144 protein-coding genes, 1 tRNA gene and 1 pseudogene (1 of these 146 only partly in view) are annotated in these 162,136 nt (G+C 54.5%); 100 read left to right on the top strand and 46 right to left on the bottom strand.

All coding sequences use genetic code 11. The features are described from left to right. The first annotated feature begins 152 nt into the window (after positions 1 to 152). A tRNA-Met gene (locus tag BC440_RS17465) sits at positions 153 to 229 on the top strand. A 108-nt stretch (positions 230 to 337) separates the two neighbouring features. On the opposite strand, the gene BC440_RS17460 is transcribed toward BC440_RS17465, so the two are convergent. Then, positions 338 to 589 carry a hypothetical protein gene (locus tag BC440_RS17460; RefSeq protein ID WP_083379417.1) on the bottom strand — a complete coding sequence of 84 codons (252 nt, stop codon included), beginning with the start codon at positions 587 to 589 and terminating at the stop codon, positions 338 to 340. A 49-nt stretch (positions 590 to 638) separates the two neighbouring features. Between BC440_RS17460 and BC440_RS23570 the strand changes: the two genes are divergently transcribed. Together BC440_RS23570 and BC440_RS23565 are read left to right on the top strand one after the other, a co-directional pair. Further along, the gene (locus BC440_RS23570) at positions 639 to 1,001 is read left to right on the top strand and encodes a helix-turn-helix domain-containing protein (RefSeq protein ID WP_230729402.1); all 363 of its coding nucleotides are present in this window, start codon (positions 639 to 641) and stop codon (positions 999 to 1,001) included. A gap of 23 nt (positions 1,002 to 1,024) precedes the next feature. Beyond that, positions 1,025 to 1,480, top strand: a complete 456-nt coding sequence (locus BC440_RS23565; RefSeq protein WP_230729404.1) for a hypothetical protein — start codon at positions 1,025 to 1,027, stop codon at positions 1,478 to 1,480. 561 nt (positions 1,481 to 2,041) lie between these two features. On the opposite strand, the gene mdlC is transcribed toward BC440_RS23565, so the two are convergent. The 5 genes from mdlC to BC440_RS17430 form a co-directional block, all read right to left on the bottom strand. After that, the gene (mdlC, locus tag BC440_RS17450) at positions 2,042 to 3,661 is read right to left on the bottom strand and encodes a benzoylformate decarboxylase (protein ID WP_071240755.1); all 1,620 of its coding nucleotides are present in this window, start codon (positions 3,659 to 3,661) and stop codon (positions 2,042 to 2,044) included. A gap of 80 nt (positions 3,662 to 3,741) precedes the next feature. Continuing rightward, positions 3,742 to 5,193: an aldehyde dehydrogenase gene (locus BC440_RS17445; protein ID WP_071240754.1), complete on the bottom strand. Its 1,452-nt coding sequence runs from the start codon at positions 5,191 to 5,193 to the stop codon at positions 3,742 to 3,744. Positions 5,194 to 5,289: 96 nt separating this feature from the next. Beyond that, on the bottom strand, positions 5,290 to 6,132 hold the full coding sequence (locus BC440_RS17440) for a dioxygenase (protein WP_071240753.1): 843 nt from the start codon (positions 6,130 to 6,132) through the stop codon (positions 5,290 to 5,292). Beyond that, complete coding sequence (locus BC440_RS17435) at positions 6,129 to 7,214, bottom strand: maleylacetate reductase (RefSeq protein ID WP_071240752.1); 1,086 nt, start codon at positions 7,212 to 7,214, stop codon at positions 6,129 to 6,131. The genes BC440_RS17440 and BC440_RS17435 overlap by 4 nt, the downstream gene beginning before the upstream one ends. 3 nt (positions 7,215 to 7,217) lie before the next feature. Further along, complete coding sequence (locus BC440_RS17430; protein ID WP_071240751.1) at positions 7,218 to 8,429, bottom strand: FAD-dependent monooxygenase; 1,212 nt, start codon at positions 8,427 to 8,429, stop codon at positions 7,218 to 7,220. Positions 8,430 to 8,584: 155 nt separating this feature from the next. Between BC440_RS17430 and BC440_RS17425 the strand changes: the two genes are divergently transcribed. Beyond that, positions 8,585 to 9,496: an AraC family transcriptional regulator gene (locus tag BC440_RS17425; protein WP_071240750.1), complete on the top strand. Its 912-nt coding sequence runs from the start codon at positions 8,585 to 8,587 to the stop codon at positions 9,494 to 9,496. A 234-nt stretch (positions 9,497 to 9,730) separates the two neighbouring features. On the opposite strand, the gene BC440_RS22480 is transcribed toward BC440_RS17425, so the two are convergent. Both BC440_RS22480 and BC440_RS17410 read right to left on the bottom strand, forming a co-directional pair. Next, positions 9,731 to 10,464, bottom strand: a protein-coding gene (locus BC440_RS22480; RefSeq protein ID WP_230729406.1) for an IS5 family transposase whose coding sequence is annotated in 2 segments (ribosomal slippage) — positions 9,731 to 10,186 and positions 10,189 to 10,464 — 732 coding nt in all. Because the reading frame shifts where the segments join, the coding sequence is not laid out codon by codon here. Between the two features lie 273 nt (positions 10,465 to 10,737). Next, positions 10,738 to 11,706 (bottom strand): sugar phosphate isomerase/epimerase family protein, encoded by a 969-nt coding sequence (locus BC440_RS17410; protein ID WP_210766370.1) that lies wholly within the window; start codon positions 11,704 to 11,706, stop codon positions 10,738 to 10,740. Positions 11,707 to 12,000: 294 nt separating this feature from the next. Here BC440_RS17410 and BC440_RS17405 point away from each other — a divergent pair, with 294 nt between their 5' ends. Further along, positions 12,001 to 13,593 (top strand): GMC family oxidoreductase N-terminal domain-containing protein, encoded by a 1,593-nt coding sequence (locus tag BC440_RS17405; protein WP_175484505.1) that lies wholly within the window; start codon positions 12,001 to 12,003, stop codon positions 13,591 to 13,593. A 57-nt stretch (positions 13,594 to 13,650) separates the two neighbouring features. Here BC440_RS17405 and BC440_RS17400 read toward each other — a convergent pair whose 3' ends face one another. The 5 genes from BC440_RS17400 to BC440_RS17380 form a co-directional block, all read right to left on the bottom strand. Further along, on the bottom strand, positions 13,651 to 14,037 hold the full coding sequence (locus BC440_RS17400) for a VOC family protein (RefSeq protein ID WP_210766369.1): 387 nt from the start codon (positions 14,035 to 14,037) through the stop codon (positions 13,651 to 13,653). Beyond that, positions 14,037 to 15,056, bottom strand: coding sequence for a glycoside hydrolase family 3 N-terminal domain-containing protein (locus BC440_RS17395; RefSeq protein ID WP_071240746.1), 1,020 nt, complete (start codon positions 15,054 to 15,056; stop codon positions 14,037 to 14,039). Before BC440_RS17395 ends, BC440_RS17400 begins: the two co-directional genes overlap by 1 nt. A 12-nt stretch (positions 15,057 to 15,068) precedes the next feature. Further along, complete coding sequence (locus tag BC440_RS17390; protein WP_071240745.1) at positions 15,069 to 16,430, bottom strand: aspartate ammonia-lyase; 1,362 nt, start codon at positions 16,428 to 16,430, stop codon at positions 15,069 to 15,071. Between the two features lie 67 nt (positions 16,431 to 16,497). Further along, positions 16,498 to 17,193 carry a hypothetical protein gene (locus tag BC440_RS17385; RefSeq protein WP_071240744.1) on the bottom strand — a complete coding sequence of 232 codons (696 nt, stop codon included), beginning with the start codon at positions 17,191 to 17,193 and terminating at the stop codon, positions 16,498 to 16,500. A 126-nt stretch (positions 17,194 to 17,319) separates the two neighbouring features. Beyond that, on the bottom strand, positions 17,320 to 18,153 hold the full coding sequence (locus BC440_RS17380) for a helix-turn-helix transcriptional regulator (protein WP_071240743.1): 834 nt from the start codon (positions 18,151 to 18,153) through the stop codon (positions 17,320 to 17,322). Between the two features lie 164 nt (positions 18,154 to 18,317). Between BC440_RS17380 and BC440_RS17375 the strand changes: the two genes are divergently transcribed. From BC440_RS17375 to BC440_RS23560, 8 genes and pseudogenes are all read left to right on the top strand, one after another. Beyond that, complete coding sequence (locus BC440_RS17375) at positions 18,318 to 20,120, top strand: thiamine pyrophosphate-binding protein (protein ID WP_071240742.1); 1,803 nt, start codon at positions 18,318 to 18,320, stop codon at positions 20,118 to 20,120. A 134-nt stretch (positions 20,121 to 20,254) separates the two neighbouring features. Continuing rightward, positions 20,255 to 21,562 (top strand): histidinol dehydrogenase, encoded by a 1,308-nt coding sequence (hisD, locus tag BC440_RS17370; protein ID WP_071240741.1) that lies wholly within the window; start codon positions 20,255 to 20,257, stop codon positions 21,560 to 21,562. Positions 21,563 to 21,647: 85 nt separating this feature from the next. Beyond that, positions 21,648 to 22,904, top strand: coding sequence for an ABC transporter substrate-binding protein (locus BC440_RS17365; protein WP_071240740.1), 1,257 nt, complete (start codon positions 21,648 to 21,650; stop codon positions 22,902 to 22,904). An 82-nt stretch (positions 22,905 to 22,986) separates the two neighbouring features. Then, entirely contained in the window at positions 22,987 to 23,883 is an 897-nt protein-coding gene (locus BC440_RS17360; protein ID WP_071240739.1) for a sugar ABC transporter permease, read from the top strand. Beyond that, complete coding sequence (locus BC440_RS17355; protein ID WP_071240738.1) at positions 23,873 to 24,751, top strand: carbohydrate ABC transporter permease; 879 nt, start codon at positions 23,873 to 23,875, stop codon at positions 24,749 to 24,751. Before BC440_RS17360 ends, BC440_RS17355 begins: the two co-directional genes overlap by 11 nt. Before the next feature lie 7 nt (positions 24,752 to 24,758). Beyond that, complete coding sequence (gene ugpC, locus BC440_RS17350) at positions 24,759 to 25,856, top strand: sn-glycerol-3-phosphate ABC transporter ATP-binding protein UgpC (RefSeq protein ID WP_071240737.1); 1,098 nt, start codon at positions 24,759 to 24,761, stop codon at positions 25,854 to 25,856. Positions 25,857 to 25,867: 11 nt separating this feature from the next. Beyond that, entirely contained in the window at positions 25,868 to 27,370 is a 1,503-nt protein-coding gene (locus tag BC440_RS17345) for a GMC family oxidoreductase (protein WP_071240736.1), read from the top strand. A gap of 254 nt (positions 27,371 to 27,624) precedes the next feature. Further along, positions 27,625 to 27,735 (top strand): annotated as a pseudogene (locus BC440_RS23560) (IS5/IS1182 family transposase); the annotation flags it as partial. Between the two features lie 118 nt (positions 27,736 to 27,853). Here the strand turns inward: BC440_RS23560 and BC440_RS17340 are convergent. Continuing rightward, complete coding sequence (locus tag BC440_RS17340; protein ID WP_083379415.1) at positions 27,854 to 28,747, bottom strand: AraC family transcriptional regulator; 894 nt, start codon at positions 28,745 to 28,747, stop codon at positions 27,854 to 27,856. Between the two features lie 664 nt (positions 28,748 to 29,411). After that, a complete protein-coding gene (locus BC440_RS23555) occupies positions 29,412 to 29,819 on the bottom strand; it encodes a hypothetical protein (RefSeq protein WP_071240734.1) in 408 nt (135 codons plus the stop codon). A 146-nt stretch (positions 29,820 to 29,965) separates the two neighbouring features. Here BC440_RS23555 and BC440_RS17330 point away from each other — a divergent pair, with 146 nt between their 5' ends. The 5 genes from BC440_RS17330 (at position 29,966) to BC440_RS17310 (ending at position 35,810) form a co-directional block, all read left to right on the top strand. Continuing rightward, entirely contained in the window at positions 29,966 to 30,922 is a 957-nt protein-coding gene (locus BC440_RS17330) for a zincin-like metallopeptidase domain-containing protein (protein ID WP_071240733.1), read from the top strand. After that, the gene (locus BC440_RS17325) at positions 30,913 to 31,437 is read left to right on the top strand and encodes a thermonuclease family protein (protein ID WP_083379413.1); all 525 of its coding nucleotides are present in this window, start codon (positions 30,913 to 30,915) and stop codon (positions 31,435 to 31,437) included. Before BC440_RS17330 ends, BC440_RS17325 begins: the two co-directional genes overlap by 10 nt. Before the next feature lie 75 nt (positions 31,438 to 31,512). After that, entirely contained in the window at positions 31,513 to 33,531 is a 2,019-nt protein-coding gene (locus BC440_RS17320; RefSeq protein ID WP_071240732.1) for a ParB/RepB/Spo0J family partition protein, read from the top strand. Between the two features lie 63 nt (positions 33,532 to 33,594). After that, positions 33,595 to 34,638 (top strand): toprim domain-containing protein, encoded by a 1,044-nt coding sequence (locus tag BC440_RS17315; RefSeq protein WP_210766368.1) that lies wholly within the window; start codon positions 33,595 to 33,597, stop codon positions 34,636 to 34,638. A 236-nt stretch (positions 34,639 to 34,874) separates the two neighbouring features. After that, a complete protein-coding gene (locus tag BC440_RS17310; protein WP_007092088.1) occupies positions 34,875 to 35,810 on the top strand; it encodes a DUF2493 domain-containing protein in 936 nt (311 codons plus the stop codon). A gap of 202 nt (positions 35,811 to 36,012) precedes the next feature. Here BC440_RS17310 and BC440_RS17305 read toward each other — a convergent pair whose 3' ends face one another. From BC440_RS17305 to BC440_RS17285, 5 genes are all read right to left on the bottom strand, one after another. Then, complete coding sequence (locus BC440_RS17305) at positions 36,013 to 36,474, bottom strand: GNAT family N-acetyltransferase (protein WP_007092087.1); 462 nt, start codon at positions 36,472 to 36,474, stop codon at positions 36,013 to 36,015. 220 nt (positions 36,475 to 36,694) lie between these two features. Continuing rightward, positions 36,695 to 37,612, bottom strand: coding sequence for a methyl-accepting chemotaxis protein (locus tag BC440_RS17300; protein WP_282097247.1), 918 nt, complete (start codon positions 37,610 to 37,612; stop codon positions 36,695 to 36,697). Positions 37,613 to 37,653: 41 nt separating this feature from the next. Beyond that, entirely contained in the window at positions 37,654 to 38,943 is a 1,290-nt protein-coding gene (locus tag BC440_RS17295; protein ID WP_004574636.1) for an ISL3-like element ISPpu12 family transposase, read from the bottom strand. A gap of 21 nt (positions 38,944 to 38,964) precedes the next feature. Then, on the bottom strand, positions 38,965 to 39,477 hold the full coding sequence (gene lspA / locus BC440_RS17290; RefSeq protein WP_064790853.1) for a signal peptidase II: 513 nt from the start codon (positions 39,475 to 39,477) through the stop codon (positions 38,965 to 38,967). A 3-nt stretch (positions 39,478 to 39,480) separates the two neighbouring features. Beyond that, a complete protein-coding gene (locus tag BC440_RS17285) occupies positions 39,481 to 40,377 on the bottom strand; it encodes a cation transporter (protein ID WP_004574643.1) in 897 nt (298 codons plus the stop codon). A 95-nt stretch (positions 40,378 to 40,472) separates the two neighbouring features. Between BC440_RS17285 and cadR the strand changes: the two genes are divergently transcribed. Further along, positions 40,473 to 40,880, top strand: coding sequence for a Cd(II)/Pb(II)-responsive transcriptional regulator (gene cadR / locus BC440_RS17280; RefSeq protein WP_004364961.1), 408 nt, complete (start codon positions 40,473 to 40,475; stop codon positions 40,878 to 40,880). Positions 40,881 to 40,944: 64 nt separating this feature from the next. Here the strand turns inward: cadR and BC440_RS17275 are convergent, their stop codons facing one another. Then, positions 40,945 to 41,565: a PAS domain-containing protein gene (locus tag BC440_RS17275; RefSeq protein ID WP_083379412.1), complete on the bottom strand. Its 621-nt coding sequence runs from the start codon at positions 41,563 to 41,565 to the stop codon at positions 40,945 to 40,947. Positions 41,566 to 42,174: 609 nt separating this feature from the next. Between BC440_RS17275 and BC440_RS17265 the strand changes: the two genes are divergently transcribed. The 6 genes from BC440_RS17265 (at position 42,175) to rlxS (ending at position 46,743) form a co-directional block, all read left to right on the top strand. After that, positions 42,175 to 42,513 carry a DUF736 domain-containing protein gene (locus BC440_RS17265; protein ID WP_007092084.1) on the top strand — a complete coding sequence of 113 codons (339 nt, stop codon included), beginning with the start codon at positions 42,175 to 42,177 and terminating at the stop codon, positions 42,511 to 42,513. Between the two features lie 318 nt (positions 42,514 to 42,831). Beyond that, a complete protein-coding gene (locus BC440_RS23195) occupies positions 42,832 to 43,005 on the top strand; it encodes a hypothetical protein (protein WP_167710579.1) in 174 nt (57 codons plus the stop codon). Between the two features lie 179 nt (positions 43,006 to 43,184). Beyond that, positions 43,185 to 43,424, top strand: coding sequence for a helix-turn-helix domain-containing protein (locus tag BC440_RS17260; RefSeq protein WP_007092083.1), 240 nt, complete (start codon positions 43,185 to 43,187; stop codon positions 43,422 to 43,424). A gap of 26 nt (positions 43,425 to 43,450) precedes the next feature. Next, positions 43,451 to 43,969, top strand: coding sequence for a conjugative transfer signal peptidase TraF (gene traF / locus BC440_RS17255; protein ID WP_139192140.1), 519 nt, complete (start codon positions 43,451 to 43,453; stop codon positions 43,967 to 43,969). Then, on the top strand, positions 43,957 to 44,514 hold the full coding sequence (locus BC440_RS17250; RefSeq protein WP_071240730.1) for a lytic transglycosylase domain-containing protein: 558 nt from the start codon (positions 43,957 to 43,959) through the stop codon (positions 44,512 to 44,514). Before traF ends, BC440_RS17250 begins: the two co-directional genes overlap by 13 nt. A gap of 252 nt (positions 44,515 to 44,766) precedes the next feature. Continuing rightward, positions 44,767 to 46,743 (top strand): relaxase/mobilization nuclease RlxS, encoded by a 1,977-nt coding sequence (rlxS, locus tag BC440_RS17245; RefSeq protein WP_071240729.1) that lies wholly within the window; start codon positions 44,767 to 44,769, stop codon positions 46,741 to 46,743. 411 nt (positions 46,744 to 47,154) lie between these two features. On the opposite strand, the gene BC440_RS17240 is transcribed toward rlxS, so the two are convergent. Further along, the gene (locus tag BC440_RS17240; RefSeq protein WP_071240728.1) at positions 47,155 to 48,591 is read right to left on the bottom strand and encodes a nuclease PIN; all 1,437 of its coding nucleotides are present in this window, start codon (positions 48,589 to 48,591) and stop codon (positions 47,155 to 47,157) included. Then, the gene (locus BC440_RS17235; RefSeq protein ID WP_071240727.1) at positions 48,588 to 50,354 is read right to left on the bottom strand and encodes an SIR2 family protein; all 1,767 of its coding nucleotides are present in this window, start codon (positions 50,352 to 50,354) and stop codon (positions 48,588 to 48,590) included. Before BC440_RS17235 ends, BC440_RS17240 begins: the two co-directional genes overlap by 4 nt. 184 nt (positions 50,355 to 50,538) lie before the next feature. Here BC440_RS17235 and BC440_RS17230 point away from each other — a divergent pair, with 184 nt between their 5' ends. From BC440_RS17230 to BC440_RS17135, 20 genes are all read left to right on the top strand, one after another. Further along, entirely contained in the window at positions 50,539 to 52,572 is a 2,034-nt protein-coding gene (locus BC440_RS17230) for a conjugal transfer protein TraG (protein WP_071240726.1), read from the top strand. A 147-nt stretch (positions 52,573 to 52,719) separates the two neighbouring features. Beyond that, positions 52,720 to 53,121: a CopG family transcriptional regulator gene (locus BC440_RS17225; RefSeq protein WP_071240725.1), complete on the top strand. Its 402-nt coding sequence runs from the start codon at positions 52,720 to 52,722 to the stop codon at positions 53,119 to 53,121. Beyond that, positions 53,118 to 54,098 (top strand): P-type conjugative transfer ATPase TrbB, encoded by a 981-nt coding sequence (gene trbB / locus BC440_RS17220; protein ID WP_071240724.1) that lies wholly within the window; start codon positions 53,118 to 53,120, stop codon positions 54,096 to 54,098. Before BC440_RS17225 ends, trbB begins: the two co-directional genes overlap by 4 nt. A gap of 13 nt (positions 54,099 to 54,111) precedes the next feature. After that, a complete protein-coding gene (locus tag BC440_RS17215; protein ID WP_071240723.1) occupies positions 54,112 to 54,447 on the top strand; it encodes a TrbC/VirB2 family protein in 336 nt (111 codons plus the stop codon). Further along, a complete protein-coding gene (locus BC440_RS17210; RefSeq protein ID WP_071240722.1) occupies positions 54,447 to 54,716 on the top strand; it encodes a VirB3 family type IV secretion system protein in 270 nt (89 codons plus the stop codon). The genes BC440_RS17215 and BC440_RS17210 overlap by 1 nt, the downstream gene beginning before the upstream one ends. After that, positions 54,710 to 57,160, top strand: a complete 2,451-nt coding sequence (gene trbE / locus BC440_RS17205) for a conjugal transfer protein TrbE (RefSeq protein WP_071240721.1) — start codon at positions 54,710 to 54,712, stop codon at positions 57,158 to 57,160. Before BC440_RS17210 ends, trbE begins: the two co-directional genes overlap by 7 nt. Then, positions 57,157 to 57,867 (top strand): P-type conjugative transfer protein TrbJ, encoded by a 711-nt coding sequence (gene trbJ / locus BC440_RS17200; RefSeq protein WP_071240720.1) that lies wholly within the window; start codon positions 57,157 to 57,159, stop codon positions 57,865 to 57,867. The genes trbE and trbJ overlap by 4 nt, the downstream gene beginning before the upstream one ends. A gap of 17 nt (positions 57,868 to 57,884) precedes the next feature. Then, a complete protein-coding gene (gene trbL, locus BC440_RS17195) occupies positions 57,885 to 59,219 on the top strand; it encodes a P-type conjugative transfer protein TrbL (protein ID WP_071240719.1) in 1,335 nt (444 codons plus the stop codon). Further along, positions 59,220 to 59,927 carry a conjugal transfer protein TrbF gene (gene trbF, locus BC440_RS17190; protein WP_071240718.1) on the top strand — a complete coding sequence of 236 codons (708 nt, stop codon included), beginning with the start codon at positions 59,220 to 59,222 and terminating at the stop codon, positions 59,925 to 59,927. A gap of 5 nt (positions 59,928 to 59,932) precedes the next feature. Continuing rightward, the gene (gene trbG, locus BC440_RS17185) at positions 59,933 to 60,922 is read left to right on the top strand and encodes a P-type conjugative transfer protein TrbG (protein WP_071240717.1); all 990 of its coding nucleotides are present in this window, start codon (positions 59,933 to 59,935) and stop codon (positions 60,920 to 60,922) included. Continuing rightward, positions 60,912 to 62,093 (top strand): TrbI/VirB10 family protein, encoded by a 1,182-nt coding sequence (locus tag BC440_RS17180; RefSeq protein WP_071240716.1) that lies wholly within the window; start codon positions 60,912 to 60,914, stop codon positions 62,091 to 62,093. The genes trbG and BC440_RS17180 overlap by 11 nt, the downstream gene beginning before the upstream one ends. A 2-nt stretch (positions 62,094 to 62,095) precedes the next feature. Continuing rightward, positions 62,096 to 62,347: a DUF2274 domain-containing protein gene (locus BC440_RS17175; RefSeq protein WP_071240715.1), complete on the top strand. Its 252-nt coding sequence runs from the start codon at positions 62,096 to 62,098 to the stop codon at positions 62,345 to 62,347. Positions 62,348 to 62,566: 219 nt separating this feature from the next. Further along, positions 62,567 to 63,436 carry a type IV toxin-antitoxin system AbiEi family antitoxin domain-containing protein gene (locus tag BC440_RS17170; protein ID WP_071240771.1) on the top strand — a complete coding sequence of 290 codons (870 nt, stop codon included), beginning with the start codon at positions 62,567 to 62,569 and terminating at the stop codon, positions 63,434 to 63,436. Further along, on the top strand, positions 63,351 to 64,343 hold the full coding sequence (locus tag BC440_RS17165) for a nucleotidyl transferase AbiEii/AbiGii toxin family protein (RefSeq protein ID WP_230729410.1): 993 nt from the start codon (positions 63,351 to 63,353) through the stop codon (positions 64,341 to 64,343). Before BC440_RS17170 ends, BC440_RS17165 begins: the two co-directional genes overlap by 86 nt. Before the next feature lie 366 nt (positions 64,344 to 64,709). Continuing rightward, positions 64,710 to 66,125 carry an N-6 DNA methylase gene (locus BC440_RS17160; RefSeq protein ID WP_071240714.1) on the top strand — a complete coding sequence of 472 codons (1,416 nt, stop codon included), beginning with the start codon at positions 64,710 to 64,712 and terminating at the stop codon, positions 66,123 to 66,125. Positions 66,126 to 66,377: 252 nt separating this feature from the next. Then, the gene (locus BC440_RS17150; protein WP_071240712.1) at positions 66,378 to 67,976 is read left to right on the top strand and encodes a restriction endonuclease subunit S; all 1,599 of its coding nucleotides are present in this window, start codon (positions 66,378 to 66,380) and stop codon (positions 67,974 to 67,976) included. A 2-nt stretch (positions 67,977 to 67,978) separates the two neighbouring features. After that, on the top strand, positions 67,979 to 69,598 hold the full coding sequence (locus BC440_RS17145; protein WP_071240711.1) for an ATP-binding protein: 1,620 nt from the start codon (positions 67,979 to 67,981) through the stop codon (positions 69,596 to 69,598). 4 nt (positions 69,599 to 69,602) lie between these two features. Next, a complete protein-coding gene (locus BC440_RS22460) occupies positions 69,603 to 70,385 on the top strand; it encodes a hypothetical protein (RefSeq protein ID WP_083379409.1) in 783 nt (260 codons plus the stop codon). A gap of 135 nt (positions 70,386 to 70,520) precedes the next feature. Next, positions 70,521 to 70,745 carry a hypothetical protein gene (locus BC440_RS17140; RefSeq protein WP_071240710.1) on the top strand — a complete coding sequence of 75 codons (225 nt, stop codon included), beginning with the start codon at positions 70,521 to 70,523 and terminating at the stop codon, positions 70,743 to 70,745. Positions 70,746 to 70,775: 30 nt separating this feature from the next. Beyond that, entirely contained in the window at positions 70,776 to 72,425 is a 1,650-nt protein-coding gene (locus BC440_RS17135) for a recombinase family protein (RefSeq protein ID WP_071240709.1), read from the top strand. A 159-nt stretch (positions 72,426 to 72,584) separates the two neighbouring features. Here the strand turns inward: BC440_RS17135 and xylB are convergent, their stop codons facing one another. The 8 genes from xylB to BC440_RS17095 all read right to left on the bottom strand — a co-directional run bounded on the left by xylB (position 72,585) and on the right by BC440_RS17095 (position 80,465). Beyond that, a complete protein-coding gene (xylB, locus tag BC440_RS17130; protein WP_071240708.1) occupies positions 72,585 to 74,036 on the bottom strand; it encodes a xylulokinase in 1,452 nt (483 codons plus the stop codon). Positions 74,037 to 74,101: 65 nt separating this feature from the next. Beyond that, the gene (locus BC440_RS17125; RefSeq protein WP_071240707.1) at positions 74,102 to 74,791 is read right to left on the bottom strand and encodes an HAD family phosphatase; all 690 of its coding nucleotides are present in this window, start codon (positions 74,789 to 74,791) and stop codon (positions 74,102 to 74,104) included. 9 nt (positions 74,792 to 74,800) lie between these two features. Beyond that, positions 74,801 to 75,862 (bottom strand): sn-glycerol-3-phosphate ABC transporter ATP-binding protein UgpC, encoded by a 1,062-nt coding sequence (ugpC, locus tag BC440_RS17120; RefSeq protein ID WP_071240706.1) that lies wholly within the window; start codon positions 75,860 to 75,862, stop codon positions 74,801 to 74,803. An 11-nt stretch (positions 75,863 to 75,873) separates the two neighbouring features. Further along, the gene (locus BC440_RS17115) at positions 75,874 to 76,926 is read right to left on the bottom strand and encodes an NAD(P)-dependent alcohol dehydrogenase (protein ID WP_071240705.1); all 1,053 of its coding nucleotides are present in this window, start codon (positions 76,924 to 76,926) and stop codon (positions 75,874 to 75,876) included. Between the two features lie 4 nt (positions 76,927 to 76,930). Then, the gene (locus tag BC440_RS17110; protein WP_071240704.1) at positions 76,931 to 77,188 is read right to left on the bottom strand and encodes a DUF2160 family membrane protein; all 258 of its coding nucleotides are present in this window, start codon (positions 77,186 to 77,188) and stop codon (positions 76,931 to 76,933) included. A gap of 4 nt (positions 77,189 to 77,192) precedes the next feature. Next, positions 77,193 to 78,029, bottom strand: a complete 837-nt coding sequence (locus tag BC440_RS17105; RefSeq protein ID WP_071240703.1) for a carbohydrate ABC transporter permease — start codon at positions 78,027 to 78,029, stop codon at positions 77,193 to 77,195. 4 nt (positions 78,030 to 78,033) lie between these two features. Further along, entirely contained in the window at positions 78,034 to 78,912 is an 879-nt protein-coding gene (locus tag BC440_RS17100; RefSeq protein WP_071240702.1) for a sugar ABC transporter permease, read from the bottom strand. Positions 78,913 to 79,031: 119 nt separating this feature from the next. Then, entirely contained in the window at positions 79,032 to 80,465 is a 1,434-nt protein-coding gene (locus BC440_RS17095) for an extracellular solute-binding protein (protein ID WP_071240701.1), read from the bottom strand. Positions 80,466 to 80,675: 210 nt separating this feature from the next. Here BC440_RS17095 and BC440_RS17090 point away from each other — a divergent pair, with 210 nt between their 5' ends. The 3 genes from BC440_RS17090 to BC440_RS17080 all read left to right on the top strand — a co-directional run bounded on the left by BC440_RS17090 (position 80,676) and on the right by BC440_RS17080 (position 83,219). Beyond that, on the top strand, positions 80,676 to 81,632 hold the full coding sequence (locus BC440_RS17090; protein WP_071240700.1) for a sugar-binding domain-containing protein: 957 nt from the start codon (positions 80,676 to 80,678) through the stop codon (positions 81,630 to 81,632). 98 nt (positions 81,633 to 81,730) lie between these two features. After that, entirely contained in the window at positions 81,731 to 82,462 is a 732-nt protein-coding gene (locus BC440_RS17085; RefSeq protein WP_071240699.1) for an SDR family oxidoreductase, read from the top strand. Between the two features lie 28 nt (positions 82,463 to 82,490). Next, complete coding sequence (locus BC440_RS17080; RefSeq protein WP_071240698.1) at positions 82,491 to 83,219, top strand: SDR family oxidoreductase; 729 nt, start codon at positions 82,491 to 82,493, stop codon at positions 83,217 to 83,219. Positions 83,220 to 83,543: 324 nt separating this feature from the next. Here the strand turns inward: BC440_RS17080 and BC440_RS17075 are convergent, their stop codons facing one another. Further along, complete coding sequence (locus BC440_RS17075) at positions 83,544 to 84,302, bottom strand: GntR family transcriptional regulator (RefSeq protein WP_210766367.1); 759 nt, start codon at positions 84,300 to 84,302, stop codon at positions 83,544 to 83,546. 315 nt (positions 84,303 to 84,617) lie between these two features. Between BC440_RS17075 and BC440_RS17070 the strand changes: the two genes are divergently transcribed. From BC440_RS17070 to BC440_RS17040, 7 genes are all read left to right on the top strand, one after another. Continuing rightward, positions 84,618 to 85,616 carry a TRAP transporter substrate-binding protein gene (locus tag BC440_RS17070; RefSeq protein ID WP_083379408.1) on the top strand — a complete coding sequence of 333 codons (999 nt, stop codon included), beginning with the start codon at positions 84,618 to 84,620 and terminating at the stop codon, positions 85,614 to 85,616. A gap of 71 nt (positions 85,617 to 85,687) precedes the next feature. Continuing rightward, on the top strand, positions 85,688 to 86,242 hold the full coding sequence (locus tag BC440_RS17065; protein WP_071240697.1) for a TRAP transporter small permease subunit: 555 nt from the start codon (positions 85,688 to 85,690) through the stop codon (positions 86,240 to 86,242). Further along, positions 86,239 to 87,525, top strand: coding sequence for a TRAP transporter large permease (locus BC440_RS17060; protein WP_223305179.1), 1,287 nt, complete (start codon positions 86,239 to 86,241; stop codon positions 87,523 to 87,525). Before BC440_RS17065 ends, BC440_RS17060 begins: the two co-directional genes overlap by 4 nt. Then, entirely contained in the window at positions 87,522 to 88,544 is a 1,023-nt protein-coding gene (locus BC440_RS17055) for a 4-hydroxythreonine-4-phosphate dehydrogenase PdxA (RefSeq protein WP_063096088.1), read from the top strand. Before BC440_RS17060 ends, BC440_RS17055 begins: the two co-directional genes overlap by 4 nt. Before the next feature lie 188 nt (positions 88,545 to 88,732). Next, a complete protein-coding gene (locus BC440_RS17050; RefSeq protein WP_071240696.1) occupies positions 88,733 to 89,905 on the top strand; it encodes an L-rhamnonate dehydratase in 1,173 nt (390 codons plus the stop codon). Between the two features lie 11 nt (positions 89,906 to 89,916). Next, positions 89,917 to 90,903, top strand: coding sequence for an AraD1 family protein (araD1, locus tag BC440_RS17045; RefSeq protein WP_037991667.1), 987 nt, complete (start codon positions 89,917 to 89,919; stop codon positions 90,901 to 90,903). A 21-nt stretch (positions 90,904 to 90,924) separates the two neighbouring features. Then, positions 90,925 to 92,439, top strand: coding sequence for an aldehyde dehydrogenase (NADP(+)) (locus BC440_RS17040; RefSeq protein WP_071240695.1), 1,515 nt, complete (start codon positions 90,925 to 90,927; stop codon positions 92,437 to 92,439). Between the two features lie 147 nt (positions 92,440 to 92,586). Here BC440_RS17040 and BC440_RS17035 read toward each other — a convergent pair whose 3' ends face one another. Then, a complete protein-coding gene (locus BC440_RS17035) occupies positions 92,587 to 93,264 on the bottom strand; it encodes a TetR/AcrR family transcriptional regulator (RefSeq protein WP_051682366.1) in 678 nt (225 codons plus the stop codon). A gap of 208 nt (positions 93,265 to 93,472) precedes the next feature. Between BC440_RS17035 and BC440_RS17030 the strand changes: the two genes are divergently transcribed. From BC440_RS17030 to BC440_RS16990, 9 genes are all read left to right on the top strand, one after another. Next, on the top strand, positions 93,473 to 94,609 hold the full coding sequence (locus BC440_RS17030) for a C4-dicarboxylate TRAP transporter substrate-binding protein (RefSeq protein WP_037991774.1): 1,137 nt from the start codon (positions 93,473 to 93,475) through the stop codon (positions 94,607 to 94,609). A gap of 278 nt (positions 94,610 to 94,887) precedes the next feature. Beyond that, entirely contained in the window at positions 94,888 to 95,295 is a 408-nt protein-coding gene (locus BC440_RS17025; protein WP_196871072.1) for a TRAP transporter small permease, read from the top strand. Positions 95,296 to 95,305: 10 nt separating this feature from the next. Next, the gene (locus BC440_RS17020) at positions 95,306 to 96,616 is read left to right on the top strand and encodes a TRAP transporter large permease subunit (RefSeq protein ID WP_071240694.1); all 1,311 of its coding nucleotides are present in this window, start codon (positions 95,306 to 95,308) and stop codon (positions 96,614 to 96,616) included. Positions 96,617 to 96,758: 142 nt separating this feature from the next. Further along, the gene (locus tag BC440_RS17015; RefSeq protein WP_063093974.1) at positions 96,759 to 97,412 is read left to right on the top strand and encodes a TetR/AcrR family transcriptional regulator; all 654 of its coding nucleotides are present in this window, start codon (positions 96,759 to 96,761) and stop codon (positions 97,410 to 97,412) included. After that, positions 97,409 to 98,644: an amidohydrolase family protein gene (locus BC440_RS17010; protein ID WP_037991771.1), complete on the top strand. Its 1,236-nt coding sequence runs from the start codon at positions 97,409 to 97,411 to the stop codon at positions 98,642 to 98,644. The genes BC440_RS17015 and BC440_RS17010 overlap by 4 nt, the downstream gene beginning before the upstream one ends. A gap of 43 nt (positions 98,645 to 98,687) precedes the next feature. Continuing rightward, a complete protein-coding gene (locus tag BC440_RS17005; protein WP_071240693.1) occupies positions 98,688 to 99,677 on the top strand; it encodes a TRAP transporter substrate-binding protein in 990 nt (329 codons plus the stop codon). A gap of 70 nt (positions 99,678 to 99,747) precedes the next feature. Next, positions 99,748 to 100,260, top strand: a complete 513-nt coding sequence (locus BC440_RS17000; RefSeq protein ID WP_071240692.1) for a TRAP transporter small permease — start codon at positions 99,748 to 99,750, stop codon at positions 100,258 to 100,260. A 52-nt stretch (positions 100,261 to 100,312) separates the two neighbouring features. Then, entirely contained in the window at positions 100,313 to 101,623 is a 1,311-nt protein-coding gene (locus tag BC440_RS16995) for a TRAP transporter large permease subunit (RefSeq protein ID WP_037991768.1), read from the top strand. Further along, a complete protein-coding gene (locus BC440_RS16990; RefSeq protein ID WP_063093978.1) occupies positions 101,616 to 102,104 on the top strand; it encodes a GAF domain-containing protein in 489 nt (162 codons plus the stop codon). Before BC440_RS16995 ends, BC440_RS16990 begins: the two co-directional genes overlap by 8 nt. Before the next feature lie 851 nt (positions 102,105 to 102,955). On the opposite strand, the gene BC440_RS16980 is transcribed toward BC440_RS16990, so the two are convergent. Next, positions 102,956 to 103,744: a tail fiber protein gene (locus tag BC440_RS16980; RefSeq protein ID WP_071240690.1), complete on the bottom strand. Its 789-nt coding sequence runs from the start codon at positions 103,742 to 103,744 to the stop codon at positions 102,956 to 102,958. 54 nt (positions 103,745 to 103,798) lie between these two features. Beyond that, positions 103,799 to 104,575 carry a tail fiber protein gene (locus BC440_RS16975; protein ID WP_071240689.1) on the bottom strand — a complete coding sequence of 259 codons (777 nt, stop codon included), beginning with the start codon at positions 104,573 to 104,575 and terminating at the stop codon, positions 103,799 to 103,801. A 491-nt stretch (positions 104,576 to 105,066) separates the two neighbouring features. On the opposite strand from BC440_RS16975, the gene BC440_RS16970 reads away from it, so the two are divergent. The 5 genes from BC440_RS16970 (at position 105,067) to BC440_RS16950 (ending at position 117,046) form a co-directional block, all read left to right on the top strand. Beyond that, positions 105,067 to 110,889: a DUF4347 domain-containing protein gene (locus tag BC440_RS16970; RefSeq protein ID WP_071240688.1), complete on the top strand. Its 5,823-nt coding sequence runs from the start codon at positions 105,067 to 105,069 to the stop codon at positions 110,887 to 110,889. A gap of 228 nt (positions 110,890 to 111,117) precedes the next feature. Continuing rightward, on the top strand, positions 111,118 to 112,701 hold the full coding sequence (locus tag BC440_RS16965) for a TolC family protein (protein WP_175484504.1): 1,584 nt from the start codon (positions 111,118 to 111,120) through the stop codon (positions 112,699 to 112,701). 83 nt (positions 112,702 to 112,784) lie between these two features. After that, positions 112,785 to 113,498, top strand: coding sequence for an efflux RND transporter periplasmic adaptor subunit (locus BC440_RS16960; RefSeq protein ID WP_175484503.1), 714 nt, complete (start codon positions 112,785 to 112,787; stop codon positions 113,496 to 113,498). A 50-nt stretch (positions 113,499 to 113,548) separates the two neighbouring features. Further along, the gene (locus tag BC440_RS16955; RefSeq protein WP_071240686.1) at positions 113,549 to 114,877 is read left to right on the top strand and encodes an HlyD family efflux transporter periplasmic adaptor subunit; all 1,329 of its coding nucleotides are present in this window, start codon (positions 113,549 to 113,551) and stop codon (positions 114,875 to 114,877) included. Positions 114,878 to 114,883: 6 nt separating this feature from the next. Then, positions 114,884 to 117,046, top strand: coding sequence for an HlyD family efflux transporter periplasmic adaptor subunit (locus tag BC440_RS16950; RefSeq protein ID WP_071240685.1), 2,163 nt, complete (start codon positions 114,884 to 114,886; stop codon positions 117,044 to 117,046). A gap of 262 nt (positions 117,047 to 117,308) precedes the next feature. Here the strand turns inward: BC440_RS16950 and BC440_RS16945 are convergent, their stop codons facing one another. Both BC440_RS16945 and BC440_RS16940 read right to left on the bottom strand, forming a co-directional pair. Next, on the bottom strand, positions 117,309 to 118,349 hold the full coding sequence (locus BC440_RS16945; RefSeq protein WP_210766366.1) for a glycoside hydrolase family 88 protein: 1,041 nt from the start codon (positions 118,347 to 118,349) through the stop codon (positions 117,309 to 117,311). A 109-nt stretch (positions 118,350 to 118,458) separates the two neighbouring features. Beyond that, entirely contained in the window at positions 118,459 to 119,433 is a 975-nt protein-coding gene (locus tag BC440_RS16940) for a TRAP transporter substrate-binding protein (RefSeq protein WP_071240683.1), read from the bottom strand. A 444-nt stretch (positions 119,434 to 119,877) separates the two neighbouring features. Between BC440_RS16940 and BC440_RS16935 the strand changes: the two genes are divergently transcribed. The 3 genes from BC440_RS16935 to kduD are packed head-to-tail and all read left to right on the top strand — an operon-like array spanning position 119,878 to position 122,486. Then, the gene (locus tag BC440_RS16935; RefSeq protein WP_083379404.1) at positions 119,878 to 120,381 is read left to right on the top strand and encodes a TRAP transporter small permease; all 504 of its coding nucleotides are present in this window, start codon (positions 119,878 to 119,880) and stop codon (positions 120,379 to 120,381) included. Position 120,382: 1 nt separating this feature from the next. Continuing rightward, positions 120,383 to 121,705, top strand: coding sequence for a TRAP transporter large permease (locus BC440_RS16930; protein WP_223305176.1), 1,323 nt, complete (start codon positions 120,383 to 120,385; stop codon positions 121,703 to 121,705). Between the two features lie 40 nt (positions 121,706 to 121,745). Further along, complete coding sequence (gene kduD / locus BC440_RS16925) at positions 121,746 to 122,486, top strand: 2-dehydro-3-deoxy-D-gluconate 5-dehydrogenase KduD (RefSeq protein ID WP_210766365.1); 741 nt, start codon at positions 121,746 to 121,748, stop codon at positions 122,484 to 122,486. Between the two features lie 43 nt (positions 122,487 to 122,529). On the opposite strand, the gene BC440_RS16920 is transcribed toward kduD, so the two are convergent. Then, on the bottom strand, positions 122,530 to 123,552 hold the full coding sequence (locus BC440_RS16920) for a LacI family DNA-binding transcriptional regulator (protein WP_007090680.1): 1,023 nt from the start codon (positions 123,550 to 123,552) through the stop codon (positions 122,530 to 122,532). Between the two features lie 192 nt (positions 123,553 to 123,744). Between BC440_RS16920 and kduI the strand changes: the two genes are divergently transcribed. Both kduI and BC440_RS16910 read left to right on the top strand, forming a co-directional pair. Next, the gene (gene kduI / locus BC440_RS16915) at positions 123,745 to 124,575 is read left to right on the top strand and encodes a 5-dehydro-4-deoxy-D-glucuronate isomerase (RefSeq protein WP_071240681.1); all 831 of its coding nucleotides are present in this window, start codon (positions 123,745 to 123,747) and stop codon (positions 124,573 to 124,575) included. A 3-nt stretch (positions 124,576 to 124,578) separates the two neighbouring features. Beyond that, positions 124,579 to 127,047 carry a hypothetical protein gene (locus BC440_RS16910; RefSeq protein WP_071240680.1) on the top strand — a complete coding sequence of 823 codons (2,469 nt, stop codon included), beginning with the start codon at positions 124,579 to 124,581 and terminating at the stop codon, positions 127,045 to 127,047. Between the two features lie 314 nt (positions 127,048 to 127,361). Here BC440_RS16910 and BC440_RS16905 read toward each other — a convergent pair whose 3' ends face one another. Next, positions 127,362 to 128,489 (bottom strand): Gfo/Idh/MocA family oxidoreductase, encoded by a 1,128-nt coding sequence (locus BC440_RS16905; protein WP_071240679.1) that lies wholly within the window; start codon positions 128,487 to 128,489, stop codon positions 127,362 to 127,364. A gap of 109 nt (positions 128,490 to 128,598) precedes the next feature. Between BC440_RS16905 and BC440_RS16900 the strand changes: the two genes are divergently transcribed. The 9 genes from BC440_RS16900 to iolG all read left to right on the top strand — a co-directional run bounded on the left by BC440_RS16900 (position 128,599) and on the right by iolG (position 139,006). Then, positions 128,599 to 129,423 carry a MurR/RpiR family transcriptional regulator gene (locus BC440_RS16900; protein WP_063095533.1) on the top strand — a complete coding sequence of 275 codons (825 nt, stop codon included), beginning with the start codon at positions 128,599 to 128,601 and terminating at the stop codon, positions 129,421 to 129,423. Between the two features lie 194 nt (positions 129,424 to 129,617). Then, entirely contained in the window at positions 129,618 to 130,559 is a 942-nt protein-coding gene (locus BC440_RS16895) for a sugar ABC transporter substrate-binding protein (protein ID WP_071240678.1), read from the top strand. Positions 130,560 to 130,634: 75 nt separating this feature from the next. After that, positions 130,635 to 131,732 carry an ABC transporter permease gene (locus tag BC440_RS16890; protein ID WP_007090674.1) on the top strand — a complete coding sequence of 366 codons (1,098 nt, stop codon included), beginning with the start codon at positions 130,635 to 130,637 and terminating at the stop codon, positions 131,730 to 131,732. Then, the gene (locus tag BC440_RS16885; protein WP_071240677.1) at positions 131,732 to 132,511 is read left to right on the top strand and encodes an ATP-binding cassette domain-containing protein; all 780 of its coding nucleotides are present in this window, start codon (positions 131,732 to 131,734) and stop codon (positions 132,509 to 132,511) included. The genes BC440_RS16890 and BC440_RS16885 overlap by 1 nt, the downstream gene beginning before the upstream one ends. Next, positions 132,511 to 134,424, top strand: coding sequence for a 5-dehydro-2-deoxygluconokinase (gene iolC, locus BC440_RS16880; RefSeq protein WP_071240676.1), 1,914 nt, complete (start codon positions 132,511 to 132,513; stop codon positions 134,422 to 134,424). Before BC440_RS16885 ends, iolC begins: the two co-directional genes overlap by 1 nt. After that, positions 134,421 to 136,250 carry a 3D-(3,5/4)-trihydroxycyclohexane-1,2-dione acylhydrolase (decyclizing) gene (gene iolD / locus BC440_RS16875; protein ID WP_071240675.1) on the top strand — a complete coding sequence of 610 codons (1,830 nt, stop codon included), beginning with the start codon at positions 134,421 to 134,423 and terminating at the stop codon, positions 136,248 to 136,250. Before iolC ends, iolD begins: the two co-directional genes overlap by 4 nt. 4 nt (positions 136,251 to 136,254) lie before the next feature. After that, positions 136,255 to 137,160, top strand: coding sequence for a myo-inosose-2 dehydratase (gene iolE / locus BC440_RS16870; protein WP_071240674.1), 906 nt, complete (start codon positions 136,255 to 136,257; stop codon positions 137,158 to 137,160). After that, a complete protein-coding gene (gene iolB, locus BC440_RS16865; RefSeq protein WP_037992764.1) occupies positions 137,160 to 137,963 on the top strand; it encodes a 5-deoxy-glucuronate isomerase in 804 nt (267 codons plus the stop codon). The genes iolE and iolB overlap by 1 nt, the downstream gene beginning before the upstream one ends. A 53-nt stretch (positions 137,964 to 138,016) precedes the next feature. After that, the gene (gene iolG / locus BC440_RS16860) at positions 138,017 to 139,006 is read left to right on the top strand and encodes an inositol 2-dehydrogenase (RefSeq protein ID WP_071240673.1); all 990 of its coding nucleotides are present in this window, start codon (positions 138,017 to 138,019) and stop codon (positions 139,004 to 139,006) included. A gap of 437 nt (positions 139,007 to 139,443) precedes the next feature. On the opposite strand, the gene BC440_RS16855 is transcribed toward iolG, so the two are convergent. The 4 genes from BC440_RS16855 to BC440_RS16840 form a co-directional block, all read right to left on the bottom strand. Then, positions 139,444 to 141,420, bottom strand: a complete 1,977-nt coding sequence (locus tag BC440_RS16855) for a 3-hydroxyacyl-CoA dehydrogenase NAD-binding domain-containing protein (RefSeq protein WP_247643598.1) — start codon at positions 141,418 to 141,420, stop codon at positions 139,444 to 139,446. Then, positions 141,420 to 142,256 (bottom strand): alpha/beta hydrolase, encoded by an 837-nt coding sequence (locus BC440_RS16850; RefSeq protein ID WP_071240672.1) that lies wholly within the window; start codon positions 142,254 to 142,256, stop codon positions 141,420 to 141,422. The genes BC440_RS16855 and BC440_RS16850 overlap by 1 nt, the downstream gene beginning before the upstream one ends. A 38-nt stretch (positions 142,257 to 142,294) precedes the next feature. Then, a complete protein-coding gene (locus BC440_RS16845; RefSeq protein ID WP_071240671.1) occupies positions 142,295 to 142,549 on the bottom strand; it encodes a hypothetical protein in 255 nt (84 codons plus the stop codon). A gap of 160 nt (positions 142,550 to 142,709) precedes the next feature. Next, a complete protein-coding gene (locus BC440_RS16840; protein WP_071240670.1) occupies positions 142,710 to 143,357 on the bottom strand; it encodes a hypothetical protein in 648 nt (215 codons plus the stop codon). A gap of 202 nt (positions 143,358 to 143,559) precedes the next feature. On the opposite strand from BC440_RS16840, the gene BC440_RS16835 reads away from it, so the two are divergent. From BC440_RS16835 to BC440_RS16755, 17 genes are all read left to right on the top strand, one after another. Then, on the top strand, positions 143,560 to 145,854 hold the full coding sequence (locus BC440_RS16835; protein ID WP_071240669.1) for a bifunctional salicylyl-CoA 5-hydroxylase/oxidoreductase: 2,295 nt from the start codon (positions 143,560 to 143,562) through the stop codon (positions 145,852 to 145,854). A 4-nt stretch (positions 145,855 to 145,858) separates the two neighbouring features. Then, a complete protein-coding gene (locus BC440_RS16830) occupies positions 145,859 to 146,617 on the top strand; it encodes an SDR family NAD(P)-dependent oxidoreductase (protein ID WP_071240668.1) in 759 nt (252 codons plus the stop codon). Positions 146,618 to 146,619: 2 nt separating this feature from the next. Then, positions 146,620 to 147,111 carry a MarR family transcriptional regulator gene (locus tag BC440_RS16825; protein WP_247643597.1) on the top strand — a complete coding sequence of 164 codons (492 nt, stop codon included), beginning with the start codon at positions 146,620 to 146,622 and terminating at the stop codon, positions 147,109 to 147,111. After that, complete coding sequence (locus tag BC440_RS16820; protein ID WP_083379403.1) at positions 147,104 to 147,916, top strand: enoyl-CoA hydratase family protein; 813 nt, start codon at positions 147,104 to 147,106, stop codon at positions 147,914 to 147,916. Before BC440_RS16825 ends, BC440_RS16820 begins: the two co-directional genes overlap by 8 nt. After that, the gene (locus BC440_RS16815) at positions 147,916 to 149,073 is read left to right on the top strand and encodes an acyl-CoA dehydrogenase family protein (protein WP_071240665.1); all 1,158 of its coding nucleotides are present in this window, start codon (positions 147,916 to 147,918) and stop codon (positions 149,071 to 149,073) included. Before BC440_RS16820 ends, BC440_RS16815 begins: the two co-directional genes overlap by 1 nt. Before the next feature lie 19 nt (positions 149,074 to 149,092). Next, on the top strand, positions 149,093 to 150,727 hold the full coding sequence (locus BC440_RS16810) for an AMP-binding protein (protein ID WP_071240664.1): 1,635 nt from the start codon (positions 149,093 to 149,095) through the stop codon (positions 150,725 to 150,727). Next, the gene (gene kynU, locus BC440_RS16805; RefSeq protein ID WP_071240663.1) at positions 150,724 to 151,917 is read left to right on the top strand and encodes a kynureninase; all 1,194 of its coding nucleotides are present in this window, start codon (positions 150,724 to 150,726) and stop codon (positions 151,915 to 151,917) included. The genes BC440_RS16810 and kynU overlap by 4 nt, the downstream gene beginning before the upstream one ends. Next, a complete protein-coding gene (gene kynA / locus BC440_RS16800; RefSeq protein WP_139192137.1) occupies positions 151,914 to 152,783 on the top strand; it encodes a tryptophan 2,3-dioxygenase in 870 nt (289 codons plus the stop codon). The genes kynU and kynA overlap by 4 nt, the downstream gene beginning before the upstream one ends. Before the next feature lie 132 nt (positions 152,784 to 152,915). Beyond that, positions 152,916 to 154,055 carry an ABC transporter substrate-binding protein gene (locus tag BC440_RS16795; RefSeq protein ID WP_063095191.1) on the top strand — a complete coding sequence of 380 codons (1,140 nt, stop codon included), beginning with the start codon at positions 152,916 to 152,918 and terminating at the stop codon, positions 154,053 to 154,055. A gap of 95 nt (positions 154,056 to 154,150) precedes the next feature. Then, entirely contained in the window at positions 154,151 to 155,068 is a 918-nt protein-coding gene (locus tag BC440_RS16790) for a branched-chain amino acid ABC transporter permease (protein WP_071240662.1), read from the top strand. A 1-nt stretch (position 155,069) separates the two neighbouring features. After that, on the top strand, positions 155,070 to 156,056 hold the full coding sequence (locus tag BC440_RS16785) for a branched-chain amino acid ABC transporter permease (protein WP_071240661.1): 987 nt from the start codon (positions 155,070 to 155,072) through the stop codon (positions 156,054 to 156,056). Beyond that, positions 156,049 to 156,798 (top strand): ABC transporter ATP-binding protein, encoded by a 750-nt coding sequence (locus BC440_RS16780; protein ID WP_071240660.1) that lies wholly within the window; start codon positions 156,049 to 156,051, stop codon positions 156,796 to 156,798. The genes BC440_RS16785 and BC440_RS16780 overlap by 8 nt, the downstream gene beginning before the upstream one ends. Before the next feature lie 2 nt (positions 156,799 to 156,800). Next, on the top strand, positions 156,801 to 157,490 hold the full coding sequence (locus BC440_RS16775) for an ABC transporter ATP-binding protein (protein WP_063094840.1): 690 nt from the start codon (positions 156,801 to 156,803) through the stop codon (positions 157,488 to 157,490). Between the two features lies 1 nt (position 157,491). Continuing rightward, positions 157,492 to 157,923, top strand: coding sequence for a thioesterase family protein (locus tag BC440_RS16770; RefSeq protein WP_071240659.1), 432 nt, complete (start codon positions 157,492 to 157,494; stop codon positions 157,921 to 157,923). Beyond that, positions 157,916 to 158,326: a RidA family protein gene (locus BC440_RS16765; RefSeq protein WP_062959088.1), complete on the top strand. Its 411-nt coding sequence runs from the start codon at positions 157,916 to 157,918 to the stop codon at positions 158,324 to 158,326. Before BC440_RS16770 ends, BC440_RS16765 begins: the two co-directional genes overlap by 8 nt. Before the next feature lie 95 nt (positions 158,327 to 158,421). Continuing rightward, positions 158,422 to 158,772, top strand: a complete 351-nt coding sequence (locus tag BC440_RS16760; protein ID WP_071240658.1) for a type II toxin-antitoxin system RelE/ParE family toxin — start codon at positions 158,422 to 158,424, stop codon at positions 158,770 to 158,772. 14 nt (positions 158,773 to 158,786) lie between these two features. After that, positions 158,787 to 159,113, top strand: a complete 327-nt coding sequence (locus tag BC440_RS16755; RefSeq protein WP_071240657.1) for a helix-turn-helix transcriptional regulator — start codon at positions 158,787 to 158,789, stop codon at positions 159,111 to 159,113. Positions 159,114 to 159,148: 35 nt separating this feature from the next. Here BC440_RS16755 and BC440_RS16750 read toward each other — a convergent pair whose 3' ends face one another. The 3 genes in view from BC440_RS16750 to BC440_RS16740 are tightly spaced (each overlapping or abutting the next) and all read right to left on the bottom strand, a layout consistent with a single transcriptional unit that may run on beyond the window. Then, the gene (locus BC440_RS16750) at positions 159,149 to 160,396 is read right to left on the bottom strand and encodes a beta-ketoacyl-ACP synthase (protein ID WP_071240656.1); all 1,248 of its coding nucleotides are present in this window, start codon (positions 160,394 to 160,396) and stop codon (positions 159,149 to 159,151) included. Continuing rightward, a complete protein-coding gene (fabG, locus tag BC440_RS16745; RefSeq protein ID WP_071240655.1) occupies positions 160,393 to 161,118 on the bottom strand; it encodes a 3-oxoacyl-ACP reductase FabG in 726 nt (241 codons plus the stop codon). The genes BC440_RS16750 and fabG overlap by 4 nt, the downstream gene beginning before the upstream one ends. Then, positions 161,115 to 162,136, bottom strand: partial view of a beta-ketoacyl-ACP synthase gene (locus BC440_RS16740; protein WP_071240654.1) — the 3' portion only. Its footprint extends 709 nt past the window's final position; 1,022 of the gene's 1,731 nt are visible here — the last part of the coding sequence; its start codon lies off the right edge, out of view — the gene reads right to left on this strand; its stop codon occupies positions 161,115 to 161,117. Before BC440_RS16740 ends, fabG begins: the two co-directional genes overlap by 4 nt.

Here is a 162,136-nt window from a genome sequence, read left to right as displayed (position 1 = left end):
CGATGGTACTTTGTCTTAAGGCACGGGAGAGTAGGTCACCGCCGGGCCTTCAAAACACAGCAAATATTCCCTAATCACACAAAACATCCAGCGCCGCCTCACTCCATGATGCGGCGTTATCTATTTAACCCACCGGTTAATCATCACCCTGACGCGGGGTGGAGCAGCCCGGTAGCTCGTCAGGCTCATAACCTGAAGGCCGCAGGTTCAAATCCTGCCCCCGCAACCACTTCTGTTATAAATCGCTTCTGTGCGAGATATAACAGAGCCCTAAAGCAAAACACCCCGCTCGGCATTCCCGAGCGGGGTGTTTTGCTTCGATACGTGGATTAAACATCTAAATCAATCCACGCCATTTGTGGCGGTACGATTGAAGGCCGGGAACGGAGATGGTGGGAACGGGATCAAGTTGTCTTTGTTGCTCTGCAAATGGCCCGTTGCTGAGCATTGCGGCACCAAAGCTGGTTCCGCTGCTGTCAGGTGTGGTTAACACGGTTTGCTGTGAGCGGATTGTTGCTAGTAACTGACAAAGAACATCATTTGCGGCAAACGGACCTTCGACGATGATCGGGCCTGTGCTTTCGATCATTTCAAGGCAATAGTCCGTCATCAGCGCGCAGTAGAGTGTCGCAATCGTTTTGGCATCACACGTCAATGATCGGACGCAGGCATGCTTCCCCAAGATTGAAACCATTGCACACGAGGCGAGCCTGTCTGATCGCAAGGTGCGTCAGGCGCTTAAGCGGTTGAACGAACTTGGGTTGGTTGCCAAGCTGAGCCGGGCCGTGGGCAGACTTCGTAATCGCAACGCTTATCAGCTGATCGGTCTTAGTTCTAAACCGGCATCTGGTTCCCTCATTCCGGCATTAAACCGGCACGTGGTGCCGGTTCCAATAAGAAGAACACGGATAAAAAAGAAAACACGGATGAAAGAGAACAGGCAAATGCTGTTTCTGGAGTTGGGGCAACCGTCCTTCCTGCCGTCGATGATCAATGTTTGATTTTAGCCAGGGAGTGGCAGCGATTGTGCTCCGAACCTTGGACGTTGGCCAATGCTTGCTTGCGGGTAAATGAAGCGATTAATCGCGTTGGTATGGATGCGGTCAAGCTTGAGCTTGATGGTTTGCGACAGAAGGGGGAAAGACCTTCTAGGATTGCCATCCTTGATGCGCTGGATAGTTTGATGATGGAGCTGTCAGGTGAACTAGATGCTGCTGATATGCTTACTCAGCACGGCTTTTCGGGGCCGCCTGAATGGCAGGAAATATGCGCGATAGTTTCTCGTTCCAATGTGCCGGGATGCAGTAACCCCGGCGCCTGGTTGTCTCAGGTACAGGCAAGTATTACAGGCAAAACGATTCAGTTGGTTGCGAAAAACCGCTGTGTGCGGGATACGACCCAGCATCACCTCATGGATAGACTTAAATCCATTGCCCAGCATCAAGGATTGGGAGTTGGAATAGTTTCGTGTTTGGGGTGATTGATTGTGGGGCCTTCTGAAACTGGTCCTTAGCCATGGCGGATATATTCGGTAAAAAGAAATTAGAGCAAGGTAGTTTACTGCCTCGCTATGGCGAGCTAACCAACCTGTTCTAAGACTGTGTTAGCGTTATATTTAAGGCAGATGGTTTGATATGTTTCCGCAGAAAACCGAGCTAGTTCATTTTAGGGCAATATAGGTTTCCGGGTCGAGAGTGGTTATACGTACGGCGCATTTACAGTTCGAGAGAGACGTGAGTGCCGCCTTTAGGGCGCTAGCCAACGAACAGAGGCGATCTTTGGTGCGATCAGGGTGTGGCATGATGTGAAGTTCAATATTTACTTCGGGCTGATCTGGAATCCCTAGTACCGGAATCAGGGCGAGCTGGCATGCCTTTTCAGACACGTTTAAATGGGTGCACAAGATTTTCCGAATTTTGGGTAATGATGAATAGAATACAGTTTGGCATTCAGTCCATATTGACTGATCAATGTATAACTTTGCATTTGGCATATTTTTGGTTTTCCAATTATTCGCACGGGCGTCTTCGCGAGATAAAATTCAATAAAGAGTCTGAACCCCGGGGTCGATGACGACTTCGAGAAGGCGAGGACCACTTCCTGCCATGAACTTTGAGAACTGATCATCAAGTTCGCTTGAAGCTTCAACCCGTTGCGCAGTGCACCCCATGCCCTTGGCGAGATCAAGAAAATCAAGGTCTTGAAGCTCAATGCCGGGAACGTCCCGGACTTGCAGAATCTTACTGAAAGAGCGCATCGCGCCGTAGCCAGAATTGTTCAAAACAATAATGGCAAGGTCCAGATTGTGTTGTACTGCGGTCCATAAGGCCTGCGGCGAGTACATGAAGGATCCATCTCCGATCAGGCAGACAACCTTTTGTTCTGGCTTGGCAATACCGTAGCCAACGGCGCCCGGAAGGCCATAGCCAAGACCACCACTGGCCATGGTAAAGAATTTCCCCCACGTTTGAACTCGGACAAAGTCCTGCAAAGCAGGTCTTACCGATGGAGTTTCCTCAAACAGTACGGTATCCGGCGTCATCTCTTGTCCCAGACGATACAGGAAATAGTCAGGGAAAATATGTTCGCTAGGCTTTGGAGCTGTCGGCTGAGGACGTGAGATCGGACGCGGTTTAGGCGGGCGCCCAACGGTCAGTTCTTCGAGCAACGGTAGACTGAATTTGAGGCTGCCGACAATGCTGGTCCCAAGTGGTGCCGAGGACGCGGCATGTGTATCTGTCGTTAAGTGGATGATAGATGTGTGACTGTCTGCCAAATCGGATTCACCTGGGACGTGATAGGTGAAAACCGGTGCGCCGATGGCAACGACAAGGTCATACTCGATCAGGGTTGCAGAAACCTTGGCCGGTGCTGCAGAGAGGAAACCCGCAAACAGTTCATGGTTTTCCGGGAATGTAACCCGGGCCGCAAAGGGTGCAGCATATACGGGGGCCTGCAAGCGTTCTGCAAGTTTGACTAAGGCTTCGCCAGCACCTTCTTCGTCAATTTCCGCGCCTACAACAAATGCAACGGACTTTGCTTTCGATATCATCGCGGCAGCATCCGAAATCATGTGTGGGTCAGGCGAGGTTTCAGAAGATACCTGACGCAAAGACAGTGGTTTGCAGCGGACATTCCAGTCATCGGCTGGGACTGAAACAAAAGTCGGACCGAATGGACGTTGCATTGCTATCCGGTAGGCGTGTGCAATCGCAGCAGGGACATCTTCTGCGCGTGCCGGTTCGATACTGTATTTCACATAGGGTTTGGGAAAGTCTGCGGCATCCGTCGCACCGAGAAATGGTTGATTGGGCAAGAGCTCACGGGACTGTTGCCCGGCGATGATTACCATCGGTGCCCGGTTACGGAACGCTGTATAAACATTGCCAAGCGCATGGCCCAATCCTGCTGCAGAATGGACATTGACGAAGGCGGCCTTGCCGGTTGCCCGCGCATACCCATCGGCCATACCGACCACGGATGCTTCGTGTAGTCCAAGGACATAGTGGATATCGTCTGGCCAGCGATCAAGCATGGCAAGCTCGGTTGACCCCGGATTGCCAAAGAAAGTATCTACGCCGACAGAGCGAAAGAAATCAAAGGTCGCTTCTCTGACGGTTGTCCAGTTACCTGATTGATCAGCCTTATGTGAGGATGGCATTTATCCGCTTCCTTGGTCTGCTATGTCGTTTTGGGTGTCAGGCCGGTTGCCGAAACTGCTCCGGCAACCGGCGCTTTTGATCAGAACGGATAGTGCTGATGTGGGTCTTCAATCGTGATCCAGCGAAGTTCGGTAAATTGTTCCATGCCCTGCAGGCTGCCGAACTTGCCATAGCCGGATGCTTTAACTCCACCAAAGGGCATCTGGGCTTCGTCGGCAACCGTTGGGCCATTGATATGGCAGATACCTGATTCAATGGTTTCGGCAACGTGCATCGCCTGTGTAATGTCTGATCCGAAAACGGATGCTGACAGACCATAGGCATTGTCATTTGCAAGTTCGATGGCGTGGTCGGTATCGCGTGCACGAAGCACGGCAACGACCGGGCCGAAGCTTTCATCGCGATAGATGTCCATTGCGGGGGTTACCCGATCAACAATTGTTGCGGGCATAATGGTGCTGTCTTCGGGAACTTCCCCCGACGCGATTGTTGCCCCCTTTGTCACAGCATCATCGACGAGATGACGTACTCGATCAATAATGTCGCGATCAACCACGGAACCCAGAATGACATCCTGTTTGGTGGCATCCCCGCATGTCAGGGATTTGGCTTTGATAGCAAAGCGGCGGACAAATTCATCAGCGATGCTTTCATCGACAATAACGCGTTCGGTCGACATGCAAATTTGTCCCTGATTAAGGAAGGAGCCAAATGCTGCTGCGTTCACTGCAGCATCAATATCTGCATCATCAAGAACAATCAGTGGTGCCTTGCCACCCAGTTCGAGCAACACAGGTTTAAGGTGTTTGCCAGCCTGTTCAGCGATGATGCGACCAACGCGCGTCGATCCAGTGAAGTTAATCCGTTTGACATCTGGATGCGCGATCAGAGCCGAGACGACCTCGGGGGCGTCATCAGCGGAATGAGTGATGACATTCAGTACGCCTTTGGGAAGACCGCCGCGCTGAAATACTTCGGCAATCAGCCGGTGTGTGTGTGGACAGCGTTCCGACGCCTTTAGAACGACCGTATTCCCGCATGCGATGGCCATGACCACAGCACGCACTGCCAGAATGATCGGTGCATTCCACGGCGCCATGCCCACCAGCACGCCGACCGGACGACGCACCGACATGGCAAGCGATCCTGGCTTGTCGGTCGGAATGACTTCGCCTTTGAGCTGAGTTGTCATGGCGGCGGCTTCGCGGATCATGCCCGATGCGACTTTGACATTAAAGCCAAGCCATACCTTGGTGGCACCCGTTTCCTGTGCTGCAGTCTGCATGAAGTCTGAAACAGCGGCCTGAAATTCTTCTGCGACCTTAAGCAGAATGGCGCGACGTTCGGATGGTCCTGTTTTTGACCAGGTCTTGAAAGCGCTAGCAGCAGCTTTTACGGCACGGTCGACATCGGCACTTTTAGCTGCAGGTGCCGTTGTGACAACTTCACCTGAAACGGGGTTTTTGCGCTCGAACTGTTCGTTGTCGATTGATCGGGTCGGGGTTCCCCCGATAAGCATGTCGATATTCATTGCGGTTTCCTTCCCTGAACTGCGTAATTTTAGATGTGCAGTGTTTTATGATGGTGTCTTGTGGGGTTCTATTTTTTGGTAGGGTTTTGGCGGTTATCAGGCTTCTTTCGCCAGAACGAAATCAAACTGGGATACCCACCGTGTGGAGCCATCCGCGTTTCGTTCAAAAGGAGCGATGAGGGTTTCCTTGACACCAAAAACGGTATCGGAGGACAGATACGGGTCATCGCCAACAAAGGTATGTGTGACCAGTTTCTGATATCCCGGGGCGGTGACCATGAAATGCGTGTGGGCAGGGCGATATGGGTGTCGGCCAAGTGCAGCGAGCATCTTGCCAACTGGTCCGTCATCGGGAATGGGATAGCTTACCGGTTTGATCCCAATGAAGCTGTATTTGCCATCAGCATCAGTGATGAAAATGCCACGATTGTTCCATTTGGGTTGGCTGTCAGGTTGCTGGACATCGTAATAGCCATCGGCATTATCCGACCAGACATCGATCTTCGCCCCTTTGATCGGATTGCCATCAAGATCCAACGCCCGACCGGTAAACAGGCACGTTTCGCCTTTGCCATCCAGCGAGATGCTGTCGCCCATTTCACGTACCGGTGCGTCCCTGACGTGGAAGGGACCAAAAACGGTGTTTTCGGTCGCACCTGACGGACGCCGGTTGTTGATGGCGTCGACAAGCATCGAGACGCCAAGAACATCGCTTAGAAGAATATATTCCTGGCGCTCGTTACTGCAGATTTGTCCAGTATTGGTCAGAAACGAGATGGCAGTTTCCCATTCTTCTTCTGTCAGCTCGACTTCCTTGATGAAGGCATGAAGATGTTTGACCAACGCGGACATGACTGTTTTCAATCGTGGATCAATATCATCGCGCATGCGCGCGTTTACGGCTCCGGCTGAGTTTTCTTCGGTGAAAAAGCCAGTCATGAGGTGGTTCCCTTGTTTGGGTGAACACCGTCATAGGCATTTTGCAACAACGCACGAATTGTAAGATGTTCGATGGGGGCTGGGTTCCAATAGGGATTTTGCACAGCCAGATCTGCGACCTTGTCGAGATCGCCTTGGCTGACACCAAGGGAACGTAGATCCGTTGGTGCCCCGAGCCTTTTTGCAAAATTATACATTCCGCCACCAGCGCTGTCGCTTCCAAGAATGTTGGCAAGCGGTTTCAAGGCATTGGGAGCCGCTGCTTCGTTATAGGCCGTCGCATGCGGTAGAATGACGGCATGGGTGGCAGCATGGGGCAAATTCAGTGTGCCACCGAGTGTGTGGCAAAGTTTGTGATGTAAGGCCATTCCAACCTGTGCCAAGACAGCGCCACACGTCCATGCACCAAACAGTGTGTTTTCCCGCGCACCGAGGTCGTCTGGTGTCACGACAACTTTGGGCAAACCTGTGACAAAGGCACGAAGTCCGGAAAGGGCAAGCTCGGTCGAAAGTCTGTTGGCGTCCTTGGCATAAAGGGCTTCAACCGCGTGGGCCATGGCATTAAGGCCACTGGTTACCGTCATGGCAACCGGTAAGGTGCGCACCAACTCGGCATCATACAGGATCGCTTCTGGTTGGACTCGCTCTGATTTCAGGGTTGATTTGACCCCGTTTTCCGTCTGACCCAATACCGGAGTTGCTTCAGAACCGGCATAGGTTGTTGGTAAAACGATTTGGGGGAGGTTGGTCTGATAGGCAATGGCTTTACCAAGTCCGATGGTCGATCCCCCACCGATTGCAATCAGACAATCTGCATTAGATTTCTTGACAACTTCCAAGGCATCCTTGGTGATTTCCACCGGCGTATGCATGGTCGCGCTGGAATACAGCCCAACGGCCCTGTCCCCAAGGCTGGTGATTAATTTCTCACCCTGATCGACTTGTTCCGGGGTGGTCAGAACCAGTGCTCGATTGCCACCAATAGCATCGAGTTCCGGGTTAAGGTTAAGACGACCACCTGTTTGAAACCGTACCTGGACGGGTTTACCTTTTGGGTCGAACCCAACGTTGAACACTGCCATGGATCAGACCGCCTTTTTCTGAAAACCGGCGACATTGCGATATCCTGATGCAATCTGTTCGAGTTCTTCCGGTGTGATCAGGTCTTCGATTTTGTCATCTGGGCCAGTTACGCGGGAAGCGGCAATATCAAGCACCCTTTCAGGGCCGCCTTCACGGTTGCTTAGAACAACATTGGCTGTGGCAGGACGACGGATGTTTTCATAGGCAAGGAGGCCGTCCGGATGGTTGTTTTCGGCAAGGCATTCAGCAAGCATATGGGCGTCAAGAATGGCCTGGCTCGCGCCGTTTGCACCAATCGGGTACATCGGATGGGCTGCATCGCCCATCAGGGTCACGCGTCCATCCGTCCAGAAATCAAGTGGGTCACGGTCCACCATCGGAAACTCGGTGACGGTTTCGGTTGCTTCCATGATGGCAGCACAATTCATGTCACTCATCTGGAATTCGCGGAACGGCGTGATGTAGTCAATTGTCGCGCCACGTGTCCAATCGGCATCGTCAATATGCCGCGGGCTACTGTGGCGCAGTTCTGCAACCCAGTTTGTCAGCGCCTTGCCCTGTTTGCGGAATTTCTCGCTGATCGGATAGGTGACGAATTTTACATCGTGATCCCCGGCAATGACCATGGTTTTGCCATCGCCGATCATGTCCATTTCAACTGCACCACGGAACATCATGGTGCCTTCGTATTTCAGCGGGCCTTCGTTCGGATGCATCTGCTGTCGGGTCGTTGAACGTAACCCTTCGGCGCTAATCAGAAAATCTGCGGTGAATTCCGAACCGTCTTCGAATAGAACCGTGACAGCGTCGTTATCCTGACGATAGCCCGTAACGGGTTTGCCTGTTTCAACAGAGCCCGGACCGACGCGGTTGTGAACTTCGGAAAGCAACAGGAACTGTAACGCACCGCGATGGATGGAATATTGTGGTGCAGGAAATCCTGCTTCGATGCAGCGCGGGTCGGATTGAATGACGTGGCCGTATTTGGTCCGGTATTCGATGCAGCGGGTACGAATGCCCGTAAAGTCGAGCTTCTCGCCCAAGCCAAGGTCATGCAGCAATTTTGACGAATGAGGCATGACATTGATGCCAACACCAAGCGGTCTGATTTCGTGGACAGCCTCAAAAACTTTCACATCGAAGCCTTTGCGATGTAAATAGAGTGCTGCTGTCAGGCCACCGATACCTGCCCCGGCAATTGCGATGCTTGTCATAATTGTCCTCCCGATTTTCCTTGGTTCTCCTTGCTTCGCGCGGCATGCAATGCAAGGTCTCCTATATTTGTTGCCGCAATTGTTCAGTATTCCTATGTTGTGAACAAGCCACGCACAGGACTTAAAATTTCAATTTTTCAACATTTGGATGTTTCATGACGCAAACGCATCTTGATCGGGAACGTTATGTTTTGGGGGACCCGTCAGATCATGTGGGTTTTCTGAACTGTGAGCGTATTGTCGAACGGAGTCATATTCATGGATGGTCGGTCGAGCCGCATTATCACGAAGGCCTTGCACAAATGTTTGTGTTTGGTGCAGGCGCCGTCAAGGGTCAGATTGACTATCTGTCTCACGATATTGTCGGCCCGGCATTGGTGTGGTTGCCCGCACTTTGCAGCCATGCCTTCGATTATCAGGTTGGGATGGAGGGGTGGGTTATAACCGTTCCGACAATTGATGTGATGCGTGTTGCCAGAGATACCGGCTGGGCCCAGAAATGGATTAGCAAACCTCAGTTGCTTGTCGGGGCATTGCACCAGGAACTTCTGGATGATTCTGTGGCGATGGCCTTGCAAGTTGAGAAGGAACATCGAAAATTCGACGAAGAACGTAACTTTGCTTTGGAATCTTTGTTCACGCTTCTTCTGGTTAAGTTAAACCGGGGATTGTCGGTTAAGCCGGACTACAGTGAGCAATCTTCGGGTCGGCAACAGCAGCTTGTGAATCGGTTTCAGTCGCTGCTGGAGCAGAATGAAACAAACAGGTTTTCCGTCAATGAATACGCACACAAGCTTTCCGTAACCACGACCCATCTGAGCAGAACGATAAAAATTGTGACTGGCAAAACAGCTGGTGAGATGATCAGCGACAGGTTGTTGCTCGCGGCGAAGCGCAAGCTTGTCTTCTCGGACCTACCAATCTCGGAAATCGCATATATGCTGGAATTTTCAAGCCCCTCATATTTTACCCGTTTCTTCGTTGCGCAAACAGGTGAAACCCCAAAGCAGTTTCGCAGAAGGATGAGGGAGCAGTATAGCCATAGCGTTGATCAGTTCAGAAAGTGACGTCCAGCTCAATCGGGATAATAGGCGGAATTTTGCCGTTTTACCTATGTCTTCGTTGGGGAGGAAGCTATTGCAGGGAAGTCAAAGTCAGCAGTGCATGTACGCAGGCGATCCGACTTGTTTCCAGCTTTGTTGGTAACGACTGTAAGTTTGAGAATGACCTGACGTAACAGGTTTACCGCGCTAGGATCACGAGACCATACAGCAAGTCTGGCCACTAGGCGGTGTTTACATTCATTGACAACATCTGAGCGCGGCGACGAGGTTTAGGAACCCCATATAGTTTCTGGCAAGTTTGTCATAACGGGTTGCAATACGCCTGAGGTTTTTGATTTTGCTGAAGAAACGTTCAATCATATTGCACTCTTTGTAAAGTTCTCGGTCGAAAGGCCTCCATTGTGCTGTTGTGGTTCGACGGGGTACGACAGGTTTTGCTCCGGTCGTGGCGATAGCGTTCATGGCGCGTTGACCGTCATAACCTTTGTCCGCCAGCACATAATTTGCCTTCAAACCTTCGAGAAGACCTTCGATTTGGGTGATGTCGTTGCGCTCACCACCCGTCAGGATGAAACGTACTGGATTGCCCAAGGCATCGGTGGCTGCATGGACTTTGGTGCTCAGTCCACCTTTGGACCGTCCCAGCGCGTGAGCTTCAAACCGATCTTCGGATTGATCGCTTTTTTTGGGGCACCTGCGCTGTGCTGGTGAGCGCGCACGATAGTGCTGTCGACCAGGATATACTCAAAGTCGGCATCATCGCTCAACGCTTTGAAAAGATCTTCCCAAGCCCCTTTGCGACACCAGCGATTGAAACGCTGGTAAACCGTGTGCCAGCGACCAAACTCCTTGGGCAGAACACGCCAATGTGCCCCTGAGCGCGCCAGCCACAGGACCGCCTCCACGAACAGGCGGTTATCCTGCCCCGTTCGTCCGGGGTCTGTTGCTTTGCCCGGTAACAGTGGAGCCATCCGATCTCAAAGTGCGTCACTCAGTTCCTGTCGATCCATTCATGCTGACCTCCATACAGCCAGAATCTTGAATCATATTCTCGGCTAAATGGAAATCCTGAATGTAAACACCGCCTAGATATCGGAGGGCAATTTCCTGAAAGTATTACTCTTTCTATGCTATTTGATATTCACTCAGTCCTTTTCAAAAAAAACTATCAGTAAAACCCTTTGTTGAACAGGCTAAGCGGTTTGTTGCTCGTTGCGAGCAACGCATCTATACAGCAAAAATTGTTATCGGATGATGCTGTCCATTAAATTATAGAGCTGTTGAGCGACAGTGAAGCTGTTATCTTGGTGTTGACGAAGACAAAATAGTTCCGCACTCCACCAGCCCTTGTAGCCGGTTGCCTTAACCGCATTGGTCCAGTGTTTAAGGTTGATCACACCCTGGCCAATTGGCACATCGCGTAAGACAGGTTCGATCGGGATGCCACCCGGATAGGGATTTGAATCGCAAAAATGCACTCCGTAAATTAGTGATTTATCGATTTTGGCAACCATATCGGGCGTGTCCCCAGAAACATAGCAATGCCAATAATCGATGACGATACGTACATTTTCGCGCGCAGAACGGTCGATAATTTCCAACTGATCAGCAAGGCGATTAACCGGTGACCAGCCCAGTGCCTCCAGGTACAAAACCAGCCCATACGGGGCAGCAAGGTCAGCCAGTTTTTGCAGATTGGCGGCACAAAGCGCGATCTGGTCTTTGTGATCCAGCCTTAAAAACGCATGATCCTGGTGCAGGGCAGGCTGATTTTGGTAATCAAGAACCTGCTGCACATCAAGCGGACCGGTTAAAATCTGTACGCCTTTAGCACCAGCCATCGCGGCCATGTTAAAAAGCTTTTCCGCATCCGCAAACAGGCCGGCTGCTTGGGGGTCACTGTGTTCGATATCGGGCAAATAGCCTAGGCCGGGGCAATCAAGGCCATCCAGGTAAGATCGCAAATCATCCTGCGTCAGGCCGGCAGCCAAAAATGCATCAAGTTTCGTTGCCGAAAGTTCCAGCCCGTCAAACCCGACCTGGCGTGCAATGACAGTATCCATAACAAAGGTCGCATGTCGGGCGACGGTTGGATGAAGGATTAGTTTCTGCACGTTTGCGGACATGATCGATATTCCTTTTGATGCAAATGGCAAGCGTGCGCCAGCCGTTAAATCTGCACCGATTTTTCGGGGAAACAGGCTGACAGGCAATTGCGCAATCCGTTTTTATAAAGCGCAAACTGACGCAATTGCGCAAAATGTCTGTTTCAATGCTCCATCTCGGAGGCAAATTGTAGGGGCAAATACGCGAACTTTATTGACGGATACAAAATTGTCGCAAGCTGTGCGTCACTTCGCGCCAATGCTTATTGCCCTGCGAAATTGAATACATTCAGGTCTCTGATATTTTCGCTCGATACCTGCGGCGAAATGGGGGGCTTTGATGCATCTATTGCACCTTATTGCGCGTTGTAGGCCGGAACAATTAGGGGAACGGCGATGGAAATGGCAGATTATATTATTGTTGGTGGCGGTTCGACAGGCTGTGTAATTGCATCGCGCCTGTCAGAAAACGCTGATTGCGGCGTTGTTCTGCTTGAAGAAGGTCCGCGCGATTTTAACCCCTATATCCATATTCCCGGTGCCTATTACAAAACCGCGCAGGGCCGCCTGTTAAAACGCTATAACTGGCAACCAACCGCCGATCAGGCCCGCGATGATGACCCGACAATGGTGCAGGCGAGTGTGCTGGGTGGGGGCAGTTCGGTAAATGCCATGATCTATATTCGTGGCAACCCCGCCGATTATGATGGTTGGGCACAGGCCGGCGCAGAAGGCTGGGGCTATGATGATGTGTTGCCCTATTTCAAAAAGGCCGAAAACAATAACCGCTTTTGCAATGATGTCCACGGCACGGACGGGCCACTTGGCGTTTCCGATATTGACCATATCCACCCCTTAACCCGCGCCTGGCTTTTGGCGTGCCAGCAAAATGGCATGCCCTTTAACCCCGATTTCAATTCAGGCGACCCGGCGGGCTGCGGGCTTTATCAAATAACCGCGCGCCATGGCCGACGTAGCAGTGCGGCAAGTGCCTATTTAAAACCGGCACGCAACCGCAAAAACCTGACGGTTCAAACAGGCGCACGCGTTTGCAAAATCATTTGTGAAAAAGGCCGTGCCACGGGTATTGAATATGTCATGAACGGCAAAACCCGCATCATGCGCGCCCGCCACGAAGTGATTATTTCCGCCGGTGCAATTGCCAGCCCCAAACTTTTGATGACATCGGGTATTGGTGCGGCCGGTGCCCTTGAGAAACACGGCATCAAGGTTTTGGCCGATGTGCCCGGCGTCGGGCAGAACCTGCAAGACCATATTGAAATGTCGCTGATCTATCAGCTTAACGGGCCGCATAGTTACGACAAGTACAAAAAGCTGCACTGGAAGGCGCTGGCGGGTTTAAACTACCTGTTATTCAAAGGCGGGCCTGCATCCTCGAACCTGATAGAAGGGGGCGGTTTCTGGTGGGCAAACCGGGAGGAATCCATGCCCGACATGCAATATTTTATGGTTGTTGGCGCCGGCATTGAAGAAGGTGTCGATGCCGTACCTGGTGGCAATGGCTGCACCATCAATCTGGGCCAGATCCGCCCGCGATCGCGTGGCGAGGTAACATTGCAATCGGCCGATCCGCAAACACCGCCACGCATTTCGCCCAATTATTTGGCGGATCCCTATGATCTGGAAACCCTGACGGACGGGGGCCTGTATGCCATTGAAATTATGGAACAACCCGCCATTCGCAAATATTTGCAACAGCGGCATGTACCGGATATGAAAATTCGCACCCGTGCTGATTTCAGAACATTCTGCCAAAATACGGCCCATGCTGCCCTGCACCCAGCTGGTACCTGCAAAATGGGGCAGGATGAAATGGCCGTTGTCACACCTGACCTTAAAGTACGCGGGACTGACGGGTTACGGGTTGCCGATGCCTCCATCATGCCGAACCTGATTTCGGGGAACCCAAATGCGGTTTGCATCATGGTTGGCGAGAAGGCGTCTGATCTGATTTTGGGTGAAAAAGCCATCTAATATTAAAGGCACTGCGTTCACCAGATGCTAACGCATGGTGGCGCAGTGCCCCAAAATTCAGACCAGTATTTCAATCAGGATATTCCCCGGTGCGGTAAATACCGCTTCGTAATAACCATCACCCGTATGGCGTGGCCCCTTAACATCAAATCCGGCGCGGGCGAGTTCGCTTGCTTTGTCGTTAACCGCCAATTCACTACCCAGCGATATGGCAATATGCGACCAGCCTTCAAATTCATAGTCCTGAATCTGGTTAACCCACGGCCCGGTCATCAGCTCAATCCGGCCGCCTTTTTCCAGACTGACAAAGATGGATTGATAACCGGGGCGGTTTTGGCTGCTATAGACTGCTGATATTTGCGCCCCGAAATATTGCTGCCAAAATGCTGCCGATGCCGCCAAATCCCGCGTCCATAACGCGACATGTTCGATATAGGCCATCATCAACCCGCCAACTGCGCAGCAGCCTTGCTGGCCAGTTTGCGCACGCGATTTGCGGCATCTGCCAACCGCTGTGCTGGCAGGTCGCCATTTTCGACAGCTTGGCAGATACGGGTATTTAACGCGCGCAAATCATTGGCTGCTGATAACAACAATAAATCAGACCCGGCCTTTAAGGCCGCAATGGCCGCACCGGGCACATCAAAACGATCCCGCAGGGTAGCTGGCGCATCAAGATCGTCGCTAACGACAAGCCCGGAAAAACCCAGTTTTTTCAACGCCGATATCGTCGGTTCCGATAAGGAAGATGGCAGATCAGCATCCATCGCCGGGACAAGGGCAGGGCCAGTCATAATAGCACGCGGGCCCGCCGCAATGACCCCGGCAAAAACCGATATCGCCCGGTCAATATCATCCTTGCTGGCAACGACGGTGGCAATATCTGCTGCCGGGTCGCCATCAATATCGGGGTGGCCGGGGAAATGCTTTGCCACGGTGATAATCCCTGCCGCTTCACCCCCCTTGATAAAGGCACTGGCAATGCGGGTGGTATTTGCCGGGTCATCAGCCAGTGCGCGGCCCTGAAGCCATGGGTTGTTGCCGGTTATCACATCAACGACTGGCGATAAAAACATGGTCACGCCCAATGCTCGGGCGGCCTTTGCCATTGTAAGTGTGGAGGTGTAAATTTCGTCATCGGTCATGGCCAGAAGTGCGTCACGGCCCGGTATTTGCGGCACCATACCATGCAAGCGTAAAATTCCGGCCGGTTCCTGATCAAGGGCAATGATCGCACCGCCCGCCTTTTTATGTATCAGCGATGCAAAGGCAGCAAAATCCGCCGCTGTTTCGGACTGACAGCGCCTTTCCGACATTTTGCGGGCAACATATTCAGCACGGTTTTCCCCCAAAAGCAGGGTTTTGCCGCCTTCGGCAAAATACTGTTCCAGGGCGGGTGTCAGTTCCAGATTATCGATCGCCGGCAATAAAACGGCATTGGCATCCAGGACAAGCTGGCTCATAGGGTCCTCGTTTCAGGATTTGGGTTTGCGGGCCAGATACGGCCCTAACAGGGCGGAAAGGGGCTTATCAGGGCTTATGGACTGCGCCAGTGCATAGGCGTCATCCGCCCCGATAAAGGGAACCAGCCCGTTTGCAATGGTGTCGGGATGTTCCAGCACGCCGCGCGACCGGCCAAGGTTAACAACAAGCCCGTCAATGCATTGCTTTGCCAGTGTTTTCATCGCCTTTGTCAGCATGCCCGTCGCGCCGAGCAACGAATGGGCCAGCATTGGTTCAAACGGGTTTCGCTGCAATTGCCCGGCTTCGGCGGCCAGGCTGATAGCAACGTCGCTACCGATAATCTGAAAGGCAACCTGGTTAACCATTTCGGGGATCACCGGGTTTATTTTACCGGGAATTTGCGGTGAACCTGCCTGCACCGGCGGAAGCGACAATTCACCAATACCCCCATTCGGTCCGCTGGCAAGCAGGCGCAAATCATTGCAAATCTTTGATAATGTAATCGCCTGGCGCTTTAACCCCGCTGAAAGCCCGACAAGGTCGGACATATTCCATGCCGCCGCCACCAGATCATGCGCTGGCATCAGTGACAGGCTGGTAAGAGTTTCAAGTTCTTTGATCACAGCGTGGGTAAATGCCGGTTGATCGCTCAGCGATGACCCGGCAATGGTGCCGCCAAGATTGATCTGCGAAAGCCCGGCGCGCATTGCCAGCGTGTTTTCAAGATCATGTAACAGGACATGCGAAAAGGCGGCAAATTCCTCGCCTATTTTCATGGGCACGGCATCCATCAAATGGGTACGTGCCAGTTTCAAATCATCCTTGAAAGCCAGGCCTTTGGCGGCAAAACTTTCGGTAAGGCCGGAAACGGCATTTTCAAGCTCGGCCAGTTCAAATAACAGGGCAATGCGCAAGGCCGTACTATGCACATCAGTTGTTGATTGCGACAGATTAACATCATCAACCGGGTGTAAATGTTCATAATTGCCACAGGTATAACCCAGCAATTCCAGCCCGCGATTGGCGATGATTTCGTTTAAATTCATATGGCTGGAGGTGCCACCCCCGCCCTGAAAGACATCGACAATCAAATGCCGGGCATGCTGGCCTGCCAAAAGTTCGTCGCACACCCGGCCAATAACATCGGCCTTCTCATCGGCCAACAGGCCCAACCGGTTATTGGCAATGGCAGCGGCCTTTTTAACCAGGGCAAAGGCCTTAACCAGCGGGCGCAAACTTGCCAGCGTTGTGCCCGAAACATTGAAATTTTCCGATGCGCGCAGGCTGTGAATACCATAAAGCGCATCTCGCGGAATTTTGCGGCTGCCCAGCGCATCGGTTTCCAGGCGCACCCAGCTTCGATCTGGCTCCATCACCGTTTTCCTGCATTTGCTATCGGCAGGCCCAAATTGACTCTGCCGGAATGATCACTACGGTAAATCAGCCTCTGGGATGCAGTTCGATTGCCAGCCAGACAGAGTCGGTATCGGCGTAATAACGATGCCAGGGATAGGTCCATTCATTTTCACCCGTAACCCGGCAAAACGGATCATGTGAATAGCCCGCAGGCATTAAAACATCTTCGTAAAGTGTGCTTTCATCGCGGGTGGCAAATTTTTGCATACGGCCAAGGCCATGAATTTGCGTATGAACTTCCAAAAACGGATGTTCATTATGAATGAAGCAATCCGTATCACCCGGCGACCACCACAGATTAAGTTTTAAGTCAAATTCCTGCGGGGCTGTCGAATCGCGCCGTTCATTGGTAAACACAAACGGGTCGGTAACGACGCTGCCGATATGGTCCTGCGGGGAAATATAAAGCGGTGTATCGCGCGGAAAACTGCGAATGCGGTTTCCCAGCCAGTCCCAGTCACGCAGGCCAACACCACCCAGATTGGTGCGTTTGACAACCTTGATCACGGCCGCACGTTCACCAGACTTGATCACGCCCCCCTTAAGCCAGGTCGATTTCCATGCCGGAACAATTGCCGGGTGGTCCGTGCCCGTAATCATCGGGGCAGGTGACAGGTTGATAACAACCCCATCCTCAACATGATAATCACAAGGATTATCAATAAGCTGTGCCGTGATGAATTCGTCGTGAAAGGCGAGGTTGCGGACTTCATTCGTCATGATTCAATGCCTGTCGGTTTCCGTTAAGTTGCCGATAGCAAACCATCTAATTTCGACGCAGGCCAGTTCGCGATAAAAGCAATTATGACGCACTTTGAAGCAGAAATTGGCACTGATTGCGCAAAACTAGCTGGGTTTGATCATGTCGGGCGCTTCGCCCAGATATTCACGTGCTTCGCGCGGAATCGAATTGTCGTTCATATCAAGGGTGGTTGTGCTTTGCAGTTCTTCACGGCTGAGAAGGCCGGGGCGCCGGTAATGCAAAACGGCCCGGGTTGAAAAAGGCTGGCGGAACATGGTTGCGGCCACGCCACTGACAATGCCAAACATGAAACGTTTGGCGCTGCGCTGCACGCTGGAAAAAATACCAAAGGTAAATTCGTTCCGCTGCACCGATTCAAAATCGATGCAGAAAACCCGGTCTTCTACCGGGAAGGTAAAGCCATGATATTTAAATATATATTCGGTTTTCTTCGGGTTGTCGTAACTGGGAAAGCGTTCGACATAATAGTGATTGAGGAAATCGCCATTCTGGAAAATGCAGAAGGCAGAACGCAAAATCTTGCGCGAATAGATTGACGAATACTGGTAGCGGTCATAACAGCCGACATACTCGCCCATATCCACCTTGCTTGAGACCGCGACCGTGTCCAAGAAGCTGAGCACCTGTGGCGCGCGGCGCAAATTATCCAGCACATCGAAGAAATTGCCATCAACCAGCGCCCTGAAATGTTCGGGTTCGGAAAACAGAACTTCCGGGCTCAGACCAAAGAAATTGGCGATGATGCGAATATTCCCCGATGACGGCAGATGTTTGCCCGACAGATATTTGTTGAATTGCTGCCGGTTGATGCCGACCTTGCGGCATATGTGCGAGATGGAGCCTTGACGGTCACATAACAGGCGAAGATTGGCCGAAAATGCCGCCAGGCGAGCCGTTGTTTCATGTTGCAGTAGCAAATCTTTAGCCTCTCACTACTTCGCACATTGTGCGTCAATTTGCGTCATCAATCTATCATATGCGAAATTGCCCGGACCCTGTCAAGTCTGCAAGATTTTGATCAGCAACAACGCAGATACGCCACGTGCTCAAAGGGCGTAACACAAGCAGGGAAGCAAAGATTATGAAACTTACGGGCGGTCAAGTCGTTGCCAAGGCGCTCAAGGAATATGGCGTAGAATATGTAGCCGGCGTTCCGGGGCATGGTATCTGGTCACTTTTTGATGCCTTCATGCAGGAAGGTTCGGAAATTCCGTTCATCCAGGTCATGCATGAACAAAGTGCCGTACACATGGCCGATGGGTATTACCGCGCATGTGGCAAGCCGATGGCATGTTCAACCTCGGTCGGGCCGGGTGCAACCAACACCATCATTGGACTGGCAACGGCCTATTGTGACTCAACGTCGGTTTTTTATGTGTCGGGTTCACCGCAAACCTACATGCATGGCCATGGCACGATGCAGGAACTCGAACGCCAGCAGGACAATGCCTTTCCCCGTATTACCGAACAGGTAACCAAGCGCGCCTGGCAGGCAAAATCGGTCGAAGTATTGCCAACCATCATGCATCGCGCCTTTAACGAAATGATGACAGGTCGCCCCGGCCCGGTCCATGTTGAAGTACCGATGGATGTGCAGGTTGAAGCAGCCGATGTCACAATCCATCCGTTGCAAAGCCGCCTTCCCATCGGTATCGCCCACCCGGACCCGGCCGCGATTGAAGCCGCCGTCAAACTGCTGCAATCGGCCAAACGGCCGGTGATTGTTGCCGGCGGAGGGGCTATTACCGCCAACGCATCCAGGGCCTTGACGGAACTGGCCGAACGCCTTGGCGCTGCCGTTTCCATCACCTGGAACGGCAAGGGTGCCATTTCCGAGGACCACGAACTGTTTATTGGCGCTGTTGGCCAGACCGGTACCACATGTGGCAACAAAATCACGTCTTCCGCCGATGTTGTGTTGTCGGTTGGTTGCCGCTTTACCGACTGGTCGGCATCGTCCTATGCGCAGGGGGTCAGCTTTTCGATCCCGCCGGGAAAACTGGTCCATATTGACCTTGATCCCCGCGAAATTGGCAAAACCTATCCGACCGAAGTTGGCGTTGTCGCCGATGCCAAAATCGCCCTTGAAGCGATGCTGGCCCTGGTCCCTGCGGATAATGCAGCACAGGCCCGCATTGAAAACGAAGCCTTCCTTGCCGATGTCAAACAGGCAAAGGCGGACTGGGAAGCACAGGTTTCCCCGCGTGAAAACAGCCGCGAAACCCCGTTTACATCGCAGCGCCCGCTTCGCGCCCTGCGCAATGTACTGGACCGGAACGGCATTGTTGTTGTTGGCTCGGGCAATACGCAGGGGTCGGTCAAACAAAGCTTCCCGGTTTACGAACCGCGTACCCATATTACATCGGGGTCATTTTCGCCGATGGGCTGGGCAGTGCCCGCCGCCATGGGCGCCAAACTGGCCTGCCCGGACCAGCAGGTAGTGGCCATTGTCGGCGATGGTGATTTCATGATGTCACTGCCCGAAATGGGAACGGCCGTTATGAACGGGATCAATGTTGTATTCCTTGTTCTGAACAACCAGGGCTACATGTCGATCCGGGGTGGACAGCGTAAATTCATGGGCCGTCATATTGCATCGGAATTCAACCATCATGCCGGCAATGGTGCGCCATATTCGGCCGATCTGACCGCAACGGCACGCGCCTTTGGCCTGCAGGCCTGGAAGGTTGAAAAGGATGAAGGCCTTGAAAGCAGCCTGAAAGCCGCACTTGATTGCAATGGCCCGGCGCTGGTGGAAGTCATCGTCTCGCGCGATGCGGCAGGACCGTTCGCAACGGGCTGGTGGGATTTCCCGTCGCCGGCCTATTACGAAAAAGAACAGGCCGCCTATAGCGAGATGCGCAAAAAAGAACAGCATCTGTAATCGCCAGTCAGGTGGGAAGGGCCGCGATAAAGCCCTTCCCACCTGACGCACAGTGACCACCACACATCATCTTTAAACCATAAATTTGCACAGCGGGTGAATGCGATGCGTCACCCGAAAGGGTAGATATTTGCATGATCAGGCATTTTAAAACCGCACGCCTTCAAAGCAGCGACCAAACAGACCCCGCCGTAACCAAGGCCGTTGAAAAGCTTTTGGCCGAGGTGGCCGAGGGCGGCGACCGCGCAGTTCGGGAACTGAGCATCCGTTTTGACGGGCTTGATCGCGACAGTTACCGGCTTAGCGATGAAGAAATTGCGGCCTGTGTTAGCGGGCTGAGCAAGCAGGAACGCCACGACCTGGATTTTGCGCAGGAACAGGTTGCCAATTTTGCCCGTTTGCAACGCGAAACCATGACTAACCTTGAAGTTGAAACGCTTCCCGGTGTGGTTTTGGGACATAAGAATGTTCCGATTGAAAATGTCGGCTGTTATGTCCCAGGCGGGAAATATCCGCTGCTCGCATCCGCCCATATGACGGTGCTGACGGCAAAGGTCGCGGGATGCAAACGCGTTATTACCTGTGCGCCTCCCTTCAAAGGTCAAGTCGCCCAGAAAATCGTCGCAGCCCAGCATCTGGCCGGTGCTGATGAAATTTATTGTTTGGGCGGTGTGCAGGCTATTGCCGCGATGGGTTATGGCACCGAAACCATCAAACCAGTTGATATGCTGGCAGGCCCCGGCAACGCTTATGTCGCCGAGGCCAAACGCCTGCTGTTTGGCAAAGTCGGCATCGATCTATTTGCCGGGCCGACCGAAACACTGGTCATTGCCGATGAAACTGTTGATGGTGAAATTTGTGCTACGGACCTCTTGGGGCAAGCGGAGCATGGCGTGAATTCTCCGGCAGTATTGATTACCAACTCCGAGAAACTGGCACGCGATACATTGGCAGAAATTGACCGTCAGCTTCAAATCTTGCCGACCGCAGGTATAGCTTCAAAGGCTTGGCACGATTACGGTGAAATCATCGTTTGCGATACTTTGGATGAAATGGTTACCGAAGGTGATCGCGTCGCATCCGAGCATGTTCAGGTGATGACGGAAGATCCGGATTATTTTCTGGCTAACATGACCAATTACGGAGCCTTATTTCTGGGGGTGCGTACGAACGTAGCCTTTGGCGACAAGGTTATCGGAACAAACCACACTCTGCCAACACTTACTGCTGCTCGTTATACCGGTGGTTTATGGGTCGGTAAGTTTCTCAAAACCTGCACCTATCAACGCATCCTTACCGACGAGGCCTCCGCCATGATTGGTGCTTATGGGTCACGTCTTTGTCACATGGAAGGGTTTGTCGGTCACGCCGAGCAAGCCAACATCCGTGTCCGTCGTTTTGGCGGTCGCAACGTCGCATATGGCGCGGCTGTCGACGACTAACATCAAGTTGGACCGAGACGAGTCACAAAGCCCCCGGTCCAGCCTTTTTGCTCAACCAATCACATTCTGAATCAGGGAGAATCTGATGAAAAAACTAAAATATGCACTCATGGCCGGATTACTGGCCGCAACCTCATCGCTACCAGCAAGTGCAGAGGAAACAAAAATCGAAGTTCTGCATCATTGGGTTGCTGAAAGCGAAGTGGCGGCCTTGAACGTCATTCGCAATGCTCTCGCCGAAAAAGGCTATGGCTGGCAAGACAGTGCCGTTGGTGGTATGTCAGGTTCAAATGCACAGCAGGCCTTGCGAACCCGACTTGCCGCAGGAAACCCTCCTGCAGCAATGCAGTTTCTGGGCTACGAAGGGCTGGAATGGGCAAGCGAAGGTGTCCTTCGTAATCTTGGCGATATGGCTACCGAAAACGGTTGGCGGGAAGCTATTGCACCGCAGGTCTTGCCTTTCGTTGACTCAAATGACGGTTTCTTTGCTGTTCCTATCAATATGCACCGCCAAAACTGGGTGTGGGCAAACAAAGCTGTGTTCGACAAGGTAGGCGCTGACCAACCGGGCTCTTGGTCTGAACTGATTGAAGACGGTCAGAAACTGAAAGATGCCGGTATTATTCCCCTCGCAATGGGCGATGAGCCTTGGCAGATACAGCTCATTTTTGATTCTCTGGTTGCCGATATCGGTGGTGCTGATTTCTACAAAAAAGCGATGGTTGATCTAGACAAAGAAGCACTTTCCAGTGACACCATGAAACATATCTTTGATACCCTGCGTCAGGTTCGCGGGCTTGTTGATGACGGCTTCAATGGCCGAGACTGGGCTGTTGCTACGGGCATGGTCATCGACGGTCAGGCTGCCATGCAGGTTATGGGCGACTGGGCCAAGGGCGAGTTCTTGGCAAAAGGCCTTAAGCCGGATGCGGATTTTATGTGCTTCGCAACTCCAAGCAACAATCCTTCTTTCCTGTTCATCATTGACAGCTTTGGCATGTTTTACATCAACGATGAAAATGTGACCAAAGGTCAGGACGCTCTCGCACAAGTTATTATGGACCCGAAAGTCCAGAGTGACTTTAACAAAATCAAGGGTTCGATCCCTGCTCGCGTTGATGTACCCGTCGATGATTTTGACCTTTGCGCGCAGAAAGGTTTCGCCGAACGCGCGGACGCCATCAAAAACGGTACGATGCTCGGTGCTGCCACGCATGGCTTTGCTAGCACCCCGCAATTTTCGGCAATTTTCGGTGATGTAGCTGCCCAGTTCTTTGTAACCGACATGTCTTCTGATGAAGCTGTGGAAATGCTTGTCGACGGGATTGACAACGCATTCTGATATCCGGGGTTGTGCAGGCCTGCCCGCTGATGTCGGCAGGTCTGAACACCACTATCTTTCATGATCTCCCGGCGAGGATTACATGTTTCGAAATACTCAATTCACAGACTGGCTGGCAAAATGGCTGCCGCGCCTTGTCCTGACACCAAGCATGGTAATGGTCTTGGTCGGTGTTTATCTTTTCATGATTTGGACAGGATGGATTTCCGTTTCATCTTCAAGAATGCTTCCTAACTACGACTTTGTCGGCCTTGAACAATATATACGACTTTGGTCGACACCTCGGTGGCATACAGCCGTCTTCAATCTGTTCGCTTTCAGCTTTCTGTTTCTTGCCATAACGATTGGAATGGGGCTTTCCCTGGCCATTCTGCTTGATCAAAATATCCGTGCTGAGGGTGCTCTTCGGGCCATTTATCTTTATCCGATGTCGCTGTCTTTCATTGTTACGGGGACGGCGTGGAAATGGATTCTGAGCCCTGATCTTGGGATCGAAAAGGTCGTGCACAGTTTGGGGTGGGAGACCTTTGCCTTTGACTGGATAACCAAACCGGACTTTGCAATTTACACCATCGTAATTGCTGCGGTGTGGCAATCATCGGGCTTTGCGATGGCAATTTTTCTGGCCGGGCTACGTGGAATTGACAACTCCGTCATCAAAGCCGCGCAAATAGAAGGCGCATCCCTGCAAAAAATTTATCGGAGCATCATTATCCCGATGCTGCGGCCGGCATTTCTATCGGTCATTGTTCTGCTTAGTTACATCGCCATCAAAAACTTCGACCTCGTATTGGCAATGACTAATGGCGGACCGGGAAGCTCTACCGAAGTTCCCTCAACATTCATGTTCTCCGCAACATTCCGCCGAAATCAGATGGGCGTTGGTGCCGCCAGTGCGATCATGATGCTTATGACCGTTGCTGCAATCATTATTCCCTATCTCTACTCAGAGCTAAAGGAGAGCCGCCATGTCGACTAAACCAGGCTCTGCACGCAAGTCCGTTTTGGTTGGAAAGTTTGTCATTTATGGAAGCTTGCTGGCGATCGCGGCAGTTTATCTAATGCCACTCTGGGTTATGATCACCACATCGCTCAAAAGCCTTGATGAAATTTATTCCGGTTCTTTCATTGGGCTCCCCGAAGCAATCACATTTGATGCTTGGGCAAAAGCTTGGGGTGAGGCCTGTATCGGGACAGCCTGTACGGGGCTAAAGCCATACTTTCTGAATTCACTGATGATGGTGGTGCCCGCCGTTGCTTTGTCTACCGGGCTCGGAGCTATCAACGGATATGTTCTGACCAAATGGCGTTTCCCGTACCACAATGTTGTCTTTGGGCTGCTGCTCTTTGGCTGCTTCTTGCCCTATCAGGCCGTTCTGCTGCCAATGGCGCAAATTCTGGGCCTGCTAAAACTCTCAGGAAGTATTGCCGGGTTGGTTTTAGTCCACACTGTTTATGGGGTGTGTTTTACAACGCTCTTTTTCCGGAACTATTTCATCACGATCCCCGATGAACTGACCAAAGCAGCACAGATAGATGGCGCCGGATTCTTTCGCATTTTCTTTTCGATCATGCTTCCTGCTGCACTGCCTATTTTGGTGGTGTCATGTATCTGGCAATTTACGCAGATCTGGAATGACTTCCTGTTTGGCGTCTCCTTTACCGCGGGTGAGAACGCCCCGATCACGGTGGCACTAAACAACATCGTCAATGTGACGATGGGACGCAAACAATACAATGTCGATATGGCCGCCGCCATGATCGCAGCTCTTCCCACCCTTTTTGTCTATATCGTTGCTGGCCGCTTTTTCGTTCGCGGACTGACAGCAGGCGCAGTGAAAGGCTAATTGAAAAATGGCAACTCTGGAAATTGATCGTGTCCGAAAGAGTTACGGACAGCTTGAGGTTCTTAAAGAAGTCAGCATTGAGATCGAAGCAGGTGACTTTCTTGTTCTGCTTGGGCCATCAGGCTGTGGTAAATCAACACTCCTGAGCCTGATTGCGGGGTTGGAGGAAATCACCGAAGGTGAAATTCGCATCGGCGGGCAGGCGGTCAATGACCTGATGCCAAAAGATCGCGATATTGCCATGGTGTTTCAGTCTTACGCCCTGTACCCCACCATGACCGTTCGCGAAAACATCGAGTTCGGGATGAAAATCCGTAAAGTCTCAAAAGAGCAACGAGACAAGGCTACTCAGGCCGCCGTTGAATTGCTGCAGATTGACCACTTGCTTGATCGCAAACCCTCACAACTTTCTGGCGGACAACGCCAACGTGTTGCGATGGGCCGTGCACTCGTGCGAGACCCGAAGCTGTTTCTATTTGATGAGCCGCTGTCAAACCTTGATGCAAAACTGCGCGTTGACATGCGTACCGAAATCAAACGACTGCATCAGCGTTTGGGAACAACAATTGTCTATGTTACCCACGATCAGATTGAAGCGATGACACTGGCGACACGGGTCGCAGTAATGAAAGACGGCATTGTTCAGCAACTTGATGATCCGCAGACAGTTTATGAGAGGCCTGCGAATGTCTATGTCGCGAAGTTTGTCGGTTCACCGGCAATGAACATCGTTCCTGGCATTATGGCAAGTGGCGACAATGGGCCTGTCGTTCGGGTAAGGCAGACCGATGGTCAGGATGCCCTGATGACAAATATTCCACTAAGTGAGGTCGCGAAACATCAATATGTGGGGAAACCTGTTTTGGTTGGCATCCGGCCCGAAGGTTTTTCAGTGGATGCAAACACCAATGCAAACACGAATGTCATCATCGAAGTCGTCGAGCCAACCGGACCGGATGCTCTTGCCGTCTTTACCTTGGGAGGCGAAGCTGTGACGGCACGTATTCCACCACAAGCTTTGCAAAGCGGGCAGACTGCTTCATTGGGGATTGATGCAGCAAAAATTGTGCTGTTTGACCCTGAAACTGAACAGCGGATCGACTAAGGCAGCAAGATATGACTTTTTCTAGTGACATCATCATTATTGGATCGGGTATTGGCGGTGCAACACTTGCATCTGCATTGGCACCTACCGGTGCAAAAGTCCTGGTCATCGAGCGTGGTCCTAAACTTCAACCCACGCCTGAGGCGCGTGATGACGTCTCTATTTTCCAGAAAGGATTTTTTCAGTCAGACGAAGAATGGCTGGCAACTGACGGCGAAAGGTTCCTGCCTGGTAATTATTATTACGTTGGCGGGAATTCCAAATTCTATGGCGCAGTGATGTACCGCTACCGTCAGGAAGATTTTTCACCGCGTCCGCACCCGGAAGGGCGTTCACTTGGCTGGCCGATTACTTATGACGATCTTGAGCCATGGTATGATCGCGCGGAAAAACTCTTCCGAGTTCATGGAGCAGCAAATCAGGATCCCTCTGATCCCCCCAGAACGGCTGACTTTCCGTTCCCCCCTGTTCCCGATGAGCCGGCCATGGCGATCATCCGCGCACGGCTTGAAAAGGCCGGAGTTAACCCCGCCAGCCTTCCGCTTGCCATCGACATTGAGACATGGCTTGCCGAGGGTAAAACCGGATGGGATGCTTTTCCAAATACAGGAAAAGGCAAAATAGATGCAGAATCCGGCCCTTTGGAACAGGCCCTACAACATCCCAATGTTCAGCTTTTAACCGAAGCACGCGCAATGCGTATTGAGACGGACGACACCGGTAAAAAGGCTGTCGCCGTCGTTGTTGAACGCAAGGGTATGCAAGAACGTTATAGCGCAAACCACATAGCTGTTGCTGCAGGAGCAGTGCAGTCATCCGCACTTTTATTGCGCTCGGCAAATGAACAGCATCCGCATGGGCTGGCTAATAGCTCAGACCAGGTCGGGCGTAACTTTATGAACCATAATACCAGCGCAATGATCACGATTGACCCATTTCTGAAGAATGACTGCATTTATCAAAAGACATTGTGTTTCAATGACTTCTACAATGATGGTCCTGATGGTGCGGGGCCATTAGGTAATGTTCAGTGCCTCGGAAGGATTACAGGTAATATCCTTAAGGCGCAGATACCGATGCTACCTGGCATTTTGGCAAAACATATCGCTGGCCGCGCCTTTGGCTGGTTTCTGACCAGCGAAGATCTGCCAAACCCCGAAAGTCGGATCATGATTCGTGGGGATGACATTCTTGTTGACTGGCAACGGTCAAACATGAAGGCGCATCAACAATTGATTCACCATACGAAGAAAACCATGAAACGTGCAGGGTTCCCAGTGGTTGGAGTACGCACTTTTGGTCGCAAGACCACATCGCACCAATGCGGAACAGCAAGAATGGGGCAAGATCCAAGCTCATCGGTAGTTGATACGAACTGCCAAGCGCATGACATTTCAAATCTTTGGGTTATGGACGCGTCAGTCCTGCCAACATCTGCGGCGGTCAATCCTGCTCTAACCATTGCAGCATTGGCGTTAAAAGCTGGGAATGAAATCTTTATAAGAATGAAGTGAATTTTCTGTTTTGTTGTCAGTGTTTGTGTGAGTGAGTTTTGTTTTTAGCGGGTTAAATGGTTCTTTCTTGAAATATGCCTCCCAGCCCAATCCCGGGCAAACTCGCCAGCTCATTTTGTTCAGCCGTTGTCAATTGGTGGAACAGAATGAGCTGTTTTTTATGTGACGTTCAGTTAGGTCATGTTGACAAACTGGATTCCCTAAAGATCTGTAATGTGATTCAAGGTAACTTTTACGGAGATTTCCTTGGCGCGATCTTCTGGATTGCGCGGACTGGTTCGCTGTGGCGGGATCTGCCCGAAGAATTCGGCAAATGCTCACGACGCTTGGCACCCCGGTATGATAGAATCCAGAAAGCTATCTCGGCTTCATTCACATCAGTTCGGTTCGCTGGTGGCTCAGAAGCTTGTCACATGATCTAGGAGATACTGCTGAAGAGATATTGTTGCCAGTACTAGCATTGCTACAACCAAAAAATAGAGATTAGGGGGGATAAGAATTCCTGCAGCTATCTCTATATCTTGATGGAGAGTTCCCGGTTATCTGATGAAACGTATCCGTAAAATGCGCATGGCTTGAGAACTGAAGGTTCAGGGCAATTTCCGTGATCGATTGATCGTGCTTGATCAACATTTCTTTCGCTAGACTGATCCGTCTTTCACGGATATAGCGCCAGGGTGACTTGCCAAAACTCTGTTTGAATGCCTTTCTGAAATAATCGGTGCTTAGGTTCACTGTGCTTGCAAGATCATGCAGTCGTATGCTCTCAGTCAGATGCTGTTCAATATAACCTTTAATACTCTTTTCTCGCATAGCACCAAGCCCACCTGTGAGAGAGGGCTTCATATGTCTTTCTGTCTTTCCGAAAAGTTCATACAGCTTGATAATCAGGGATGTACCGATCAATTCGAAACAGGCACTGTTGCAGTGAACCGGTTCCCGAAGTGATTTGCGCATATACAATAGTAATTCCAGAAGCCAGTCATTTCGAACGGCCAAACGTGACTGTAAGTAAGGCACATCACCGGAAAAGGCGGCGGTCACATTATCCTCGATAAATCTGTTATTAATAGCCACCGCCAATATTCGTTGCGGCGAGGACCAACTAAGTGTGGCAAGGGAATCTGCGTTACTGATGTGAATGTGACCAGAACGCACCTTGAGGCGATAACCCTTTCGGGCAGACTGGTAATGTACCAATACAGGATCCCCTTCATGGAGAACAATACAGGGTTGAGCTGTACCAAGAACAAGGCCTTTACAAGCAGAAACATCGCAACGACAGACGAACAGGTCTCCAACGGTTTTGTGATGAAGAAACCTTAGATGTCTGGTGGGTACAGCTGAACTGAAATCCCAAATTTCCGTCTCGACCATTTCAACATCCTCCGAGAGAGTTGATTTCGAGTTACGGGTCGATCTCTCATTTCTAAAACTTTTGGTTGAAAATTTATTCTGCGGTGCAAAATGGCCGAATTGTGACCGTTCTGATGGTTGGACGTCATACGTGTAAATTGAATGCAGATTACAGCCATATTTTGTAATTGATGCCTGAATCCTGAAAGCATCATGCTCCAGCCTTATCGATATTTATCGATAACGCTTGCCGGTATTTTACGTCCATCAAGCATGTTTATTTTGCACAGTGGCTGATTGAAGGAGGCACACCACATGAATGGTTTGCCTGCAAAACCACGACAGATTCTTCCCCGCGATTGGACGGATTCCGTTGCCTATGACGGCTTTCATGCTCTGGATCGGGCCGGATGGTCATGGCAATGGCTTAAGAGGAACAGAGACTTTTCCAATCACCTGCGGGAATGCTCTTTTTTGATAGACCAACCTGTGGCGGATAAGCCAAGGATTGTACAAGCCAGATACAACCAAAAATTGATGCCATGGCATATCATGTTTTGCCAACCGGAAGACCGATATTGTTATCTGGTCTCCGAATATCAATCCCTACGTTCTGGTCGCGCATGCAATTCATATCCCAAGAGAGGGCGAGGTCGACGCCTTCGATATTTCCAGATTTTGTTCCTCAGCTACACTTCTTATTACGCAAGACGATTACCAACATATGCTGCTGGGCGACCAATATCGCCATCTTCAAATAGTGATTGCCGAAGGCACCCTTCTCGAGGGACCAGTCCGTTTGAGATTTATCATTTCCGGTATGAAGCACCTGAAAGAACAGGCGCTCGTCTTGCAAAGGTTTCATGCATTTTATCGGACCGGAAAATTTCCAAACGCCCTGTATCCCATCGAACAACGCGCACCGCGCTGGAGGATGATGCTTCAGGCCCGGGACGGGCGACAGGCTGGTGCTTCCCATCGAGAAATTGCCGAAGTCCTTTATGGTCACCGAACTGTTGCCGAAGACTGGTCGGCGGGTTTTCTGAGGACCCGTGTCCAACGTCTCCTGCGGGGTGCCGACAGGCTGGTCCATGGCGGTTATCTCGACATCCTGCAGGGTGGGAGCGGGCTGTCAGGGAGGAGGTCGGCCGGCCAAGAGCCAGAGTGGGCAAACATCTCTGCGACAGGTTTGTCAGGTCAAGAGAAAGGCTTTTGACCGGCCTGTCGTGGAGAACTATCATGACAGCTTATAATCGCAAAACGGGAAAACATACCCGCTCTAACCTCTATCAGGACATCACCGACAAAATCATTGCCCAGCTTGAACAGGGAACCTTTCCCTGGGTTCAACCCTGGGGCCGTCCATCGGCATGCGCCTCTCTCGGATTGCCGCAAAATGCCGCGACCGAACGTACTTATTCCGGCATCAATGTCCTGATCCTCTGGGGCGCTGTGTTTGAGGCCGGGTATTCATCGCAAAGCTGGCTGACTTTCCGTCAGGCACTGAAACTTGGCGGTACTGTCCGCAAGGGTGAACGTGGTGTCACGGTTGTCTATGCCAGCCGTTTCATTCCGGGGGAGGGCAAGAAGAAAGGGCAGTTCGCCCCGGATACCAGCAAGGATCCGCGCGCCATTCCCTTCCTCAAACGTTTCACGGTCTTTAATCTCGACCAGTGCGACGGTTTGCCGGAGGATATAACCGCACAATCCGTCCCGCCCGATACAAGCCTGATCGAGCCGAAGGCCGAGGACCTGATCCGGGCATCGGGCATCGACTTCCGGATCGGCGGACGCCGGGCGTTTTACAGTCCGGAGGACGATTATGTCCGGGTGCCACCACCCCAGGCTTATTTCGAGCCGATCAACTGGCATCGCACAGCCTTGCACGAATGCAGCCATGCCACCGGGCATGAAACCCGCCTTAACCGCGATCAAAGCGGATCGTTCGGATCAAAAAAATATGCTTTCGAGGAACTGGTCGCTGAAATGTCAGCGGCATTTCTCTGTGCATCGCTCGGTATCGTTCCGACCGTCCGGCATGCCGATTATCTCGCCTCATGGCTTCAGGTCCTGCGCGAGGATAATCGCGCCATCGTGCGTGCGGCCAGCCAGGCGTCAAAATCTGCCGACTATCTCTTGGCGAAGCTCGATACCGTAACCGAGGCCGGATCAAAGGAGGTGGCATCATGCGTATGATCGTCTCTCTCAAATATGCGGTCATGGCCCTTGTCGTGATCGCTGGAGGGCTAGCCATCGCACCTGTGTTTGAGACGGATCTGCATAAAGGGCCCGCAGCAGTGATTGATGCGGACACCCTGCAAATTAACGATACCCGCTATCGTCTCTACGGGGTCGATGCGGTAGAGGCCAACCAAATGTGCCGCAAACCGGACGGAACACCATGGCCCTGCGGTCAGCAGGCGATAGTTGCACTTTCCAGTTTGCTACGGGGCAGGGAGGTCGCCTGCGAAGCCTGGCAGGGTGATCTTCGTGATACCTATGATCGTCTGATCGCAATATGCCATGCCGGGGCAGACAATCTGGCCGAATGGCTGGTTAAAAATGGCTGGGCGGTGGCTGATCCGGATGCCAATCGGCTGTACAATTACACCGCAGTGGAGCGCACCGCGAAGTTCCTTGGCAAGGGGATCTGGTCGGGCGGTTTTGAGCAGCCGCAGGACTGGCGGACCCTTCAAACAGGAAAAGAGTAAAAGAACAGGTCGGGGCTTTGTGACGGGCCCGGTTGGGAAAAGAAGGCTTTTCCCGGTCCGTCATGGAGAACCGATATGACCAATCGCAAGAAAATCTCCCTGTCCCGTTCGCAGGATATCCCGTTTGACAAACTGGTGATGAGCGAACGCAATGTCCGGCATGTCCGCGCCGGGATCTCGATCGAGGAACTGGCCGAAGACATTGCCCGGCGGACCTTGCTGCAATCTCTCAGCGTCCGGCCGGTTACGGATGATGATGGCAAGGAAACCGGTCGACACGAGATCCAGGCTGGTGGGCGGCGCTACCGCGCGCTGGAATATCTCGTGAAAGAAAAACGGCTGGCAAAGAACGCAGCAATCCCATGTGTCATTCGCGAAGACGGGTTGCTTGAGGAAGATTCCCTGGCCGAAAATGTCCAGCGGATCAATCTGCATCCGCTTGATCAGTTCCGGGCATTTCAGACCCTGAGCGAAAAAGGCCTGAGCGTCGAAGATATTGCCGCGCGCTTCTTTGTAACGGCGAAGATTGTCCGCCAACGGCTGAAACTGGCATCCGTATCGCCAAAGCTGCTTGATCTTTATGCCGAAGAGGAGCTGACGCTTGAACAACTGATGGCCTTTAGCGTGACCGATGATCAGGCTCGTCAGGAACAAGTCTGGGATAGTGTCCGGCAGGCCTACAATCAGGAACCGTATTATATCCGCCGCTTGCTGACCGAAGATACAGTGCGGGTTACCGACAAACGCGTGCGGTTTGTCGGTCTCGAAGCCTATGAGGAAGCTGGTGGTGTTGTCATGCGCGACCTGTTCTCGCAGGTCGATGAAGGCTGGCTTCAGGATGTTGCCTTGCTTGAAAAGCTGGTCGCAACCGGACTTGAAGCCGAGCGTGATGCGATTGTAGATGAAGGCTGGAAATGGATCGAGGTCGCGGTCGATTTCCCCTATGGCCATACCATCGGTCTGGAACGGATCAGCGGCGAGGTCGAACCATTGTCAGACGAGGAAACGGCCTGGCAGGACGCGTTGCGAAACGAACTGGCCGGGATCGAAGAGCATTATTTCGTCGATCAGGATGAAGACCTGCCCGAGGAAGTGGATAAACGTCTCGGGGAAATCGAGGCCGAACTTGAAGCCTTCGACAATCGACCCGTCCTTTATGCTCCGGATGATATCGCCAAGGCCGGTGTGTTTATCAGTCTTGAGTCTGATGGCAGTGTGCGGATCGAGCGCGGTTTCGTGAAGCCGGAAGATCAGGAGCAGGATGACGATACAGTCGATCCTGATCAATCCGGCGATCCGCAAACCGGTGACGAAGCGGACGACGATGAGAATGCACCCAATACGGCCATTGACGGGCTGGACGAACCGGATGATATCCGTGTCAAACCGCTGTCGGACCGGCTGATTCTCGAACTCACGGCTTATCGGACACTGGCTTTGCGCAATGCTCTGGCTGGTGATCCCGATATCGCCTTTCTGGCCGCTTTGCATGTTCTGGTCCTGCAGAGCTTTTATCACTTTGGTTCGGGCAGCTGCCTGCAGATCACGTTTAAAAGCAGTGGCTTCTCGGTCCAGCCACCCGATCTCAATGACAGCCCGGCGGCAAGCGATATCGCTGCACGTCATGAGAATTGGGAACGGCAGATGCCGGGTGACCCCGATCATCTCTGGGCGGCGCTGTGCGAAATGGACACGGATAGCCGTATGGCTCTGTTTGCCCATTGCGTCTCGCTGACCCTCTATGCGGTGTCGGAACCCTGGAACCGTCACAGCGATGCCGTCCGTCATGCCGATATCCTTGCCGATGTCCTGAAACTCGATATGGCAACATCCGGCTGGAAACCGACCGCGGACAATTACCTCTCGCGGGTGCCGAAGAACCGCATTCTCGAAGCGGTCACCGAGGCGCTGGGCACGGAAACTGCCCAACGGATCGATCACCTCAAGAAGGGGGGCATGGTACGTGAGGCCGAGCAGTTGCTGAACGATACCGGCTGGGTGCCCGAGCCGTTACGGACGCCGGAACTGCAATCAGTTGCCGAGGACGAGCCGGATGATGGGCCTTCGGAACCGGTCGCGACTGCAGCCGAATGATCCCGTCTCTGCCTTCTGGCCCGGTCCGCTCTGGATCGGGCCTTTTTCATGAGGAGCGATATCATGCAGGCCGGAATGCTGGCAGATGCGCTGGCCCGTCAGGCCTCGGCGGTATGCCGATATTATCTGCCCTCGGGCACAAAACAAGGGCGATACTGGATATGCGGTGATGTCTATGGCAATCCGGGGCGCAGCCTTTTTGTCCGTATCAGCGGGCGCCGGGCCGGGAAATGGTGCGATGCTGCCACCGGTGAATATGGCGACCTTATCGATCTGATCATGCTCAATCGCGGTCTCGCACTGCGAGATGCTCTGGCAGAAGCACGACACTTCCTGCGTATGCCGCGTCTTCCCGAACCACCGGTTACTTACTCACATGAAAACCCGGATGTTTATGATCCGGTTGCCGCGGCAAGACGCCTGTTTGCGGCATCTGTCCCAATCACGAGGACACTTGCCGAACGCTATCTATACAGCAGGGGCATACACTTAATGCAGGATCACACTGCCCTGCGGTTCCACCCGAAGTGCTATTATCGAAATGAAACCGGGTTTGAGGTGTGGCCCGCGATGATTGCAGCGGTAACCGGTCTTGACGGTGTGATCACCGGCATTCATCGCACCTGGCTTGATCCGCAAACTTGCGACAAGGCACCGGTCGCGCAACCACGGAGAGCGTTGGGACAGCTTCTGGGATATGCCGTTAGCGTCGGTCAGGTTGGCGACATCGCCATCGCGGCGGAAGGTCTTGAAACCGCGCTCACCCTCAAAATGCTGATCCCGAACCTGCCGGTCCTTGCCGCCCTGTCGGCAGGTCATCTCGGGGCTCTGATCCTGCCCGATATTCTGCAGCGGCTTTACGTTGCCAGTGACAATGATCCAGCCGGATGGCAGGCGTTCAACCGTCTTCGGTCCCGGCATACGGATCGGGATATCCGTGCACTCGTGCCCCGGCTGGATGACTTCAATGCCGACCTGATCACCTTCGGTCCTGATCCGGTTCGGCAATCGATTGCGCGTCAACTACTTCCCGAAGACGTTCCGCGGTTTGTACTTTGCCCACAGCCTACACGTAGCCGTCATGCGTCTGGTCACGGCCCGGCATGACAGAACAGGTCTGTTCTCTCTCCTCAGGACCGCATCGCGGTCTTTCCAGTGCGGGGATTTGCCGGAGGTCGGGCCGGTGGCAACAGCAGGCTGTCCTCCACTGCGTTACGGTCCGGATCGTGCTTGTGCGCTGCCATCGCAAAAGGACCCACGGATGCCACCGGCCCTGATCCCTCCGGCGGGCAATCCCCGGAAAGACCGCAAAGAATGCGGTCTCGTCACCGGGAGAAAGAACCATGCTGTCCTGCAATTCTGACCTGCAAACCGACCACTCCGATGCCTCCGCGACAAATTTGGCAAGCGATCAACTCCATCTCTTCGAAATTCATCCGGGGCCCCATGAAAACACTCTTGGTCCGATGCCCGAACCCGATCAGGCTGATCAACTGATTGCGGCCGGGATGAACATCTTCGTCGATCTTCTGGGCGACAGTGCGCTCGAAAAGGATCTCGGCGAATGCCTGTGGAACGTCGTCAATATCTTCCATCGCCGCATAGCCTGGCTGGATCGGTTGCTTGATGACAATGAGCAGCAACAGCGCCGACTGACCGCCGAACAGGATGGGTCGGAGATCAAATCCGTCGAACTCGAACGCTCTCTTGCCACGGGCGAATTAATCATCGAGCGGCGCGACATGTTCGAAACCTTTCGCGAGATTGCCTGCGATCATTATGAATTATTGACCGCCTCGGCATGGCGGCCGCGCAACGGATCGCTCACCAACCGTCGGACACTCACCGCTGCCATGATCGATAGTCGCGACTTCCTGGCAGCCAAACGCAAGGCGGAAATTGAACCCCTGATGCCGTCTGGCCCACGCATTGCCTTTACCGGTGGTCTCGAATGCAACGATCATGTCCGTATCTGGGAAGCGCTGGATGCAGCCAAATCAAAGCATCCGGATATGGTCCTGATCCATGGCGGTTCACCCAAAGGGGCCGAGAAGATTGCCGCCTGCTGGGCGGATAATCGAAATGTTTCCCAGATCGTGTTCAAGCCTGACTGGAACCGGTTCCGAAATGCTGCACCCTTCAAACGCAACGATCAGATGCTTGATGCATTGCCCATCGGCGTGATCCTGTTTCCCGGTTCGGGTATCTCGCAGAACCTTGCTGACAAGGCACGCAAGGCCGGTATTCCGGTCTGGCGGTTTGGTGAGAGTGGCGCGTGACGCGCTGCTCTTTCCAAAATCTGCGACCACGAAACTGTGGTTCGCACATAAGCAGGGCACCGTTCGATGCAACGAACCAACCCTTTCGCCCACGACTGCCTCCGCGATGAGTGAGCGATAAGCTTGGCTGTCCTATTATCGCGCGCCGGGCGTTCGAGAGGTAAGTGTTAACGAGGATTTTCCCGATAGATGACCGGGCGTTTCATGGCTCCGGTGAAACCACGCCCGCCTTGAGTTTCAAGCGATAAACATTCGTTTCCCGTCGTTCAAAGCCCATTCGTTGATACAGACGATTGGCTGTCTCACGAGAAGGTCGGGAGGTCAGATCTATCTTTTCGATCCCATGGGATGTCGCATGATTAATTGCTGCGCGCACCAGTCTTTCTCCCAAACGGCGCTTTTGATGGGTTGTCATTACAACCACATCATCAATGAAGGCACGTAGTCCCGTCGCAACCCGAAAGATGACCAGGGTTGTCATGCCGACTATTTCTTCATTGGCACGAGCCACGAAGATTGTTGTCGACGGGTCCGCTAGCATCGCCTTCAGATTTCCCAGAGAAAAGCCAGGTTCGGTTGAAGACAATTGTGTCACCAGGGCTCCAATAGCTTGAACATCTGTCGGTTTGGCGGTCTTAAGCTGGGTGATAGCAATATCGGTCACATGCTTCTCCGGTATGCAGGGATGGGGGGATCGGGAAACTGTGACGTTCGGAGTAAGCTGCAAATGTCTTGTCCTTCATCACCGATCCGATTTAAAGACCAGACTTGCAAAGTAACGGGCCTTAAGATGTCGGTAAAGCCGAGATAACTACTCTGTTCCAGGCCTCATGCAATCGATTGGCCGACTATTCTCCACCCTCTTTGACGGCCCCGATTTTGAATTATCTCGCCAGAATTTCGGCCGCTTCACGCGTTCTTGTGACGGAATTCCCGACCGTACCGGAAATACCCTGAATCTCGGTGAGCCTTTGTACCAGTTCATCGACCGATACCGCCATTGTCTGCATGTTTTGAGAAACACTCTCTGTCACGGCACTTTGTTCTTCAACGGATGACGAGATACTGGTCACACTGTCGCGTGCGGTCTCAATCGAGCCACGAATTGTTTCAAGTGACCGGACAACTTCGTTCGAGATTTCCTGCACGCCACTGATTTCGGCCGAGATCTGGTCGGTGGCTTTGGCTGCCTGATTGGCAAGGTTTTTGACCTCATTGGCGACAACGGCAAATCCCTTTCCGGCTTCCCCGGCACGGGCGGATTCAATGGTGGCATTCAGCGCCAACAGATTGATCTGCCCGGCAATGCCCTGAATGACTTCGACGATGCCGGTCATTGCAGAAACCACGTCCGCCATTTTTTGTGTCGATTGGTTGGCATTGACGGTTTGGGAAAAGGCACGTTCCGTTTCATCCCGGCTCTGTGCCATGCTGCGTGAGATTTCGGCGATCGAGGCGGACAGTTCTTCGGCACTGGCCGCGACGGTTTGGACGGAACTGGAGCTTTGGGCCGCCGCCGATGCACCGCTTGCTGCCGCCGTGTCGAGACTGACGATATTCTCGTCGATCTCGCCAAAGTTGGTGTCGATCATCGCTTTGAGATTGATCAGAAGCTGCACCTGTTCGGTGACATCCGTTGCAAGTTTGACAACCCTTTCCGGGACGCCGTTTTGATCAAAAATCGGATTATAGGCGGCTTCCAGCCAGACTTCCTTGCCATTCTTGCCAAGGCGTTTGAACTGGGCGGCCTGAACCTCGCCTTTTCTCAATTTACCCCAAAATTCTGGGTATACGGATTTAATGGTTGATGGGGCACCTTCACCCCATCAATCTGATACCACCCTCAGATGGTTGATAGATCGACTCCGTAGTTGAGTTCCTCTGCGAAGTCCGGCAGTCCGTAACCGATGGTTTTCTTGTAGAAAGGAGAGACCTTCGCAGTCGGTGCCTTCTTCTTGTGCTTCGTGGTGTAGAGCATTCGTGCCCGCATCACCTCGAAGGAGTAACCGCGCCCTTCACGGTTCTTGTCCTTGGCCAGTCGGTTGATGGACTCCGTGTAAGCGTTGGTGACGGGCATGTCCGTCTCGAAGTAGGTCATGGTCTCTTCGCGCCAGTTTCCCACTGCCCTGACCAGATCGCTCCAGACTTCCTTTTGGCCCTTCGGGATGGTGGCTATCCACTCGTCCAGGGCGGCTTCTGCCTGGAGCCGTGTGGTGGCGTCCCAGATGCCGTAGAAGCGCTCCTTGTGCTCGTAGGCGGCCAGCAGTTGCGGGAACGCGCCTGTCCAGGTCTCCATGATGAGGCGCTCCCGGTCTGAGACTTCGTGAGCGCGTTTCAGCAGGATTTTCCGGTCTCCCTTGAGAGTCCGGCTCTGGGACGGTTTCAGCTCCTTTCTGAGGCCCTTGCGCACTCTCTCTAGGGCATCGTTGGCCATGCGCACCACATGGAACTTATCGACCACGATACGGGCCTGGGGCAGCACAGCCTTGACCGCTGCCCGGTAGGGGTTCCACATGTCCATGCTGACGATCTCGACCTTCTGCCGGTCTTTCAGCTTCATCAGGTAGTTGGTCACCACGTCCTGGCGGCGGGTGGCCAGCAGGTCGAGCAGGGTTCGCTCCTCAATGTTGGTCAGAATGCAGCGGTAGCGCTTGTTCAGGTATAGCTCGTCAATGCCCAGGATGCGGGGCGTCTCGAAGCGGTGCCAGCGCCCCAGGAACTCGGCGCGGGCGTTGAAGATGTCGCGCACCGTCTTCTCGTCCAGGCCGGTCTGTGCCGCCACAAAGGTGTAGGGGTGGTTGAAGGATTCCTTCTCCACGTACTCATGCAGCCGCAGTGTCATACGGAATCCGTCCACCATCTCCGGTAGCTGGGGCCTGAATGTTGTCTTGCAGGCCCGGCAGGTGTATCGGCGGCGGACCACCCAGAGAGTGACCCGCTTGCCGTGGATGGGCAGATCACGATAGGGAACGTCACGCTTGCCGAACCGTACGAACTCACCCTGCACGCCGCATTCCTCGCAGGCGATGGGATCGGGCACGTCCACCTGGAAGTGCATTTCGTCGTCGGTTGATTTGCAGCCCAGTACTTGGTATTGCGGCAGGTGAAGGATGTTGTCGGGAAGTTCGGTCATGGTGTTGTATAGGCGTAGGTGTCAGTCAGATCCATCCGGCTCGGCATTGGTGTTTGCTTTTTTACCCAACAAGCTGCTGGAAACGAAAAGTAAGGCACCGAGGACAATTGCAATATCAGCCAGGTTGAAGGCCGGCCAATGCCAGTCTCGCCAATAGAAATCAAAGGAATCCACAACATAGCCGCGAAAGACCCGGTCAATCAGGTTGCCCATGGCGCCACCGAGGATAAGACTGTAAGCGATGGCTTCTCCTTTATGACGATTTTCAAGGATCAGCTTGATCAGAAAAATCGAGACCACTACCGCGATTCCGATAAAAAAGTAGCGCTGCCAGCCTCCACCATTCGCAAAAAGACTGAATGCGGCACCGGTGTTCCATAGGTGCACCCAGTTAAAGAACGGGGTCACCGAAACATACTCGCCATAGGCCATTGATTGCTGCACCAGCCACTTTACAGCCTGATCAGACGCTGCCAGCAGGCCCGATATGAACAATAGGGCATACGGCGAGAGCTTTTTGCCAATAATGAGCATTATTTAACCCTTCAACGCCAAAATGCGTCTGGCACCGTTAAGTACAATGCCCCCCGCGATGGTGCCGATAATCAGATCCGGATAATTGGAACCGGTCCACGCGACCAGGGCGCCGGCGGTGATGACCCCCAGGTTGATCACCACGTCGTTGGCCGAGAATATCCAGCTTGCCTTCATGTGCGCCCCGCCTTCCCGATGTTTGGATATGAGCAGCAGACAACTGGTATTGGCAATCAATGCGACGAATGCGATAGCCATCATCACCAGCGATTCAGGCTCACTACCGAATACAAAGCGTCTCACCACCTCTACGAGCACGCCCACAGCCAAGATCAGTTGCAGTACACCAGCAAGATGCGCGGCACGTACCTGCATTTTCACGCTATGTCCAACCGCATAAAGGGCAAGCCCGTACACCGCCGCATCGGCAAAATTGTCCAGGGATTCTCCAATCAGGCCGGTGGATTGGGCGATCAGACCGGCAGTCATTTCCACCACGAACAGAAGTGCATTGATGCCGAGCAACCAGCGCAGGGTCCCGGATTCTTGCTTAGCAGAAGCTGCCGAAAACTCGGCGGCCTTGATGGTCTCCGGATTTGCAGCGACGGTTTCCTGAAGCGAGGCGCCTAGCCCCAAGGTCTTCAGTTTCGAGGTGACGGGCTCGACCTCGCCGTCATGCACGACCTTCAGCCGGCGGTTCGACAAGTCGAAGGACAGCGCCCGAATCTCCTCAAAGCCGTTCAGGGCTAGGCGAATCATTCGTTCTTCTGATGGACAGTCCATCTTCGGCACGGCATAAACACTGACCCATCTCCCTGGCGCCTCGGAGGAGGCCTGTATATCGGTATCCGCTGCGGACGTTGCATCACCGCCACAGGCGCCACCACAGGATTTGCTCATGATACGACTCCACTTGAACAATGTTGTGGTACCATTTAAAACTATAAAGCTACTATAAGGTCAATAGAGTAAAGAATCCGTTGGGGAGGAGGCTGATGCGCATTGGTCAGTTGGCGCAGTTGGTAGGGGTCGAAACACAGACGATCCGCTTCTATGAACAGCAGGGCTTGTTGCCGCCGCCTGATCGGCAGGACAACGGTTACCGTGTCTATACCGAGAAGCATGGTGAGGGGCTGGCCTTCATCCGTCGCTGCAGAATCCTGGGCCTGTCACTGGCTGAGATTCACGAACTACAGAGCTATCAGGACGACCCTCATCAGCCTTGTACCGCCGTCAACGCCTTGCTCGATGATCACATCTCTCATGTGCGGTCGCAGATAACCGCTCTGCAAGCGCTTGAGAAACAACTCGTTTCACTGAGAGCGAGTTGCAACGATGACCGGGAAGTTGAGGCGTGTGGGGTTCTTGCTGGAATTAGCGAAGGAAACATGCACCAGCAGTAGGTGAAGCATCAACCAGATAATCCGATGAGATGCCGGTCTGTCTCACTCTCATGCAAAGGTAAGATCAACCATTTAATCCGCTTACCCAAAATTCTTTATATTCGGATGAACTGTCATAGCCCGGTTCGACAAACATGCTGTGGTGCTTCCCGATTATTTCGTCCTCTTTATATCCCATGCTATTGAGGAAATTCTGGTTGGCTTTGAGAATTTTGCCATTGAGATCAAATTCGATAACGGCCTGGGAGCGGTCAATTGCTTTGAGCATCCCTTCCAGCGCGGCGTGTTCCTTGCGGCGGGCTGTGATGTCTGTGGCAAACTTGATGACTTTGACCGGCTGGTCGCTGGCATTGAGGATCGGGTTGTATGTTGCCTCAAGCCAGACGGTTTCACCATCCTTGCGAATACGCTGAAACGCATCGCGCTCAAATTCACCGTTTGAAAGCTTCTGCCAGAATTCCTTGTAGGCGGGGCTTTTGGCATATTCGGATAAGACAAATATCGAATGATGCTTGCCGACAATCTCATCCAGTTCATAGCCCATGGTGGCAAGAAAATTGGCATTGGCGGTGAGGATTTTACCGTCCAGCGAAAATTCGATCACGGCCATTGATCGGCCCAGAGCTTCATAAATCTGTTGCCCCTGCAACGCACCATTACCGTTCTTGAAAAGATTGAAAGCCATGAAAGGTTCTCCCCAGAGGTGAGTTGTGATCGCGATGGGCGATCTTTAATCGTGTAACGACGGCCCGTAACTACTGTCCTATTCATAAGTATGGGGTGTTGCCTTTGATTCAAGTTCGTGTGGGCGAGAAATAATTCCGGGAATTGCAGGATTTGATGCGGTCAGGAGAACGGTTCAAAGCCGATACCTTGATCGAACGGTTTGGGTTTGCCTCAGAACAGCAGAATTGGGGACCGTGATGTTCCTCCGGAACCAAACGAGCTACGGGACTGGTTTCGACCTTTAAAACGCCAAGTTTCTGGTCGTCTTTATTCTGGTAAAGGCTTGGTCTGATGGCTATTCGTCTCCGCTTTTGGGCTGTTTGAGGCTCGTGGAAACCATTCCTGCATGTCTTTGTGCGCGTAAATCCCGCGCCGTTCCGTTCAACCCGCCTGATCGAAAAATGTCCCCGCCGTCCTGCGTCCGGCTTCCTCGCGCGACAAATTTTTCGATCGTGCGGGTGCTTCGCTGTGCTGCGCTCCTTCGGATGAACCGTTCCGGCTATGCGGTCTTTTCGCTGGCGACATCGCAGGGATGATCCCGCGATAAAACAGCAAATGGAGACCTATCATGGCTATCACCCTTGGCACTTTCACCAAACAGAATGACGGCAGCTTCACCGGCCTTCTCAAAACCCTGAATATCAACGCCAACCTGGTTATCGTTCCGACCGAAAAAATCGCCGAAAACGCTCCTGACTATCGCGTCTATGCCGGCAACGGTAACCGATACGAGGTCGGTGCGGGCTGGAGCCAGATCGCCAAAACCAGCGGTGAAACCTATATCAACCTCAAGATCGCCGCCCCCGAATTCGGGCCAAACTGGGTTCGGGCCCGCCTCGTCAAACTCGAAACACCGACCGAGGATGGCGTCTCGCATCTGGCCCTTTGGGAACCGCGCGAACGCTGAAAATATCCTTCTCACTTGGCCCTGCCGGGTTATCCCGGTGGGGCTTTTCTTATGTTCCGCCATCACAGACTGTGCTCCGTGTGGGGCAGGGGAAAGAGAGTTTGTCGTCTCGAATGTGCCATTTTGCCATCCGGCTTTTGGCATCCGTCAAGGATCGCGGGCCCCGCCAAAATGCGTCATTCCGCTTCGCTTCATTCTGCATTTCGGTTCCTCCCGCGCCCGCTTCGCGGCGGCTAAGGCCGTCCCTGACCGATGCAGCGCGGATGCCTTCGGATCGCTGTTCTCAATGACAGAACGGTTCAATCGAAGGAGCAGATCATGTCACATTCCATCGCATATCAAGGCCATTTTTACAGTGAAGACGAACTGCACGAGGCCCTCTGGCTGGTGCAAATTGAACTGCGGAACGGCCTGCCGGAAGAGGAAAAACGCGAAGCCGAGGAGCAGCTTACTGAACTGAATGGTCTGCTGAAATCCCTGCACAATCCATAACCAAAGGGCATGTTCAGGACCGCAGTTGAATATTGGTGTAGCCTCCTTTCGTGATGGAAATCCCGTCACCATGAGGGGGATCGTTTTTGACAGGGGGGCGGTTTTCGAGCGTCCCCAGACCCGTCCTGTCCCGCCACACTCCGATCGCTTTTGACGATGTTCGACGAAAGGATCGCGTGATGACGGATTACAACACACGGGCGATGGAAGCCCGCAAGGGCAGCCCTTTTCTCTCCACCCAGCAGGCGGCGTTCTATCTTTCCCTATCCGCCCGAACCCTTGAAAAGATGCGTTTCAATGGCAAGGGACCACGCTATCGCAAACATGGCCGTTATGTCCGTTATCATATCGACGATCTCGATGCCTGGTCGGAAGGGCGTGAACCCGGCACGCACTCCGATGACGGAGAACGCGCATGAGATACCGCCATTTATCGCGGCACTTGATGCCCCGGAAGGATGTCCGGCATGGCATCGGTCCCGGTCTTTTGGGTGTTCTCGGGATTGGCCTGATCGGTCTTTCTACAGCCTATAACAGAATCCCGTGGCTGATCTGGAACGCATCGCCGAGCGCCCCGGTCGGGCTCTATCGGATGGTTTCCGGCGCGCCCCAAAAGGGTGATTTCGTTCTGGTTCGTCCCCCGAAACCGGTATCCGCCTTGGCAAGTTCACGCCACTACATCCCGGCCAATGTCCCGCTTGTCAAACGCATTGCGGCCATTGCCGGGGACCATGTTTGTGTGGCCCGTCGCGTCATTCTGATCAACGGTCATGCGGTCGCCCGACAGCTTGAGCGCGACAGTTTCGGGCGTAAAATGCGCCTGTGGCAGGGGTGCCGGTTACTGCAGGACGGCGAATATTTCCTGCTGATGGCAGAAGTGCCAGCCTCATTTGACAGCCGGTATTTCGGGCCTGTGCGGAGCAAAAACCTGATCGGGAGGCTCGTACCATTATGGGTAAACTGAACCTTCTGATCTTCCTTCTTTGTTGGCTCTTCATCAGCAATATTCATGCTCAGCCAGCGGAGAATTGGGACCACGAAATCGTAACCGCATCGCAAAGATTTGCCATTCCCTCGGAATGGATCCGTGCTGTCATAGAGGTGGAAAGTAGCGGTAAACCGGACGCGGTTTCTTCGGCCGGGGCGATGGGGTTAATGCAATTGATGCCGGCAACCTGGGGTGAATTGCGACAGCGTTATGGCTTTGGCAATGATCCTTTCAATCCGCGTGACAACATTCTCGCAGGCACCGCTTATCTGCGCGAGATGTCTGATCGGTTCGGCTATCCCGGTCTGTTCGCGGCCTATCATGCCGGTCCCGGACGGTATGAAGCTCATCTGCGTTTCGGAAAACCCTTGCCGGTGGAAACGCAACGCTATGTCCCAAAGCTTGAAGAGCTTGTGTCAACGCGAGAGGGCGACAATACGGGTGGGACCGGGGATTTCTCCGGGTCCGCTCTGTTCTTCCCGCTTTCCAGTCACAGCAATGGTTCCGGTGTGTTCCCGTGAGTTTTTCGCAGGCTTGGAGCCAGATGCGAACTGGTATGCGCTTGGAGGCAGAAGAGCGGGGCAGCGTAAGGCAAGATAAAACAACAGCACCATCGCTTCGCCTCAATGCCCTCAAGTCTTTGTCTGCACATCTTTTTTCAGGATCAAGGATAGTGCCAAGGCGGGCAGGGATGGTGCCATTCTTCGCGTTACCCGTTGAAAACAATTGCGTTTATTGGTGCCAAATGTTGTGGACAGGTCGTGGAGAACACAATGGCTGACGATGTCTTCAAACCCAAGCTTGGCAAGATCCGCTCGCGTGGCGGCAAGGGTGGGCGCAAGTTCCTGCATCGAGTGCTGGCAGCGACCAATCGGGCAGGGGGATTTCGGCGTTTGGGCCGGTCCCGTTTTACCGGCAGCCGGTTGGGACGTGCGAGCGGGGCCGGGCAGGTTCTCGCCAGTCGTGATCACTATGCCGCTTTTCGGCAGCGTCTGGTGATTATCAAATCACGGATTGTCCGGTTGACCGGGAAAGGCATGCAGGGTGCACGGGCGCATCTGCGCTATATCCAGCGCGACGGCGTTACAAGAGAAGGTTTGCCCGGCGAGCTTTACAGCGCCGATCAGGATCGGGCGGATGGCAAGGCGTTTCTTGAACGGGCCGATGGTGATCGGCATCAGTTCCGCTTTATCGTCTCGGCCGAGGATGGTGCAGAATATGCCGATCTCAAACCCGTGACCCGGCGGCTGATGAGGCAGATGGAAATCGATCTGGGCACGACACTCGACTGGGTCGCGGTCGATCATTTCAATACCGGCCATCCGCACAGCCATATTCTCGTGCGCGGCAAGGATGATCAGGAGCGCGATCTGGTTATTGCCCGCAACTACATGGCACGCGGCATGCGGGAACGGGCGGCAGAGATTGTCAGCCTCGATCTCGGACCGCGCACCGATCTGGAAATTGAAAACCGGTTGCGGCGTGAAATCGATCAGGATCGCTTGACCAGCATTGACCGTAACCTGCTGCGTCAGATCGGCGAGGATCGGATTGTCAGTGCAGCAGATAAAGATGCCTTTCGTCAGAGCCTGCGGGCAGGACGCTTGCAAAAGCTCAGGCGTCTTGGACTGGCCGAGGAGATAATCCCCGGTCAGTGGCGACTTGAGCAAGGTCTGGAAGCAACATTATCCCGGATGGGCGAACGCGATGACATCATCAAGACCCTGCACCGGGAAATGAAGCGTCGGGAGATTGCCCGTAGCCCCGCCGATTTTGTGATTGATGCAAGAAGTGAATTGGACCAACAGCCTATCGTCGGTCGTGTCGTCACACGCGGTCTGGCAGATGAACTGAACGATCGGCATTACCTGATCGTCGACGGGGTGGATGGCAATATCCGTTATGTCGAGATCGGCAAAGGGGAAGCGACCGAGCCGGTTCCAGAAGACAGCATCGTTCATATCTCGCCAAGAGACATCCAGCCCCGGAAAGTTGATCGCACGGTGGCCGATATCGCCCGGGAGAATGGCGGGCGTTACAGCATCGACGTGCATTTGGAACATGATCCGACAGCGACGGAGGAATATGCCAGAGCCCATGTTCGGCGGCTGGAAGCCATGCGCCGCTTAACCCAAGGTGTCCAACGTGAACCGGATGGCACATGGATCATTGCACCCGATCATCTCGACCGGGCAGTTGAATATGAACGGGAGCGCGGCAAATCCTCGCCGGTGATCATCCGGCAACTATCCCATCTGTCGCTTGAGCAGCAACTGGAAAGTGACGGAGCGACCTGGCTGGATCGTGAGCTGGTGGGTTCAGACTCATTATCTGTTCGGGATGCCGGTTTTGGTCGCGAAGTGCGAGATGCTCAGGCCCGACGTCGGCAATGGCTAATTTCCGAAGGACTGGCGCGTCAGGAGCAGGACCGGATCATCTATCGTTCCGATCTGATCAATACATTACAACGTCGGGAACTGGCACGTATGGCCCGACAGCTTTCGAGAGAACTCGGTTTGACCTATGTCGAGACCGGTTCTGGCGAGCGCGTGGAGGGAACATTACGGCGTTCGGTCGAACTTGCCAGCGGGAAATATGCGCTCATTGAGAAAAGCCGGGAGTTTACGCTTGTTCCGTGGCGGGCTGTGCTGGAGCGTCAGCTTGGCAAGCAGGTATCAGGGATTATGCGTGACGGGAATACGGTATCATGGACTATTGGCAGGCAGAGAGGTGGCCCATTTATTTCGTGAAGCAAAAAAATAATCCAAGAAAATCAATAAATGTCAAGAAATAGGCTCTTTCAGTAGAAAACATCATTACTCTTGTGTGCATTCTATATTGGTATCGTAATTTGGTAATGTTCTCTGTCTGGAGCGGCTTGTGTCTTATCAAAATAGCTTGCAGGGCACGCGACCTGTCGGGCAATAGAGAATACACTTAGATGCCTCAATGGGCCCGTTCCAACCATGTGTACCATCCTCTACTATGTATAATGACTGCTCTACTGCAGCGAATTCAATCTAACTGACTACACGTTGAAACGCTAATCTAGGCGCGAGAAGGTTATTTGAATGATCAACCATTTTTGCTAGATCGTGTATCCAGAGAGACAGAAATTCAAACTCCAAAGTTGAATATTGATATGACACCTTTAGCCGCCTTCACATGAAGCAACGGAAATCAAAGACTTGATCCACCAGCTCGGGGTTTTGCTGAATAATCTCCGCGAAGCGACCCGAATAAACCATTGTCACTGGCAGCTTCTTATACAAAGTGTTGTTGTTCCAATCCATTTTGGTCAGCGCGAGAATGCCGTTAACTGTTTCATGCCACCCGCCTGAGCCAGAAAACCGGCGTAATAAGAGCGGCGATGGTGTCGGTTTGAGTGCGCCCTCTTTGTAGATGTTGTAGTTAGGGTTCTTGAGCTGAACACGGGTAACGCTTCCCTGCGACCAAGCCAATGCCTCCGATGGAGAAATAGGAACGTATGTCCCTCTCTCGACGGGATAGTTGTGTGGCTTGGGCGGTTCAGCAGGGTTGCCGTACTGCGCTTGTCTTCCTGAAGTATATCTCAGGCCAGTCCAATCGGTGGATTGAACGACCTGCACGAGTTCGACCTCAGTGCCTTCGTTGAAACTGTCTAGCGCCGCCTCGATCTCCTCCTCTTTGAACTCCGTGTTCTTATGGATTGTTATCTTCTTGGGCGTCCGGCCGACATGGCCAGATTGATAGACGTGTAAGCTCTTTGCGAGCACGGACTGCATTTCATAATATGACAAATACGGATTGTGTCGGCGGTCCTCCGTGAACTCCTTGGCGTCATAAGCGACAAACTGAAACCCCGTTCCATCTGGATCAAACACTTGGCTGCAACATGTCGTATATTCCTGTCCGGTACCATCGGTTTTCCGGCGTGTAGCATAGCTGATACCAATGAAGGCTTCTTGCGGGTCCAGTCCAGTGAGTTTCCATGGCTCGCCGCGGGCCTTGGCAAACAGCGCTACAGACAGCCCCCACATTACATTGGCCCTACATGATCGATCAAAACTCTCTTGGTTCAGAATCTGGATTGGAATACCAGTGGGGGCACAATAGGCCTTGATGAAGTGGTGCAAGTTGAAGCTCTCGCCCTCAAAGCAATCGCTCCAGGAGCGTGGCAGGTAGACCAACGCGACATCAAAGCGATGGCGCTCTGCTCGCAGTTTGATCACCTCATTGAGCAACGACTGCGCCAACCCCATTCTGTTCCTAGCAGTCGCAAGTCGGTCCAGTTCGTCCGGTAATGCGAAACGCATAGCGTCTTCGATATCAGCGATTGGCGTGCGCATCAGTGCTTCAAAGCCTGGATATTCCGGATAATAGGCCGGTGCTTCTTTCGGCTGTGCTGATGATCTCAGCTCCCGGACCAACCCATCAATCCGAGCCATATCCGCGTAAGGGGCAATCACGGCAAATCGAACCACTGATGGTGCGCCGAACCGTAGACTGAAAGGACCGTGATTGATCAGCCCGCGTAGGGGATGACGATCTGTCTTCCCACCGTGAAAGATCAGCTCAGGTTCGAGAGAGACCGCATATGCCGGCAGCGCATTGGTCATTTCCTACCCTTCTTCATGGCAAAGCCTGTCTGTGTTGAGAAGCCAAAAACCGGATTTGCATAATCAACACCGTCCTCAAAGGGAGAGACGGTCACCTCAACATTCCTCCCGGCATGATTGGACAATATACCAATCCAGGCAGAAAGCAGATGGTCGTGCTTGTCGTTCCGTCGTTCCGCTTTGCGTCTGTCTAAAAACTGCGTTGCATGCTGACGCGCAAATGTCGGCCATATCCAAACGTCGGGTTTCAAGAGCAACCAGAGTCGCTCGTCAGCATAACTAAGCGAGAGGTGAACCGCCTCGGCGAAATGCACTTGATGGACAGCGTTGTGCTCTTCGGTCGCTGGCAGGGAAAGCCCTGGTACTAGCCCGGTGACCTTGCCGACCTCGCGGTACAAGTCCTCCAAAATGCCTACATTCTGAGCCTTGTGATCAACGATCAAGGAAACCCCAGACCTCTGGCGACGTTGGAGCAGCGGCCGTTCGCGGCAAAGTGCCCACCCTAAACCCTCTTCGAGAAAGTTCTTGATGTGAAGTCGCGATCCTGTTCGCCAATCCGGATCGAATGTCATCTCGCTTTGGTCGAGGAAATCCGTTCCGAAGCTGTCTTTAATATCGTCTGGTTTGCCCCAAGCCATGACGTCGCCGTCAAAAGTGAGAACTGCGCCCGTCTCCGGCTTTCGTTTGAGCTCGGCAATAGCCTCCCAGCTTGTGGCAGATTTCAGCTTCACCTTGGTGCAGGTCGTCGGGACCTGTATCATCGGCAGCCCATTGAAGCGTAGAACAGGCTTGCCACCCTCCGGAGCTGGTATTGTGATCTGAACTCTTTCAACGCGACCTTTTCGCACCTTCGCATCAAGCTCATCCGGCTTATCGGGAAGATTACGCCACAGCCGGAGCATCACGGTGTCGTAGGTATCGATGTCAACGAACTCGGCACGAACTCCGGCAGCTTTGGCGTTCCTCATGAGCGCGGTGACGCTATCTAGGGGTTTCGATCTCCTCATCTTCAACCAGTAGAGGCCGTGCGGGAATGGGTTAGGAGCTTCCACTATGGCCCGTAACAAAGCCATTACACTCTCATCGCGCCCGGAATACCCTGCAACGACAAAGCCGAACCTTGAACCGGCTATGGCCATGCACTTCGAGAGCTCTTCATTTTGCGTTGCCAGATCAGATGGCAGGTTCTTTATGCTGTCATACTGAAAATCACCGTGTAGCTTGCAATAGATCGGATACTGTTCATTGTTGAGCGCCGACACAGCATTCTGAGGACCTTCGAGGTGATAGGCTGACAACGTCTTTCCGGATATCTCAGCGACAGCCTTTTCTACAACCGGATCGAAATTCGTTGTGAACGCCATCCGGCACATACCACTGGCTAGCAGCGCGCCGAAAACGCGGTTGCCCACAGCCAATCTGACGCGGTCTTCTGCCAAGATACTCGATATGTAGTGCCGTTGTCGCTCACGGTCGTCGCCAAAAATCGTCTCGAAATAGGTTGTGTATTCCGACACCGACCAGCGCTCCGGAAACCCGCGCGATTGCACATAGGCCTCTACTTGTGCCCTCACAGCATCATTTTGCAGGTCCTTCGTCGAGAAGGTCTGGTTTTCTTCGCTGCAATAGTAGCGCCGCTTCAGATCTGAGATGATATCTTCTGCAGTCGGGAGATTGGCATTGTGCGATGCGCCAGCTCCCAAAAACCAAGCATAGCCGGCCGGTCGTTCACAAAATATCCGGGTAAATTCAGCTTGGTTCATGTGTTATTGACTAATGTGCTCAAATTGAAGGCCGCATAGACTTGCATTTGCTTCATTTCATCCCCGTAAGTTTAGCCAATTCCACTGATTTATGTTGTCCCATCGTACATAAGGGTTGTTAGAAGTTCTAGTAAATCGAGCAATGATTGTTCCGTTTATCTAAGCAAGAACGGGATCGTCTTTAATGACTCCGACTAAACTCCTGATAGTTCAGGCGGCAGTTGTATTCGTCATAGTGATACATGGCGTTTGGGCGGCAACCCAATGGTGTGCCGATATGCTGGGCTATCAGGCACAACTCGGTAACCCCTGGTTCGTTATTCTCGATTGGCCGGTTTATGAACCATGGAAGCTGTTTTCATGGTGGTATTTCTATGAGGCCTATGCGCCGGAGGTATTCGACAAGGCCGGAATGCTGGCGGCCGGAAGCGGTTTTATGGGGTGTGCTGCCGCAGTAGTTGGTTCCTTATGGCGCGCCCGTCATAGCCGGTTGGTAACGACCTATGGGTCCTCCCGCTGGGCTTTCCCGCACGAAATCTCGAAAGCCGGATTGTTCCGTCCTAAAGGCGTGTTTCTTGGAAAATATCAGGGCAGGTATCTTAGGCATGACGGGCCGGAACATGTGATGGCCTTTGCGCCAACGCGTTCGGGCAAAGGTGTTGGACTGGTCATTCCGACACTTCTGTCCTGGACCGGTTCAGCCGTGATCCACGACATCAAGGGGGAGAACTGGCAGCTGACGGCTGGATGGCGCTCCAGATTCTCCCACTGCCTGTTGTTCAACCCGACCGATCCCCGGTCGGCCCGTTACAATCCCTTGCTGGAGGTACGTAAAGGGCCTGACGAGGTCCGGGATGTGCAAAACATTGCAGATATCTTGGTTGATCCGGAGGGCGCACTGGAGCGTCGGAATCACTGGGAGAAAACCAGTCATGCGCTTCTGGTCGGCACCATTCTGCATGTGCTTTACGCCGAGGAAGAAAAGACACTGGCGCATGTGGCGACGTTTCTGTCCGACCCGCGTCGTTCTTTTCCGGCCACCTTGCGCCGGATGATGGCAACCAATCATTTGGGAACACCGGATGATCCCAAGGTCCATCCGGTTGTTGCATCGGCAGCACGGGAAGTGCTCAACAAATCCGAGAATGAACGATCCGGCGTTCTGTCGACAGCCATGTCCTTTCTCGGGCTGTATCGCGATCCGACGGTGGCGATGACGACCGCAGCGTGCGATTGGCGGATCGCCGATTTGATGGACGTGGAAAAACCTGTTTCGCTCTATCTGGTCATCCCGCCGTCCGATATCTCCCGAACCAAACCTTTGGTGCGGTTGGTGCTTAATCAGATCGGTCGACGGTTGACAGAACACCTCGAAGGCGATCCTGCCAAGGGACGCAAGCATCTATTATTGATGATGCTCGACGAATTTCCGGCTCTTGGGCGGTTGGAGTTCTTCGAGACGGCACTGGCATTCATGGCCGGGTACGGCATCCGGGCTTATCTGATCGCCCAGTCGCTCAACCAAATCTCCAAGGCCTATGGCGAGAACAACGCCATTCTTGATAACTGCCATGTCCGGATCGCATTCTCGTCAAATGATGAACGGACTGCCAAACGGATTTCCGATGCACTTGGGATGGCAACAGAACAGCGGGCCATGCGCAACTATGCCGGTCATCGGCTAGCGCCTTGGCTCAGCCATGTGATGGTCTCACGTCAGGAGACAGCACGACCGCTTCTGACCGCAGGTGAGGTGATGCAATTGCCACCCAAAGATGAACTGGTCCTGATTTCCGGGCTTTCACCGATCCGGGCCAAGAAGCTGCGCTACTACGAGGACCGAAACTTCACATCCCGTATTTTGCAGGCACCGGTTCTGTCAAATGTAGAATATTCGGACAAACCGAACGCACGCAAAGACGACTGGTCGGGACAGGTGCGCAAAATGGATGACCGTCTGTCTGGTGCAGATCGTGATCCTTCCGTTTCCGGAAGCGCCGATGAAGGTGGAATGCAGCAGCAACGTCATCCTTCATTGTCCGAAGAGCAGAAGGTGATCGAACCGGAGCTGACACAAGCTGATTTGCCCGGATTGCTTGATGAAGATAGCGAGGTCGTTGCGGACAAACGGGTGATTGACCGATTGTCAAAGCCTGCCCGTGTCTATGGTTTGAATGAGGCCTTGGGACCTGAGCGTGATTTACTGGACGGGTTATAAACGGTGTCAGCTCTGTCCGAACATTTAAAAACTTACAATTGTGTTCTGTCGATAAAGAACGTGTTTCGTCGTAGGTAGGGCACATAAGAGATTTTGGCCCTTTGTCCCATTCTTCCCTGACCTTTTCCGATAATCAGGGCAGGGGCGATGAAGCCGCGTCACAACATCTATATCGATGCTGATACCAGTGCCGAGCTTGAAGCACTGGCGGCACGTCCGGGGACCTCCAAATCCGCGATCATCGGCGATGCCCTGCGTCACTATTTCCGCCATCGCGGTGCCAATGCTCTTGAAGAGGCATTGCGCATCCGTCTGGACCGCCTCAGCCGGGAGAGTGCACTGGTGCGCCGGGATATTGACGTTCTGACCGAGAGCCTTGCGTTTTTCGTGCGCCTCTATCTCACCTTCAACGCTCATACCCCAGTCCCGGACAAGTCCACCCAGGCAGTGGCCAATGAGCGTTATCAAAAATTCATCGAACAGGTCGGTCGCCAGATTGCCGGTGGGCGCAAATCGTTCGAGAGTGATGAGGCGGAGGCGGAACAATGAACAGCGTCTCCGAACAACGTCGCCGCGACATGCTGCGCTCCGCATTGGGGGCTCCGATCTCTGAAGCGCTCAAGGATCCGGCCGTGATCGAGATCATGGTCAACCCGGATGGCAAACTGTGGCTTGATCGGCTGGGGCGGGGCTGCATCGATACCGGGGTGGTTATTCACCCGGCCGAGGCGGAACGGATTATCCGTCTGGTGGCATCACATATCCGCACCGAAACCCATGCCGATCAGCCGATTGTCAGCGCCGAACTCCCGGCCCAAACCAATGCCGTCGGTGGCGAACGTTTCGAGGGACTATTGCCACCGGTGGTGCGAGCCCCCTGTTTTGCCATCCGCAAACCTGCCGAACGCATCTATACACTCACCGATTATGTTCGTGACCGGATCGCGCTGCCACTGCAGGCAGATGCCCTGCGCAAGGCGGTGCGTGATCGCAGGAACATCCTGATTGCCGGGGGCACCTCGTCGGGCAAAACCACACTGGCCAACGCCTTGCTCGCCGAGATCGCCGATTGTGAGGATCGGGTGATCCTGATTGAGGATACGCGCGAGCTGCAATGTGCCGCCCGTGATTGCGTGGCGCTGCGCACCCGGCGCGATGTGGTGTCGCTTTCCGATCTGGTGCGCTCGACCCTGCGTCTGCGACCCGACCGGATCATTGTTGGCGAGGTGCGGGGACCGGAAGCGCTGGACATGCTCAAGGCCTGGAATACCGGCCATCCCGGCGGGCTTGCGACCGTCCATGCCAATTCCGCCCATGCCGCGCTCTATCGCATCGAGCAACTGGTGCAGGAAGCGGTCACGGTCGTGCCACGTCACCTGATCGCCGAGGCGATTGATCTGGTGGTGTTCATCTCCGGGCGTGGTCCGGCGCGCAGGATCGAGACCATCGCCACGCTCAATGGTTTGGATGGCAATGGCGATTACGCCCTGACCCCGCTCACTCTTCCCCGATTGCAATCCCTGTGAATGGAGCGAGATCATGTTCGCAAGACATTATGCACCACAACGCACTCTCCTGTCGGCTTTCTGTCTGGCGGCAGTAATGCTGATCGCTCTGGCACCCGATGCCATGGCTGCCGGTTCGGGCATGCCCTGGGAGGAGCCATTGCAGCGCATTCTGGAATCCGTTCAGGGACCGGTGGCCAAGATCGTTGCAGTGATCATCATCATCGTCACCGGTCTGACCCTGGCCTTTGGCGAAACCTCCGGCGGGTTCCGGCGCCTGATCCAGATCGTGTTTGGCCTGTCGATCGCCTTTGCGGCCAGTTCCTTCTTCCTGTCCTTCTTCTCGTTTGGCGGCGGGGCGCTGGTCTGATGCGTGATGATCGATCCATTGAGGGGTTTGATATTCCCGTCCACCGGGCACTGACCGAACCGATCTTTCTTGGAGGCGCACCGCGTTCGGTTGCGATCCTCAATGGCACGTTCGCGGCGGCCATCGGGCTTGGCCTGCAGCAATGGGCTGCCGGACTGGGGCTGTTCTTTATCGGTCAGACACTGGCGGTATTTGCTGCCAAACGCGATCCGGATTTTTTACCGGTCCTCGCCCGCCATCTGCGTCAGAGGAGATGGTGGCGATGCTAAACCTTGCCGAATATCGCAACAAGAATGCATGTCTCGCCGATCTCTTGCCATGGGCAGCTCTGGTTGCTCCGGGGATCGTGCTGAACAAGGATGGCAGCCTTCAGCGGACATTTCGGTTTCGCGGCCCCGATCTGGAAAGTGCCACCGAGGCCGAGTTGGTCGGGTTCTGTGCGCGGGTCAATAATGTGCTCAAACGTCTTGGCTCGGGCTGGGCGCTGTTCTTTGAAGCAAACCGAAGTGAAGCCGAGACCTATCCGGTGTCTGAATTCCCCGATCCCGCCTCATGGCTGGTCGATGAGGAACGCCGGGCGGCCTTTGCCGAAGCACGTCAGGGCGCACATTTTGAAAGCCGCTATTACCTGACCTTGCTGTTCATGCCGCCCCCCGACATCCAGTCACGCGGCACAAAGCTGTTTGTGGAAACCGGCCGGAAGGAAGAAGGACGGAACTGGCGGCTGGAACTGGAACGGTTCACCGAGGATACGGAGCGGGTGCTGGACCTGCTGGCTGGCTTCATGCCTGAGTTCGTCCCGTTGGATGACGACGAGACACTGACGTTTCTGCACGAAACCGTTTCGACCAAACACCATCCGGTACATGCGCCCGAGATTCCGGTCTATCTCGATGCCATCCTGGCCGACACGCCGCTTGTAGGCGGCCTGGAGCCGATGTTGGGGGATTGGCATCTGCGCAGCATCACCATTATGGGCTTTCCAGACACCACCCGTCCCGGCGTGCTGGATGCGCTCAATCATCAGGATTTTGCCTATCGCTGGGTCTCGCGTTTCATGCCGCTGGATCGCACCGATGCCAACAGGGTGCTGACCCGCTTGCGCCGGCAATGGTTCGCCAAGCGCAAATCGGTTGCCGCCATCCTGCGCGAGGTGATGACCAATGAGGCCTCGGCTCTTGTTGATAGCGATGCGGATAACAAGGCGGTGGATGCCGATGCCGCCCTGCAGGCGCTGGGCGGTGATCATGTCGGGTTCGGTTATCTGACGGTTACGGTGACGGTCTTCGATTCTGATCTTCAGGCCGTCGAGGACAAGATCAGAACGGTCGAGCGGATCGTCAATGGGCATGGTTTCACAACAATCCGCGAGACGGTTAATGCGGTGGAAGCCTGGCTTGGCAGTCTGCCGGGGCATGTCTATGCCAATGTCCGCCAGCCTTTGATCCATACGCTTAATCTGGCCCATCTGACACCGCTCTCGGCAGTCTGGGCCGGACCGAGTGGTAACGCCCATCTCTCCGAGGTCACAGGGCAACCTTGTCCGCCATTGTTCTATGCGCAAACCTCGGGGACCACACCCTTTCGCTTTTCCACCCATATCGGCGATGTCGGGCATATGCTGATTGTCGGGCCCACCGGGGCGGGCAAGTCGGTTCTGCTCGCCCTGATGGCGATGCAGTTTCGCCGCTATCCCGATGCGCAGATCTATATGTTCGATAAGGGCAACTCGGCACGCGCTGCGGTACTGGCCATGGGCGGGGAGCATTATCCTCTGGGTGCTAGTGAAGGTCTGTCTTTCCAGCCATTGCGCGAGATCGACGATCCGGCGGTCCGAAGCTGGGCTGCGGACTGGATCGCGATGCTGCTTGATCATGAGAAGGTTCGGGTGACGCCAGAGATCAAGGATATGGTCTGGTCAGCCCTGTCCAGTCTGGCAAGTGCGCCGGTCGCGGAACGCACCCTGACCGGCCTTGTCATGCTGCTGCAGTCCAATGCGATTAAAGCAGCCCTTCAGCCCTATACGCTGGAAGGCCCGCTCGGCTATCTGCTCGATGCGGCTGAAGACCGGCTGACGTTGTCTGACATTCATTGCTTTGAGACCGAGGACCTGATGAACCGGGCCGGGGCGGTGCTTCCGGTTCTGACCTGGCTGTTCCATCGGCTCGAAGCCCGGTTTGACGGTCGTCCCAGTCTGCTCATTCTTGATGAGGCCTGGATCTATCTTGATAATCCGCTGTTTGCCGCGCGCATTCGCGAATGGCTCAAGGTACTGCGCAAGCGCAATGTCTCGGTGATCTTCGCGACCCAGTCACTCGCCGATATTGCGGACTCAACCATTGCACCAGCCATCATCGAAAGCTGTCCACAGCGGATCTTCCTGCCCAATGATCGGGCCATCGAACCGCAGGCGAGAGAAACCTATGAACGGTTCGGTTTGAATGGCCGCCAGATCGATCTGATCGCCCAGGCCACACCCAAACGTCACTATTACCTGCAATCCAGACAAGGTAACCGGCTGTTTGAGCTCGGGCTCGGCCCGGTTGCTCTGGCCCTGTGCGGGGCCTCGGACCCGGCCGCCCAGAAGCTCATCGATCAGGTGTTGGCCGATCACGGGCATGCGGATTTTGCCCAACACTTCCTCGCGGCCAGAGGGTTGGACTGGGCCGGGGATCTGATCAGCCAGTTTTCCAGAGCAGGAGAGGCCTCATGACACGTATAATGTCCAAATTCATTTCAGTTGTTTTGCCAGCTTTGCTCTGGACCCATATCGCCCTTGCCGCCTGGCCGGTATTTGATGCCACCAACTTCGCCCAGAACATCCTGCAGGCCAGCCGGGCGCTGGAACAGATCAACAATCAGATCCGCTCGCTTCAGAACCAGGCGACGATGTTGCAGAACATGGCGCGCAATCTCGAGCGTCTGGATTATTCCTCCGCCAGCCAGATGATGAGTGCGCTCGACCGGATCGATGGCTTGATGATGCAGGCTGACGGGATCGGGTTTGATGTTGCCGAGCTCGATCTGCAACTCGCCCGGCAATATCCCGACAGCTATGAGGAGACCCTCAAGGCCAGTGACGTCGCGACCGCGGCGCGCGCACGCTGGCAAAATACCATGACGGCCTATCGCAAAAGCCTGCGCCTGCAGGCGGGGATTGCCGGCAATATCCAGCAGGACCGTCAGTTGCTCAACGATCTGGTGGCCCGAAGCCAGGGCGCTCCCGGAGCATTGGTCGCCCAGCAGGCCGCCAATCAGTTGCTGGCGCTTTCGACCAAACAGCAGATGCAGATCCAGTCGATGCTGGTTGCCCAGCAACGGGCGGAAACCCAGGATCGGGCGCGCAAGGCCCAGAGCGAGGAAAGTGGGCGGGCTTTGACCCAACGTTTCCTCGGCACATCCAGTGTTTATGACGAATAATCGGATCGGGTTCGGGTATGGATGACCTTGGCATCATCGATCGCTTTATGGAGGTGTTTGGTCGCTATATCGATAGCGGCTTCGGCCTGCTATCAGGTGATGTCGGGTTTCTGACCTCCATCCTGATCGGGATTGATATCACACTGGCCGGTCTGTTCTGGGCTTTGGGCGGTGAGGACAATATTCTCGCCCGTCTGATCCGCAAGGTGCTCTATGTCGGTACCTTCGCCCTGATCCTTAATAACTTCCAGACCCTGACCGGCATCATCTATGCCTCGTTTGCCGGGTTGGGGCTGCAAACCGTACCGGGAAGCCTGACCGCAGACGATCTGTTGCAACCGGGCAAGATTGCCGCAACCGGCTATGAGGCAGCTTGGCCGCTGATTGCGCAGGTCGGCAATCTGGTCGGCATTCCCGATCTCTTCGTCAATGCCCTGACCATCTTCGTGCTGTTGCTGGCCTGGTTTTTGGTGATCATCGCCTTCTTCATCCTCTCAATCCAGCTCTTCATCACGGTGCTTGAGTTCAAACTGACGGCACTTGCCGGTTTCGTACTGGTGCCGTTCGCGCTATGGAACAAGACCGCCTTTCTGGCCGAACGGGTGCTTGGCAATGTCATTTCATCAGGTGTGAAAGTGATGGTGCTGGCCGTGATTGTCGGGATCGGCTCCACTTTGTTTACAAGTTTTACCGACGCCCTTCAGGGGCAGGAACCCGATATGGCCGCGGCCATGTCGATGGTCCTCGGCGCTCTGGCGCTTTTGGGGCTGGGCATCTTCGGACCCGGCATTGCCTCGGGATTGGTATCAGGCGCACCACAACTCGGTGCCGGGGCTGCGCTTGGAACGGCTGGTGCCGCTGCCGGGGCAACGCTTTTGGTCGGTGGTGCCGCACTGAGTGGTGTCGGGGCGGTTGCTGGCGGCGGTCTGGTTGCCCTGCGTGCGGCAACGGCACTTGGTGCCGGTGTAACAACGTCCTTTCAGGTGGGACGTGCCGCCTCGGGAGCAACAGGTTTGGCCGGAACTGCTGCCGGTATGGGCGGTGTTGCCCGTGCTGCCGGTGGCAAGGCAAGTCAAACCGTGCGCTCGGTGTCGGATCGCGCTGTCAAAACCCTGAAGCTGGAAGCCGAGAAGGGCAGGGCAGCGGCCTGGGCTGCGACCGGTGGTGCGCCAACCGGATCGGCAAGCTTTCATGCCGCCAACAGCAATAGGGCATCTGCACCCGACTGGGCGCGACGTCTGCGTCATGAACAGAACATGCGGGCCCACCGACACTCGACCACGCAGGCCGTGCGCGATGGTGATCGCCCCGGTACTGGCGCCAATCCGTCTCTCGATGAAAAGGGGGAATAGATGCCGTTTAAAAGATCCCTGCAGCGTTATGGTACGACGCCCGAACCCGAAACGCCCTATCAGAAGGCCGGTCAGGTCTGGGATCGGCGTATTGGATCAGCGCGCGTTCAGGCCAGAAACTGGCGGCTTATGGCCTTTGGCTGTTTTGCACTGGCTTGTTCGTTATCGGGTGGGTTGATCTGGCAATCCCTGCAAAGCCGGGTGATGCCCTATATCGTCGAGATCGACCGTTTCGGCGAGGCAAGAGCGATCGCGCCGGTCGCGCCGGACTACCAGCCCACCGATGCACAACTCGCCTGGTATCTGGCCCGTTTCATCAAACTGGTCCGTTCGGTTTCCACCGATCCGGTATTGGTCCGCCAGAACTGGCTGGCGGCCTATGATTTTGTTACTGGTCAGGCGGTGCAGTTCCTAAATGATTATGCCAATCGCAACGATCCTTTCGCCGGGATTGGCGAGCGCAGTGTGTCGGTCGAGGTCTCAAGTGTGGTGCGCGCATCGGATCAGTCCTTCCAGATCAAATGGCAGGAGCGCATCTATGAGCGCGGTGCCCTGATGCGCACAAGACGCTGGACCGCCATCCTGACTGTCATCTCGAAATCACCGGCCAATGCCGAAGAACTGCGCAAGAACCCGCTCGGGCTCTATGTTCGGGCGATCGACTGGTCGCGCGAGTTCGATACATCCTCTCCCGGATCGCAGGAGTAACGCTCATGAAACACAATGTGATGATGCTTACCTGTTCTATGATGGTGCTCACGGCCTGCAAGGCGGGGACACCGCCGCCTGCGATCAGCTATGATCGGGCCAGCTTCAAAGAGGCGACCATTAAAGCGGAGCCCGCACGTCCGGTCGAAATCGTTGAAGTCCCCAAACCCTTGCCCCTGCCGGGACAACTGATGCCGTTGCCAGGCCAATCACCCGCAGACAAGCTCTCGCCCGAACAACGGGTGGAGACGGCGAATAAGGCAGCACTACTGGAACCCTCCAAACACGGCTATATCAATGCCGTGCAGGTCTATCCCTATAGCGAGGGGGCGCTCTATCGTCTTTATGGCGCGCCGGGGCAGGTGACCGATATTGCCCTGCAGCCCGGTGAACAGCTCCGCGCCGTATCGGCCGGGGATACGGTACGCTGGGTGATTGGCGATACCACCAGCGGATCGGGGGATAACCAACAGGTTCATATCCTGATCAAACCCTTCGCTCCGGCGCTTAAAACCAATCTTATGATCGCCACCGACCAGCGGACCTACCATCTGCAAATGATCAGCACCGAAGAAACCGCGATGGCAGCGATTTCCTGGAACTATCCGCAGGATCGTCTGGTGATGTTACGCCGGAACAATGCAGAGGCCCTTGCGGCTCAACCGGTCGCGCATAATCTGGCGCTTGAGAAGATCAGCTTTGGCTACGAGATCGAAGGGGATAACCCGTCCTGGCGACCGGTCCGGGCCTTCGATGACGGGCACAAGGTCTATATCGAATTCCCCGAGCGTATCGATCGGGGAGAGGTGCCACCACTGTTCGTGATCGGTGCCAATGGCGACACCCAATTGGTCAATTACCGCAAGCGCGGCACTTATTACATCGTCGATCAGTTGTTCCGGGTGGCTGAACTGCGTATGGGCACCGACCCGCAGCAGGTGGTGCGGATCAGGCATCTCGACGCTTCCGGTGGGAGAACTCGCGATGACGGATAGGTCGGAGGAGAGTTTTGAACTGCGCGGTCGGCCCGATGCCCGGATTGTTCGCTTCCGGCGCAGTATCGTGATTGGGGTTACCGCACTGGGATCGGGAGCCCTTCTCGGGATCGCGATGATGGCCTTGCAAACCCCGTCCCTGAAAAACGCCAACGACAATGACGAGCTCTATCATGCCGGGCAGCAGGCGAGACCCGATCAGTTGGAAAACCTGCCCAAGGATTATTCCGAGATAAAGCAGGATGTACCAAAGCTCGGACCACCCTTGCCGGGTGATCTGGGGCGTCCGATTGTGGCGGCCCAACGCGCCCAGGGAATGGATGTTGCTTCCGGTGAGCTTTCGCTCGCCGAGCAACGGCAGGCACAACAGGCGATTGATGCAAGGGAGTCCGGTGTGTTTTTCTCGCTGGCCAATGCGGTATCTTCCGAACGACCAAACACTCAAGCTTCCGAAAATCGAGCCGCGATAAATGGGGATATTGCCTCATTAGAACCCAGTACCGATCCGAATGCGATTCCGGATGACCGGCAGAGCAAGCTCGACTTCATGCGCGACCATGACGACGGCGGAATTTATAACCCACATCCGTTGGAAACACCGGTCTCGCCCTGGCAGGTCATGGCGGGCAGCATCATTCCGGCCAGCCTTGTGACCGGGATCAATTCCGATCTGCCCGGTCAGATCATCGCCCAGGTGGATGCCAATGTGTATGACACTGTCACCGGCATGACCGTGCTGATCCCGCAAGGGGCCCGGCTGATCGGCACCTATGACAGCATGGTTGCCTTCGGTCAGTCGCGCGCACTGGTGGTCTGGCAGCGCATCCTGATGCCCGATGGAACGTCGATCCGGCTCGATAACATGCCGGCCTCTGATGCCAGCGGCTATGCCGGGCTCGAGGATGAGGTTGATTACCATACATGGCAGTTGCTCAAGGGCATCTCGCTGGCGACCCTGCTCGGGGTCGGGACCGAACTGACGCTTGGCAGCGACGAGAGCGATCTGGTGCGCGCCATTCGCGAAAGCACTCAGCAGAATGTTGATCGGGCCGGGCGGCAGATCACCGAGAAGAACCTCAATATCCAGCCGACCATCACAATTCGTCCTGGCTGGCCGGTCCGGGTGATCGTCCAGCGCGACCTTGTGCTCAAACCCTATGGTGGAGAGTAAAGATGATGAAGCTTGCCAAGCTGCCCGATCGCAAACCGGTCAAACTGACGGTGACTGTTAATGCCGATCTGAACCGGAAGCTTCGGGACTATGCGACGCTCTATCGGGAGACCTATGGTGAGAGCGAGGCGGTTGCCGAATTGATCCCGTTCATGCTTGAAGCGTTTCTTGAGAATGATCGGGCCTTTGTAAGGGCGCGGAAGGAGGGGCTGAAAGGTGGTGCGCAGGAGGGGCGGCAAAGCAAATCGTCGTGAGTGATGTGGGTCAGGTGTCAGTCTCATATGATGCCGGGGGCGGTTTTACAAAAGCTCGACATTTGTGAATAACTGCCAAGCTTTTGTAACATCTCGATATAGGGGCGCTGCTCTCGGGATATTTTACTAAATCCTGATTTTGATGGTTAAAAGCCATCAAAAGTTGAGAAATTAAAAATTCAATTGATGATGTTTTCAAAAAATGCGATTTTGATGGTTATGAGCCATCAAAGAACGCCAAGATTGAAACCGATGCTGGAGCGGGTGCCACCCGGCTTTCTGGTTGATGCGGCATGGTTGAAGCGGTTTGGCGTCGATCCCAAATCGATCCATAACTATGCCGAGCGCGGTTGGCTGGAGCGGGTGGTCCGGGGTGTTTATCGTCGGCCATTGTCACGCACGGATCATTCAGCCCGTTTGAACCGGAATCCCGCCCCTGATTGGCAGCTTGTTTTGCTGTCGATCCAGTCGATCATGGAGCATGAGGTCCATCTGGGAGGATTGAGTGCACTGACCTTCCATGGCTTTTCTCATTATCTGTCGCTGGGTAATAAAGAGCGTATCTATCTCTATGGCGAGGTGCCGTCCTGGCTTGCGCGATTGCCGGGAGAAACAGAGTTCATTGTCCGCTCGACCAACCTCTTTGGGAATGATCCGGCCGGTATCGAGAACGTGGAACGTCAACTTGAGAACATGAACGGCAATACCGGTCCGACTGTCAGTCCGTGGCATTGGCCGCTCAAGGTATCCTCACCAGAACGGGCGATCCTTGAGGCACTCGATGAATTGCCGTCGCATGCCGGCTTTGACAATCTCGACATGATTTTCCAGGGACTTGCCAATCTGCGTCCGAAACATCTTATGACCCTCCTGCGCGCTTGTCAGAGCATCAAGGTCAAACGACTGTTTTTCGTTTTTGCTGATCGTCACGCCCACGCTTGGCTGAAATATCTCGACAAATCTGCGATTGATTTGGGATCGGGGCCGCGGGCCTTGATCAAGGATGGAAAAATACATCCGATCTACCGGATATCAGTCCCCGAAGCGTTTATGCCCTCGGAGCAGGGGGAGGGAGCTCATAATGCGTGAGCGCTATGTCGAACAGGTTCGGCTGCTGATGCGCCTTCTGCCGGTGATTGCGCGAGAGGAAGTCTTCGCACTGAAAGGCGGTTCGGCGATCAATCTTTTCTACCGAGATTTACCCCGTCTGTCTGTTGATATTGATCTGACATATCTACCAATCGAAGATCGGGCGACGTCTCTTGCAAATATTGATCAGGCACTGGACCGGATCATCGCAGCGGCAAGCCGCGAAAACAGGGATGTGCGGTTTCAGCGGATCGCCGGTGGCGGAAATCTGGAAACCCGGATCATGGCCACACGTGGAACAACCAACGTGAAGATCGAGACGTCTCCGGTCATGCGCGGTACGGTTCTGCCGCCTGTATTGCACAAGGTATCCGATGCCGTGGAAGAGTCCTTCGGGTTTGCCGAGATGCATGTCCTCTCATTTGAGGATTTATATGCCGGAAAGTTACATGCCGCCCTTGATCGCCAGCATCCGCGGGACCTGTTTGACGTCAAACTGCTATATGAAAATGAAGGACTGACCGAAGATCTGCTGCGGGTTTTTTGGGTCTATGTCAGCACGTCGGGACGACCGCCGCATGAATTGCTCGCACCGGTTCCCGTCCCGATTGAAGAACTGCATGATCAGGAATTTGCAGGGATGACGCGAGACGAGGTCAATCCTGCTGATCTGGAAAACGTGCGGTTGCGCTTGATTGCCGATATTCAAAATGCCCTCACAGGGGAGTTTGCCCAATTCCTGTTGTCGCTGCATGATGGAGAGCCGGATTTTAATTTGATAGGTTTTCCTGCCGCAGAACAGCTTCCGGCTGTTCAATGGAAGCTTCTCAATCTGCGACGCCTCAAGGATGAGAACCCGGAGAAGCATGCTGAATTGCGGGGAAGGTTGGCAAAGTTGTTTTCCTGAGATCTGTTGGAAGTAAATTAGATGCCACGAGGAAAGAGTTCTGTAGAGTGCCAGCCTCTTCAATGGGTTACTTTTGCTTGTATCTCCTTAATTTTCTCCTATTTTCCCATCGGGAAACAGAGAGGTTCACGTGAGCTTGGATGTGATGACGCTACCAGAGGTCGCCAAATACCTCCGTCTCGCAGAAGAGACGGCTTATCGCTCTGGCGGTGGGGAAACTTCTAGGGTTCAAGGTTGGCAATTTCTGGCGATTTCTGCGCGCCGACATTGAGGTGTCGATTCATCGAAAAATGGCTGAAGTTGGAGCAGAGAGTGTGAACGCGGCTGAGTTTGTAAGGGCTAAAGCCGTGTTTATGGAGGCACAATATGAAAAATGAAAACATCGTCCAAAAAATTTGGAACCTTTGCCACATCCTTCGTGGTGACGGAATAAGCTACCATCAATATGTATCTGAATTAACGTACCTTCTTTTCCTCAAAATTGCAGAGGAAAATGGTGTCGAACGCCTGCTTCCCCAAGGGTCTCGCTGGAAAGATCTTGTTGAACAGCCGAAAGATGGCTTGTTGGGTTTTTACCAAGAAATGCTCACTCATCTTGGCACCAGCGCCGAAAGTGAAACGATTCAGGCTATATATGCATTCCCTACAACGGTATTTTCTCATGAAGAGAACCTTCACGCTGTAATCGATGGCATTGCTAAAATTGACTGGAATGATCTGGGTGATGATCGGTTTGGGCAAATCTATGAAGGTTTGATCGAAAAAAGCTCGCAAGATGTTCGTTCTGGAGCAGGACAGTATTTCACGCCAAGGGCATTGGTTAACTCCATTGTACGAATAATGAAACCTCAACCGGGTGAGGTTATCCAAGATCCCGCATCGGGAAGTGGTGGGTTTCTGATTGCGGCGGATCGCTTCGTTCGCTCGGAGAAGTCGAAATCGGCATACGAAAAAAGAGCTCCAAAATATCAAGGCGTTGAAATTGAGAAGAATACTCGTCGAATTTGTCTGATGAATACGTTTCTGAATGGTCTTGATGCCGAGATTATTTATGGCGATGCATTAACGGATGACGCTACAGGTCTCCTTCCAGCAGATCTAATTCTTGCTAACCCACCATTTGGCAGCAAAGCTGGTAGCAGAAGAACGCTCCGAGCGGATCTCCCGTATCAAAATGCAAATAAGCAGTTGGCTTTTCTTCAGCACATATATCTCGGTTTGAAACCTGGAGGGCGCGCCGCGGTTGTATTGCCTGACAACGTGCTATCTGATGATGGCGTAGGCAGGTTGATCCGGCAGGATCTGATGGATAAATGCAATCTACATACGGTTTTAAGACTTCCAACTGGAATTTTTGCGAGCGCGACTGTTAAAACTAATGTGTTGTTCTTTGATCGCGGTATGGAGAAAAAAGAAAATACAGGTTCGGTTTGGTTGTATGATTTGCGAACCAACATGCCGGTGTTTGGTAAAACCACACCGTTGTTAGACGATCATTTCTCTGAATTTGAGAAATGTTTCGGCAACGACCCGCATGGGAAATTTCAGCGATTCGATCAGGGAGAAACAGGTCGGTTCCGCTCTTTTAGCCGGCAGGAGATTGCTGACCGCGATGACGATCTGTTGATTTCTTGGCTGCACGAAGACAGTGGGGATATAGAGGATGCGATTGAAGCGCCGGAAGAGATTGCCGCTTTGATCCTTTCTCATCTTCAATCGGCAATGAATGAAATTGAAGCTGTTGTCGGGGAACTCGTAGAAGCTGCGGAGGTTGAAGAATGACGACTGGAGCTTTTGGGACGACGAACCAATTGTTTTTGGTAGAACGAACCCATGGGGGAGGATCGAAAGCCAACATTCAAGGAGGCAATAGGCAAGTTTTCGTCGCAGCAGAATCAACTTGCCGGAGCCTAGCAGAATGTACTGAAGTTGATCAGACTGGTATGTCCGCCCCTGCTGAGCCAGATATACAGCGGCCCAAGGAGAGCTACTTTGGTCAAGGGCAGGTCCAATCCACACAAGTGGGAGACGTGCATGAATGATTTGCCAAAGGGGTGGGCTGAAACTAATTTGGGACAAATAGCCCGACACCGACGAGAAAAATGCGACCCTTCTACCGTTCCTGAGGCTTCATTTATTGGTTTAGAAGACATTGAGGCGCATACGTCGAGAATTCTTCGCGTCGGAAAGGCTTCTGAAGTTCGAAGTCAAGTTTCCGTCTTCAAAGAGGGGGATGTCCTTTACAGCCGTTTGCGACCTTACCTCAACAAAGTAGTTGTTGCGCCATTTGATGGTGTTGCCTCGGCAGAAGTTCTTGCGATTGTTCCGAATGAAGTAACCATCGCTGATTTTGTGATGCGGCGTATCAAGATGCAGGATTTCCTTAACTTCACGGCGTTGCTTGATAAAGGTGATCGTCCGCGTGTTAGTTTCGATGAAATAGCAACATTTCCTGTAACTCTACCACCTCTAGCCGAGCAAAAGCGGATTGTTGCGAAGCTTAACGCTCTGACTTCCAGCACGGTGCGGGCTCGCGCCGCACTCGACAAAATCCCGGCGCTGATTGAAAAATATAAATCACGTATTTTGGATATGGCATTCTCAGGGGAGCTTACAAAAGATCTACGTCTCAAGCCTTCAAACAAAAAGGTTGACGTGAACGATCTGCCAACGGGGTGGGAAATCAAGCTTTTGGAGGATATCAGTGAGATTCAGGGTGGGATACAAGTTGGAAAGAAAAGAAGAGTTTCTACTGACTTAGTAAGTGTTCCATATCTGCGCGTCGCGAATGTCCAGCGTGGCTGGCTGAATCTTAATGAGATAAAAACCATAGAGGTTACTCACCTAGAGAAAGAACGCCTACTTCTTCGTGAGGGTGATATCCTTATGAATGAGGGTGGTGATCGTGACAAACTTGGTCGTGGATGGGTATGGGAGGGACAAATCTCGGACTGTATTCACCAGAATCATGTCTTCCGCATTCGCTTAAAGGATTGCTCCTTCCCGTCGAAGTTTGTGTCCCACTATGCCAACGAAAAAGGGCAAAGATATTTCTTTGAACAAGGTACACAAACTACCAACCTTGCGTCGGTGAGTAAGCAAAAAATAGCAGCCCTTCCAATGCCTGTGCCACCAAGTGATGAAGCGGTCGAAATTGTTCGCCGCATCGAAAGCACATTTGCTTGGCTCGACCGCGTGTCTGCCGAGTGCGCTGCTGCATCAAAGCAGATCGCCGTACTTGATGCATCTGTTTTTCAGGCAGCTTTCCGAGGAAGGATCGTTCGGCAAGATCCAAATGACGAAACCGCTTTAATGCTGCTCAATAGGGTTGAGACTGAAAAAAATTCGGTACAGGCAAAACCCAGGTCAAGGCGCAAGGCGGCGACGCGTTCCCAAAAGTCAATTAAGGTAGGGGAGAGGATGAAAAACTTGATCGATGTTTTGAAAATCAATGGGAACTGGGTTTCCGCCAGTGAGGCGGCGCAAGCGCTCGGCGTTGGCAATGGCTCGACATCTGATGCTGTTGAAAGATTCTATAACGAGTTGCGAGAACACCTTCAAAACGGCCTTGTTGAGGTTGAGCGTAGAGGACATGAAGACTGGGTTCGATTGACATCGGTCAGTAAGAGGTAAACATGCGTATCGATTGGTTATGGATTGGTGAATACAAAAACCTGAAAGACCTGACGATTGATTTCGCAGAGGAGCATTTGATTACCGTCCTGATTGGTCGAAATGGGACTGGTAAATCGAACGTTTTGGAAGCGATTACAGTTCTCTTTCGTGATCTGATCATGGGTGAAGATGCAAAAGGGAACAAAAATAAACCATCCTTCGCCTATCGCATCTCTTATCAAATAAAGGACAAATGGGTTCGCATAGATGCAGACCCAGAGAACAAGGAGCCATACCGCATTAAGCTTGCGCCTTATGCTCATGATGCGGAGCCTGCACCTGTTGCCCTAAGTTTTGATGAGGCCCCAGGCGAAGCATTGGCTGTTTCCAGATTGCGTGATGAGGAAGTCGGATACCTGCCGAAATTTCTATTTGGCTATTACTCGGGCCAAAGCGAGAGGATGGAAGAGGTTTTTCACAAGTATCTTGAACGTTACGACAAGGACCTTAGAGCGGGAAAAAACCCGGGCCTAAAGCGTTTGTTTTATGCGTTGCCTGTGCATAGCAACTTTGTCTTGTTGTCGTTTATTGTGAATAATGCCGAGTTGACTGATAATTTTCTGCAGGAGCAGCTCGGCTTAGAAGAAGGTGGGATTGATTCTGTTCTCTTCGTACTCAGAAAACCTTCATGGACATCCAAGGGTGGTGATCCGCGCTTTTGGAATGCACGTGGCGTGGTGTCGGAGTTTCTGGCAACGCTGTATGATATTTCTATTGCACCCTTAAGGATTACTCGGAAAGAGAAGGTAAGTCTCTGGAACTCCAAAACAATGGAGTTTTTGTATCTTTTCGTTAAAGATCTTGATGCTTTACGCAAGCTGCGTGCGGGGAAGAGCACAGCGCAGTTCTTTCAAGATCTAGAAAGCACCTATGTTTCCGAGCTGATTGATGAGGTGCGGATCAGGGTGAAGCTGCGGAAAAATGATGGGTCAGTTACATTCCGTGAACTCAGTGAAGGCGAACAGCAGCTCTTGACAGTTCTGGGTTTGCTTCGTTTTACGGCGGAAGAAGAAAGCCTGTTTTTGCTTGATGAGCCTGATACGCATCTGAACCCCAGATGGAGCGTCGAGTATCTTCAGCATATCCGCAATTTTCTAAACGTTAATGAGGGAGAAAAGCAGAGTAGCCATGTTCTCTTGGCAACGCACAATCCTGTTGCTGTCGCTGAACTTGAAAAGGAACAGGTTCAAATCCTTACAAGGGATAGGGAAACATTGACAATATCTGCAGCGGAACCTGATACGCACCCGCGTGGGATGGGGTATGCAGGTGTAATGACGAGCGAGATGTTTGGGTTAAGCGCCGCGCTGGACACACATACTCAAGACTTACTTGCAAGAAAACGTCGCATTAGTGCAAAAGACGAACTTGACCAAGATGATAGAAAAGAACTGAAGGAAATTAACGACGAGCTTCAAACTTATGGTTTCCGTTATGAGGTACGTGATCCAGAGCTTAAAGAGGCATTACGAAAGCTCAATCATGAACCGCATCCAACAAATGATAGGGAAGAAACACCTGAAGACTCTAAAAAGGCGGAGCGCTTGATCAATCAAGCTCTACAAAAGGAGGGGGATTGAGGACATGCGATACATCAACATGGACCAATTGAAGCTTCCTGATAACTGGCAGGCCCGCTCCCATATTGCACTTGCAGATGGAGCTGAAAGAATTAACGACCATTCAGATATTTGGCGAGATCTTAAGCCATTCTTGATGGAGATTTCACATAATAAATGCTTTTACTGCGAAATGGTACAGGAACGCTCTGATGGGGCTGTAGATCATTTTCGCCCAAAAAGTAAGTATCCGTGGTCGGCTTTCAGGCACAGCAACTATCGATTTGCATGTACATTTTGTAACAGTGTACGGACAGATAGGGAAAATGGGAAGACAGGTGGGAAAGGAGATAATTTTCCTCTTGTGGATGAAGCTCAGCGGGCAACGTGCCTTGACACGGAGCAAAATGAGAATCCGATCCTTTTGGATCCATGTGAGCCTGATGAACCAGGTCTTATAGATTTTGACCAATCGGGCAGGCCCATTCCGAGATATTCAGAGGAAGTACACGCTGGCCGCTATCGACGTGCAAATGAATCAATCAAGTTTTATCATTTGGGGCATTCAGACCTAGTTGACACTCGTACGATACTAGCCGTTTCAATAGAACGCAAAGTTAAGGCGGCAGAACGGCTATTTCCACTAACAGAATCTGGAAATGTAGTTATCGACAATTCCTTCAAAGAGCACGTGCGGACGCTAGCAAATTGTATTTCCGAGAATGCAGAATTATCCGTCTTTGCCCGAAGAATTTTGGCGGGTCATCGACATATTGAGTGGGTGGATAGCTTACTTTGCTCAGCGTGAGAGACTGAATTGGTTTTCGTATTTTATTAATAGTCGAACATAATTGCAGGCTGAGCGCACATAAGGGGGGCAAGATTTTAGACGGTTTTGAGCAATTTTATTCCAGCATATTATTTTGTTGGAAGAGGTTTGCTCATGACACAGAAGAAAAATGGAATGGCAAGGGTAATTCCATCTGCGGCCAATGACAATGGCGGTGGCGAGGAGGCGCAGCATTTGCGGACCATTGCGCACGCCATAGGCCATCATATCGCTCGACAACACTATTTGGCTTGGGAGAAAAAGCAACGTCGGGCAGCTAATGACAATAGTCCTGCCACATTGGGAGAAGAGATAAAGGGGCAAGGCCCCAAAGGGTGAACCTTTTGTTCTACGAGAAAGGAAGGCCTCATGACCCGTGTAGCATTGTATGCCCGTTATTCTTCCGACAACCAGAGTGAAAACTCCATCGAAGATCAGTTCCGTATTTGCCGGGAGCAGGCAAAGCGGGAGAGATGGCGAATTGTCGGCACCTATCAGGATGCGGCCATCTCAGGTGCCAGTATAACCTTACGACCGGGTATTCAAAGCCTGTTGCAAGATGCGCAGGCGAAGAAGTTCGATGTGGTGCTGGCAGAGGCATTGGATCGCGTCAGCCGGGATCAGGCCGATGTTGCAACTTTGTTCAAACATCTGAAGTTTGCTGGCGTGCGGATCATTACATTGGCCGAAGGTGAAATCTCCGAACTGCATGTTGGCCTCAAGGGCACCATGAATGCGCTCTTTCTCAAGGACCTTGCCGACAAGACCCGTCGAGGTCTCCGCGGGCGAGTTGAGAACGGTAAGTCCGGCGGCGGGGTTTGCTACGGCTATGATGTTGTAAAGCGCTTAAACAGCGACGGCGAGCCAGTTACAGGCGAGAGAAAAATCAACGCGGCAGAAGCCGAAATTGTGCGCCGCATTTTCCGTGAGTTTTCTGCGGGTAAAAGTCCGAAGGCGATCGCTGCTGATCTCAATCGGGAAGGCATACTCGGACCGTATGGTCGGGTTTGGGGTGATACGACCATTCGTGGTCATGTTTCTCGAGGGACTGGCATCGTGAATAACGAGCTTTATATCGGCGTGATGGTCTGGAACCGGCGCCGTTATGTAAAGAACCCGGCGACCGGAAGGCGGGTTTCACGACCTAACCCGGAAACCGAGTGGGTTCGGGCTGAGGTGCCTGGATTGCGTATCGTTGAAGATGATCTATGGCAGGCCACGCGTCGTCGGCAGGAAGAAATTTCCAGGAAGTATGCAAATGTTACCAAGGGTGTTCGCGAATACCATGCCGGAAAGCTCAATAGCTTGCGCAGACCGGCTTTCCTGTTTTCCGGTCTTATCAAGTGCGGTTGTTGTGGTGGTAACTACGGCATCATCACCCGGGACCGTTATGGTTGTCTGAATCGTTATCGTCGTGGAACCTGTGATAATGGTCGCACAATTGTTCGGGACAAAATTGAAGCCCGTGTTCTGGCCGGGCTGACCGAAAAACTGGTTTCTGCAGAGGCGGTGGCAGAAGCGGTTCAGGCGTATGCCGAAGGTCTGAACCAGATGAACCGGGAACGCCGTGCACAAGCTGTTCTTGATCGGCAGAAACTGGAAAAGGTCGAGCGCGGGATTGCGGGCATTATGTCGGCTATTGAAGATGGCATGTACCAGCCGGCGATGAAGTCCCGAATGGAAGAGCTTGAGCAGGAAAAACAAGAGATCATCGCGCGTATGGATGAGGTTCCTCAAGATGTTCCTGATATCCATCCCAATGTTGCGGAGATTTACCGGAAGAAGGTGCAAAATCTGACCGCAGCTCTCGACGATCCGCAAATGTATGCGGAGGCGGCAGACGCAATCAGGTCCGTAGTTGGAGAAATAATTGTTACGCCTGGAGATAAACGCGGCGACTTTCAAATCAGCTTGCGTGGTGAGTTAATGGGCATTCTGGACATTGCGACCGAGCGGAGAAGCCAATGTCCACCTGAAGTTATAACAAAGGTGGCCTCGGGCCCCCGCAACCAACATTAAAAAAGCTCGCCAAATGGCGGGCTTTTTTAATGTTTGTTTGCCCGGTGCATATGGATTGGAACCCGCAACAGGCCAAGCCTGTTGCCAGGTTCTTTGCGGAGCCCATAGGGCGGAGCTGAGCGAACAAAGTGAGCGCTAATCCTGCCAAAATCCAGGATGTTACTGGCAAGATTTTATGGCGAGATACGCAGAACTGTACTTTTGATAAGCATCATCAAATGTGCTCGTCAGGCCTTTGTCCGGATCAATTGTTTCCCGGACTTCCGGGAGGCTCATGACACTATTCGCGGCCAAACCGGTGGCAGCCGTGATGCCAAGTCGTGCAGCACCGAGTGCTGCTCCAAATTCTCCGCTTTTGGGAAGTGACAATGGGACGCCAAGAGTAGTCGCGATCAGCTGTATCCAGTATCGGGAGGCCGACCCACCGCCAATAGCGATCAAACGATCCAGTTTAGCGTTGGTTGCGGCCAATGCCTCAAAGCTGTCTCGCAAACCAAACGCAACACCTTCAAGCACGGCACGCGTAAGATCTTCGCGGCTGGTTTCGGTCGCCAGTCCTGTGAAGCTGCCACGGATCTCTGCATCGTTGTGTGGCGTTCTTTCGCCCGCCAGATAAGGGAGATAGCGGACAGTGCCGGGTTTTTTCAGGTTGCCATCAAGCTTTGAAGTTAGCTCTGTAGGGTTTTGACCGGTGATGCGCGCAAGCCAGTTCAGACTGTCTGTTGCCGAGAGCATAACGCCCATCTGGTACCATCGTCCCGGGATGGCATGACAGAATGTATGCAACGCGGTTTCTGGTGCCGGATGATAGCCGTCGCGTGCTGATAGCAATACACCAGATGTGCCAAGCGAGACAAATCCCTGTCCTTCATTCTGTGCGCCAATGCCACAGGCCGCTGCTGCATTATCACCCGCACCACCGGCAACCGAAACCGGCCCACCAAGACCCCATTTGTCCAAAAGAGCGGGACGCAGGCGACCGGCTTCGTCCGTACCTTCGACAAGGCGGGGCATCTGATCTTGGCGCATGTTTCCGGCAGACAGCAACGTGTTCGACCATGTCCGATTACCGACATCAAGCCATGAGGTGCCCGCGCTATCCGACATGTCCGCAACATATTCCCCGGTCAGGTAATAGTTAAGATAAGCGGCGGGCAGAAGAACCTTTGCGGTTTTTGCAAAAATATCGGGTTCGTTTTCCCGCACCCATTCAAGTTTCGGGGCGGTAAATCCCGGAAAGACGATATTGCCTGAAATGGCACGAAACGGTTCTTTGGCATCAAGGTGCGCGGCCTGCGTATGAGAGCGCGTGTCATTCCACAGAATACAGGGGCGCAAGACCCGTCCGCTGTTATCCAGAAGCGTCGCTCCATGCATATGGCCGGCTACGCCAATACCCCGCAGCGCGGCAAACTGCGGATAATTATCACGCAGCTCGGCAATGGAATCTTCCAGTGCCGCAATCCAGTCCGAAGGATTTTGCTCAGACCAACCCGGGTGCGGATGGCTGGCGTGATAGCTGCGTTCCGCTGAGCCTATCGGCACACCACCGTCGTCAATCAGCAGTAGGCGGATACCGGAGGTTCCCAGATCAATTCCAAGAAAAGTCATCCCAAAGCCTTCTGTGGAAATTCAAGCTGCCATATCTTGAGCGATGGCATGCGAATGTGTTGATGTTACGCAGGCTTGTGCAGAATTGCATCTCCAACGTCCAGAAGGCATTCAAAGATTTCTGACGCACCGGCGGATTTAAGCAGTTGGGTTTGATGTGAGCGAATATCATGTAAATGTGTTCCACCTACAAAACCTATAGCTCTCATCCCGGCTGAGATAGCTCCTTTTACGCCATGCGGAGAGTCTTCAATAACAACACAATCTTTGGGATCGGTTGCAATGCCCTCTGCGGCAAGCAGGAATAAGTCAGGCGCGGGTTTGCCATTGGCGACCTGCTCGGCACTGTATGCGGTGCCCGGGAAATGCGCGACAAGACCCGATATCTCAAGAGTTGCCTTCATTCGTCGCAAGGAGCTGCCGGTTGCAAGTGCCGTTTTCATCCCTGCATTGGAAAGCCGATCCAACAACCTTTCCGCATTCTCAATCTGTTGGAGGCGCGTTTGATACTCTGTTAGCAGGCGCGTTTCGACCCGGTCGACAAAATCGTCCGGGCAGGCCTGGCCGAGACGTTCGGAGACATGTCTGCAAATGTCTTGGATCGAAACCCCGAGAAACCGGTCACGGATATCATTAACCGTAATGCCATCAATTCCGAGGCGGTGCATTTCGGTTGCCAAAACCTCAAGTGACAAGGGTTCGCTGTCGACCAGACAACCGTCGAGGTCGAAAATTACTGCGGCAGGTGAATTCATCGGGCTCCCCTATATCCGCAGTTCGGTATCGCGGTCGAACAGATGCACGTTGACCGGATCAATCACATAATGAAGTTCGGAACCGGGGCGGGCAGAGATACGCTGTTTGACGAGGGCGTCAATGAGGTCACCGTTTGATTTCGCAACGATCTGGGTTTCAGAACCTGTTGGTTCAACGACCACGACATTCATTGCAATCCCCTCATCGCCAATGTCGATATGTTCGGGACGAATGCCGTAGGTCACTGATTTGCCCGTTGGTGTTGTGGTCGGTGGTATCGGCAGGATCAGGCCGTTATCGGATTCAAAGTGCTTCGTGCCATCGCGTTCTCCTATCTTGCCATGAACGAAATTCATCGAAGGCGAGCCGATGAAGCCAGCAACAAAAACGTTTATCGGATTGTCATACAGATCCAACGGAGAACCAATCTGCTCGACCCGGCCATCACGCATGACGACGATTTTGTCAGCCATGGTCATTGCTTCGATCTGATCATGGGTGACGTAGACAATCGTTGTGCCAAGACGCTGATGCAGTTCCTTGATCTCAACGCGCATGGTCACGCGCAGTTTGGCATCAAGGTTTGAGAGCGGCTCGTCAAACAAGAAGACTTGCGGATCTCGTACGATGGCGCGGCCCATGGCGACACGCTGGCGCTGGCCGCCGGAAAGCTGCTTGGGATAGCGGTCAAGAAGATGGGCAAGATCGAGAATTTCGGCGGCGTCGGTAACCTTTTGCTTTATCTCGCTTTCCGGTCGTTTTGCCATCTTGAGCGGGAAGCCGATATTTTCATAAACCGTTTTGTGGGGATAAAGTGCATAGCTTTGGAACACCATCGCGATATCGCGTTCTTTCGGCAGAACATCATTCACGATCCGTCCGCCAATCGAGATGGTGCCTTCGCTGATTTCCTCTAGCCCGGCAAGCATGCGCAACAGTGTTGATTTGCCACAGCCAGACGGCCCCACCAGGACGACAAACTCGCCATCCTTGATGTCGACATTCACCCCGTGCATGACTTGAACATTGGCGTAGCGCTTGATTACGTTTTCTATTTTTACGTCGGCCATAAGGCTTCTCCCTATTGCGGCAATTCGATCTGTAATTTGACATCCGCCGGTGGGGCGGATGCTGCGATCTCGAATGCGCGCACGCTGTCTTCGAATGCGAATGTTCTGGTGATTAGGGGTTTTACGTCGATTGCGCCGGAACTCAGCATGGCAACACAACGCGGAAAGACATGGGCATAACGGAAAATATTCTCGATCCGGGCTTCCCGGATCATCGCTGCCCCTGCGTCATAGCTGATCGGATCAGGCTGACCGCCAATCATGACGACACACCCACCCGGGCAAAGGGGTTCAAAAACCCCGGCGGCAGCCTTGGGCGAGCCGGTGGCTTCAAACACGATATCGGCCCCCCAGCCATCGGTGTCGCGTTTGATCACCTCGGGGATGTTTTGGGATTTGACATCAATTGGGATGATCGCCGCACTTAGGGATGCTGCTATTTCAAGCTTTTTTTCGGCAAGGTCGGCGACATACACTCGGGCACAGCCACCAGCCAATGCCGACAATGCGGTGACCAGTCCGATGGGGCCAGCCCCGATGACCACTGCGATATCGCCCGGTTTGATCCGGGCTTTGGTGGCGGCGTGGACACCCACTGCAAGCGGTTCGACCATGGCGGCCTCGGCAAAGGATACATTGTCGGGAAGCTTGAAGGTAAAGGCTTCGGGGTGCACACAGGTCGGGCGCAAAATCCCGTGTACCGGCGGGGTTGCCCAAAAGCGGACAGCCGGATCAACATTATACATGCCAAGGCGGGTTGCCTTGCTGTTGGGGTCGGGAACACCCGGCTCCATACAGACCCGGTCACCAACGGACAGCGTTGTGACATCGCTTCCGGTTTCGATCACGGTGCCGGATGCTTCGTGCCCCAGGATCATTGGCGCATTGACCACAAATGGACCAATCCGGCCATGGGTGTAGTAATGCACATCCGAACCGCAAATGCCGACGGTATGCATCTTGATGCGCACGTCGCGTGGGCCAAGGTCCTCTTCCTCGCGGTCAATGGCAGGAAAATCGCGCAGGGTAATGTCGTCTTTTTTTTCCAGAACCAACGATTTCATGGCGTTATCCTTTCCTGACGATAAAGACAGCAAGAGCAAGGGCAATGGCATTCGAAATCCAGATGGACAGACCCATTGGCTCCAGGAAGCGGAACCAGAACAGGGACATTGCCACCCAGATCACGACCGAGATAAAGCACCGGTCAAAAGCATTGGTTTCGATTGGCAGAAAGCCGTGCCGTTCTTCCGGGGCCTTGTTTTTTTCGGTGTCGTCTTCGGTCAGCGAGGCTGTATCAAGCTGTGTCGTATTGTGTCTGGTCATGGTGTTATCCTTTCACCGCGCCAAAGGTCAGACCGGCGACAATATGTTTTTGAACCACTCCGAACACGATCAGGGCAGGGATCAGGGTGAAGACTGAAATCGTGGCCATGATTCCCCACTCGGTCCCGGTGGTCGTGACATATTCCGAAAGGCCGGTGGTGAGGGTACGGGCATCGAAATTGGTAAGTGTTGCGGCCAGCAGATACTCGTTCCAGGCAAACACCCAGGTCAGGATCAGGGTCACAGCAAGCCCGGGCCGACAAAGCGGAAAAACGATTTCGGTAATAACTTTCCATGGGCTTGCACCATCGACATAGGCGGCTTCATCCAGTTCACGCGGGATGGCGTCAATCGTCGGGCGCAGGGTCCAGATCGCAAACGGCAGGTTAAAGGTGCAATAGACCAGAATCATGCCAATCCGGGTATCAAGCAGCATGAAATCGCCAACCCGGTAAACCTGCGTCATCAACAGGAAAAGCGGCAACAGGAACACCGCGGGCGGTGCCATACGGTTGGTGATCGTCCAGAAAAAGATGGATTCCTTTCCGCGGAGATTGAAACGCGATAGCGCATAGCAGGTAAAGAAACCAAGCACTGTGCACAGCACGGCATTCCCGGTCGAAATCACCAGTGAATTGACCATGTAGCTTCGGATCAACCGATTGCCGAGAACCTCGACATAGTTCCCCCAATAGGGATTGCTAACCAGAATGTCCGGTGTGCTGAAAAGCTGAACCGCGGGTTTGACCGAAATGACAAACAGCCAATAGATCGGAAACAGGGTCAGAAGGCTGATCAATATCCAGAAAAGCGTTGTCAGTAGCGGATTGCGCTTTTTCATCGTCTTATCCCTTCCGGTTCTTGCGCGGTGCGAGCATGCTGACATAGAGCAGCCAGCAAACCACGATGGTCAGATACAGCACGATCACCGAAATGGTAGAGCCATAGCCGTAATTGGTCTTGGGGAAGACTTCCTTGAAGATATGCACGCCAAGGAAACGGGTGGACGATCCCGGGCCACCCCCGGTTAGCATCCAGACTTCATCGACCGTGCGCAGGGCATCCATCAGGCGAATGAAAACGGTTGCGACCAGAGCCGGTGTGATCATCGGAAGGGTGATGTGCCAGAATGTCTGAGCTTTGTTCGCCCCGTCGATCTGGGCCTGTTCAAACGGATCGCGTGGCAGCGACACCAGTGCCGCGATCAGGGTCAGGGTGACAAGCGGCGTCCAGTGCCAGATATCCATGATGACGATGGTCAGGAAAGCAGCGGGGGCGGATGTCCCGATATTCATCGTGATCCCGAACCATTCATCCAGATAATGGGGGATGATCCCGATGGATGGTGTGGTCATCAGCTTCCAGACCGACCCGACAATGATCGGTGCCATAATCAGTGGCAGTGTATGGATCGTGCGAAAAATCGACTTTCCGGGGAATTCCCGCATAAAGGCCTGGGCCAGCAGATAACCGATCACCAGTTCAGAGAGAACGGCAAAGATGACAAAGGCAACTGTCACGCCCAGCGAATTCAGTAATGCGCTGTCAAAGACGATGCGCCTGAAATTCTCCGCGCCGTTGAAAATCATTTCGGGGGATGCCGCAAATGGATTCCATTGATGGAACGAGACGAAAACGACATACAGGAACGGCAAAACGCCAAAGAAAAACAGGATCACCAGCGTAGGGGCCAGGAGGATCCAACCAAGCTTGTTGGATTGCATCGTCAACTCCCTGGAAAAAGATGCAGTGTGGCGGTCACGCCGCCAAAGCGGGGATCATGCCGGGATCTGGTCGCTGCCCCATGGGGCAGCGACCATGACAGGTAAGATGGAGAAAGACCTTACTTGCGATAACCAAGATCGGTCAGTTCGGCCTCGGCCTTTGCTGCCATCTGATCAAGTCCCTCGTCCGGGCCAAGGTCGCCCGTCAGGATTTGATACAGGATCGGTGCAGTAGCTTCGCGAACCTGTGCATGGAACGGATATGCCGGGGCGCCGGCAAACAGATATCCCTTGTCACGCAGAAGATCATAATAACCGCCAAGTTCTTTGTTCATGGCCTGGACTTTGGGATCGTCATAGGTCGATTTGTTGGTCACACGCGGTGCGGCAACCGCCCAATCCGGCTGAACTTCGTCCTGACCGATATATTGCAGGAACAGCATCGCGGCTTTCTGGTTTTTTGACGTTGCTGGAATGCCAAAGGCACCCCCATCGTAATAACCGATATAACCTTTGCCGCCTTCGACTTCCTCAAGGATGCCGTCTTCCATCGGGGGCAGGGCGACCCCCACTTTTCCAACCACAAGCGATTTGGATTCATCGGCTGCGATCCAGCCGGCGTTTTCACCATAGACCAGACCTTGGGCAACACGACCCGCACCAAATGTGGTGCCGACTTCCGTCCAGGTCGAAGCATTGCTTTCAGGCGGGGCAATGTCGCGCATGCTCAGCCACCACTTCATGGCTTCCTTGGCTTCGGGGCTGTTCATCGAACCCCCATTGGCAACGGATGCGGCATAGTTGTTGTCCGCATCAATGCCCCAGTTATAGACGCCATAAGTCGGGGCAATGGTTTCAAAGAACTCGTACCAGGATGCCGGATGGCCGGTATGGGCCTGTGCGGTGGTGCCCCACAGATCCAGATCGTGATCTTCGCCCCACTTGGTGAAGAAGCGGGCGATCTCGCCATATTCTTCATGCGTGGTGGCCGGTTTCAGTTCGTGGCCGGTTTCTGCCTTGAAGGCTTCCTTGATTTCCGGATCGTTGAACAGGTCGGTACGATAGAGATAGATCTTGATGAAGGCTTCCATAGGGACGCCATACAGGTGACCGTTTTCGCCCCGGAAATAGTCGGCAAAGGTGGTGAAGTTGTTCTCGCTGTAAGTCGGTGCCTTAAGGGACGGATTATCGGCCAGAAGTTTGGTCGTGTCTGTCAGGAAGTCGCGCGCCAGATAGGAATAGACAATGTCCTGTTCAATAAATACCATGTCATAGATGCCGGTTCCAGCTTCCATGTCCTTGATGGCCTTGTCATACATCTGATCCCAGGACGTGGTCTCGATATCAACGCGGATACCGGTCAGTTCCTCGAATTGTGGGGCGAGGACTTCGCGAATGTAATTGGATGGCGGTGTGGATTCCGTCACGCCATGCAGTGTGACATCCTGATAGGGGGCGGCTGCTTCTTTCCAGAATGCATCATCAGCATAAGCAGTGCTTGAGGCGACAGCCATGGCTAAGGCTGAGACGCCCACTTTGAGTGCAAAATTCATTGAATATTCCTCCCGTTGGTTGATGGGGGATCGCATTTGGCAGTCTTGCGCTGCATTGGATTTGCGATTCCGGTCGCCGGAAGAATGCATATGTAATATATTTGATGCAAGTGAAAATTTTCATTTGTAATTTTTGAATTACATTTGTTAGTTTGCGTGACGTGACAATTGCACAGGGCCAATGTGCAGGGCGACAAGAGGAAATAATTCATGCCAAGAGAACCACTTGAGGATAGCGAAGGTTTCGTGACCGAGGTCTGTTGGCGCTATTACGTGAACGGCCAGACACAGGCGGAAGTCGCGCGTGATATGGGGGTAACCCGCCTGCGTGTTAATCAGGCGATTCAGAAAGCAAAGTCGCTGGGGTTGGTGAAAATCCAGATCGAGTCGCCTTTTGTAACCCGGCTTGAAGCGCAAAAACGTTTGGAACAGGCAGGAGTTGGCAAAGCGCTGGTCGTGCCGGTAGATCATAACAATTATGACTATCACGCCCCTGTTGGCGCGGCACTTGCCCACTATCTGACAACCACGCTCAAGACTGAGCCGTGGAAAAGGATCGGGGTTTCCTGGGGGGTAACATTGCAGCGCGCGATGGAGCGTTTGCCGCTTCATTCCCTGCCGGATCTGGAAATTCTTGCCCTGATGGGCGGGACGGCGGCCGGATCATCCTTTAATGCCTTTAGCATTGCTTCGGGCTTTGCCGAGCGGTTTGACGCCAACTATTCACATCTGGTTGCACCGATTTATCTGCCCGATGATGTGGATAAGGATATTTTCCTCAGCCAGGAAATCTATGCATCCCATATCGAGCGGTGCCTTTCTGCTGATGCCGCCCTTCTGGTCGTGGGGGATGTGTCCGATCTTTCATTTATGGTGAAATATGGTTTGCCAGCGGATCTGACCATGCAGGAATTGCGTGACGCGGGTGCGGTCGGGGATGTTCTTGGCCGTTTTCTTGATGCTGATGGGAACGAGATTGACCATCCGCTAAACGAGCGAACGGTCGGGGTCGACCTGAACGCGCTAGCAGATATTCCCAACAAGATCCTGACGGCGGCCGGCAAACACAAGGTCCCAATCATTCATGCAGCGATCAAGCGCGGGTTGGTGGACACACTTGTTACAGATGATCTGACCGCAGATATTCTGCTGGAACGCATGACTTAATCAGTAACGCAGCGCATCGCAAAACGAGAAAAGCAGCGGCAAACAATAAGCCGGCCATGGTGCAAATTGCGTAATCATTATCAGGGAAACGTCGCTTCATGACCGATACATTCAAGGGAAAAACAGTCGTGATCACAGGGGCTGGCAAAGGCATCGGTCGTGCCTGCGCCCATCTTCTGGCTGAACGCGGTGCCTCCGTCATCGCCATGGCCAGAACACAAGGTGATCTTGATGCGCTGAATGCCCAGATCGGGGCGCGCACGATTCAGGTGGATTTGTCCGACAGTAGGGCGGCACGCACTGCCATGCAGACCGCAGGGACGGCAGACTTTCTGATCAATTGTGCCGGGACCAATGTCCTTGAAAGTGTGCTTGAGATGACCGATGTGGGGTATGAAACCGTGATGGGAATCAACCTGCGGGCGGCTTTGATTTGTGCGCAGGAATTTGCACGTGCCCGGGTGAGAGCAGGTGGTGGTGGGGCGATTGTTAATGTGACATCCATCGCCGGGCATCGCGGGTTTGAGGAACATATGTGCTACGCTGCCTCCAAGGCGGGGCTGGAAGGCGCGACCCGCGTCATGGCCAAGGAGCTTGGACCGTACGGTACTCGGGTCAATGCCATTGCCCCCACTATTACCATGACCGAACTTGCCGCGACGACATGGTCGGAGCCGGCCAAAGCCGATCCGATGATGGTTCGTCACCCCCAGGGGCGCTTTGCCGAGGTAGATGACGTTGCCCGTTCGATCATCATGTTGTTGAGCGACGATGCGTCCTTCGTCAGTGGGGCTGTCTTGCCTGTGGATGGCGGTTTTCTGGCTGTCTGATCTCAATCATTTTTATCGGAGACGAATTATGGCTCAATCCCTTCAGGGCAAAGTTGCTGTTGTCACTGGCGCTGCCTCGGGCATCGGTCTTGCTACTACGCGCGCGCTTCTTGAAGCTGGCGCAAAGGTTGTGATGGTTGACTACAATAAGGATGCCCTTTCTCAGTTGACGACTGAATTGGGGGCGAATGCTATTGCGCAACATACCAATCTGCTTGATGCAGATAGCTGTGCTGCGATGGTTCCCGAAATCCTGCAAAAGGTCGACCATATCGACATTCTGCATTGCAACGCAGGTTCCTATATCGGTGGTGATTTGACCGAAACAGACACCGCAACGATTGATCGGATGCTGAACCTGAACGTCAATGCCGTGATGAAGAATGTTCGTGATGTGATCCCGCACATGCAGGAACGCAAAACTGGTGACATCGTTGTGACGGCTTCCGTTGCAGGTCATATGCCGATCCAGTGGGAGCCGGTTTACTCCGGATCAAAATGGGCAATCACTTGCTTTGTGCAAACCATGCGTCGCCAGCTAAACAAGCACGGCATTCGTGTCGCACAAGTTTCGCCGGGGCCGGTCGTTTCGGCCCTTTTGGCAGACTGGCCCGAAGAGAATCTGCGTAAAGCCAAGGAAAATGGCGCGCTGCTTGATCCCGAGGAAGTATCCGATGCGGTGATTTACATGCTGTCGCGCCCGCGTACGGTGACGATCCGTGACATGATCGTTTTGCCCACCAACTTTGATATCTAACTTTACGGTTTTGGCACAGGCATCTTGAAATTTCTTGATGTGCCTGTGCCAAAGATCAACATTTGCGTTGCGGCTAGGTTGTTAAACTTACCGCGAATTGAAAGATGCTATAGCAGATTGCTATTTGGCAGCAGATACCACGACTTCGATCAGGGTATTTGCGCCAAGTTCATTGACGCCGATTGTTGCACGAGTTGGCAGAATTTCGCCGGGGAGCCATAGCCAGCCAGCGGTTACCAAGCTTTTTATTGATTGCAGTCAAAAAAGAAGGCCCCCGCTTTCGCGGGAGCCAGTTCCAGCAGTGCCGGTTCGTGTGTTTCTGGATTAATCGTTATCGTGATGATCCATGGTGCCGACTTGACCGTCTTCGCTGACTTTGATCCAGGTGCTGCCGAGGTGGTTGCGCATCAGGTCATTCAGTTTGACGGCATCACGACTTTCAATGGCTTTCAGAATTTCCTCATGCTCGCTAATCGCGGTTGGCCATTTTGTATTGCGCATGTTGGATCGATAACGGATGCGATAAAGTCGCGCATTCATGCGTTCATGGGTTTCAATCAGCAATGGATTTCCCGATGCCATTACAAGGGCGCGGTGAATCCGCTGGTTGAGTTTGAAATAGGCGAGGCGGTCCTTGCGGGCAAAGGCGGCAAGCATTTCGTAATGCAGGGCACGGATTTCGTCGATTTCTTCGTCGGTCGCGCGTTTGCAGGCCAGTTCCCCGGCAAGACCTTCGATCCCGCCAAGAAATTCAAGCATGTGCTTGACGTCTTCGGGGCTTGGATTTGCCGCAATCGCACCGCGTGAAGGCAGAAGTTCGACAAGGCCGTCAACGGCCAGAATCCGCAAGGCTTCGCGCAGGGGAGTGCGTGATATATTAAGCTGTTGAGCCAATGTGCGTTCGCGGATCGGTTTGCCCGGCGGAATGATGTCTTGCACGATCATGTCGCGCAGGACATTTGCTGCCTGTTGGGCCAGCGGCAGGTCGCTGTTCTCCGAGATGGTTGCGAGTGGTGCATCGACAATCGGCTCGTAGGTGTCGAGGTCGGATTCTGATCCGGCGTTTAGCGTGATGTTACTCAAACCATTCTTCCCTGCGTATCGTCATTGCGCAAACTATAGGATGCGTAATGAATAAGAGCAAGGCAAAAATGGTATACCAAAAAATATGGTATACCATTTGGGGGTGGAGGAGGGTGGATCTTGTCAATGATGATTGATCCTAAGTTTTTGTTTTGTATCAAATTTTATGGTTCTCTGTCAATGAAGTCAGGCCTAAGGTGATTTTTTGTTGACTCTCGGTATCTTCAATATGGTATACCAAAATCAAGCGCGGCAAAGATCGTGCGTTCCCAGCTACCGGTGAACAGCGAAATAGATATAAATCGGGAGGAATACATGACCCACACAGGTCGTATCCGTAAATTTGTCGCTGCCGTAACATTTGGCAGCATCACGTCCATGTCCGCACTCGCAACTGCAAATGCTGCAGACGAGATCGTATTTGCCATCAGTGCCGAGCATGGTTCGCTTCAGGCGAATACTGCGGCTGAGTTTACCCGTCTTGCCAATGAGCGACTTGGTGATAAGGCAACGGTGAAGCTTTTTGACTCTGCCCAGCTGGGCAAGGACAAAGAGCTGATGCAGCGCCTGAAGCTTGGGACGGTGCAGATTACTTTGCCGTCATCGACCATGCCGACCATTGCAGACAAATTTGCCCTTTTTGATTTGCCGTTCCTTGTGAAGGATCGTGATCAATTGGCAAAAATCGAAGAGTCTGTTTTCTGGCCGACTGTCGCCCCGCAGGCTGAAGAGGCCGGTTACAAAATCCTTGCTCTTTGGGAGAACGGTTTCCGTCAGATCACCAACAATGCGCGTCCGATCAATGTTCCGGCCGATCTTGATGGTATCAAGTTACGCACGCCGCAATCTGAATGGCGGGTTGCCATGTTCTCGAATTATGGTGCGAACCCGACGCCGATGGCCTTTTCCGAAGTCTTTGTCGGTCTTCAGACCGGTGTCATTGATGGTCAGGAAAATCCGCTGACCAACATCGAGGCTGCCAAGCTTAACGAAGTGCAGAAATACCTGACGCTTTCGGGACATATCTATTCGCCGTCTTATCCGACCATGTCGGTTACGGTCTATAATGACCTTGATCCGGAAGTTCGCGACATTCTGGTCAAAACCGCGCGTGAAGTGGCCCTTTGGTCGCGTGAGGCCGGTGCGAAGGCTGACAAAGCGCTGCTTGATGAGCTGACAGCAGGCGGTATGGAAGTCAATGCGGCTGATCGTGCCGCCTTTGTTGAAGCTTCCAAGCCGATCTATGACAAGTTCGCATCCGAAATTGATGGCGGCAAGGCACTGGTTGATGCCGCCCTTGCGACTGCAGACTAAATCGGGCGGGGGCAACCATCCGTCCGGTTGCCCCGCATTTTCTTCCTTCGTTTTCCTTAGGAGAGAACGCGATGCAGTTCGCAGCAGTTCTGTTCCGGCGTACACTGGAAGTCTTTACCATGACATTGATCACGTTTCTGGCGTTGATCGTGATCCTGGCAGTGATCTTCCGCTATAGCGGTTATTCCCTGGTCTGGTATGACGAAGTGGCTTCGGTGATGCTGGCCTGGATTACCTATTACGGTGCCGCTCTTGCCGCTGTGCGCCGATCCCACCTCAGTTTCTCGGGTGTTCTTCTTGCCCTGCCTCTGACCCTGCGCAAGATCGTCTTTCTGATGGGCGAGGCCATCGTCATTGCGATGTTTGCAGCAATGGCGTGGGCTGGCTGGTTTGTTCTTCAGATCATGGGGGGCGAAACCCTGATTTCGTTGCCTTGGGTTGGCTTGCAATTCACTCAATCGGTCATTCCGGGCGGCTGTGCGCTGTTCGTGATGGGTCAATTACTGAGTTTGCCGGAAGCATGGCAGCGCATGGTGACGGCACTTGATGTCGAAACCGAAGAAATGAACCAAGAAATTGCCAAGGCGCAGAAAAGCGATGCGCCGTTCAATGAAAGGGCAGCATGATGGCCGTTTCAGTCATTCTTCCTTTGATGTTTTTCCTGGTCTTTATGGGGGTTCCGATTGCGGTATCCATCGGTGCGGCTGCACTGGTGGGAGTTTATTCCCTGCATGGAGTTCCGGGTTTCTACAATGCCGCACTTGCCCTGTTTGATGGTGCGACCAGCTTTCCCCTGATTGCGATCCCGCTATTCATTCTGGCGGGCGCATTGATGAACACCTCGTCGATTTCGCGTCGGCTGATCGACTTCGTTTCGGCCCTGATCGGGTTCATGCGCGGCGGTCTGGCGATGGTCAATATCGGGGTGTCGTTATTCTTTGCCGAAATTTCGGGTTCTGCGGTGGCGGATGTTGCCGCGACCGGTTCGGTCCTGATCCCTGGCATGAAGCGCAAGGGATATAAAGGCACCTTTGCGGCTGCGATAACGTCGTCTTCGGCATCCCTTGCGATCATTATCCCGCCGTCAATTCCCATGATCCTTTATGGGGCGCTTTCGGATACCTCGATTGTGCAACTGTTTGTTGCCGGTGTCGTGCCGGGCCTTCTGGGGGCATTCGGGTTGATGTGTGTCAGCTATTACTTTGCGGTAAAATATGACATTCCGCGTGATGAACGTTTTGATCTGGCGCGCGTTCGCAAAACCTTCCGTGAAGCGGCCTGGGCACTGACCCTGCCATTCATCATTCTGGGCGGTATTTTCGGCGGGTTGGTAACAGCGACCGAAGGAGCTGGCCTGGCGGTGGTTGCCGCGGTTGTTATCGGGGCCTTCATCTATCGGGAACTTGATTTTTCGATGTTCCTTGATGCCCTGCGCGAAGGGATCAACCAGACAGCAACCGTGATGCTGCTGGTCGCGACCTCTGCTGTGCTGGGTCTTTATCTGACCGAGGAAGGTCTGCCTCAGATGCTGGCTGCGGCGATCACCGGATTTACCAATGATCCGTTCGTCGTGCTGATGCTGCTTAATGTGCTTTTGCTTGTTCTTGGCTGCATATTGCACGGTGCTGCTGCGATCATTCTGGTGGTGCCGATTGTCTTGCCGCTGATCCAGCAGGTCGGGATTGATCCCGTGCATTTTGGCATCATTCTTACCCTTAATCTTGCCATTGGTCAGCAGACCCCGCCTGTCGCCAGTGTGCTGGTGACATCCTGTTCGATTGCCAAAACCGATATCTGGGAAACGACCAAGGTTAATGTGCCTTTCATCGGCGTGCTGTTCGCTGTGCTGATGGCGGTCACCTACCTGCCCTTCATTCCCATGACGCTTGTGGAGTTCTTTTATAGATGACTGTTAATGTGAAACCGCGTTTGGCGGTAATCCCCGGCGACGCCAACGGCATTGGTCCGGAATTGCTTCTGCGTCTTCTGTCGCGCAGTGATATTCGCGAAAAGGCGGATGTGGTGGTGATTGGCGACAAATGCCTGATTGAACGCGGCCGCAAGGATTCCGGTCTGGATATCAATCTGGCAGCAGTCAAGGATCTCCCGGCAAGCTGGCCAAAAGATGCCTATCCCTATATCGAAACATCATTTTTCGATCCGGATCAGATCAAACCCGGTGTGGTCGATGCCAAATCCGGTGCGGCAAGTCTGCGCACGCTTGACGTCGCCCTTGACCTTGCACGTGACGAAAAAGTTGATGGCATTTTGTTCATGCCGTTCAACAAGGAAGCCATGATCCGTGGTGGCATGGGCCATGAGGACGAACTGCATTATATGGCCGAGCATATTGGTCATGATGGTCCGATCTGTGAGTTCAACACCATGGAAGGCATGTGGACCAGCCGCGTGACCAGCCATATTGCACTGGCACGTGTCGTGGAAAACATTTCGGTCGACCGGATTGTTGATGCGGTTCGACTGATTACCGATGCTCTTGTCGCCAACGGGATCGATAAGCCACGGGTTGGTGTTGCTGCTCTTAACCCGCATGCGGGCGATGGCGGGAATTTTGGTCGCGAGGAAATCGACATTATCGCGCCAGCGGTAGAGAAGGCCAAAAACCTTGGACTTCCGGCGGATGGGCCATGGCCGGCCGACACCATTTTCCTAAAGGCGCAAGCCGGGGAACTTGATGCGATTGTCACCATGTATCACGACCAGGGGCAGATCGCGATAAAGCTTCTGGGCTTTGATCGTGGTGTGACCGTGCAGGGGGGGCTTCCGATCCCGGTTGCAACGCCTGCGCATGGTACGGCTTACGACATCTCCGGCCTTGGTAAAGCCAATGTCGGGGCGACCTTGGCGGCATTTGAAATTGTCGCAAGAATGGCGGGAAGCCGACGTCAGGCCCGATTGGCCGCCTGACGATCAGTACCTGATTGTTTTTGCCGTCGGACGGGTTGCGTTCTCCCTGCGCACCCGGCCCGAGGCAAGGTTCTTATCATAAATTCTGGTTCGATCCGGAGACCGCCCAGGACATGTGTCTTGTGTGAACGTCACCGCTTTGTTCGAAAGCCCGATTTGCGGGCACTCCATCTGAAAGGATGATTGCGATGAAAATCAAAAGTATCCGCACACGTGTGTTGCGCTGGAACGGTAAAACCGTCGCCCCGCAGGCCAATTTCTGTACCAATGCATCCGATGCACTTTTTGAGCGCGGCGACAGCATGGGATCCTTCCGGTTCCATGAATGGCTGATCTGTGAAGTTGAAACCGATAACGGTATTGTCGGTATTGGTAACGCGGCACTCGCACCGACGATCACCAAGCAAATCATTGATACCTATCTTGCGCCGCTGGTGATTGGCGAAGACCCGTTCGACAATGAATATCTGTGGCAGAAAATGTATCGCCGTACCCATGCGTGGGGCCGTAAAGGCGTTGGTATGGTGGCAATTTCGGCGATTGATATCGCGATCTGGGACATCATGGGCAAGGCAACCGGCAAACCGGTATTCAAGTTGCTTGGTGGTAGAACCAAGGAGCAGATTCCTGTCTATGCGTCCAAGCTTTATGGTCAGTCGATTGATGCGCTTGCCAAAGAGGCCCAGAGTTATGTCGATCAGGGTTTTGATATGGTCAAGATGCGCTTTGGCTGGGGACCGAAAGATGGTCCCGCAGGGATGCGCAAGAACCTTGATCTGGTCAAAACCGTACGCGAAGTCATCGGTCCGGATCGTGATCTGATGCTGGAGTGTTACATGGGCTGGAACCTTGAATATACCAAGCGCATGTTGCCCAAACTGGCAGAATTCGAGCCGCGTTGGCTTGAAGAACCGGTGATTGCCGATGATCTTGCAGGCTATGCCGAACTGAACAACATGAACATCGTGCCGATTTCCGGCGGTGAGCATGAATTCACGAATTTCGGATTCAAGACGCTGTTGGATATGAATGCACTTAGTGTCATTCAATATGACACCAACCGTGTTGGCGGTATTACCGCCGCCCAAAAAATCAATGCACTGGCGGAAGCCTATCAGGTGCCGGTCATTCCGCATGCCGGTCAGATGCATAACTATCACCTGACGATGGCGAACCTGAACTGCCCGATATCGGAATTCTTCCCGGTCTTTGATGTCGAGGTCGGAAACGAACTGTTCTACTACGTCTTCAAAGGCGACCCGGTGCCAAAGAACGGTTTCATTGATCTTGATGATGATCTGCCCGGTCTGGGGCTTGAAATCGCCGAGGATGCGCTTGGTGAATTCGAGATCATCGAATAGGGGCCATGATCATGCGTTTGGTTCAATTCATTGCCGAAAACGGCAAGCGCCGGGTTGGCGTTGTTGATGGTGACAAAGTCGCCCCGTTGGCCGGGGTAGACACGGTTCGCGATCTGGCAGCAATTGCCATCGACCGGGGCATGACCATGATCGAAGCGGCGGAATGCCGCTTCGATGAGGCCCGCGAAAGCTATGATGTGATTGCATCTGCAGGGCGGTTGCTGTCGCCGATTGATCATCCCGATCCTGCGCATCTTCTGGTGACGGGAACCGGTTTGACCCATTTGGGATCGGCATCGGCACGGGCAAATATGCATCAGGCTGCCAGTAAGGCCGCAGATGAAACAGACTCAATGAAGATGTTCCGAATGGGGCTTGAGGGTGGAAAACCGCCTTCGGGTGAAAAGGGAATTCAGCCCGAATGGTTTTACAAAGGCGATGGTTCGATCATTGCGGCACCTGGCGATGATATCCCAAGTCCGTCTTTTGCCCTTGATGGCAGCGAGGAGCCGGAAATTGCCGGGGTCTATATCAATGATCCTGATGGCTTTCCGGTGCGCATCGGTTTTGTGATCGGGAATGAATTTTCCGATCATGTGATGGAGCGGCAGAACTATCTGTATCTTGCTCATTCCAAGCTTCGTGCCTGTGCCATTGGGCCTGAATTATTGCTTGGTGACCTGCCGGGGCATGTCGAAGGGGTTTCACGTGTATATCGTGACGGTGGCATTCTGTGGGAGAAGCCGTTTGTCAGCGGGGAAGAGAACATGTCTCATTCCATCGACAATCTGGAATATCACCATTTCAAATATGATATTTTCCGGCGCCCTGGGGACATCCATTTGCATTTCTTTGGAACGGCGACGCTCAGTTTTGCCGATGGCATTCAAACCCGCGACGGGGATGAATTCGAAATCGAGGCAAAGCCTTTCGGGCGCCCGTTGCGCAACCGCCTTGCGGTCCAGCCAGAAGAGCCGGTTAAAGTCCGCGTGATCTGATCAAGCAAACAGGGGAAACTCATGTCCTATAACCTGACAGGAAAACATCTGATTGCTGGCCAGTGGGTCGCAGGCGAGCAGACCTTCCAGTCCGAACCAGCCCATGGCCCGGCCAATACTTTCCCGGTCGGCACCCCGGCCCTGGTCGATCAGGCTGCCAGGGCCGCCGAAGACGCATTCTGGTCCTATGGCTATTCCACCCGCGAAGAACGGGCTAAGTTCCTGAATAGGATCGCCGATGAAATCGATGCCCGCGGTGCGGAAATCACCGAAATCGGTACCCAGGAAACCGGCCTGCCGGAAGCGCGCTTGAATGGGGAGCGCGGTCGTACGGTTGGCCAGCTTCGCCTGTTTGCCAGCCATATCCTTGCCGGTGATTATCTGGATCGCCGTCATGACGAAGCGCTTCCGGATCGCGCCCCCCTGCCGCGTCCGGACCTGCGTCTGATGCAGCGCCCGATTGGCCCGGTGGCGGTGTTTGGTGCGTCGAACTTCCCGCTGGCATTCTCGGTCGCTGGTGGCGATACCGCCGCCGCCCTTGCAGCCGGTTGCCCGGTCGTGGTCAAGGGCCATTCGGCCCATCCGGGTACCGGCGAGATTGTTGCGCAGGCGATTGATGTTGCGGTCAAGGCATGTGGCATTCATCCCGGTGTGTTCAGCCTTATTCAGGGTGGCAAGCGCGATGTCGGCCAGAGCCTGGTGCAGCATCCGCTGATCAAGGCGGTCGGCTTTACCGGGGCGCTGGGCGGTGGTCGTGCATTGTTCGATCTGTGCGCACAGCGCCCGGAACCGATCCCGTTCTTTGGCGAGTTGGGCTCGGTCAACCCGATGTTCCTGCTGCCGAAGGCCATGAGCGCGCGTAATGAAGAACTCGCCAGAGGCTGGGTCGGGTCGCTGACCATGGGGGCAGGGCAGTTCTGCACCAATCCGGGGATTGCGGTTGTTCTGGATGGGCCGGATGCCGATGCGTTTGTCACAACCGCCAAAGCGGGCCTTGGCGATGTGGCGGCGCAAACCATGCTGACCGATGGCATGGCCGATGCGTATCGCAGTGGGGCGAAACGTATTGCTGCGACATCGGGCGTCAAGGAAGTCCTGACCACGTCATGTGATCTTCGCAATGCGACGCCGTATCTGTTTGAGACCAGCGGTGAAAACTGGCTGGCCAATCATGTGCTGGGTGAGGAAGTGTTTGGGCCGCTTGGGCTTGTTGTCCGAGTGAAGGGCATTGCCGAAATGCAGGCGATTGCCAGGGCGCTTGAAGGTCAGCTGACCTGCACGATCCATATGGATGCTGGTGATGCGGCGGATGCCCGTTCGTTGCTGCCGATCCTGGAGCGCAAGGCTGGGCGTATTCTGGCCAATGGTTTCCCGACCGGGGTTGAGGTTTGCGACACCATGGTGCATGGCGGGCCATACCCGGCATCGACCAATTTCGGTGCGACGTCGGTTGGTACCATGTCGATCCGTCGCTTCCTGCGTCCGGTCTGCTATCAGAACATCCCGGCGGATGTCCTGCCGGTGGATATCGCCTGATCTGAGCTTTCATCCCGGGCCGTGAAATGGTTTTTGTTTTCGCAGAAATCGGCTTTCACGGTTCGGGTGCCCTTTTTTCCGCGCTTGGTCTTACACTTGATTTTTCTTGGGATTGTCAGTGTCGTGACTTTGCATCAGGGAGGGGCATCAGGAAGCATCATTTGGGAATTTTCCGGATTCTGCGAGATGACGCAGGATTTCCTTCCATTGATTTAGCATTCTTTTGGCAACATCCGGCTCATTGTCGAAGCTTTTATGGACCGCAAGCCCGCGTAGCATGCAGAGATTGATCTGGATGAAGGTGCGCGTGCGTTCGCAATCCTGAGAAACGCCGAGTATTTCAGCAATGATATTGTCGCGCTTGGTGGTCCATCGCGCCATGGTGTTGCGCAGGTCGCGGCCTAAATCATCGTCAAGGCGAGCTGCCAGCATCAGTTCGAGTGCCGCCATGTATTTGTCGGGTTCGAACAGTTTTTCCCACAGAACGTCGATAAGTTCGTCGGTTTTCATGCTCGGGCGGTTTTGGGCGTCATCAAAAGGCCAGTCGTTTTCCCATGAACGCATCAGATAATCAAAGGCCGCAACAATCAGCTCGTTGCGGGTGGGGAACTGATGGGTTAGCGCCCCGCGAGATACCTTTGCCCGAGTGGCAATTTCCTGAGTCGAGATTCGCTCGTACCCGATCTCGATGAGAGCCTGGAGGGTCGCTTGGCATACGCGTTTTCGCGTATCACTTGATCGTTCTGCCTGTGTGCGACGTTTCCGGGGCGAACTTTTTTTTTCTGTCGCGTCAGAGAGCTCTGATGCCTGATTTTTCAATGCCATAAGGCGTAACGCTCCTGCTTTCGTTGTTGCGTCATAACTTATTTCAACCGGGTTTGATCCCACAAGTCCATTTATAAATATTGACATTTACAAGCAGACTAGTCTGTATGTTTTTATCAAGAACAAAGCCGAACGGACTTAATCCGGCAATCGGTAGCAAGACACGTCAGACCAGAGTGGCCGTCACGATCTGAACATGGAGACCTAGATGCTTGGTAAAAAATTGATCCTTCCGGCAATTGCCGCTGTTTTTGCAGCAGGTGGCGCTTTCACCGCACATGCGGAAACCAGCTTCATTGCCAACTCGTTTTATGATGCAGAACATCCACTCAGCAAATTCGGCTATGTCGAATGGGCGGAAAAGGTTCGCGAGATTTCGGGCGGCGATCTGTCACCTGAAGTTTATACCGGATCTGTTCTTTTGGCGCCGCGCGCAAGCCTTCAGGGGGCGCGCGATAATATTGCCAATGTCGCGAACATCGCGGCGGTTTATACGCCTTCAGAGCTGCCTGTGGCAAATGCCATTCAGGAACTTGGTTTTAACTATTCTGATCCATTGACAGCGATCTTTGCCGCTGCAGATTTCAGCATGCACAACGCAGTTCAGCTTAAGGAATGGGCTGATAATGGCATTGTTTATCTTGGTGCCTATGCAACGCCCCCTTATATCCTTTTTTGCAGCAAGCCGGTTCGCACCCTTGAAGACATAAAAGGTAAGCGTATCCGCACTGCCGGATCGAGTGTCTCAAAATGGGTCGAGGAAGTTGGGGGTATTCCCGTAAACGTTCCATCAAGTGAAATGTATACCGGCCTTGAACGGGGTACACTTGATTGCGCAAGCAATGCCGCCAATGACCTGATTGACCGCTCTCTGTGGGAAGTTGCACCTTATACCACCGAACTGCCGACCGGGATGTATTGGACTGGTCCAGAATGGGGCTTTAACGCCGGTTTCTGGGCGGATCTGACCTCAGCACAACGCAAGCAGCTTATGGATGCAACTGCTTATAGCATGGCAAACATGGCCGTGAATTACATTGCGCGCTCGGAAGCGGCACTTGAAGAGGCAAAAGCGAAGGGCAATGAAGTCAGTCAGCCGTCCCCCGAGCTGATGGCGTCGGTCGAAGAATTCCGCGAGAAAGTGTTGGGCGAGATTTATACGATTGCCGAACAAAAATATGGTGTCGCTAACGGCGCGGATCTGATCGACGATTTCCGGTTCACCTATGCAAAATGGGAGGGACTGCTGGAACATGCAGATCGCAGTAATGTCGATGCCCTCGCGGCGATCGCGGCCAAGGAAATCTATGGCGATCTCGATCCAGCTTCCTACGGCATAAAATAGGCCCATTTGCCCGATCCATCAGGATGCGGCATTTGCCTTTGGCCGACGCTCTTTGCACCTGGCACTACGACAGTGTGTCCCTTGTCTCCCGGAGCGTCGGCCAAGCCTGAAATGTAATTCCGGCACGAAGCGGAGCGGTATTCATGTCCTTTAATCCTGATCAAGATATTTCAGGTTCTGGCGCAGTTCAGTCCAACTTTCTTTACCGGGCTGTATCTTGGCTTAACACCACATTTCTTGTGGTGTCTGCAGTGTTTGTCGTTCTCATGATGATTCATGTGACCGCCGACGTTTTGCTTCGGACAATTTCGGATTACGGCATAACCGGAACACTCGAAGTCGTCTCCTACTATTACATGGTCTGCGCGATCTTTCTTGCGTTCGGATATGTCGAGCTTCAAAACCAGCACATCCGTGTCGACCTGTTTGTTCAGCAAATGCCAAGGTCTGCGCAGGTCTTTCTTTATGTTCTGGCTTGTTTGGCGGGGCTTGCATTTTTTGGACTTCTTGCCTGGCAGAGCACGCTTGATGCCATTCGCGCGACCAAGTCCTCGGAAACCATCATGTCCAACTTTCTCTTTTACGTCTGGCCGAGCCGATGGGCGCTGCCAATCGGTTTTGTCGGATGTGTTTTGGCGGTGCTGTGCAATCTGATGAAGTCCTTAACCCGCTGGCGCGCGTTGTAAGAGGGAAGTAATGAGTAATCTTGATATCGGTATCATTGGGACCCTTATTGCGCTCGCGATGATTGCTTTGCGTGTGCCAATCGGGATCAGTCTTGGTCTTGTCTCGATCGGCGGTATCGCGGCGATGTTTAATGTGAACGTCGCCTTGGGTATGATTTCTGCAACGCCGTTCGAATATGTCGGTCAGTGGGAACTGACGGCGGCGCCGATGTTTCTGCTTATGGGGTTTATTTGCTCCTCAACCAACATGACCAAAGGGTTGTTTGAAGCGCTGCGGCTGTATCTGGCAAAGTTGCCCGGTGGGCTTGCGATTGCAAGTGTCGGGGCATGTGCCTTCTTTGCGGCGGCCGCGGGATCAAGTGTTGCGACGGCATCTGCAATGTCACGCATCGCAGTACCGGAAATGCTGCGGAACAATTATGACAAGGGGCTTGCAACCGGTACGATTGCAGCATCCGGAACGCTGGGGTCTCTTATCCCGCCAAGTGTCCTTTTGATCCTTTATGGCGTTTATGCAAAGGTTTCCGTCGGTCAGCTTTTCATGGCCGGGTTCATTCCGGGGGTGCTTTCGGCCCTTGTCTACATGGGCATGATCATGGCGCGGGTGAAGCTCAAGCCATCTCTTGCCGGTAATGTTGTTATAAACCCGACGAAAGAAGAAAAACGCGCTGCCCTGAAAACGATTTGGCCGCTGCCTGTTCTTATTTTCTCGGTGCTTGGGGGAATATTTTCCGGCGTATTTTCGCCGACCGAGGCAGGTGCAATCGGGGCGTCGGTCGCGGCTGTCATTGCGGCCGTTCGCGGAACATTAACGTGGCGCGCGATCAAGAATTCCCTACGCGATACCATTGTTGCCGCGACGGGCATTTTTGTCATTCTTATCGGGTCTGTGTTCTTTACGCGCTTTCTTGCATTAAGTGGACTTCCGGCCGCTTTCTCGGACTCGATCCTCAGTGTCAGTTCTGAACCGTGGTGGATATTCCTTGCCGTGACAGTCATCTATGTCGTGCTTGGGATGCTGATTGACTCTATTGGGCTTCTGCTGCTGACCCTGCCGTTGATTTTACCGCTGGTAAGCAGTGCCGGACTGGACCCGATTTGGTTTGGGATCATCCTGATCAAGCTTCTGGAGATCGGGTTGGTAACTCCGCCAGTTGGCTTGAACGTTTATATGATCAAAGGTGCTTTGGGGAACCTTGTAACGTTGCCCGAGGTATTCCGGGGTGTCGGATGGTTTATCGCCATGGATTTCCTTACCCTTTTGATCCTGATGTTGTTCCCGATTTTGTCTCTCTGGTTGCCGACTTTGGCGTATCGATGAACTGGGAGATGGAAATATTTTAGAGATTGGGACGGCTTCCATCAGGAATGTGCACATAATATAAAACAAACAGTCTATACTGTTTTTATGTGTATCTGTTACATCAACGGCCTGAGGATCAATACTGAAACAGGATGGCGAGATGACCGGTCGGACAGTCCGCACACAAGTTGAAAAAAGTGCAGAAACCCGTCGACGCATTATGGAGGCGACGGTTCGGCTTTTGCAGTGGCAGGGCTATTCGCGATTGACGACCCCGGCAATTGCAAAAGAGGCCGATGTCTCGCGTGGCGCTTTGACCCATCACTACGCGACGAAGGAAGACGTTGTTGTTGCGGCGGTCGAATATCAGCTCAAGGAAGCCATCGAAACCACGCGCCGATATGTTGAACAGAACGCAGACAAGGATATTTCTGTTGATGAGATTATTGATTATCTGTGGCGGTTGATGGCGGATGGCCTGTTTTATGTAACTTTGGAATGGCTACCGGAAATGCGCCACAACGCGCTTTTCAAAACGCGCCTCATACCGGTTGTTCAAGGCTTTCACAGCTCTCTCAACGAAATTTGGGCCATTATTTCGCGCCGATACCATGCTGATCCAAGACAGGCAGAAGTCGTCCTGAACGCAACAATGTGCCTGTTTCGCGGCATGGTGGCACAGACCATTGTCCGCAAAGATACCGAATATTTCGATGAACTCCTGTCCTTCTGGCGCCAACTGCTTCGTCAGATGTTTGCCAACGGATTGGGTATCGATATCTCCGCTTGCTCCACCAGAGAAGAAAGATCATGACCTTAAAACTGATTAAAAATGCCCGTATTGTTGATGGCTCGATTGCCGAACCGACGGAGCCGCTCAACATCCTGATTGAAAATGATCGCATTTGTGAAGTATCGGCCGATGCCACATCGCCGGATGCAGAAGTTATGGATGTGCGTGGCAAGACTGTGATGCCAGGCTTGATCGACTGCCATGTGCATGTCATCGCAACCACCACAAATCTTGGCAAAAACGCGGACCTTCCGAACTCTTTGGTCGCGCTGCGTTCGGCAAAGATCATGGAACGCATGTTGATGCGCGGTTTTACGACCGTGCGCGATCTGGGGGGGGCTGATTACGGTTTGGTCGAAGCGGTTGAGCAGGATGGTCTGCCTGCGCCGCGTCTCGTGATTTGTGGCAAGGCCCTGTCGCAGACCGGTGGTCATACCGACTATCGCGGACGCCACAGTCTGCGGTCTGTTGACTATTACAGAGATCAGATCGGTTCGCTTGGCGTGGTTGTGAACGGTGTTGATGAAGTCCGCCGCGCAGCGCGCGAACAGATCAAGGGAGGGGCCGATTTCATTAAAGTGATGGCAAATGGTGGTGTTTCTTCTCCGACCGACCCGATTGCAATTTTGGCCTTCTCAACCGAGGAGCTTAAGGCCGCGGTTGAAGAAGCCAAGAATGCACAGCTTTATGTTTCGGGGCATCTCTATACCGACGAGGCCATTCGCCGTGCGCTTGAGTGCGGTGTTGAATCCATTGAACATGCCAATCTGATGAAGCCGGAAACGGCCAAGCTGATCCGCGAAGCGGGGGCCGTCGTGATCCCGACAAATATCACCTATGACTTGCTGGCGCGTGAAGGTGCCCGGTTTGGCTTGCCTGAGGAATCGGTTGCCAAAATCGAAGACGTTCGTGGTGCTGGTCTTGAATGCCTGACCCATCTGCATAAGGCGGGTGTCGTCATGGGGTATGGTTCAGACCTTCTGGGCGAGATGCATGACCACCAGTCCGAGGAATTCCTGCTGCGCGGTCGTTACCTGCCTGCAAAGGATGTCATCCGGTCTGCTACCATTGATGCAGCAAAGGTGTTGCGCAAGGAGGGTGAAATCGGTGTGATCGCGCCGGGCGCATTTGCCGACATTATTGTCGTTGACGGAAATCCGCTCGACGACCTGTCCTTGCTGACCCGTCAGGGCGTGCATATGCCGCTGATCATGAAGGGTGGCCGCATTTTTAAAAATACAGGTTCCCTGTAAGTCCGGTTCGAAGATCACCGAATTTCAAAAAAAGGAAAGTGCAATGAAGAACGTTACCCTTCCGGTCCTTGCGGTCGTACTCGGGATCGGCGTTACCGGCGCTCATGCCGAAACCAGCCTGGATATGTCGAGCGAATATCCGGTAAGCTCCATTCACGCCCAGACGGCAGATTTTTTTGCCAAAACGCTTGGCGAAGAAACCAATGGCGACATAAGTGTCACAGTCCATCATGGTGGTGCATTGGGCTATAAATCGGTCGATCACTATGACGCTGTCGGGGATGGTGCGGTACAGCTTGCTTCATCCTTCTCGGGCGCATGGTCAGGGATCAACCCAATCTTCCTGGTTTCGTCGCTGCCATTCATTGCGACCTCGATTGAAGATACCCGCAAACTTTATGAAGCAACCCGGCCCTTCTATGAAAAGGCGCTCGAAGAGGACAATCAGGTTTTCCTCTATGCCGCACCTTGGCCGGCTTCTGGTTTTTGGGCCAACACGCCGATTGATAAACCAGATGCACTTAAAGGTCTGAAAATTCGGACCTATGACACACCCGGTACCAAGACCCTCCAGAATGCGGGTGCGTCACCGGTTCAGCTCAGCTGGGGCGACATCGTTCCGCAGCTGACGACCAATGGCATCGATGCTGTTCTGACCTCGGCTGACGGCGGTGCCGGGTCGCAGTTCTGGGAATATTTGTCCGATTTTACCGAAGTAAACTATGCGCTTCCGCTTCAGGTCACGCACATGAACCGCGATGCCTTTGATGATCTTGGTGAAGAAGGTCAGAAAGCTGTTCTTGATGCCGCAAAAAAGGCGGAAACATTCGGGTGGGAGGCTCTGGATTCCCGGGTTAAGGCCAACTACGCCAAGCTTGCCGAAAATGGTGTAACCGTTACAACCAACGTTTCGGCCGATCTTTTGTCGCTGCTGAAATCTTCTGCCGCCCCGGAAGTTGAGCAGTGGAAAGAACGTGTGGGCGACGATGCCCAGACCCTGTTGGACACCTATCACGAGCTGCTTGCACAGTAGGGCTCGATATCTTTGAACCGGTATCGGGCATGGTGATACTGTGCCCGGTACGCTCAACGCGAATAGTATCATGAAATCTGTCGTCAAATTCATCGAAAGCCTGTCCAAGCTGGGAGCTGCCCTGGCCGCCATAACCTTGGTGGCAATGGTATTGTTCATTCTTTTTGAGATTGTTCTGCGAACGGTTTTCGACAGTTCGACCTTTATCATGGATGAAATGGTTGGTTATGGCGTTGCAACGGCAACCTTTCTGGCGTTGCCCTATGCGTTGGGCGAGGGAAGCATCATTCGCGTCGAATTGCTCCTTGGGCATGTGTCAGGCAGGCATCGCAAGTTTCTTGAAGCTTTGAGCTGCGTCGTCGGTCTTGGTGTGACCTGGCTTCTGATTTCTTTCATGTGGGTCCGGGTTGCGCGCGACTGGGCCCGAAATACTATCAGCAGCAGTATTGCCGAAATGCCCATGTGGATACCCCAGGGGATCATTCTTGCCGGGCTCTGTTTGCTGTTTCTTCAGTTGATCGCGCTTCTGATCAGACAATTCATCGCAATCCCCGATCGTGCATCAGATGCCGAAACGCTTTGAAATCATGTCGTTTCGCGCGCTGAAACTGTAATTAAAAAAAACGGGTTTTATCATGGATGCACTTCTTGCTGCGGGATTGGTTCTTGCACTGATTTTCTTGTTCCTTGGGCTCGGGGTCTGGATATTTGTCGGGCTTCTGGCGGTGAGTGGTTTGTCACTTGCCCTTCTTGCCGGTATGGATATATCGCGCATCGGTACCATTGCTGCCAATATCGTCTATCGATACTCCACGACCTGGGAATTGGCCGCCATTCCGATGTTCATCTGGATGGGGGAGATCATTTTCCGGACAGATATTTCCGATCGGATATTTCGGGGCCTGACACCATTTGTGAACTGGTTGCCGGGAAGATTGCTTCATACAAATGTACTGGGCTGTACCATGTTTGCCGCAGTTAGCGGCTCTAGTGCTGCCACGGCGGCCACGGTGGGTAAAATCACCACAACGGAACTTTCGCGTCGCGGCTATGATCAATCTTTATCGCTGGGCTCGCTTGCCGGGGCTGGCAGCTTCGGATTGCTGATCCCTCCGTCAATCGTGATGATCGTCTATGGCATCCTGGCCGAGGTTTCGATCAGCCGTCTGTTTGCTGCCGGTGTTCTGCCGGGCATCATGATCGCTGCGCTCTTTTCTGGCTATATTGCCTTTCGTGCCGTGCTGAAACCTGGCATTGCCCCAAAGGCAGAGGCACGGTTCAAGCCTTTGGAATTGATTGGGGCGATTATCGATCTGCTGCCGATTATCACCCTGATGGTGATTGTATTGGGGGCAATCTATTCCGGGATTGCGACCCCATCGGAAGCCGCAGCTGTTGGTGTGTTCGGTGCGATTGTGATTACCATCTGCCTGCGCCAGTTTTCGGTTGCGATGTTGGTGCGGACCCTGCTGGGGGCCGTGGTCAGCAGTGCAATGATCTGTTCGATCCTGATTGCAGCAGCCTTTCTGTCGACCGCGATGGGCTATCTGCATATTCCAAGCGAAATTGCGCGCACTATCGGTGAATGGCAGTTGTCCCCTTCGATGCTGATTGTGGTTCTGACGCTGTTCTATCTTGTGCTTGGGCTTTTTCTTGATGGTGTTTCGATTATCGTCATGAGTTTGCCGATCACATTGCCGCTGGCGATGCAGGCCGGGATTGATCCGGTATGGTTCGGCATTTTTCTGATTGTGACGGTTGAACTGGGCCAGATTACACCGCCCGTTGGCTTCAATCTGTTTATTCTGCAAAGCCTGACAGGGCAGTCTGTTGGCCGGGTGGCAAGATATGCGTTCCCGTTCTTCCTGCTGATGCTTGGCGCGATTGCCCTGCTTGTCTGGTTTCCTGAAATTGCCCTTTGGTTGCCGAGTACTCTTTATGACTGATATTGATCTTGTTCGACTGGCGGGGGCATATGCGGCGAAGGCCCAGCCCGAAGCATCACTTGATGCGATAGCCGATCTTTATGATTGCCGGTTTAAACCCCGTCTGATGACGTTCTTTGCCTGGGATAATGGCGACGATATGTGCCGTCGCGTCTGGTCAAATAATCCGGAAAAATATCCGACATCGGCAAAAAAGAAGATGGGACCGACACAGTGGGGGCAAACCGTTCTGCGTGATCAGACACCATGGTTCGGAAAAAACGAAACGGCCATGCGCGAGGCGTTCCCAGACCATGAACTGATTAAAAGTCTGGGCTGTTCTGCCTGCCTCAGTGTCCCGGTGGTTGCGATGGGCAAGTCAATCGGGGCGATCAGTGTCCTGCATGAAGAAGGCAAATACAGTACATCCGATTTAGGTGATCTTGCGGCCTGCTCAGCGTTGCTTGTCGTGCCGCTTTTGCTGCTGCGAAACCCGATTTAACATATGCATGTGCCTTTAAAAAAAAGTTCTTGATTTGTTCTTTTATGTGTGGCATAAGAGACAGGTCAACGGGAAAAAAGCACCCGGACCGAAACCCGCGAGGCCTTGTGCCTCGCGGGTTTTTGCGTTTGGGGCCGGATGAAAGAGGATATCAGGATGCAGCGGCAAAGACATAGACACGGATATGGACAGGGTGGCGGATGGCGGAGCCATTACGGCGGTATTCTGCCGGAGGTGTAAGAGAACTAAGAGGGCTAACCCGATCATTTGTCATGACGGGAGAGGTGCGTCTTTTGGGGAAGGGATAAGGTGAAACTGCCGGGAGTGGCAGCAATGGCAGTAGCGGGCCAAGATCCGTCGTTGGTGGACAGGTGGGGGCCTTGCGCCCGAGGTGCGTCCGGGCTTCATCGGTTGCCGGAAATGCCGCCGTGGCCGGGAGTGATCGGAGCGGGGCGTGGACCCGAAGGTCGTCATCTGGCGAGGACGGCAGACGCCCGAGGTGCGTCCGGGCTTCATCGGTTACCGGAAGTGCTGCCGTGGCCGGAGGTGGTGGGAGTGAGCGGCAAGGCCGATGGTGGTCCCTCGGTGAGGATGGCAGACGCCCGAGGTGCGTCCGGGCTTCATCGGTTGCCGGAAGTGCCGCCGTGGCCGGAGGTGATCGGAGTGGGCGGCGAGCCCGAAGGCCGTCTGTTGGCGAGGACGGCAGATGACCGAGGTGCGTCCGGGCTTAAGTCGTGGCGGGGAAGTGCTGTCATGGCAGGAAAGTGGCCGGAGATGGCGGAGCCCGAAGAGGGAGACTTCCTGCCTGGGTATACTTCTTTTGAAAGCAACGCCATATCCGGCCATGTGTATTAATTGGGGCGAGGCGGGTAAGGCCCTTCAATTGCCACACAATAACGGATGGCCATTTGCGGGGGGATGTTTGGTACGTATTTTGTCTGTCTTTCCGGTGTGTCTCCCAACGAGACGATGCCGCCCGTGACGGTTTCAATGATGGTGATGGTTGGCGGGATGGTTGGCGTGCCCGCAACAGTCGTATCCAGATTCGCGAGCGCGACATTTGTCCCCCCGCCCGGACCATACAGACGCGCCGCACCGGTTGCCGAGGACAAAGTGTTGTTTGTCGCGCTGGGTGTCGCGTCCGCGCCGCTGGATGTGGTGGCGGAAATCTGCGTGTTTACCGACAGCTTTCCCGGTTGTCCGGGGATAAAGACGTCCACCTTGGTCGTGGTCGGGGTGAAGTCCGCCTGATGGCTGTGCACGGGCAATTCCATGATCGAGAGGGCGTGGCGTTCGCTGCCACGCAAAGTACCCTGTACAACAGGCTCAAGGCCCGGGCCGGTTCCCGCGCCAATCGGGCTGAAAGCGCGCAAATCCGGCAGGGCGAAATCGGTTCGGCCATTGCCGCCATAGATGTCGGAGAATAACGAGAATAACGCTTCGTTCCCGTTAATACTCATCAGTCCTCCATTCGCATCGGCATAGCCGCCCGGACAGAATCGGACCATTCCGGTCATGCAGATAGAGCCCAAATACGCATTCGGGCTGCATTCGGCCTTGGCTGGCTCCGGCTTCATCAGGATGGCAGCCGTTCCCAAGGCCATTGCGACCATGAAAGATCGCCGTGCTGAGATCATCATCGTGTTTTCCTTTGTGTTGCGGGCAGCAAAATACGGCGCGATACAGTGCCGGGATCAGTACGGACTGGGCGGATAGAAACCGACTGTCGCAACACAAAACTGGATCGCGGCCTGCGGGGGGATGTTTGGCTGGGGCACTCCGCCGCCTGCATTGCCAACACTGACCTTTCCGCCGGTAACCGTATTGATCTGTGTGGTCCGTTGCGGGATTGCCGGGGTTCCGGTAACAGAAGTTGTCACACCGGCAAGAGGTACATTGGTGCCGCCGCCCGGACCATAGGGTCGCGATGGCGCACCGTTGACCTTGGACAAGGTGTCGTTGGCTGCACTTGGTGTCGTATCGGCACCATTCGCAGTCGAGGCGGAAAAGGTTGTGGTGATGTCAAGATCGCCGGGACTTCCGGGGATGACAACCGTCACGGGGTCAGTCGTCGCCTCGAATATTGCTTCATGGGTGTGGCTTGGCATCTGGTCAACAGTCAGTGTGACGGTCTCCGTGCCGCGCTTTTGTCCAGGCATGACGGTTACGCCTGTATAGGGGTTTTGGCCAATGCCAACCGGGCTGCGCCCCCGGAAATCGGGTATGCCGAAGGTTGTTATTCCATCGCCGCCATATGTCGTGCCATATAGGGAATACAGTGCCTGATAATCGTTAATTGGTAGAATCTGTCCTTTTGCTTCGACATATCCGCGTGGGCAAAATGTGAAGCCAACCGTGCACACCGCCCCGATATAGGGTTCTTCAGTGCATGCTGCTGCCGGTTTTGGCGCGGTTGTTGTCGTCGCAACAAATGCCAGCCCGGCGATTGCGGCAAGTGGCAAAAGTTTCAATGATGATTTCCTGATTGAGTGCATGAAACCCCCTTATTTGGGACAAAAAGAAAACAGCCATCCTCTGGATGGGGCGGTGTTGAGGTGATCCGGGACTTCGGATATTGCATCGGGTTGTGGCCCTGAAACCCGTTGTCCTCCTGCTTGCGACTTTTCAAAGCAAGGCGCACAACTGCATAGTGGATAAATTATCGTAAAAATTGCAATCCTGTTTTAACGCCAGGGTGGAATTTCAAGCTGTGATATGTTTCAAAAAATTTGACTTGGCCGGGGCTGGGAGGGCCTTGATTTCAAGCACCGGAGCGTATCACTGATGATTACAATGGTATCGCTGGTTCAAATCTGACTTTTTCTGACAATTGCGTAAATTTTGCTGAATAATTGCATTAATCACAGTAATCGCAACACAACTACCCTTTCGAGTAGTTGTCGGATGTCTGTTTTTTCGCGACATATACTATTGAGAAATATTGAATTTTACGGAGGCTCTGATGCCGACAAGTGCCACCCGCGCGGGAATTAAAACACAGTCCGTTCTGCACGTTCAGGGTTTTGCGGATGTTCTGCCCCTGGCGCTTGAGCCCCGTTACATGTTCGATGCAGCCGGGGCCGTGACGGCCGCAGAAAGTGCAGAGCAGGCGCAAGCAGACTCGGAAGCTGAAAATGCAACTTCGGGAAGTGCCGATGATACAACCTCTGCGGATGGGGGCGATCAGGAAAGTGCTGCTCTGGCTGCAGCGCTGGCACAGGCATCTTCAACGGGTTTCCATGAAATTCAGTCCGCCGATCCGTCGCAGAACAATGGTCGCAAGGAAGCGGTTCTGATTGATACCAGTGTCGCCGACTGGCAAATTCTGGCCAACGGGGTTGCGCCCGGCAAGGCGATCATCCTGCTTGATGGTGCGCGGGACGGTATTTCCCTGATGGCGCAGTGGGCAGAGGGCAATTCCGGTTACGATGCGATTCATCTGCTCAGCCACGGTTCCGAAGGCCAGCTTCATGTCGGGACGGCAACCCTGACGCAGGAGTCATTGACCGGCCGCGCCGACGAATTGCAGATGTTGGGCAATGCGCTTGCCGAGGACGGTGACCTGTTGCTCTATGGCTGCGATGTTGCCGGTGGTGAGGGGGCGGCCTTTGTGAACGCCCTTGCGACCCTGACCGGTGCCGATGTCGCGGCATCAACCGATATGACCGGGACCGCATCGCTTGGCGGGGATTGGGATCTGGAAGCGCATTTCGGCACCATCGACGTCGATGATGCCGGAGATTTTACCGCCTATTCCGGCATTCTTGAGACAGTTAGCTTTGATTCTAGCGATGAGGGTATTACGAACCTGACAAAAACTGTCGGTGGTCAAACCCTGACATTCAGTTCTCAATATGGCTTCTATGATCTGGGTGGCCCCGGAGCCGGATATTCTCAAGCGTTTAATGATGATTCGGTGGGGAATGGCAGTGACGGTACAAAGTTTACCATGGCAATAGCTACCGGTTACAGCTTTGACCTGACTGGTTTCAAGTACTTTACAGAACAAGATGATACCATAACAATCACAGTGACTTACGCTGATGATTCGACAGCAACAGGAACTCTTGCTGCAACTAAAGATTCCGCGCAAACCATTACCGACTTCTCTGTGTTCAGCGGGATTTCGACAACAAGTCTGAATGACATCAAAAGTGTTGTGATTTCCTCCGTCAATGGGGGTAGTAACTCTGGATTAGGTGTCAATGATATCGAGGTTGTTGATGTCAAGGCGATTGTCAGCAACACCGCACCGGAACTGGGCGGTACACCGGCAGATGTTACCGTTACCGAGGATACCCCGACCGCGATTGACCTGTCGGCATACAATGTGTCGGATGGTGATGGGGATACCATCACCCTGACGCTTGCGGTTGACCGGGGGACAATTGCCGGTGCGGCCGGCACGGGGATCACGATTACCAATTCAGGCAGCGGGTCCATGACCCTTCAGGGATCGGCGGCGAACCTGAATACCTATCTCAATGACACAACCAAGATCACCTACACACCGGCCAGCAACGATACGACCGCAGCAACCCTGACCGTGACCCCCAATGACGGCACGACAAACGGTACTGCCGATACGGTTACGATCAACATCACTGCGGTGAATGATGCGCCGACGGCGACCAATCTGACGCAGACAGTGCCCTTTACCGAAGATGGCGGCAGTGTTGCGCTTGGTGATATCGTTGTGACTGACGTTGACAGCGGCGAGACGGTTACCGCAACCCTGACCGTCGGCAATATTGCAGCGGGTACACTGACAACAGGGACATTCGGATCCGCGACTTCCAGCTATACTGCGGGTACCGGTGTCTGGACGGTTACCGGATCGGTGACGGATGTTAATGCGGCCTTGGCGGCGGTGGCGTTTACGCCCGCGGCGAACTGGGATCAGGATGTTACGATCACGACCCGTATTCGTGATGCGGCAAATACCGGCCCGGCGGATGGCACCATTACGCTTGATGCAACGGCGGTGAATGACGCGCCGGTTGCAACCGCATCGGGCGGGGCCACCGCCTTTACCGAGGGTGCCGGGGCTGTTGCCATTGATGGCAGTTTTACCCTGTCGGATGTGGACAGCGCCAATATGTCGGGTGCCACCATCGCTATTACTGGCAATTTCCAGAACGGGTCGGATGTTCTGGCCTTTACCAACCAGAACGGGATTTCCGGTAGTTACAATGCTAGCACCGGCGTTTTGACCCTGAGCGGTTCGGCATCGGCGGCCAATTATCAGGCGGCGATCCGGTCCATCACCTTTGGCAATTCATCCGACGATCCTTCCACGTCCAACCGAACGATTTCGATCACGGTGAATGACGGGACGGACGATTCCAATACCGCGACCAAAACCGTTTCGGTTGCGGCGGTCAATGATGCGCCGACGGCGACGGCCACCGGTGGCAGCCCGACCTTTACCGAAGGCGGGACGGCGGTTGATCTGTTCTCTGGTGTTGCGATCAGCACGGTCGAAAGCGGCCAGACGATTTCTGGCATGACCTTTACGGTGACCAATGCCGAAGCCAGCGACAGCATCACATTTGATGGAACGGCGATCTCGCTTGTCAACGGAACCGGGTCCACTGCCACCAACGGACTGACCTATAACGTTTCGGTCACCGGGGGTGTTGCGACCATCACGATTACCGGCGGTACCCTGAGTACGGCGGATGCGCAAACCGTGGTCGATGGCATGACTTATGCGTCAAGCAGTGAAAATCCCGGCACATCGAGCCGTGTTGTGACCCTTACCGGCATTACCGATAGTGGCGGCACGGCAAATGGTGGCACTGACAGTACGACCCTGAATGTTGCGGCCACCGTGACGGTGGCGGCGGTGAATGACGCACCGGAACTGGCCAATGGCGGTAATACCGTCAATTTCTCGGCCGGAAGTGGTACCGGGATTGTCATCAATAACGGTCTGACGGTCTCGGATGTGGATGATACCACGCTTGCCTCGGCGACCGTGTCGATTACGGGCGGTCTGGCCACCGGTGATACACTTGGTTTTACCTCCGATGCGGCATTTGGCAATATTACCGGGTCTTATAATGCCGGAACCGGTGTTCTGACCCTGACATCGGCAGGCGAGACGGCGACAGTTGCGCAGTGGGAGGCGGCCCTGCGTTCCGTGACCTTCAGCAATGGTGAGGCATCGCCAGTTACGGGCACGCGCACGGTCAGTTTTGGCGTTAATGATGGCGATACCAACAGCACGGCTGCCACCAGCAGTGTGGATATCGTCTCTGCCCCGGTGATCGGCAATCTGAATGGGGATAGTGTCACCTATACCGAAGGCGGCGGGGCGGTTGCCATTGACGCCGGAACGGCGGCGACCGTGACCGATAGCGATAATGATATTACCGGGTTCGATGGCGGCAATCTGACCGTCAGTATCACAGGCGGCGGCAATGCAGCACAGGATATCCTGGGGCTTTCGACCGGGGGCACGATTACGCTTTCCGGCTCAACTGCGGGCTCGACTGTCAGTGTCGATAACGTCGTCATCGGTACGCTGGCCAACAATATTGCCGCAGGCAACAATCTGGTGATCAATTTCGATGGCAACGCCACCCCTGCACGGGTCGCGAGCCTTCTGGCGGCGATCCAGTACAGCAACAGCAACGCGGATGATCCGACGACAGGGGCCCGGACGGTACGGGTGACGGTTACCGATGCGTCGGGTGGTTTTACCTCCGCCCCGGCTGATGTTACGGTCAATGTGGTGGGTGTGAATGATGCGCCGACGGTTTCGGCCACCGGTGGCACCCCGACCTTTACCGAAGGCGGGACGGCGGTTGATCTGTTCTCTGGTGTCACGATCAGCACGGGTGAAAGCGGTCAGACGATTTCGGGCATGACCTTTACGGTGACCAATGCCGAAGCCAGCGACAGCATCACATTTGACGGTACGGCGATCTCGCTTGTCAATGGAACCGGGTCCACTGCCACCAACGGACTGACCTATAACGTTTCGGTTACGGGCGGTGTTGCGACCATCACGATTGCCGGCGGTACCCTGAGTACGGCGGATGCGCAAACCGTGGTCGATGGCATGACCTATGCGTCAAGCAGTGACAATCCCGGCACATCGAACCGTGTTGTGACCCTTACCGGCATTAGCGACAGCGGCGGTACGACCAACGGTGGTTCGGACACCGCAAGTGCGTCCATCGCGGCGACGGTTGCGGTCGGTGCTGTCAATGATGCGCCGGTCAATACCGTACCGGGGGCGCAATCCGCCGTGAGTGGCGAGGCAAAGGCGATCACCGGCATTTCGGTTGCGGATACCGATAGCGCGACGGTGACCACCACAGTCTCGGTGCCGAACGGTGACGGGACATTTACCACGACGGGCAATGCGACCATCACCGGGGGTGGCACCAATTCCATCGAGATTTCGGGCAGTGTTGCCGATGTCAATGCGACGCTGGCCAATCTGCGATACACAGCTGCCACGACCGGTTCGCAAACGATTACCGTCCTGACATCGGACGGCACGGATACCGACACCGATACGGTCACGGTCAATGTTTCCGCCCGCCCGGCCATCGGCGGCCTTTCAGGCGACAGCATTGCCTATACAACCGGCCAGACGGTCAAGCTTGATGGCGGCCAGAATGCGACCGTATCGGATGCGGATTTCTCGGCCGGTGCTTTTAACAATGGCGGTAACCTTACGGTCAGCATCACCGGTGGTGGTACTGCTTCGCAGGATATTCTCAAGATTGATACCGCAGGTACTGTTACGCTTGACGGTACGACGGCCGGATCGAACGTGCGTGTCAACGGAACGACGATCGGCACACTGGCAAACAATATTGCCGCGGGCAATACTCTGCGGATCAACTTTAATGGCGCGGCAGATCTGACAAATATCCAGGAACTGGTGCGCGCCCTTTCCTATGAAAACAGTTCGGACACACCGGCAGGCGGGAACCGGACGATCAGCGTGACGTTGACCGATATCAGCGGAAACACCAGCACGGCCAGCACGGTGACGGTAAGGGTGACAGAGCCGGTGGCCGAAACGCCACCACCGCCTCCGCCGCCGCCTGCGCCGCCACCGGCACCGGTCGTAACGATCCCGCCGATCCTGCAAACGCCGGGATCGGGTGGGGATGCGGGAACGCCGGTCAGCAGTGCGCTTAGCGGCGGATCGAATGCCAGTGGTTCTGGCGGGCAGTTCAACTCCGGCGGCCCGATCCGGACCACCGTGACCGGCCAGTTGGGCAGTACCAGCCCGATCGACAATACCGGCACGCCGGTTTCGGCAGGGCTTAGCGTCAACCAGGCAGGAAGCGGGCTGGGTGTTACCACCGGACTGGGAGGTAACGGCGGTGGTGCTGCTTTGACCGGTGGCGGATTTGGCAGCGGCGGCTTGGGCGGTGGCTCTGGCGGTGGCCTTGGTGGCGGCGGACTAGGTGGTGGCCTTGGTGGTGGTTTGGGCAGCGGCGGCTTCGGCGGCGGATTTGGCGGCGGTGTCGGTGGCGAAGCGGGAACCGGAACACCTGTTGGCAATGACGGTATTCTGGGCACGCCCTCAACCGGGGGCGAGGCTCCGGGGGGCGAAGGTGGCGAAGGTGGCGACGGTGAAACCCCGACTGGCGAGGGTGGCGGTGATCAGGCCATGATCGATGGTAACGTTGAGGCAGAGCTTGCCGCTGCACTTGACGATTTCAGCGCGCAACTGGCAGCCTTTGGCGATGCTGCCGAAATGGAAACGATGCTGCTTGACCAGGTTCTGGGCACGTATCGTATTCCGGCGTGATGATTTGCTTGATGACTTGAGTAATGATTTTCCGGCGGTCGACCCTGTCTGACCGCCGGAATGAGGGAATGTCCCGACCGGTTTCGAAGAGCCCGGGCGGGATGGAGATGGAAAGAGGGATGTTGCGGTTTTGGACAGAATCGCAACAGACCCGGATGACGCATCGGATAGCCGCGTATCTGTCGGGCAAAGATGCGGGAGTTTGAATTTACTTGGGGGAATACCGTCTTGGTTTATCGTGCTTTGAAGTTTCCCGGAACTTTCCGAAAATGGCGGAATGTGGCGGTCGCGCTGACTGCGGCGGCAGTATTATCGGCCTGTGCGGTTACGCCAGAGCCGTTGACGGTTTCGGAAAATAATGCGCGGGTTGAAAATGATCTGAAGCGCCTGTTTGAAAAGCAGGAAAAGATCACCGGGCCGCTGACGCTTGAGGAAGCGATAGCGCGTGCGCTTAAATACAACCTTGATCACCGGCTCAAGCTGATGGAAGAAGCCGTTGCGATGGGGCAGCTTGACGTTGCCAATGTCAATCTTCTGCCCGACGTGGTTGCCAGTTCCGGCTGGACACAGCGCAGCCGGTCAGACTCGACCTATAACGAGAGCAAAACCTCGACATCCACCAGTTCGGACAAGAAAGTCCGCGATAGCGACCTGACGGTAAGCTGGAATGTTCTGGATTTTGCCATTGGCTATATGCGTGCCCATCAGCAGGCGGACATGGCGCTGATCGTCAAGGAACGCCGTCGTCAGGTGATCCATAACGTGATCAATGATACGCGCAGTGCCTATTGGCGCGCAGCCGCAGCCGAACGGGCGCTGGTGCAGTTCAAACCGGTCCTGGAAAAGGTTCGTACGGCACTTTCGCGTTCCGAAACGCAGGTGCGTGAACGGGTTGGTGCGCCGCTTGATGCGCTGACCTATCAGGAAGATCTTCTGTTGACCCTGCGCGAACTTGAAACCCGTCAGCGTCAACTGGTGGAAGCCCGCACCGAACTTGCCGTTCTGATGAACATTCACCCTGATAGCGATTTCACGGTTGCGGCCGCGATTGAACCGGAAACCGGTTCAATGCCGGTTCTTTCGATGAGTGCCGAGGAACTTGAGCTGGAGGCGTTGAAAAACCGTTCGGAACTGCGTTCGGAAGCCTATCAGTTGCGGATCAATCAGCAGGACGCAAAGATCGCCATCCTGCAGATGGTGCCGGGGCTTAATTTCAGCGCCGGGATCAATCACACCACGGACAGCTACAAGGTCAATTCCGACTGGTATGAAGGGTCGCTTGATCTTTCGTGGAACCTGATGCAGTTGTTCAAGGCACCGGCAAATATGCGCCTTGCCGACAGCCAGATCGAACTTTCGGAAGTGCGGCGTCTTGCGCTGAGCATGGCGGTGATCAGTCAGGTCAATATCGCGCAACTGCGGTTTGCCTTTGCCAAGCGCGATTATGAACTGACCGACCGGATCGCATCGGTGCAGGACCAGATATCGGAAACCGTCAATGCCAGCCAGTCGGCCAATGCGGTCGGCGAGGGGCAGGCGATCCGTGCCGATGTCCGTGCGTTGCTGAGCAATCTGCAACGCGACATGGCCTATGCTGATATGCAGGCATCCTATGGCCGTCTGTTTGCCTCGATCGGTGCCGATCCGTTCCCGAACGATATTCCTGATGATTCTGTAGATACGCTTGCCCAGACGGTCGGCGACGTTCTGTCGCGCTGGAATCAGGGGGATTACGATGCACCGGTCACCGTTGCCGAAGACGATGGCGGTCCGGCATCAGAAAATGAAATGAAGCAGGCTGCTGTTCAGTGATGCTTTTTAGCCTGACGTCGTTGCGCGGATTTCGGGTTCAGTCCCCGGGCCGCACATTCAAGTCTGCCGCAAGCATGTTTTGCATGCTTGCGGTTTCGGCTTTGTTGTTTCCGGTTCTGGCAGATGCGCAGGAACCACTGCAAGCGCGTGTTCTGGTGACCACACAGGATCGCGCCGTTCTTGCCGGTGAACTGGCCGCGAGAATTGATAAAATGACGGTCCGTCCGGGCCAGAAGTTCAAGCAGGGCGATTTGCTGATTTCTTTTGATTGTGCGGCCTATAAGGCACAACGCGCAACGGCGGCGGCCGACTATCGCCAGGCCGATGCGCAACTGAAATCCCAGCAGCGGCTTTTTGAATTGCGCAGTGTTGGCGAGCTTGATGTTGTCATGGCGCAAGCAGCAAAGGAGCGGACACTGGCGCAGTTGCAGCTTCATGATGTGTATCTTGATCGCTGCAAGATCACGGCACCCTATGACGGGGCTGTGGTCCAGTGGCTGAGCCAGCCCTATCAGATTGCCAACCCTGCCGATGAACTGATGGAAATCATCGGTTCGGGCAATCTTGAACTTGAACTGATCGTGCCGTCAAGCTGGCTGTCGTGGCTTTCGACGGGGCAGAGCTTTCAGGCGCGGATCGAGGAAACGGGATCGGTCATTGCGGCAACCACCGAAAGGATCGGTGCTGATATTGACCCGGTCAGCCAGACGGTTAAAGTCTTTGCAGCCATAAATGGCGATGCCGGGAAGCTGTTGCCGGGCATGAGCGGTGTTGCTGTTTTTGAACCGGAAACCTAAGCGTTTCCGGCACAGGGCGAAGCGGCACGCGACCAGAACCGACGGGTAAAATGAGCACCATTACAGCATCCGCAATTTTGCTGGGCATCGAAAAGTCCATCCGCCAGGCCCGGGATATGACCGCACTTCAGTTCGTGGCCGTTACGGAAACGCGCCGACTGATTTCCTATCAGCAGGCGGTGTTGCTTTCGCACGGGCTGGATGGGAAATTGCGGGTGGTGGCTGTTTCAAACGTGCCGACGGTGGACCGCAATGCCCCCTATATCCGGTTCGTCGAAAAGCTTGCCAACCGGCAGATTTCACCTGATCAGAAGAAGATATTTTCGCGGGCATCGGATGGTGCTGATGTCGAAGCGGACTGGCGGGAGTTTCTTCAGGACAATATCCTGTCTCAGCCTGTTGTTGCCCCGGATGGCACATCGCTTGGCCTTCTGTTACTGATCCGGGCCCCGGAATGGCAGGACGGGGAGCTGATTCTTGTCGAACAACTGGCCGATGCGCTTGGCCATGCGTGGAATGCGCTTCGCCCGCGCAAAAGGCGGGGCGGATTGTTTGAAGCCGGAAAAAAACGCCGCGCCGTTCTGGCCGGTGTTTTCGTCGGCCTTGTTCTTGTGTTGGCCATCCCGGTTCGGCAAAGCATTATTGCCCCGGCAACGGTCATGCCGCGCGATCCGGTCATGATTGCCGCCCCGATCACCGGGGTTATTCGCGAAATCCACGTTCGCCCGAATGCACCGGTGACAAAGGGCGATCTTCTGTTTTCGTTTGAAGGTGCGGAATTCAAGGCAAATTACGAGATAGCGTTACGCGCGGTCGATACCGCCGAGGCGGAACTGCGCCGTGCGTCGCAGCAGGCATTTGGTGACGCCAAAGGTCGTGCCGAAGTTGCCCTGTCGCAGACGCGTCTGGCCCTGCGTCAGGAACAGGCGGAATTCAGCCGCTATCAGCTTTCGCAGATCGAGGTCAGGGCACCGCAATCGGGTATTGCGATTTTCAGTGATTCCAATGACTGGCGCGGGCGACCTGTTTCAACCGGTGAGCAGGTCATGGCAATTGCCGCGCCCGATGCCGCCGAACTTGGCATTTCCATTCCGGTTTCCGATGCAATCGCCCTGCAGTCGGGGGCGGAAGTCCGGCTGTTTCTGGATGTTGATCCGCTTGGTTCGATTGACGCAACGCTTGAATATGCCGCCTATCAGCCAAAGGAAACGCCCGAAGGCATATTGGCCTATCAGGCGGTGGCGCGCTTTGACCGCCCGGATGACATTCCCCGTATCGGGTTGAAGGGATCGGCCAAGATCATGGGGGATCATGTTCCGCTGGCGCTGTTCCTTTTCCGTCGTCCGCTTTCAGCCCTGCGTCAGATGATCGGGTTTTGATCTGCCATGGCAATCGCACCGCAGGGGAACGCAAAAGAGCTGGTTGTGCCGCCGCTGCGCGAGGATCTTAGGCTTCTGCCCGCCGGGACTGATGAATATGGTGCGCCGTGCTGGACGATCCATGATCCGGTGCGCAACCGGTATTTCCGGATCGGTTATGCCGCGTTTGAAATGCTTCGCCGGTGGCCTTTGCGCCAGGGGCAGGCAATCATCAAGCGCATTTGCCGCGATACGGTTCTGAGCGTTGACGAGGCCGCGTTGACGGGGCTGATAAAGTTCCTGCATGGCAATGGACTTTTGCAGCGTGACAGCAACGAGACCGTGGCCGAGTTTTCGCGCATTGCCAATGCCGGCAAGCCGCCCTTCTGGAAATGGGCGATCCACAATTATCTTTTTATCCGCGTTCCTCTAGTTCATCCGGACAGTTTCCTGCGCAAGACCCAGGCGATTGCCGATATTATCGCATCGCGCGCGGTTCAGTTGGGCGTGCTGATCCTGGGGTTGATCGGCATTTTCCTGACCTTGCGTCAATGGGACCTGTTTGTGTCGACATTCATGGGCTTTGCCAACTGGCAGGGCGTGGTGTGGATGGCGGTGACACTTACGCTTGCCAAAATTCTTCATGAATTCGGGCATGCCTATAGTGCGGCGCGCTATGGCTGCCGGGTGCCGTCGATGGGGGTGGCGTTTCTGGTGATGTATCCGGTGCTTTATACCGATACATCCGATGCCTGGCGGATCATCAGCAAGGAAAAAAGGCTGCGTATTGCGGCGGCGGGTATCCGGGTTGAGCTCGCACTTGCGCTGCTGGCGACTTTTTTCTGGCATATTGTGCCGCCCGGACCGTTGCAAAGTGCGGTGTTCCTGCTGGCGACGACAACCTGGATCACGACGCTTTTGATCAATCTCAGCCCTTTCATGCGGTTTGACGGTTATTATCTGCTGTCGGATTTTCTGGGTATTGCCAATCTGCAAAACCGGTCCTTTGCCATGGCGAAATGGACGATCCGCGAGACGCTTTTCCGGTTCGGGCATCCCGCCCCCGAACCGATGCCACGCAAAAAGCGGCGGATGTTGACGGCTTTTGCGATTGCGGTCTGGATTTATCGCTTCTTTCTGTTTCTTGGCATTGCGGTGGTGGTTTACCACCTGTTCTTCAAGGTTCTTGGCATTATCCTTTTCGTGGTCGAAATCGCATGGTTCATCGTCCTTCCGGTTTTAAATGAAATGAAACACTGGTGGAAAGACCGCCATAGCGCAAAAGTAACACCGTCGCTTGTCGCGACGGGATTTCTGTTGGCTGTTCTGGTTGTTCTGACCTTCGTGCCGTGGCAATCGCGTGTTTCGGCAGATGCGGTGCTTCAGGCCAGCAATGATGCGGAGATCATCAGCACGGTTGCAGGCCAGGTTGTCGAAATCACGGTGAAAAAAGGGGATCGGGTTCGTGCCGGTGATACGATTGCCATTCTGAGCGCGCCGGAACTTGATGCCGAACACCGCATTCGGGAGCTGGAGCTTGCCGAGGCGCGGATATTGCTGGCGCAGACCGAGGCGAGCCAGGGCAATCTTGGCGACTATGCCGCGCGTCTTCAGGAAATGCGGCGTCTGGCGGCGCGGATCGTTGCCCTTGAAGCGCGGCAGGATCTTCTGACCCTGCGTGCGCCGATTGACGGCATGGTGCGCGAACTGGCCGATGATATCCGGGTTGGCGACTGGATTGCACCGCGCACCCAGCTTGCGCGGATTGTCGGTGCCAGCGAACGGGCGTCATGGGAAGTTGTCGCCTATGTCTCCCAGCGCGATATTGCACGGATCGGCAACCGGCCTTCGGCCAGGTTCTATCCGGAACAGTTTACCCAACCCGTTCTTGACATCAAGGTCGAGACTGTCGAGCGGTTCAACAGCACCTATATCGAGACACCGGCCCTTGTATCCACCCACGGCGGGACAATTGCCGCGACTGCGGACAGGGATGGCCGATACACCCCGCATGACCCGGTTTTCAAGCTGGAGGGGATCGTTGCGACGGATAGGGAAAGTCCCCCGGCAGGCGAGGGTTTTTCGATGATGCAGCGCGGCAGGCTACAGATTGATGCCGAGCCCATGAGCTGGGCGCGCCGCCTTTATGAAGCGATAGTCGCAGGCTTTATCCGGGAAGTCAGTTTTTAGAGGGATTGTCCAAGGTGATGCCCGGCTTGGACAATCACGTTTGTTGCGTGGCGTTTTCGTGCGAACGGTCTGACAAACTTGAAACAGATGCGTTAAAGGCAAAATGCTTTAGACCATACGAGATAGCAATAGGTCGTAGTTGGTTGACTGCCTCCGCAACCACTTCTGTTATAAATAGCTATTTTGAGAGATATAACAGAGCTCTAAACCAAGACACCCCGCTCGGCTTTCGCTAAGCGGGGTGTCTTTTCTTATGCACGCTTTATTCGGCCATGTGATTGAGGGCTTCGACGAGACATAGAAGCGCCATCGATTGGCCATAGCCGGTGGGGTGCAGGGGGATGTTCTTGTAGAATTCAAGGTCATGTCCCATGCGGGTACCGTAGGAAACCTGTTGCACGACGCCATTACTGTCGATGTTTTCGAGCACGGCATGCAGAGCCTTTTGACCGGCCGTTTTCCAGCTTTCGGGGCCAAGGCCCAGCCGATATCCTTTGAGCAGCGCATAGCCGATTGCAGAGGTTGCCGAGATTTCCTCGTAAGAAGTTGGATCATCGACCAGCGTGTGCCATGTACCGTTCGCGGTCTGATAGTCGATCAGGCTTGATAGCTGTGCCTTGACAACCCACAGCAGATAGCGGCGTGTGGCGGCATCAAGATCGGCAAGATCAATCAGATCGAGTATTCCTGCCGAAATCCATGAATTGCCGCGCGCCCAGCGCGCACGGGCGAAATTGTGATTTCCATCGAAGGTCCAGCCATGAAACCACAGGCCGGTTTCGGGTTCGCAAAGATAGTGGGTGTGGACCAGAAACTGGAATTTGGCTTCTTCGATCAGGTCTTTTCGGCCGGAAGCCTGACCGTAGGATGCCAGAAACAGGGCGAGCATGAACAGGGTATCGTCCCACAGTTCGCCGTTATTGATCTTGTCTGAAACATCGTGCTGGAACCCGCCGGACGTGGTGCGCGGGGCTTCTTCGATCAGGCGGTTTGCCCAATCGTCAAGAACAGGTTCCCATCGAGGATCCCGGGTCTGCTGCCACAGAATGGACAGGGCCAGCATGGGGGCTGTCGTGTTCACATTCTGGGGCGGCAGGCCCCGGGAAAGCTGTTTTTCGTACCAATTTTCCAGAATGCTCCGCGCTTCTGCGTCTCCGGTCTGGAGCCAGAGTTGCGCAATTCCATACAGACCGACACCCTGTGGCCATTCCCAACTATCGAAACTGACATAATCACCGGCTGTTCCATCAAGGTTCGGCTCGTTGAATTGTCCTTCGTCTCGCAGGTTACGTAAGCCTGTCACTATCTGAGAGATTTTCTCTTTCAATTCGTGGTGAAGGCTGACGGTATCGGTTCCCATTATTATGTCTCGCTGTTTTTTCTGAAGGAATTTGGTGACGCGGAGCGGAAAATTATTCGGTTTCGAGAATCTGGGTCAGAAGACCGCCGAAATCCGGGTCGTTGCGATACTCGTCAAGCAGCGGCATGACTTTTTCCCGGAAAGGTGCCTGATCCGGGGAGACAAAGGTCACCCCCATCTTTTCTGCTTCTGCGGTCGAATCCTTGACGGCCTGGTCCCAAAGCGCACGGAAGGATTCTGTTGCGTGAAGAGCAGCTTCCTTGACGATGGCGTTCTGTTCGTCGGTGAGTTTTTCTGCCGCCGCGTTGGAGATCACCAGGAAGTCGGGAATACGAAGATGTTCGTCCTGCGAATAGAATTTGGCGACTTCGCCGTGACGACCGATGGTCAAAGCCGTGACGTTGTTTTCCGCACCATCAATCACGCCCATTTGCAGGGCCGTGTAGATTTCGGCGTAGGGCATCGGTGTCGGGGAGCCCCCCATCATTTCGACCATGCGGATCGAGCTGTTGGAATTCAGAACCCGGATTTTCTGGCCTGCAAGATCTTCTGGCGTATTGATCGGTTTATCGGTGGTATAGAACGAACGTGCGCCGCTGTCGAAGAAGGTCAGACCGACAAAGCCGCTGCCTTCTGTGGCGTTATAGACCTCGTCTGCGACCGGTCCGGTCATGACCCGATAGAAATGGTCTTCGCCCTTGAAGATATAAGGCAGTGTGAATGCCTTGAATACCGGGTCAAAGTTTTCGAGGTTGCCTGCACTGACGCGGGTCATGTCAACCGCACCGTTCTGAAGCTGTTCGAGGACTTCGCGCTCGGACCCCAGAACCGCATTTAAAAACAGCTGAATGGTAACTTCGCCGTCTGTGCGTTCTTTCACTTCATCGGCGAATTGCTGCAAGGCTGTACTGGTCGGGTGGTCTGCTGACAGCGAATTGGCCAGAGTCAAACGTGTTTTAGCCTCTGCCTGACCGACCGTAAGGGCGGCGATTGCTGTTAAGGTCAAGGCAAGTTTCTGATATTTCATTGTTTTCCTCCCTTGGATTTTTTTCCGCCCGATTGGCGGTGACGAAAATGTCACCGCATTTCATCGATGACATGTGGATAAAACTGTCATTGTGAAAATAAAATTTCCATATGTAATAAATTTTCATTCACGGGCGGCCAGGCAAACATGCGGAAACCGCGAGAAAGGGGCATCGGCATTCACGTTTGGGACAGATTGCGCGCCAATATCTTTGAGGTCAGAGATTTGTCCGGGTTTGATAATCTTTTGAATGTGATGGAGCGCAGTTTGGCTGCGTAGCGGCGGTTGCGTCATCCTGCTTTAACGTTTAAGCCCGGTTCTGAAATGTTTATGAAAATAATTTTCAGATTGCAGATGTTGTTTGCACATCGCATGGTCTGGGGACAATCGACATAAAAATAATGCCTGAATTTGGCCGGGCGACTTCGACGGAGGAAACGCGAAGTGTTGCAATCTCTCAAGCATGGCATAGAGCGCCTGCTGCTGGTGATTATTTCAATCACTTTGTGCGGCATGGTGGTCCTGATGCTGTGGCAGGTTTTTACCCGCTATGTGCTGGCAACGCCTGCCTTGTTCACGGAAGAAACGCTTCGATTTACGATGATCTGGATGGCGCTTCTGGGGTCGGCTTACTGTTTTGGCAGCCGTAAACATCTGTCGCTTGATCTGCTGGTTTTTCTGGGGCCGATGTGGTGGCGCAAAGGGCTGGCGATGCTGAACGGGGTTATTTCCATCGCATTTGCCAGCTTTACGATGCTGATCGGTGGCTGGGGGGCGAGCATGTCGGCAATGGCGCAGCTTTCGCCGATCATGCAGATCCCGATGGGGATGGTTTACCTTGCGGTTCCGGTGTCGGCGGGCCTGATCATTCTGTTGCAGGCCCTTAATATTATTCTGATCGGTCTGGGCCAACTGGCACCGGTTGAAGAAGTGCAGGAGACAGTTTGAAATGGATGCCCTTGTTGATTTCATGCTTGATCCTGCGGGTGCGGCAATTGTGCTGTTTGCGCTGTTTTTCGGCCTTCTTGCCCTTGGAACGCCGATTTCGATTGCAATTGGTGTTTCGTCGGTTGTGACGGGCTTTGCCTATTTGCCATCAAGCGTGATCAGTTTCGTCAGCGCCCAAAAGATGTTTTCGGGCATCGACAGTTTTACGCTTTTGGCTATCCCGTTTTTTGTGCTGGCGGGGAACATCATGAACAAGGGCGGTATCGCAATCCGCCTGATCAATCTGGCGAAGTTGCTGGGCGGGCGTATGCCCGGTGCCTTGGCGCATACCAATGTGCTGGCCAATATGCTGTTTGGCTCTATTTCCGGGTCGTCCATTGCTGCTGCGGCCGCCGTTGGCGGGGTTATGGGGCCGTTGCAGCGCAAAGAGGGGTATGATCCCGCGTTTTCGGCTGCGGTCAACATTGCATCGGCGCCAACTGGTATTCTGATCCCGCCAAGCGGACCTTTAATCCTGTTTTCGCTGGTGTCTGGCGGGACGTCGATCTCGGCCCTGTTTCTTGGCGGGTATCTTCCGGGCATCCTGATGGGGCTGTCGGTTATGATGGTCATTACCTTTTTTGCCATGCGTCGCGGTTATCGCACGGAAGGTAGTGTCGGCTGGTCGGAAATTCTGCATGTGACATGGCAGGCGTTGCCGCCGTTATTGATGATTATCCTGGTCATTGGTGGCATTGCGATCGGGGCTTTTACCGCGACAGAAGGGGCGGCGGTTGCCGTGCTGTATTCATTTGTTCTGTCGTTGATGTACCGGATGGCAAGCTTGCAGGAATATCTGGAAGCTTTGAAATCGTCGGCGGTTACGAGTTGTTCGATCCTGTTTCTGATCGCGGCATCGGGCATCATGTCCTATGTCATGACGATTGCCGGGATTCCCGATGTCATTGCCGAGACCATTCTGACCTTTGACAATCCCATTGTGATTTTGCTGGTGATGAATGTCTGTCTGCTGATCATCGGGTTTTTCATGGATCTGACGCCGGCAGTGTTGATTTTCACCCCGATCTTTTTGCCGATTGCGACCGAGATCGGCATTCATCCCGTGCATTTGGGCATCATCATGATCTTTAACCTTGGGGTGGGATCGATGACGCCACCGGTCGGGAGCGTCCTTTTTGTCGGGTGTGCGGTTGCCAATCTGCGCATTGATCAGGTGGTAAGGCCGATCCTGCCGTTCTTCTTTGCGACATCGGCGGCCTTGCTTCTGACCACTTATGTCCCCTGGATCACGTTGGCATTGCCGCGGTTCCTTGGGCTGATGTGACGTTCACCCATACCTAATCCTATCCAAGCGGAGTTATATCATGAATGCGTTCTCGCTGAGCGGTCGAAAAGCTTTGGTAACCGGTGCCAATGCCGGAATAGGGCAGGCTATTGCCGTCGCCATGGCACGCGCAGGTGCGGAAGTTGTCTGTGCCGGACGGCGAAGCTGCGGCGAAACGGTTGCAATGATCGGTGATGCGGGTGGTGTCGCAAGCGAAGTCATTGTTGATTTTGCTGATCCGATGGCGGGTGCGGCCCTGTTTGAAGGGGCCAATATCGACATTCTGGTCAATAATGCGGGGATTATCCGCCGCGCCGATTGCATCGATTTTACCGAAGAAGACTGGGACGCCGTCATGGATGTAAATGCCAAGGCGGTGTTCTTTACCGCGCAGGCATTTGCCAAGGAGGTCTTTGCGCGCGGCGGGCAGGGCAAGATTGTGAATATCGCGTCGCTTTTATCGTTTCAGGGGGGCATTCGGGTTCCGTCCTACACCACATCCAAGCATGGTGTGGCCGGTTTGACCCGTATTCTGGCAAATGAATGGACGGCACGCGGTATCAATGTGAATGCGATTGCGCCGGGCTATATCGCGACAAGCAATACACAGGCGTTGCGTGATGATCCTGATCGGTCTGCGGCCATTCTGGAACGTATTCCGGCAGGGCGTTGGGGACGGCCTGATGATATCGCGGAAACAGCGGTTTATCTGGCAGCGCCCGCATCTGATTATGTTTCAGGTGCAATCCTGAATGTCGATGGCGGCTGGCTTGCGCGATAGGGCGGTTTGTGGCGCCCTGATCACGTTTGGCCGGTCATGTCTGTCAGCGTAGTTTGGCCGGTGGCGGGCCGACGCTTTCGCGGTTAATGAGCTCGCACGCCAGTTCAATCCGGCGTGCGGGCATTTCAATATCGGCATTGGTCAGTCGGCAGGTTTCAATCAGCAGATCCAGCGACAGCGCGCCGACTGTCTGCATCGGAATTTTGACCGATGTCAGCGCAGGTGACATGTATTGGCCCTGGGGCAGGCCATCAATGCCGACCACAGAAACATCTTTCGGGACGTTGTAGCCCTTGGCTTGCAGGGCGGAAACAGCGCCGACAGCCAGGATATCGCCAGCAGCGACAATGGCGCTGAAAGAAAGGTTGCTATCGATGACCTCGGTAATGCGCTGGCTGGCGGCTTCGGCGGTCCAGTCGTCGATATCGATCACATAGTCGGGATTGTAATGTTCGGCCATGGCGTCGCGCCATCCTTCGAAGCGGCGCTGGATCGTGCGCCTGCCGGGGCGATTGAGAAACAGGATATGGCGGTGTCCTTGATTGATAAGATGTTTGGTCGCCAAGGAGGCCGCCGATCGATTGCACGGCGTGACCGAGCTTAGCTGCATTTCCGGATCGTCACCATTGACCAGGACGGCAGGCATATCCGAGGCGCGCACATAATCGAGTGTCGCATCATCGACGGAAACAAGCAAAAGACCGATCAAATCCGGGGCCTGTGCCGCGTTGTAGAGGTCTTCGAAGCGTTGATTGGGCTGATAGATGTAAGATTCTATGCGGATGTCCCGGCTTTCGGCGCGTTCGCGAACCCCTTCGAGAACATACATGGTGAACTGGCTGCGTTTGAAATCGATCATGGCCTCTTGCGAGGAAACAATCAGGACCTTTTGCCCGGCAGTGGTGCTTGAAACGGCGTAGTTCATTTCAATGGCCGCAGCCCGGATTCTGGAGGCGAGATGTTCGCGGACATAGCCATTGCCGCTTAGGGCGCGTGATACGGTTGCCGTAGAAACCCCAAGACGCGAGGCGATGTCGCTTATCTTCGTGCGTCCGCTAACTGCCATGTTTTTCCCTTTCCTGATTCTCATCAGTTTGTGGAATTTATTTACATATTGCACGAAAAATTTCTTGGTGTGATGTTTTTTCTTGTGCGGAACAGGAAGCCATCTTCCTGCTTCTGCGAATTTATAAAGTACGTCACCGATCCAAACGGTGGCTGAACGTGCAGGAACATCCTTAGGAGATATCCCGTGGCTATGGAACAACGCTATGGTGCCGGTCCCGATCAGATCGATGGAATGAATACGACCCAGTTGCGCGAGAATTTTATGGTCGAGCGTCTCTTTGTGCCGGGTCAGATCAGCTTTGCGTATACTCATTTTGATCGGATGATTGTCGGTGGTGCCGTTCCGGGGGAAAAGGCGCTTGGCTTTGGCGATGGCAAAGATGTCGGGACGAACCTGTTCTTTGATGCGCGTGAAATGGGCATTGCAAACCTTGGCGGCGCGGGCTGGATCGAGGTGGACGGAACGCGCTATGAGCTTGCAAACCGCGATGTTCTTTATATCGGCCGTGGTGCTGAAACCGTCTCGCTGGGTAGTAATGATGCCAAAAGCCCGGCACGTTTTTATATGAATTCGGTCCCGGCGGGGCATTCAGTGCCGACGCGCCTGATCACGCGTGCGGAATCGAAAATCCTTGAGATGGGGGATGCCGAGAAAAGCAATCGCCGTTCCCTGGCGATGTATATTCATCCAGAGGTCGCGCCATCCTGTCTGTTGCTGATGGGCATTACCGATCCGGCGAAGGGTTCGGTCTGGAACACCATGCCGCCGCACCTGCATGAGCGCCGCATGGAGGCCTATTGCTATTTCGATCTTTCGGATGAAGACCGGGTTATGCATTTCATGGGGCGCCCGGACAATACCCGCCATCTGGTTGTGGCAAATGGCGATGTCGTCCTGTCGCCAGCCTGGTCCATTCATATGGGGGCCGGTACCGGGCCGTATGGTTTTGTGTGGGGCATGACCGGGGAAAATCAGGAATATACCGATGTTTCGCCGGTTGCCATTAAGGAGCTGCGTTAAGTCATGCTGCTTAAATCCGGAGCATCCGTTCCTTACTGGCAGGTCACGTCGCTTGAAGAACGGGCATATGATGTGGCGGATATGCCGATGGAAGGCGAGATGGATTCAACCTTTTTCCTGACAAAGGAAAAGAATTTCATCCCGCATACCTATCCCTGCCGGACCGCTTATATTGCCGAACGCCGTGGCAAAGAAATTGCCGAACTGCCGTTCCCCGATTGGCGGAAGGCAAGGAACATTTTGCCAGGCGGGTCACCGTTTCTTGATCTTTCGGGGTTCTGGTTCCGGGCAACCCATATTCAGGGGTGGGCGAGAACGGCGATCAATGCCATGGATGCAGGCCGAGCGCGGTTGCGATTGGGTGTTTGTGGGGCCGCGCGCGTGTATGTGAACGGGCGGTCGGTTGCGTGGCTTTCGCCCGCGACCCGCAACGCCATGGACGAGGTCGAGTTTGAGGCCGATCTGAAACAGGGCCACAACGAGGTTGCCGTCCAGTTTGAAGATCTGTGCGAGCGCGATGCGGTTATCCGTATTGCGCTTGTCTGGATTGACGGCCCAAAGGCAGAGGCGGGGAATTGTTTTCCGGCGGAACCTGAGGCCGTATCTGCGGTCGAGGCGGCTGTTGATACCATGCATCTTGATCGTAAATTCTATGACAGTGATGATATCTGGCTTGTCATGCCTGTGCCGTTTCCTGACAAGGTTCGCGGCCGGGTCAGGGTTGCCGGTCATTTCATGTCGCATGATCATAATGATGTGACGTTTGAAATTCCAGCGGGAGCCGATCGTGTGCGTCTGGCATCGTCGAACGATTTTCCGGCAGATTACCGGTATTTCGGATTTGCGTTCCAGTGCGGCGATTTCGCATCCGAAGCACGGCTTGGCGCGGAAGTCAGTTGGCGCTCTGTAACCGGGCCAGCACCGGAAAACCTTGAGGCGCGCATTGCCGAAAGCCTTGCATGGATTGCAAAGAACGGTGAAACCGATACCGAAACCGCACTTGCCTGTGCGGCCGTCGGGGATGAGGTGGCGTTGGCGCGTGCCGAGGCAATCATCAACACGGCTTTGCCGGGGATCGAGCAGTGTTATGACTGTGCTGATTTTGCGCTGGTTCCGCTGTTGTGGACGCGCATTGTGTTTGCGGATCGGCTACCTGCATCTTTGGTCGCGCGTATCGATGCCGCTATTCTTGAATTCCGTTATTGGATGGATGAGCCGGGCAACGATGTTCAGTGGTATTTCTCGGAAAACCATGCATTGTTGTTCCATACTTCTGCCTATCTGGCAGGGAACCTGTTGCCGCAGTCACATTTCCGGCGCGCAGATCGGAATGGCACCGCACAGAAACAGGCCGGTTATGAGCGCCTGATGGCGTGGTTCGATCATTTCGAAGCAGCCGAAATGGCGGAATTCAATTCTGGCACCTATTTCCCGATTGATCTTAAAGGGCTGGCGGCCCTGTTTGCGCTTGCACCCGACGAAGTCATTCGGAAACGGGCATCTGGTGCCATTACCCGACTGATCACCATGATTGCCAATTCGGCGCATCACGGCGTCATTACCGGGGCGCAGGGCCGAAGTTACGAGCATTCACTTTGCGTCGCCGATACTTTGGAGCTGAACGGTCTTGCCAGATTGTTGTGGGGCAAAGGGCAGTTTGGGGCGCATGTGAATTGCCTGGCCCAAATGGCTTTGGCGTTGCGTGATCATGGGCTTGAATTGCCTGATCTTGCCGACATTGCCTGCTGGGAGAAACGCGATACCGCGCAGGAATGGACTTTCTGGCAGGGCGAAAATGCGTTTTGCCGATTGTATCATTACAAAACCAGTGAAACCGCGATGGGAAGTGCCGCCCTTTATCGTTGGCGGGACTGGGGATATCAGGAAACGCTTCTTCAGGCGCGGATCGGTCGCGAGCCGGGCGCACAGATATTCATCAACCATCCCGGCGAAATTGTTCAATCCGGTTTTGGTCGCCCGTCTTTCTGGGGTGGATCGGCAAGTGTTCCGCGCGTTCAGCAATATCGCGATCTGGCGATTGTCCGGTTTGAAGGTGTGGCACCGCAACCTGATTTTACCCATGCATGGTTCCCGACATTGGCGTTTGATGAATGGCATGTCGATGGACATCGGGCGTCGGCACGTTCGGGCGAGGGTGCGTTGCTTATATCGGCTTCGGGACCTTTGGAGCTTGTGCAAACGGGCGGGTCGGCCGGGCATGAATTGCGTCTTGCGGGGCGTGATGGGATATGGGTTGTTCGACTGGGACATGCCGGTGATTTGGCGAAATTTGCCAATAGCCATGCGCTTGATGTTCATGTTGATACCGATGGCACATATCGTATCGAAGATGCGCAATATGGCACGGTGTTGTTCCATCAAAACGGCGTCGTATCGGCCGAGGGCCGTGCTCTTAATCCAATGGAATGGACGCTTGAGGGCGACCGCAAGGAATTGCCGCTGGTTCAGTGAGGGAGCCGAGACCTCCCGTCGGCTCCTGAATGATGAAGGCCGGAATAGCAGAAGTGCTGTTCCGGCCTTTTCATTATCGGTGGCGTATTGACGTTCAAATTGCAGCCTGTCTTGCGCATGTTGCTTGGCTGATTAGAGGGCATCTTTTGGAAGCGCCGACCGTTTGGGGTGTGAAACACACCAAAGAAGGATGGAAACCATGCCTGCAAAATCAAAAACACAGCAGAGGGCGGGGATATTGGTGCTTTTTGCCAAGCGGAAGGGCAAGCCCGAACATATGTCGGACGCTTGAGCCCTTCCGATAATGCCGTGCGTTAAAGGTCGTCGATTTTTACACGCCGTTCTTCGCGGGCAGACAGGGCAACCGCGTGGATGACCTTTTCGAATTCAAAGGCATCGTCAAAGCCCGGATAGGCAGCGTGATTGTCGCGGATGGCGCGCAGAAGGGCGGCGGCTTCGATGACCTTGAGGTCGTTAAAGCCAAGCTGATGACCCGGTGCCGGACAGAAATTGCCATAAGGCGGATGTTCCGGGCCGGTCAGGATGGTGGTGAAGCCCTGTTTGGCGGTCGGGCCTTCATTGCGGTAAAGCTGCAATTCGTTCAGCCGTTCCTGATCAAAGCACAGCATGCCCTTTGTGCCGTGGACTTCCCATGCCAGCCGGTTTTTGCGCCCCCAGGCGGAGCGGGAGGTTGAAATGCTGCCCTGTGCGCCATTGGCAAAGCGGACAAGGGCGGTTGCTGTATCTTCGTTTTCGACCTTTGCCCGGCCCGATCCATCGGCCAGCGGGCGGGTTTCATGGACTGTCTGCATATCTGCAATCAGGCTGTCGATCGGGCCGACAAGGCCATAGGTCATCGACACCAGATGGCATCCCATATCCCCCAACGCCCCCAATCCGGCATCGGCAATCGTGCTGCGCCAGGTCCAGGGGAGTTCGGGGTTGGCCTGATAATCCTCGTCCACCCAGCCGCGAAAATGCACGATGTCGCCAATCGCACCCTCGCGCACCAGTTTGCAGGCATGGGTAAAGGCGGGGTTTTTGATGTAATTATAGCCGACCATGGTTTTCACCCCGGCCTTGCGCGCCGCATCGCGCATCGCACGCGCCTGATCAAGCGTCAGGGCCAGCGGCTTTTCGCAATAGACATGCTTGCCCGCCGCAATTGCGGCCAGCGCCATGTCAAAATGCAGCATATTGGGGGTGGTGATCGACACGATATCGACCGCCGGATCGGCAATAAGGGCCTTCCAGTCATCGGTGGCACGCGCAAAACCGAACTGATCGGCCATGGTTCTGGCCTTGTCCGCCGGGGTATCACAGAGCAGTTCAAGACGGACATCAGGGACATCGCCCATCACGGCGCGAACCGCGCCAAATGCAAGCGCATGCGCCTTGCCCATGAAACCGGTGCCGATAAGGCCAATACCGATGGATGCCATTTCGCTGGACTCCCTGTCTGTATCAAAATAGAATTTTTATTCTATAAAATGGATGATCATGGAATACATCCAGCGTCAAGCAAAAACAAAAACAGGAAACCCGTACGCCATGACGGAACAAACCGCGCCGGTCTCGCTTGAAGAATTCAATCATCGGCTGGCTGAAATATCGGAGGCAATGCCCAAGAGATTGAGGCAATGCGCCGAATTTGTCGCCCAGAATACAGACCGTATTGCGGTTTCGACCGTGGCGGAACTGTCCGCCGGGGCGGGGGTGCAACCATCCGCCTTTATGCGGTTTTGCCAGTTGCTGGGCTTTTCGGGATTTTCCGAAATGCAGAAAATGTTTCGCGAAACCTATGCCCAGAAATGGCCGGACTACGCGACGCGCCTTGAAAATCTGCGGGCAAGCGGGGCCGATAGCCCCAGTGCGCTTTTGGCCGAATTTGTCGAGGCCGGGCGGCTGTCGCTTGAAAATCTGGCGTCGTCGATTGATGCCGGATTGCTTGAGGAAGCGGTCAATGTGCTGGCGGCTGCCCCGATGATCCATATTGTCGGTTTCCGGCGGGCATTCCCGGTGGCGAGTTATTTATCCTATGCGTTTGAAAAGATGGACATCCCGGCGGTTTTGCATGACGGGGTGGGGAAGCTTAACCCGCGTCATGCCATTCGCAAGGGCGATGTGATGATTGCCATTACCTTTGCCCCCTATTCGCAGGAAACCATCGATCTGGCGGCCTATGCACGGGGACTCGGCAACCCGGTGGTGGCGATTACCGATACCATGACAAGTCCGCTTCGGCGGATTGACGCCCTGACCCTTGCGGTGTCCGAGGTCGATGTTGGGGCCTTCAGGGCGCTGTCGGCCACGCTTTCGCTGGCGATTTCGTTGGCGGTGGCGATTGGGGCAAAACGGGATCGGGCAAGCGAATAGAAAAAATTTGTTGCATCAAAATAAAAATGGAATAAAAATTCCATTCATCGAATTCGGGGCACCTGACCCCGAAGCGAGGCCCGGTAAAAAGTGACGCCTTAAGAAATCACAGGCCGGACCGCTCACTGAACATTCAGTCGACGCATCGGGGCGCAAAATGCGGCCCCGTTTCAAAGCCACTAGGGAGGCTAACGATGAAGAAGACTTTGACCGCAATTGCGGCCGCTGCCATTGCCTTTGCCGGATTTACCGGGACTGCTTCGGCAGAAGACGAAAAATTCGTTCTGATCAGCCATGCACCGGACTCGGACAGCTGGTGGAACACCATCAAGAATGCCATCAAGGTCGCAGGCGACCAGATGGAAGTCACGGTTGATTACCGTAACCCGCCGACCGGCGATCTGGCCGATATGGCCCGTATTGTCGAGCAGGCAGCGGCCACCAACCCGGATGGCATCATTGTCACCATCGCCGATTTCAACGTGCTTAAAGGCCCGATCATGGATGCGGTTGATCGCGGTATTCCGGTGATCACAATCAATTCCGGCACCGTTGAACAGTCCGCCGAGCTTGGCGCGCTGATGCATGTTGGTCAGCCGGAATATGATGCCGGTTTCGGGGCGGGCAAACGTGCCGCAGCCGCCGGTGCGAAATCATTTGTCTGTGTGAACCATTACATCACCAACCCGGCATCGGTTGAGCGTTGCCGTGGCTTTGCCGATGCGCTTGGCGTCGAGCTTGGCAGCCAGATGATCGATAGCGGCATGGATCCGTCGGAAGTGAAGAACAAGGTCGCGGCCTATCTGAACACCAATTCGGATGTCGATGCGATCCTGACACTTGGCCCGAATTCGGCCCATCCGACGCTGGCCGCCGTTCGTGATGCCGGTCTTGCCGGTCAGATCATGTTTGGCACGTTCGATCTTTCCAGCGAAATCGCCGAAGCGATCAAAAAGGGCGAGATCAATTTCGCCATTGATCAGCAGCCTTACCTTCAGGGGTATCTGCCGGTCGTTATCCTGACCAACTATGCACGATATGGTGTTCTGCCGTCCGGCAACATCAATTCCGGTCCCGGTTTCATCACCAAGGACAATATCGCGCTTGTTGAAAAATACGCTGGCGAATTCCGTTAAGCATTCCTCCCGTCAGGGGGCTGGCAGCGTGCCGCCCCCTGGCAAAACTCACCTGCCAGATAAAAGAGTGATGTCATGACGGACGAGCGGCTCAAGCAAGTCTCAACCCTTCGACGTGCCATGATCCGACCGGAACTGGGTGCTATTTGCGGCACGATCCTGGTCTTTGTTTTCTTCTTCATGATCGCGGGCGATAGCGGCATGTTCTCGCCCGAAGGGGTGCAGAACTGGGGCGTGGTTTCTGCGCAGTTTGCCATCATTGCGGTTGGTGCCTGCCTTTTGATGATTGCCGGCGAATTTGATCTGTCGGTCGGATCGATGATCGGTTTTGCCGGGGTGGTGATTGCCATCCTGTCGGTCCATCTGGGATGGCCGGTGTGGCTGTCGATCATTGCGGCCTTTGTCATTTGTGTCGGGCTTGGCGCGTTAAACGGTTTCCTTGTGATCAAGACCGGATTGCCGAGCTTTATCGTTACCCTTGCATTTCTTTATATCCTGCGCGGTTTGACGATCTGGTTATCCATCCTGACCACGCGCCAGACGATTATTGGCGGGGTCAAGGAAGCCGCAGAGGGCGATCCGCTGGCTTTCCTGTTTGGCGGCGTGATTTTCAAGGACCTGTTCCAGTGGTTTGCCGATCTTGGCCTGCTTGATACCTTTACGCGCGGTTCACGCGAGGGGCAGCCGGTTGTTGAAGGCCTGCCGATGCTGGTGGTCTGGGCGGTGGTGCTGGTGATTTTCGGGCACTGGCTTTTGACCAAAACCCGTTTCGGTAACTGGATTTTCGCATCCGGCGGGGATGCGCAGGCCGCACGTTATGTCGGCGTGCCGGTCAATCGGGTCAAGATCCTGATGTTCATGTTTACCGCGTTCTGCGCCACGGTTTTCGCCACCTGTCAGGTGATGGAATTCGGTTCGGCTGCAGCAGACCGCGGGCTTTTAAAAGAATTTGAAGCGATTATCTGTGTGGTGATCGGCGGGGCGCTTCTGACCGGGGGATATGGTTCGGTCATCGGGGCGGCCCTTGGCGCGCTGATTTTCGGTGTGGTTCAGCAGGGGCTGTTTTTTGCCGGGGCTGAAAGTTCGCTGTTCCGTGTGTTCCTGGGCGGTATCCTGATCCTTGCCGTCATCATGAACACCTATATCCGCCGCATGATCACGGGAGAACGGTGATGAGCACGCCATTGATTGAAATGAACAATATCGAAAAGCATTTTGGTCCGGTGATCGCGCTGGGCGGGGTGTCATTCGATGTGATGGAAGGCGAATGCCATTGTCTTCTGGGCGATAACGGGGCGGGCAAATCGACCTTTATCAAGACCATGTCGGGTGTGCATAAACCGACCAAGGGAACGATGAGGGTTGGCGGCAAGGACGTCGTTTTTGAAAGCCCGCGTGACGCCATGGAAAGCGGCATTGCAACGGTTTATCAGGATCTGGCGATGATCCCGTTAATGTCGGTGACGCGTAATTTCTGGATGGGGCGTGAGCCACGCAAAAGTTTGGGCCCGTTCAAATGGATCGATTTCGATCACGCCAATTCGGTCACACTTAATGAAATGGCGCGTATGGGTATCAATCTGCGCGAGCCGGAACAGGCGGTCGGCACCCTTTCGGGGGGCGAGCGGCAGACGGTGGCGATTGCGCGTGCGGTCTATTTCGGGGCCAAGGTGCTTATTCTGGATGAACCGACATCCGCCCTTGGCGTGCGGCAGACGTCAAACGTCCTTGCGACCATTGATAGGGTGCGGAAATCGGGCATCGGGGTGATTTTCATTACCCATAATGTGCGCCATGCCATGGCGGTGGGCGACCGTTTCACGGTGCTGAACCGTGGCCAGACACATGGCACGGCAAAGCGCGGTGATATCAAACCCGAAGAATTGCAGGATCTGATGGCGGGCGGTCAGGAACTGGCCGAGCTTGAAGGGTCGCTTGGGGGGACGATCTGATGAAAAATCTTGATGTCATTACCATCGGAAGATCGTCGGTCGATCTTTATGGCGCGCAGATCGGTGGCCGCCTTGAGGATATGGCATCCTTTAACAAATATATCGGCGGATCACCGACCAATATGGCGTGTGGCACCGCGCGGCTTGGCCTGAAATCGGCCCTGATTACCCGGGTCGGTGATGAACATATGGGCCGTTTCATCCGTGAACAGTTGATTGCCGAGGGTGTCGATGTCCGTGGTGTTGTCACCGATCCGGAACGTCTGACCGCCCTTGTCCTTCTGGGCGTGCGTGATCAGGAACAGTTTCCGTTGATTTTCTATCGGGAAAACTGTGCCGATATGGCGCTGTGCGAGGATGATATTGATCCCGAATTTATTGCCGATGCGCGGTGCGTCACCGTCACGGGGACGCATTTATCGCATCCGCGCACCCGGGCGGCTGTGCTGAAGGCATTGAAACTGGCGCGGGAAAACGGGGCCAAAACGGCCCTTGATATTGATTACCGGCCCAATCTTTGGGGATTGTCGGGGCATGGGGATGGTGAAAACCGCTTCATTGCATCGGACAAGGTGACCAAGGAACTGCAAGCGACATTGCATCTTTTTGACCTGATCGTCGGGACCGAGGAAGAATTTCACATTGCCGGTGGCACGACCGATACCCTTGAGGCGCTTGAAAATGTGCGGGTTACGTCGAACGCGACACTGGTGTGCAAGCGCGGGCCGATGGGGGCGGTTGCCTTTACCGGCAAGATTGGCGCGAAGCTTGATGACGGTATTTCCGGCCCCGGTTTCCCGGTTGAGGTGTTTAACGTTCTGGGCGCTGGCGACGGGTTTATGTCGGGTCTGCTTAAGGGGTGGCTGACCGATCAGGACTGGGAAACGTCGCTTAAATATGCCAATGCGTGCGGGGCGTTTGCGGTGTCGCGGCATGGCTGTACGCCGGCCTATCCAAGCTGGGAAGAATTGCAGTTCTTCTTTGAGCGAGGGATCAAAACCCCGGCATTGCGTCATGATGCGGAGCTGGAGCAGATCCATTGGTCGACCAACCGGATTGGTGATTGGCCGGAAATGCGGGTTTTTGCATTTGATCACCGCATGCAGCTTGAAGATCTGGCCGATGAGGTTGGTGTTTCGCGCGACCGGATCGGGCCGTTCAAGGAGCTTTGCCTGCGTTCCGTACGCGATGTCGCGGGCGATAAATCGGGTTATGGCATCCTGTGCGAGCCGCGCCTTGGGCGCGATGCGCTTTATGCGGCGGCGGGAACCGGACTTTGGATCGGGCGGCCGGTTGAATTGCCGGGATCGCGTCCATTGCGGTTGGAAATCGGCCCGGATATCGGAAGCAAGCTTGCGGAATGGCCGGTCGAGCATGTGGTGAAGGTGCTGTGTTTCTATCACCCCGATGACGACGCGGCGATGAAGGCCGATCAGGAAGAAACCATCAAGCGACTGGCAGATGGCGCACGGGCCAACAGGCTTGAATTCCTTTTGGAAATCATCCCGTCAAAGGTGGCGGCCTGTGATGATCAGACGACGGCAAAAATCATCGAGCGGTTCTATGAGATCGGGGTTTATCCCGATTGGTGGAAGCTGGAGCCGATGAAATCGGACGCGGCATGGCGTCATGCCTGTGACATGATTGCGCGCCATGATCCTTATTGCCGGGGCATCGTCGTTCTGGGCCTTGAAGCGCCGGAAGCCGAGCTGGTGGCAAGTTTCGAAGTTGCGGCCAAGCATGAGATGGTCAGGGGCTTTGCCGTCGGGCGGACGATCTTTGCCGGGGTTGCACGCGACTGGCTTGCGGGTAACATTGACGATCAAACAGCCGTTGCACAGATGGCGGAAAAATATCGCGCGCTTTGCACCACATGGGATGCGGCGCGCAAAAAATCGGGAGGAGCGGCATGAAAACCGTTCGATTAACCGCCGCCCAAGCCATGGTGCGGTATTTAAGCAAACAGCAGAACGAAGACGGTGTACCGTTTTTCGGCGGGTGCTGGGCGATATTTGGTCATGGCAATGTTGCCGGAATGGGCGAGGCATTGCACGGCATCGGGGATGATTTCCCGACCTGGCGCGGCCATAACGAGCAGGGCATGGCCCATGCCGCCATTGCGTACGCCAAGGCATCGAACCGCAAACGTGCCATGACGGTCACGACATCGATCGGGCCGGGTGCGACCAATATGGTGACCGCCGCGGCATTGGCGCATGTCAACCGCCTGCCGGTTCTGTTTGTGCCCGGTGACGTGTTTGCCAATCGGGCACCTGATCCGGTGTTGCAGCAGGTCGAGGATTTCGGCGATGGCACGATTTCGGCCAATGACTGTTTCAAGCCGGTCAGCCGTTATTTTGACCGCATCATACGCGCCGAGCAGCTTTTGACCGCCCTGCCACGTGCGATGGCAACCCTGACCGATCCGGCCGATTGCGGCCCGGTGACATTGGCATTCTGTCAGGATGTGCAGGCAGAAGCCTTTGACTGGCCCGAGAGTTTCTTTGAGACCAAAATCTGGAAAACCGTGCGTCCGCGCGCCGATCTGGATCAGCTTGACGCGGCGGTGGCGGCGATCAGGGCGGCCAAGCAGCCGATGATCATTGCCGGTGGCGGGGTGCATTACGCGGGGGCGTGCGATGCCCTGGTCGAGTTCGCCCATCGTCACAATATCCCGGTCGGGGAAACGCAGGCGGGTAAATCATCCATGCCGTGGGATGATGAGCTTAACCTTGGTTCCATTGGGGTCACGGGGGCGAGTAGTGCCAACGCGATTGCCGAGAAATCCGACCTGATCATTGCCATCGGCACACGGTTGCAGGATTTCACCACCGGCAGCTGGGCGCTGTTCAAGCACCCGGACCGGCGCATTCTGTCGATCAATGTCGCGGCCTATGACGCGGCCAAACATAATGCGATTGCGGTAACGGGGGATGCCAAAATCACCCTTGCCGAAATTGGCAACATGCTGGGCGATTACCGGGCACCGGCGATTGATGCCGGGCTTAAACCCGATTGGATTGCGGCGGTGGACAAGGTGACGGCAATGCCGACGGGCAATGCCCTTCCGACTGATGCGCAGGTGATTGGTGCGGTTCAGCGCAGCGTTGATGACGATGCGATTGTCGTCTGTGCGGCGGGTGGTCTGCCCGGCGAGCTGCACAAGCTTTGGAAGGCGGCAAAACCCAACGGTTATCACGTTGAATACGGCTTTTCCTGCATGGGATACGAGATTGCCGGCGGGCTTGGGGTCAAGATGGCACAGCCCGACCGCGAGGTCGTCGTGATGGTCGGTGACGGGTCATACATGATGATGAATTCGGAATTGGCGACCAGTGTGATGCTGGGCCACAAGATCATCACCGTGATCCTTGATAACCGTGGTTATGGCTGTATCAACCGGTTGCAGATGGCGACGGGTGGGGAGAGTTTTAACAACCTTCTGGATACCGCACGTCATGTGGTGCCGTCCGCGATTGATTTCACCGCCCATGCCGGATCGATGGGGGCGATTGCCGAAAAGGTATCGTCGATCAGCGAACTGGAAGCGGCGATGGAACGTGCGCGCAAGGCGGACCGGTCATACGCCATTGTCATTGATACCGATCCCCTGCCAAGCACCGACGCCGGTGGTCATTGGTGGGATGTTGCCGTGCCGGAAGTTTCGGTTCGGCCAACGGTGAACGAAGCACGCAAAAATTACGAAGCTGCGCTTAAACAACAGCGCCCCGGAGATTAAGAAAATGATCCTTTACGGTACCAACCCGATTGCCTGGTCGAATGACGATGATCAGACGCTGGGTGCTGAAATCAGCCTTGAAACCTGTTTGTCCGAAGCGGGTGAAATCGGTTTTGACGGGATTGAAAAAGGCCACAAGATGCCGACCGAACCGGCGGCACTGAAGGCCAAGCTTGATCCCAACGGGCTTAAATTCGTGTCGGGCTGGCATTCGCTTAACCTTCTGACCCATTCGGTCGAGGACGAGAAAAAGGCGATCCAGCCGCATCTGGATTTGCTGAAAGCCATGGGATGCAAGGTGTGCATCGTGTGTGAAACCAGCAATGCGATCCATGGCAATGATAATGCCTCCCTGTCTGATAGCCCGGTTTTGCCAGCGGATAACTGGGCGAAATTTGGCGCGGATGTCGAGGCGATTGCCGCCTATTGCGCCGATCAGGGGATCACATTGGTGTATCATCACCATATGGGCACGATTGTTGAAACGGCTGATGAAATTCATGCCTTCATGGCCCATACCGGCCCGAAAACGCATTTGTTGCTTGATACCGGGCACGCATGGTTTGGTGGGGCAAATCCCGAAGAACTGGCCAGCCGTTATATGGATCGGGTGGCGCATATCCATTGCAAAAACGTGCGTCCGAAAATCGCCGAGCAGGTGCGCAATCAGCATCTGAGCTTCCTTGAAGGGGTGCGGCGCGGCGTGTTTACCGTGCCCGGCGACGAGGAAGGCATTGTTGATTTCGAACCGGTTTTGAAAATCGCGGCCGAGCATGGTTATTCCGGCTGGCTGGTGATCGAGGCCGAACAGGACCCGGTCGTGCGCAACCCGTTCAAATATCAGTCGATGGGGCTTAAGGCGCTTCGTGCGATGGCGCATAAAACCGGACTGGATAAGGGAGAAGCCTGATGGCCGATCTGCTGAGAAAACCGTCGGGGACAACCGGAAAAGTCCATGACATTACCGCCCAAAGTGCCAATTGGGGCTATGTCGGGTTCGGGCTTTATCACCTGAAAGCGGGTGAAGCGGCAGCCGAGCCGACGGGCGACCGCGAGGTGATTTTGGTCCTTGTCGAAGGCAAGGCCGAAATCACGGTGGGCGATCAGAATTTCGGGGAACTGGGCAAACGCATGAGCGTGTTTGAACGTATCCCGCCAGCCTGTGTCTATGCGCCCAACGATACCGATTGGAACGCCAAGGCCACAACCGATTGCGTTCTGGCGGTCTGTACCGCACCGGGCAAGGGAAATTATCCGGCCCGCGTGATCAGCGATATCGAGCTGGTCGAACGCGGCAAGGGGGCCAATACCCGATACATCCATCCGATTGCGATGGAGGAAAAGGATATTGCCGACAGTCTTCTCGTGACCGAGGTTTTCACCCCGTCGGGCAACTGGTCAAGCTATCCGCCGCACCGCCATGACGAGGATAATTATCCCGACATGACATACCTTGAGGAAACCTATTATCACCGGCTTAACCCCAAGCAGGGCTTTGGTTTCCAGCGGGTGTTTACCGAGGATGGGGAGCTTGATGAAACCATGGCGGTTTCGGACGGCGATGTGGTGCTGGTGCCCAAGGGGCATCACCCATGCGGCAGTCCTTATGGCTATGAGATGTATTATCTGAATGTCATGGCCGGGCCGATGCGCAAATGGCGGTTCCAGAACCATCCCGATCATGACTGGATTTTCCAGCGCGACAGCAAATAACCCGTTTTCCGTATTCCCATCTTCGCAACATTTGTCCTTTCAGGATGTCAGACATGCTTAATATCGGACTTCTTGGTGCTGGCCGTATCGGCATCACCCACGCCAAAGCCGTTCAGGCCCTGCCAAATGCCAAAATCGCCAAGGTTTTCGACCCGGTCGATGCCGCGGCGGAAAATGCGATTGCCCTTACCGGGGCGACCCGTGCGACGGTCGAGGAAATCATGGCGGATGCCAATATTCACGCCGTTATCATTGCCACCCCGACCGATCTTCATGCCGATCAGATCGAACTGGCCGCGCGGGCGGGCAAGGCGATTTTCTGTGAAAAGCCGGTCGATCTGGATGCCGGGCGGGTGCGCGATTGCCTTAAGGTGGTCGAGGAAACCGGTGCGGTTTTGATGGTTGGTTTCAACCGCCGTTTTGACCCCAGTTTTGCCCGCCTTCGGGCCGAAATTGACGCGGGCGCGATTGGCGATGTTGAAATGGTGCAGATCACGTCGCGTGATCCGTCCGCGCCGCCGGTCGATTATATCAAACGGTCGGGCGGGCTTTTCCGCGATATGATGATCCATGACCTTGATATGGCGCGGTTCCTTCTGGGCGAGGAGATTGTATCGGTCTATGCGACCGGTGCGGTCCTGACCGATCCGGCGATCAAGGCGACGGGTGATGTCGATAGTGCGGCGGCCACACTTCGGACCAAAAGCGGCCGGATGGCGGTGATCACCAATTCACGTCGTGCGACATATGGCTATGACCAGCGCATCGAAGTGCATGGCTCAAAGGGCCTGGTCGAGGCCGGAAACCATCGCACCACGTCGGTTACGGTCGCGAACGGGTCGGGCTATACCGCCGAACCGTTGATGGATTTCTTCATGTCGCGTTATGCCGATGCCTATCGGATCGAGCTGACGACTTTCTGTGATGTGGTGGCGGGTAAAACCAGCAATTACCCGAGTGGTGCGGATGGCCTGAAAGCGTTGCTTCTGGCCGATGCAGCGCTTGAATCGCTTGCGAGTGGCAAGGAAGTTCTGGTCGGGTAGGCGAAAAAAAAACGCCTACCCTATCAAAAAGTTCTTGATTTGTTCTTTTCGATTTGATACAAGAACCAAGTCAACACCAGAATTGCGCCCGTCGGGAATTTCCCGGCGGGCGTTTTTGTTTTGGTGGTATGTGGTGTGCAGTGTGCGGCGGGTAGCCAGATTGGCGGTTCGTCGGGTTATGGCCACGGGCGGCGATTTTGGCCGTCTTGCTGGCGGTCAAGCGAGGGGCAAACGGTAGTCAAAAGCAGTCAAAAGTGGCCAAGCGGGAGAGTTGCGCCCGGTTTGCGGGCTGTTTGAGCGTCATTTGGGGGGGCTTTATGCCCGAGCTGCGCCCGGTTTGTGCCCGGTTTATGCCGCGGCGCGGGCCGGGGTGATGTTGGAGAAGGGTCGGGTTCGGGCACCTTTCCGGGGCGGTGAAAGCCCCGGATTTCGGGTGTTCAGGCGGTCTTTTTAAGATGCATCGGCCCGCCCTTGTGGCGGGGGAAGCCATAGCCGTTGACCATCACGACATCGATGGCGTCCGGGCTATGCGCGATGCCTTCGGCGAGGATTTTTTCGCCTTCTGCCTGCATGGCAGACAGGATGGTTTCGATGATTTCGGTTTCGGAAAACGGGCGGCGTTTGATGCCCTTTTTCGCCGATTCAGCGATCACCAGTGCATCGACAACAGGATCAGGGAAAGCTTTGCCATGTTCATCATAGCGATACCACCCAAGGCCATTCTTGCGCCCGAAACGCCCCATTTCACAGAGGTAATCCCCAAGCGCGACATAGCGTTCATTCGGGTCGCGGGTGGGGGCGAGGCGTTTGCGGGTGGCCCATGAGATTTCAAGGCCTGCCATGTCCTGCATGGCAAACAGGCCCATCGGGAAGCCGAAATTGGTCATGGCGCGGTCAATGTCAGACGGGAGAGATCCGTCTTCGAGTATGTATTCGCAATGTTTGCGATAGGCCGACATGATCCGGTTGCCAATAAAGCCATCACACACCCCGCAAGGGACCGCGATCTTGCCAAGGCGCTTGGCGAAGGCAAGGGCAGTTGCGAGTGTTGCGGGGTTCGCCAGACGGGTGCGGACAACCTCAAGCAGTTTCATCACATGCGCCGGGGAGAAGAAATGAAGGCCGATCACCCGTTCGGGATGGGTGCAGGCAGTCGCAATCGCATCGATGTCGAGATAGGAGGTGTTGGACGCCAGCACCGCATCGGGTTTGCAATGGGCGGACAGTTTGGCAAACACGTCGTGCTTGACGCCCATGTCCTCGAACACGGCCTCGATCACCAGATCGCAATTGGCAAGCGCTGCGTAGTCCGTGCTGCTGACGAGATCGCCCAGAAGCTGATCATGACGGGACTGGGTGATGATGCCGCGTTTGAGCGACCCGCCAAGATGATGGCGGACATTGGCGATGCCGCGTTCACAGGCGTCTTCGTCACGTTCGATCATCACCACGGCATAGCCGGACAGAAGGGCGGCAGTGGCGATACCGGCCCCCATGATGCCGCCGCCAATGACGCCGATTTCGGCAATGGGGCGGGGATCGACCCCGGCCAGTTCGGGCAGCTTGGCAACGGATCGTTCGGCAAAGAAAATATGGCGCAGCGCCTTTGACTGGTCGCTGTCGCGAAGGCGAACGAAGTTTTCGCGTTCAAGCCCAAGGGCGGCTTTGGCGTCGCCGGTGACGGCGGCCCGGATGGTTTGGGTGGCAATCACCGGGGCATCCTGGCCACGGGCCTTTTTGTCGATCCCGGCAATCAGGGCATCCCATCCATCGGTGTCCGGGGCCTTGACCGGGGCGCGGTCGATCAGGGCGGTCGGGCAGGGATCGTTTTTGATCTGGTCGGCCAAGGCGATTGCCGCAACCCGCAAATCGCCATTTCCGATATCCGCAATTTCGTCGATCAGGCCGTAATCATGGGCGGTGGTGGCAGACACCGGTTTGCCGCCGGTGATTATGGCAATCGCGTTTTCAACCGCGATCAGGCGGGGCAATCGCACGGTGCCACCGGCACCGGGGATCAGGCCAAGATTGACTTCGGGCAGGCCCAATTTGGCGGTGGCGGTCGCGATGCGGTAATGACAGCCGAGGGCGACTTCAAGCCCGCCACCAAGCGCATTACCGTGGATGGCTGCGATCAGTGGCTTGGTCGATTGTTCGAGTTTGAGGATCAGATCGGGCAGGATCGGGTCGATTGGCGGTTTGCCAAATTCGGTAACATCGGCACCGGCGATAAAGGTTGATCCGGCGCAGATCAGGATCGCAGCGCGGATCGCATCATCGCGGTTGATCTGATCAATCGCATCCCAGATTCCCAGACGGACGGCATGACTGGTCGTGTTGATCGGTGGATGATCAATCGTGATGATCGCGATGTCGTTTTCGGTCGTGAGGCTGACGGGGGGCATTGTGGACATTATGCGTCCTCCGGCTCGATCGGATGCAGTAGGCAGGTGACCAGCTTAGAGGCCTGATCGGCCAGATCGGCGATGACGTCGAAATGGTGTTTGCCGGGGGCCTCGACCGCGCGGGTCGATGCACCTAGCCCGGTCCAGATATTGGCAAGAAGATCGTTCTGGCGGACAAATTCCGGCCGTTCATCCGCGCCGACCCAGCAGGTGATGGAGCATGGCAGATGTGGACGGGTGAGGGCGGCACTTTCGGCGATTGCTTCGGCTTCGTCGAGTTTCAGCACATCATTCATCGCGGTTTTCAGAAGCGGGCGCAGATCATGCAGGCCGCTGATCGAAACGGTGTTTTTGATGCGTGCCTGCGTTGCCGCTGACAGGGGCGAGGAGATGCAATTCATCCGGCTGACCAGATGACCGCCCGCCGAATGACCGGTGAGATGAATGGGGCCAGCAATGCGGTTGGCAACATGATCAATCGCCGCCCCGATCTGGCGGGTGATTTCCGAAAGACGGGCGTCGGGGGCCAAGGTGTAGCTTGGCAGACAGACCGCCCAGCCGCGTGCGACAGCACCACGTGCCAGATGCGACCATGTCGATTTATCAAACGCCTTCCAATAGCCGCCATGCACGAAAACGACCGTGCCCTTTGGAGTGCCTTCGGGCAGGAACAGATCGTATTTTTCGCGCGTGGCATTGCCATAGGCAATATCGAGTTCCGCCCGGTTCGATGCCGCCATTTCATCGCGGAAGGCTGCTGCCAGTTTGGCCCACATGCCGGGAAATTCCGCCGCACCCCTGATATGGTCGCCATTGGCGTATGCGTCGTCCCAGTTGGTGATCATTTTTTTATCGTCCCTTTCTTGGAATTGTCCGCAGCCGCCTATGCGTTGTCGCTATTACGTTTCCATTTCAGGCCTTTGGGTGTGCTTCCTTCAATCGACACTGGTACTGCGTCGATTCCAATATCCCATAGGGCCGCGAGTAGGCCTCCTCTGGCCATCATCGCGATGGCCTCTTCACCGTAGATAGCGGCGAAATCGTCAAGGGAAGGGAAGTTTTGTGGGCTATCACTCGCCATGCGTTCTGCCATTTTCCGCACGGCTGGTTGATCTTTGTTATAGCGCTCTTCAAACATTGTGGTTTCCTTTATCAAAAGTGCCGTCCCCTTTTGGGAAGCTGGTTTTATCTGTTCTAATGTTATTCAAACGAGAGCAGTTCAAACTGATCGTCTGCTTTGCCAGCCATTTCTGTACAGTTTTCTTGTTTAATTTAGTAAAGATGAACCGATCCGAATTCTACGGGGAAACCCATTTTGGGGGTGGGGCGCATGGAAATATCCATTCGCGACCTGTTTTCGTTTTCAATTTTTCAAGTTGTTTCTCTAGCCTTTGAACCATCAAACTATCTAGGAACTCGACCAGAGGCTTCCATTCTGTCGCACCGCCTACGTGAAACCCCATTTCGACCTTTAAGTTGATATCGAATTTCCCGTCTTCGAAGCCAATTTCCATATTTCCAGATATTGAATGGTGGCCCGAATTATGAGCGTATCTCTTGTTGCGTAGTTCAATGATGTCGTCATGTATTGGGCGAAGTTCTGAGGGCAACTTACTAGGGGAAATTCCGCTGCCATTCTCTCCTTTAACGAGCCGGGCGTAAGTCGTTACAAACGCCAAAATTAACATGTCGTTCTCCAGCGCCCATTCGGTTGTCGCTTCAAACTTGGTTGAGATGAGGCGATGGTGGATGTAGCGAAGGCTTGCCATGGTCGGGAAGGCATGGATGAGGCGGTTCAAGTTCTTTAGGTCACTATCTACAGCCTCAAGTAGGCCTTGTGCTTCTTCCTTCAGCGCAAAAATCTGTTGCTGCCACTCGTCAGGTAGAAATTGGATAGCTTCTTCAGAGAGTTGTACATATTCCAGTTGTTCTTCGGGCTTGTCCATGGTGCCCCCTCCTGAATGTCAGATTTCTCTGATGCAGTAGTTCATCTCGCTTGCATATGACGTTACTCGATTTTAGGGAAAAATGAAGATACTTCAAACCCAAATATTTTATGCTTGAAATAAATGTCGGGCAGGCGTACCGTTTTTGGAGTTTCCCAAAACAACCGGGGCAAAGACCCCCATATCAAGAAGGGAAAATCAGGTGAGAGTAGCTTGTTTGGGTGGCGGTCCTGCGGGGCTTTATTTTGCGATTTCGATGAAATTGCGCGATCCCGGCCATGAGGTCGTGGTGATCGAGCGTAACAAGCCCGATGACACGTTTGGGTGGGGCGTTGTCCTGTCGGACGAGACGCTGACCAATCTGGCGCAGAATGATGCCAAAAGTGCCGAGGCGATCCGGGCGCATTTTTCATACTGGGATGATGTCGCGGTTCTGTATCGCGGTGAGAAGACCGTATCGACCGGGCATGGTTTTTGTGGCATCGGGCGCAAGCAGCTTTTGATCCTGTTGCAGCAGCGTGCTCGCGAGTTGGGTGTTGATCTTCGGTTCGAGACCGAGGCGCAAAGTGCGGCGCATTATGCCAAGGAATTTGACCTTGTCGTCGCATCCGACGGGCTTAATTCCAAAACCCGCACCGAGTTTGCCGATAAATTCCAGCCTGATATCGATACGCGGAAATGCAAGTTTGTCTGGCTGGGCACGCATCAGAAATTCGATGATGCCTTTACCTTTATTTTCGAGGAAACCGACAAGGGCTGGGTCTGGGCGCACGCCTATCAGTTTGATGACAAGACCGCGACCTTTATCGTCGAATGTTCGCAAGCGACCTGGGACGCTTATGGTTTCGGCGACATGACCAAGGAAGAGTCGATTGCCACCTGCGAGGAAATCTTCAAGGACCATCTTGGCGGTCATGCCCTTATCAGCAATGCGCATCATGTGCGCGGTTCGGCGTGGTTGAGCTTCCCCCGGGTTTTGTGCAAAACATGGTCGCATGAAAATATCGTCCTTATGGGCGATGCGGCGGCGACGGCGCATTTTTCCATCGGATCGGGCACCAAACTGGCGCTTGAAAGTGCCATCGGGCTTGCCAATTACCTGCATTCCGAGGCCGATTTGCCGTCCGCCTTTGCCAAATATGAAGACGAACGCCGGTTGGAGGTTTTGCGCCTGCAATCAGCCGCGCGCAATTCGATGGAATGGTTCGAGGAGATCGAGCGGTATTTCCATTTTGATCCGGTGCAGTTTACCTATTCCCTTTTGACCAGATCGCAGCGCATCAGCCATGAGAACCTTCGGATGCGCGATGCCAAGTGGCTGAAAGATGCCGAAGGATGGTTCCAGCGCAAGGCGGGTATTCCGGCGAATGATGAAGTCCGTCATCCGATGTTCGTGCCGTTTACATTGCGCGACATGAAGCTTAAGAACCGCATCGTGGTGTCGCCGATGGCACAGTACAAGGCGGTGGATGGCTGCCCGACCGACTGGCATCTGGTGCATTATGCGGAGCGCGCCAAGGGTGGTGCGGGACTGGTTTATACCGAGATGACCTGCGTTTCCGACACGGGCCGCATCACGCCGGGTTGCCCCGGTTTTTACGCGCCATCGCACGAGGCCGCGTGGAAACGGATTACCGATTTCGTGCATTCCGAAACCGATGCCAAAATCTGTGCGCAGATTGGCCATTCCGGGCGCAAGGGTTCAACCCAGTTGGGTTGGGAAGAAATGGATGCGCCGCTGAAATCCGGCAATTGGCCGTTATTATCGGCATCCGACATTGCGTGGTCGGATCGCAACCAGACGCCAAAACCGATGACGCGCGATGATATGGATAGGGTGCGCGATCAGTTTGTGGCGGCTGCCGAAATGGCGGATCGGGCGGGCTTTGACATGATCGAGGTCCATGCCGCACACGGATACCTTTTGTCATCCTTTATCAGCCCGGTCAGCAATACGCGGGCGGATGAATATGGCGGGTCGCTTGAAAACCGGATGCGTTATCCGTTGGAAGTGATTGATGCGGTGCGTGCCGCATGGCCGGCGCATAAGCCGTTATCGGTGCGTATTTCGGCCAATGACTGGGTCGGTGATGAGGGCGTGACGCCCGAAGAAGCGGTCGAGATCGCGCGGATGTTGCAGGCCCATGATGTTGATATCTGTGACGTGTCGGCAGGTCAGACGACGAAGGCCGCACGTCCCGTCTATGGCCGCATGTTCCAGACGCCATTTTCCGACCGGATCAGGAACGAAGCACATATGGCGACCATGGCGGTTGGCAATATTTACGAACCCGATCACGTCAATTCGATCCTGATGGCGGGACGGGCGGACCTTGTGTGCCTTGCGCGGCCGCATCTGGCCGATCCGTACTGGACGCTGCATGCGGCGGCAACGCTTGGCAACCGGACGGAAAACTGGCCGGAACCGTACCATGCCGGGCGTGATCAGATGTGGCGTCTGGCGGAACGGTCCGACGTCATGACCGGGAAGGTGTGACCCCATGGGAAACCTTGCCATCAGCACAGCATTGATTACCGGCGGCGGGTCGGGTGTGGGGGCCGTAATGGCCCGTATGCTGGCCGATGCCGGGGTCAAGGTCGCGGTATCAGGCCGCAGGCCTGAGATGCTGGCCGAGGTGGCAAAACATCCCAATATTACCGCCATTCCCGCCGATGTGACGGACGAGGCATCAGTACGTGCGATGTTTGGCACATTTTGCGATGTGATCGGCGCGCCCGATCTGGTGATTGCCAATGCGGGCATGGCCGAAAGCGCACCGTTTGGCAAAACATCCATCGATCTTTGGAAACGCACGATGGATGTGAACCTGACGGGGACGTTTTTGACGTTCCGCGAGGGATTGAATGTGATGGGTCGCGCCAAACCGGGGCGGCTGATTTCGATTGCATCGACGGCGGGGCTTAAGGGTTATGCCTATGTCACCGCCTATTGCGCGGCGAAACATGCGGTGGTCGGGCTTGTCAAAAGCCTTGCGACCGAACTGGCATCGACGCCGATCACGGTTAATGCGGTGTGCCCCGGTTTCATGGAAACGCCGATGCTTGAACAATCGGTTGCCAATATCGTTGCGAAAACCGGCATGAGTGCGGAAGACGCCCGCGCAAGCCTTGCGAAGATCAATCCGCAGAACCGGTTGATCCAGCCCGAAGAAGTTGCCCAGACCGTCATGTGGCTGGCAAGTAGCCAGGCCGCATCGATCACAGGGCAGGCGATTTCGGTATCGGGAGGAGAGATATGAATATGGATAAGACAGTCCGCGATCCCGATATGCCGCCAAACGAAACATCGGATATCTCAAAGGCGCGCCTGCGGGCGTGGCTTCAGGTTTTACGCGTGTCGCGCAAGATCGAGGGCGAACTTCGCGAAAAGATGCGCCTTGAATTCGGGTCCACCCTGCCGCGCTTTGACGTGATGGCCGCACTTTACCGGTCGCGCGACGGGATGCGCATGAGCGAGCTTTCAAGCGCGTTGATGGTATCAAACGGCAATGTCACCGGGATTGTTGACCGGCTGGTGACCGAGGGGATGCTGGTCCGGGTGCCGGTTGAAAATGATCGCCGGGCATCGATCGTGCGCCTGACGGAAGCGGGCGAAAAGGATTTTGCCGAGCGGGCCCTTGTGCATGAGGGCTGGGTTTCCGAGCTGTTTTCCGATCTGTCGGCCAGTGATGCCGATGCCCTGATCCGTATCCTTCGGACTGTTTATCATCATAACGAGGCGCACCATGACTAAGATGGCAAACATCACGCCAAAGCATTTCAACTGGCGCATGGAAGGCGATGTTGCGGTTATTTCGCTGGATCGGCCGGAACGCAAAAACCCGCTGACGTTCGAGAGCTATGCCGAGCTTCGCGATACGTTCCGCGATCTGGTTTATGCCGATGATATCAAGGCGGTGGTGTTCGGATCGAACGGTGGCAATTTCTGTTCGGGCGGGGATGTGCACGACATTATCGGCCCGCTGATCGACAAGGACATGAAGGGGCTTCTGGAATTTACCCGCATGACCGGCGATCTGGTCAAGGCGATCATTGGCTGTGGCAAGCCGGTGATTGCGGCGGTTGATGGCATTTGCGTTGGTGCCGGGGCGATCATTGCCATGGCATCGGATTTGCGCATTGCGACCCCGATTTCGAAAACGGCGTTCCTGTTTACCCGTGTCGGGCTTGCGGGCTGTGACATGGGGGCATGTGCGATCCTGCCGCGGATCATCGGACAGGGCCGGGCGGCGGAACTTCTTTATACCGGGCGTTCCATGAGTGCCGATGAGGGCGAGCGTTGGGGGTTTTATAACCGGCTGGTCGAGAGTGATGTTCTGGAGGCCGAGGCGATAGCCCTGGCAACCCGGATTTCCGAAGGCCCGAATTTCGGTCACATGATGACGAAAACCATGCTGGCGCAGGAATGGAATATGGGGATCGAACAGGCGATTGAGGCCGAAGCACAGGCGCAGGCGATCTGCATGCAGACCGAGGATTTCAATCGCGCCTATAAGGCATTTGTCGCCAAGGAAAAACCGGTGTTCGAGGGGAACTGATGGCTGATACGTCCTATCTTGACTGGCCGTTTTTCGAAGACCGGCACCGCGAGCTTGCTGCACGGCTTGATGCGTGGGCGGCGGCCAATCTTGACGGTATCGATCATCATGATGTCGATGGGGCGTGCCGCGATCTGGTGGCGCGGCTTAATGATGGCGGGTGGCTGAAGCATGCCGCGATTGATCCCGACATTGACGGGGCGAAGCTTGACGTCCGGTCGCTTTGCCTGATCCGCGAGACATTGGCGCGGTATGACGGGCTGGCCGATTTTGCCTTTGCCATGCAGGGGCTTGGCAGCGGGGCGATTTCGCTGTTTGGCACCAGAGCGCAGCGGGCGGGTATTCTGCCCAAGGTCCGTTCCGGCAAGGCGATTGCGGCCTTTGCCCTGACCGAACCGCAATCGGGATCGGATGTTGCCAATATCGCGCTTGATGCGCGATCCGATGGCGGCCATTTCGTGCTGAATGGCGAGAAAACCTGGATTTCCAATGGCGGGATTGCCGATTTTTACTGCGTGTTTGCCCGCACTGGCGAGGCACCGGGGGCCAAGGGGCTTTCGGCGTTTCTGGTGCCCGCCGACACACCGGGCCTTTCGATTGCCGAACGGCTGGAAACCATTGCGCCACATCCGTTGGCGCGGCTGAAATTCAGCGATTGCCGTATTCCGGCGACCGCGCTGATTGGCCTTCCGGGTGAAGGCTTCAAGATCGCGATGTCGGTTCTGGACGTGTTCCGGTCGACTGTTGCCGCCGCCGCACTCGGCTTTGCCCGTCGGGCGTTGGACGAAACCATTAATCGCGTTCAGTCCCGCGAATTGTTTGGCGCGCCGCTTTTTGATTTGCAGATGGTGCAGGGGCATGTGGCCGACATGGCGCTTGATGTCGATGCCAGTGCGCTTCTGGTGTATCGCGCGGCGTGGCTGAAAGACAGCGGGGCAGCGCGGGTTTCGCGCGAGGCCGCGATGGCAAAACTTTATTCAACCGATCATGCCCAAACCGTCATCGACAAGGCGGTACAAATACATGGCGGCGATGGTGTGCGTTCTGGTCACATCGTTGAAACGCTGTATCGGGAAATTCGCGCCCTTCGGATTTATGAAGGCGCGTCAGACGTCCAAAAAATAATCATTGCACGGCAAACGCTGGCACAAAAATAGCTGTATCAGGGGCTTAACCATGTCGCACGTTCTGGGTCCGACCGCACATAGCGATACGTTCGCAAGGGACAATCTGCCACCGGTCGAAAGTTGGCCGGTCTTTAACCTCGAAAAGTTTCAGTATCCCGAATATCTCAATGCCGGGGTCGAACTGACCGACCGGATGGTCGAACAGGGATTTGGCGATAATACCGCCCTGATCGGCAATGGCCGCCAGCGGACATACAAGGAATTATCCGACTGGACCAACCGCATTGCTCATGCGCTGGCCGAGGATTATGGGGTCAAGCCCGGCAACCGGGTTTTGATCCGGTCGGCCAATAACCCGGCGATGGTGGCCTGCTGGTTAGCCGCAACCAAGGCCGGGGCGGTTGTGGTCAATACCATGCCGATGCTGCGTGCCGGTGAACTGGCCCAGATCGTCGATAAGGCCGAGATCGAATTTGCCCTTTGCGATACGCGGCTGATGGACGAGCTGGTGGCGTGTGCCAAGGACAGCAAATTCCTTAAAAAGGTCATCGGCTTTGACGGTACGGCCAATCATGATGCGGAACTGGATCGCATCGCCCTGACCAAATCGGTGAAATATGAGGCGGTCAAGACCGGGCGCGATGATGTGGCGTTGCTGGGTTTCACATCGGGCACGACGGGGGAGCCCAAGGCGACCATGCATTTCCATCGTGATCTTCTGATCATTGCCGATGGCTATGCCAAGGAAGTCCTGAATGTGACGCCCGATGACGTGTTTGTCGGATCGCCACCCTTGGCCTTTACCTTCGGGCTTGGCGGGTTGGCCGTCTTTCCGCTTCGGTTCGGGGCGACCGCGACGTTGCTTGAAAAGGCATCGCCGCCCAACATGATCGAGATTATCGAAACCTATAAGGCAACCGTGTGCTTTACCGCGCCGACGGCGTATCGGGCGATGCTGGCGGCGATGGAAGACGGGGCGGATTTATCGTCCCTTCGGGCCGCCGTTTCAGCCGGGGAAACTTTGCCCGCACCCGTTTACAAGGCATGGATGGAAAAGACCGGCAAGCCGATGCTGGACGGGATTGGCGCGACCGAGATGCTGCATATCTTTATTTCCAACCGGTTTGGCGACAGTCACCCGGCCTGCACCGGACGACCGGTGGGGGGATATGAAGCCAGGATCGTTGATGATGAAATGAACGAGCTTCCGGTTGGCACGATTGGCAAGCTTGCAGTGCGTGGCCCGACCGGGTGCCGGTATCTGGCCGATGATCGGCAGCATGGCTATGTGCGCGATGGCTGGAACCTGACGGGGGATGCGTTTTTTGTCGATAGTGACGGCTATTTCCATTTTGCCGCGCGCAATGACGATATGATCGTCTCGTCGGGCTATAACATTGCCGGGCCGGAGGTCGAGGCGGCGTTGCTGTCGCATCCTGATGTGGCGGAATGTGCGGTGGTGGCCGCCGCCGACGAGGAACGCGGTTATATCGTGCAGGCGCATGTGGTATTGACCGCGAATGCCAATCCGTCACCCGAAATGGCGAAGCTTTTGCAGGATCATGTCAAGGCGACGATTGCACCTTATAAATATCCGCGTTCGATCCTGTTTATCGACGCGTTACCGAAAACCGCGACTGGAAAAATCCAGCGATTCCGCCTGAAACAGGAAATGTCTGCATGATTGACTTTGCCGCCACCAAAGCCTTGTTCCATATCCCTGACGGGGTGATTTACCTTGACGGTAATTCACTGGGCGCGATGCCGAAAACGGCGGCCGCGCGCGCCAAATCCATGATCAGTGATGAATGGGGCGAGATGCTTATTCGCGGCTGGAACGATGCCGGGTGGATGGAGCAGCCCAAACGCGTTGGCGATCTGGTCGCGCGTCTGATCGGGGCGGCACCGGGTACGGTGGTGATGGGCGATACTTTGTCGATCAAGGTTTATCAGGCGCTGGCCAGTGCGCTTGAAATGAACCCGGATCGCAAGGTGGTGGTATCGGACAATGGCAATTTCCCGACCGACCTTTATATCGCCGATGGCTTGATCAAAAGCCTTGATAAGGGCCATGTTTTAAAGACGCCAAACCCGGAAGATGTCGAAAGCCTGATCAACGAAGACCTTGCGGTTTTGATGCTGACCCATGTCGATTACCGCACCGGGCGGATGTATGACATGAAGCGGATCACCAAGATGGCCCATGATGCGGGCGCAATCGTGATCTGGGATCTGGCGCATTCGGCGGGGGCGGTTCCGGTCGACCTTGCGGGATGTGAAGCCGATTTTGCGGTAGGGTGCACCTATAAATACCTTAACGGTGGCCCCGGTGCCCCGGCATTCATTTATGTCAGGCCCGATCATGCGAAGACCGTGCGCCCGGCATTGTCGGGATGGCTTGGTCATGCGGCCCCGTTTGCCTTTGACCTTGAATACAGCCCGGCACCCGATGTTTCGCGGATGCGGGTCGGCACCCCGCCGGTCATTCAGATGACGGTTCTGGAAGAGGCGATGAAGGCGTGGGATGGGGTCGAGATGGTCGATATCCGCAAACGCAGCATTGAGCTTTGCGAGCAGTTCATCGCCGGGGGCGAAGCAAGTTGCCCGATGCTGGAACTGGCAAGCCCGCGTGATGCGACCCTGCGCGGATCGCAGGTATCGTTCAGGTTTGAAAATGGCTATGCGGTGATGCAGGCATTGATTGCGCGCGGGGTGATTGGTGATTTCAGGGCACCCGATATCATCCGGTTCGGCTTTACCCCGCTTTATATCGACAACAACGATGTCGATGGCGCGGTGAAAATACTGGCGGAGATCATGGAAACGCGCGCCTGGGACAAGCCGGAATTCCATAAAAGGAATGCCGTGACATGAGCGATAAAGCCAAAAATACCGGCTGCCCGATGAACCAGCCCTATGACCCCGGCACCGAAGGGGCCAAAACCGATTTTTCCGATCAGATGTCGTATGGCGATTATCTGGCGCTGGATGCGGTATTAACAGCGCAGCATCCATTGACCGATGCGCAGGATGAGTTGCTGTTTATCATTCAGCATCAGACATCCGAATTGTGGATGAAACTTGCGATCCGTGAGATTACCGCCGCACGTGATGCCATCCGTGAAGGTCGCCTGCAACCGGCATTTAAGATGCTGGCCCGCGTATCGCGCATATTCGAGCAATTGAACAATGCGTGGGACGTTTTGCGGACCATGACGCCAAGCGACTATACGACATTTCGCGATGCGCTGGGTCCGTCGTCGGGCTTCCAGTCATACCAGTATCGCCAGATCGAGTTTATGTTAGGCAATCGGAACCATGCGATGTTGCGCCCGCATGCGCACCGCGATGACATTACCGAAATGCTGAAGGGCGAACTGGCAACGCCCAGCCTTTATGACGAGGCGCTAGCCCTTTTGGCGCGAGAGGGGATTGCGGTGCCCGATGCGGTGTTATCGCGTGATGTCAGTGCGCCATACGCGGCACATGACGAGGTGATTGCGGCGTGGCATCGGGTTTACAGCGCACCGGAAAAGCATTGGCCGCTTTATGAGCTGGCCGAGAAGCTTGTGGATTTTGAGGATTATTTCCGGCGTTGGCGGTTCAACCATGTGACCACGGTGGAGCGCGTCATTGGCTTCAAACGCGGGACCGGGGGGACCGGCGGGGTGAGTTACCTTAAAAAAATGCTGGAAGTTGAACTGTTTCCGGAACTCTGGCGGGTGCGAACCACGCTTTGAGGATGGACGGGCCTGATGGAACACTGCAAAATCAGGGGCAGGCATCAGGTCGATAAGTCCGTGACAAAAAACAACAAAGTCACGGAATGCCGATGTTGCTGAGTAGATAAAAACATAAACACGGAGGCTTTGATGAAGGGCACTAAGACGACAATCGCAGCTTTGGCTGCGTTACTGATGGCGGGGGCGGCACAGGCCGAGCCGGTCAAGGTTGGCATGATCACGACCCTTTCGGGTGGCGGTGCGGGGCTTGGCATCGACGCGCGCGATGGTTTCATGCTGGCGGTCAAACAGGCCAATAACCCGGACCTGACGGTTGTGATCGAAGACGATCAGCAGAAACCCGATATCGCGGTTCAGCTTGCCGATAAAATGATCCAGAGCGAGAAGGTCGATGTCCTGACCGGTATTATCTGGTCGAACCTGGCAATGGCGGTGGTGCCGTCGGCGGTGGCACAGGACAAGTTCTATCTTTCGGTCAATGCCGCACCGTCGCAATTGGCGGGCAAGGGCTGCAACCCGAATTATTTCAGCGTTTCGTATCAGAACGACAATCTGCATGAAGCCGCAGGCGGTTATGCGACCAGTGCCGGTTACGAGAAAACCTTTGTGATGGCGCCGAACTATCCGGCAGGCAAGGATTCCATCGCCGGTTTCAAGCGTTTCTATCTGGGGGATGTATCGGGCGAGGTTTACACCAAGCTTGGTCAGACCGACTATGCCGCCGAAATCGCACAGATCCGTGCATCGGGTGCGGATAGCGTGTTCTTCTTCCTGCCGGGCGGCATGGGCATTGCGTTCATGAAACAGTATGCCCAGTCGGGTGTGGATATTCCGCTGATCGGTCCGGCATTCTCGCTTGATCAGGGTATTCTGGGCGCGATTGGCGATGCGGCAATTGGTATCAAAAACACCGCCAACTGGTCTAAGGATATCGACAACGACACCAACAAGGCGTTTGTCGAAACCTTCCAGGCGGAATATGGCCGCCTGCCGTCGATCTATGCGTCATATGGCTTTGATACCGCCAATCTGTTGCTGTCGGCAATGGGCAAGGCAGACGTCAATGACAAGGACGCCTTCCGTGATGCGCTGCGTGCAGCGGACTTCAATTCCGTCCGTGGCAAATTCATCTTTGGTCCGAACCAGCATCCGATTCAGGACATCTATGTCCGTGAAGTGGTGAAGGAAGGCGACGTTCTGACCAACAAGATCATTGGCACAGCCCTTATCGATCATGCCGATGCCTATGCATCGGAATGTGCGATGTAACGACGAAGTCTGTTTCATAGACTGGCAAGTTCGGCGGGCATTTGTACCCGGTTTCCGGGGCTGATGCCCGCCATCTTGCGACGGAGTTTTCCTTTATGTTTTCTTTATTTCTGGAGCAGCTTCTGAACGGCCTTCAGTCGGGGGTCATGCTGTTTCTGATGGCATCTGGTCTGACGCTTGTTTTTGGTGTCATGGGGCTGATCAATCTGGCGCACGGGTCGCTTTACATGGTGGGCGCGTTTGCGTGCGCGGCCGTTGCGGCATGGACCGGTTCATTCTGGCTTGGCCTTGTCGCGAGTTTGATGGCGGCCGCCCTTGCAGGCGCGCTGGTCGAGATGCTGGTGATCCGCAGGCTTTATAAACGTGATCACCTTGATCAGGTGCTGGCGACATTTGCGCTTATTCTTATTTTTTCCGAAGGCACCCGGTGGATTTTCGGGTCTTTCCCGCTGTTTTTAAATGTCCCCGAAGCCCTTTCGGGCACGGTAACTATCCCTGGTGGATCGGAATATCCGATTTTCCGGCTGGCGATTATTGTTGCTGGTCTGATCGTGGCGGCAGGTCTTTTTGCCCTGATTGGCAAGACGCGGCTTGGCACGCGCATTCGTGCCGGTGAAGCCGACCGCGAAATGATTGCGGCACTCGGGATCAATATCGACCGGCTTTATACGGTTGTTTTTGCGCTGGGTGCGGCATTGGCCGGGCTGGCGGGGGCGTTTGTCGGCACGACGCAATCGGTTCAGGTCGGCATGGGCGAGCCGGTTTTGATCCTTGCATTCGTTGTGATCGTGATTGGCGGGATCGGGTCGATCAAGGGCGCGCTTGTCGGGTCGTTACTGGTGGGCTTTACCGACACGATGGGGCGGTTTTTGCTGCCGCTTGGGTTCGAGGCGTTTTTTGATCCGGCAAGTGCGACGGCGATTGGGTCGGCCCTTGCATCGATGCTGATTTATATCGTTATGGCGCTGGTGCTTTTCCTGCGGCCAAGCGGTTTGTTCGGGACGGAAGCCTGATATGAGCATGAACCGCGAAACCATCCTTAATATCGTTCTCGCCGCGTTGCTGATTGCGGTGCCGGTGATCGCGCAGATCATGGGCGAGCCGTTTATCATCACGCTTGCGACCAAGGTTGCGATCCTTGGCATGGCGGGGGTCGGGCTTAATATCGCGCTTGGCTTTGGCGGGCTTGTGTCATTTGGTCATGCGGCATTTTTCGGGATCGGGGGCTATGCCGCCGGGATCCTTGCCAGCCATGCGCTGAATTACGAGCCGATCATGACGGCACCCTTTGAAATCAACGGTACGACACAGATGATTGTCATCTGGATCGTGGCATTGATCGCATCGGCTTTGGTGGCGCTTCTGATCGGGGCGATCACGCTTCGGACCAGTGGGGTCTATTTCATCATGATCACGCTGGCCTTTGCGCAGATGATCTATTATTTCGCGATTTCCTGGCCTGCCTATGGTGGGGAAGACGGGCTTTCGATCTATGTGCGCAACAGCTTCCCGGGTCTGAACACGCTTGACCCGATCAGCTTCTTTGGGCTGTGCGCGGCGATGCTTGGTGTTGCGATTGCGTTTTCAGCCGTGCTGATCCGGTCGCGGTTTGGTTTGGCCCTGCATGGGGCGCGGCAAAACAGCCAGCGGATGATGGCGATTGGCATTGCGCCGTTTCGGGTGCGTCTGGTGGCGTTCGTGATTTCGGCGATGATTACCGCATGGGCCGGTGCGCTTTATGCCGATCTGAACCGGTTTGTCAGCCCGTCGATGCTGTCATGGCATATGTCGGGTGAAATCATGGTGTTTGTCATTCTTGGCGGGGTCGGGCGGCTGTTTGGTCCGGTCGCGGGGGCGGCACTTTACATCATTCTGGAACATCTTCTGGGCGGCATGTTTGAATACTGGCAATTGCCGTTGGGTATTCTGTTGCTGGTGGTGGTGCTGTTTGCACGCGGTGGCCTGATCGGCCTTCTGGCGGGGGAGCGCAAACATGCCTGAAGCCATTCTTTCACTATCGAATGTCACCAAGCAGTTCGGTGCGTTGCTGGCCAGTGACAATGTGTCGCTGGACCTTATGCCCGGTGAAATCCATGCCCTGATCGGGCCGAACGGGGCGGGGAAATCCACCCTGATCAAGCAGATCGCGGGCGAGATCAAACCTGATAGCGGTGACATCCGTTTTGGCGGGCGCGATATCGGCGATCTGGATGCGGTGGAACGATCCCGCATGGGATTGGCGCGGACATTTCAGGTGTCGTCCCTGATGCCGGAATTCTCCGTTCTGCAAAACGTGGTTCTGGCGCAGCAATCGGTCAGCGGGAAAATCTTCCGGTTTTTCAAGCCGGTTCTGAGCGATGCGTCGTTGATCGAACCGGCGATGGCGCAACTGGAGCGGGTTGGCCTTGCCGACCGGGCCCAGATGCGGGCCGCCGACATATCGCACGGCGAACGCAGGCAGCTTGAAATGGCGGTTGCGTTAGCACTTAAGCCGCGTGCCTTTTTGCTCGACGAGCCGATGGCAGGCATGGGGCCGGAAGGATCGAAACGCCTGACGGGCTTCCTTGACGGGTTGCGGGCAGAAGCGCCGATCCTTCTGGTCGAACATGATATGGACGCGGTCTTTGCGCTGGCCAATCGGATTTCGGTTCTGGTCTATGGGCGGGTGATTGCGACCGGCACGGTTGACGATATTCGTGGCAATGAAGACGTCAAGCGGGCGTATCTGGGGGAGGAAGCCTGATCATGAGCGCACTTCTGGAAGTATCAGGCATCACCGCATTTTATGGTGCGTCGCAGGCGTTGTTTGGCGTCGATCTGATCGTGAATGAGGGTGAGGCGGTTGCGCTTATGGGGCGCAACGGCATGGGCAAAACCACGACGATCAAGACCATCTGCCGGATGATGAGCCACCGGGATGGGGAGGTCCGCTTTGCTGATACCGATCTTGCAAAACTGCCATCGCATAAGGCGGCCCGGCTTGGCATCGGGCTTGTCCCCGAGGGGCGGCGGTGCTTTGCCCGGTTAAGCGTGATGGAAAACCTGATGGCGGCAGCGCGGGCCGGTGAATGGGATTTTGACCGGGTGGCGGACCTTTTCCCACGGCTTGCCGAGCGGCGCGATCAGAAGGCGATGACGCTTTCGGGGGGGGAGCAGCAGATGCTGGCCATCGGGCGGGCATTGATGACCAACCCAAGGCTTCTGATCCTTGACGAAGCAACAGAAGGCCTGGCCCCGGTGGTGCGCCAAGAGATTTGGGCGGCGATCAACCGGTTGAAACAATCCGGCCTTTCGATCCTTGTCGTCGATAAGTCGTTGAAAGAGCTTTCGGGTGTCGCCGACCGTTATGTGGTGGTCGAAAAGGGCGTTACCGCGTGGACGGGGGCGGTTGGCGATTTGACCGACGACCTTGCCGACCGGTATCTGGGGGTGTGAGATGACAATGTTCACCTATGCCCAGAAAGTCCTGTTCCAGCATTGCGACCCGGCGGGGATCGTTTTTTATCCGCGCTATTTCGAAATGATCAATGCGACGGTCGAAGAATGGTTTGAGGACCGCATCGGCTTCAGCTTTGCGCAGATGCACGGGGTTGACGAGGTGGCGGTGCCTACTGCGGGGCTGCAGATCAGCTTTACCGCGCCCAGCCGCCTTGGCGAGATGCTTGAGTTTCGGTTGGTGCCGAAACGGTTGGGGCGATCAAGCCTTGTTCTTGAAATCACGGCTGTCTGTGGCGACGAGCAACGCCTTTCGATGACAGCAACGCTGGTCTTTACCAGAAGGGGTGCCGGTAAATCGGTGCCGTGGCCCGATGATTTGCGTGCCAAAATCGACAACGAAATCAATGAAATGGTAGAAAAAGATGCATAAAATCATTCAGCCAGACGGATGGAAACCGCCCAAGGGTTACGCAAATGGCGTGCTGGCCGACGGGGTGCCGCTTTATATCGGTGGGCAGATCGGCTGGACGGCCGATCAGGTCTTTGTCGCCAAGGATTTCGTCGGTCAGATGGAACAGGCGTTGCGCAATATTGTCGATGTGCTTGAGGCCGCTGGTGGCGGGCCGGAGCACCTGACCCGGCTGACATGGTATGTGGTCGACAAGAAGGAATATCTTGCGAAACAGCGCGAGGTCGGCGAGGCCTATCGCCGCGTGCTTGGCAAGAATTTCCCGGCGATGACGATGGTGGTGGTAAGCGCGCTTGTCGAAGACGAAGCCCTGATCGAGATCGAGGCAACCGCATCGATCCCTGCGGATAGAAACGCGGCCTGAAACGCAAAACCCCGGCAGATGCCGGGGTTTTTGTTGGGGCGGTAAATTCAGATCTTCCGAATTTTCTCTTGTTGTTTTATGGGATATTTACCATAATGTCTGGGCGAGCGGATTTGGCTTGGGTTGGTTCAAGCAAAAAGGATTTTGATAAATTCCCCGATGATGTCCAGGACGTTATGGGGTTTGCCCTTGATACGGTTCAGTGCGGGGAAACACCACAAATTGCCAAACCGCTTAAAGGTGTTGGTGGTGGTGTTTGGGAGTTGGTTGATGATTACAACTCAGATACTTACAGAGTAATTTATGCTGTTCGGATTGGAGATGTTGTTTATGTGCTCCATGCTTTTCAGAAGAAATCAAAATCTGGAATTGCAACGCCGCTAAAGGACATAAATCTCGTAAAAGACAGGCTTAAAATATTAAAGAGCAAGTTGAAGAATCAGTAATCAGGAGGCGTTATATGGAAATCGAAATTACCAAAGGGTCTGTTTATAACAGCCTCCATGATTCCAGGACGGCAAAAGAGATGGCAACCAAAGCTGAACTGGTAAGAAAAATAATTGCCATTCAGAAGAGCCGCAGCCTGACCCAAGCTCAGCTAGGTGATATCATTGGCATGAATCAGGCTGATGTAAGCCGCATGTTGAAAGGTAACTTTCGAAGCGTTGCGGTTGGAAAGATGCTTGATTGCCTGACCAGCCTTAATCAGGACATCGAGATCATTGTCAAACCTCATGCCGTAGAGCATGAGGTGGGCGACATTCATGTCGTGGCTGCAATTGCGTAATCAAAGTAAATTCTTATGCTTTCACGCAGGCAGTTTCAGATTTGCCGGAAGATCAGGGATGTGTTGATGCCGCCAAAGGCGAAATTGTTGCTCATCATATGTTCCGCCGAGAGGCTTCTGGCGTCGCCAAAGATGTAATCAAGTTCGGCGCATTCCGGGTCGACCTGTTCAAGATTGGCGGTGGCGACAAATTTGCCTTCGCGCATCATTTCCAGACCCAGCCATGCTTCGATGGCGCCACATGCGCCAAGGCTGTGGCCGAAATGGCCCTTGAGCGTGTGCATCGGAATGGCGCGGTCAAACACCGCACGGGTTGCCTTGCTTTCGGCGAGGTCGCCATGATCGGTTGCGGTGCCGTGGCCATTGACGATATCGATATCCGATGATGACAGCCCGGCACTTTCAAGCGATTTACGAAGGGCGACTTCCATTTTATCCGCCGCAGGTTGGGTAATATGTGCGCCGTCCGAATTGCTGGCGAAGCCGACGATTTCGCCGTAAATGGTCGCCCCGCGGGCCTTGGCGTGTTCGTATTCTTCGAGAATAAGCGTTCCGGCCCCTTCGCCGATTACCAAGCCATCGCGCCTTGCATCATAGGGGCGCGGGGACAGTTCGGGGGCGTCGTTGGACGTACTTGTGGCAAACAGGGTATCGAACACGGCGACCATGGTGGGGCAGAGTTCCTCCGCCCCGCCTGCGATCATCAGATCCTGCATGCCGAATTTGATTGCCTCGTAGGCGTAACCGATCCCCATGCTGCCCGATGTGCAGGCGGTCGAGGTCGGGATGATGCGCCCGGAAATGCCATAGAGCACGCCGATATTGACGGCTGCCGTGTGGCTCATCATCTGGATATAGCTGGTGGCGGTGATGGCGTTGCTGTCGCCATGTTCCATCAGGCGGGTGAAGCCGAGAACGGGCGGGGTGCTGCCAAATGACGAGCCATAGGCAATGCCAAGACGCCCGCCCTGCAAGATGGCGGTATCATCACGAAGCCCCGCCATTTCGAGTGCCTTGTCGGTGGCATCAACCGACATCTGGGCGACACGGCCCATGCTGCGGAGCTGTTTGCGGCTGAATTTGCCCTTGAGCGTGAAATCCTGCACGGGGGCGGCAAGGCGGGTGCGCAGATCATATTTGCCGTCCCAGTCATCCATGCGCCGGATGCCGGTTTCGCCCGCTGCCATGCGCGATGAAATGGTTTCCCAATTATCACCAAGGGCGGTGATGCCCGCCATGCCGGTGATGACCACGCGGCGGGTGGAGGATGTGCCTTTGCTCATAACATGCCCCCATTCACACTGATGACCTGACGCGTGATGTAGGACGCATCGGGGCTGCACAGAAACGCGATGGTGGCGGCGACTTCATCCGTTGTGCCGTAGCGGCGCATCGGGATCATGGCCTTGACCTCGTCCGCAGGCAGGTCGCCGGTCATCCGGGTTTCGATCACGCCGGGGGCAACGGCATTGACGGTGATTTTGCGTTTGGCGAGTTCAAGGGCAAGCGATTTGACAGCCCCGATGATCCCGGCCTTTGAGGCGGCGTAATTGACCTGCCCGCGATTGCCGGCGATCCCGGCGATGGAGGTGAGCGCCACGATACGCCCGCCCTTGCGCCGTTGAATGATCGGCATGATCAGCGGTTTGATCACATTATAAAAGCCATCGAGATTGGTGTGCAGAACCCGGTCCCAATCGTCGTCTTCAAGGGCCGGGAAAGGTCCATCGCGGGTCAGCCCGGCATTGAGGATCACACCGTAAGGCGCGCCATGATCGGCAATGTCGGCCTCAAGTGCCGCGCGCGTCGCGTCGCGGTCGGCGATATCGAACCGGATCAGACGTGCGGTACGGCCAAGGGCAATGATGTCATCGCGGACGGTTTCGGCCCCGTCCTGATCGGAATGATAATGGACGACGATATCAAAACCGTCCCTTGCAAGACGGCGCGCGGTTGCGGCACCGATTCCCTTGCTGGCACCTGTTACCAGAATGGTTTCTGTCATGGCTTTGTCGTTTCTTGGTTGCTGGTTGGGGTTTCGGATGCTGATACAGATGCGGCGTCATTGGGCTGATAGACATTGATGCGGGCCGTCACAAGGGTTTCGTCACCTTTGCGAACTTCACCGTCAAACACACCCATTTCGCCGTCTTCGAAAATGTTCTGCACATGGATCGACAGCACATCGCCATCGGCAAAGCCATCGCATGCCATGGTCATTTTGCGCGTGCCAAGCAGATAGCCGATTTTGGGGGCTGTGCCGGGGGCGGCAGACTGGGCGCGCCAGCCGCTATAGGCCGCCACCGACTGGGCGATATATTCAATCCCGACATAGGCGGGGACGCCGTGCGTGGGGGTGAAAAACAGGCTGTTTTTTGTGATGCGGACTTCTGCCGTCAGGCTTTCGGCATCGGCATTCAGAACGCGGTCGATCAGAAGCATGGGGGCGGCGTGGGGCACCAGTGTTTCGACCGGGGGGAAGGCTGGTGGGAAGGCGGGTTTTACAGACGCATTCATGCGCGGTCCCCCCCGGTTCCAGCCACGGCCCAGAATGACCGAGACGTTGCTGCCGCCAAAGGCAAAAGAGTTGCTCATCATCGCCAGCCGATCCGAAGGGGGCAATTTCGTGCCCGGTTCGGTCACCAGATTGATGTCGGGAATTTCGGGATCAGTCGCACCGTCCCAGATATGGCGCGGCAGGGGCGCGCCATCGGCGGCATCGCAAAGCGAGAGCCAGAGCATGGCGGCTTCGATGGCGCCCGCTGCACCCAGCGTATGACCGGTCTTGGGCTTCGTGGAGCTTGCCGGGACGTTGGCGCCCAGAACATCACAAACGGCACGGGCTTCCATGCCGTCATTAAGCGGGGTCGCGGTGCCGTGCAGATTGATATAGGCGATGTCGGATGGTTTGAGTTTGGCATTGGAAAGCGCGTTTTGCATTGCCATGGCGGCCCCCCGGCCATCGGGATGCGGGGCGTTGGGGTGATGGGCGTCGGAGCTTTCACCGACACCGAGCAGTTCGA

Source organism: Thalassospira sp. MIT1004, assembly GCF_001858545.1.
Taxonomy (GTDB): domain Bacteria; phylum Pseudomonadota; class Alphaproteobacteria; order Rhodospirillales; family Thalassospiraceae; genus Thalassospira; species Thalassospira xiamenensis.
Note: the sequence above shows the minus strand (reverse complement) of the source record. Positions and strands in the feature narration are given on the sequence as shown.

Bases quoted from the DNA above. Each gene is read 5' to 3' on its own strand.
- BC440_RS17460 (WP_083379417.1), bottom strand. From the start codon at position 589: ATGATCGAAAGCACAGGCCCGATCATCGTCGAAGGTCCGTTTGCCGCA.
- mdlC (WP_071240755.1), bottom strand. From the start codon at position 3,661: ATGCCATCCTCACATAAGGCTGATCAATCAGGTAACTGGACAACCGTC.
- BC440_RS17445 (WP_071240754.1), bottom strand. From the start codon at position 5,193: ATGAATATCGACATGCTTATCGGGGGAACCCCGACCCGATCAATCGAC.
- BC440_RS17440 (WP_071240753.1), bottom strand. From the start codon at position 6,132: ATGACTGGCTTTTTCACCGAAGAAAACTCAGCCGGAGCCGTAAACGCG.
- BC440_RS17435 (WP_071240752.1), bottom strand. From the start codon at position 7,214: ATGGCAGTGTTCAACGTTGGGTTCGACCCAAAAGGTAAACCCGTCCAG.
- BC440_RS17430 (WP_071240751.1), bottom strand. From the start codon at position 8,429: ATGACAAGCATCGCAATTGCCGGGGCAGGTATCGGTGGCCTGACAGCA.
- BC440_RS17425 (WP_071240750.1), top strand. From the start codon at position 8,585: ATGACGCAAACGCATCTTGATCGGGAACGTTATGTTTTGGGGGACCCG.
- BC440_RS17405 (WP_175484505.1), top strand. From the start codon at position 12,001: ATGGCAGATTATATTATTGTTGGTGGCGGTTCGACAGGCTGTGTAATT.
- BC440_RS17400 (WP_210766369.1), bottom strand. From the start codon at position 14,037: ATGATGGCCTATATCGAACATGTCGCGTTATGGACGCGGGATTTGGCG.
- BC440_RS17395 (WP_071240746.1), bottom strand. From the start codon at position 15,056: ATGAGCCAGCTTGTCCTGGATGCCAATGCCGTTTTATTGCCGGCGATC.
- BC440_RS17390 (WP_071240745.1), bottom strand. From the start codon at position 16,430: ATGGAGCCAGATCGAAGCTGGGTGCGCCTGGAAACCGATGCGCTGGGC.
- BC440_RS17385 (WP_071240744.1), bottom strand. From the start codon at position 17,193: ATGACGAATGAAGTCCGCAACCTCGCCTTTCACGACGAATTCATCACG.
- BC440_RS17375 (WP_071240742.1), top strand. From the start codon at position 18,318: ATGAAACTTACGGGCGGTCAAGTCGTTGCCAAGGCGCTCAAGGAATAT.
- hisD (WP_071240741.1), top strand. From the start codon at position 20,255: ATGATCAGGCATTTTAAAACCGCACGCCTTCAAAGCAGCGACCAAACA.
- BC440_RS17365 (WP_071240740.1), top strand. From the start codon at position 21,648: ATGAAAAAACTAAAATATGCACTCATGGCCGGATTACTGGCCGCAACC.
- BC440_RS17360 (WP_071240739.1), top strand. From the start codon at position 22,987: ATGTTTCGAAATACTCAATTCACAGACTGGCTGGCAAAATGGCTGCCG.
- BC440_RS17355 (WP_071240738.1), top strand. From the start codon at position 23,873: ATGTCGACTAAACCAGGCTCTGCACGCAAGTCCGTTTTGGTTGGAAAG.
- ugpC (WP_071240737.1), top strand. From the start codon at position 24,759: ATGGCAACTCTGGAAATTGATCGTGTCCGAAAGAGTTACGGACAGCTT.
- BC440_RS17345 (WP_071240736.1), top strand. From the start codon at position 25,868: ATGACTTTTTCTAGTGACATCATCATTATTGGATCGGGTATTGGCGGT.
- BC440_RS17340 (WP_083379415.1), bottom strand. From the start codon at position 28,747: ATGGTCGAGACGGAAATTTGGGATTTCAGTTCAGCTGTACCCACCAGA.
- BC440_RS23555 (WP_071240734.1), bottom strand. From the start codon at position 29,819: ATGGACCAGCCTGTCGGCACCCCGCAGGAGACGTTGGACACGGGTCCT.
- BC440_RS17330 (WP_071240733.1), top strand. From the start codon at position 29,966: ATGACAGCTTATAATCGCAAAACGGGAAAACATACCCGCTCTAACCTC.
- BC440_RS17325 (WP_083379413.1), top strand. From the start codon at position 30,913: ATGCGTATGATCGTCTCTCTCAAATATGCGGTCATGGCCCTTGTCGTG.
- BC440_RS17320 (WP_071240732.1), top strand. From the start codon at position 31,513: ATGACCAATCGCAAGAAAATCTCCCTGTCCCGTTCGCAGGATATCCCG.
- BC440_RS17315 (WP_210766368.1), top strand. From the start codon at position 33,595: ATGCAGGCCGGAATGCTGGCAGATGCGCTGGCCCGTCAGGCCTCGGCG.
- BC440_RS17310 (WP_007092088.1), top strand. From the start codon at position 34,875: ATGCTGTCCTGCAATTCTGACCTGCAAACCGACCACTCCGATGCCTCC.
- BC440_RS17295 (WP_004574636.1), bottom strand. From the start codon at position 38,943: ATGACCGAACTTCCCGACAACATCCTTCACCTGCCGCAATACCAAGTA.
- lspA (WP_064790853.1), bottom strand. From the start codon at position 39,477: ATGCTCATTATTGGCAAAAAGCTCTCGCCGTATGCCCTATTGTTCATA.
- BC440_RS17285 (WP_004574643.1), bottom strand. From the start codon at position 40,377: ATGAGCAAATCCTGTGGTGGCGCCTGTGGCGGTGATGCAACGTCCGCA.
- cadR (WP_004364961.1), top strand. From the start codon at position 40,473: ATGCGCATTGGTCAGTTGGCGCAGTTGGTAGGGGTCGAAACACAGACG.
- BC440_RS17275 (WP_083379412.1), bottom strand. From the start codon at position 41,565: ATGGCTTTCAATCTTTTCAAGAACGGTAATGGTGCGTTGCAGGGGCAA.
- BC440_RS17265 (WP_007092084.1), top strand. From the start codon at position 42,175: ATGGCTATCACCCTTGGCACTTTCACCAAACAGAATGACGGCAGCTTC.
- BC440_RS23195 (WP_167710579.1), top strand. From the start codon at position 42,832: ATGTCACATTCCATCGCATATCAAGGCCATTTTTACAGTGAAGACGAA.
- BC440_RS17260 (WP_007092083.1), top strand. From the start codon at position 43,185: ATGACGGATTACAACACACGGGCGATGGAAGCCCGCAAGGGCAGCCCT.
- traF (WP_139192140.1), top strand. From the start codon at position 43,451: ATGCCCCGGAAGGATGTCCGGCATGGCATCGGTCCCGGTCTTTTGGGT.
- BC440_RS17250 (WP_071240730.1), top strand. From the start codon at position 43,957: ATGGGTAAACTGAACCTTCTGATCTTCCTTCTTTGTTGGCTCTTCATC.
- rlxS (WP_071240729.1), top strand. From the start codon at position 44,767: ATGGCTGACGATGTCTTCAAACCCAAGCTTGGCAAGATCCGCTCGCGT.
- BC440_RS17240 (WP_071240728.1), bottom strand. From the start codon at position 48,591: ATGACCAATGCGCTGCCGGCATATGCGGTCTCTCTCGAACCTGAGCTG.
- BC440_RS17235 (WP_071240727.1), bottom strand. From the start codon at position 50,354: ATGAACCAAGCTGAATTTACCCGGATATTTTGTGAACGACCGGCCGGC.
- BC440_RS17230 (WP_071240726.1), top strand. From the start codon at position 50,539: ATGACTCCGACTAAACTCCTGATAGTTCAGGCGGCAGTTGTATTCGTC.
- BC440_RS17225 (WP_071240725.1), top strand. From the start codon at position 52,720: ATGAAGCCGCGTCACAACATCTATATCGATGCTGATACCAGTGCCGAG.
- trbB (WP_071240724.1), top strand. From the start codon at position 53,118: ATGAACAGCGTCTCCGAACAACGTCGCCGCGACATGCTGCGCTCCGCA.
- BC440_RS17215 (WP_071240723.1), top strand. From the start codon at position 54,112: ATGTTCGCAAGACATTATGCACCACAACGCACTCTCCTGTCGGCTTTC.
- BC440_RS17210 (WP_071240722.1), top strand. From the start codon at position 54,447: ATGCGTGATGATCGATCCATTGAGGGGTTTGATATTCCCGTCCACCGG.
- trbE (WP_071240721.1), top strand. From the start codon at position 54,710: ATGCTAAACCTTGCCGAATATCGCAACAAGAATGCATGTCTCGCCGAT.
- trbJ (WP_071240720.1), top strand. From the start codon at position 57,157: ATGACACGTATAATGTCCAAATTCATTTCAGTTGTTTTGCCAGCTTTG.
- trbL (WP_071240719.1), top strand. From the start codon at position 57,885: ATGGATGACCTTGGCATCATCGATCGCTTTATGGAGGTGTTTGGTCGC.
- trbF (WP_071240718.1), top strand. From the start codon at position 59,220: ATGCCGTTTAAAAGATCCCTGCAGCGTTATGGTACGACGCCCGAACCC.
- trbG (WP_071240717.1), top strand. From the start codon at position 59,933: ATGAAACACAATGTGATGATGCTTACCTGTTCTATGATGGTGCTCACG.
- BC440_RS17180 (WP_071240716.1), top strand. From the start codon at position 60,912: ATGACGGATAGGTCGGAGGAGAGTTTTGAACTGCGCGGTCGGCCCGAT.
- BC440_RS17175 (WP_071240715.1), top strand. From the start codon at position 62,096: ATGATGAAGCTTGCCAAGCTGCCCGATCGCAAACCGGTCAAACTGACG.
- BC440_RS17170 (WP_071240771.1), top strand. From the start codon at position 62,567: ATGAGCCATCAAAGAACGCCAAGATTGAAACCGATGCTGGAGCGGGTG.
- BC440_RS17165 (WP_230729410.1), top strand. From the start codon at position 63,351: ATGGAAAAATACATCCGATCTACCGGATATCAGTCCCCGAAGCGTTTA.
- BC440_RS17160 (WP_071240714.1), top strand. From the start codon at position 64,710: ATGAAAAATGAAAACATCGTCCAAAAAATTTGGAACCTTTGCCACATC.
- BC440_RS17150 (WP_071240712.1), top strand. From the start codon at position 66,378: ATGAATGATTTGCCAAAGGGGTGGGCTGAAACTAATTTGGGACAAATA.
- BC440_RS17145 (WP_071240711.1), top strand. From the start codon at position 67,979: ATGCGTATCGATTGGTTATGGATTGGTGAATACAAAAACCTGAAAGAC.
- BC440_RS22460 (WP_083379409.1), top strand. From the start codon at position 69,603: ATGCGATACATCAACATGGACCAATTGAAGCTTCCTGATAACTGGCAG.
- BC440_RS17140 (WP_071240710.1), top strand. From the start codon at position 70,521: ATGACACAGAAGAAAAATGGAATGGCAAGGGTAATTCCATCTGCGGCC.
- BC440_RS17135 (WP_071240709.1), top strand. From the start codon at position 70,776: ATGACCCGTGTAGCATTGTATGCCCGTTATTCTTCCGACAACCAGAGT.
- xylB (WP_071240708.1), bottom strand. From the start codon at position 74,036: ATGACTTTTCTTGGAATTGATCTGGGAACCTCCGGTATCCGCCTACTG.
- BC440_RS17125 (WP_071240707.1), bottom strand. From the start codon at position 74,791: ATGAATTCACCTGCCGCAGTAATTTTCGACCTCGACGGTTGTCTGGTC.
- ugpC (WP_071240706.1), bottom strand. From the start codon at position 75,862: ATGGCCGACGTAAAAATAGAAAACGTAATCAAGCGCTACGCCAATGTT.
- BC440_RS17115 (WP_071240705.1), bottom strand. From the start codon at position 76,926: ATGAAATCGTTGGTTCTGGAAAAAAAAGACGACATTACCCTGCGCGAT.
- BC440_RS17110 (WP_071240704.1), bottom strand. From the start codon at position 77,188: ATGACCAGACACAATACGACACAGCTTGATACAGCCTCGCTGACCGAA.
- BC440_RS17105 (WP_071240703.1), bottom strand. From the start codon at position 78,029: ATGAAAAAGCGCAATCCGCTACTGACAACGCTTTTCTGGATATTGATC.
- BC440_RS17100 (WP_071240702.1), bottom strand. From the start codon at position 78,912: ATGCAATCCAACAAGCTTGGTTGGATCCTCCTGGCCCCTACGCTGGTG.
- BC440_RS17095 (WP_071240701.1), bottom strand. From the start codon at position 80,465: ATGAATTTTGCACTCAAAGTGGGCGTCTCAGCCTTAGCCATGGCTGTC.
- BC440_RS17090 (WP_071240700.1), top strand. From the start codon at position 80,676: ATGCCAAGAGAACCACTTGAGGATAGCGAAGGTTTCGTGACCGAGGTC.
- BC440_RS17085 (WP_071240699.1), top strand. From the start codon at position 81,731: ATGACCGATACATTCAAGGGAAAAACAGTCGTGATCACAGGGGCTGGC.
- BC440_RS17080 (WP_071240698.1), top strand. From the start codon at position 82,491: ATGGCTCAATCCCTTCAGGGCAAAGTTGCTGTTGTCACTGGCGCTGCC.
- BC440_RS17070 (WP_083379408.1), top strand. From the start codon at position 84,618: ATGACCCACACAGGTCGTATCCGTAAATTTGTCGCTGCCGTAACATTT.
- BC440_RS17065 (WP_071240697.1), top strand. From the start codon at position 85,688: ATGCAGTTCGCAGCAGTTCTGTTCCGGCGTACACTGGAAGTCTTTACC.
- BC440_RS17060 (WP_223305179.1), top strand. From the start codon at position 86,239: ATGATGGCCGTTTCAGTCATTCTTCCTTTGATGTTTTTCCTGGTCTTT.
- BC440_RS17055 (WP_063096088.1), top strand. From the start codon at position 87,522: ATGACTGTTAATGTGAAACCGCGTTTGGCGGTAATCCCCGGCGACGCC.
- BC440_RS17050 (WP_071240696.1), top strand. From the start codon at position 88,733: ATGAAAATCAAAAGTATCCGCACACGTGTGTTGCGCTGGAACGGTAAA.
- araD1 (WP_037991667.1), top strand. From the start codon at position 89,917: ATGCGTTTGGTTCAATTCATTGCCGAAAACGGCAAGCGCCGGGTTGGC.
- BC440_RS17040 (WP_071240695.1), top strand. From the start codon at position 90,925: ATGTCCTATAACCTGACAGGAAAACATCTGATTGCTGGCCAGTGGGTC.
- BC440_RS17035 (WP_051682366.1), bottom strand. From the start codon at position 93,264: ATGGCATTGAAAAATCAGGCATCAGAGCTCTCTGACGCGACAGAAAAA.
- BC440_RS17030 (WP_037991774.1), top strand. From the start codon at position 93,473: ATGCTTGGTAAAAAATTGATCCTTCCGGCAATTGCCGCTGTTTTTGCA.
- BC440_RS17020 (WP_071240694.1), top strand. From the start codon at position 95,306: ATGAGTAATCTTGATATCGGTATCATTGGGACCCTTATTGCGCTCGCG.
- BC440_RS17015 (WP_063093974.1), top strand. From the start codon at position 96,759: ATGACCGGTCGGACAGTCCGCACACAAGTTGAAAAAAGTGCAGAAACC.
- BC440_RS17010 (WP_037991771.1), top strand. From the start codon at position 97,409: ATGACCTTAAAACTGATTAAAAATGCCCGTATTGTTGATGGCTCGATT.
- BC440_RS17005 (WP_071240693.1), top strand. From the start codon at position 98,688: ATGAAGAACGTTACCCTTCCGGTCCTTGCGGTCGTACTCGGGATCGGC.
- BC440_RS17000 (WP_071240692.1), top strand. From the start codon at position 99,748: ATGAAATCTGTCGTCAAATTCATCGAAAGCCTGTCCAAGCTGGGAGCT.
- BC440_RS16995 (WP_037991768.1), top strand. From the start codon at position 100,313: ATGGATGCACTTCTTGCTGCGGGATTGGTTCTTGCACTGATTTTCTTG.
- BC440_RS16990 (WP_063093978.1), top strand. From the start codon at position 101,616: ATGACTGATATTGATCTTGTTCGACTGGCGGGGGCATATGCGGCGAAG.
- BC440_RS16980 (WP_071240690.1), bottom strand. From the start codon at position 103,744: ATGATGATCTCAGCACGGCGATCTTTCATGGTCGCAATGGCCTTGGGA.
- BC440_RS16970 (WP_071240688.1), top strand. From the start codon at position 105,067: ATGCCGACAAGTGCCACCCGCGCGGGAATTAAAACACAGTCCGTTCTG.
- BC440_RS16960 (WP_175484503.1), top strand. From the start codon at position 112,785: ATGCTTGCGGTTTCGGCTTTGTTGTTTCCGGTTCTGGCAGATGCGCAG.
- BC440_RS16955 (WP_071240686.1), top strand. From the start codon at position 113,549: ATGAGCACCATTACAGCATCCGCAATTTTGCTGGGCATCGAAAAGTCC.
- BC440_RS16950 (WP_071240685.1), top strand. From the start codon at position 114,884: ATGGCAATCGCACCGCAGGGGAACGCAAAAGAGCTGGTTGTGCCGCCG.
- BC440_RS16940 (WP_071240683.1), bottom strand. From the start codon at position 119,433: ATGAAATATCAGAAACTTGCCTTGACCTTAACAGCAATCGCCGCCCTT.
- BC440_RS16930 (WP_223305176.1), top strand. From the start codon at position 120,383: ATGGATGCCCTTGTTGATTTCATGCTTGATCCTGCGGGTGCGGCAATT.
- kduD (WP_210766365.1), top strand. From the start codon at position 121,746: ATGAATGCGTTCTCGCTGAGCGGTCGAAAAGCTTTGGTAACCGGTGCC.
- BC440_RS16920 (WP_007090680.1), bottom strand. From the start codon at position 123,552: ATGGCAGTTAGCGGACGCACGAAGATAAGCGACATCGCCTCGCGTCTT.
- kduI (WP_071240681.1), top strand. From the start codon at position 123,745: ATGGAACAACGCTATGGTGCCGGTCCCGATCAGATCGATGGAATGAAT.
- BC440_RS16910 (WP_071240680.1), top strand. From the start codon at position 124,579: ATGCTGCTTAAATCCGGAGCATCCGTTCCTTACTGGCAGGTCACGTCG.
- BC440_RS16905 (WP_071240679.1), bottom strand. From the start codon at position 128,489: ATGGCATCCATCGGTATTGGCCTTATCGGCACCGGTTTCATGGGCAAG.
- BC440_RS16900 (WP_063095533.1), top strand. From the start codon at position 128,599: ATGACGGAACAAACCGCGCCGGTCTCGCTTGAAGAATTCAATCATCGG.
- BC440_RS16895 (WP_071240678.1), top strand. From the start codon at position 129,618: ATGAAGAAGACTTTGACCGCAATTGCGGCCGCTGCCATTGCCTTTGCC.
- BC440_RS16890 (WP_007090674.1), top strand. From the start codon at position 130,635: ATGACGGACGAGCGGCTCAAGCAAGTCTCAACCCTTCGACGTGCCATG.
- BC440_RS16885 (WP_071240677.1), top strand. From the start codon at position 131,732: ATGAGCACGCCATTGATTGAAATGAACAATATCGAAAAGCATTTTGGT.
- iolC (WP_071240676.1), top strand. From the start codon at position 132,511: ATGAAAAATCTTGATGTCATTACCATCGGAAGATCGTCGGTCGATCTT.
- iolD (WP_071240675.1), top strand. From the start codon at position 134,421: ATGAAAACCGTTCGATTAACCGCCGCCCAAGCCATGGTGCGGTATTTA.
- iolE (WP_071240674.1), top strand. From the start codon at position 136,255: ATGATCCTTTACGGTACCAACCCGATTGCCTGGTCGAATGACGATGAT.
- iolB (WP_037992764.1), top strand. From the start codon at position 137,160: ATGGCCGATCTGCTGAGAAAACCGTCGGGGACAACCGGAAAAGTCCAT.
- iolG (WP_071240673.1), top strand. From the start codon at position 138,017: ATGCTTAATATCGGACTTCTTGGTGCTGGCCGTATCGGCATCACCCAC.
- BC440_RS16855 (WP_247643598.1), bottom strand. From the start codon at position 141,420: ATGTCCACAATGCCCCCCGTCAGCCTCACGACCGAAAACGACATCGCG.
- BC440_RS16850 (WP_071240672.1), bottom strand. From the start codon at position 142,256: ATGATCACCAACTGGGACGACGCATACGCCAATGGCGACCATATCAGG.
- BC440_RS16845 (WP_071240671.1), bottom strand. From the start codon at position 142,549: ATGTTTGAAGAGCGCTATAACAAAGATCAACCAGCCGTGCGGAAAATG.
- BC440_RS16840 (WP_071240670.1), bottom strand. From the start codon at position 143,357: ATGGACAAGCCCGAAGAACAACTGGAATATGTACAACTCTCTGAAGAA.
- BC440_RS16830 (WP_071240668.1), top strand. From the start codon at position 145,859: ATGGGAAACCTTGCCATCAGCACAGCATTGATTACCGGCGGCGGGTCG.
- BC440_RS16825 (WP_247643597.1), top strand. From the start codon at position 146,620: ATGGATAAGACAGTCCGCGATCCCGATATGCCGCCAAACGAAACATCG.
- BC440_RS16820 (WP_083379403.1), top strand. From the start codon at position 147,104: ATGACTAAGATGGCAAACATCACGCCAAAGCATTTCAACTGGCGCATG.
- BC440_RS16815 (WP_071240665.1), top strand. From the start codon at position 147,916: ATGGCTGATACGTCCTATCTTGACTGGCCGTTTTTCGAAGACCGGCAC.
- BC440_RS16810 (WP_071240664.1), top strand. From the start codon at position 149,093: ATGTCGCACGTTCTGGGTCCGACCGCACATAGCGATACGTTCGCAAGG.
- kynU (WP_071240663.1), top strand. From the start codon at position 150,724: ATGATTGACTTTGCCGCCACCAAAGCCTTGTTCCATATCCCTGACGGG.
- kynA (WP_139192137.1), top strand. From the start codon at position 151,914: ATGAGCGATAAAGCCAAAAATACCGGCTGCCCGATGAACCAGCCCTAT.
- BC440_RS16795 (WP_063095191.1), top strand. From the start codon at position 152,916: ATGAAGGGCACTAAGACGACAATCGCAGCTTTGGCTGCGTTACTGATG.
- BC440_RS16790 (WP_071240662.1), top strand. From the start codon at position 154,151: ATGTTTTCTTTATTTCTGGAGCAGCTTCTGAACGGCCTTCAGTCGGGG.
- BC440_RS16785 (WP_071240661.1), top strand. From the start codon at position 155,070: ATGAGCATGAACCGCGAAACCATCCTTAATATCGTTCTCGCCGCGTTG.
- BC440_RS16780 (WP_071240660.1), top strand. From the start codon at position 156,049: ATGCCTGAAGCCATTCTTTCACTATCGAATGTCACCAAGCAGTTCGGT.
- BC440_RS16775 (WP_063094840.1), top strand. From the start codon at position 156,801: ATGAGCGCACTTCTGGAAGTATCAGGCATCACCGCATTTTATGGTGCG.
- BC440_RS16770 (WP_071240659.1), top strand. From the start codon at position 157,492: ATGACAATGTTCACCTATGCCCAGAAAGTCCTGTTCCAGCATTGCGAC.
- BC440_RS16765 (WP_062959088.1), top strand. From the start codon at position 157,916: ATGCATAAAATCATTCAGCCAGACGGATGGAAACCGCCCAAGGGTTAC.
- BC440_RS16760 (WP_071240658.1), top strand. From the start codon at position 158,422: ATGTCTGGGCGAGCGGATTTGGCTTGGGTTGGTTCAAGCAAAAAGGAT.
- BC440_RS16755 (WP_071240657.1), top strand. From the start codon at position 158,787: ATGGAAATCGAAATTACCAAAGGGTCTGTTTATAACAGCCTCCATGAT.
- BC440_RS16750 (WP_071240656.1), bottom strand. From the start codon at position 160,396: ATGAGCAAAGGCACATCCTCCACCCGCCGCGTGGTCATCACCGGCATG.
- fabG (WP_071240655.1), bottom strand. From the start codon at position 161,118: ATGACAGAAACCATTCTGGTAACAGGTGCCAGCAAGGGAATCGGTGCC.